The organism is Streptomyces sp. HUAS CB01 (assembly GCF_030406905.1).
Taxonomy (GTDB): Bacteria; Actinomycetota; Actinomycetes; order Streptomycetales; family Streptomycetaceae; genus Streptomyces; species Streptomyces chengbuensis.
Map to the genome: position 1 here is coordinate 3,085,001 of NZ_CP129137.1, position 230,686 is coordinate 3,315,686.

The window sequence follows — 230,686 nt, forward strand, 5'->3', positions numbered from 1 at the left end:
TTGGTAGGCCATCACCCCACCAACAAGCTGATAGGCCGCGGGCTCATCCTGCACCGCCGGAGCTTTCCACCACCGAGGATGCCCTCAGTGGTCGTATCCGGTATTAGACCCCGTTTCCAGGGCTTGTCCCAGAGTGCAGGGCAGATTGCCCACGTGTTACTCACCCGTTCGCCACTAATCCCCTCCCGAAGGAGGTTCATCGTTCGACTTGCATGTGTTAAGCACGCCGCCAGCGTTCGTCCTGAGCCAGGATCAAACTCTCCGTGAATGCTTCCCCGTGATCGGGGCGAACACATCACGAGAGCGGAACCAGGAAGAGGAATAGTCTTCCCGGTTCACAGCGTCCTCGCTGTGTTTTCTTCAAAGGAACCTCGACCATCCGAACGGATGGACGGGGTATCAACATATCTGGCGTTGACTTTTGGCACGCTGTTGAGTTCTCAAGGAACGGACGCTTCCTTCGTACTCACCCGCAGAACATTCTCTCGGGCTTTCCTCCGGGCGCTTCCCTTCGGTGTTTCCAACCCTACCAGATCCGTTTTCCGTTCCGTTCCCGGTTCGGAATTCATTTCCGGTGGCCGTTGGAGGGCCTTTTGTCTTTCGACGTTCTCGACGTTATCAGAATCTTTTGCGACCGAGCTAATCGGCTTCGCGATCCGGATAAGGATTCGAGAGCGGCTCCACGGAAATGTGATTTCCGGTGAGAGCGAGAGAGATTCTAGATGGTGACACTCGAAGCTGTCCACTCCGAGGCAACCGTTTGAATCTACCTCCCCACGCGTCCCGTGTCAACGGTTCTCGTGGGCGAAGAGGAGACTAGCAGCTCGCACCCCGTGGTCGCACATCAGCCGGCCGTCGGTACCTCGGCGCTGCGGTCCGAGGCGTCGATGTCGCCTGTATCGCCTGCTCGGGCGGCCCGGCCGCCGAGGACGTACACGTACGTCAGGAACGCCAGCTCGGCGACGATTCCGATGGTGATCCGGGCCCAGGTCGGGAGGCCCGAGGGGGTCACGAAGCCCTCGATCACGCCCGAGACGAAGAGGACCAGGGCCAGGCCGATCGCCATGCCGATCGCGGCACGGCCCTGCTGGGCGAGCGCGGCCCGCCGCGTCATCGGTCCCGGGTCGATGACTGTCCAACCGAGGCGCAGACCTGTGCCGGCGGCGACGAAGACGGCGGTGAGTTCGAGGAGACCGTGCGGGAGGACGAGTCCCAGGAAGGTGTCGAGTCGTCCGGCGGACGACATCAGACCGATGCCGATGCCGAGGTTGGCCATGTTGAGGAAGAGGATCCAGAGCACCGGCACACAGAGGAAGGCGCCGAGGACGAGGCACAGCGCGGCAGCCCGGGCGTTGTTCGTCCAGACCTGGGCGGCGAACGACGCCGCGGGGTGGCTGGAGTAGTACGTCTCGTACTGCCCGCCGGGACGGGTGAGCTCGCGCAGCTGGTCCGGGGCGGCGATGGCCGCCTGGATCTCGGGGTGGGTGCCGATCCACCAGCCGATGACGGCGGCGAGGAGCGTGGAGAGGACCGCGGTGGGGACCCACCAGTGCCGGGAGCGGTAGACAGCCGCCGGAAAGCCCTCGGTCAGGAAGCGGACCGCATCCCTCCATGAGGCCCGGCGGGTTCCGGTGACGACCGCACGGGCACGGGCGACGAGTTGGGTCAGCCTGGCCGTGATCACGGGGTCCGGGGCACTGGACTGGATCAGTGAGAGATGGGTGGCGGTGCACTGGTAGAGCGCGACGAGCTCGTCCGCCTCGGCGCCGGTGAGCCGGCGTCCGCGGCCCAGGAGGTGGTCCAGGCGCTCCCACTCTGCCCGGTGGGTCATGACGAAGACGTCGAGGTCCATTATCGGCTGCTGCTCCAGGCACTGATCCGGCCCGATACGGGGGCGGGGCGTACAACGACTCGTACAACTGCTCGTACTACTGCGGTGCGCTTGCGGGTCAGCTTGGCAGACTTGCGTATCGAGGGGTCGCGAAGGTCGAGGAACGTCTCGAGGGCAGTGGAGAGGGTGGGCGCCGTGAGCGGGGTTGTGACCGGGGATGCCGTCGTACTGGGGCTTCGTCCGGCGAGGCTGCCGAGCCGCGCCCTGGCGCTTGTCATCGATCTGGCTCTCGTGTGGGCCGCCTACCTCCTGATATCCGTCGGGCTCGCGATCGCGACGGCGTCGCTGGACGAGGCGGCGGGGATGGCCGTGTCGATCGCGACGTTCGTCCTCGTCCTCGTCGGTGCGCCGATCGCCGTGGAGACGCTCAGTCACGGCCGTTCCCTGGGCAAGCTCGCCTGCGGATTGCGGGTGGTGCGGGACGACGGGGGCCCGATCCGGTTCCGGCACGCGCTGGTGCGCGGGGCGATGGGGGTGGTGGAGATCCTGATGACCTTCGGGGCCATCGCCTGCATCGCCTCGCTGGTGTCGGCGCGCGGGCGCCGAATCGGCGATGTGTTCGCCGGGACCCTGGTCGTCCGGGAGCGGGTGCCCGCCGCGCGGTCCGTGTACGCGCCTCCGCCGCCGCCCTGGTTGATCGGGCGGTTCACGGAGCTCGACCTCTCCGGTGTGCCGGACGACCTGTGGCTGGCGGTACGCCAGTACCTGACGCGGTTGAACCAGCTGGACCCGGAGGTGAGCCGGTCGCTGGCCGAGCGGCTGGCCGGTGATCTGGCCGCGTGCACGGGGACGCCCGTCCCGGCCGGGGTGCCGGCGGGTGCGTTCCTGGCGGCCGTGGTGAACGAGCGGCAGACACGGGACACGCGGCGGGCGTACGCGGCGGCCTCCAGGAACCCGGCGGTGTCGGCGAACCCTGTTGCAGCGCCCGTGAACCGTGGGGGTACGCCTGCCGCCACCGGTGCCGGGGCCCCGTCCGCGCCGTCGTCGGTTCCGGCGCCGGAACCCGCCCGGATCGGCGACGACAGCACCGGAGCAGGGGTGGGACCGGCGGCGACGGGGTTCGCGCCGCCCGCTTGAGGGCGGTTCGGGAACCGGCCAGGGCGGTCGTTCGTGCGGGGCGGCTGTCCGGTCGGGAAACGGATCAGGGGAACACGGAGGGCGGGGTCTCGAGGTCCTCGAGTTCGATGCCGGGGGCCGCGAGAACCACGTCGCCCGCGATGTGGATCGTGTGCCGCTCGCCGGTGTCCAGGGCGTCGACCTGGTACTCGTCCACGGTCAGAGGGCCGTTGTCAGTGGTGTGCGCTTCACTCTTCACCAGGGCCCAGGACTGGTCGACGGTCCGGGGGGCGAGGACAGGGTCCGTGAAGGCGACGAGGCGGACGCGGGTGGCGGGGGCACCGGGTGCGAGCCGGAGCAGCCGGGCGGTCGCGACGAGGAATGCGGGGGAGGTTCCGGTGAAGGCATGGGCGCGGACGTTGCCTTCGGTGGCGTGGGTGCCCGTGGGGTCGGTGCGCACCCAGGTGACGCCGTCGACAGCGGCCCCCCGGACCTGCCAGCCCGCGGCGTGCAGTTCGAGCCGGATGGGACGGCCGAGTTCGTCGAGTGCCAGGTCGACGGAGCCCGCGTGGTCGCCGGAAGGGGTGGTCAGCTGGGAGACGTAGCGCCAGCCGGACGGGCCGGGTGCACAGTGGAAGTGCTCTTCACCGAGGGGGGTGTGATCGTGCGGATCATGGAGCGAATAGCGGCCGCGGGGCATAGGGGGGCCTGACTTCTCCGGAGTACGGGGCAGGCCCCCGGCACGGGGGTGCGGGGGCCTGCCTGGTGCGCTGGTGCCACTGCCCGCCGGGGTCCCCGTCGGCGGGCCGGAACCGGCCTGCTCATCGGGGACCGACCGGCGGTTGATCAGTAGCGGTAGTGGTCGGGCTTGTACGGGCCGTCGACCTCGACGCCGATGTAGGCGGCCTGCTCGGGGCGGAGCGTCGTGAGCTTCACGCCGAGCGAGTCGAGGTGGAGCCGGGCGACCTTCTCGTCGAGGTGCTTGGGCAGCACGTAGACGTCGGTCGGGTACTCCTCCGGCTTGGTGAACAGCTCGATCTGGGCCAGGGTCTGGTCCGCGAACGAGTTGGACATCACGAAGGAGGGGTGGCCGGTCGCGTTGCCCAGGTTGAGCAGGCGGCCCTCGGACAGCACGATGATCACCTTGCCGTCCGGGAAGGTCCAGGTGTGGACCTGCGGCTTGACCTCGTCCTTGACGATGCCGGGGGTCTTGGCGAGTCCGGCCATGTCGATCTCGTTGTCGAAGTGGCCGATGTTCCCGACGATGGCCTGGTGCTTCATCCTGGCCATGTCCGAGGCCATGATGATGTCCTTGTTGCCGGTGGTCGTGATGAAGATGTCGGCCGTGTCGATGACCTCGTCCAGCGTCGTGACCTGGTAGCCGTCCATGGCGGCCTGCAGGGCGCAGATCGGGTCGATCTCGGTGATGATCACGCGTGCGCCCTGGCCGCGCAGGGACTCGGCGCAGCCCTTGCCGACGTCGCCGTAGCCGCAGACGACGGCGACCTTGCCGCCGATCAGGACGTCGGTGGCGCGGTTGATGCCGTCGACGAGCGAGTGGCGGCAACCGTACTTGTTGTCGAACTTCGACTTGGTGACGGCGTCGTTGACGTTGATCGCCGGGAAGAGGAGGGAGCCGTCACGCTGCATCTCGTACAGGCGGTGGACACCGGTCGTGGTCTCCTCGGTGACACCGCGGATCTCCGACGCCAGCCGCGTCCACTTCTGCGGGTTCTCGGCCAGGGTGCGGTTGAGCAGACGGAGGATGTGGCCGTACTCCTCGCTGTCCGCGGTGGACGGGTCCGGGGCCTCGCCGGCCTTCTCGAACTCGACGCCCTTGTGGACGAGGAGGGTGGCGTCACCACCGTCGTCGAGGATCATGTTCGGGCCGCCGGTGGGCGAGTCCGGCCAGGTCAGCGCCTGCTCCGTGCACCACCAGTACTCCTCCAGGGTCTCGCCCTTCCAGGCGAAGACCGGGACGCCCCGGGGATTGTCCACGGTGCCCTCGGGGCCGACGGCGATGGCCGCGGCGGCGTGGTCCTGGGTGGAGAAGATGTTGCAGGACGCCCAGCGCACCTCGGCGCCGAGTGCCACCAGGGTCTCGATCAGGACGGCGGTCTGCACCGTCATGTGCAGCGAACCGGTGATCCGGGCACCGGCCAGCGGCTGCCTCTCCGCGTACTCCTTGCGGATGGCCATCAGACCGGGCATCTCGTGCTCGGCGAGGGTGATCTCCTTGCGGCCGAAATCGGCCAGGGAGAGGTCGGCGACCTTGAAGTCCTGACCAGCGGCGACAGTCGTCATTGCGAGCTGCTCCTCAGAGGGGGTCGAGGGTGTTCGGGCGGGATGGCTCTGCGGTCGCCACGGCGAAAACGGACACGCGCACGAGCACACACGGGTGCCGCACGTGCGTGTCCGGACGCCGGGGACGTCCGCAGCGCAGTCCGTCGGAGGCCCTCTCTCCCTCGGTCGGTCCACTCTCGGACCGCCCGACCGCCATCAGCAGCGACGTCTGGCTCTGGTCACGAATCTACACCGATCGCCGTCGCGACCCACAGCCCGCCCATGCCCCGTTTCCGGCCGGATATGGAGGGGCCCGGCCGAGCGGACGACCGTGTTCCATGACTTTTGGCCCGGCGGCCATGTGGTGCACCATGCTCGTCGCGGATCGGGAGGACCGCGCGATCCGCACCCCGCGCGTGAGGAGATCTCGTGACCAGTCCACGGAACGAGCAGCGGAGGACGAGGCTGCTCGCCGTGACTGCCTGCCCCACAGGCATCGCCCACACCTATATGGCGGCGGAGAAGCTCGCGTATATGGCGGCGGAGAAGCTCGCGCAGGCCGCGGACGCACTCGGCGTCGAGATGACGGTGGAGACGCAGGGATCCATCGGGGCCGAAAACGTACTCTGCGACAACGATGTCAGGCATGCGGACGGGACCATCGTCGCCGCCGACAAGGACGTGGACCTCAGCCGCTTCACCGGGAAGCGTGTCCTCACGGTCGGGGTGGCCGAGGGCATCGGTCATCCCGAGCGGCTGATCGAACAGGTGGCCGGCGCGCCGGTCCACACCGGCGGGGCGGGCGGCTCGGCCCCGGGGGCCGCCGGCACGGCGGGAGCGGACCCCGGAGCGCCGGCGGCGGAGGCACCGGAGGAGGCGGCACGGGGCGGAGCGTGGCGTACAAGTCGCCGATGTTCGGCTCCGGGCACGCGACCCGTCGGCTCCGGGCATGCGAGAGGGCCCCGTACCGCCTGCGCGGTACGGGGCCCTCTCGTCGGACGGCGGAGAGGCCGTCAGTGAGCCGTGTCGGGTCCGGGGCCGCCGGGGGACTTGGCGGGGTCCGCCCCCGCCGCGGCGGCCTGCTCGTTGTAGATGTCGGGCTCCAGGTAGATGACGCGCGCGATCGGGACGGCGCTGCGGATGCGGTCCTCGGCGGCGTTGATCGCCGTGGCGACCTGCTCCGCCGTGTTGTCGTGGCGTACCGCGATCTTGGCCGCCACCAGCAGTTCCTCGGGGCCGATGTGCAGCGTGCGCATGTGGATGATGCCGGTCACCGTGTCGCCGTCGACGGTCGCCGCCTTGATCTTCTCGACGTCCTCCAGGCCGGCCGCCTCACCGAGCAGCAGGGACTTCGTCTCGGCCGCGAGCACCAGCGCGATCAGGATGAGGAGGATGCCGATGCAGAGGGTGCCGATGCCGTCCCACACGCCGTTGCCGGTGATCAGGGCGAGGCCGACGCCGAAGAGGGCGAGGATCAGACCGACGAGCGCGCCGAGGTCCTCGAGGAGGACGACCGGGAGCTCGGGGGCCTTGGCGTGGCGGACGAACTCCTTCCAGGAACGCTTGCCCCGCAGGACGTTGGACTCCTTGATGGCCGTACGGAACGAGAACGTCTCCGCGATGATGGCGAACACGAGCACACCGATCGGCCAGTACCAGTCCTCGACGGCGTGCGGGTGCACGATCTTCTCGTAGCCCTCGTAGATCGCGAACATGCCGCCGACCGAGAAGAGCACGATCGAGACGAGGAAGGCGTAGATGTAGCGCTCGCGGCCGTAGCCGAAGGGATGCTCCGGGGTGGCCGCGCGCTTGGCCTTCTTGCCGCCGAGGAGCAGGAGGCCCTGGTTCCCGGAGTCGGCGACCGAGTGGACGCTCTCCGCCAGCATCGACGAGGAGCCGCTGAAGAGGAACGCCACGAACTTGGCTACTGCGATCGCGAGGTTCGCGGCGAGGGCCGCGACGATCGCCTTGGTTCCGCCTGACGCGCTCATGGGTGCGTGGTGTCCCTTCGTTCCTGGCTTCCGTGGGCTCCCGGTCCCGCGGTCCCGGGGGGCCCGCGGTTCCGGCGGGACATTGTTGCAGCAGCTCCGGCGGAGGCCGAGTCAGACCGCCACGGTGGCCCTGAAGACGGTGCCCGTACCGGACAGTTCGGCCTTTTCGCCTGCGGGCACGAACACCGACTGCCCCGGGGCGAGGGTGAGTTCCCCGGCGTTCGGCCGGCCGGCCGTCGCCAGCAGGATCTGCGGGGTGGGCAGGGTGAGGTCCACGGGGGCCGCGCCTTCCGGCCGTACGAAGCGGGAGAGCCGGAACTCGTCGATCGGGGTGTCGTACAGCTCCTCCCCGGACGGCGACGCCTCGGGCCGCAGGACGCCGGGGTCGCCCGCCTCGAAGCGTACGACGCGCAGGAGTTCGGGGACGTCGACGTGCTTCGGGGTGAGCCCGCACCGCAGCACGTTGTCGGAGTTCGCCATGATCTCCACGGCGAGTCCGCCGAGGTATGCGTGCGGGACCCCGGCGCCGAGGAACAGCGCCTCCCCGGGCTGCAGTCGTACGTGGTTGAGGAGCATGGCGGCGATGACGCCCGGGTCGCCGGGGAAGTGGTGCGCGGTGGCGGCGAAGGGGGCGTACGCCCCGCCGAGGCGTTCCGCGGCCGCCGTGGCCTCCGCGACGGTGTGGGCCATCTCCTCCGGGTCCGCGGAGAGGACCGCGGTCAGGACCTCGCGCAGCGCGGCTTCCTCGGGGTGGGCGTGGAGGAGGTCGACGTACGGCTTGAGCGAGTCGACGTCGAGACCGGAGAGGAAGTCGGCCGCCTCGACGGGCGGGCGGAAGCCGCACAGGCCGTCGAACGGGGTGAGCGCGCACACCAGCTCGGGCTTGTGGTTGCCGTCCTTGTAGTTGCGGTGGGGCGCGTCGAGCGGGATGCCGGCCTTCTCCTCCGCGGCGAACCCCTCCTGCGCCTGTGCCCGGTCGGGGTGGACCTGCAGGGACAGCGGCGCGCCGGCGGCGAGCAGCTTGAGCAGGAACGGCAGCCGGGGGCCGAACGCCTCGAGGGCGGGGCGGCCGAGTTCGCGCGCCGGGTCGGCCCCGATGACGTCGTGCAGGGAGCCGCGGCCGGTCTGCGAGGGGGCGCCGGGGTGGGCGCCCATCCACATCTCCGCCTGTGGCTCGCCGGTCGGGGCGACGCCGAGGAGTTCCGGGATGAGCGTGGTGGACCCCCAGGCGTAGGGGCGCACGGTGTTGGAGAGGCGGTCCATGAGGGGTGATCCTCGACTCGGTACGTGGCGGATGCGTGGCTGGTGCGTGTCTGCAGTGTGACCGGTGCGGTGTCGGTCCGGGCGGCGGGTCCGACACGGCCCGGGGCGGGCGGCGGGTGCGGGGTCCGACACGGCTCGGGTCCGAGGGGCCGGATACCACCAGGTCCGGTCCGGGCACCGGGTTCGGTGGGGTTCCGGGTTCGGTCCGGAATCCGGGTTCGGTCCGGGCCGCCGCGTTCCATTGTCCGGCCGTGGTCCGTTGTCCGGCCGTGGTCCGTGGGCAGGGCGGGGCGCTGCTGGGGAGCCGGAACGCCCGGGCCCGGACGCTGATCCGGGGAGGGAACGCTGGTCCCCGGGCCGCAGCCGGCATGCCGTCAGGCGTGGCCGCCGTTGCTCGCGAGAGCCAGATACCCGGCGGCGAAGTCCGTCACGGCGAGGAGCTCCGCGAGGGTCTCCAGGGCGCTGCCGTCCTCCGGCTCCAGTTCGCTGATGGCGGTGTCGTGGCTCAGCGCGAGTTCGCGTGCGGCCGGTGCCGCGGTGAACCCGTTGTCCAGGCTGTCCCGCAGCAGCAGGACCCGCGCCCTGACGGCCTGCGGCTCCTCGACGCGGTCGCGGAAGAAGTCGCCCGGATCCGCCCCTGCCGCGAAGGCGCCCGCGAGGAGCATGCCGTGGGCGGGCAGCGCCTCGGGCAGTTCCGCGGCGATCGCGGGCCGGCCGGCGAGCTCGGCCAGCACGGCGGCGAACCGGCGGCCGACGGGCCCCGCCGCGCCTTCGGTCCAGATCAGCGGGAGCGTGTCCGCGAACTCGGCCGCGAGGGTCTTGGCGGGATTGCTGTACGTGGCGATCGCCGGGCCGCAGCGTTCGGCGATGCGGTCGAGCCGGTCGGCCACGCTCTGCATCACCTCCGGGGCGGCGGCGATCAGACCGACCCGGTCGAGGAGTGCGAGGAGCGGGGTGAACAGGGCCCAGAAGGCGCCGGGGCTCGCCGCGCTGCGGGTCTCCTCGTACTGCTCGTACGGCGCCGTCGCCATGGGGACGACGAGGCCGTGGACGCCGTCGACGGCCTCGGAGAGCGGCGAGCGCTGCGGCGCGACGGCGACGACGGTGCAGCCGCGCCGGTACGCCTGTTCGGCGAGCAGGGCGAGTCCGGGTTCGCTGCCGTCGGTCGTGGCGACGAGGAGCAGGTCGACGGAACCGGCCCAGCCGGGGAGCGCCCAGCGCAGGGCGCCGGCCGCCGGGGCGACACCGGTGGGGTGGAGGCGGGTGACCGGCGCGGTGGGTCCGGCCAGCTCGGCGAGGAGGTCGGCGACGCCCGTGGCGGCGGTACCGGAACCCGCGATCAGGACGGCCCGCGGGCGGCCCTCCGGAGTCAGCTCGGCGATGCCCGCCTCCGCTGCGTGCCGGGCGGCGGTACGTACGCGCGCCCCTGCCTCCGCGGCGCCGCGGAGCAGACCGCGGCGGTCGGCGCGGGCGAGGGCTTCCGGGGCGTCGAGGAGTGACTCGTCGAGCATGGGGTGGGCCTCCGATTCGCCGAACAGCCGGACAGGTGGGGGGCTTGAGGCCTAGGCGGGGCGGCGGGCCTCGTCCACGAGCAGTACGGGGATGCCGTCCCGTACCGGGTACGCCAGGCCGCAGTCCTTGCCGGTGCAGATCAGCTCGGGGGATTCGGCAGCCGTCGCGTCGTCGAGCGGCGCGTGGCAGGCCGGACAGGCGAGGATCTCCAGAAGGCCGGCTTCGAGCGGCATGGGACGGTCCTTTCGACATGGGGATTGGGCCACGTCAGCCTACCGCCGGGGGGCGGCCTGCGCGGCTCGGCGTGCGGTCCGGGCGGGTGGGGCGCACGGGCGACGGGGTACGGCTCCGCGGCGGCGCGGTCCTGCGGTTCGCACAGAGGCGCTGCAGGGGGTCGCGGCCGTCCGCATGCGGGCGCGGGTGCGGTGCCGGCGCGGGCCGGGACTCGGCTTCCGCGGGTGCAGCGGGTGTGGTCCCGGACCGCCACCCGTCACCGGAGCGCGACCCCACCGCCCCGAACACCGCCCCAGTCGTACCGGACCGCGACCCCACCGCCCCGAGTACCGCCCCCAGTCGTGCCGGACGACCGCCGTCTCAACCATCCGTCGGCCGTAACGGACCGTCCGGCTCAGCCGTTGCGTCAGCCGTACCGGACCGCCGGCTCAGCTCTTGCGGACCAGGCCGAGGACCTCGTCCCGCAGGGCCGACATCGTCGCCTCGTCACGCGCCTCGACATTGAGACGGAGGAGCGGCTCGGTGTTCGAGGGACGGAGGTTGAACCACCAGTCGGCGGTGGAGACGGTCAGGCCGTCGAGGGTGTCGAAGGTGACGCCCTCGCGCGCCGAGAAGGCCTCGCGGACGGCGGCGGTGCGGCCCGCCTGGTCCTCGACCGTGGAGTTGATCTCGCCGGACGCGGCGTAGCGGTCGTAACGGCCGACCAGGTCGGACAGCGGGCCGTCGTGGGTCCCGAGGGCCGCCAGGACGTGCAGGGCGGCGAGCATGCCCGTGTCGGCGTTCCAGAAGTCGCGGAAGTAGTAGTGCGCGGAGTGCTCCCCGCCGAAGATGGCGCCGCTGCGGGCCATCTCCTCCTTGATGAACGAGTGCCCGACGCGCGTGCGGACGGGCGTGCCGCCGTGTTCGCGCACGACCTCGGGCACCGACCACGAGGTGATCAGGTTGTGGATGACGACACCGCCGCCGTTCCTGGCCAGCTCGCGGGCCGCGACGAGGGCCGTGATCGCCGAGGGGGAGACCCCTTCGCCGCGCTCGTCGACGACGAAGCAGCGGTCGGCGTCGCCGTCGAAGGCGAGACCGATGTCCGCGCCCTCCGCGCGTACCCGCGCCTGGAGGTCCACGAGGTTCCTGGGGTCGAGGGGGTTGGCCTCGTGGTTGGGGAACGTCCCGTCCAGCTCGAAGTACATCGGGACGAGCTCGACCGGCAGGGAGGCGAAGACCTTCGGGACCGTGTGGCCGCCCATGCCGTTGCCCGCGTCCACGACCACCTTCAGCGGGCGGATCGTCGCGAGGTCCACGAGGGAGAGCAGGTGGGACGCGTAGTCGTCGAGGGTGTCGCGCTCGCTGACCGACCCCGGGGCGGCCACGGGGGCCGGCGCGCCGGACGCGAGCCAGGACTCGACCAGCTCGCGGATCTCGGTGAGGCCCGTGTCCTGGCCCACCGGCGACGCGCCCGCGCGGCACATCTTGATGCCGTTGTACTGGGCGGGGTTGTGGGACGCCGTGAACATCGCGCCCGGCAGCATGAGCTGCCCGGACGCCGAGTACAGCTGGTCCGTCGAGCAGAGGCCGATCATGGTGACGTCCGCGCCGCGCGCGGCCGCGCCCCGGGCGAAGGCACCCGAGAGGCCGGGCGACGAGGGCCGCATGTCATGGCCGACGACGACGGCTTCCGCGCCGGTGACCTGGACGAAGGCGGATCCGAGCAGTTCGGCCAGCGACTCGTCCCACTGGTCCGGCACCACCCCGCGCACGTCGTACGCCTTCACGATCTGTGACAGATCAGCAGCAGAGGATGCAGCCACGGCCCAACCTTCCCGAATTCCCTGTGGTCGCAACAAACTACCCGCCGGGGCGGGGGCGGCCGGGGTCAGGCCCGAAAAACGGGACGGGTCAGTGCGGATCCGTGCAGTTCACGTGCGGTTCGCCGCGGACAGCGCGGGTCGGTGCGGAGCACCACGGCCGACGGGCCGGGGCGGGAAAGGACCCGAGGAATGCGCCGCGTCGGTGTCCGGGGTGAAGAGCCGCTTCAGGAGTCGGGCGAGCGCAGCACCCGGAGGTGTCCCCGCCGCGCGACCTCCATCGGGTCGGACCTGCGGGCTCCCGAACCGCCGCCCGCCTGGGCCGCGCGCTCCTGCGGACGGGCCGCTTCCCTGACGGCGTTCGCCAGTGCCTCGAGATCGTCGCCGCTGGGCCTGGCCGGGCCGGAGGCGTCGGAGAGCCGGACGACCTCCCAGCCGCGGGGCGCGGTGAGCCGTTCGCTGTGCTCGGCGCACAGGTCGTAGCAGTGGGGCTCGGCGTAGGTGGCGAGGGGGCCGAGGACCGCGGTCGAGTCGGCATAGACGTACGTCAGTGTCGCGACGGCAGGACGGCCGCACGCGGTGCGCGAACAGCGACGTACAGGGCTCACGACGTTGGACGGTACCGCACTCTTGAGCGGGCCGCGACGACTCTCCACCACGTCACTCCACCGTGTCGCGTTGTGAGGTCACGCACAGCCGCGTTCCGGCCAACTGTACTGACCTGCACGGGAGGAACGGCACCCGATCCGGGACCCCCTACGATCCGGTCACTACTGCATATGAATTGCGTCATTCACGACGAGTGCGGCGATCGGCGAGAGGCGTCGAATCGAGCCCAACCTTGGCCTGAATGTTCAATAAGCGACAAGCCCACGCGGTTCGCCGGGGATGGACCGGGGAGGCGGCGCCCGGGGCGCCCGGGGAACGTCACGCGGTGGACGTCGAAACGTTCACGCCTCCGGGTGGTGGGCCGTCACCCACGAGGGCGATGCCCCGGGGTTCGGGAGGGGCACGGCCCCGATGCGGCCGGGTCCGGGAGAGCTACCCTGCGTCAGTGATGGACAGTCCCGTACCGCCCCGCCCCACCGAGCCCAGGCCGCGCCGTCGCGACCGTCACGGCCGGGGGATGCGAGGGCCCGTCGCCCCGCCGCAGGTGCCGCTCTCCGCCAGCCGGGCCGAGTCGTTCCGCGATCTCGTGCAGGACTCGGTGGAGCGGCTGGAGCGGCGCTGGCCCCAGCTGGCCGAGGTGGAGTTCCTGGTCCTCGACGTGCCGGGATCGCTGGACGAGAGCGTGCCGCTGGGCAGCTCGGCGCCGGCGGGGAAGGGCAGTCCGGCGAGGATCGTGGTCTACCGGCGGCCGGTCGAGATCCGTACGAAGAACCGCGACGAGCGGGCGCTGCTGGTGCACGAGGTGGTGGTGGAACAGGTCGCGGACCTGCTCGGCCTCTCGCCGGAGTCGGTCGACCCCCGTTACGGCCAGGACTAGGCCCGGCGCGGCACGACGGGGCCCGGCGCGGCAGGGTCGGACCCGGGCCGCCCCGGTACGAGCGGCGGCACCGGGCCGGGCGGTCGGTCCGCGTCAGTCGCCGAGGACGGAGAGGTCCTGCTGCGCCGCCGGCACCGCGACGAGGCCCCGGTCGTCCGGCAGGGTCTGGACGGTGAACATCTGGATGCCGTCCTCCGGGAGCAGCAGCGTGCGGGCCGCGTGGACCGGCCCCCCGGACTGCGGCTCCACGGTCAGCGCGTAGGAGCCCTTCAGCCCGGCCGGGACGGGCGGACTGACCGCCAGCGTCGTGCCGCCCTTGACCGTGTACGTCTTGACGGCCTGGGCGCCGCCCTCGGTGCCCGCCGACGCCGTCACCTTGACCTGGGCGGTCTCTCCGGGCGCGGTGAGGGAGAGCAGCGAGCCCTTGGCCCGGTTGTCGGCGGCGGTGGCCCGCTCCGTGACGGGCGCGGTGGCCGGGATGTAGGCGATCTCCTGCTTGTCGCCCTTGCCCCGGGTGACCTGGAGGGCCGCGACGACCGGCGACGCCGGGGCGCCCTCGGCCGGGGACAGGAGGAGGGAGCCCGCCTCGCCCTTGGTGACGTCCTTCATGTCGAGCGAGGCCGTCATGCCGGACTTCACCCGCAGGCTCTCCGCGCCGGCGGGGTTGATCGTGCCGGTCGCGCTCGCGAGTCGCACCTTCAGTTCCGCGTCGTCGTCACCGGGGGCGAAGGCGACCAGCCGCACGGCGGTCGCGTCCGCGGGGATGCCCGGGAGCACCAGCGTGCCGGCCGGGTCGGCGGACGCGGGCAGCCAGTCGCTGCCGGTCTCGTCCCCCGCGCCCCGCACCGCGGCGCCGACCCGGCCGGTGCGGGTCGTGACGTGCACGGTCACGTCCTCGGCGGGATCGGCGGTCAGGGTGGAGAGCAGTACGGGGACGCTCGCCCCCGCGGGGACCTGGATGCCGTCGCTCAGCTGGGACTTGAGCGCGCCGTCCTTGCCGTAGAGCTCGATGTCGACGAGCGCGCCGGTGTCGTCGGGGTTGGTGAGGTGGACGTAGTCCTGCCGGTCCTTGGCGATGCTCGCGCCCGGGAACCAGAGGTCCGTGTCGGGTGCGGTGCAGTTGACGCCGAGCACGCCGCGGCCGCTTCCGGCGCTGACCGTGGTGGTCTGCTGGGTGGTCCAACCGGGGGCGAGACTGCCGGTGGCGGTCCCGACGAGCGCGGGGGCGGCGCTGCCGCTCGCCTTGGCGCCGACGGGCTTTCCGGGCTGCTCGAGGCTGACGACGGGCTTGTCGGACGGAGGGTTCTTCGCGCTCCCGTCCTTCTCCTCCTCGTCCTTCCCGTCCTTCTTCTCCTCGCCCGCCTTGCCCGCGTCGTCGGCCGGGCCCCTCAACGTAGCGACGGCGGGGCGGAGTTCGGCCGTCGAGCCGCCGGAGGAGGAGGCGGAGCCGCCGCCGGCGCCGGACTGCGGGGTGTAGGACGTGTACACCGTCTCGGCGAGGTCCGACGTCGCCGGGGCCGGGCAGAGCAGGCTGGAGCGCTCGACGGGCAGGCGGGCCGGTGCCGTCGCCTCCGTGGCCGTCCCGCCGTCCGGCGCGGTGAGCGCGGCGAATCCGGTCACGGCGGCGAGGGACGTCACGGCCGCGAGGAGCGAGAGGGTCGTGCGGTTCACTGGTTGCTGCTCCCGTCGGGACGCTGCTCGTTCTCGTAGCCGTAGGGGTCGTACGGGCCCGGTTCGGACCCGGGGCCCGTGCGGTAGGGGTCGTACTGCTGCGGGTCGTACTCCTGGCGGCCGAACTGCGGGTCGTACTGCTGCTGGTCGTACTGCTGCGGCTGCTGCGGGTCGTACTGCTGCTGGTCGTACTGCTGCTGCGGCTGCTGCGGGTCGTACTGCCCGCCCTGCCGGCCGTCGTACTGCCCGGTCTCCGGGTAGGCGTACTGCTGTCCGGCGTCCTGGTACGGGTACGGGTCGGCGTACTGGCCGTTCCCGTACGAGCCGTACCCGGTGCCGGTCTGGCCGCCCTCGTCCGCCGAGCCGTACCCGGTGCCGGCCGGGGCGCCCTCGTCCGCGTAGGCCCGCTCGTCCCACTCGGCGCCGTACTGCGGCTGCTGGGGCACCGCCGCGTACGGGTCCGCGGCGCCGGTCTCGGGCCGCGGCTCCGCCGCGGGGTCCGTCCCGGATTCGGCGGCGGCCGCCTCTGCCTGCGCCGCACGGAGCCTGCGGGCCCGGCGGCCCTCGCCCTCCACGGGCTGGGCCGGGATCACGGCCTCCTCGTCGGGCAGGTCGTCGTCGATCTCGCGGCGCCGGCCGGGCAGGGCCAGCACGACCAGGACGAGGGCGAGCACGCCCTGCGCCCAGATCCAGGCGGTGTGGGTCGCCGGGGCCTCGTGGGTGAGGTCCAGCCGCCCGCCCTCGGCGGGCAGCTCGAAGCCCTGGGCCCAGCCGTCCACGGTGGTGCGCTGCAGCGGACGGCCGTCGAGCGTGGCCTGCCAGCCCTCGTCGGCGCGGTCCGCGAGGCGCAGCACCCGGCCCTCGGGGCCCTTGGGGATGTCCGTGTGGGCCTCGACCGGTCCGGAGGCCACCGGCAGCGGCTCCGCCTTGCCGCTGACGATGACCGCCCGGGCGATCTGGCTGTCCACGCGCCACAGCGCGCTGCCGTCGAGCTGGCTGAGCCGGGAGAGGCCGGGGGTGGCGTCGAGGACGCGGCTCGTCTGGCGCGGTGCGCCGTCGCGGACCAGGACGTACCGGATGGCGAAGCCGCTGAGCTGGCTGGTCTGGTCGGCGCCGGAGCCGGCGACGAGGTTGGCGACGACCTTGTCCAGGCGCGGGTCGCTGCCCGCGGCCTCGCTGAGCTCGGCGTCGCCCAGACGCCCGCCGGAGCCGCGGACCAGCGTGTACGACACCTTCGCCGGCGACGAGCCGCCGAGGACGAGCGTGCGGGGCTGGTCGCGGGTGCCGCTCTCCTCGGCGACGAAGGCCGGGACCTGCACGGGGTCGCGGCGCTCCAGCGGGCCCGCCGCGCCGCTGATCATCCAGTTGACGGCGGCGAGGAGCGGGGCGGCCGCGGCCGCGAGGGCGATCAGGGCGGCAACCGGCTGACGCCAGCCGAAGCTCTGGGCGGCGACGCGTTCCCTGGCGCCCTCAGCGCCGAGGACGGCGGCGGCGATCAGGGCGATGCCGTAGACGAGGGTGGCGGGTCCGGCCCAGCCCGAGCCGTTGGCCACGGCCGCGAAGACCAGCGCGGCGACCGCGACGACCCAGGCGGTGCGGATCGCGAACTGCCGTTCACCACGCAGCAGGGCGGCGAGTGCGGCGAGCACGACGCCGATGAGGAGCAGCCCGCCGACGGTCTTGGGACCGCCGGGGCTGATGCCGAGCAGGTCGAGCGGGGTCGCCGCGCCGGTGCCGAACTCCAGTCCCGCCTCGCGCAGGAAACGGGACGGCTCGCTCAGCAGCGACAGCGACCAGGGGGCCAGGACCAGCAGCGGGGTGCCGGCCACGGCGAGGAAGCGCAGTCCGTACGCGGTGATGTCGGCGCGGCGCAGGACGAGTGCGACGAGGCCGAGGGCGACGGCGAGCGGCCAGACGACGGGGGTGAAGGCCATCGCGAACGTCAGCAGCAGCGCGTAGGCCCAGGTCGCCCGCCAGCTGCCGCGCGCACCGTCGGTGCGGGCCAGTCCGTGGGCCGCGACCGCGGCACGGGCGATCAGCGGGAGCACGACGGCGAGGACGGCGGTGCCGAGCCGTCCGGTGGCGAGGGCGCCGGTGGCCGCGGGCAGGAACGCGTACGCCACGCTCGCCCAGGCCCGCAGCAGCCTGGACTCGATCAGCGGACGGGACGCGAAGTACGCGGTGACGCCCGCGAGGGGCACCGAGCAGACGAGCAGCAGGGTCAGCGCGAAGCCGGTGGAGCCGAGGAAGAGTCCGGAGAGGACGCTCAGGATCGCCAGGTACGGCGGCGCCGTCTGCGTCCCGCCGGTGCCGAGGGGATGCCAGGCGTCGGCGTAGCGGCTCCACAGCTCGGAGAGGTCGCCCGGCGCGGGCAGCAGGGCGCCGCCCGCGAGCGCGCCGCCGCCGAGGAGGCCGCGGCAGGCCACGAGGGAGACGAGCAGCAGGACCGCGAAGAGGACGGGCCCCGGTTTGCGGGCGATCTTCTTGAGCCGGGCGAACTGCTCGACCTCCAGGAAGTCGGCCTCGTCGCCGCCGGGACCGGACTCGACGACTCCGTGCCGTGAGCCCCCGGAGTCGGAATCGCCGCCGGTCCCGAGACCGCCCGCGACCTGTTCGAAGGTGGCGCGGACGGTGGCGCCGGGCGGCGGGAAGAGCGGGCGCAGTTCGCTCGCGTCGACGAGTGCTTTGCCCCGCCTGCGGCGGGCGGCGAGGATCCGCTCCGGGCGCAGCAGTGTGCCCAGCAGGCCCATGACCTCGTCGACCGCCTGGCCGGGCACCTTGCCGACGAGATAGGCGAGGGTGCGCAGCAGCGTGCCGAGGACGAGGCGGAGCAGGACGAAGGGGAGCGCCCTGCCGCGTGCGTTGACGAGCAGGGTGTAGACGGCGCCGGCCTTGTCGACCCGGTGGGGGCTGGCGACGGAGCGGCCGGCGCAGTCGACGGTGCGGCGTTCGCGGGCGGCGGCCTCCGCGTGCCGCAGGACGGCGCCGGGGGCGACGAACACGCTGTGGCCGGCGGCGTGGGCGCGCCAGCAGAAGTCGACGTCGTCACGCATGAGCGGCAGCCGGCGGTCGAAGCCGCCGAGCTCCTCCCAGACGTCGCGGCGCACGAGCATGCCGGCGGAGGAGACGGACAGCACGGAGCGGACCTGGTCGTGCTGTCCCTGGTCCTGTTCCCGGCGGTCGAGCCCGGTCCAGCGGCGGCCGCTGTTGGCGATGGAGACGCCGGCCTCGAGGAGCTGCTTGCGGTCGTACCAGCCGCGCAGCTTGGGGCCGATGACCGCGGCGTAGGCGTCGGAGTCGGCGACGCGGAGCAGTTCGGCGAGCGCGTCGGGGGCGGGCGCGCAGTCGTCGTGCAGCAGCCAGAGCCACTGGACGGGTTCGCCGTGCGGCAGCTCCGGCATGTCGTACGCGTCGTCGCGCCAGGTCCTGGTGACCGGGTCCCAGCCGCTGGGCCGCTTCAGGTACGGCAGCTCGTCCGGGGTGAGCACCGGGGCGGTGCGGGCGGCCTCGTCGACGGCCGCACCGAAGCCGGTGCGGCGGGCGAGGTGCAGCACCCGGTCGGCGCCGAGCGCCTCGGTGACCAGCCGCGCCGACTCGTCGGCGCTGCCGGTGTCGGCGGCGACGACGTTCTGTACGGGGCGCTCCTGACCGAGCAGCCCGGCGAGCGCGTCGGGCAGCCACCGGGCACCGTCGTGGGAGACGAGTACGGCGGTGACGACGTGCCGCGGGAACTCGGGCGGGGTGGCGGGAACAAACTCCGCAGGGGTGGCGGACATTGAGGTACGGGCCCTCCGGCCGGTTCGCCCCGCGAGGGGGCGCTGGAGCGTCTGGGACGGGGCCCCACACTAACGGTCCGGCGCGGCGCCGTGGCGCGGGCTTCCCACGCGGGGCCCGGCGGCCCGGGCGGGCCGCTTCCTGGCTGTCCGGCGGACGCCGGGCCGGTGACGGCGGGGGGAGGACGACGGGGGGAGGACGACGGGGGGAGGACGACGGGGGGAGGACGACGGGCGGGGCGCCGGTGCGCGGCCGGTGGACGGACGAGAAGGTCCGCCGCCCCGGAGGCGGAGCCGGGACGGCGGACCTTCTCGTGCGGTGGCGGATGCGGCCTCGTGCGGATGCGGATGCGCAGAGACACGGCGGCGCAGAGGCACGGACGTGCGGTCGTACGGGATTCTTCGGGTCGGGGCGGAGGGCCGTGCCCACCGGATGGAGGGTCGCGGTGGCGGCGGTCACGGTCGCGGTCGCGGGCTCCCCGACAGGGGCGGCTGCCGGTCCGGCTTGTGCGCCCTGCCGTCCTGCGTGGCGCGTCGTGCGTCGCGCCGGTCGCGAACGACGGCCGGCGGGTGACGCGCCCCGGGCGGGCCGGGGGCCCTGCTCCTAGACGGCGGCCTTCTTCAGCCGGCGGCGCTCACGCTCGGACAAGCCGCCCCAGATGCCGAACCGCTCGTCGTTGGCGAGGGCGTACTCGAGGCATTCGGAACGGACTTCGCAGGCGAGACAGACCTTCTTGGCCTCGCGGGTGGATCCGCCCTTCTCGGGGAAGAAGGACTCGGGGTCGGTCTGGGCGCACAACGCGCGCTCCTGCCAGCCGAGTTCCTCGTCCGCGTCCTCGACCAGCAGTTGCTGGAACAGCTCGGTCATGTGCGCCCCTCGTCTGTCTTTGCGTCCCCGTGATCCGGCCCTGAGCCGTACCGATTTCGGCCGAACGACACGAGTGAAATTACAAGTGTGTGGATCCGGGCCAGTCAAGCCGAGATCTGCTATTGAGCCCCGTATTCACTCTGCGGAACCAAGCGTATGCGGAAAGTGTTCAAATCACCAAAAACCATGACACTTGCCACTGGCCTGACCGCACCCTCTTCCTCCCGCAGTGCCGCACCGGCGTTCACCGGCCCTCACCGGGAAGGACGTTTCGCGCTTCGATCTTGTTGCGATCCGGCCACACAAGCGATCCGGATCACAGTCCGATCACAAGAGCGCAACGGCGTTTGAGAGCACAGTTGCAGCGCCATGTCTCCGGCCTCACCGACGCACAAACCTTTCTCCGACCGGAGTAACCGGATGAGGTGAAACATTGCCGCCAAATCGGTCATTGAGTTGACATCCGGGGCCGGGGTCGTCACCTTGGAAGGCATGCCAGCGACCACAGCGCCCTCCGCGACCCACGCGATCCGTGGGTTCCGCAGCGCTGTCCAGGCGCGCTGTTGCTGTTCCAGCTGTTGATGCCGTAGCGCTCCAGCTCTCCCCGGTCCGCCGTTTCCCGGTGGGCTTCGCGACACCCCAGCACTGACCTTCCGTTTCTGCCGAGGAATCACCGCACCCCTATGAACAGCGACAGCGACCTCCAGATCGCCGGCGACATCCTCGAGGTACCGCACCTCCTCCAGCCCGCCAAGGACCACCCGTCGACGGTGGCCGAGTTCGCCGGACTCGCCCGCTCCGTCGCCGAGGACCGCGCCCAGTGGGCCCCGCTCGTCCGGTACGACGCCACGACGCGGTGGTACCACCGGCTGCGCACCGGCCCCGGTTACGAGGTCTGGCTGCTCTCCTGGGTGCCCGGACAGGGCAGCGGACTGCACGACCACGGCCCGTCCTCCGGTGTACTGACCGTTCTGGAAGGCGAGTTGACCGAACGGACCGCCCGGACCGACCGCGCACTGACCGCCGGCGCGCAGCGCGTCTTCGCACCCGGATATGTGCACGAGGTGGTCAACGACTCGCTCGAGCCGGCCGTCAGCCTGCACGTGTACTTCCCGGGCCTGACCGAGATGCCGATGCACACGGCCCACTGCTCGCCGGCCGCCCGGCAGGACGCCTCCGTCGTCTGACCCACGCCCGTCGCCGCCCGAACTGCACTCGGCGCAGCCCGACCGGCAACCGCCGCCGCCCCACCTGCGCCGTCGTCGCCCGACCGGCCGCCGACGGCGGCACCCGCCCCGTCCTCGCCCGGCACCCCGGCGCTCCGGGCCCGTCCCGGTGACCGCGCCTCATCCGGGGAGCCGGCGCCTGACACACTCTGAGCATGCGCATTGTGGTTCTGGCCGGTGGCATCGGCGGTGCTCGTTTTCTGCGTGGCCTCAAGGCGGCCGCCCCCGAAGCCGACATCACGGTCATCGGCAACACCGGTGACGACATCCATCTGTTCGGGCTGAAGGTCTGCCCGGACCTCGACACGGTGATGTACACGCTCGGCGGCGGCATCAACGAGGAGCAGGGCTGGGGACGTTCCGAGGAGACCTTCCAGGTCAAGAGCGAACTCGCGGCGTACGGAGTGGGGCCCGACTGGTTCGGGCTCGGTGACCGCGACTTCGCCACCCACATCGTCCGTACCCAGATGCTCGGCGCCGGCTATCCGCTGAGCGCCGTGACCGAGGCGCTGTGCGCCCGCTGGCAGCCCGGGGTGCGGCTGCTGCCGATGTCGGACGACCGCGTCGAGACCCATGTCGCCGTCGACGTGGACGGCGAACGCCGGGCCGTCCACTTCCAGGAGTACTGGGTCAGGCTGCGGGCGTCCGTCGACGCGCAGGCCGTCGTACCCGTCGGCGCCGAACAGGCCAAGCCCGCACCGGGGGTGCTGGAGGCGATCGCCGAGGCCGACGTCATCCTCTTCCCGCCGTCGAACCCGGTCGTGAGCGTGGGCACGATCCTCGCGGTACCGGGCATCCGCGAGGCGATCGCCGACGCGGGCGTGCCGGTCGTCGGCCTCTCCCCCATCGTCGGGGACGCCCCCGTGCGGGGCATGGCCGACAAGGTGCTGGCGGCGGTCGGGGTCGAGTCGACCGCCGCCGCCGTGGCACGGCACTACGGGTCGGGGCTGCTCGACGGCTGGCTCGTGGACACGGTGGACGCGGCCTCGGTGGACGGGGTCGAGGAGGCGGGGATCCGCTGCCGGGCGGTGCCCCTGATGATGACCGACCTCGACGCCACGGCCGCGATGGCGCGCGAGGCGCTGGCGCTCGCCGAGGAGGTCCGCGGATGACCGCACCGTCCTACCGGGTGTGGGCCCTGCCGGGACTGCCCGAGGTACGACCCGGTGACGACCTCGCGAAGCTGATCGCGGCCGGTGAGCCGGGACTGGCGGACGGCGACGTCCTGCTCGTCACCTCGAAGATCGTCAGCAAGGCGGAGGGCCGTATCGTCGCGGCCGGTGACCGCGAGGCCGCCATCGACGCGGAGACGGTGCGGGTGGTGGCCCGGCGCGGCGGCCTGCGCATCGTCGAGAACCGGCAGGGCCTGGTGATGGCCGCGGCCGGGGTGGACGCCTCCAACACCCCCGCCGGGACGGTGCTGTTGCTCCCCGAGGACCCGGACGCCTCGGCCTCGCGCATCCGCGAAGGGCTGCGGGACACGCTCGGCGTCGAGGTGGGCGTGGTGATCACGGACACCTTCGGCCGGCCGTGGCGGACCGGGCTCACCGACGTCGCCATCGGCGCGGCGGGCGTACGGGTCCTGGACGATCTGCGCGGCGGCGCCGACGCGCACGGCAACCGGCTCGACGCGACGGTGGTCGCCACCGCCGACGAGCTCGCCGCGGCCGGCGACCTGGTCAAGGGCAAGGCGGCCGGGCTGCCGGTGGCGGTGGTCCGAGGACTCGGCCATGTCCTCGCCGACGGGGCCGACGGCGCCCGCGCCCTGGTGCGTCCCGCGGCGGACGACATGTTCCGGCTCGGCACCTCGGAGGCGGTACGGGAGGCGGTGGCACAGCGCCGCACGGTGCGCGCCTTCACCGACGAGCCCGTCGACCCGGGCGCGGTCCGCCGCGCGGTGGCGGCCGCCGTGACCGCGCCGGCCCCGCACCACACGACGCCCTGGCGCTTCGTGCTTCTCGAGTCGGAGTCCGCGCGGCTGCGCCTGCTCGACGCGATGCGCGACGCGTGGGTCGCGGACCTGCGCCGCGACGGCAGGTCCGAGGAGTCGATCGCGAAGCGCGTCCGGCGCGGCGACGTCCTGCGCAACGCGCCGTATCTGGCGGTGCCGTGCATGGTCATGGACGGCTCGCACCACTACGGCGACGAGCGCCGCGACGCCGCGGAGCGCGAGATGTTCGTCGTCGCGACGGGGGCGGGCGTCCAGAACTTCCTGGTGGCACTGGCCGGTGAGCGTCTGGGGTCGGCGTGGGTGTCGTCCACGATGTTCTGCCGGGACGTGGTGCGCGAGGTACTGGACCTGCCGTCCGGCTGGGACCCGATGGGCGCGGTCGCGATCGGGCACGCGGCGGAGGCGCCGGGGGAACGCCCGGGGCGGGACGCGGGGGACTTCGTCGAGGTGCGGTGACGCCGGACCGTTGGGCCGGGGAGGCATGGGGCTCGGGGTGCGCCGGGCTCGTGAGGGTGCGTGGCTCGGGGTGCGCTGCGCCGGGAGGCGCTGCGCTCGGGAGGGCGCCGGGCCCCGCCTCGGGTGGCCGAGGGAGGCGCGCCGCGCCTCGGGGCGGGCGGCCGCCGGGGTGCGGCGCGACGGGAGCCGCTCCCGGGCCGGCGGCCGGGCCCGGAGTGCGCCGGGCCCGGGAGAGTCCGGCCCGGGGGCCGTCGGATCACTGATCGGGCCCATCGGGCCTGATGCCCATCGGCCGGGGCGCTCCGCTCACAGCCTGCCGATGTCCCAGCGCGGCATCTTCGGCCGGCGGCGGGGCGGGGACTGGCCGCCGAGGAGGATCAGACGGGCGGCGCGGTGGCGCTGGCCGGCGTAGGGGGCGAGGAGTTCGAGCATCGCGGCGTCGTCCGCGTCGCGGTTCCCCGCGAGGGCGTAGCCGACGATGCGCGGCAGATGGAGGTCGCCGACGGTGATCGCGTCCGGGGCGCCGTTGCTGCGCTGGACCGTTTCGGCGGAGGTCCACGGGCCGATGCCGGGTATCAGCTCCAGGCGCGCCATGGCCGCCTCGGGCTCCATCGCCGCGGCCTCCTCCATCCTGCGCGCGACGCGGACCGCGCGCAGGATCGTGGACGCGCGCTTGTTGTCGACGCCCGCGCGGTGCCACTCCCAGGAGGGGATCGTCGCCCAGGTGCGGGCGTCCGGCATGACGTGCATCCGGTCGGGGCACGGGCCGGGGGCGGGCTCGCCGTACATGCGTACGAGGAGGCGCCAGGCGCGGTACGCCTCGTCCGTGGTGACCTTCTGCTCCAGGATCGACGGGATCAGGTTCTCCAGGACCAGTCCCGTGCGGGTGAGGCGCAGTCCGGCGCGGCGGCGGTGGCTGGCCGCGACGAGCCGGTGGCGCGGTTCGAACACGCCAGGATCGTCCAAGTCGCCCAGCATCGCGGGCAGTTGTTCTAGGAGCCACTCGGCTCCGGGGCCCCACGCCTCGGCGTGCACCGCCGTGCCCTTCGCGGTCACCCGCAGCGTGCCCGGACCGGCGGGCGTACGGGTGGCGCGCCAGACGGAGCCGTCGGGGGTGGTGCGGAACGTCGGGTCGCCCGGCCCGCGCCGCAGCGGTCCCAGCACCAGCCCGAGGTCCAGGGGGCCCGGCGGGACGTACGTCCGCTCCCGGCCCCCGGCCGTCGCCGCGCCGGGCCTGGGCGCGGGCACGCCGATCCCGCCGCCGCGCACCGTGGTGCGGTTGACGGCGGGCCGGGGGGTGAAGCGTCCTGCCACGGAGGGGTGTCCTGGGTGCGGGGGTGTGCCGAGGTCTGCCCCGAGCCTAGGCGGTCGGGGTGGGGCTCCGCAGCGGGACCCCGCGACGTCCCCCGCACGAGCGGGTCCCGGCGCGCGGCCGACGGGCACCGGCGGACAGCGGGCCGGTGAACCGCCGGCCCGGCGGTCCGGCACAAGGCCGTACGGTCCGGCACGGGACCGACCGCCGCGCCGGCGGGCGGTTACTGGTCCGAGGAGAAGCGGATCGCGCCCGCCGGGATCGTCGCGTCGCACCAGACCCGGACGCCGTCGCGCAGCTCGTTGTCGGATCCGATGACCGCCCCGTCGCCGACGACCGCGCCCGTCAGGACCGTACGGGCGCCCACGCGTGCGCCCGCGCCGACGAGCGAGTCGGTGATCACCGCGCCGGCCTCGACCACCGCGCCGTCGAGGACGGTGCTGCCGCTGATCCTGGCCCCCTCGGCGACGGTGGCGCCGTCACCGACGACGGTTCCCCCGGTCAGCTTGGCGTCGGCGGCGACCGTCGCGGTCGGCAGGACGAGCCGGTCCCCGCAGCGGCCCGGCACCGCCGGGGACGGGGCCCGGCCGAGGACGAGGTCGGCGGAGCCGCGGACGAACGCCTGCGGGGTGCCGAGGTCCAGCCAGTACGTGGAGTCGACCATGCCCTGGAGATGCGCCCCGGAGCTGAGCAGCTCGGGGAAGGTCTCGCGCTCGACGGACACCGGCCGGCCCGCGGGGATGCCGTCGATGACGGAGCGGCGGAAGACGTAGGCGCCCGCGTTGATCTGGTCGGTGACGATCTCCTCCGGCGTCTGCGGCTTCTCCAGGAACGCCGTGACCCTGCCGGTGTCGTCCGTCGGCACCAGGCCGAAGGCGCGCGGGTCCTCGACCCGGGTCAGATGCAGCGAGACATCGGCGCCCGAGGACCGGTGGGTGTCGACGAGGGCCCGGATGTCCAGTCCCGTGAGGATGTCCCCGTTGAAGACGAGCACCGGCTCGTCCGGGCCCGACCGCAGCCGGGATGCGACGTTCCGGATCGCCCCGCCCGTGCCGAGCGGTTCCACCTCGGTGACGTACTCGAGATGCAGCCCGAGCGACGAACCGTCCCCGAAGTACGGCTCGAAGACCTCCGCCAGGTACGACGTCGCCAGCACGATGTGCTCGACCCCCGCGGCCCGCGCCCGCGCCAGCTGGTGCGTGAGGAACGGCACCCCCGCCGCGGGGACCATGGGCTTCGGCGTGTTCACGGTGAGCGGGCGGAGTCGTGTGCCTTTGCCGCCGACCAGGAGGATCGCTTCTTGGGCCTGGGTCAATGCCTTCTCTGCTTCCTTCTGGGGCCGGGCAATTCGCGCGTATGACCGGCCAGTGTATGCAGCCTGTGCGTACGTACGTATGCGGCACCGCCGGACCAATCGGTCCGGCGGACGCCCTGTGCGACGAGGATGGGTCCTCAGCGGCCCTGCAGTTTGGCCGCGACCGCGCGGGCCGTGCCGAGTTGGCCGTAGAGGCGGGTGCCCGGGCAGTCCGTGGAGAACCCGTCCCGGTGACCGGAGATGACGTTGAGCTTGGCCTTCGTACCCTTCGCGTATCTGTTGCCGCCGCCTGACGTGAGATATGTCGTCGCCTTCGGGTTGGCCCCGAAAAGCCCGAGCTTCCACGCGGTGAGTTTGGCGATGGCGTCCACCGCGGCCCTGGGCGGAGTGGTCGAACTGTACGTTCCGAGCACGGCGATGCCCATGCTGTTCGTGTTGAAACCGCGCGTATGTGCGCCGAGGACCGGTTTGGCCACGCCTCCTGCCCTTCCTTCGTAGATGTTTCCGCACTTGTCGACGGCGAAGTTGTAGCCGATGTCCCGCCAGCCGCTGCTCTCCACGTGGTAGCGGTAGATACTGCGGAGGACGGAGGCCGACTGCTGGCAGGTGAACCGGTTGCCCGTGGCGGTGTGGTGGACGAAGGCGGCCTGGACGGTCTTCGTGTAGACGAACTGCTTCTCCCGCAGGGCCTCGTTGGCACCCCAGCCCTTGCGCGTGACGATGCCCGGCCGGGGTCCGATGTACGGCTTGGCGACGCCGTACGCCGTGGCCTCCGCCGCCGTCTCCGCCTTCGTCAGCGGGAGGATCGCGTCGGCGCCGAGCGGCGCGAGGTCCGCGTTGACCGCGGACGCCGCGGCCGACTCGGGCGTGAGCGACGCGGCGAGGGCCGGATCTCCCACGGCTCCGGGCAGCTCCTCGTACACGCCTTCGCCGGGCACGGGGATCTCGGGCCGCTCCGGGGGGTTCAGCGGCACGGGGTTCTCCGCACTGCCGGGTGGTGGGTTCTCCGCGCTGCCGGGCTGCGGGTTCTCCGAGCGGGGGACGCCGGCCTGCGGGTTCTCCGGCTCGTCGCCCGGGTCGACGAGTTCCAGCCGCAGGCCCTCGGGGAGGGGAGGCGTGGCGGAGCCGGTCGCGCCGGGAGCGGACTCGGGCCGCACCCGGACCGCCACGGCGTCCGAGTCCCCGACCCACAGGGGGGCGGTCGCACCGCGCACCGTGCCCTCGGCCCGCTCCTCGGAGCCGGGGTCCGGTGCGTGTTCGAAGTCGTGGGTCTCCACGTCCTGCCACTCCGACCACTCGCCCGAGCCGGTGGCGCGGGTGCGGACCTGGACCGAGCCGTGGAGCTCGCTGTCCGGGTCCTCCCAGACGACACCGACGAGGGAGAACGGGCGGGTCTCGCGCTGCGGCAGACCTTGGGCGGCCGCCCCGCCGACCGAGCGCTCGTAGCCGGGCAACGGGACCAGGGGCAACGACTGCGTCGAGCCCGGGAGATCCGGCACGCGTGGCGCGGCCGAGGCCACGGGGGTGAGCGCGGGGAGAACGAGGGCGGCGGTACAGGCGACACCGATGGAGGATGCAAGGTAGGCACGCATGGCACGATCCTTGGGCGGCGGCCGGGGATCCGCCCGCCGGGAAACCGGCGGCACCGTCGGCCCGTCCGGGGGACGCCGTCACCGGGACGGCGGCACCGCCGCGGTGGCCGCGGCGTACCCTTGCGCGGGTGAACGCCAGCGACCGCACCCCAGCCGACCTGCTGCGATCCGCGCTCGCCGCGGACCCCGCACGCCCGTTGGTCACCTTCTACGACGATGCCACCGGTGAGCGCGTGGAATTGTCCGTCGCCACCTTCGCCAATTGGGTGGCCAAGACATCGAACCTCCTCCAGGACGATCTGTCCGCCGGGCCGGGCGACCGGCTCGCTCTGCTGCTGCCGGCGCACTGGCAGACCGCGGTGTGGCTGCTCGCCTGCTCCTCGGTGGGGGTCGTCGCGGACGTCGGCGGCGACCCGTCGGCCGCGGACCTGGTCGTGAGCGGGCCGGACACGCTCGACGCGGCCCGTGCCTGCTCCGGTGAGCGGATCGCGCTGGCGCTGCGCCCGCTCGGCGGCCGGTTCCCGCAGCCGCCCGAGGGTTTCACCGACTACGCGGTGGAGGTGCCCGGCCAGGGCGACCGGTTCGCCCCGTACGCACCCGTGGACGCGGACGCTGCCGCACTGGCGGTCGGAGGCACGGAGTTCACCGGGGCCGAGCTCGTGGAGCGCGCTCGTGCGGACGCCGCGGAGCTGGGCCTGGCGCCCGGGTCCCGGCTGCTGTCCGGGCGGGAGTACGCGACCTGGGAGGGGCTGTCCGCCGGACTGTACGCACCGCTCGCGTCCGGCGGCTCGGTCGTGCTCTGCCGGAACCTGGACCGGCTGCCGGCGCCGGACCTCGAGAAGCGCGTGGAGAGCGAGCGGGTGACGGGCACGGCGGTCTGATCCGCGGACGCGAGGGTCCGGTCCGCGGCCACGAAGACCCGGGCCCTGCACACCGGGGCCGGCCGAGCACACGGCGGCGCTCTGGTCCTTCGCCCGGGGCGGCGCCCCGTCCTCTCGTGCAGGGAGGCGGGCTCGGCGCACCGCGGTCGCGGAGCCGGCGCGCTCGCGGCCGGGCGCGGCTGGGTCGGAAGCGCGGCGCGGCCGCACTCACGTGCGGGCCACGGAGGACGCCCGAGGCCGAGAGGGATCGCCCTCGGTGTGTCCGCCGCGCCCCGGCTCACGCCTCAACGGGCTCGCACCGCGTCGGCTCCCGATTCCCCCGCCCATGCACGCCCAACGCTCTGACCTGCGACGTCGGCCGGCGAGCGGCCCGGAGTTCACCCGTTCGGCCCAGTGCGCCCCGGGCCCGCAGGCCGCGGCGGCGGGTCCGTTGGATCATCGGCGGTGGGTACTGCGACAGACCACCGCGAGGACGGACACCACGTGACCGACAGCGCCGGCACGCCCGCCGAACCGGACGACACCGCGGAGCACGCCGCCGGTGACGGCTCCGGCGCGGGCGGCGGAGGGCGCGGGAACGGCAACGGGAACGGGAAGAGGCGACGGCGCCGGAGTCTGCGGTGGGTCGCGCTCGGCGTCTCGCTCCTCGTCCTGCTGGTCTCGGGCGTCGGCTGGTGGCTCTACCGCAAGCTCGAGGCCAACATCACGACGGACCTGACCGCCGTGGAGGAACTGGAGCGCTACGACAAGGAACGGCCCCTGCCCGCGCCGCACGGCGCGCAGAACATCCTGCTCATCGGCTCGGACAGCCGCGCCGGCGCCGACAACGCCAAGTACGGCCGCGACAAGGGCGTCCAGCGCTCCGACACCACGATCCTGCTGCACATCGCGGGCGACCGCCGCAGTGTGACCGCCGTGTCCGTGCCGCGCGACCTGCTGGTCGGCATCCCGAGCTGCCGTACCGCCCAGGGCACCCGCAGCCGGGCCCAGTACGCGCAGTTCAACTCGGCCTTCGCCCTCGGCGGAGCGGCGTGCACGATCCGTACCGTGGAACGGCTCACCGGTGTCCGGGTCGACCACCACATGGTCGTCGACTTCCACGGCTTCAAGAGCATGGTCGACGCCGTGGGCGGGGTGACGGTCTGCCTGCCGGCGTCCATCGACGACGCGGACGCGCATCTGCGGCTGAAGGCCGGCAAGCAGACCCTGAACGGCGAGCAGGCCCTCGGTTACGTCCGCGCCCGCAAGTCCCTCGGCAACGGCAGCGACACGGAACGCATGGACCGGCAGCAGCAGTTCCTCGGCGCGCTCTTCAACAAGGTGCAGAGCAACGGGGTCCTGCTCAACCCGGCCCGCCTCTACCCGGTGCTCGACGCGGCGACCCGGTCGCTCACCACCGATCCGGGCCTGGACTCCCTGAAGGACCTCTTCGACCTCGCCCGCTCCCTGCGCGGGGTGCCGACGGAGCGGGTGCAGTTCCTGACCGTGCCGCGCCGGTCCTACCCGTACGACCCCAACCGCGACGTCCTCGCGCAGCCGGCGGCGAGCAGGCTCTTCGAGCGGCTGCGCAAGGACGCCCCGGTGCGTGTGGTGCCCAAGGAGACCACGGCGAGCACCTCCGGGGACACGGAACGTGACAGCGGGACGGGGTCGCAGAACCCTTCGGCGACGCCCACGTTCTCCGGCACCAACGCGACATCCGCCCTGTGCAAGTAAAGCCCTGCCCAAAGAGTCACAGGCAGTCCATGAAGATTGAGTGGATTGCCCGGTTGTAAGGGGCGTGGAATTTGTCACGGACGTCGCCCGGCGCTGAACTGGGCGGATAGTGTGACGCGATCCGGTACATCCGGCCTGCCAGGCCGAGGTCGCACACAACCGGACCGACGAATCGAGCGTCTCCCGGGGGGAGGGACGCCGCGCGTGGCACCGACGGAGGACTCAAGCAACCGTGGATGCGCAGAGCCGTGGGCAGGCGGACGAGATCGACCCCGCCGACCAGTGGGTACTCAACCCGCAGACGGGTAATTACGAGCTGCGACTGGATCGTTCCGCTCCGAAGCCGGCCTCCTCCCGCTCCGCCGGCGCCGCCTCGTCGAGAACTGCCGGCCGCCGCGGCCCTTCCGGTGCCACTCCCGCGACCGCCGAGGTTCCGGGGCAGCGCTCACGGCGCTCCGCGCGCGGCGGCAATCCGCCCGGCGGCGACGGCGGACGCGGTGCGCAGCAGACCGCCGCGGGACGCCGGAAGCGCAAGACGCAGAAGAGCCGGAAGAAGAAGGCGATGCTGTGGACGGGCGGCGTGATGGCCTTCGTCCTCATCGCCGGCTCGGGCTTCGCGTACTACCTGTACGACCGGCTCAACGGGAACCTCAACACGGTGGACGTCGGTGACGCCGGTTCAAAGGGCATCACCAAGGACGGCCCCGTCAACATCCTTCTCCTCGGCACCGACAAGCGCACTGGCTCGGGCAACGAGGGGTACGGCGACAAGGGCAGCAGCGGCCACGCCGACACGACGTTCCTCTTCCACGTCTCCGAGGACCGCACCAACGCGACCGCGCTGAGCATTCCGCGCGACCTCATCACCGACATCCCGGACTGCCCCACGAAGCAGCCCGACGGCTCGACCAAGATAATCAAGGGTTCCCAGAACGTCCGTTTCAACGAGAGCTTCGGCGTCGGGGGCCGCGACCCGGGCTGCACGATGCGCACGATCAAGCAGATGACGGGCGTTCCGGTCGACCACTTCATGATGGCCGACTTCAACGCGGTGAAGACGCTCTCGACCGCCGTCGGCGGCGTGGAGATCTGCCTGGCCAAGCCCATCAAGGACAAGGATTCCAAGCTGGATCTGCCGGCCGGTACGCAGAAGGTCGCGGGCGAGGACGCGCTCGCCTTCGTCCGCAACCGGCACGGCCTCGGCAACGAGAGCGACCTCGACCGCATCAAGCAGCAGCAGCAGTTCGTGGCGTCGATGATCCGGCAGATGAAGGAAGACACGCTCGGCAACCCGAAGAAGATGTTCGCGGTCGCGGAGGCCGCGACCGAGGCGCTCACCGTCGACAGCGCGATCGGTGACATCCCCAAGCTGACGGCGATGGCCCAGGAACTCGGCAAGATCGACGTCAAGCACATCAGCTTCGCGACGGTGCCGGTGGTCGACAACACGGACGGTGCGACCGTCCTCCTCGACCAGGTCAAGGCGCCGCAGGTGTTCAGCATGCTCCAGAACGACATCTCCTTCACCGAGGTCAAGAAGAAGGAGTCCGCGGCCAAGAACAAGCAGGCCGCTCTGCTCAAGGGCCCGCGGGCCGACGCCTCCGCGGTCCGGGTCGACGTCTACAACGGCAGCGACACCCCGGGAGCGGCGCAGAAGACGCTCAACTGGCTGCAGGTGGAGAAGGGCGTGCTCAAGTCCACCAACAAGAGCAACGCCCCGGAGAAGACGGCCAGGACGACACTGGAGTACGCGCCGAACCAGGCCGATCAGGCCCGTAAGCTCGCGGATCTCATGGGGCTGCCCGCCACGGCGCTCAAGCCCGGTACGGAGGACGCCGAGGGCACGGAGGCGATGGTCCTCACGCTCGGTGCCGATTTCAAGGGCGCGGGGGTGCCCATCACCGCACCGGCGAAGGCGCCGGTGGACAAGGTCGAAGCAGACAAGCAGGTGTGCGCCAAGTGACCCCGGAGCACCGGGTCGCACGGCGCGCCTGAAGACAGGGGGGCCAGGGGTGGGACGGAGCAGCGTGCAAGGGGAGGACACGCGGGAGCGTGTCGGGCACGCGGGAGAGCAGGGCCGGGCCGGCAGCCGCAGCGTGGAGGAGCGGGGCGGTGCCGCCGGCACGGACGACGGCGGGGAGGGGTCCTCACCCTCCGCCGCCCCGGCCGGCGGGAGCGGCCGACGTACCCGGCCGCGCGGCAATCCGGGCGGCCCGGGAAGACGCGGCAGACGCCGGACGCTCCGGTGGGTCGCCTCCGTGCTCTCGCTGCTGATACTCGGGACGGCGGGGGCCGGTTACCTCTACTACGAGCACCTCAACGCCAACATCAAGACGGACGACCTGAACCTCGGCAAGAACGGGATGGCCGACCACAAGGCGAACGCCGCCGGCCAGACACCGCTGAACATCCTGCTGATCGGATCGGACGCACGCGACTCGGCGGCGAACAAGGCACTCGGCGGCGCCAGGGACAGCTTCGACGGGCCCCCGCTGGCGGATGTGCAGATGCTCGTCCATCTGTCCGCCGACCGCAGCAACATGTCGGTGATCAGCATGCCCCGCGACACCGTCCTGAAGATCCCGGAGTGCACGGACCGCAACGGCAAGGTGTTCAGGGCGACCGGCTGGACGCTCACCAACGAGTCCCTCCAGCGCGGCGGGCCCGGCTGCACGGTGGCCACCTGGTACAAGCTGACCGGCATCACCATCGACCACTTCATGCAGGTCGACTTCGCCGGCGTCGTGTCCATGGCCGACGCGATCGGCGGCGTACCCGTCTGCGTCCGGCAGAACGTCCACTCCCGCAACAGCACCGGGCAGGGCTCCGGGCTCAAGCTGAAGGCGGGGACGACCTCGGTCAAGGGCGAGCAGGCGCTGCAGTGGCTGCGCACGCGCTACGGCTTCAAGGACGGCACCGACCTGGCCCGTACGGAAGCCCAGCACATGTACATGAACTCGATGGTGCGTGAGCTGCGCAAGAGCACCAAGCTCACCGACCCCGCCAAGCTGCGGAACCTGGCCGAGGCGGCCACGTCCGCGCTCACGGTCGACGCGGGTCTGGACACGGTGGCGAAGCTGTACGACCTCGCCGAGGAGTTCAAGCAGGTCCCGACCGAGCGCATCACGATGACGACGATGCCCAACTTCTACACCCAGCGGCCCCGGTTCGCGGGCAAGGTCGAACCCCTGCAGCCGGACGCCGAGCAGGTGTTCCGCATGGTGCGTGAGGACATCCCGCTCGACGGCAAGGCGTCCAAGCGCAAGGCGCCGGCCGCGCCCGCGGACCCCGCCGCGGCGCCGGGCGACATCGGTGTGAGCGTGCAGAACGGCACCTACACGGACGAGCTGGGGGCGGCGAGGGGCCGCGCGACGGAGGTCGCGGGTGTCCTCTCCGGCAAGGGCTTCACCCGGGCGACGGCGGACAGGCAGACCAACCCGCAGGACCGGACCGCGGTGTTCTACCCGAGCGCGGAACTCGCGGGCGACGCGCAGGCGGTCGCCAAGGCCGTCGGACTGCCCGTGTCGTCGGTGAGGAAGTCCACGGACGTCTCACGCGTGACGCTGGTGGTGGGCGCGGACTGGCGCGAGGGCGCCGCCTACCCGAAGTCCGCGGCCAAGGACGACGGCAAGGCCCCGTCGTCGGCGAATCCGCTCAGCGCCGGCAACACCAAGGCCTGCATGCCCGTGCAGCCCGGGTTCACCTGGTAGCCCGCGGCTGGGCCCTGTGCTCCGTTCACCCGGGGGCCCGCGGCTGCACCCGGTGGTCCGCCGGCGGCGGCCGTCCCGTACGGCTCCGCACGGCGGCTGATTCCTCGGGAACGGGCCCGGCCGATGCGCTGCGCATCGGCCGGGCCCCGTGCTTCGCCGTCGTCCCGCGGCGTCAGGCCTGCGTCGGCGCCTTCACCGCCGGCCGGCGGCTCTCGATGACCTTCCTCGCCAGCGAGCGCGGGCTCGTCAGGAAGCCGAAGCCCCACGACATGTGCATGGTCGCCAGCGCCAACGGGATCCGGACGCGGGCCTTCCACGGAAGGCCGCTGCCCGCCGGGAGCGAGCCCGCCGTGATCGCCGCGAGGTAGCCGCCGGGGATCACGAAGCCGAGCGGGGTCAGCGTCGCGCCCACCACCAGGCCGGCGGCGATCGCGCAGACGGCGGTCGGCGGGGCGAGGTAGCGGAGGTTGATCGAGCCGGAGTGGTAGCGGGCGACGACATGGCGCCAGCGGCCGTAGTCCTTGTACTGCTTGGCGAGCGCCTTCACCGACGGGCGCGGCCGGTACTGGACCCTGAGCTCGGGCGAGAACCAGATGAGGCCGCCCGCCTCGCGGATGCGGAAGTTCAGCTCCCAGTCCTGGGCGCGGATGAACTCCTCGTTGTAGCCGCCCTGCTGCTCCAGTGCCTCGCGGCGGAAGACGCCCAGGTACACGGTCTCGGCGGGGCCCGCCTCACCGCCGGTGTGGAAGGCGGCGTTGCCGACGCCGATCTTCGAGGTCATCGCCGCGGCGACGGCGTGCTCCCAGTCGTTCTCGCCCTCGGCGTGCATGACTCCGCCGACGTTCTGCGCACCGGTCTCCTCCAGGAGCCGGACGGCGGTCGCGATGTAGTTCGGCGACAGCATGCCGTGTCCGTCGACGCGGACGACGATCGGGTGGCGGGACGCCTTGATCGCGGCGTTGAGCGCCGCGGGCGTACGGCCGGTGGGGTTGGGGACCGTGTGCACCCGGCCCCAGGGATTCGACGCCGTCTCGCGCACCAGCTCGGCGGCGATCTCGTCGGTGCGGTCCGTCGACGGGCCGAGCGCGATCACCACCTCCATCTCGCCTGCGTAGTCCTGCTGCAGGATGTGGCGGACGGCGTCGCGCAGATGACGTTCCTCGTTGAGGACCGGCATGATCACGGAGACGGCGGGCGGGGCGGCTGGCATGAGTTCCTCGGGGTCCTGGGGTCGTCCCCCGGGAGACAACGGCCTCGGGGAGACAGCGGCGTCGCCCGCCACGTTACCGCGAACGGGGGACACCGATGCGCGCCTCCCCTCGGCCTCCCCCTGCCGCAGATCGTATGGGCCTACGGTGCTCAGGATCACCGGTCTGCTGCCCCGCGGAGGTGCCCCTCGTGCCCACACCGCCCCGCTCGCCCCGTCCGCGACCGGCGGCGGCCCGTTCGAGGCCGGTTCCCGGGCCGACGGCGGGCCGCCCGAGACCGGCGGCACAGCGGCAGGCGGCGGGGAGGAACCGCCGGGGGCCGGCCCCGCGCCCCCGTGGGCGGGGGCAGGAGGAGCGGCCCCGCTGGGGGATGCGGGTGGTGACGACCCTCTCGGTGCTCGTGCTCGGCGTGGGTGGCATCGGTCACGCCCTGGTGACCGGGCTGGACAGCGGCATCGGCCGGGTCGACCCGTTCAAGGACATGAAGAACCGGCCGGAGGACGGGAACGGGATGAACATCCTGCTCGTCGGCACCGACGGCCGGGACACGATCACCAAGGAGGAGCGGCACCGGTACCGGCTCGGCGGCGCCCCCTGCCGCTGCACCGACACGGTCATGCTGGTGCACATCTCCGAGGACCGGGAGCGGGCGAGCATCGTCAGCCTCCCCCGTGACTCGTACGCGGAGATCCCCGCCCACACGGACCTCACCACCGGCAGGAAGCACGGACGGCACGCGGTGAAGCTGAACGCCGCGTACGCGGAGGGCGGGCCCGCGCTGACCGTACGGACCGTCGAGGACCTGACGAAGGTGAAGGTGGACCACTACCTCGAGGTCGACTTCCGCAGCTTCATGAAGACCGTCGACGCGGTCGGCGGGGTGGAGGTCTGCACGGTCCGGCCGATGAAGGACACCCACTCCGGCCTCGACCTCAAGGCGGGCACGCACCGGCTGGACGGCGCGCGGGCACTGCAGTACGTGCGGGCGCGCCATGTCGACGGGGCGGCCGACCTGGGGCGGATGCAGCGGCAGCAGCGGTTCGTCGCGGCGCTCGTGCAGCAGGCCACCGGCAGCGGGGTGCTGCTGAACCCGGTGAAGTTCCGCCAGGTCGGCACGGCGGCGCTGAACTCCGTACGGGCCGACCGGGGCTTCGGCACCGACCAGTTGCTCACGCTCGGCAAGGCGATGCGGAGCTTCACACCGGCGTCCACGGAGTTCGTCTCCGTGCCCGTCAAGGACCCGAGCTTCCCGGTGAAGGGCGTCGGCTCGACGGTGAAATGGGACCCGGTGAAGGCGGAGCGGCTCTTCCGCGCCCTGCGCGAGGACAGGCCGCTCGCGCCGGAGCGCCCGCGGGAGGAGGCGTCCGCCCGTGCCACCAAGGTCGTCGACGTCCCGCCGAAGCAGATCCGGGTGCAGGTCTACAACGGGACGCAGCTGGACGGGCTCGGCTCCCGGGTGGACAGCGCCCTGAAGGCGACCGGGTTCGACACCACGCGGGCCCCGCTGAACGGCAGCGACCGCAGCGTGAAGCGGACCTTCATCACCTACGACCCGCGATGGGACCGCTCGGCGAGGTCCCTGGCGGTGGCGCTGCCCGGCGCCGAGCTGCGCCCCGTGAAGGGCCAGGGCCCGACGCTGAAGGTGACGGCGGGCTCCGGCTTCACCTCGGTGACCCCGGTCCGGGCGGACACCCCGCGCGCCAGGGGCGTCTTCGGAGCGATCACCGGCGACGAGGTCCTCTGCCGCTGACGCCCCGGGGGCGGGGCGCCGGGCCGTCGACGGGCGGTTCCCGGGCACCGGGCGCGCGGCCGCCCGAACGCCTGAGCACCGGGGCCGCCGGGAGGGGACGGGACGCCCGGACGCCGGAGCGCCCCGGCCACCCCGGGCGCGTCGTTCCTCCCCGGCGAGGGCGCCGAGGAGGCCCCACACGTGACTTGACGCCGGCGCCGCGGAGGAGTCCGGCCCCGTGCACCGAGCGCGGGCCCCGGGGAGCGCGTCAGTCCTCGTACCCCTCGGCCGCGCGCCGCTCGCGGAGTTCCTTGATCGCGCGGCGTCGGGCCAGCCGGTGGGTGCGGCGGATCTGCGCCTCCTGGTAGCGCCGCTTGTCGCGCTCCGTCTCGGGGACCACCTGCGGGACGGGACGCGGCTTGCCGTCCGCGTCCACGGCGGCGAAGACCAGGTACGCGGAGCCGACCTGGGTCGCGGGGGTGGACTCGTTCCAGCGCTCGGCGAGCACCCGGACGCCGACCTCCATCGAGGACCGGCCGGTCCAGTTGACCTGGGCCTTCACATGCACGAGGTCCCCGACCCTGACCGGCTCCAGGAAGACCATCTCGTCCATGGAGGCCGTGACCGCCGGTCCGCCGGAGTGCCGGCCGGCGACGGCCCCCGCCGCGTCGTCCACCAATTTCATGATCACTCCGCCGTGCACCGTCCCGAGAAGATTGGTGTCACTGTGCGTCATGATGTGGCTGAGGGTCGTACGCGAAGCCGATGTCGGCTTACCCGGAATATCGCTCTCCGGGCGCTGGGCCTGGTCTGTCATGCCCTCCACCCTATGCGGGCCCCCGAGCGCCGCCGCATTGCATCAGGTTCGCAACAGCCCCGGTGCGATTCGTCACCCGCCCTGTCGGGCTTTCGGCCACGGCCTGCACACTGTTCCGCATGAATGACTGGCCCGATGGATACGGACACGGCAGCCGGGGCGCGGAACCCGAGGGGCCGCGTGCGATGCGCCATGTGCAGCGACGCCCGATCCCGCAGCAGCCGCAGGGGTACGACGACAGGTACGACGCCCCTTACGACAGCGGGTACAACACGGGCCAGGTCTACGGTTCCCCGGCCGGCCGGGGCCCCGGCGGGAACGGCGGCCACGACGAGCCGCCCGCCTACGGCCGCCCGGCGCCCGACTGGCGCCGGCGTCTCAAGGTCGGCACGATCACCGTGCTCGTGCTGGCACTCGGGGTCTCCATAGGCACGTACTTCTGGGCCGACTCCAAGATGCGCCGCGAGGTCGACCTCTCCAAGGTCATAGAGCGGCCCGAGGAGGGCGACTGCACGACGTACCTGATCGTGGGCTCCGACAGCCGCGAGGGCATGTCGTCGGAGGACAAGAAGCGCCTGCACACCGGCTCCGCCGACGGCAAGCGCACCGACTCGATGATGATCCTCGCCGCCTGCGGCAGCGGGAACACCATGATCTCGCTCCCCCGCGACTCGGACGTGGAGATCCCGTCCTTCGTGGGCTCGGAGTCCGGCAAGACCTTCCCGGCCGAGGGCCGCCGGGTGAAGCTGAACGCGGCGTACGCGGAGGACGGCCCCGAACTGCTGGTCCGCACCGTCGAGCACAACACCGGCCTGCGGATCGACCACTACGCGGAGATCGGCTTCGCCGGTTTCGCGAACATCGTGGACTCCCTGGGCGGTGTCGAGATGGACATCCCCAAGGCCTTCAAGGACAAGAAGTCCGGCGCCGACTTCCAGGCGGGCAAGCAGACCCTGAACGGCGAGCAGGCCCTCGCCTTCGTCCGCACCCGGTACGCCTTCGCCGGCAGCGACCTGGACCGCACGAAGAACCAGCAGAAGTTCCTCGCCGCGCTCGCCAACCAGGCCGCGACCCCGGGCACGGTCCTCAATCCGTTCAAGCTCTACCCGACGCTGGGCTCGGGCCTGGACACCCTGATCGTCGACAAGGACATGTCCCTGTTCGACCTCGGTGAGATGTTCTTCGCCATGAAGGGCATCAGCGGCGGCGACGGCAAGTCGATGAACATACCGATCTCCGGCAGCCGCGGCGGGAACCTGGTCTGGGACAAGGAGAAGGTCCGCCAGCTGGTGAACCAGATCAAGAACGACGAGAAGGTCACCGTCACCGCCGACTGACACGGCGGACACGGCTGGGCACCGCCGCGGACCGCGGTCGCTCACGGACCGGCACGAGGGGCCGTCGCCATGAACGGGCGACGGCCCCTCGCCGGTCCGGGGACCGATCCTCGCGGGCGGGGGCAGGGCTTCGGCACAGTCGGGTGGCGTCCGATTCGTGCTCGAGCGAGGCCGACTCCGACAAGATCAGGACGGTTCGCGCGAACGCAATGCCACGGGCGGGGCGGCGTCCCGCCGCGGTGCGAAACGCCTCCCACCCCCGTCCCGAACCCTTGCTCCACCTATCGAAATTCGATAGATTTCCATCGCAACTCGATGGAAGGGTGGGTCATGGGAAAGCTGGCAGTGCGTGCGCTTCGTGCCGTGCTCGTGGTGGTGCTCGCCGCCACCGTGTTCGTACAGGCAGGGACGGTGTGGGTGTTGGTCAGCGGGAGCGACCCGGAGGACGGGTCGCTCCCGCTGACCCCGCTGCGTGTGATCACGGTCCTGGGCATGGTGTCGGCCCAGGTCGCCCTGGTCTGCGTTTGGCGGCTGGTGACGATGGTGCGACGCGGAACCGTGTTCTCCCATGCCGCCTTCCGGTACGTGGACGGCGTGATCGGCGCGATCGTGGCGGCTGCCCTGTTGTGGTTCGCGGTCACGGTCCTCAATGCGCCGGGCCAGCGGGACGACCCGGGCGTCACCGTCATCATGGGCGGGGTCGGCGTGGCCATCCTGGGGGTCGCGCTCATCGTGCTCGTGCTGCGGATGCTGCTCGTCCAGGCCGTCGCGCGCGACGCCGAAGCGGCGCAGATGCAGGCCGAGTTGGACGAGGTGATCTGATGCCAATCGTCGTCGACATCGACGTGATGCTGGCCAGGCGGAAGATGACCGTGGGCGAGCTCGCGGACCGTGTAGGGATCACGCCCGCCAATCTGGCGGTACTCAAGAACGGCCGCGCCAAGGCGGTGCGCTTCGCGACGCTCGCCGCGCTCTGCGAGGTGTTCACATGCCAGCCGGGCGACCTGCTGCGCTGGGAGGCCGAGGATGCCGCGGGCGGATGACGCGCCCCAGGGCCGGCCGTGGATCGCCGATCACCCGCAGCACCGCCCTGACCCCGTTGGGCAGATTCCGGTTGACCTGCACGGACCAGGCGCTGATCGGCCCCTGTACCGAGGGGGCCGATCAGCGCGGCCGATCAGCGCGGCCGGGCAGCCATCGCGACCATGCTGGCGCCCGGTGCAGATGACCCCACGGAGGCGTCAGCGCGGTCGCCTGATCCGCCTACGACGACAGCCCCCGGCATCACGGCCGGGGGCTGTGCTGTTTGTGCTGGTCAGCGCCCGTTTCCGGAGCGCTCGCTCGCCAGGACCTCCCCCAGCGTGACGCCCAGCAGCGGCCTTGGTCGGGCCACAAGGGGCAGGAAGCCGAGAACGGCTCCGAGGAACCTCAGAACGCCGCCTGACCTGCAAAAAACCTGCTACGGCAGGTTGCGGGCCATGACGATCCGCTGGACCTGGTTGGTGCCCTCGTAGATCTGGGTGATCTTGGCGTCGCGCATCATGCGCTCGACCGGGTAGTCGCGGGTGTAGCCGTAGCCGCCGAGGAGCTGGACGGCGTCTGTGGTGACCTCCATGGCCACGTCCGAGGCGAAGCACTTGGCGGCGGCGCCCTGGAAGGTGAGGTCGCTGTCGTTGCGCTCGGACTTGGCCGCGGCCGCGTACGTCAGCTGACGGGCGGCCTCGATCTTCATCGCCATGTCGGCCAGCATGAACTGGACGCCCTGGAAGTCGGCGATCGGCTTGCCGAACTGCTTGCGCTCCTGGACGTAGCCCTTGGCGTAGTCGAGGGCGCCCTGCGCGATGCCGAGGGCCTGCGCCGCGATCGTGATGCGGGTGTGGTCCAGGGTCTTCATGGCCGTGGCGAAGCCCGTGCCCTCCGCGCCGATCATCCGGTCGGCGGGGATGCGCACGTTGTCGAGGTAGACCTCGCGGGTCGGGGAGCCCTTGATGCCGAGCTTCTTCTCCGGGGCGCCGAACGACACGCCCGCGTCGGACTTCTCGACGACGAAGGCCGAGATGCCCTTGGAGCGCTTCTCGGGGTCGGTGACGGCCATGACCGTGTAGTACTCGGACACACCGGCGTTGGTGATCCAGCGCTTCACGCCGTTGAGGACGTAGAAGTCGCCGTCGCGCACGGCGCGGGTCTTCATTCCGGCGGCGTCGGAGCCCGCGTCCGGCTCGGAGAGGCAGTACGAGAACATCCCGTCGCCCTTGGCGAGCGGGCCCAGGTACTTCTTCTTCAGCTCCTCGGAGCCGGAGAGGATCACCGGCAGCGAGCCCAGCTTGTTGACGGCGGGGATCAGCGAGGACGAGGCGCAGACGCGGGCGACCTCCTCGATGACGAGCACGGTCGCGAGCGCGTCGGCGCCGGCGCCGCCGTACTCCTCCGGCACGTGCACGGCGTGCAGGTCGGAGGCGACCAGCGCGTCCAGGGCCTCCTGCGGGAAGCGGGCCTCTTCGTCGACCGCGGCCGCGAACGGCGCGATCTTCGCCTCGGCCAGCGAGCGGACCGTCTCCCTGAGCATGTCGTGCTCTTCGGACGGACGGTACAGATCGAAGTCAGGCGTTCCCGCCAAGGTCTCTCACTCCCCTGAGCCACTGCTAACTACCGTTAAGTAACCCAAATTTTAGTGGGCGCGCCCCGACCAGGCATACGTGAGCTTGCTGACAGCGGAAAAATGCCCTTGCGCGCTCCCGGTTATGCTCGGGCCCGCACTCCCTCCGTCCCCCCAGGAGCAATCCCATGGTCCTCAAGATCACCGTGATCGGCACCGGGTACCTCGGCGCCACCCACGCAGCGGCCATGGCGGAGCTGGGTTTCGAGGTCCTGGGCCTCGACGTGGTGCCGGAGAAGGTCGGGATGCTGGCCGCGGGCCGGGTCCCGATGTACGAGCCCGGCCTGGAGGAACTGCTCACGCGCCATGTGGCCGGGATCGAGGGCTCCAGCGGGCGGCTGCGCTTCACCACCTCGTGGGACGAGCTGGAGGAATTCGGCGGCGACGTCCACTTCGTCTGTGTGAACACCCCGCAGAAGCACGGCGAGTACGCCTGCGACATGTCCTACGTGGACGCCGCCTTCGCCTCGCTGGCGCCGCGCGTGAAGGGCGGTGCGCTGGTCGTGGGCAAGTCCACCGTCCCGGTGGGCTCGGCGGACCGGCTCGCCCGTCTGCTCGCCGATCATGCCCCCGAAGGAGTGGACCTTGCGTGGAACCCGGAGTTCCTGCGCGAGGGCTTCGCCGTGCGGGACACCCTCCACCCGGACCGCATCGTGGTGGGTGTGGACTGCGAGCGGGCCGAGAAGGTGCTGCGCGAGGTGTACGCCACGCCGATCGCCGAGGGCTCGCCGTTCGTGGTGACCGACTTCCCGACGGCGGAGCTGGTGAAGACCTCCGCGAACTCGTTCCTCGCGACGAAGATCTCGTTCATCAACGCCATGGCGGAGGTGTGCGAGGCGGCCGGCGGCGACGTGGTGAAGCTGGCCGAGGCGATCGGCCACGACGAGCGGATCGGCAACAAGTTCCTGCGCGCCGGGATCGGCTTCGGCGGCGGCTGTCTGCCGAAGGACATCCGGGCGTTCATGGCGCGCGCCGGCGAACTCGGCGCGGACCAGGCGCTGACGTTCCTGCGCGAGGTCGACTCGATCAACATGCGCCGGCGCGGGCACATGGTGGAGCTCGCCCGGGAGGCCGTGGGCGGCGGATCGTTCCTGGGCACGCGGGTCGCGGTCCTGGGCGCGACGTTCAAGCCGGACTCCGACGACGTCCGCGACTCGCCGGCGCTGAACGTCGCCGGCCAGATCCACCTCCAGGGCGGCCAGGTCACGGTCTACGACCCCAAGGGCATGGCCAACGCCCGCCTGGTGTTCCCGACGCTCGGCTACGCGGACAGCGCGCTGGAGGCCGTCCGCGGCGCGGACGTCGTGCTGCATCTGACGGAGTGGCGCGAGTTCCGTGAGCTCGACCCGGCCGTGCTGGGCGAGGTGGCGTCCCGGCGGATCCTTCTCGACGGGCGGAACGCGCTGGACGGGACGAAGTGGCGCGAGGCCGGCTGGACGTACCGCGCGATGGGCCGGCCCCGCGCCTGAGCGCTTCGGCGTCAGCAGGCGCAGAGACAGAACGGGTGCCCGGCGGGATCCGCGTAGACACGGAAGCCCCGTGAGCGGTCGTCGGCGTCCAGCGGCTTGGCGCCGAGCGCCAGCACCCGCGCCTCGGCGGCGTCCAGGTCCTCGACGGTCAGGTCGAGGTGGAACTGCTGCGAGGATCCGGGCGACGGCCACTCGGGAGCGGTGTGCCCCGGGGCGGCCTGGAAGGCGAGGGGCGTGCCCTCGTACCCGGTGAGGGAGATCCAGTCGTCGCCGTCCGGCTCCGCCCGCGCGCCCAGGATCTCGGCATAGAAGGCGGCGAGTGCGCGCGGGTCGGCGCAGTCCAGGACGACGGTACCCAGTGTGGCGATGGCCATGGTGCTTCCTCTCGTACGGACGGATGGTTACCGGTATCCGCTCTGAACCGGTAACCAGTGACCACATGGTCCCGCAGTGCGGGTAACGTCGCAACCATGAACGACAGGGCTCCGGCTCCCGGAGGGCTCGCGCTGATCGAGTCCCTGGTCAACACGTTGAGCGTCGACACGGCCGCCGACAGGCTGGACACCGAGGCCGGGCGCGCGGCCTTCGGTCTCACCGAGGCGGAGGTGCCGGCCGCGAGGGAGCTGCGCGAGGCGCTGCGGGCCGCGTGCCTGGCACACGCCGGCCACTCCTCACCGGGCCGCCGCGCCGCCGACCTGGACCGGATCCTGACCGGAGCGCCGCTGCGCGTCTCCGTGGACGACACGGGCGCCGTGACCCTCCGCCCGACCACCGACCCGGCCTCGCTGCTCTCCCGCGTCGCGGCGGCGATCGCGGAGGCGACGGCCGAAGGGACCTGGCTGCGTCTGAAGGCGTGCGAGGCGGAGGACTGCCTCTGGGCGTACTACGACCGCAGCCCGGCGGGCCGCAGCCGCTGGTGCTCCATGGCGGTCTGCGGCAGCCGCGCGAAGATGCGCGCGTATCGCGCGCGGCGAGGCGGTTAGCGGACCGGCCCGTGCGGGGACCGGGCCGTGCGGCACGCCCCGCGCCATGACGGGCGGGATGTCGGCGTGGGAGCTTCGGGTGGGCGCGACGTGGGGTGGCCCGGCGGACGAGCGACGGGCCGCAGCGTTGCCGCACCCGTCGGCGCCCGGACCGCGCGCGGCGCCGTGGGACATCATCGCGGTCGCGATCATCCGCTTGCCCGGCCCCCGCGCGGGGCACGGCGCCCCGTGACCGGCGGCCGGGCCCGGTGCCCGAGGGCAAGGCGCGAGCACGCTGTGCGGGCGCGTCCCGCTCGGCGGAGTGCCGCAGGTCGCCGACGCCGAACCGGCGGCGGGCTCGACAGCACCGCCATTGAGGCGTCACGGAGGCGGCGCCGCTCCGCTGGCGCGAAGGGCTTCGTCGCCGGACCTGGATCCGGATCGCAGCAGACGAGACGCAGCGCTGCCGCTCCCTTGAGTGCCCGGACCGGCGCGAGACAGCCTGCCCACACGAAGAGCCCGACGGGGGCCAGAGCACAGCACCCCCTGACCGGCGGCAAGGGCTCGGCGCCTCGTGACCAATGGCAGGGGCTCGGTGATCCGTCACCGACGGCAGGGCTCACCGTCCCAACCGACCGCAGGGCTCACCGTCCCAACCGACGGCAGGGCTCGGCGCCCCAACCGACCGCAGGGCTCACCGCCCCGACGACTACGCCCTGGGCGAGCTCGCCGTCGAGTGGAGCGTCGCGTTCGAGGGGGCGCGGCGCGACTGGAGGTCGAGGGCCACGGATTCCGCGTCGCGGAGGGCGCGGACCGCGTTCTGCCAGGTGAGCTGGGCCAGGTCCGGGTGGGACCAGCCGCGGCGAAGGAGCTCCGCGATCAGGTTGGGGTAGCCGGCGACGTCCTCCAGGCCGGCCGGGGTGAACGCGGTGCCGTCGTAGTCGCCGCCGATGCCGATGTGGTCGATCCCGGCCACCTCGCGCATGTGGTCCAGGTGGTCCGCGACCGTGGCCGCGGTCGCCATCGGGCGCGGGTTCGCGGCCTCGTACGCCCGCTGGACCTTCATGCCCGCCTCGGTCGTGTCGAGGGGGTGGAGGCCGTGCTCCCGCATGTTCTCGTCCGCCGCGCGCGTCCAGGCGACCGCCTCCGGCAGGACGAACTTCGGGACGAACGTGGCCATCGCCACGCCGCCGTTCGCGGGGAGCCGCTCCAGCACGTCGTCGGGGATGTTCCGCGGATGGTCGCAGACCGCCCGGGCGGAGGAGTGCGAGAAGATCACCGGGGCGACGGACGTGTCCAGCGCGTCCCGCATCGTCGTCGGCGCGACGTGCGACAGGTCGACGAGCATGCCCGTGCGGTTCATCTCCCGCACGACCTCGTGGCCGAACGGCGACAGTCCGCCGAAGCGCGGCTCGTCGGTCGCCGAGTCCGCCCAGTCGTTGTTGTCGTTGTGCGTCAGCGTCATGTAGCGGACGCCCAGCGTGTGCAGCGCCCGCAGCGTGGCGAGCGAGTTGTTGATGGAGTGGCCGCCCTCCGCCCCCATGAGGGAGGCGATACGGCCCTCCTTGCGCGCCGACTCCATGTCGTCGGCGGTCAGGGCGCGCACCAGGTCCGCCGGGTAGCGGTCCAGCAGCCGGTCCACCACGTCGATCTGCTCGAGCGTGGCGCTGACCGCCTCGTCACCGGCCATGTCGCTGCGCACGTACACCGACCAGAACTGCGCTCCGACGCCGCCGGCCCTCAGCCGCGGAATGTCGGTGTGCAGGCTGCCCGTCTGGTCGGTCGCGATGTCGCGGCGGTCCAGGTCGTAGCGGACCTGTTCGCGCAGGGCCCACGGAAGATCGTTGTGGCCGTCCACGACGGGAAAGGATGTGAGCAGGGAACGGGCCTCGGCGAGAAAATCCACGGTCGCAGCCTACTTGCCGAACCCGAAGCCCGCGGCCCCCTCCACCTTGCTGCGCAGCCGCTTGCCCTTCTCCGTCGCCTGGTCGTTCAGCTCCTGCTGGAAGTCCCGCATCCTGGCCAGCAGGTCGGCGTCCTGCGTCGCGAGGATCCGGGCCGCGAGCAGACCCGCGTTCCGCGCCCCGGCCACCGACACCGTCGCGACGGGCACACCGGCGGGCATCTGCACGATCGAGAGCAGCGAGTCCATGCCGTCGAGGTACTTCAGCGGCACCGGCACGCCGATCACCGGCAGCGGGGTGACGGAGGCGAGCATGCCGGGCAGATGGGCGGCGCCGCCCGCGCCCGCGATGATCGCCTTCAGCCCGCGGTCGGCCGCCTGCTCGCCGTACGCGATCATCTCGCGCGGCATGCGGTGCGCGGAGACGACGTCCACCTCGTACGGGATCTCGAACTCGTCCAGGGCCTGGGCGGCGTTCTCCATGACGGGCCAGTCGGAGTCCGAGCCCATCACGATGCCGACGAGGGGGGCCGAACCGGGAGCGCTGGTCATTCGGTGATCGTTCCTCTGAGGTAGTCGGCCGCGTGACGGGCGCGCGCGAGCACGTCGTCCAGGTCGTCGCCGTAGGTGTTGACGTGGCCGACCTTGCGGCCGGGCTTCACGTCCTTGCCGTACATGTGGATCTTCAGCTGCGGGTCCCGGGCCATGCAGTGCAGATAGCCCTGGTACATGTCCGGGTAGTCGCCGCCGAGGACGTTCGCCATGACCGTCCACTTCGCCCGGGGGCGGGGGTCGCCGAGGGGGAGGTCGAGGACGGCCCGCACATGGTTGGCGAACTGGGACGTGATGGCGCCGTCCTGGGTCCAGTGCCCGGAGTTGTGCGGGCGCATGGCCAGCTCGTTGACGAGGATGCGGCCGTCCGTGGTCTCGAAGAGCTCGACCGCCAGATGGCCGACGACGCCGAGCTCCCGCGCGATGCGCAGGGCGAGCTGCTGGGCCTGCCCGGTCAGCTCCTCGCCGAGGTCAGGCGCGGGGGCGATGACGGTGTCGCAGACGCCGTCGACCTGCCGCGACTCCACGACGGGGTACGCGACGGCCTGGCCGTGCGGGGAGCGGACGACGTTGGCGGCGAGCTCGCGTCGGTAGTCGACCTTCTCCTCGGCGAGGACGGGCACGCCGGCGCGGAACGGCGGCTCGGCGTCCTCCTCGCTCCGGACGAACCACACGCCCTTGCCGTCGTAGCCGCCGCGCACGGTCTTGAGGATCACGGGGAAGCCCCCGACCTCCGCCGCGAAGGCCGCCGCGTCCGCCGGGTCGGCGACGATGCGGTGACGCGGGCTGGGCGCGCCGATCCGGTCGAGCCGTGCGCGCATCACGCCCTTGTCCTGGGCGTGCACGAGCGCGTCGGGGCCCGGGCGCACGGGGATGCCCTCCGCCTCCAGGGCCCGCAGGTGCTCGGTGGGCACGTGCTCGTGGTCGAAGGTGATCACGTCGCAGCCGCGGGCGAAATCGCGGAGCGTGTCCAGGTCTCGGTAGTCGCCGACGACGACCTCGCCGGCCACCTGGGCCGCCGAGTCCTGGGGGGTGTCACTGAGGAGCTTGAACCTGATGCCGAGGGGGATGCCTGCCTCGTGTGTCATACGGGCGAGCTGTCCACCGCCGACCATGCCGACTACGGGGAACGTCACCCTCCCAGGGTATCCGGAGCTCCGTACGGTCCTGCCCACCCCATGGCTTCGTATGATCCAACAAGACCGTGCACCCCTTCGTGGACGTCCATCGGGCACGCGGGGGAGGTGCTGGTTAGAGTGGTCTGGTTGACGTAGTCGACCGGACGGGACCAGCGAACACCATGAGCGAACGGGCCGCACTGCGTGTGCGACTGAACCGGCTCGCGCGCGAGGTCGCCAAGTTCGGCGCGGTCGGCGGCCTGGGCCTGCTGGTCAACATGGCGGTCTTCAACCTGCTGCGGCACACCACCGAGATCCCGGTCGTGCGCGCCAGCCTCCTCGCCACCGTCATCGCGATCCTGTTCAACTACGTGGGCTTCCGCTACTTCACGTACCGGGACCGGGACAAGAGCGGCCGCACCAAGGAACTCACCCTGTTCCTGCTGTTCAGCGCGGTCGGACTGGTGATCGAGAACGGTGTGCTGTACGTCGCGACCTACGGGTTCGGCTGGGACAGCCCGCTGCAGAGCAACTTCTTCAAGTTCTTCGGGATCGCCGTCGCGACGCTGTTCCGCTTCTGGTCGTACCGCACCTGGGTGTTCCGCGCCCTGCCGGCCCGCGAGGCCGTGCAGACCGCGGAGTCGTTCCTGGAGCAGCGTACGGAGCAGCCCGACCGCGTCGGCAGCTGACCCGCAGCTCGCCTCGTCCCGCTCCTCACGCGCCTCGCCCGCTTCGTCCCGGCTCGCCTCGTCCCGCTCCCCCGCCCCGCCCCGGAGCGGCTTCAGCGCACCGTGCGCTCGGGCTCCTCCTTGCGCGGCCGCGTCTCCCGGCTCAGGAACAGGGCGAACACCGCGGGCTGCTGCTGCAGCAGCTCCAGCCGCCCGCCGTCCGCCTCGGCGAGGTCCCGGGCCACGGCGAGCCCGATGCCCGTGGAGTTGCGCCCGCTGATGGTGCGCTCGAAGATCCGCGCCCCCAGGTCCGCCGGGACGCCGGGTCCCTCGTCGGTCACCTCGATGACGGCCTGGTTGCCGGTGACCCGCGTCCGCAGGGCCACCGTGCCGCCCCCGTGCATCAGCGAGTTCTCGATCAGGGCCGCCAGGACCTGGGCGACGGCGCCCGGGGTGCCGACGGCCCGCATCCCCTGCTTGCCGGAGCAGACGACGGCGCGCCCGGCGCTGCGGTACGCCGGGCGCCACTCCTCGATCTGCTGCTTGACGACCTCGTCGAGGTCGAAGGCGACGGCGGACCCGGTCCGCGGGTCACGGGCGTTGGTGAGCAGCCGCTCCACCACGTCGGTGAGCCGCTCCACCTGCGTGAGCGCGACGTTCGCCTCCTCCTTGACGGTCTCCGGGTCGTCGGTGGCGGAGATCTCCTCCAGCCGCATGGAGAGGGCGGTCAGGGGTGTACGGAGCTGGTGGGAGGCGTCCGCGGCGAGCCGGCGCTCGGCGGTGAGCATCCGGGCGATCCGCTCGGCGCTGGCGTCCAGCACATCGGCGACCCGGTCGAGTTCGGGGACCCCGTAGCGCTTGTGGCGGGGCCGGGGGTCGCCGGAACCCAGCCGTTCCGCGGTCTCGGCGAGATCGGTCAGCGGCGAGGCGAGGCGGTTGGCCTGGCGCACGGCGAGCAGCACGGCGGCGACGACGGCGAGCAGCGCCACCGCCCCGATGATCATCAGGGAGCGGCCGACCTCGCGGGTGACGGTGGCGCGGGACTCCTCGACGACGACCCGCTCGCCCTGCTCGCCGGTGGCGGTGCCGCGGATCACGCTGCCCGACGGCCGCTGCCCGACCTCGACCGGCGGGCTGCCGGGGATCTCGATCCTGGCGAACCGGTCGGCGCCGATCTGGTCGGCCAGCACCCCGTCGTCGACCCGTTCGTGCTCGAGCACCTTGGCCTCGATGACACTGACCAGACGCAGCGCCTCGGAGTCGACGCTCTCCTGGGCGCTGTTGCTGATGGTCCGCGTCTCGACGATGACGAGCGACACACCGAAGACGGCGATCACGACGAGCACCACGGCCAGGGTGGAGTTGATGAGTCGGCGGCGCACGGTGCCCTCCGGGCGGGTCTTGCGGTCGTACGGGCGCCGGGGCACCCGCGGTCCTTGCCGGTCCGGGCCTGGGACCGGGTGGTCCCGGCCCTCGGGAGGCCGGGCCCGGAGCCGGGCCCCGGAAACGCCCGGTCCCGGAGCCGTGGTCCAGGAACACCCGGTCCCGGAGCCGGAGTCCCGGGGCGCTCGGTCCCGGGCGGTCGGTTCTCCTCGAAGCGGCTCGGTCCTTCCCGAAACTCGAAGTCGCTCAGTTCTTCTCGAAGCGGAAGCCGACGCCCCGGACCGTCGCGATGTACCTCGGGTTCGCCGCGTCGTCCCCCAGCTTCTTGCGCAGCCAGGAGATGTGCATGTCGAGGGTCTTCGTGGAGGACCACCACGTGGTGTCCCAGACCTCGCGCATCAACTGGTCGCGGGTGACCACCCGCCCGGCGTCCCGCACCAGCACACGCAGGAGGTCGAACTCCTTCGCCGTGAGCTGGAGCTCCTCGTCGCCCATCCAGGCCCGGTGGGACTCGACGTCGATCCGCACACCGTGCGTCGCGGGGGCCGCGGCGGGCTCGGTGGCACCGCGTCGGAGCAACGCCCGGACCCGGGCCAGCAGTTCGGCGAGACGGAAGGGCTTGGTCACGTAGTCGTCGGCGCCGGCGTCCAGGCCGACCACCGTGTCCACCTCGTCGGCGCGGGCGGTCAGCACCAGGATCGGCACGCTGTGGCCGTCGGCACGCAGCCGCCTCGCCACCTCGAGCCCGTCCATACCGGGCAGCCCGAGATCCAGCACGACCAGGTCGACGCCGCCCTGGAGCCCGGCGTCGAGCGCGGTGGGGCCGTCCTCGCGGACCTCGACCTCGTACCCCTCCCGGCGCAGGGCGCGCGCCAGCGGCTCGGAGATGGATGCGTCGTCCTCGGCGAGCAGTACACGGGTCATGGGGTGATGGTAGTCCGCGGCGCTCACGCTGAGGGGGGTCCTGGGCAGGCCCCCGAGGTCGACGGTGCGATCCTGGTGGGCGCCTTCGAATGTGGGCAGACGGTTCCGCGACCGCCTGTGATCCTTCTCTCAAGTGGTCTAAACATGTCGCTGTCGTGGTTTATGGTGTCAAGGCGCCTACAGCACTACTCGGGGACCTTTGGCTGCTTCTGCCGCCAAAGGTCTCTTTTCTGCGCGGAGTCGGCGTGAGCCCCTCCGCGAACGTGAATGACCTGGGCCGGGCCCCGCACGCGACGACGCGCGCGGGGTGTGGATCCCGGTGAGGACTGTCCCTCGTCCCCCGTCGGGGACGGGCCCCTCGGGCGTGGGGGCGGGACCGCTTCCCTGCCGGTGCCGGCCGCCCCCCACCGGGCGCGGAAACCGCTCACGACGCGGCGCGTCCCGAGCAGCAAGGATCGACATGGCGTCCAGCCTGACGAAGGACTCGTCCAGCACCCCTGGCGAGAAGACCTTCCTCGGCCACCCCCGCGGTATGGCCACGCTCTTCATGACGGAGATGTGGGAGCGCTTTTCCTGGTACGGAATGCGCGGCATCCTCGTCCTCTATCTGGTCGCGGGCGTCCTCGACGGACCGCTCCAGGGCAGGGAGGCGCTGGCCGCCTCGATCTACGGCGTCTACAACGCCGTCGTCTACATGGCCGCCATGCCCGGCGGCTGGATCGCCGACCGCCTGTGGGGCGCGCGCAAGGCCGTCCTCGTCGGCGGCATCGTCATCGCCCTCGGCCACTACACCCTGGCGATCCCCTCGGACACCGCCTTCTTCGCCGGCCTGGTGCTCATCGCCGCCGGTACGGGTCTGCTGAAGCCGAACATCTCGGCCATGGTCGGCGGGCTCTACGAGGGCCAGTCCAGCGCCCGCCGCGACGCCGGCTTCACGCTCTTCTACATGGCGATCAACATCGGCGGCATGGCCGCCCCGCTGGTCGTCGGCTACCTCGGCGAGAACGTCAACTGGCACCTCGGCTTCGCCGTCGCCGGTATCGGCATGACGCTGGCGGTCGTCCAGTACGTGCTCGGCAGCCGCCACCTCGGCGACGTCGGCAAGGAGCCCGGCACCCCGGCGACGCCGGAGGAGAAGCGGACCGCGCTGCGCAAGGTCCTGCTGTGGGGCGGCCTGGCCGTCGCCGCGCTCGCCGTCGACGTGCTGCTCGGCACCTACGACATCGAGCACATCGTCAACGTCCTGGCGGTCCTCGGCATCGTGGTGCCGGTCGTCTACTTCGTCACGATGTACCGGAACCCCGCGCTGACCGCGACCGACAAGCCCAAGATCCAGGCGTTCGCCTGGTTCTTCGCCACGGCCGTGCTGTTCTGGATGATCTACGACCAGTCGGGCTCGCTGCTGACGCTGTTCGCGGACAACAAGACCGACCGCATGATCGGCGGCTGGGAGTTCCCGGCGTCCTGGTACCAGTCGGTGAACCCGGCCATGGTCATCGTCCTGGCCCCGCTCTTCGCCGCCGTCTGGGTCCGGCTCGCCAAGCGCAACCGCGAGCCCAGCACCCCGATGAAGTTCGCCCTGGCGATGCTGCTCATCGGCGGCTCGTTCGCCATCATGGGCCTGGCGGGCGCGGCTGCCGCGAACAGCGAGACCGGCAAGGTCACCGTGTTCTGGCTGCTGAGCGTCTACCTCGTCCAGACCCTCGGCGAGATGTGCCTGTCCCCGGTGGGCCTGTCGCTGTCCACGAAGCTGGCGCCGAAGCAGTTCGTCGGCCAGATCATGGGTCTGTGGTTCCTGGCCACCGCGACGGGCAACGCCCTGAACGGCTGGACCACCAAGCTCAACGAGCCGCTCGGCGACGCCGCGTACTACTCGATGTGGGCGGTCATCGCGATCGTCGCCGGGCTGACGTTCATGATGGCGGGCAGGAAGATCCGCGCCCTCATGGGCGACGTCCACTGACGTCACGCGGATCCCGCCGGCGACTCACCGGCGCCACCGCGCACGGGCCGGCCCGGCACGCACACCGCGTGCCGGGCCGGCCCGTCCCCGTACCGTCGTCCCGGTGCCCGGGGCGCCGTCCCCGTACTCCGGACGGTCCGTGTGCTCCGGAGGCCGTCGCCGGGGCGGGCCCGACGGGGAGTCCCGCCCGGCCCGCCCCGGGACCGTGCCCGCTCACCGGGCGCCGCGCAGCCTCCCCCACGGCGTGAACGTGAAGACCGCGCCGCCGATCAGGATCACCGTGCCGGCCACGAGGGCGAGGGCGCGCAGGGCGCCGTCGTCCCCGGCGCCGGTGTCGGCGAGGCCGCCGCCCGAGGCGTCACCGCCACCCGCCGAGCCGGAGGCGGAGCCGCCGCCGGAACCACCGCTCGCGCCGCCCGGCTGTGCGGAGGTGTCGAGCTCGAGCGACACCGCTACGTCGGCGGGCGGGGTGCAGGTCGTCGTGGTGCCCAGCGCCTCGACCGTGAGGACGCCCGGGCTGAGCGTCGACGTGCCGCTGGCGCCGGGCTTGTAGGTGCCGGTCAGATCGGGGATCTCGATCGGGTCGCCGGCCTTGATGGGCTCCTTGTTGGTGGGGCCCTCGACATGCACGAAGCCCTTGTCGGCCCCGCCCAGTGCGACCTCCATGGACGGTTTGACGGAGTCGGCCGGGATGTCCGCGGGGCTGTCCATGACCGACTTGGAGAACTTCACGGTGAGGTCGAAGTCCCCGCCGTTCTTCTTGGCGTTGATCCTGACCGGGGAGACGGCCTCCTTGTCGCCGATGGGTGTCTTGCAGGAGTAGGCGACCTGCACCTCCTCGCCCTCGAAGTCGGTCTGGCCGCCGCCACCGCCCGTCGTGCCCCCGGAAGCGCTGCCGCCCGTGGACCCTCCGGAGTCGCTGCCGCCGGTCGAGGAACCACCGCTCGACGAACCGCCGGTCGAGGACCCACCGGTGTCCCCACCCGTCGACGAACCACCGGTCGAGGACCCACCGGTCGACGAACCACCGGTGTCGCCGCCCGTCGTGCCGCCCGAACCGCCCCCGCCCTCTGCGACCTTGACGTTCGCCCCCGGCTGGACCGCCTCCTTCGGGGAGCACTTGGTGTCGGTCGAGATCGGCTTGGAGACGTTGATGTTGTAGGCGCCCGGAGTCAGCGTGATCTCTCCTGGTGCGGTGAGCCTCAGCTTGGCCTTCATGTCGGGCAGCACCATGGGGCTGTTCTTGGGGATCGGCGGATTCTGCCGGGGCCCCTCCATCGCCAGGTCGGCGGTCTGCGCCCCGGCCACCTTCAGGGTGCCCGTCGGCTTGACGGTGTCCTTCTGCAGATCCAGGACGTCGGGGTTCTTCGACGCGGCCTCGACCGTCTTCCAGACCACCTCGATCTCGTCCCCGACCTTGGCCTCCGCCGGCGCCGTGATCTGCACCTCGGTGGTGCCCTGGACGGGCGGCAGACCGGAGATGGCCGGGGGGATGCACTCCGTCGCGTACGAGACGTCGGCGGCCCGGGCGGGGGAGGCGGCCAGCAGGATCCCCGCGCCGCCGAGCATCAGCGCGACCCCTGCCGCGCTCATCCTCCGTTGCGTGCTCACGTGTGTCCCTTCGTCGTGGGTCGGTTCTCTGACGGTGCGGAGTCCGGGGTGAACCACGGCAGGGCCGTGGTGGTGGGACGGCCGTCCTCGGTGGAGGGGCCCGGCCGGTCCCTGGGCGGGGCGACGCGGTGCGCGGTGCGGTGCCGGCCGGGTTGCCGCGGCCGTACGCGGTCCACGACGGCCATCCCGATCCGGTACAGCGCCGCCGGGACGACGACGGCCAGCAGGACCCAGAAGAGCGTCACGCCCCAGGGCCTGCCGACGCCCCAGGGCTGCTCGACGAGCACCTTCGAGCCGTACTTCACGGAGACCTGGTAGTCGCCGTGGGCGCCCGCCGCCAGCTGGACGGGCAGCCTGATCTGCGCCTTCCGGCCCGGCTGCACGGTGCCCCGCCACTGCCGCTCCTCCCACTGGGGCGCGAAGACGCCGTGGGCGGTACCGACCTGGAACACAGGGTTCTCGACCGGGGCGGTGCCGAGATTGCCGACGGTGAAGACGAGTTCACGCCCCGGCGGAGCGCCGAACCAGACGAGGAGGCCGCTCGACCCGCGCAGCTCGGCGGTCGCGAGCACGGCGAGCCGGCCGCCTTCCGACCGCGTCGGCAGCGGCGCCGTGGGATGGCCGGCGACCGTGAACGGCGTGTCCACGACGGCCCGTTCGCCGGTGACCGTGGCGACGTGCACCACGCAGGGACACGGTTCGGGAGGCTCGGCGACCGGCATCTTCCTGCTGAAGGCACCCCTGGCGTCGGTGGTGACGGCCCGCCCCTCGGCGTTGGCACAGGAGTTGGTGCCGCCGATCACCCCTCGGCCCGGCGCTGACTGCCCGCAGATCAGCAGCATCAGCAACGCCTCGGGCCGCCAGCCGGAACCGCTGACGGTGAGGTCACCGCCCTTGCCGGCCTGCTCGGCGGAGAGCCGCACGGCGGGCTTCGTGTCCGCGGCGGCGTACGGCGCGGGGACGGCGGCGAAGACCGCGACGAGGAGCACGGTCAGCAGCCGGGCGACGCCCGTCCGGCCCACGGCGCGGCACGGCACGCCGGACGGGCGCCGGCGCGGCCCTGCTCCGAGGGTGCCGCGTGTCCCCGCGGGGGTCCGGGAGACGCCGGGGCGCCGACCGTGGCTCCGGGAGCGGGGTCGCGACCTCCCTGCGGCCGGGCCCCGGGCCCGGAGCCACGGCCCTCTGCCACGCGGATTCCGGCGACGGGCGCGGGCGCCCGTCGTCCCGGCAGCCGTCGTCCCGGCACCCGGAACGGCGACGCTCCCGGCGCCCGGCCCGGCGGCCCCGTTGCCCGGCCCGGCGGCCCGGGCAACGGGCACCAGGCGTCCCGGCCCCAGGTCCCGGAGCGCGGTGCCCGCGCCGCGCCACCGTCCGCCACGGATCGGGCGCGCCCGCCGGAGGAGCTGCCGGAGCCATCTGCGCGGGGCCTCCGGGCGCCCTCGGACGTGGGCGCGGAGGGCCGGGGTGCGTGCTGCGCCGTTCACGGTCGGGCTCCCGCCTGTGCCAGGGTCCGTTCGGGTCCGTCGGGTCCGTCGGGTCGGCCGGGGGGCCGTCTGCGGCCGCGCCACAGTGCGAGGCCTCCCGCCGCGGCGCCGAGCGCCAGCACCGTGCCCGTCGCCGCGGCCCACGGCACGTACCGGGCGGAGACCGTCGCCTCGGCGGGCGCCGCGCCAGGGGCCGTGACCCGGAGGGTGACGTCGACGGAGTCGAGGGCGGGCGGATCGGGCCAGGGTTCGGTCAGTTCGACGCTCCGGCCGGGGCCCAGCTCGACCGGCAGGGCGCGGGCGGGGCGCCGCAGCAGTTCGCCGGTGAGCCCGTCGGCGCGTACGGCGAGGCGGGGCGCGAGCACGGTGTTGCCCCGGTTGACGAGGGTGTAGCGGAGGACGCGGCCCTCGACGCGGACGTCCTCCACCGTGAGGGCGGCCAGCTCGGGCCCGGTGACGCGCACATGGACGCGTACCACCGCCTCACGGCCCCCGGCGGACACCACGACGCGGGCCGGCCGGTCGCCGGGGGACGCGGAGGCCGGGACCGTGACGGCGAAGGGCACATCCGCCCGGGTGCGGGCGGGGACGGTCACCTGGTCCTCGGCGAACGCCAGCCAGGCCGGACCCGCGGCCCGCAGCCCCACCGTCAGCGGTTCCGCCCCCGGGTTGGTCACGGAGACCCTGTCCTCCATGACCGTGCCCGGTGGGCCCTCCAGGTAGGCGTACGGCCTGCCGCCCGTCGCGGGCTCGACCGTCCAGTCCTGCCCGGCCGCCGCGGGCGCGGCCGCCCAGAGCACGGACAGCAGGGCGCCGGCCGCGGCGGCGAGTCGGGCGCGGGCCGGCACGGTCAGCCCGCGGACCGCGGTCCGCGGCGGGTCAGCCACAGCACCCCGGCCGCCCCGGTCAGGAGCACCGTGCCGCCGAGCGTGCCGAGCGCGAGCGCGGAGTCGAGGGGGCCGGTCTTCGGCAGCTCGCCTGCTTCGGAGCCGGACCCGGAGCCGGACCCGCCGGACTGCGAACCGCCGCCGCCTGCGCCCTGCACGTCCAGTTCGAGCGACGGCTTCGGGTTGTTCCTGGGCGTGCACGTGGTCGTCGTACCGAGTGCCTTGATGGTGAGCACCCCGGCGGTGAAGGTGACCTTGCCGCTCTTGCCGGGGGTGTACGTACCGGTCAAGTCGTTGATCCTGATAGGGGTGTTGGCCGGGATCGCCTCGGCGTTCGGCGGCCCCGAGACCGGCACCCTGCCCTTCTCCGCCCCGCCGAGCTCGATGACCGCGCTCGGGTTCATGGCTCCCTTGCCGAGCTCCACCGGGCTGGACGAGACGCCCTTCCGGAACGACATCGTGAGCTTGTAGCCGCTGCCGCTCCTGACGGCCTCGATGTCGATCGGCGACACCGCGCCCTTGGGCCCGATGGGCGTCTGGCACCGGTAGTCGACGTCCACGACGGCGGCATGGGCGGTGGGCGCGGCCGTCAGCACCACCGAGCCCGCCACCGCCGCTGCCAGCGCGAGAGCTGTCCGCTTCTGGTACGACACCTCGAGTTCCCCTCATGCCGGAAGTCGCCGCACGTAACTGACGACACATCAGATCGGGCGCTCAAGGTACGCCGGGGCCCTTGTGGAGGGAAGACAAAGAGCACGGCGGATCGCCGTGCTCCACAACAGCTTCAAATCCCGGGGCCGGGCCCCGGCTAGGACGGGGCCGCGAGCTCCGCCCACACCGTCTTGCCCGTCATCCCCGGCGTCCTGACGACACCCCAGTCCAGGCACAGCCGCTGGACGATGAACATGCCGTGGCCACCGGGGCGGCCGGCGCGGTGCGGGGTGCGCGGCGCGGGCTGGCCGGCGCCGAGGTCGGTGACCTCCAGCCGGAGCACCTTGGCGTCGCTGGAGACGCGCAGCCGGTCGGGGCCTTCCGCGTGCAGGCAGGCGTTGGTGACCAGCTCCGAGACGACGAGGAGGACGTCCTCGGCGGCGGCGCGGCGGTCGGCGTTGGCGGCGGGCAGCCAGCCCCAGTCGTACAGGGCCTGCCGGGTGAAGTCGCGGGCGAGCGGGACGATGCCGCTGGCGTTCCCGAGTGCCAGGGTGCGCACCCGGCCGTCGGGCACGGCGGAGCCGGGTCCGCCGCCGACCTCGGCGGGGGCGCCGTCCGGCTCGGGGCCGAGGTCGCCCGGCGGATGCTGCCGGGTGGTGCTCATCAGCGCTTCACCTCACCGATTCACCAGTTCGCGTGTGGGTCGATACGGAGCGTGCGGGGCTCCGCACACTTTTGCGAGGGTTCCCGGAGGGATCCTTGCGGGGGTCTTCTGCCCGGCCGGATCAGGACGACACCCCCCTGTCCGGTCATGCGGCGGGAGTCACTCCGCGAGGGCCGCCTCGACCGAGTCGTGGACGGTGAAGACCGCCTCCGCACCGGTGATCTCGAAGACCCGGGCCACGACGGGAAGCATCCCGGCCAGATGGACCCCGCCCCCGGCGGCCTCGGCCCGGAGGCGGGCGCCGAGCAGCACGTTCAGCCCCGTGGAGTCACAGAACTCGAGGCGTGAACAGTCGACCACCAGGCGTGCACGGCCTTGATCGAGCGCGTCCTCGAGTGGCGCACGCAACAGTTCGGCGGTGTGGTGATCGAGCTCACCCGCCGGAGTCACCACTTCGCTCGGACCTTCGGTCCTGACATCCACCCGAAGGCGGCCTCGATTCGCACTGCCGACCGTCCCGCGGTCCATGCCCGTCCTCTTCGCCGATGACGTTGACGTCCGCAGAACATTACGCCTTCCGTACGCCGATCGGTAGCCGAACTCCCACGCAAATCGGACATACATGACTTTCAATACTTGCAACGTCCGGCAAGGAGCGGGTAGGGCTAGAGGGACACCACCGACACGGCCGGCTTTGGAGGCGCCGCACACCGCAGCACCACGTATGGGCATCGGCAGCCATATGCCGAGAACGATGGAGGAGACCATGTCACCCCGGCTCGACGAAACGCGTACCCCGAACGCGGCGTCGACACGCACGCACGATCGCCTCGAGTCCCCCGAGCACGCCGGACGCCACGCGCCCGGCGCGTACGACGAGCACTCCCCGCACGGTCAGTACGGGCACACCGAGCAGTCCGAGGACGTCGACCTTCCGGCACTCCCGCCGTTCGACGAGGTCGGCGCCGTGGACGCGCGCGCGCTGTCGAAGACGCTCTTCGCCCGCCTCGAAGCCCTCGAGGAGGGCACGCACGAGTACTCCTACGTGCGCAACACCCTCGTCGAACTCAACCTCGCGCTGGTCAAGTTCGCCGCCTCCCGGTTCCGCACCCGCAGCGAGCCGATGGAGGACATCATCCAGGTGGGCACGATCGGCCTGATCAAGGCGATCGACCGCTTCGAGCTCAGCCGGGGCGTGGAGTTCCCCACGTTCGCGATGCCGACCATCATCGGCGAGATCAAGCGTTTCTTCCGCGACACCTCCTGGTCCGTGCGCGTCCCGCGGCGGCTGCAGGAGCTGCGGCTGGACCTCGCGAAGGCGGGCGACGAGCTCGCCCAGCAGCTCGACCGCGCGCCGACGATCGGCGAACTCGCCGAGCGCCTCGGCATCTCCCGGGACGAGGTCGTCGAGGGCATGGCCGCGAGCAACGCGTACACCGCGAGCTCCCTGGACGCCCAGCCCGACGAGGACGACTCCGAGGGCGCGCTGGCCGACCGCATCGGCTACGAGGACCACGGCCTCGAGGGCATCGAGTACATCGAGTCCCTGAAGCCCCTCATCGCCTCGCTGCCGCCGCGCGACCGCAAGATCCTGTCCCTCCGCTTCGTGGCGGGCATGACCCAGTCCGAGATCGGCGACGAGCTCGGCATCTCGCAGATGCACGTGTCGCGTCTGCTGGCCCGCACCCTGAACAGGCTCAGAAAGGGCCTCACGGTCGAGGAGTGAGTCCCCGCCCGCAGCGCCCGTCTGAAGGGTCCATTCCGTCAAGGGATGGGCCCTTCCGCCTTATTGACGGTGGGGTCCGGTATGGGCCACATTGAGCCGGGGGTCCAGGGGGGCGGTGGGGGCATGGGGGAGGCGCTGGAAGCGCGGATGCGCGAACGCCTCGGCAGGGAGTGCCTGTACGTGCCGTCGTGCCGGCTCGGGCTGTACGTGGCGCTGCGCCACTGGTGCCGGCCCGGCGGTCGGGTGCTGATGTCGCCCGTCAACGACGACGTCATCTTCTTCGTGGTGCTGGCGGCGGGGCTGCGTCCCGTGCAGGCGCCCCTCGACGCGAGGGACGGCTCGATCGACGGGTCCGCCGTCCCCGAGGCGACCTGGCGGAGCCTGGACGCGGTCGTCACGACCAATCTGTACGGCAACCCCGATCCGGCACCCGGGCTGCGCACCCGTTGCGACGCGCTCGGCATCCCGCTGCTGGAGGACGCGGCGCACGCGATCGGGTCGCGGATCGGCGGGCGGCCGGTCGGTGCGTACGGGGAGGCCTCCGTCTTCAGCCTCTCCAAGCACACCGCCGCCAAGACCGGGGGCTTCCTCGCGATCGCCGACCCGGAGCTGCGGGGCACCCTCAGGGACGCCCGCGACGCCCTCCTCGCCCCCTCGCGGCTCTCCGCCGAACTCGCCTACGCCTTACGGCCGTACGCGGAGGCGGGGGTGCGCGGGCTGCGCCTCGTCCGGGCGGCGCGGGCCGTGATGCGGCTCCTCGGCATGGAGGAGCGCGAGGAGATACGGATGCCGCTGCGGCCCGACGAGCTGAGACAGGCGGTCGCCGAGGCGCCGGCGCTCCCGCCGTTCCACTCCTGGGTGCGGGTCGACATGCACGACTACCGGATCAGCCCGGGGCGCGCCCGGCTCCGGCGCACCGCGCGGCTGCTCGACCGCCTCGACGACCGTCTCGCGGCCCATCTCGAAGGCACCCGGCGGCTGCTGGCGAGCCCCTGGGGGGCGCCCGGCCCCGGCCCGGTCCAGCCGCTCTTCCGCGTCCCGCTCCTGGTCGCCGACCGGGACGCGGCCGTCGCCGCGCTGGCCCGTCACCGCGTGACCACCGGCTACCTCTACGACCCGCCGCTCGACGACTACGCATCCGAGCTCTTCAGCGATCCGTCGCCCGCCCCGGAACCGGCCCGCTGGTTCGCCCGCCACGCCCTGCCGGCCGACCCGCTCCAGGCGGACCGGATCATCGCCGTCCTCGACGCGGCGGGTGTGCGCCCGGCAACGGCCCCGCCGGGAACGGCTGCCGGCGGCCCCGAGGGCGGGGCCGGTGCCTGAGACGACCCGGGTGCGGGCTCCCGGCACCGCGACCGGCGGGACGGCGCCCGCCGGCGGGACGGCCGGCGGGTCCGCCGGCGGCGACTCCATGTTCCGCAACGCCTATGCCCTGATGCTCTCCACCGGAGTCTCCGCCGCGCTCGGGCTGGGCTTCTGGCTGGTGGCCGCCCGGTACTACACCGAGGAGGCCGTGGGCCAGGGTTCGGCCGCCATCGCCGCGATGCGGCTGCTCGCCTCGATCACCGCGACCACGATGATCGGCGCGGTCGTGCGGTACGTCCCGCGGGCCGGGCGGGCGACGGGTCCGCTGGTGTGGCGGGCGTACGCGGTCAGCTCGGCCGTCGTGTGCGTCGCCTGTGCGGCGTTCCTGGTCACCCTCGACCTGTGGGGCCCTTCGTACGCCCCGCTGCACGGCCCCGTCGCCGGAGCGGTCTTCACCGCCGCCTGTGTCGCCTGGGCACTGCTCACGCTGCAGGACGGGGTGCTGACGGGGCTCCGCAAGGCGGTCTGGGTGCCGGTCGGCAACGCGGTGTTCTCCATCGGAAAACTGCTGCTGCTCGTCGTGTTCGCGGGCGCCGTCCCCGTCCTCGGCGTCTTCGTGTCGTGGGCGGCGGCGATCGCGCTGTCCGTACTGCCGCTCGGCTGGCTGGTGTTCCGCCGGCTGATACCCCGCCAGGCCGCCGCCGACCGCGACCGCGATCCACCGCGGCTGCGGGACATCGGACGCTTCCTCGCCGGGGACTCGGTCGGCGCCCTCTTCTCCCTGGCGATGATCAACCTGCTGCCGGTGATGGTCGCCGTCCGCTTCGACGCCGCCCACAACGGCTTCTTCTACATCGCGTACACCGTCGGCGGCACGATGGAGTTCATGGCCATCAACATGGCCTCCTCGCTCACCGCGCACGCCTCGCACAGCCCCGGCAGCCTCGCCGAGGGGGTGCGCGGCGCGCTGCGCCGGATGGCGGTGCTGCTCGTACCGGTCGTCGCCGTGCTCGTCGTCTTCGCGCCGCTGATCCTCGCGCCGTTCGGCGCCGACTACGCCGAGCACGGCACGACCGTGCTCCGGCTGCTCGCCGCCGCCGCGCTGCCCCGGGTCGTCGTGGAGCTGTACATCGGCGTCCTGCGCGTCCAGGGCCGTACGGGCGTGCTCGCCGCGCTCCAGGGCACGATGTGCGCGATGGTGCTGGGCAGCGCGGCGGTGCTGACGGGCCCGGCCGGGATCTCCGGCGCGGGCCTGGCGATGCTGCTGTCCATGTCGCTGATGGCGCTGGTCTCCGTGCCGGGCGTCCGAGCGGCGCTCGCCGGACGCCGGCCCCGTCCGCCGCGCAGGGCGCGGCCGTTCGCGCGGCGCCGTAGCCCGGCGGCCGACCCCTACGGCACGACCTGGGCGCGCCGGGCGGCCGAGCGGCGGGCCTCCGCCGCCGCCGGGCAGGACCCGGACTGGACCCGGGAGACCGTGTATCTGCGGGGTGTCCACGAGGCGGCGACCCCGGCGTTCGGGATATCCGTGTACGGGCCTCCGGAGCGGCCGGCGGCCACCGGGCGCGAGGAGGCCGGGACGGCCGTCCGGCTGTGGCTGCTGCTCGGTCTGGCCGCCGGTCTGTTCTGGGTTCCGCTGGCCCGCGCCCGGGACGTCCCGCCCGGACCGCTGACGGGGCGGGAGTTGCTGCACGCGCTGCCGCCGCTGACGGTGACGGCGGGCGTGCTGCTGGTCGTCGTGTACTGCGGGGCCGTGGCGCTGGGGCGGCTGCGCCCGGTGCTGCTCACGGCCGCCCTGCTCACCACGGCCGCCGCGCTGCACACCGCGCCCGCGCTGCTGGGCGTACGGCCCGCTCCCGCCGCCGGGCCCGGGCACGAGGCGCTGGCGGATCTGCTGACCGGGCTCGCCGGGTCCGCCCGGACCGCGGACGTGCTCACGGTCCTGCCGCCGGTCCTGCAGTCGGTGTGCCTGGGGCTGGCCGCGACCGCCCTGTGGGCCCTCCGCGTGCCCGGGCGGACCACGGCGGGGACGGTGTGGGTCCTGGCGGTGGCGGGCTGGGCGGCCCAGGGCGCCTTCGCCGCCGCGGCGCTGCCGGTGTCCGCCGCTTTCCTGGCGGCGGCGGTGGTAGGGCTCGGCTTCCGCCGGACGGGCCGAGGCGCCGCCCGGCGGAAGTCCCTCAGCGGTTCGGGACCGGCTGTCTGAACCAGTCGTCCCGGCCGGCGAGCCGGTAGCCCTCCAGGCCCGGTCCGTCGTCGACCGTCAGATCGCAGCCCTCGCCCGGCACCGCGCGGTTCCAGTGGACCATCGCCTTCACCCTGGGCATCGTCCTGGCGACCTGCGGGATGGCGGCGTACCACGCGCGCTGCCGGTCGGGATCGGCCGGATCGGGGACGGTCGCGAACTCGGCGAGCATCAGCGGCTTCTCGTCCGAGATGTTCGCGACCAGCCAGTCGTGGCTCGGCCGCTGGCTGCGTTCGAAGTCCTTCCAGTCCGTGGTCTTGTGGCAGGTGTAGTAGTTGTACTGGTCCATGGCGAGCCAGTCGACGTACTCGTCCCCGGGGTAGAGCCGCTTCATCAGGTCGGCGCTGCCGAGGTAGCCGGAGACCGTCCACACCCACACCACGTTGCGTGCGCCGAGCTTCTCGAAGCGGTCCCGCAGGTGCCGGTAGGCGGCGACGTACTCCTCGGGGGTCCCGGCGCCCTCCTTGATCCGGGCGTCGACCTCCTGGTCGAAGGAGAGGAAGACCCGCTTCCCGTAGGCCTTGACGCGGCGGATCTGCGGGTCGACGATCTCGGTGTCGTAGCGGCCCGACGCGATGTTCCTCCAGCCGAGCTGGGTCTCGGTCCAGTTGGCGTGGTGCGGTTCCTTCCACACCGTGGACTCCCAGGCGAGCATGAGGAGCCGGTCGCGGCCCAGTTCCTGTTCGTCGGGGGTGAGCAGCTGCCCGTCGAGCTCGTTCCCCGACATGTCGTGGTACGTGTACACGAGGTCGAGCCTGCGGCCGATCTTCTTCTCGAACGCGTGCACCGGCGCGGTGAGCGAGCCGTTCCCGTCGTACGGGATGTACGCGCCCCACCAGGCGCCGCAGCGCGGGGCGAGCACGTCGTCGGGGGCGCAGGGCCCGCTGAGGGGTTCACCGGACACGGCGTTGCCCGGTAAGTCGTCGTCCGCGGTGCCGTCGTCGGCGGTGGCCCAGATCCCGATCCCGGCGAGGCAGACGGCGACGGTGGCGAGGACGACCGCCGCGCCCGCGCGCCGGCGGGTTCCCGCATGACGTCCGCTCATCCGCCACCGCCATCTGCACCGGGTTCGGCACGTCCGGCCGTGCCGTCGGCGGCGGAACGCGAGAGCGCCGGGGGTCCGGGCACACGCGCACGTCCGGCCGCGCCGCGCGTGGCCGCGGGGAGCGGGAGTCCCGGCAGTGCGGCGACGACCGTCGCGAATCCCGCGAGGGGCAGCAGGAAGGCCGTCACCGTGAATCCGCCGACCAGGAACAGCGAGGTGGCGGTGAGCACGCCCAGCGACAGGCTGATCGGCGCGGCCAGGGCGAACGCCTCCAGCCGGGCGCCGGGCCGCAGGCCCTCCGGCTGCGGCTGCAGCAGCGCGAGGCCCGGACCGAAGCAGACGAACAGGAGCACCGGTATCCATCGCGCCGGCGAGCCCCCGGGCAGCAGGGTCGCCGCGAGCGCCACCCAGCCGGACAGCGCCACGGCGGCTCTGAGCGGGATCTCTTTCGGCATCGGTCTCACCTCACTGGTGATCGGTATTCGAGTACGACGCCGTAGGGGTGGTCCTCGACGACGGTGAAGAGCGGGGACGCGGCCAGCTCGCCGCGCAGCGTGGCGAAACCGCCCGGCGGCAGCAGCCCCTCGCCCGCGGTGTAGACGTCCTGGGTGCGGGTGAGGATGACGTACGCCCGGGTCCCGGGTGGGATGCCGTCGGCCAGATACCGGGCCGGGTCGGCGAGCATCCGCTCGTTCTCGGGGAGTTCCTGCTCGGCGAAGAACCAGTGCTCCAGCCGGTCGTAGCGGTGCAGCGCCCGCGGGAAGGACCCGGTGGCGGCGAGGACGAGACTGCCCTCGGGGGCGCGGTCGATGGCCCGGGTGACCAGTGCCGTCTCGGCGGGCGGGGTGTAGTTCATCCTTTCCTTGCCGTAGTACGACGGCAGGAACCCGGCGGCGAGCGCGACCAGCGACACGGGCAGCGCGACGGAGGCCACGCGCCGGCGCACGGTTCTGGCGCGCGCCGAGGCGCCCCGGGTGGCGCCGGCGGCGGGGACGAGGGCCGCGGCGGCGAAGAACGCGGCACCGGGCAGGCCGAACAGATAGACGCGGAAGAGCATTTCGCCGCCGTAGTCGTTGACGACGAACAGCGGGAGCGGCGCCGCCGACACCAGCAGCAGCGGCAGGGCGCTCCGGGTCAGCCTGCGGCGCGCGAACACGGCGACGGCGGCGAGCACGGCGACCGCGAGCACCATCAGGACGTTGGCCCGCCCGGCGAGCTCCGGCCCGGGGCCCGTGAGCTGGCCGGCGTATCCCGCACGGGAGTTGCGGGTCAGTTCGCCGAGGGACTCGCGCAGCGTGCCGAGCGTCTCGGTGAACAGCGGCCGTCCCATGGTCAGGTCCCAGGCCAGCATCAGGGCCCCGGCGACCGCGAGGAGCCCGAGGTTGCGGTAGCGGCGGGTGAACAGCAGGGCGAACAGCGAGACGCACAGCATCACCGGGGTCAGCTGGTGCGAGGCGTTGATCGCCACGATCAGCGGGGCGAGGATCAGCACGCAGACCGCGCGCTGGCGCCGGCCGGTCGGCGGTGGCACGGCGGCCGCGGCGGGGTCGAGGAACGTGCGGTCCCGCAGCCTCCCGGCCGACCCGGGCAGCACGAAGTGGCGCAGCACCACGGCCAGTACGGTCAGGTGCAGGAGGTACGCGAAGCCCTGCGGGGCCAGATAGTCCTGGCCGACCCAGTTGGCGAGCTGGAAGACCCAGACGCCGGTCCACACCAGCCGCCAGTCCTCGGTGAAGGTCCGGTACAGCAGGACGAGCACGGGCAGGAGCAGCAGCCCCAGCACCACCGGGGCCCAGTTGAGGTACGCGGTGGCGCTCTCGACCCCGAAGGCGCGCACCAGGGCGGCGTTGAGGCCGAAGAAGCCCGGCCACTGGTCGTAGGCCGACATGTTCCCGGACAGCGCGGCGTAGGGCCGCAGTTCGCCGTTGGCGAGGAGGGTGTCGATGACGGCGTCGTGCTTGGAGGCCCACGGGTAGCGCACCGAGTCGTACAGCACCGCGGGCGGGGCCTTGAGGGCGACCAGCATGCCCACGCAGTACGCGGCCGGCCACCAGGGCGCGGTGCCGGCGCGCCGCAGCGCGAGCAGGAAACCCCCGGTGAGCACCAGGAGCGCGACGAAGAACACGACCGGCAGCCGGTCGAGGAGCCCGTAGTCCCCCATCGTCCGGAAGCCGATGCGCGGCAGCGCGTACCCCCACAGGCCGAGGCCGAGGAGCAGCGGGAGCCAGGCGAGGTCGGGCAGGGCCGGCCGGCCCCGCGGCAGGGCGCCGGCTCCGGCGGGTGGTCGGTGGTCCTCGGTCCGTTCCGCGGCCGGCAGCGCGCTGCTCCCGGTGACCGGTGTGGGCACGCGTTGCTGCTGCACCGTGCGACTCCCCCCACGGAGGTGGGCGCGGCCGTCACGCCGCTGTCCCCTTCAGCGAAGTATAGGAACCTGATTCGGTTTTGGGTGGCTCTCGACCATCTTCACCCGTCAGCCCGCGAATTCCGGGCCCTTCACGGCCGCCCGGGCCCTTCGGTAGAGCCGCCAGCCCACGGTGGGCAGCGAGTCCGGGTACGGGGCGACCCGTGCGCCCGTGCCGCCCATCCACGCCTCGACGTCGGCGACGGTGTGGCCGCGGCGCACGATGAGCCGGGCGATCCGGTACGCCTCGTCGGTCTCCGAACTGAGCGCGTGGCGCACGGCGACGGCCGACTCGTAACCGGCGGCGCGGACGGCCCGGCGCACGGCACGGCTGTTGTACCCGTGCGGATAGGCGAGATGGCGCACCGCGTGGCCGAGGGTGTCCTCCAGGACGGCCTTGGAGTGGCGCAGTTCGTACCGCAGCCGCCGGGCGCCGAGCGTGTCGAGCTGTGCGTGGGTGACGGTGTGGCCGCCGACCTCCATGCCGTGCTGCTCCAGCAGCGGCGCCTGGGCGAGCGTCATCATCGGCGCGGGCGGCAGCAGGCTGCGGAGACCCGGGGTGATGGCGCCGGTGGTGAGATACGCGGTGGCGGGCAGGCCGCGGGCGGCGAGTGCCTCGGCGGTGGGCCCGGGCAGATCGGCGAAACCGTCGTCGAAGGTGAGGACGACGGGCCGGGGCGGCAGGGGTGCGCCGCGTCCGGCGAGATGGTCGGAGAGATCGCCGATCGTGATCGGCGTACGGCCGCTGGCGACCACGGCGTCGAGCTGGGCGGCGAACTGCGCGGGGCTGACGGTGAACTCCGCGATCCAGGCCGGGGGGTCGTCCGTGACGGCGTGGTAGAGCAGCACGGGGATGCGCGGTTCTCTTGGTGGTCGGGGGGCTCGCGCCGTGCGGGGTTCGGGTGGTTCAGATGTCTCGTGCGGTGCGCGGGGTTCCCTCATCTCTCCTCCCAGGGGAGCGGCAGTCCTCGGACCCGGATGCGGGCCCTGACGTATCCGAGGGGTCCGGCGAGCATCCCGCGCCGCTCCAGCCGGGAGAGGCTGCGCGGCCAGGGGTGGCTTGCGGTCCCGTGCTCCCCGGGTACGCCCCCGCCGCCGTCGCGGTGGGCGGTCGTCGCGCGGGCGTGGGCGAGGCCGCGGGGCAGCCGGGCGAGCAGCGCCGGAAGCAGGCCGGGCCGGCGGGCGACGAGCGCGGTGAGGTAGGCGGTGAGGCCGGCGCCGTAGCCGTACGCCTGGTTCCGCAGGTCGCGCTCGGTCTCCCGGTGGTGGTGCCAGACCAGCGCGTCGGGCGTGTACCGCAGCCGGTGGCCGTCGGCGAGGATCCGTACGAAGGCGTAGAGGTCGTCACCGCCGCGGGCCGCCGTGCCGGTGCCGGTCGCCGGGTCGAAACCGCCGGCGGCCCTGAGCGCCCGGGCGCGGAACGCCATGTTGGCGCCCGAGCCGAAACGGCCCGCGGCGAACGGGAACAGCGGCTCGTCGGCGGGCGGCCGCGCCGGGTCGTACGTGCGGGGAGCGAAGCCCTTGGCGAAGCCGCCGTGGCTCTCCAGCAGGATCTGGGCGGGCGTGGTGAGCCGCGCGGGGAGGATCAGTCCCGTGACGCAGCCGATGCGGGCGTCCTCGGCGAACGGCGCCGTGAGCGCGGTCAGCCAGTGCGGGTCCGCCACGACGTCGTCGTCGGTGAAGGCGAGCACGGGCCCGTCGGCGGCGGCGACACCGCGGTTGTGGGCGACGGCCAGGCCCGGCACGGGCTCGAGCACGTACCGCACCCTCTCGCCGTACTTGCGCTCGATCAGCTCCCGGGTGGCGCCGGTCAGGGGCGCGTTGTCCACGACGACGATCCCGAAGTCCGGATGGTCCTGGGCGAGCAGCGAGTCCAGGGCGCGGGCGAGCCGGCCGGGGCGCTCGCGGGTGGCGACGACGACGGTGGTCCGGGGCGGACCGGCCCGGCGCGGATCCCCTGCGGGAGCGACGGAGGCCGCAGGGCCCGTGGAGGTCCCGAAAGCGTCGGGGGTTCCGAAGGCCTCGGAGGTCCCGGGGTCCGGCGCGGCGCGGCGGCGGGTGGCTCCGGACGACGGACGGTCCGCGGGGCGCGGCGCCAGGCGGTCCCGGGCCGCGGCGGCCAGGACCTCCGCCGGGTCGGCTCCTTGCGGCACGGTGGCGGTGAGCGTGCCGACGGGCCGGCCCCGGTGCCGTACGAGCACGAACGCCTCCCCCGGTCCGACCGGGGCCCCGCCCGGTCCGGGGCGCAGGGCGAGCACACCCGGGCCGGGTGCGCCCCCGGCCCCGTGGGATCCGGCCTGCGGCGGCGGTTCGAGCGTGTCGAGGTCGAGCTCGGCGACCTGCATCGCGCGCGGTCGCGGCGCGGCGGGTGGGATGTGCGGCACGGAGGTCTCCCCGGGTGGTGTCGTCGGAGCCTTGGCGGTGCGGTGCGGTGCCGTACGGCGCCGTGCGACCGGTGCCGTACGGGCGGTCGGCCCGGTGCGGCCGCGTGTCCGGTGCGCCGCGTGTCCGGTGCGCCGTGCGACCGGTGCGCCGCGTGTCCGGTGCGTCCGGTCAGTCCCCCCGCAGCCGGCCGATGCCGCTGAGCGTCCGCTGCGCGTACGCGGCGAGCCGGGGCCGGCTGCGGACGAAGCGGTGGGCGCGCCGCCCCGGCTCGCGGCTCAGCCGGTGGAGCGCCGCCCCCGGGCCGGGCCGGACGGACGAGCCCTCGTGGACACGGAGTTCACCGGTCTTGAGGGCGTCCTTGTACTCGGCGGCGCCACGGCCGAGATCGAGCACCCCGATACCCGCGGCCGCGGCGGCCTCGGCCATCCGCAGATGCAGGACCAGGCCCGGCGAGAACTTGGCGTACGCGGTGTCGTACGCCGGGAACCAGCAGGACAGGACCGTGCGCGAGCGGAGTCCGAAATGTGCGGCGACGGGGCGCTCCGCCGCGTACAGCACGGACAGGACGCCGGAGCAGCCCGGCGCCCGCGTGTCGTGGAGCCGCCGCACGAGCGTGCTGATCCACTCCTGGGCGAAGCGGTCCCGGCGGCCCGTCCTGCGGTACTGGGCGGACTTCCAGGCCATGAGCGTGCGCAGCGCCGAGGGGTCGCGCTCGTCGAAGACGAACCGCACCTCGCCCGCCTGGCGGCCGAGTCTGCGCTCCTTGGCCGTGGTGGTCCTGAAGAACTTGGGCGACTGCTCGCGCAGCCGCTCCTCGTACGCGGCGTACCCCTCGCCGACGTCGATCACCGGGGAAGCGAACTCCTCGGCGCTGCCGGGCTCGAAGAGGCCCTGCCCCGCCTCCAGGTTGTCGAACTCCCACACGGAGAGCCCACAGGCCCTCAGCAGGCCGCGCGCGGACAGGTCCAGCCCGGGCCGCAGCACGGCCCCCTGGCAGTCGGAGACGCCGAGCCCGATGGCCCGGCCGTGTCCGAACAGTCCCTTCTCGTAAGGGAAGAAACCGGCCGGTACTCCGTCGTCCTCGACGACCGCGACCCTGGCCCGCGGCCGCACCACGGCCACGGCCTGGGTGAACTCCGGCTCCATGAAGGGACTGGCGGGGGCGCCGGACTTGGCACGCAGCTCACGCCAGGACTCGGCCTCCCCCTCGTCCAGCTCCCCGGGCCTGACCACACGAATGTGCACACCGCTCAACTCGACCCCCCGGTCTCCCCCTTGAGCTACCCGGGACAGGACGGTACCGGCCGAAATCGACCCGGGACAGGGTGCGAAGGTCAAGCTGTGACCAACCCGGGAAGAGGTGTTAAGTCCTGTGAAAGGTGGTGCCAATGGGGCGAAGCGGGGACTCCGCTCGGGGTGCTGCCGCCCCGGGACCGGTTCACCGCCGCACGCGGTCGCCGACCGTTCTCGGCCCGCCCGCGACGACGGTCCTCCGTCGCCGACGGGGCCGCGGCGGCGACCGGACGGGTTCGTCCTCCTCGGGGCGGTCTCAGACCGCCCGCGCCCCCCGCCGCCACACCTCGCGCACCAGCGGAACACCCGGCCGGTAGGCGAGATGCACATGGCTCGGGGCGTCCAGGACGGCGAGGTCGGCACGGGCGCCGGGCGAGAGGCGGCCGATGTCCGTGCGGCGCAGCGCGGCGGCGCCGCCCGCCGTGGCGGACCAGACGGCCTCGTCCGGCGTCATGCCCATGTCGCGTACCGCCAGGGCGATGCAGAACGGCACGGAGGACGTGAACGACGAGCCCGGGTTGCAGTCCGTGGACAGCGCGACCGTCACGCCCGCGTCGATCAGGCGGCGGGCGTCGGGCCACTCGGCGCGGGTGGAGAACTCGGCCCCCGGGAGCAGCGTCGCGACGGTGCTCCCGCTCGCGAGGGCGTCCACGTCCTGGTCCGTGAGGTGGGTGCAGTGGTCGGCGGACGCCGCGTCCAGTTCGACGGCGAGCTGCACGCCGGGGCCGTACGTGAGCTGGTTGGCGTGCACGCGCGGAACGAGGCCCTTCGCCATGCCCGCGGTGAGGACCGCACGGGCCTGGTCCCCGTCGAACGCGCCCTTCTCGCAGAACACGTCGACCCAGCGGGCGTGCGGGGCGCACGCGTCGAGCATCTCGCCGGTGACGAGCGCGACGTACGCGGCCGGGTCCTCGGCGAAGTCCGGGGACACGATGTGGGCGCCGAGGTACGTCACCTCCTCGGTGTGCCGCGCGGCGATGCGCAGGGCGCGCGCCTCGTCCGCCACGGTGAGGCCGTACCCGGACTTGGTCTCGAACGTGGTGGTGCCCTGCCGCAGCGCCTCGTCGAGGTAGTGCGTGAGGTTCGCCTCGAGCTCCGCGTCCGAGGCGGCGCGGGTCGCGGCGACGGTGGTCCTGATGCCGCCCGCCGAGTAGGCGCGGCCGGACATACGGGCGTTGAACTCGGCGGTGCGGTCGCCGGCGAACACGAGATGCGAGTGCGAGTCCACGAAACCCGGGATCACGGCGCGGCCGCCCGCGTCATGGCGCTCGTCGGCGTCCGGGGCGTCGGCGGCACGGCCGGCCCAGGCGACGGTGCCGCCGTCGAGGACGAGGGCCGCGTCCTCGATCAGACCGAGGGGGCCGCCGTCGCCGAACGCGGGGTCGTTGGTGACGAGGGTGCCGATGCGGGTGATGAGAGTGCTGCTCATGGTTCCTCTCCGTGGCCTTTCGTCCCCCTACGGAGAGGGGCACACCGTGACGGGCCCCATGCTTCCACAGCCACCCGTCACCGCGGCCCCGGCCGGCGCCCGGAGGCCCGGGTAGGGTCACTGGCCATGCACGGACCCCGATGGGCCTCGCGCGGACGCAGCCTGCTGCGCCGGTCCGGCCGGCTGCTCGCCGCGCTGGTGAGCCTCTGCGCGCTGGTCGGCGCGGTGCGGCTCGTCGCCCCCGCCACCGCGGGGCCGGACGATGAACCACCCGGCGTGGCACGCCAGTTGGCGTTCATACGCTCGGCCCTGGACGAGGGTGCCGGCGACGAGGCGCAGGGCCTCTTCCCCGAGGGGTACTTCTTCCTCCACGCGCTGTACGGCCTGGCCGAGGTCGAGCTCGGGATGCGCGAACCGGCCGGTGAGCGGGCGGACGCACTGCGGGAGGCGCGCTGGGCGCTGGGGCGGCTGGACTCGCCGGCCGGGCGGGCGCCCTTCAGCGCGGAGCTCGTCCCGTCGTACGGCGTCTTCCACCGCGGCTGGACCAACTGGCTGCGCGGCGGGGTGCTGGCCCTGCAGCCGGCGGCGGAGCGCGACCCGGCGGAGGTGCGCCGCCTCGCCGCGGACTCCGCCGCACTCGCGGCCGCGTTCGACGCGTCGGAGTCCCCGTACCTGGAGGCCTACCCGGGTCAGGCGTGGCCGGTGGACTCCACCGTGGCGATGGCCTCGCTGCGGCTCCACGACACCCTGCTGCCGCCCCGGTACGCGGGGACGGCCGACCGCTGGCTCCGCGGGGTGCGCGAGCGGCTCGATCCGCGGACCGGGCTGCTGCCGCACCGGGCCGACCCGGCCACCGGCGCCCCGGCCGAGGTGGCGAGGGGAACCTCGCAGAGCGTGATCCACCGCTTCCTGGTGGACATCGACCCCGACTTCGCGCGCGAGCAGTACCTGCGCTTCCGCGACCGGTACGTCGCCACGCCACTCGGTCTCGGTCCCGCCGTCCGGGAGTACCCCGCCGGCACCGACGGCCCCGCCGACGTCGACTCCGGCCCGCTGCCGCTGGGGGTGAGCCTGTCTGCGTCGGTGGTCACCGCGGGCGCGGCCCAGGTCCACGGCGACACCGCGCTCGCCGAGGGCCTGACGAACCACGGCGAACTGCTGGGCGTACCCGTCGACACCCCGTGGACCAAGCGGTACGCGTTCGGCCTTCTCCCGATCGGTGACGCCTTCGTGGCGTGGTCGAAGACCGCACGCCCCTGGGTGACGGACTCACCCGCCCCGCCGCCGCCGGCCCTGTCGTGGTGGTGGCGGCTGCCACTGCTCACGCTGCTGGCCGTGGTCGCGGTCCTCCCCTGGGTCCCGGCGGCGGCGCGCCGCTTCCGGGGGCGGCGCGAAGCGCAGGCGGGCGACGCGGTGGGGTTCCCGGCACCGGAGCCCCGAGCGGGCTGAGCACGCCTCCGCGGCCCGGGTCGCCGGACCGGGCTGCCTGGCTGCGGGGCCGGGCGCGTGTCAGACGATCTTCGAGCCGTACACGTGGTCGACCGGCATCGTCATGAGCACCCTGCGGTCGGACACCATCACCGACCGGTACTCGTCCCAGTCCGGGTGCTCACCGGCGGCGCGGCGGTAGTACGCCACCAGCGCCTCCACCTCGGGACCGTGGGGGTCCGTGCCCGGCCCGGTGAGGGTCACCGTGCCCTCGGCCGTCGCCCAGGCCCAGCCGTCGGGGCTGGTCACCTCGAGCGCGGCGCGCGGGTCCCGGCGGAGGTTCGCCGTCTTGGCCCGCCCCTCGGTCATCGAGACGTAGAGGACGTCGGCGTCCCGGTCGTAGTAGGGCATGACCGGCGAGAGCTGGGGGCGCCCGTCCGACTTGATGGTGGCCAGCACGCCGAGACGGCTCTCCGCGAGCAGTGTGCGCGGGTCGAACGGGGTGGCGTTCATGTCCGGTGCAACCCCGGCCCGGTCCGGGCCATTCCCGGACGGGTCCGGCCGCCCGGCACGGCTTCCGCCCGACGCGCTCACCGGTCCTGACCGGAGCGGTGGCCGGCCCCTGGAGACTCCCGCCGGTTCTCACCAAGTCCCGGGGCCGGCACCCGGACCCGTCCGGTTCTCACCAAGTCCCGGGGCCGGCACCGGGACCGTACGGCCCGAGCGACCGCCCGAAGCCCGGAAAGCCGCGGATTCCCGGATCCTCGGACATCACGGTTCGGGGCATGGAGCCAAGAGAGGTGCGCGTTCCTCTCCGCCGGAAGCGGAGGACGTCACGATCGCCGACTGGACCATCTCCACCGGGAACCCGCCCCGTTACGAGTGACCCCGGCCCGTCCCGGGCCCTGCCTCGGCCCTCACACCCCTGCGCCGTCCCGGACGCCCCGGTGCGCCCGGTGTGCGGGGCCACGGCCCCCGGCCCGCGGCACGGTGCCGTGCCCCACACCCGTCCGATCAGCCGCGCAGCGCCCCGATCGCCTGCGACAGCGCCGACGGCACGTCCGGCACCAGGGTGTGGACCCCGTCGCGTACGACGTGACGGCCTGCCACGACCGTGTGGCGGACGTCCGCCGAGGTGGCCGCGAAGACCGCGGTCTCCGCGCCCAGCCGCGGCAGCGGGCCGGCCGTGCGCACCGAGTCCAGCGCGACGGTGGTGAAGTCGGCGAGCGCGCCCGGCTCCAGCACTCCTGCGTCGCTCCAGCCGAGCGCCGCGTGCCCGTCCGCTGTGGCGGCGCGCAGCAGGGAAGCGGCCGTCCAGTGGCCTCGGGTGCGGCTGCGCAGCCGTTCGTCCATCTCCATCGCGCGGGCCTCCTCCAGGAGGTCGATCACCGCGTGGCTGTCGCTGCCGAGCGAGAGCGGTGAGCCCGCTTCCTGGAGGGCCTTCGCGGGGCCGATGCCGTCGGCGAGGTCCCGCTCGGTGGTCGGGCACATGCAGGTGCCGGTCCCGCTGTCGCCGAGGAGCCGGATGTCCTCGTCCGTCAGATGGGTGTTGTGGACGCCCGTGGTGTGCCGGCCGAGCACGCCGTGGTCGGCGAGCAGCCGTGCCGGTGTGCAGCCGTGGGCCGCGAGACAGGCGTCGTTCTCGGCGGTCTGCTCGGAGAGATGGACGTGCAGGGGGGCGCCGCGCTCCGCCGCCCAGGCCGCCACCACCGGCAGTTGGGCCGCCGGGACCGCGCGCACGGAGTGGACCGCCGCGCCGATCCGGGTCAGCTCCCCGCCCTTGAGCAGGGACACCCGCTCGGCCCACGCCTCGGCCGTGCCGTCGGAGAAGCGGAGCTGGTGCTGGTTCGGGGGCTCCCCCCGGTGCTCGTCCGCGATGGCCGAGGACAGGTACGCCGTGTCGAGCAGCGTGATGCGGATGCCCGCGTCCGCCGCCGCGGCGATCATCGCCTCGCCCATGGCGTTGGGGTCGGCGTAGGGCTTGCCGCCGGGCGCGTGGTGCACGTAGTGGAACTCGCCCACGACCGTGATCCCCGCCAGCGCCATCTCCGCGTACACGGCGCGGGCCAGCGCGTGGTAGTTCTCCGGGGTGAGCCGGGAGGCGACCTGGTACATGAACTCGCGCCACGTCCAGAAGGTCCCGGAGCCGACCTGCACCAGGCCGCGCAGCGCCCGGTGGAAGGCGTGCGAGTGGGCGTTGGCGAGTCCGGGGACCGTGAGGCCGCGCAGTACCTCGGCGCCCGGTTGCGGGGTCTCCGCCCCGGTGCGGACGGCCGTGATCCGGCCGTCCGCGACGTCGAGCGCCACGCCCGGCTCGACGTGCGTGCCGAGCCAGGCATGCTCCAGCCAGTACGTCGTCACCTGCACGCGAGGCCCTCCAGTACGTCGGCGAGTGCGAGGACCCCGGCGACGCAGTCGTCCTCGGCCGCGTACTCGGCCGGGGAGTGGGAGACGCCCGTCGGGTTCCGTACGAACAGCATGGCGGTCGGCACCGCCGCGGAGAGGATTCCCGCGTCGTGTCCCGCGCCGGTCCCGAGCAGCGGGGCCCGTCCGCCCAGCAGTGCGCCGATCTCGTCGCGCAGCGCGTGCCCGAACTCGACGACGGGGGTGAACGACTCCCGTACGACGGCGAGGTCGACGCCGTCGCGCCGGGCGCGGTCCTTCGCCGCCTGCTCGATCGCGGTGACGACCGTGTCGAGCGTGGCCTGGTCCGCGGCGCGCGAGTCGAGCCAGCCGCGGACGAGGGACGGGATGGCGTTGACGCCGTTCGGCTCGACGGAGACCTTGCCGAACGTGGCCACCGCTCCGGCCAGTTCGGCCTCGCGGCGGGCCGCGAGGACGGTCTCCGCGTACGTCAGCATCGGATCGCGGCGGTCGGCGAGGCGAGTGGTGCCGGCGTGGTTGGCCTCGCCGCGGAAGTCGAAGCGCCAGCGGCCGTGCGGCCAGATGGCGCTGGCGATGCCGACGGGGTCGCCGGAGATGTCCAGGGCGCGGCCCTGCTCTACGTGGAGTTCCACGAACGCGCCGACGCGGGCGAGCCGTTCGGGATCGGCGCCGATGGTCTCCGGGTCGTGGCCGGCGGCCTCCATGGCCTCGGGCAGGCTGACGCCGTCGGCGTCGCGCAGCGCGTACGCCTTCTCCTTCGTCAGCTGCCCGGCCGTGAGGCGGGAGCCGACGCAGGCCAGTCCGAAGCGCGCCCCCTCCTCGTCGCCGAAGTTGGTGATCGCGAACGGCCGGGTGAACACGGCTCCCCTGCGGCGGAGTTCGTCGAGCGCCGCGAAGGAGGACACGACGCCGAGGGGGCCGTCGAAGGCCCCGCCGTCGGGTACGGAGTCGAGGTGGGAACCGGTGACGACGGCGTCCCCGGCGGTGGGGTCGCCCAGCCAGGCCCACTGGTTGCCGTTGCGGTCGGTCTCGTGGGCGAGGCCGCGGGCCTCGGCCTGCTCCTGGAACCAGGTGCGGCAGTCGGCGTCGGCGCCGGTCCAGGCGTACCGGCGGTATCCGCCGCTGTCCGCGTCGCGGCCGATGCGCTTCAGGTCGGCCCACATCTCCTGGAACGAGCGTGGCCGCGCCGCAGCGCCGCCCGCGGAGGGGCCGCCCGTCACCCGGTCGTGCACGGTCACCGGGAGTCACCCTCCCGCATCGGGACGCGGACGCCCTTCGCCTCGGAGACGGACTCGGCGAGGTCGTAACCGGCGTCGACGTGCCGGATGACGCCCATCCCGGGGTCGTTCGTCAGCACCCGGCGGATCTTCTCGCCGCCGAGCCTGGTGCCGTCCGCGACCGTGACCTGGCCGGCGTGGATGGAGCGGCCCATGCCGACGCCGCCGCCGTGGTGGATGGACACCCAGGAGGCGCCGGAGGCCACGTTGACCATGGCGTTCAGCAGCGGCCAGTCCGCGATGGCGTCCGAGCCGTCGAGCATCGCCTCGGTCTCGCGGTACGGGGAGGCCACGGAGCCGCAGTCGAGGTGGTCGCGGCCGATGGCCAGCGGGGCCTGGAGCTCGCCGCTCGCGACCATGTCGTTGAAGCGCTCGCCCGCGCGGTCCCGCTCGCCGTAGCCGAGCCAGCAGATACGGGCCGGGAGCCCCTGGAAGTGGACGCGCTCCCCGGCCATCCTGATCCAGCGGGCCAGCGACTCGTTCTCCGGGAAGAGGTCGAGGATCGCCTTGTCGGTCCTGGCGATGTCGGCGGGGTCGCCGGACAGCGCGGCCCAGCGGAACGGGCCCTTGCCCTCGCAGAAGAGGGGCCGGATGTAGGCGGGGACGAAGCCGGGGAACGCGAACGCCCGGTCGTAACCGGCCAGCTGAGCCTCGCCGCGGATCGAGTTGCCGTAGTCGAAGACCTCGGCGCCCGCGTCCATGAAGCCCACCATGGCCTCGACGTGCCGGGCCATGGACTCGCGGGCACGGGTGGTGAACCCGGCCGGGTCCTTCGCCGCGTACGAGGCCATGTCGTCGAGGTCGACGCCGACGGGGAGGTACGACAGCGGGTCGTGGGCCGACGTCTGGTCGGTCACGATGTCGATCGGGGCGCCCTCGGCGAGCATCTGCGGCAGCAGCTCCGCCGCGTTGCCGAGAAGACCGATGGAGAGCGGGCGGCGCGCGTCCCGGGCCTCGGTGGCCAGCCGGAGGGCGTGGGCCAGGTCGTCGGCCTTCACGTCGAGGTAGCGGTGCTCGATACGGCGCTCGATGGCACGGGGGTCGACGTCGATGCAGATGGCGACGCCGTCGTTCATGGTGACGGCGAGCGGCTGGGCGCCGCCCATGCCGCCGAGTCCGGCGGTCAGCGTGATCGTCCCGGCGAGCGTGCCGCCGAACTTCTTGGCCGCCACGGCCGCGAAGGTCTCGTACGTGCCCTGGAGGATGCCCTGGGTGCCGATGTAGATCCAGGAGCCGGCGGTCATCTGGCCGTACATGGTGAGGCCGAGGGCCTCCAGGCGCCGGAACTCCTCCCAGTTCGCCCAGTCGCCGACGAGGTTGGAGTTGGCGATCAGCACACGGGGCGCCCACTCGTGGGTCTGCATCACGCCGACCGGGCGGCCGGACTGGACGAGCATCGTCTCGTCCTGCTTCAGCGTCCTGAGCGTGCGGACCATGGCGTCGAAGGAGCGCCAGTCGCGGGCGGCCTTGCCGGTGCCGCCGTAGACGACGAGCTTGTCGGGGTGCTCGGCGACCTCCGGGTCGAGGTTGTTCTGGAGCATGCGCAGTGCGGCTTCCTGCTGCCACCCAAGGGCGCTCAGTTCCGTACCACGCGGTGCCCGTACGGGGCGGGGTCCAGACATGCCGATGCCTCCTCGCGGCGTTGATTCTTCTATTCACATCCTGGCCTCATGAATAAATCCAGTCAACAGGGCGGGCGGCGGGAAGAGGGGGCGGTGCGGGCAGCGCCGTGGGGCGGCTGTGCGGGGGCGGGCCGCGGGGGCGGGGGGCGGTACCCCCGGTACGGGTGGGCCCTCCCCCCGGGACGGATGATTGACTGGCGACCATGGCTTATCTGGCTTCAGACCGTCGTGACCAGGCCGTACGAGCAGCCGTGGAGCAGGGCCTGCTCACGGAGACCGATCCCGTCGTGGGGCTTCTCGACATCGCCGGGGTCCGGGCCTCCGCCGCCGCGCTGCGGACCGCCTTCGAGGAGGTCACCGACGCCCCCGTCCTGCACGCGTTCGCCGTGAAGGCCGCCCCGCTCGTGCCGGTGCTGCGTCTGCTGGACTCCGAGGGCATCGGCGCGGAGGTCGCGAGCCCGGGCGAGCTGGCGCTGGCGCTCGCCGCCGGTGTGCGGCCGGAGCGCATCGTGCTGGACTCGCCCGCGAAGACCCGCGCCGAGCTGACCGAGGCGCTCGGCCTCGGGATCGCCGTCAACGCCGACAACCTCCAGGAGCTCGACCGCATCGACGGCCTGGTCGGCTCCGGGGCCGGGCTCGGGTCCGGTGGCTCACAGCTCGGGCTGCGCGTCAACGCCCAGATCGGCGCCGGGGCGATCGGCGCGCTGTCCACGGCCACCGCGACGTCGAAGTTCGGCGTCGCCCTGCGCGACGAGGGCGCCCGCGAGCGCGTCGTGCGCGCGTACCTCGACCGCCCGTGGCTGACGCGCCTGCACACCCACTCCGGCTCGCAGGGACTGGGGCTGGAGCTCATGACCCAGGGCGTCCGGGCCGTGTACGAGCTGGCCGAGGAGATCAACGCGGCCGCCGGCCGGCAGCAGATCGACACCGTCGACATCGGCGGGGGCCTGCCGGTCAACTTCACCTCCGACGAGGAGAGCCCGACCTTCGCCGAGTACGCCCGGGCGCTGCGGGACGCGGTCCCCGGACTGTTCGACGGCCGCTACGGGCTGGTCACCGAGTTCGGCCGGTCGCTGCTCGCCAAGCACGGCACGGTCCTCACCCGCGTCGAGTACACGAAGACGACCGGCGCACGACCCATCGCCGTCACCCATGCGGGGGTCCAGGTGGCCACCCGCACCGTCTACGACCCGGCCTCCTGGCCGCTGCGGATCGCCGCGTACGACGCGAAGGGCGCGCCGAAGCCGGGGGACGCCGTGGTCCAGGACGTCGCGGGACCGGCCTGCTTCGCCGGCGACCTGCTGGCGGAGGCGCGGGAGCTGCCCCTGCTGGAGCCGGGCGACGTGGTGGCCGCGCTGGACACCGGGGCGTACTACTTCAGCAGCCACTACGCCTACAACAGCCTTGCCCGGCCGGGCGTCCACGGCTTCCACGCGGACGCCGGAGGGGTCCGGTTCGCGACCGTGCGGGCGCCGCAGAGGATCGAGGAGATCGTGGCCGAGTCGGGCGGGGACCGGCCGGACGCGCTGCTGTAGCGGGCGACTGCCGTACCCCGGTGGTTCCATGGAGCCATGACCAGCAGAAGTGTCGTCGTCGAGCGGCGGATCGCCGCGCCCGTGGGCCGCGTCTGGGACGCGCTGACCGATGTCGAGGGCTCCCAGCACGTGCTGAGCGGTGTGGAGCGCGTCGAGAAGCTCACCGAGGGCGCCTTCGGTGTCGGCACCCGCTGGCGCGAGACGCGGCGGATGTTCGGCAAGGAGGCCACCGAGGAGATGCGGGTGACCGCCAGCGAGCCGACCGAGCGCTTCGTCGTGGAGGCCGACAGTCACGGCACGCACTACGTGTCGGAGTTCGCGCTCCGCGCCGACGGCCCGGAGACGACGACGGTCCGGATGACCTTCTCCGGCACCACGCCCGGAGGCGTCACCGGACTGCTCGCCAAGGTGCTCGGCCCGCTGGGGCAGCGGGCCGTGGCCAAGGCCGTGGCGAAGGACCTCGCCGACGTGGCGGCCGCGGTGGAGGCGCGCGGCGCCTGACGCCGGGCGGGGCGGGCACCCGCCCGGCCGCGGAACCCGCGCGAGAGGGCGCGGCCGGACGAAGGACCGCGAGCACGGCGGTAACCCTCCCGGCGGCCGTCCCGGCACCACACCCGCACCCCGGACGGACCAACCCCCCGGCGTGCCGCAGGCATCAAGGACCCATGGTCGGGCAGAGACTTTCCCAGCCGTCAACGGGAGCGGGAGAGGATTCATGGCCACATCCACGTCCACGGGACCGCAGGAGCACGAGGGGGCGCTGAAACGCGCCATCGGCCCGAAACTGATGATCCTCTTCGTCATCGGCGACATCCTCGGCACCGGCATCTACGCCACGACCGGGAAGGTCGCGGGAAAGGTCGGCGGGGCGCTGTGGCTGCCGTTCCTGATCGGCTTCGTCGTGGCCCTGCTGACGGCGGCCTCGTACGTCGAACTCGTCGGCAAGTACCCGAAGGCGGCCGGGGCCGCGCTCTACACCCAGAAGGCGTTCCGGCTCCCCTTCCTGACCTTCATCGTCGCCTTCATGGTCATGTGCTCGGGACTGTCGTCGGCGAGCGCGGCGGCCCGCGCGTTCAGCGGTGACTACTTCCAGGAGTTCACCGACGCGATCCCGCCGACCGTGATCGCGATCGCCTTCATCCTCGGCCTCGCCGCCATCGCGCTGCGCGGTGTCGCGGAGTCGGTGAAGACGAACATGGTGCTGACGCTGGTCGAACTGTCGGGGCTCGCGGTGGTCCTCGGCATCGGGGCGTGGGCGGTGATGACCGGCGGCGGGGAGCCGTCCCGGCTGGGCGAGTTCCAGTCGAGCGGCACCGGCTACGCCCTGCTGACGAGCGTGCTCGGCGCCACCGCGCTCGGCTTCTTCGCCTTCGTCGGCTTCGAGGACTCCGTCAACATGGCCGAGGAGACGAAGGATCCGGTCCGGACGTTCCCCCGCGCCATCTTCATCGGTGTCGGGGTGACGGGCACGATCTACGTCCTCGTGGCACTGGTGTCGTCGCTGCTCGTCGACTACCGGGTGCTGGCGGAGTCCGACGGCCCGCTGCTGGAGGTCGTGAAGGCCGGCGGGGTCGACTTCCCGCCGAAGCTGTTCGCGGCCATCGCGCTCTTCGCGGTCACCAACTCGGCCCTGATCAACATCATGATGGCCTCGCGCCTCTGCTACGGCCTGGCCAACGAGAAGGTGCTGCCGCGCGGCATGGCCCGGGTGCTCCCCCGCCGCCGCACCCCCATCACCGGAATCGTCTTCGTCACCGTCATCGCCATCGGCCTCGTCACGACCGGCGAGATCGAAGGGCTCGGCGACACCACCGCGTTCCTGCTGCTGTGCGTCTTCACGGTGGTCAACGTGGCGGTGCTGGTGCTGCGCAAGGACCGTGTCGAGCACGCCCACTTCCGCACCCCGACGGTCCTTCCGGTGCTGGGTGCGATCACCTCGGTCATCCTGGCCAGCCCGCTCTCCGAGCGCGGCTCGGACGTGTACATCCGGGCCGGCGTCCTGGTCGCCATCGGCATCGTGCTCTGGGGCGTCAACAAGCTGTGGATGAGGTTCCGGCACGAGGAGTCGGCCACCTGGGGCTCCGCGGGCTGAGCCACGCCGCACGGGGCTGAGCGGGCCGGCCCGGGGAACGGCGAGGTCCGGATTCGGCCGGGTCGCGGGCAGCCACGCGGGCCGATGCGGTTGCGGCCGGGCGGAGGGCGGACCCTAGCGGACCGATTGCATGTTCCGATGGAAAATGCCAGAACTTCCACCTGCCGACACTGCGGTGCGTAACCTTACGGCTACGGACATACGTCCGAGCCGTACGCACACGTGCTGGAGGGGGATTTCCGCGTGCCCGGGATCGACGAGTGTCTTCTCCACGCCATGCGGCTGCCGGGAGTGCGCGGCGCCGCCCTCGTCGACTGGACCAGCGGACTCGCCCTCGGCACCGTCGGGGACGCGGCCGGCAACGACCACGAGACGGCGGCGGCCGAGACCGCGGAACTGGCGCGCATGGCGGCGGAGCACCCCACCTTCACCCCGGTGGGCACCGCCGACGGCCCGGGCGCGGACCACGGCAAGAACCCTCCGGTGGAGGACCTCGTCGTCACCACCCGTACGTGTTACCACGTTCTGCGGTTCGTCGAGACGAGCTTCGACAGCAGCGTCCTGCTCCACCTCTGGCTCGACCGCGCGGACGGCAACCTCGCCCTCGCCCGGCTCAGAATGCGTGACCTGACCGAGCGGCTGGTGCTGGAGTGACCGTCTCACCGATGCTGCTGCGGCTCGCCTCCGAGCGGGCCACCGGCGCCCTCTTACGGGACCGGGGAACGCTCTACCTCGTCGAGGGCCAGGTCGTGCACGCCGAGAGCCCCGCGGCGCCCGGCATCGACGTCCTCCTCGCCGCCACCGGACGGCTGCGCGCCGACGGCTGGACGGAGGCCCTCCGCGAGGCCGGCGCGCACGGCGCGGTCGGCCGGTACCTCGTCGACAGCGGCCAGGTGTCCGGCGGCGAGCTGGAGATATGCCATCTCGGGGCGCTCTTCGACGCGGCGTTCTTCGCCCTCGCCCCCAGCAGCGGACCCACCCGCTTCCGCTACGGCGTGGCCCACTGGATCGGCCCCGTACGGCCCGTGGCCGCCGAGGCCGTCGAGCGCGAGACGCTGCGGCGCCGGGCCCTGCTGGACCGTCTCTGGGCCCATCCGGAGACGGACACCGCCCCCGTGGTGCCCTCCCCCCGGCGCCCCGTGCGGGCCGCCCCGCGCCAGCGCGCCGTGCTCGACCTGGCCGACGGGGTGCGCACGCCCGCCGACATCGCCCGGGCCCTGGGCCGTCCCGCGTTCCACACCCTCGTCGACGTCCGCAGGCTGGCCGCGGCCGGGCTCGTCGAGACCCCGCGCACGGGCGTCACCACGCCCGCCCCGCCACCCGATGTCGCGCGCGTGATGGAGATGTCCGCCGATCCGGACATCGCCCTGCTCCGCCGGCTCCGTGACGCCCTGGAGGCAACGCTGTGATGCGCGCGATGAGGCAGCGCGCCGAGAGGAGACAGCTGATGACCGCGAGCACCGGAGTCCTCGACGAACTGCACCGGTTGAGGACCCGGTTACCGCAGCTCACCGGCGCCCTCGCGGCCAGCGTGGACGGTCTCGTGCTGGCCCGGGACACCCCGGACGCGGAGGCGGAGACGGTCGCCGCGCTGACCGCCGCGGCACTCGGCGTGGCCGTGCGGCTCACCGAGGCCACCGGCCAGGGCCGCTTCCGCGAACTGCTCGTCCGCGGCGAGAGCGGCTATGTGGCGACGTACGCGGCGGGCGCGGCCGCCGTGCTCACCGTGACCGCCGAACCCCGGGTCAACGTCGGCCGGTTGCACCTCGAAGCCCGCAGGGCGGGGGCCCGTATCGGCGAACTCGTGGACGGAGCACTGGAACGCCCCTGAACCCGCCGGCGGCGACGGCCGGGGACTCCCGGGCCGGACCTCCGCGAACCGGAGGCCGTCGGCCTTCGGGCATCCCGGCAGACGCACACACAACACACCACTCGGACCGAACAGTTCCACAACAAGGAGAGACACCACCATGGCGAACACCGAGACGGCCCTCAAGGAAGCGATGACCGTGATCGAGGGCGCGGTCGGCGTGGCACTCGTCGACTACACCAGCGGCATGGCTCTGGGCACCCTCGGCGGCGGCAAGCACCTCGACCTGAACGTCGCTGCCGCGGGCAACACCGACGTGGTGCGGGCGAAGCTGCGCGCGATGGAGATGCTGGGCCTCCAGGACGAGATCGAGGACATCCTCATCACCCTGGGCGGGCAGTACCACCTGATCCGGCTGCTCAAGGCGCGCGGCGGCAACGGCCTGTTCCTGTACCTGGCCCTGGACAACCAGCGCTCCAACCTGGCGATGGCCCGCCACCAGCTGCGCAAGATCGAGGCCGAGCTGGAGGTCTGACGCCCCACCGGCGCCCCGCCGACCGTTCAGCGGCGCCGAGCCCCGCCCGGGGCGGCGTCGCCGGCGGCGGGGCCGGTGGTGCGGTAACCCTTCACGCGCGTCCCGGCGGGCCTGCCGTGCCCTGCCCAGTCGGTGCGGACCCACAGCAGCTTCTCGCTCGCGCTCTCCCGCCGCCCCAGGGCACGGGCCTTGAGCCAGAGCCCTGCACCGGCGCCCGCCAGCAGCAGCCCGCCCGCCGCCGGTACGGCGAAGGCGCTTCCCACGGCCGCGGCGAACGCCGCGAGCAGCCACCAGCGATGGGCGCGGCGCCAGTTGCGGACGGTCACCGCCCGGTCCTGCAGGATGTCGCCGCGGGCGGCGCGGGTGGCGCCGCGCTCCAACTCCCGGTAGCGGCCCCCGCGGACGGCCGCCACGACGGCCGCCGCGACCAGGAACACCGCGGCGCCGCCGTACAGCCCGATCCTGCGCCCGGTGAGTCCCTCCGGCACCAGCCCGACGGCCGCGGCGAGCACGCCGAGCCACACCATCGGGGCCACCCCGGCCCGCACGATCACCGCCACGCGCGCCAGCGCGTGCCCTCCGCCGCGACCCACGACACCGCTCCCTTCACCCGTCATGCCGTTCAGGGCGGGGAGGTTAGCCGGGCTTTCTGAGGAACGCCTGAGAGGGGCCGGGCCGGGACGACGGGGGGCGCCCACCCGTCGGGCGGCGGCACGTCGGCCGGTCAGGCAGCCGGTCAGGCGCTCAGCCGAGCGGCCCGGCACGCACCCGGCCGGCCGGTCATTCGGTGAAGAGTCCGCGCTCCGCGGCGCGGACGTCGAACTCCTCCAGCCGCGCCTGCGCGTCCGGCAGGTCGTCGCACATCGCCTCCAGCAGCACCCGGCCCAGCAGCATCGGCGCGCACGCCGTGTCGAAGGCGAGGCCGGTGCCGACGGCGGCCGGGATCAGCACATCGCTGTGGGCGGCGACGGGCGCGAACGCCGAGTCCGCGACCGTGACGACGGTCAGCCCGGCCCCCCGCGCATACGCGAGCGCCTCCACGACCTCTTTGGGGTGGCGGGGCAGGGCGAAGCAGAGCAGCGCCGTCGCACCCGCCCGCCGTGCGGCGTCGATCCGGTCGGCCAGCAGGGAGCCGCCCTCGTCGAGCAGCCGGACGTCCGGGTGGACCTTGGCCGCGAAGTACGCGAAGCCTCGGGCCTGCGAGGAGGCCGCGCGCAGCCCGAGGACGGGGAGCGGCCGGGAGGCGGCGAGCAGCCGGGCGGCGCGTTCCACGGGGCCCGGGTCGGCGAGCAGTTCGGCGAGATGGCGCAGATTCTCGATCTCGGCGTGCACGGCCTGCTGGTACTCGGTGAACTCCTGCCTCTTCTCCGCCGGTTCGGCGGGTGCCACCTCGCGCAGATGCCTGCGCAGCGCCGGGTAGCCGTCGAAGCCGAGGGCGACGGCGAACCGGGTGACGGAGGGCTGGCTGACCCCGGCGAGCTCGGCCAGCTCGACGCTGGACAGGAACGGCACGTCGGGCGCCCTGCGCACCATGCAGTGGGCGATACGGCGTTGGGTGGGGGTGAGCCGGTGGCCCTCGAAGAGCTGCTGCAGCCGTGCGGCAGGGCTGGTGTCGTTCATGCCGTCCCGTCCCCCAGTTCGTCTCGCCCGGCGCGCCGGAGGTGCCGGCCCGCTCCCGGACGCCCGGGACAGTACCGCGCGAGCCCGGCGCGGGGAGGCGGAACGGACACGAAGATCACCGAGAACTTCGGCACACCGGCTATTCAGTCACCTTTAACTCTGCATGACCATATACAGAGCGGGCAAGCGGCGCCCCGCGACCCCGCCGGGACCCGGGCCGCCCCGAACCCGCCGGTGGACCCGAGCCCGAAGAGGGGGGCAAGCCCCACCGACACGCCCTCGGCGGCTCCTTACGCTGTGCCCATGGAAGCCCGCGACCCCGAGCTCACGAAGGAGCTCGACGCCACCCTCCGCGCCCGCCACGAGCTGGGCACGGAGTACGAGCCGGCGCTCATCGAGTCCTTCCTGGAGAAGGTCGAGCAGCGTCTGGACGCCACCGTCGACCGCAGGGTCCGGCGCCATCTCGCCGAACGGCGGATGAGCGAGGCGCGCGGCGGCGCCCGGCCGGAGCGCTTCGGGGAGAACTTCGGCGAGCGCCACGGCCTCGCGATCATCACGCTCGTCCTCGCCGTCCCGCTCTCGGCGATCAGCGTCGTGAACGCCGGCATCGAGGGCCTGTTCGTCACCTGGGGCGGCATCGTGGGCGTCAACGCCGTGCACGCCTTCCGCGGCCGGAGCCTCGGCAGGCAGGAGAAGGCGACGGCGGGCGCGGGATCCGACTGGGAGGAGTGACCGGTCACCTGCCACGGAGGCCCGGCGCGGGATCCGACCGGAAGGACCGACCGTCCGCCGGCCCGGGCGGCGCGGAGCGGTGACCGTCCGCGGGCCCGGGCGGCCGGCCGGGCGGGCCGCCCACGGAGCTTCGCGGAAGTGGTACGAGCGCGACACGTCGGCGCAGCACTCGCTTAACACGCGTCCGGCACATTGAGGGGTGTCGGCGTCAAGGACCTCCGGAGCGGCTCCCGGACCTCCATGGACGCCCGGACGTGAGCCCGGCCCTGACCCGGACCGCGTCCCTCGCGGGGACCGCCGTCGTCCCGCCCCCCGGTCACGGGGGTGCGGCGGTCCCCGCGCACACGTTCCGCGCGGGGACCCGCCGTCCCGGCTACTTCCCGGACATCGCCAGGAACGACAGCAGGTCCTGGCGGCTCACCACGCCGGTGGGCTTGCCCTCGACCAGCACGATCGCCGCGTCGGCGGAACCGAGCACGGACATCAGGTCGCCGACCGGCTCACCCGAGCCGACCTGGGGAAGCGGGTCGCTCATGTGCTTCTCCAGCGGGTCGTTCAGCGAGGCGCGCTGCGTGAAGAGCGCGTCCAGCAGCTCCCGCTCCACCACGGAGCCGATGACCTCGGCGGCCATGACGTCCGGGTGGCCGGCGCCCGGCTTCACGATCGGCATCTGGGAGACGCCGTACTCGCGCAGCACCTCGATGGCCTGACCGACGGTCTCCTCCGGGTGCATGTGCACGAGGGACGGCAGCGCCCCCTCCTTGTGCTTCAGCACGTCGGCGACCCGCGGCTGGTCGCCGGCCTGCTCCAGGAAGCCGTAGTCGTTCATCCACTCGTCGTTGAAGATCTTCGACAGATAGCCGCGTCCGCTGTCCGGCAGGAGCACGACCACGACGTCGTCCGGGCCGAGCCCCTCGGCCACACGCAGCGCGGCGACGACGGCCATGCCGCAGGAGCCGCCGACCAGGAGGCCCTCCTCCTTGGCGAGGCGGCGCGTCATCTGGAACGAGTCCTTGTCGGACACGGCGATGATCTCGTCGGTGACGTTCGGGTCGTAGGCGGTGGGCCAGAAGTCCTCACCGACGCCCTCGACCAGGTACGGCCGGCCGGAGCCGCCGGAGTAGACGGAGCCCTCCGGGTCCGCGCCGACGACGCGCACCGTGCCGCCGCTGATCTCCTTCAGGTAGTTGCCGGTGCCGGAGATGGTGCCTCCGGTGCCGATCCCGGCCACGAAATGGGTGATTTTCCCCTCAGTCTGTTCCCACAGCTCGGGACCGGTCGTCTCGTAGTGCGAACGCGGGTTGTTCGGGTTCGAGTACTGGTCCGGCTTCCAGGCGCCCGGCGTCTCGCGCACCAGCCGGTCCGAGACGTTGTAGTACGAGTCCGGGTGCTCCGGGTCGACCGCCGTGGGGCAGACGACGACCTCGGCCCCGTAGGCGCGCAGCACATTGATCTTGTCCGTGGACACCTTGTCCGGGCAGACGAAGATGCACTTGTAGCCCTTCTGCTGGGCCACGATGGCAAGCCCGACGCCGGTGTTGCCGCTCGTCGGCTCGACGATCGTGCCGCCCGGCTGGAGCTCACCGCTCTGCTCGGCGGCCTCGATCATGCGCAGGGCGATGCGGTCCTTCACCGACCCGCCGGGGTTGAAGTACTCGACCTTGGCGAGGACGGTCGCCTGAATGCCCGCGGTCACGCTGTTCAGCTTCAACAGCGGGGTATTGCCAACCAGACTGATCATCGAGTCGTGGAATTGCACCGTAAGTCTCCGGGATCTCCGTAGTGGTTCCGTCAGCGTATGCGCATTCGGCGCGAGATTGGGCGACGGCCGTTACGGGGCAGTTAGCTCATGGACGACTGCACGGCTACGAGGAGGTGGCTGGGACTGTGTCGAGGGCGAGGGTGGCGCGGCGCATCGCGGCGGGCGCGGCATACGGCGGCGGCGGGATCGGTCTGCTCGGAGCTGCGGCGGTGACTCTTCTGCTGGCCGAGGTGCAGCTGGCAAAAAGATCGGTGGGGGGCGGCACGGCACCCTTTCCCCCGGGGGCGGACGGCATCTACGGCACGGCCTTCGGGCTCTCCGGGCCGCTGCGGCTGGTCCTGCTGGGGGACTCGACGGCCGCCGGGCAGGGCGTGCGCCGGGCGGGACAGACGCCGGGGGCGCTGCTCGCCTCGGGCCTCGCGGCCGTGGCCGAGCGCCCGGTGGAGCTGATGAACGTGGCCCAGCCCGGTGCGCGCTCCGACGACCTGGAACGGCAGGTGGGTCTGGCCCTGCGGGACCCGTCCCGGGTGCCGGACGTCTGCGTGATCATGATCGGGGCGAACGACGTGACGCACCGGATGCCCCCGACGCAGTCGGTGCGGTACCTGTCGGCCGCGGTGCGGCGGCTGCGGACGGCGGGCGCGGAGGTGGTGGTGGGCACCTGCCCGGATCTCGGCACCATCGAGCCGGTGTACCAGCCGCTGCGCTGGCTCGCCCGCCGGGTCTCCCGGCAGCTCGCGGCGGCGCAGACGATCGGCGCGGTGGAGCAGGGCGGTCGTACCGTCTCGCTGGGCGACCTGCTGGGCCCGGAGTTCGCGGCGAACCCCCGCGAGCTGTTCGGCCCGGACAACTACCACCCCTCGGCGGAGGGGTACGCCACGGCGGCGATGGCGGTCCTGCCGACGCTGTGCGCGGCGCTCGGCCTGTGGCCGGAGACGGACAGGCTGGACGCAGACCGCCGCGAGGGCATGCTGCCGGTCGCCAAGGCCGCGGCGGAGGCGGCGAGCGAGGCCGGCACCGAGGTCACGGGCGCCCGCGCCCCATGGGCCCTGCTCAAGCACCGCAGGCGCCGCCGCCTGCCGGTCCCGACGGAGCCCACACCCTCGGGAGCCCCGGCCGCGGAGGTGCGGGGACGAGCAGCGGAGTGAGGGCGCGGCCCCCGCGCCCGACCCGGCCCGGATCCGCGCCTGCGGGTCCGGGTCCCCTCCCCGCGGCGACTCCTGCCGTAAGCGAGCGCTTAGAAAAGAGGCCCGCATCACACGGTCCGTACGGTGACCCGCGCGATACGTAGGGGTAACTTCCCCATCAGACGCCCCCACGCACCCTTCTGTCTGGAGCCGTGATGCCCGAAGCCGTAATCGTCTCTGCCGCCCGCTCCCCCATCGGACGGGCCTTCAAGGGCTCGCTGAAGGACCTGCGGCCGGACGACCTGACCGCGACGATCATCCAGGCCGCGCTCGCCAAGGTCCCCGAGCTGGACCCGAAGGACATCGACGACCTGATGCTCGGCTGCGGCCTGCCCGGCGGCGAGCAGGGCAACAACCTCGGCCGCATCGTCGCCGTACAGATGGGCATGGACCACCTGCCCGGCTGCACCATCACCCGCTACTGCTCGTCGTCGCTGCAGACCTCCCGCATGGCGCTGCACGCCATCAAGGCCGGCGAGGGCGACGTCTTCATCTCGGCCGGCGTCGAGATGGTCTCCCGGTTCGCGAAGGGCAACTCCGACAGCCTCCCCGACACGCACAACCCCTTCTTCGCCGAGGCCGAGGCCCGCACCGCCGCCGTGGCCGCGCAGGAGGGCACGAGCTGGCACGACCCCCGCGAGGACGGGCTGGTCCCGGACGCGTACATCGCGATGGGCCAGACCGCGGAGAACCTGGCGCGCCTCAAGGGCGTCACCCGCCAGGACATGGACGAGTTCGGCGTGCGGTCCCAGAACCTCGCCGAGGAAGCCATCAAGAACGGCTTCTGGGAGCGTGAGATCACCCCGGTGACGACCCCCGACGGCACGGTCGTGGGCAAGGACGACGGCCCGCGCGCCGGCGTGACCCTGGAGGGCGTCCAGGGCCTGAAGCCGGTCTTCCGCCCCGACGGCCTGGTGACCGCGGGCAACTGCTGCCCGCTGAACGACGGCGCCGCGGCGCTGGTCATCATGTCCGACACCAAGGCCCGCGAGCTGGGTCTGACCCCGCTCGCCCGCATCGTGTCGACCGGTGTCTCCGGTCTCTCCCCCGAGATCATGGGCCTCGGCCCGGTCGAGGCGAGCAAGCAGGCGCTCGGACGCGCCGGGCTGACCATCGACGACATCGACCTGGTCGAGATCAACGAGGCCTTCGCGGCCCAGGTCATCCCGTCCTACCGGGAACTGGGCATCCCGCTCGAGAAGCTGAACGTCAACGGCGGCGCGATCGCGGTCGGCCACCCCTTCGGCATGACCGGCGCGCGCATCACCGGCACGCTGATCAACTCGCTCCAGTTCCACGACAAGCAGTTCGGTCTGGAGACGATGTGCGTCGGCGGCGGCCAGGGCATGGCGATGGTCATCGAGCGTCTCAGCTGAGGACACCGGCGCCCGGGCTCCGCCCGGTGCGGGGCGTCGCGCCCGTGCGCGACGTCCCGCCCTGCGCGGGGTCCGTGCGAGGTCAGGGCCCCCGCGCGCACGCGGACCCGCCGTCCCGCGGAACGTGCCGGGAGGGGAACGCGAAACCCCTCCCCATCCCTCGGCAACCGCTTGCTCAACCTTGCCGTCTCCCAGCCGTGACCTAATCTCCCCCAGGATGTGACCTATCTCCCGCCGACTGGCGTTTGCCCAGGTCACGGGCGTCACGCAGGTAAACACCCGGCCCAAAGTCCTGTCCCTTTCGTGACGTATTGCACTGACACCAGGTGTGGGCTCACGACAAGCTGATGTAGTAAGTCGGGGAATCCTCAGAACCGGGAGTACGTCAGTGAGCGCCATGTCCCTCGCCCTGCTGCTGACCACGGCCGCTGCCACGGCCGTGGGCGCCGCTGCCCTGCACACCGTTCTCGGGCTGCGCAAGCAGGTCACCGCCCTGCGTTCGGAGCTGGCCGCCGTGAGCCGTCACGGCAGCGGCCCCTTGGGCACCGTGCCGCAGGCCCGCACCGCACCCGCCGCCGAGATACGCGCCGCCGTCGCCGAGGCCCTGGCCGAGGAGCGCGAGCGCGAACTGGCCGAGGCGCGCGCGTTCTGGGCCGCGCAGGAGGCCCGCGAGGCCGCCGACGCACCGCTCTACGCCGGTGAGTCGCCGCTGTCGATGCTGGGCGGGCTGGCGGACCTCGGCGAGGACGGTCCGCTCTACGTGCCGCGGCAGGCCGACTTCGCCGGGCTGGAGGCCATGGACCTGGAGGCGGCGGAGGCGCTCGACGAGCTCGCGGAGCCGGCGGACCTGACCGAGCCGCCGGCCGAGTTCGCGGAGGACTCCCCCGAGCTGGCCGCGGCCCGCCGGCGGCACCCTTCGCACCCCGACTTCGTCCCGGTGCAGACACCGGTCGTGACCGACCACGAGCGCACCGTGGCGCGGCTGGAGGAGCTCGCGGAGACCGCGACCGCCCTCACCGACGTACGGCCGGGCCCGCTGGGGACCCTCGACGTGTACGTGTTCGCCGACGGCACGACCCTCTGCATGACCCCGGGGCACCGCGAGACCGCGGAACAGCTCGCGGAGGCGCTGCGCGCAGGCCGGACGCCGGTCCTGCTCGGCGGCTCGGGCGTCTCCGGTGCGTACGCCCTGACGTTCTGCTGCGGCGGCGGGGAGAACGTCTACATCCTCGCCGACCGCGTCATCGCCTCGCTCTGAGCCCCGCCCGGCCAGGGGCCCGCGCCCCGGCCCCAGGGCCCCATCGGGGCGCCGTCAGAGCCCCGCCCGCCGCGCCGCCGCCTCGACCAGTTCCACGGCCTCGTCCAGTTCCTCCGGCGAGGCCGTTCCCGTGCGTACGGCTTCGGCCAAATCCGTCCCGGCGACCACCAATTGGTCCGCGACCGCGAAGACGCCCGCGTCGGGCATGATCCACGGCTGCCGCCCGGGCGTCTCGATGCGCTGGGCGCGCACCGCCAACTCCCTGGCCAGTGCCAGGCCTTCCGCCGCGGCCCCGCGCCGGAGCCGGCTCTGCGGGGCCGCCCGCAGCCGGTCGGCGAACCGCTCCACGGCCGCCGTCAGAGGTGTCGTATCAAGCACGACGCGACCCTATGCGCCGGTACGGGACTGTTGCCAATACGCGAACACTCAGGCACGGTGACGTGAAGGACCACACGCGCAATGCGTCCGGAGGCGCCGATGTCCCAAGTCTTCTCCGAAGAGACCCATCGCAACCTGCTCTCCCGCATCCCTCACTGCACCGGTCGTGAAGTCGCCGACTGGCTTCGCACCGTCGACGAAGGACCGTCCCTGTTCCGTTTCGAGGAGAAGGTCAGCTGGCTCCGGAGCGAACACAATCTCGCGTACGGCCATGCGAAAGCGATCATCCATGAGTACGACCTGAGGAGGGCGGCCCGCAAGCTGCTCTAGGTCGGGTTGCCAGGCCGCGGCACGGCCTGGCGGAACCGGCTCGAGGACGAGCGAAGGGCCCGCCCGGCGGATGCCGGGCGGGCCCTTCGTCGGTTCACCGGACGGCCGTGCGGCCGCCCGGGCGTCAGTCGTCGCCCTGCAGGATCGACAGCAGACGCAGCATCTCCAGGTAGATCCACACCAGGGTCATGGTGAGGCCGAAGGCGGCCAGCCAGGACTCCTCGCGGGGAGCGCCGTAGTTGATGCCGTCCTCGACCTGCTTGAAGTCCAGGGCGAGGAAGCAGGCACCGAGGATGATGCCGATGACACCGAACAGGATGCCGAGGCCACCGCTGCGGAAGCCGAGCCCGTCGCCGCCGCCGAAGACGGCGAACAGCAGGTTGACGGCCATCAGCAGCAGGAAGCCCATCGCGGCCGCCATCACGAAGCCGTAGAAACGGCGGGTGACGCGGATCCAGCGCATCTTGTACGCGAACAGCACACCGGCGAAGACCGCCATCGTGCCGAGCACGGCCTGGGCGACCACGCCGTCCGCGATGTAGGTGGAGACCGCGCTGGAGATCACACCGAGGAAGACACCCTCGAACGCCGCGTAGGCGAGGATCAGCGCGGGCGACGGCTTGCGCTTGAAGGACTGGACGAGCCCGAGCACCAGCGCCACCAGCGCGGCGCCGATGGCGATGCCGTACGACTTGCCGATGTTGGCCGGGTCGACGGGCAGGAGCACCCACGACAGGATCGCCGTGAGCACGACGGTGCCGAGCGTCATGGCGGTGCGCGCCACGACGTCGTCCATCGTCATCACGTTGGTGCGGGCGGGCGCCTGCGGCGGGGCACCCAGCTGGGCGTCCGCGGGCGCGTAGGGGTTGGTGGCGTACGGGTTCCCCGCGCCCTGGGCGTACGGGTTGCCGCCGACTGCGGGGCCCCCGGCCTGCGGCGCGGTGTTGAAGCCCGCGTAGCCGTTGTCGCGGCTGAACCCCCGTCGCGAGAAGACCGGGTTGCTGCTCCTCATCTCACTCCTCCATGGCCGCCCTGCGCGGCCTTGACACAAGAGTAATGCGGGGGCAAAGACCTCGGACTAGTGCTGAAGGAGGATCTTTCCTCGATCGTGACTGACCGGTCGCTCCGGACCCCGCCGTGCTCTCTCTCCTTCCCCTACAGCCAGTGAATGGACTCACTCATTCCCGGGTCGGCGAGGTTCACGCCGGAAGCGCTGCCGGGGAGTACCGGCGGAGGGAGCGGGCAGGAGTCCTGGCGGGTCGGGGAGGCGCCGGCGGGAACGGGCCGGCTTCGGTCCGGCCGCACCGACGGCCACGCGGGCGCGAGCAAGCATTCAAGAATTCAATGATTGCCGCTCGCGCCGCAGACGCATGAACGTGCCCGGAGCCGGACTCGAACCGGCACGGCCCGAAGGCCAGCGAGGTTTAAGCTCGCCGTGTCTGCATTCCACCATCCGGGCTGGTTGCGCGGTCCTGCTTACGCGGCTCTGCGTTCGCACACGAGCCTATCCGTACGGCTCACCCCAACAGCGGAACACCGACCCGATGTTGTCTTATTTTATTGACGCCTGAGGGTGCGTCAGCCCCCGTGAGCGGCTGTTTGCACCTGCCGAGACGCGCTCCTCACGGACCCGGTGCCACCCGTGGGAATGACGGAAAGTCGCCGCCCGGGCACACCCCGGACAACCCGCAGGCGGAGGCCGGGAAACGCGCGCCGGACCCGGAGGCGGCCCCGGGGGCGCCGTCATACCAAAGGAGGACGGGGGTGCCGCCCCGTCAGACCCGAGAGGGCCACGGGAACGGGCACCGGGACGGACGATCCGGCGGGGTCGCGGGCAGCACGATGGTGCGGTCCCCACGAACGCCGTGACAGGAGAGCCGACTCGTGACCACCACACCCACCGCCGCCCGCGCCACCGCGGTGGCCGCCCGCGCCATGGATCTGTCCAAGGTCTACGGGGAGGGCGAGACCCAGGTGGTCGCCCTCGACCGGGTCACCGTGGACTTCCGTCAGGGGGAGTTCACCGCGATCATGGGCCCGTCCGGCTCCGGCAAGTCGACGCTGATGCACTGCGTCGCCGGCCTCGACAGCTTCAGCGGCGGTTCGGTGCGGATCGGCGAGACCGAGCTCGGCTCGCTCAAGGACAAGCAGCTGACCCAGCTGCGCCGCGACAAGATCGGCTTCATCTTCCAGGCCTTCAACCTGCTGCCGACGCTGACGGCCCTGGAGAACATCACGCTCCCCATGGACATCGCCGGCCGCAAGCCCGACCAGCAGTGGCTGCAGCTCGTCATCGACATGGTGGGACTCTCCGGGCGCCTCGGCCACCGGCCCACCCAGCTGTCCGGAGGCCAGCAGCAGCGCGTCGCCGTCGCCCGCGCGCTCGCCTCCCGCCCCGAGATCATCTTCGGCGACGAGCCGACCGGGAACCTCGACTCCCGGTCCGGCGCCGAGGTCCTGGGCTTCCTGCGCAACTCGGTACGGGAACTGGGCCAGACCGTCGTGATGGTGACGCACGACCCGGTGGCGGCCTCGTACGCGGACCGCGTCATCTTCCTCGCCGACGGCCGGATCGTGGACGAGATGATCGCCCCGAGCGCCGACGGCGTCCTGGACCGCATGAAGGAGTTCGACGCCAAGGGCCGGACCAGCTGACCCACGGCTCCACCGCAGACTTCCGGCCCTCACCTCAGGACTGACTCACACCATGTTCCGTACCGCCTTGCGCAATGTGCTCGCGCACAAGGCCAGGCTGCTGATGACCGTGCTCGCCGTGATGCTCGGCGTGGCGTTCGTCTCCGGCACCCTGGTCTTCGCCGACACCCTCTCCAACGCCTTCCGCAACCAGTCGGCCAAGAGCTACGACGACGTCGCCGTGGCCGTCACCTCGTACGCCGACGAGAACGACGCCGAGCAGGAGCCCGGCCTCTCCGAGAAGACCCTCGGCAAGGTGGCCGCGCTGGACGGCGTCGCCGCCGCCCACGGCCGGGTCGACGGCTTCGCCGGGGTCGCCGATCCCGACGGCAGGCTGATCGGCGTCGGCTGGTCGAACAAGGGCTCCAACTTCGCCCCCGGCAAGGACGGCAAGGACCCCGCCTACACCTTCACCGACGGCAGCGGTCCCGCGAAGGCCGACCAGATCGCCCTGGACGCCGACAGCGCCGCCACGGGCAAGTACGCGGTCGGCGACCGGGTCCGCGTCGCCACCAACGGTCCGGTGAAGGAGTACACCCTCAGCGGTGTCTTCACCACCAGGGACGGTGCCGTGAACGCCGGCGGCAGCCTGGTCCTCTTCGACACCGACGTGGCCCAGAAGCTCTATCTGAAGCCCGGCTACTACCGGGACATCACCGTCACCGCGGCACCCGGCGCGGACGACGCGAGGATCCTCGACGCGGTGAAGCCGCTGCTGCCGGAGAACGCCGAGGCGCAGACCGGAACGGCGCTCGCCGACAAGCAGGCCGCGGACATCGAGGAGGGGCTCGGCGCCCTCAAGCAGATCCTGCTCGGCTTCGCCGGCATCGCGCTCTTCGTCGGCGTCTTCCTGATCTCCAACACCTTCACGATGCTGGTCGCCCAGCGCACCAGGGAGCTGGCCCTGATGCGGGCCGTCGGCGCCTCCCGCCGGCAGATCACCCGCTCGGTGCTGATCGAGGCCGCGATCGTCGGCGCCGTGGCCTCGGCCGTCGGCTTCGTCCTCGGCATCGGGCTGACGATGGGTCTGCGCTCGGGAATGGCCGCCTTCGGCATGAAGGTGCCGGACGGGCCGCTCGTGATCTCCGCGACGCCGGTGATCGCCGCGTTCGCCGTCGGTGTCCTCGTCACCATGTTCGCCGCGTGGCTGCCGGGACGCCGGGCCGCGAAGATCCCGCCGGTCGCGGCCATGGGCAGCGTCCACGCGGCGGCCAGCGTCAAGTCGCTGGTGCTGCGCAACTCCATCGGAAGCGTCCTGACGGGTCTCGGCGGCGGCGGCATCGTCTGGGGCGCCTCCGCCGCCGGCGACACCGGGCGGATGCTGATCGCGGCAGGCGCCTTCCTCGCGCTGATCGGCGTGATCGTGCTGATCCCGCAGCTCTCGCGGCCCGTCATCGCCCTCGTACGGCCGCTGCTCGTCGGCGTCTTCTCCGTGGCCGGCAAGCTCGCCGGGCGGAACGCGGTCCGCAACCCGCGGCGCACCGGTGCCACGGCCTCCGCACTCGCGATCGGACTGACCCTGGTCACCGGCCTCTCCGTCCTCGGCGTCACCGTCGGCAGGGCCGTCGACAAGATGACGACGGACAACATCAAGGCCGACTACATGGTCACGATGGCCAACGGCGGGGACCTCGACCAGTCCGCGCTGGCCGCGCTGGAGAAGGCCCCGGGCGTCTCGGCGGTCTCCCCCCAGCAGGCCGTGTACTTCGAGGTGAAGGGCGACTTCGCGTCCGCGTCGGCGGTCACGCCCGGTGCCATCGAGAAGGTCCTGAACGTCGAGGTCGTGAACGGCAGCCTGGACACCCTCGCGAAGGGGGGCATCGCGGTCGCGGAGAAGACGGCCACGAAGAAGGGCTGGAAGGTCGGCGACACCCTTCCCGTCACCTTCAACGACAAGAAGAAGGGCAGCCTGGAGGTCGGCGCGGTCTTCAAGGACAGCGAGTTCCTCTCGCCGGTCCTGGTGAGCACCGAGGTCGCCAACCCGCACGAGGTGAAGCCGTACATCCCTGAGATCTTCGTGAAGACGGACGGCGGCCAGAGCGAGGCGAACGAGAAGGCCCTGATCGACGCGCTGGGCGACAACCCCGCCATCGCGGTGATGGACCGGCAGGACATCCGCGACCAGTTCGGCGGCATGATCAACACCATGCTGAACATCATGTACGGCCTGCTCGCGATGGCTCTGATCATCGCGGTGCTCGGGGTGGTCAACACCCTGGCGATGTCCGTCTTCGAGCGGCAGCAGGAGATCGGCATGCTGCGCGCGATCGGTCTGGACCGGCGCCGGGTCAAGCGGATGGTCCGCCTGGAGGCCGTCGTCATCTCCCTGTTCGGCGCGGTCGTCGGCATCGGCCTCGGCTCGTTCCTCGGCTGGGCGATCGGCGAGACCTTCCGGGACAAGATCCCGGGTTACGCCCTGGTCCTGCCCTGGGACCGCATCGGCCTCTTCCTGGTGCTCGCGGGACTGGTGGGCGTGCTCGCCGCGATGTGGCCGGCCCGCAGCGCCGCGCGGCTGAACATGCTGACCGCGATCAAGACCGAGTAGCGCACCGAGGACGGTACGGACACGCGCCCGGGCCGGGCCCCGTGACGGGGCCCGGCCCGGGCGCGTACGGGGCCGGGGCAACGCCCCGGCCCCCGGTCTCAGCTGCCCCCCGCCTCCGTCCATCTGCGTGCCCTCAGCGGCATGCCCGAGTCCCCGCCGTCCCGGCTCTTCACCGCCAGGATCTGGTTGACCCCGATCCTGTTGCGCTCGAAGGCGACGGCCGACGCGGCCATGTAGAGCCGCCAGATCCGCATACGGCCCGGCGAGGAGTGACGCACCGCCCGCTTCCGGTCGGACTCGAGGTTCGCCACCCAGGCGCGCAGGGTGAGGGCGTAGTGCTCGCGGAGGGACTCGACGTCGCGGGCCTCGAAACCGGCCTCCTCCAGGATGGACAGGGTCCGCCCGAGCGGTGCCAGCTCTCCGTCGGGGAAGACGTACGCGTCGATGAAGTCGTCCACGCGGTAGGCGTCTTCGTCCTGCTCGGGGCGGCGCGCGATCTGGTGGTTGAGGAGTCTGCCGCCGGGCTTCAGCAGGCCGTGGAGCACGTCGGCGTACTCCCGGTACCGGACGGAGCCGACGTGCTCGGCCATGCCGATGGACGAAATCGCGTCGAACGGACCGTCCTTGACGTCCCGGTAGTCCTGGACCCGGATCTCGATGCGGTCGGTCAGTCCCTCCTCGGCGATCCGCTTGCGGGCGTACGCGGCCTGCTCCCGCGACAGCGTGACCCCGGTGACCCGGGCGCCGTACTCCCGGGCCGCGTGGATCGCCATCGAGCCCCAGCCGCAGCCGACGTCCAGCAGCCGGTCGCCTTCCCGCAGGGCGAGCTTGCGGCAGACGAGGTCGAGCTTGTCGCGCTGTGCGTCCTCGAGCGAACCCCCGTCCTGCCAGTAGGCGCACGAGTAGACCATCGAGGGGCCGAGCACCTGCTCGTAGAACGCGTTGCCGACGTCGTAGTGGTGGCTGATCGCCTGCCGGTCGCGCGACCTCGTGTGCAGCGGGCCCCGGCGGCCCGCGATCTCCTCCGCGGGCGGCGGCACCGGCAGCCAGGAGCGGGGCCCGGCGAGGGCGACCAGCTCCCGGACGGCCGAGCGGACCCGTGGATCGCCCAGTGAGCGCAGCCCGGGGCCGGGCTCGGAACGCTCCCAGATCAGCCCCGCGAGTGCCCCCAGGGCCTCGTACAGATCGCCCTCGACGTCGATCTCCCCGGCCACCCAGCCGCGGGCCAGGCCGAGTTCGCCGGGCTTCCACAGCAGCCTGCGCAGGGCGCGTGGGTGCCGGACGACGAGGACCGGGCCCTCGGCGGGACCGGACTCGCTTCCGTCCCAGGCCCTGAGGCGGACCGGGGGCGGTGCCCCCAGCAGTTCCTCGGCGAGAGCGGTGAGCCGCGAAGCGGCATCGGCCATGGCGCACACCTCCGTGATCGCTGTTTGACGGAAATGCCCAACACCACGTAAACACCCTCGACGTGCGGACGCAGTCCCCCTGGTGGGCAAATGGACGGCAAAACAGACAACTTCCCCGTACGGAGCGTGCCCAAAGTACGCCGAAGGGGCCGTCCGCACCACGGATGGCGGACGGCCCCTTCGGGGGGGTACTACAGCGGGGGAATCAGGACGCCTTGGCCTTCTCCGGGGCGGGCTGGGCCACCGCCGGGGCCGGCTTGGCGGCCTCGTAGAACTCCTCGCGCGGCGACTCGATCGCGCCCAGCGAGACGACCTCGCGCTTGAGGAACATCGCGAGGGTCCAGTCGGCGAAGACGCGGATCTTGCGGTTCCAGGTCGGCATCGCCATGCCGTGGTAGCCACGGTGCATGTACCAGGCCAGCCGGCCCTTGAGCTTGATCTTGATCTTGCCCATGACGATCATCGCGACGCCCTTGTGCAGGCCGAGACCGGCGACCGCACCCTTGTTGGCGTGGCTGTACTCCTTCTGCGGGAAGCCCCGCATACCGGAGATCACGTTGTCGCCGAGGACCTTCGCCTGACGCAGCGCGTGCTGGGCGTTCGGCGGGCACCAGGCGTTCTCGACACCGGCCTTGCGGGCGGCGATGTCCGGCACCTGGGCGTTGTCGCCCGCGGCCCAGATGTAGTCCGTGCCCTGGACCTGGAGCGTCGGCTGGGTGTCCACGTGGCCGCGCGGGCCGAGCGGCAGGCCGTAGCGGGCCAGGGCCGGGTTCGGCTTCACGCCGGCGGTCCAGACGATGGTGTTGGAGTCGACCTCGAGGCCGTTCTTCAGCACCACGTGGCCGTCCACGCAGGAGTCCATGGACGTGTTGAGGTAGATCTCGATGCCGCGGGCCTCGAGGTGCTCCTTGCCGTACTTGCCGAGCTTGGGGCCGACCTCGGGAAGGATCTTGTCCGCGGCGTCGACGAGGACGAAGCGCATGTCCTCGCGCTTGATGCTCTTGTAGTACTTGACCGCGTCGCGGGCCAGGTCCTCGACCTCGCCTATGGTCTCGGCGCCCGCGAAGCCGCCTCCGACGAAGACGAAGGTCAGCGCCTTGCGGCGGACCTCCTCGTCGGTGGTGGAGTCGGCCTTGTCCAGCTGCTCGAGGACGTGGTTGCGCAGGCCGATGGCCTCCTCGATGCCCTTCATGCCGATGCCCTGCTCGGCGAGGCCGGGGATCGGGAAGGTGCGGGAGACCGCGCCGAGCGCGATGACCAGGTAGTCGAAGGGGAGCTCGTAGGCCTCGCCGACGAGCGGCGCGACCGTGGCGACCTTGCGGTCCTGATCGATGGTGGTGACCCGGCCGGTGAGTACCTCGGCCTTGGGCAGCACACGTCGCAGCGGGACGACGACGTGCCGCGGCGAGATGCTGCCGGCGGCGGCTTCGGGGAGGAAGGGCTGGTACGTCATGTACGACCGCGGGTCGACGACCGTGACGGTCGCCTCCCCGTACCGCATCTTCTTCAGAATGCGACGAGCTGCGTACAGGCCTACGTACCCACCGCCTACTACGAGGATCCTGGGACGCTCCGTGGTGCTCATGCCATCGAGTATCCACCCCCCTCGGAGGGGGTGCTCGTGAGCCCCTTCACAAGCATGGGGGGACCCTCTGCTACACTCCGCCGCCCACGTGACCGAGGTCATGGCACGTCACGGGAACCCGGGTGTAACGGGAGACGTTGTGAAGGCCCGCTGAGCTGGCCCCACGCTCCCCCCGCAAGGTGAACCGGGGCCCTTTTTCATGTGTACGCAATACGACGGTCACCTGCCGGAGGGCGGGCCGACGGGCCGAGTTGGACACAAAAACAGGCCCGGCGAGCCCTCTGGGGGCACTTTCGACGGCCGGTCGGGCCCATTTCCTTGTGAAGAACTTCACGAACTTTCTCGCGGAGGGCGCGCCGACGGCCGGAAAACGCCCCCGAAAGCCCCGACGCGCCCCCTGCGGCCCTGCGCTCGGGCGAGAGGAGGCGATGGCGTCGAGGGTCGCGCACGAAGGTCACACGGTGGGCGCGCAACTCCACGCGATGCCGTCGAGGATGTCGTGCTCCGAGACGACGACCTCCGGCACCCCGGCCCGGTCCATGATCGCGAGCAGCACCAGGGCCCCCGCCATGATCACGTCCACCCGTCCCGGGTGCATGACCGGGATCGCGGCGCGCTCGTCGTGGGTGGACCGGATCAGCCGCTCGGTGATCTCCGCGACCCGGTCCCGGGAGACGCGGGAGTGGTGGATCGCCTCGGAGTCGTACGCGTCGAGGCCCAGGGCGATCCCGGCGACGGTGGTCACCGAGCCGGCCAGGCCGACCAGGATGCCCGCCTCGCGCACGGGCACGACCTCCTCCGCCAGGTCCAGCGCCGCCTCGATGTCCGCGCGGACGGCAGCGATCTCCTCCGGCTCCGGCGGGTCGCTGCGCACATGACGCTCGGTCAGCCGGACACAGCCGATGTCGACGGAGCGGGCCGCCTCGACGTGCCCGCGGCCGATGACGAACTCGGTCGAGCCGCCGCCGATGTCCACGACGAGCCGCTCCTCGTGGCCCGGCAGTTCCCTGGTGGCGCCGGTGAAGGAGAACTCGGCCTCCTGGTCGCCGGTGATCACCTCGGGCTCGACCCCGAGGATGCCGACGACGCCGTCCACGAACTCGTCGCGGTTCTCCGCGTCCCGGGAGGCGGAGGTCGCCACGAAGCGGATCCTCTCCGCCCCGTGCTCCTTGATGATCCCCGCGTACTCCCGGCAGGCCGCGAAGGTGCGCTCCAGGGCCTCGGGGGCGAGCCGGCCGGTGCGGTCGACGCCCTGCCCGAGCCGGACGACGGTCATCCGTCGGTCCAGTTCGGTCAGTTCACCGGTGGAGGCGTCCACGTCGGCGATGAGCAGACGGATCGAGTTCGTGCCGCAGTCGACGGCGGCGACGCGGGTCACGCGCCGTCCTCCGCACCCGTGTTCGCGCCCCCGCCCGCGCCGGGGGCCGCGCAGCCCCCCGCTCCGGCGGTCACGCACGGGCCCTTCGCCCACCACTCCGGGAGCATCGCGATGGCCTCGTCGCCCAGGGGGTTCACCCCGGGGCCGGCCGCGAGCGAGTGGGCGACCAGGACGTGCAGGCACTTCACCCGGTCCGGCATGCCGCCGGCGCTCGGGAAGTTCTTCAGTTCCTCGATCTCGTCCCGGCGCCGGATGTAGTCCTCGTGCGCCGCGCGGTACGCCGCCGCCAGCTCGGGATCGCCCTGCAGGCGCTCGGTCATCTCCTTCATGACGCCGTTCGCCTCCAGCGTGCCGATGGCCGAGGCCGCACGCGGACAGGTCAGGTAGTACAGCGTCGGGAAGGGCGTGCCGTCCTCCAGCCGCGGTGCCGTCTCGACCACGTCGGGCCGGCCGCAGGGGCAGCGGTGGGCGATGGCCCGCAGACCGCGCGGCGGGCGGCCGAGCTGCTCCTCGAACGCGGCGATGTCCTCCGCGGTGGGCGGGGTGGGCGCGGTGGTAGGCGGTGGCGTGTCCATGGGATGTGTATGTCTCTTCGTCGGTTCCGTGTCTTGGCTAGCGTCGCGCGTCGGCGCGGTCCACGCCGTCCCAGACGTTCGAGTACCAGGGACGGCCGACACCGGCGTCCTCGGCACGGGGCTTCCGGGCCGCCCGCGGGTCGACCACGATGTACCCGGTCTCGCCGGGCAGGACCATGTGCAGGTGCTCACGGGCCAGCCGCATGACGTACGCGTCGTCCTGGAGGCGGGCCTTCTCGTCGCGCAGCCGCTCCACCCGTTCCCGGGCCGCGGCGGCGAGCCGCTGCTGCTCGGCGATCTCGTTCTGCTGCGACACGTACGCCCGCATCGGATAGGCGAGCGCGACGATCATCGAGCATACGACGAGGGCGAGGAAGGCGGCCCGGCCGGTGAGCCGGGAGCGGCGGGCCTGGCGGCGGGTCTGCGAACGGTAGACGCGGGCGGCGGTCTGCTCACCGAGCAGCCGCAGCCTGGTCGCGGTGGAGAACCGGTCCCGGGCCATCAGTGCGCCTCCCCTTCACGTGCGTACGTCCCCGCACACGGTACGGGACCGTGTGCGGGGACGTACGCAACCCGCGACCCCGCCGGAGCCGGTGCCCGGCGGAGTCGTCCGGACTCAGCCCTTGAAGCGCGGGAACGCGCTGCGGCCGGCGTACACCGCGGCGTCGTCGAGGATCTCCTCGATGCGCAGGAGCTGGTTGTACTTGGCGACGCGCTCGGAACGGGCCGGGGCACCGGTCTTGATCTGGCCGCAGTTGGTGGCGACGGCCAAGTCGGCGATGGTGACGTCCTCGGTCTCGCCGGACCGGTGGGACATCATGCACTTGAAGCCGTTGCGCTGGGCCAGCTCGACGGCGTCGAGGGTCTCGGTCAGCGAACCGATCTGGTTGACCTTGACCAGGAGGGCGTTGGCGGCGGCCTCGTCGATGCCGCGGGCGAGACGCTCGGGGTTGGTCACGAACAGGTCGTCGCCGACCAGCTGGACCTTGGCGCCGAGCTTGTCGGTGATCGTCTTCCAGCCGTCCCAATCGTCCTCGAACAGCGGGTCCTCGATGGAGACCAGCGGGTAGGCGGAGACGAGCTCCTCGTAGTACTCGGTCATCTCGGCGGCCGAGCGGGCCTTGCCCTCGAACTCGTAGGCGCCGTCCTTGTAGAACTCGGAGGCGGCGACGTCGAGCGCGAGCGCGATGTCCTTGCCGGGCGTGTAGCCGGCCTTCTTGATCGCCTCGAGGATGAGGTCGAGGGCCTCGCGGTTGGAGCCCAGGTTCGGCGCGAAGCCGCCCTCGTCGCCGAGGCCGGTGGAGAGCCCCTTCTCCTTCAGCACCTTCTTCAGGGTGTGGTACACCTCGGTGCCCCAGCGCAGGGCCTCGGAGAAGGACTCGGCGCCGATGGGCGCGATCATGAACTCCTGGATGTCCACGTTGGAGTCGGCGTGCGAGCCGCCGTTCAGGATGTTCATCATCGGAACGGGCAGCAGGTGCGCGTTCGGACCGCCGAGGTAGCGGAACAGCGGCAGGTCGGACGCCTCGGAGGCGGCGTGCGCGACGGCGAGGGAGACGCCGAGGATCGCGTTGGCGCCGAGGGAGGACTTGTCCGGGGTGGCGTCGAGGTCGAACATCGCCTGGTCGATCAGGCGCTGCTCGGTCGCGTCGTAGCCGACGAGCTCGGGGCCGATCTGCTCGATGACGGCGAGGACGGCCTTCTCCACACCCTTGCCCAGGTAGCGGTTCGGGTCACCGTCGCGGAGCTCGAGGGCCTCGAAGGCGCCGGTGGACGCACCGGACGGAACGGCAGCACGGCCGGTGCTGCCGTCGTCGAGGCCGACCTCGACCTCGACCGTGGGGTTGCCTCGGGAGTCCAGGATTTCCCGGGCTACGACGACGTCGATGGACGGCACGAGCATCTCCTTCTGGGATGTGACGCGTGAGGTGACACAAGCGGAGCCGTGTCGGTGCAGGGTCCCTTTGGCCTTGCGGCAAGAGCCTAACCGCCTGGGGGGCGTCGTCCGGCAGATGCCCGCCCCGTGGGACGAAAAAGCGGACCGGACGGACAAAACCCCCGAGCCGGGGACCTCTCCGTACCCGCGGGACCGCGGGGAGCAGGGGGATGCCGCACCGGGCCGGGGGCCGGGGAGGGGGGTGCGCCGCCCGGTGGTCCGCCGGGACCACCGGGCGACGGCCACCCCCGGGGACCGCGGGGTCCCCGGGGCCGAGCGTCAGCTCAGGTGGAGCTTCTGGCCGGGGTGGATGACGTTCGCGTCGTCGACGACGTCCTTGTTGAGCTCGAACAGCTTCTTCCAGCCGCCCTTGACCTTCTCGGCCTCGGCGATCCTGCTGAGGGTGTCGCCGGCCTTGACCGTGTACTCGCCGTCGCCCTTCTTGACCGGGGCGGCCGCGCGCTCGGAGCGGCTGGTCGGGGCTTCGGCCCGCTTCGGGGCCGCCGGCTTGGCCTTCGGCTCGGCGGCCTTCGGGGCGGCCGGGGCGGCGCCGTCGTACGCGGCGTTCGACAGGCCCGTGCCGCAGTTCGGCCAGGCACCCTTGCCCTGGCCCGCCAGGACCTTCTCGGCGACCTGGATCTGCTGCGACTTGCTGGCCCGGTCGGCGGTGGCGGCGAACGCGGTGCCCCCGTAGGCGGCCCAGGTCGAGGCCGAGAACTGCAGCCCGCCGTAGTAGCCGTTGCCGGTGTTGATCGACCAGTTGCCGCCGGACTCGCACTGGGCGACGGCGTCCCACTCGGAGGCGGTGGCGGCGGACGCGGTGCCCGAGGCCATCAGCGGGGCGGCGATGGCGACGCCGGTGACACCGGCGAGCGTGGCGACACGGGTGGACCGCTGGAAGACCGTCGGGCGACGGTGCTTGCCCTTGCCGGAAAGCAGCATCGAAGTTCTCCTCACCGACGCCTGCGAGGTGAGCTGTCGGGTTCGGGCCGATGTGGTGCCCGGCCGTGCGCGAACGCACGGCTCCACCCCTAGCCGGGCAGCCCTCATCGGGTCTGTCCGGCACTTACCTTGGGTCCCCCGCTCCTGCCTTCGGCGCTTGCGCGACGACTGTTCCCGACGGCCGCCGGCAGGATTCGGCGTGCGGTCGACGGGGCCCGCGTTGCGAGCGGTTCAGACCGTAGACACACGTCTCCCCGATGTTCAAAGACGAACATCGGGGAGAAATCGCCCAAATCTGATGGGGCAACATGTCCGTTTTCGCAGGTGAGAGCCGTGATGGCCGGAGTTGACCGCCGAGCGGCGCCGGTTGACCGGAAGAGACGCTTGTCTCACTCACGCAGAACCGGACATAAGCACCCGAACTACTCCTTCAACTGCCCCTTCCCCAGGGCCAGATCGAGGCTCTGGCCAGGCAGGATGAGGTCCTCGTCGGAGCCGACGACCTCCCGGTTCGCCTCGTAGAGGGCGGGCCAGCCGCCGGGCACCTGGTTCGCTTCGGCGATCGACGAGAGGTTGTCGCCGGTGCGGACGACGTACTCATCTCCCGTGGTGGCGCCGTCTCGTGCCGATCCGTCACCCCGTGAGGCATGACGACCTGATTCACGCTCATCGCCCGAATTGCCCGGCTCATCCCCTTCGGTGGCGGGGTTGCCCCGGTGCTTGCCGGAGCCCGACTCCGCGGCGGCGGCGCCGGACGCCCCGGCGTTCCCGCCGGAGCCTCCGGCGGAGCCGGCCGCCTCCGAGGGCTCGGACGACTCCGACGGCGATCCGGACGGCTCGGACGGGGACCCGCCACCGGCCGGCTCGGCCCCGGCGGGCGAGGAGCTCCCGGCGTCCGGCTCGGGCGAGACGTCGGCCCCGTCGCCGAACGACGGGTCCTTCACGAGGTCGCCCAGCGGATCGACGGACGGGGTACCGGCGGGCTCGGAGTCACCGGCGGCCAGACCCGTGATGGCGGCGCAGCTCTGCCAGGCGGCGGCACCCTGGGCGGCGAGCACCATCTCGGCGACGGAGATCTGCTGGGAGCGGTCGGCGAGGTCGGGGCGCGGCGCGTAGGCGGTGCCGCCGTACGCCTCCCAGGTCTCCTGGGACATCTGCAGACCGCCGTAGTAACCGTTGCCGAGGTTGGCGCTCCAGTCGCCGCCGCTCTCGCAGTCGGCGACGCGGTTCCAGGTGGCGGTGTCGGCGGCGGAGGCGGACCCCGCGCCGAGCAGCGGGATGGCGATGGCCGATCCGGTCACCCCTGCCGCGACGATGAGAGCGGGGGCCTGACGAGGTCGGCGGTGTCGGCCGTTCCCGGACAGCATGCGGTGTGCCTTCCGTGTGACTACAGAAAACTCCTCAGGTTGTCGTGGCGGTTGAAACCTCGATGACCCGGAGTCGGGGTGAACGTAGCCGCACTCCAACCTCAGTCACAAGTCGATGCAGCGGAGATCACGTAAAAGTCACAGTCTTGACTGACCGTCAGATTCAACGAGGGGTGAATTCAACGGGCAGAGTGCGCAATCCGCGCATGATGAGCCCCCCACGCCACCGCAATTCCGACGGATCGACCGCAAGCCGCAAGTCGGGCAGCCGGCTGAGGACGGTCGCGAGGGCCGTCTGCCCCTCCAGCCGCGCGAGCGGCGCCCCCAGGCAGTAGTGGATGCCGTGTCCGTACCCGAGGTGCTGGTTGTCGCGCCGGGCGAGATCGAGGGTGTCGGGCTCCGCGAACCGCTCCGGGTCGCGGTCCGCGGCGGCGAGCACGACGAGGACGGGGTCCCCGGCGGCGATGTCCCGGCCGCCGAGCGTCAGCGGCTCGGTCGCGTACCGCCAGGTGGCGAGTTCGACCGGTCCGTCGTAGCGGAGCAGTTCCTCGACACCGGTGGCGAGCAGGCCGGTCTCACCGGCGGCCAGCGATTCCTGGAGCCGCCGCCGCTGCCCCGGATTGCGCAGCAGCGCGTACATGCCGTTCCCGATGAGGTTCACCGTGGTCTCGAACCCGGCGAAGAGAAGGATGAAGGCCATCGCCGCGGCCTCGTTCTCGGTGAGGTGCTCCCCGTGGTCGGACGCCTTGATGAGTCCCGAGATGAGGTCGTCGCCGGGGGCTTCGCGCTTGCGGTGGATCAGGTCGGCGAGATAGCCGCGCATCTTCTTCACGGACCGGGCGACACCGCCGCGCGGGCCCCCGCCGTGACGGATCATCATCCCCGCCCAGTCCCGGAAGTCGTCCTGGTCCTCGCGCGGGACGCCGAGCATGTCGCAGATGGCGTGGATGGGGAGGGGGAAGGCGAACTCGTGGATGAGGTCCGCACTTCCCCGCTGTGCGAAGCCGTCGATGAGTCCGTCCGTCAGCTCCTGGACCCGCGGTGCGAATTCGGCCACCCGGCGGGGGGTGAACGCCTTCGACACGAGCCTCCGCAGCCGGGTGTGGTCGGGCGGGTCGATGTTCAGCAGATGCGTCATCAGCTCCGCCTTGCGCTCCCCCGGGATCCCCGTCTTCCCCTTCGCGTGCGCGGGCTCGTCGTGGTGCGCCGGGTTCTTGCTCAGCCGCTGGTCCGCGAGGGCCTGCCGGGCGTCCGCGTACCGGGTCACCAGCCATGCCTCCACCCCGCTGGGCAGCCGGGTCCGGTGCACGGGCGCGTGCTCGCGGAGCCAGGCGTAGGCCGGGTACGGGTCGGTGGCGAACTCCCAGGTGAAGAGCTCGGGGGCGTCGGGGACGCGGGACGGCTGGTCGTGCATGGGTCGACGTTAACCCGCGCGGGGCCGGTCACCGGTTCGGCGGACCTCTCCGGATACCCCCTGGGTAGGCTGACCGTACACGCCGGACTCCGTGCCGCATGGGAGCACTGATGAGTGCCGCAGCCGAAGACCGGCGGGAAGACCAGGACGGCCGGGAGGAGCGGTACGTGTTCCCGGTGCCGCCCCCGGTGGGTGGACGGCGGACGACCTCGACCGGATCAAGGCCGCCGTGGACCGGCGGCGCGGACGGCAGGGCTGAAGCGAAGCCGTTCCCGGCCGGGCGCTCCCGTCAGTCCCGGGCCGTGGCCTCCGCCGCGCGGATCGCGTCGCGGTAGGCGCGGGCGGCGGCGCGGAGGGCGGCTTCCGGGTCGTGCCCCTCGGCTTCGGCGCGCACGGCCATGGCGAGCAGTTCGTACCCGACGGCGCGGTCGCCGTCCTCCTCCGTCGGCAGCTCCACGTCCAGCCCGGCCGTCCGCACCCGGCCCGCCAGTTTCGCGGCGAGCGCGAGGCCCGGCTGGCCGAGCGGGACGCCGTCGGTCACCGAATCCCGCTGCTTCTCGATCGCCTTGGTGCGCAGCCAGTGCTCCTTCACGTCCTCGGGGGTCTCGGCGCGGGCGTCCCCGAAGACGTGCGGGTGGCGGTGGACGAGCTTGTCGACGATGGTCCCGGCGACGTCGTCGATCGAGAACGGCTCGTCGCCCTCCTCCCCGCTCGCCTCCTGCGCGATGCGCGCGTGGAAGACGACCTGGAGGAGTACGTCGCCGAGTTCCTCGCGCAGTTCGTCGCGGTCGCCGTCCTCGATGGCCTCGACGAGCTCGTACGCCTCCTCGATGCCGTACTTGGCGAGGCCCTTGTGGGTCTGCTGCGAGGACCACGGGCACTCGCGGCGGATCCGGTCCATGACCTGGACGAGGTCGAGGAGCCGCGCGCCCGGGAGGTCGTACGAGCCGGGCAGCAGCTCCAGGTCGGGCATCCGCACCCGGCCGGAGCCGGCCATGCGGGCCAGGCCGTCGGTGAGGGCCCGGTCGCCCTCGCCGGTCGTGAGGACCACGACGGTCCTGCCTCCCGCACAACGGTCCACGAGCTCCTGGGCGGTGGGCGCCGCGATCTCCACGGCGACACCGGCCTCCCTCAGGTACGGCAGCTGCGGGTGCTCCGCGTCCGCGCACAGCACGCGGTCGGCGGTGTGCAGGGTCTGCCACGCGGGCCAGGACAGCAGTCCCGGCGCGACACGATGGCTGGCGGTGAGCAGGACGACACGGCCGGGCTCGACGGGCGCTTCAGCGTTCACCCCTCGACCTTACGTCGGGGCGGTGGGGCGCCGGGGCCGGGCCCGACGGTCCGGCGGGGCCGTCCCCGCCGGGGCCTCACGGTCCGGCGCGGCCACTCCCGCCGGCCCGCGTCACCGCGACCGACGCGACGGACGCGACCACGCGACGAGGACGTCCATGACCGTGGGGCCGCGCACTCCGGGGCCGCGCGCCCGCGCCCGTCGCCGGCGCCCGGCCCCTGTCGCCGGGGGCGGGTTGCGCGAGCGGCTCCGTCCGCCCGCAGGGCGGGAGGGACTTCCGCAACACGCCCTACGCCCCGGCCTGGACCGCCTCCGGCTGCTTGGTGACCTGGGTGATCCACGGGGCCTTGTAGTCTCCGAGCTGGATCTTCGTGTCGTCCCACCGGCCGTAGCGCGGGTTCACGTCGATGTCGAGTTCCTTGGACGCGGCCGTCAGCGCGGCGCCGACCTTCTGCTGGCCCTCCGGAGTGCCGAGGTCGGCACCGAGCGCACGGGCCAGCCCGGTCAGCAGGACCTCCTCGCGCACGGCCTGCTCGATCTGGTCGGGAGCGACCCCGCGCTGCTGGAGGAGCATCGCGGCGAGCTGCTCCTCACCGCCGGACTGCTGGGCCGCGGCGACCCTGGCGTCCTGGACCTCCTTGCGGGAGACGGTGACGCCGTGCTTCTCGGCGGCGTGCTCCAGGATCCGGTCGAAGATCATCCCGTGCAGCTTGGCCCGGTTCAGCTGCCCCGTGTTCTTGATCAGCTGTGCGGCCTCGGGCGACGCCTCCTGGGCCGCCCGTACGTCCTTCACCTCCGCCTGGAGCGCGGACACCTCGATCCGGTCGCCGCCCACGACGGCCGCGGCGCCGGGGTGTGCCTCGTTCCCGCAGGCGGCGAGCAGGGGCGCCGCCGCGACGAGCGCGGCGGAGAGGGCGAGCGCGGTGCGACGGCGGCGGTGCAAAGGGGCCTCCTGGCGTGCGGTGGTGATCGTGACGCGGAGCGTTTGTGACGCGGTGCACAAAGACCTTGCGGTGATCGATGGTAGGCAGTCGGCGTGGCGCAGGCCACTACTTCGCCGCCACTGATTCGGTCAACGATTCGGGAGGCGGTCGGGGTGCGGTACGGCGCACGGTTCCGTACGGGCAGGTCTGATCCGCGCGGACCGGGGCATCCGTAGGGCGAGGGAGGGCCGGGCTATGGGTGCGCTCAGGGCTGTGTCGTGGTGGGTCAAGGTGTCGGTCGGTGTCCTGCTGGTGCTCGCGCTGCTGGTGGTGGGCACACAACTGCGCGGCCTGCCGGGGCTCGGCGGCCTGTTCGGCGAGGAGACGCGCGACCGCTCCGGGCCGGCCGTGCTGGAGTCGATCCAGGACATGAGCCGCTACCAGGCGGCCACGGGGAACTTCCAGGTCGTGGTCGACCTGGAGAAGGACACCAGGTACCTGCCGGACGCGCTGCGCGGCACCAGGGTGCTGTACGTCGGGGCGGGCACCGTGGACGCGTACGTCGACATGGGGGCGCTCGGCGAGAAGGACGTCACCGTGAACGAGGCGCGCACGGCGGCGACGATCCGGCTCCCGCACGCCGTCCTCGACCGGCCCGCGCTGGACCCCGACCGGTCCTACGCCGTATCGAAGCAGCGCGGGCTGCTCGACCGGCTCGGCGACCTCTTCTCCGACAACCCCAACAGCGAACAGGCGGTCCAGCAGCTCGCGGTGCGGCACATCGCCACCGCCGCCGAGAAGAGCCGTCTGACGGCGCAGGCGGAGCGGAACACGACGCGGATGCTGGAAGGGCTGCTTCGCTCGCTCGGGTTCGACAAGGTCACGGTGGTCTACGGGGCGTGAGGCCCGGCCCCGTCGTACACGGGCGTCGTACACGGGCGTCGTTCACGGGCGTCGTTCACGGGGTGCGGCGTGGCCGCCTGCGCTCGACGGACGGGCGGCAGCCCGCACCGCTACCCTCTGTACGGGCGCGTCAACGGAAGGACACCAAGACTTCACCCGAATGGCCCCCGTCGGTGGCCCCTTGAGCGGAAATCCCGGCGTAACCTCCCGGCCATGCCCTCCCTCCTGAGCAACCGGCTGGCGAAGCGGATGCTGCGTCCGGCCTTCTCCCTCGTGGAACAGCGGCTGGAGCGTGCCACCACGGCCCTCCAGGCCGACCTCGACGCCCTCCACCACGAAGTGGCCGACCTGCGCCGGCAGAGCTACGGGCTCGGGCTGCTGCTCGACCACGCCGGACGGGACGCCCACCGGATGCCCACCGCGACCCAACTGGACTCGCTGGTGCGGGAGGTGACCACGGTGACGGGCGCGTCCGGCGAGCACGCGCGCCGCGATCTGACGGTGGCGTACCGCACCGTGGTGGCCCTGGAGGCCCTGGGCGTCGGCCGGCTCGCGGGCTCGACCTCGGACATCTGCGGGAAGCTGGCGTCCGTGCCGCTGCTGGCCCCGCCGAACGACGAGGTGCTGGAGATCGGCACCCAGCACGGGCTGTTCGCGGCCGCCCTGCTGCGCATGCTGCACCGCGCGGGTGTCGAGCCTCGGCTGACGGTCGTCGACCCGCTGGCCGGCGCCCTCGTGCCGACGGGCACCGCACCCGTCCCGGTCCGGGAGGACGTCGTGCGGGCCAACCTGGCCCTGTGCGGCAGCCGTTCGGGCACACAGGCCCGAGTGCTCCGGGGCGCGTCCGCCGACGCCGGTGTGCGCGCCGAGGTCTCCGACCGGCGCTACGGCGTGGTCGTCCTGGCCGGCGACCCGTCCGTGGAGGGCGTGCTCGCGGACCTCGACCTCACGGAGCAACTGGCCGCCGACGGCGCGGTCGTCGTCCTCGACGGACACGGCGACGACACCCGCCCCGGCATCGCCGAGGCCCTCGCCAAGCGCCTCGCCGACGGCTCCCGGCTGAGGCTCCTCGGCATCGTCGCGGGGACGGCGTACCTCCGGGCCGTGTGACCCCCACCGGGCCGCGGCCGCCCCGGCACCCACCGGCAGCGCCCCGGCGCCCTCAGCCGGTGCGGAACTGGCGCTGCCGGTCCAGCGACCGGCGCAGCTCGACGGCGAGCGGGTGACCGGGGCCGTAGACGCGTTCCGTGTCGAACAGCAGGTTCTGCAACTGCTGATGGCCTGCGGTGTGGTCGCCCATCGCCAGCAGCAGATGCCCCATCCGGTGCCGGATGTCGAAGGCCCGTGCCGGGTCCCCCCCGGCCCGGTGAAGGCTCTCGTAGTACGGCAGCACCGACCGGTACTCGGCGAGCGCCGCGGCCGTCTCCCCCAGCTGTTCCAGGCACTGCGCGGCGTCGTAGCGGAACTGGAGCGTCTGGGGGTCGCCCGGCCCCGCCTCAGCGGCCCGGTCGTCCGCGAGACGGCGCAGCTCGGGCAGGGCCCGGCGGTACTGGCCGTCGTCCATCAGCGTCGTCGCGTACTGCTTGCGCAGGATCCGGACGACCGGGGACTGCTCCCCGTGCTCCGCCGCGGCCGCCGGGAGGATGCCGCCGAGGATGTCGACGGCACGGGTGATGCTGCCCTCGCCGAGGAGGCGCTTGACCTCGTCGACGGCGGCGGCGACATCGGGGCGGTCGGCCGCCGGGGCAGCCGCGGCCACCACGCGCGGATCGGGCGGTGGCGGGGCCGTCGCCCGGTCCGGCCAGGGCGCGTGCGGGCGCAGGAAGGGGCGGGTCGGATCGAGCGGACCGGTGGGCGCGCCGTGCCGCGTGGGCAGCAGCGGTGTCAGCGCCTCGTACACCTCCTGGGCGCCCGAGGGCCGGTGCTGCGGGTCCTTGGCGAGCAGCCGCAGCACCAGCGCCTCGAGCTGCTCGGGGATCTCGGGCCGGAGCTGCCGTACCGGCAGCGGGGGCTCGTAGAGATGGCGGTGGAGCACGCCGAGCGCGGTGGAGCCCGCGAACGGCACGTTGCCGCTGAGCAGTTCGTGGAGCAGCACGCCGAGGGCGTACAGGTCCGTGTACGGCCCGACGGCGCCGCCCATGGCCTGCTCGGGCGCCATGTACGCGGGGCTGCCGATCGGCGATCCGGTGTGGGTGAGGCGGGTGGTGTCCGTGTCGATGACGGAGGCCACGCCGAGGTCGAGCACGGTGACCGTGCCGTCCGGCTTCACCATCACGTTCCGCGGCTTGAGGTCCCGGTGGACGATCGGGACGGCGTGCACGGCACCGAGCACGGAGCAGAGCTGGGCGGCGACGGAGACGGCCCACTCCCAGGGGTAGGGGTCGTGCTCGGCCAGGTGGTCCGCGAGGTCCGCGCCCTCGACGTACTGCATGACGAGGTACAGGTCGTCGTGGTCGCTGCCGGCGTCGTGCACGGTGACCAGGCCCGGGTGGGTCACCTGGGCGGTGACGCGGCACTCGCGGACGAAGCGGCGCCGCATCTCGTCGGCGGCCGTGGCGGGCGCCATGTGGTCGGGCCGGAGCAGCTTCACCGCCACGCGGCGGTCGAGCCGCTGGTCGTAACCCGTCCAGACCTGGCCCATGCCGCCCTGGCCTATGACGGTGGAGAGTTCGTAACGTCCGGCGATGACGCGTCCGTTCACCGGTCACCGCCGTCGGGGCGGGGCTCCTTGCGGAGGAGGTCGCTGAGTTCGTCGAGCTCGGCGCGGACCTGGTCGATGCGCCGGTTCGGCTCATGGCCCGGGGTCGGTCCGGGGACCCCGCCCGAGGCCGACGGCTGCGGCCCGGACCTGGAGGGCGACTGCCGCGGCACGGGAGGGGGCTGCACCGGCGCGGTGTACGGATTCGGCGTCGACGCCCCGGTGCCCTGGGGGGCGGTCTGCGGATAGCCGTACCCCGACGCGGCCGGGTGCGGCGGCAGTCCGTAGCCGGCGACCGGCCCCGGGCCGGCGGAGAGCCGCTCGTAGTGCCGGGTCTCCGCCATCACGTAGTACGTGATGGTCCCGACCATCACGAGCGTGACCCAGCCGAGGAAGGTGAAGGCCACGGCGTCGGTCATCTCCCCGTCCTCCGGGGTGGAGACCCCGGCGAAGATCAGCAGTCCCACGTTGGCCGCGACGGTGGCGCAGAAGAGGATCCAGTCGACCGGCTTGCGGGTGACGATCGCCAGCCGCAGCATCGGCACCCAGGCGAGCAGGCTGCAGCTCAGCACGGCCAGCGCGATGAAGACGACGCGCAGGGTGACGAGCGTGCCGTCGGAGGGGCGCCCGGCTGGACGAGGCGGGTAGCCGTGGCCGTGGCCCTGCATGGCTGCTCCTGGGACTGGTGTGTTCACTGGCGTGAGTTCACGGACTGCTCATGGGACGAGGTCCGAGCGTATACATCGACACCGGCATCCGGCCGTGGGTTGTACCGAACCGTTGTTGAACCGATCACGCCACGGCGGGCCCGGCCACACGGTGTCAGGACGGCCGGCCGACGGCGTCGGTACCAGCCGGCCGCCGGACCCCCGGCCGCGGGGCTCGGGACCGCCCGGGCCCGGCGTCGCCGCCCCGCGGGGTCAGGCCTCGACCGTGCCGTCGGTCAGCCCGTCGTACAGCCCCTGCACCAGCCGTTCGCCCAGCCGCCCCGCGAGGCGCAGCGCGGTCTCGAACTCGGCGAGTGCCCGGAAGCGGTCCCCGTAGCGGCGCTGTTCGGCGAGCGGCAGCCGGGGCAGCTGGAGACGGCGCACGTCGAGGCGGGTGGCGGTGGAGGCGTAGCTGCTCGCCTGGCGGTTGTTCGCGGTGCCCCGCAGGAAGCCCGCGAGGAACCACGGGTCCAGTGCCGCGGGGTCGGGGCGCAGCAGCTGGAGGTTGCGGCCGAGCGCGGCCCCGGCCGTGGTCTCGTCGACGACCCGGGCCGACGGGCCGACGCCGAGGACGGGTACGACGACGTCCCCGGCCCGGAGCAGGACCGGCTCGACGGGCTCCTCGCCGGGTGCCGGACCCTCGGGGAGCACCCCCGAGGGCGCGGTGCCGTCGAGGACGTCCTGTTCGGTGAGGACGGGCACCGCTCCGGTGCCGGTACCGCCGGACCGCAGCTCCAGGGCTCCCGCCCGGACCAGCTCGCCGACGGTGGTGCCGGGGCGGACCGCCGGCCCTTCCGCCACCGGCACGGCGGCCTCGGGCGTGAGGTCGCCGGTGAGCCTCAGCGTCTCGGTCAGCCGCTCGCGCACACGGGTGAGCTCCGCCGCGCCTCCCCCGGCCGCGGGCGGCGGCAGATGGCGGGCCGGGGCCAGGTCCACGTCGTCGTCGAGGAGTTCGATGACGGGCACGGAGCGGCTCCGGCCGGGCTGCTCCTCCACGCCGCCGTCGCGGTCGAAGGGCTGCCAGGCGTCGAGGACCGTGCGCTGCACGCCCTGCCAGTCGAGTTTGTCGCGCCCGCCGCCCGGCTCCGCGAGCTCGGCGGTGTCGACCAGGAGCAGTTCCTGCCCGGGGCGTTCGCCGGCGACCGGGCGGCGCAGCACCCAGAGGTGGAGCGGGATGCCGTACGGCGGCGCCGCCCCCGCGGGCAGGGAGACGACGGCGCGCAGGGCCCCGCGCCGCAGCAGGTCCGCGCGGATCCGGCGGCCCGACTTGCGGGACGCGACGGCCGGCGGCATCAGCAGCACCGCCGTGGCACCCGGGCGCAGCCGGGCGAGCGCGTGCTGCACCCAGGCCAGTTCGGACTCGGTGCGGGCCGGGAAGCCGTACTCCCAGCGGGGGTCGTAGGCGAGTTCGTCGTGGCCCCAGTTGCGCTCGTTGAACGGCGGGTGGCAGAGCACGGCGTCCGCGGTGAGTCCGGGGAAGGCGTCGGCGCGGAGGGTGTCGCCGGCGGCCGCCCGGATGTCGGCATCGCCGTGCAGGGCGAGGCGCAGCGCGGTGAGCGAGGCCAGTTCGGGGTCGGCGTCCTGGGCGTACAGGGCGGCGGGCTGCCGTACGGCGCGCAGGAGCTCGCCCGTGCCGGAGGCGGGGTCGAGGACGGTCCGGCCCGGGTTGTCCGCACCGGCGAGGGCGGCCATCAGTTCGGCCGGACCGGTCGGAGTGAGCGTGTACTGGCGGGGGTTGGCGTCCAGGTGACGGCCGAGGAGGAACTCGAACGCCTGGCGGGCGCCGATCTCGGCGGCGAGCTCGGCGGCGCCCCGCAGGAGGGGCACCGACGGTTCCAGTTCAGCCGAGGTGGGCGTCGGCACGGCGGCACGCTGGTCACCGAAGCGGGTCTCGAGCACGGGGTCCAGGGCCGCGGGGAGCACGGCGAGCAGCCGCTTGTCCGACACGGCGGCCAACTCCAGCCAGGCCGTGGGCCGGTCACGCACGAGCAGCAGTACGCGGCCGGCGTGCCCCAACGCGTTGACCGCGCCCGCCGGATGGCCGGAGAGCTGCTGCCAGACCCTTTCCCGCAGCGGCACTTCCGCGAGCTTGCCCTGGGCTCGCAGCCACTCCTCGACCTCCGGGAGCGCGAAGGACGGGCTGGTCTCGGTGCCGCCGACGGGCTTGGGGAAATCGGCGTGCCGGCGCCGCCAGTTGCTGACCGCGGCACGCCCGACACCCGCCAGCCGGGCGATCCCGGCAGCGGTCACCTCTGCTGCGTTCTCCGGCACGGGCTGCTCCTGTTCTCCGTCGGCGACCCGATCGGCCCTGATGTGACACCGAGCATAGCGATGCCCGCAAGACGCATCGCTTCACAGTGTGTGTGAACCTGAATCGCGTGAACCGTGTTGACTCGGTTCACAAGCTCTGCTCTTATTGACCCGTCGCACCGCTGGGCCGTCGAACGGCCCCGACCACGCGGCGCCCGTTGACCGCTGCAACCGGCGCCGATGACACGTCCCTTGGAGGACACCCATGTCCCAGCACACGCAGCAGCCCCCGTTCCCGCAGGCGCCCGTGCCGGCCGGTCCGGCCCGCAACGGCCTCGGTACCGCCGCGCTGATCCTGGGGATCATCGGCACCCTGTCCGGTCTGATTCCGTTCTTCTTCTGGCTGGCCGGCATCCTCGGCCTGATCGGGCTGATCCTCGGCCTCTCGGCGAAGGGCCGGCTGAAGCGCGGCGAGGCCACCAACAAGGGCGTCACCGTCGCGGGCGTCGTACTCGGCCTGGTGGCCCTTGCCCTGTCGGTGGTCGGCGCGGTCATCACGTTCAAGGCCGTGGACGAGGCCGTCGACGAGATCAACAAGGTCACGTCCGGGTCGCCCGCCGCCAAGAAGCCCGCCGGGAGCGACAAGCCGCTGGAGAAGGCGAAGGACGGCGAGGACGCGACCGGCAAGGCCCTCGCCGCCGGCGACTCCGCCGTCTACGACGACGACCTGACCATCACCGTGTCCGAGGCGAAGGCCTGGACGCCGGGCGAGTTCGCCATCGGCCACACCAGGGGCAACAAGGCCTACAAGGTCAGCGTCGTCATCGAGAACAGCGGCAAGGAGAAGTTCGAGGCCGCGCTCGTGACCGCCGAGGCCCGCGCCGGCAAGGAGGGCGTGAAGGCCGAGGCGATCTACGACGGCAAGGTCGGCGAGCCCTTCACCGGCACGATCCTGCCCGGCAAGAAGGTCACCGCCGTCTGGGCCTTCGACGCCCCCGCCGACGCCGAGAACCTGACCGTCGAGGTCAGCCCCGGCTTCGAGTACAACGCCAGCGTCTGGGACCTGAAGCTCTGAGCCTCCGGCCCCTCCCCCTCACCCCCCGCCCCAGCACGACCCGTCCCGCCCACACCCGCCCCACGGAGAAGCCGCCATGCCCGCCGTTCCGCCCAACCGCACCAAGCACCTCGCCCTGGCCTCGCTGTGCGCCGCCTCCGCCCTCGCGCTGACGGCGTGCGGGCCGCTCGACCAGGCGGCCGAGGAGAGCAAGCCGAGTTCCGAGTCCGGCCCCTACCCGGGCCTCTCGGGTCCCGAGATCCTCAACAAGGCCATCACCACGACGAAGCAGGCGACCGCGCTCAGACTCAAGGTCAGCATGAAGACCGCGGACGGCCCGGTCCGGGGAGACCTCGCGGTGGACACCAAGGGTGACTGCGCGGGAACCCTCCACATGGGCACGGAGGGCACGACGGAACTCATCAAGACCGGCGACACGGTCTACCTGCGCTTCGACGAGAAGATGCTGCGCTCGCAGACCGAGGGCAGCTCCGAGGCGGAGACCCGCGCCGCCCTGGACATGCTGCTCGGCAAGTGGGTGCAGGAGAAGGCCGACGCCGAGGACGCCAAGGACCTCGCGCAGTTCTGCGACCTCGACAGCTACCTCGAGGGGTTCAAGGCCGACGACACCGAGGCGAAGCGGGCCGGCGGGTCGGCGGTCAACGGCACGCCGACGGTCGTCCTCACGGAGTCGTACCGGGGCGAGAAGGCCACCGCCCACGTGGCCGCGAAGGGCACGCCGTACCTGCTCCGGTTCCAGGTGACCGGAGGCGCCGAGCCGATCGACATGGCCTTCTCGGAGTTCGACAAGCCGGTGCCCGTGAAGAGGCCGGCCAAGAAGGACATCGTGGACCTCGGCTGAGCGGGGCCCGCGAGGAGCGGGGGACAGCCGGGAAGGCCGCACGGAGGGGGGCGGCCTTCCCGGCCTTTCCGTGTCCGGAGTGACTGCCGCCGCGTCCGGCAGGGAGGCCACCCGCGCCCGGAGGGACGCCGCCGGACGCCCGGGAGGCCGGCGGCCCGTACGCCCTGACGCGCCTGTGCGGAGCGGAGACCGCGCAGGCGCACGTCAGCCGTCGAGGCGGCGGTCGTCCCGGTGGGCTCCGTAGTACGCGGCCTGGCGCGCCATGATCGTCCGCATCGAGGTGCCGCGCGGGACGCCGTGGACCGTCCCGGGGAAGTCGAGTTCCCGCTGCTTCTCCCAGAGCTCGTCGTGGCGGTCCGGCGAGAAGAGTTCCGCGGGGTCGCCGGCGGCGATCCAGCCGATGGGGACGACCGTCCCCGGCTCCAGCCGCGAGTTGACGTGCAGCACGCTGTTGATCCGCAGCTCCGATCCCGCCCCGGCGACGGCGCCGGGGAACATCGCCGCGCCGGTCGCCACGAACACCTCGTCCTCGGCGGTCGCCCCGTTGACGTGGGCGTGCGGCCCGACGAGGACGGCGTCCCCGATGACGGCAGGATGCCCCGCCCGGCCGCGGACGAGCGCGTTCTCCATGACCACCACGTCGGCGCCGGTCCGCACCTCGCCGTCCTCGGCGGTGAGCACGGCCCCGTGCAGGACCCGGGCCCTCTCGCCCAGGACGACGGCCCCGCACAGGACGGCGGAGGGGGCCACGTACGCCGACGCGGGGACGACGGGACGCCGCCCGCGGTGTTCGTACAGCAAACGACCTCACCCTCCGATGTCTCTCAGCCCCCGCACTGACGCAGCATCATCCGCTTGTCCGCCGCCGTGACCGGCAGCTCGTACTTGAGCGCCACCTGGGCGAAGCGGACCGCGTACGCGCACCGTATCCGCCGCTCCGGGGGAAGCCAGGAGGCCGGGCCCGAGTCGCGCTTGGCCGAGTTGGCGCGACCCTCGACGGGCAGGAGGTTGAGCGCGTCGTTGGCGAACTGCCGGCGCCTGCTCTCCGACCAGCGGGAGGAGCCCATCTGCCAGCTGTACGAGAGCGGCACCACATGGTCGATCTGCACCTCGGCGGCATCGCGCTTGCGCCACTCGACGGTCTTGCCGGTGTACGGGTCGTGCAGGGTCATGGAGACGACGACGCAGTCGGAACCGTCCCGGAAACGGAGCTCCCGGCCGTCGCGTTTCAGCAGATCGTTCCGCGTGTCGCACCCGTTCCGCGCCAGGGGTACCCCGTCGGCGGTGTCCGTCCAGGCCCGGCCGAACTCGTCGCGGTCGTAACCCGTCCTGGGGCCGCGGCCCTTGACCGTCAGTCCCTCCACGACCCTGCGGGCCTCCGCACGGTCCGCCTCGGCGGTCAGGGGCGCGAGACCGGGCTTCGTGCCGTCCGGGTTGGCGAGCGGACCCGTCGCACCGCCCGCCGACGGGCCGGCGGCGGAGTCCGCCCCACCGGACGCTCCGGAACCGGGTACGCAGCCCGCGAGGACGGCGGCGGACAGGACGACGGCGAACAGCGCCGGGCGGGACTTGCGCAGGGAATCGGGCACGCAGGGATCCTAGGGAACGACGGCCCCGGGCGGGGGCCGGATCCCGGCGAACGGCGGGCCGCCGGGGACTCGGCCGGGGCAGCCCCGGGGCGAGGCCCCCAACGGCCCGCGCCGCCGCCGGGGCGAGGGCCGCAGCCCCGGCCGGCGACGGGCCGCACGGGAGGGGGCACTGATGAACGACCGCCGGCGGCGAGGCCCGGGGCGCCGGCCGGTGGCAGCCCGTGCAGCCGCCGGGGCGCCGGCCGGTGGCAGCCCGTGCAGCGTCGCCGGAGCAGGGCCGGAGTGCGGGACACGGCGTCCTCGTGGGGCCCCGAGCTCAGACCTTGCCGATGCCCAGCGTCGTCTCGCGCGGCAGCAGTCCGGAGCTGAGGACCGCCACCCAGAGGGGGCCGAGGAGTTCGGCGAGCCTGGTGGTGTCGGACTCCCCCAGTGCCCGCCAGGGAGCGGCGGCCAGTTCGTCGGTACGGCGCTCCACCCGGGCACGCAGCGAGCGGCCCGCCTCCGTCGCGGTGCCGTCGGCCCCCAGCAGCCCGCGTGCCGCGAGCCGTTCCCGGGCCGCGGCCCATGCGCCGTCGCTCCAGCCGCGGCTGGAGAACACCCCGACCGGCGCAGCGCCGATCGCGGCGAACGACACGAGGGACTCGACCGGGTCGAGCCCGGCGTCGACGAGCGCGGACACATGCCCGTCGCCCCGGTGTTCGCGCAGGACCGTCGCGGCGTGCCACAGTGCGCGGTGCGGCTCCTCGGGCCAGGGCAGGGCCGCGTTGGCCGCGGCGAGCGGGCGGCCCCCGGTGTCGGCCGCCTCGGCGGCGCGCCGGGCCAGGGCGGCGGCCTGGGCGAGCGCGGGCCCGGTCACCGTCTCGCTCCCGAGGACGGTGCGGTACGCCTCGCCGACCGCGCGGACACGGGCCTCCAGCAGTTTGTCCGGGGCGGCCACGTCCCAGGCGACCGGTACGTGCTCGGCGACCATGCGCGGGCTGAAGCTGTGGAACGCGGCGGTCACCTCCGCGGCGTCGGGCGTGCCGAGCGGTGCGGCGCGCCAGGCGAAGTAGCCGGGCCACCGCTCGGAGGTGCCGTAGCCGAGTGCGCGGGCCTCCGCGACGACCTCGGGCGCGTAGTACAGGACCGCGTGCAACGGCTCCAGCAGATGCCACATCTGCCGTGTCCGTGCGTTCTCGTCAGCCATGGCGTTCCCTCTCCCCCGTCGTGCTCCCGAGCCATCTTGACGCTGACCAGATTCCTCCGGCCGGCCAGAACTTGTCAATGGCAAGATAGGACCGGGAGGAAGGGCCGGACGCGAACCGGGAGGGACGCACGTCCGCCGCGCCCGGGAGATCCGGGCGGCGGAGTAGCTCGGGGCCTCGGGGGCGTCAGCCGACGCAGCCGCGCACGGAGTCCGTCGGCCTGCAGTTGTTCGGGGTGTTGAACATGACCTGGGAGCCGAGGAGCCGGACGGTCCCCGACCGGCGGAAGATGCCGCCGCCGTCGATGGCACGGGTGCCGTTGATGACGGTCCGGTCCAGCGTCGACGTGCCCACCGCGTGGTAGAGGCCGCCGCCGAGCGCCGTGCCGTCCTGCGCGGTCACGGTGTTGTTCAGAATCCTCGCGCCGGTGCTCGCCAGCGTGCCGCCGTCCGGGTTGTCCACTCCGCCGCCCTGCGCCACGCCCTCGGCGGCGTCGACGACGTTGCCGACGACGGAGCTGCGCAGCAGTTTCAGCTGGCTCCCGGGCCCGAGCCGGATGCCGCCGCCGCGTGCCGTGCCGCCCTGCGCCGTCACCGTGTTGCCGCTGATGTGGGTGTTGTCGACGGTCATGGAGGCGGAGTTGGTGATGCCGCCGCCCTGGGCCGTCCCGTCCGGGGCGTCGGCGACGTTGCCGCGTACGAAGCTGCCGGTGACGGTCATCCCGCCGGACGCCGCCGGTGCGCTGTTGGTGACCGCGGCACGGGCGAACCCACCCGGAGCGGACGAACGGTTGTTCCTGACCACGGAGTTCTTGACGGTGCTCTGCGCCATGCCGGCGAGACCCGAGCCGAACGCGAAGCTCCGGGTGCCCTCCCTCGCCCACGCCACGTTGTTGATCACCTGGGCGCCCTCGACCGTGAGCGGCCCGTCGTTCGCGATGCCGCCGCCCGCCGCCGCACCGCCCCGGTCCGATCCCGAGTAGGCGACGGTGTTGCCGCTGACGACCGAGCTGCGGACCGTGGCGTTGCCGGGGTTGTCGATACCGGCCCCCTGCGCGTACAGCTTCGACTCGGCCCGGTTGCCGGTCACCCTGCTGCGGGTCAGGAACATCTGCCCGAGGTTGGCGATCCCCCCGCCGCAGGCCATGCCGGGGACGTCCGGGTAGGCCGGGCAGTCGGTCGCGCTTCCACCGCTGATCGTGGTGTCGTACATCGTCAGCCGCCCCGTCCTGGCGACGAGCAGGATGCGGAACCTCGGCGCGGTCGCGGCGCGGGTGATCGTCGCCCCCTGGCCGTCGACGGTCAGCGTGCCGGTGACCACCGGCAGTCCGTTGACGGGGTGGAAGGGGTTGGCCCCGGCCGTGAGCCGGTAGGTGCAGCCCGGCGCGAGCCGCAGGGTCTCCGGGGCGGCCGTTCCGTTGGCCGCGCGGATGGCGGTGAGGAGATGGGGGACGGAGCACGGTACGTCGACGATGCCGGGGACCGCGGGCTTCGGCGGCACGGCGGGCCTGCTGGGAACGGCCGGCTTGGCGGGAGTGGCGGGTTTGGCGGGAGTGGCGGGTTTGGCGGGAGGGACCGGAGTGGGGGGCCTGGCGGGTCCCGGCGGTTTCGGGCCCACGGCGGCGCCTCCCGACGCGGCGGGGGACGGGGCGGCCGCCTGCGGCGCCTGCCGGGGAGGGGCCGGGGGAACCGGCGGGGCCGCACCCGGGCCGGAAGGCGCCGGAGCCGGCGGCACGACCCCGGCGGCGGGGGGCACGGGGACGGCGGGAGCGGCCGGGGCGGCGGGGGCCACGGGCGCGGACGCCGGGGGTCTCTGCTGCTGCGGCGGAGGGGGCGACGGTGCGGCGCCGACGGCAGTGACGGGGACCGTGACCAGAGCGCCCGCCACGAGACCGACGACGGCCGGAACGTGCTGACGAGACATCAAAGGCTCCTCACTGCTGGGCGGTACGGCCGGCCACGCGGGACACAGCCCTCGCGAGCCAAGCCGAACACGTCCCGTCGCCGCCGTCGCCCGGGCCTGATCCGTCCGGGCGAGCCGTGCCCCGAACGGGCCACACCGTCTGCGCCACGGGGCGGGTCCGGCGACCCGGGGCCGTACGCCGCCGCGCCCCGATGTCCTCTCGCGAGACCGTTTCTGACGGCCCGTCGAACAGGCGGGCCCCGAGAGAGGGCCTCCGGCGGCTCGCATCCCGGCCGCGCTCTCGCGAGACCGGTTCTGACGGCCCGTCGAACAGGCGGGCCCCGAGAGAGGGCCTCCGGCGGCTCGCATCCCGGCCGCGCCCGCGCGTCGCCCCGCCGTGACGCCGCACCCGTACGGCCCGTGCGGCTTCCGCGCCCGCGTCCCCACGCCTCGCCCCGACGCCTCCCACGGCTCAGCCCGGCCCGCCGTACCCCGAGCATCCCCGCACCCGACAGCCGCCGGGGCCACGGCACCGCAACCCGGGGCACGCCCGCCCGGCCGGTGCCGCGCCCCGCGCCGCCAGAGGCCCGGCCCGCCGCACCCAGAGAACCCCGTACCCCGAGCCCCGCCCTACCCCGAGCCCCGCCCTACCCCGAGAACCCCGCACCCCGCACCCCGCCGCACCCGAGCGCCCCGGCCACCGTGCAGGCGGCGCCGGTGCCGGGCCCGCCCCGGCTACGAGCCGAGGATCGACGTCAGGAACTCACCCGTCCACGCCAGCAGTTCCCGCCCGACCACCGGCTTGCCGCCGATCTTGCCGGTCGTCGGCCGCGGCACCAGGATCTGCTGGACCGCCGGCTTGATCACCGTGCGCGGGTAGAGCCGCTTCAGCCGAAGCTCCTGCGACTCGCGCAGCTCCACCGGCGCGAAGCGGATGTTCGGGCCCTGGAGCACGATCTCGCCGACGCCGCAGGCCCGGGCGAGCATCCGCAGCCCGGCGACCAGCAGCAGGTTCTCCACCGGCTCCGGCAGCTTGCCGTAGCGGTCGACGAGCTCCTCCCGCACCGCCGTGACGTCCTCCTCCGAGTTCGCGGCGGCGATGGCCCGGTACGCCTGGAGGCGCAGCCGCTCGCCCGGCGCGTAGTCGTGCGGGACGTGCGCGTCGACCGGCAGCTCGATCTTGACCTCCAGCGGGGGCTCCTCCTCCGCCCCGCCCTCCAGGGAGGCCCGGTAGTCGGCGACCGCCTCGCCCACCATGCGGACGTAGAGGTCGAAGCCGACGCCCGCGATGTGGCCCGACTGCTCGCCGCCGAGGAGGTTGCCCGCGCCGCGGATCTCCAGGTCCTTCATCGCGACGTACATGCCCGCGCCCATCTCGGTGTGCTGGGCGATCGTCGCCAGACGCTCGTGCGCGGTCTCGGTGAGCGGCTTCTCCGGCGGGTAGAGGAAGTACGCGTAGCCGCGTTCCCGGCCGCGGCCGACCCGGCCGCGCAGCTGGTGCAGCTGCGAGAGGCCGAAGTTGTCGCCGCGCTCCACGATGAGCGTGTTGGCGTTGGAGATGTCGATGCCGGACTCGACGATCGTCGTCGAGACGAGCACGTCGAACTTCTTCTCCCAGAAGTCGACGACGACCTGCTCCAGCGCGCTCTCGCCCATCTGGCCGTGGGCGGTGGCGATCCGCGCCTCGGGGACGATCTCCCGCAGCCGCGCCGCCGCCCGGTCGATCGACTCGACCCGGTTGTGGATGTAGAACACCTGGCCCTCGCGGAGCAGCTCGCGCCGGATCGCGGCCCCGATCTGCTTCTCCTCGTACGGGCCGACGAACGTCAGGACCGGGTGGCGCTCCTCGGGCGGGGTGGTGATCGTCGACATCTCGCGGATGCCGGTGACCGCCATCTCCAGGGTCCGGGGGATGGGGGTCGCGGACATCGTCAGGACGTCGACGTTCGCGCGGAGCTTCTTCAGCTGCTCCTTGTGCTCGACGCCGAACCGCTGCTCCTCGTCGACGATGACCAGGCCCAGGTCCTTGAACTTGGTCTCGGACGAGAACAGCCGGTGCGTGCCGATGACGATGTCGACCGAGCCGTCCCGCAGGCCCTCCAGGGTCGCCTTCGCCTCCGTGTCCGACTGGAAGCGGGACAGGGCGCGGGTGACGACGGGGAACTGGGAGTAGCGCTCCGAGAACGTCCCGAAGTGCTGCTGCACCAGCAGCGTCGTCGGGACGAGCACCGCCACCTGCTTGCCGTCCTGGACGGCCTTGAAGGCGGCGCGCACCGCGATCTCCGTCTTGCCGTAGCCGACGTCGCCGCAGATCAGCCGGTCCATCGGCACCGACTTCTCCATGTCCTCCTTGACCTCGGCGATGGTGGTCAGCTGGTCGGGGGTCTCCGCGTACGGGAACGCGTCCTCCAGCTCCCGCTGCCAGGGCGTGTCCGGGCCGAAGGTGTGCCCGGGCGCCGCCATCCGGGCGCTGTAGAGCTTGATCAGGTCGGCGGCGATCTCCTTGACCGCCTTCTTCGCGCGCGCCTTCGTCTTCGTCCAGTCGGCGCCGCCGAGCCGGTGCAGCGTGGGCGCCTCGCCGCCGACGTACTTGGTGACCTGCTCCAGCTGGTCGGTCGGGATGTAGAGGCGGTCGCCGGGCTGCCCGCGCTTGGCGGGGGCGTACTCGACGAGCAGGTACTCGCGCGTGGCGCCCTGGACGGTGCGCTGCACCATCTCCAGATAGCGGCCGACGCCGTGCTGCTCGTGGACGATGTAGTCGCCCGCCTCCAGGGTGAGCGGGTCGATCTGCTTGCGGCGGCGGGTCGGCATCCGCGCGCCGTCCTTGCCCGCGGCCTTCTGCCCGGACAGATCGGTCTCCGTCAGCACCGCGAGCCTCAGACCCGGGTCGACGAATCCGTGGTCGACGGAGCCGCAGGCCACATGGACGACGGAGGGGGCGATCTCACCGAGGTCCGCCTCCAGCCTGGCGGGGATGCCCTCGCCGCCCAGCACCTCGACGGTGCGGGACGCCGTTCCGTGGCCCTCGGTGACGAAGACCGTGCGCCAGCCGTCGGCGAGCCAGCCCTTGGTGTCGGCGAGAGCGCGGGCGGTGTCGCCCCGGTAGGTCTCCGGGGCGTGCATCCCGAGCGTCAGGGTGTCGTCCGCCAGCTCCTCGTCCACGGCGAACGGCGACACGGACCACCACATCATGCCGAGCTCGCGCGCCCGGTCCCGTACGTCCGCGATCCCCCACAGGGAGGCCGCGCCGAGGTCGATCGGCGCCTCGCCCCCGCCCGCCGACGCGGCCCACGACGCCTGCAGGAACTCCTGCGACGTGGCCACCAGGTCGGCGGCCCGGGTGCGGACCCGCTCGGGGTCGCACACCACGGTCATCGAACCCTCGGGCATGACGTCGAGCAGCAGTTCCATGTCGTCCACGAGGACGGGGGCGAGGGACTCCATGCCCTCGACGGCGATGCCCTCGGCGATCTTCCCCAGCAGCTCGCCGAGCTCCGGGTGGGCCTCGGCGAGGGCCGCGGCCCGCCGCCGCACCTCGTCGGTGAGCAGCAGCTCACGGCACGGCGGCGCCCAGAGCCCGTGCTCGGCGACCTCCAGCGAGCGCTGGTCGGCGACCTTGAAGTAGCGGATCTCCTCGACGTCGTCGCCCCAGAACTCGATCCGGAGCGGGTGCTCCTCGGTCGGGGGGAACACATCGAGGATGCCGCCGCGCACGGCGAACTCGCCGCGCTTCTCGACCAGCTCCACCCGCGCGTACGCGGCGGCGGCGAGCCCCGCGACGATGTCCTCGAGGTCGGCGGTCTGACCGGTGCGCAGGGACACCGGTTCCAGGTCCCCGAGGCCCTTGACCTGGGGCTGCAGCACGGACCGTACGGGAGCGACGACGACGCTGACCGGACCCGCGGCCGGGTCGTCGGCGCGGGGGTGCGCGAGCCGGCGCAGCACCGCCAGCCGCCGGCCGACGGTGTCGGAGCGGGGGGAGAGCCGCTCGTGCGGCAGGGTCTCCCAGGAGGGGTAGTCCACCACCGTGTCCGGATCGAGCAGCGACCGCAGCGCCGCCGCCAGGTCCTCGGCCTCGCGGCCGGTCGCGGTCACGGCCAGCACGGGCCGGGATGCCTCGCGGGCCAGGCCGGCCACGACGAAGGGCCGGGCGGCAGGCGGTCCGACCAGGTCGACGTGGTGCCGGTGACCGTCGCCCGCGGCTTTCACCGCTTCGACGAGGGCGGGGTCCTTGACGACGGCGTCGAGCAGACCGTGCAGGCTCATGAAGGGGTATCCGTCCGGGGTCCGAAAGAGGGTGGGCAACGCGAACAGCCCGACACGTCTGGGGTTCCCTGTGTCGAGGACCAGGGCCGGGCCGGGGATCTCCAGGGTACGCCCGCCGGAAATCTCGCGGGGCGGGTAAACCCGGGCCGACCCCCGGTGCGTATACCGCGTGAGATCTCACCACCGACCAGCACCGACGGAGCCGCAATTGACCGACGACGAGTTCGAGGAGTTCTACGCACGCTCCGTGAAACAGCTGGTCGGCCAGGTGTATCTGATGACCGGCGATCTCCACGAGGCCCAGGACGTCGTCCAGGAGGCGTTCGTACGCGCCTGGGGGCGGCGGTCCGCCCTGCGGGCGGAGGCCGCTCCGGACGCCTGGATACGCACGGTCGCCCGGCGCCTGGCGATCAGCCGGTGGCGTCGCGGGGTACGGGCCGCGGCGGCCTGGCGGCGGCACCACCAGCAGGGCCGGGCACCGGCCGTGCCGGAGCCGGACCCCGACACGGTCGCCCTGGTCGCGGCGCTGCGGCGGCTGCCCGAGCGGCAGCGGCGGGTGGCCGTCCTGCACTACGTGTGCGATCTGTCCGTGGACCAGGTGGCGGCGGAGACCGGCATGGCCTCCGGGACCGTGAAGTCCCACCTGTTCCGCGCGAGGGCCGCACTCGCACCCCATCTCGACGACGCGGCCGGCAGGGTCGGCGCGACCATGGCGGAGGAGCACGGTGTCTGACTTCGACGAGCAGGAAGCCCCACTGGCGGAGGCGCTCAAGCGGGCCGCCGCGGCGGGCGGGGCGCTGGCCGCGCCCGCGCCGCCCGGCCGGGTGTCGGCGCTGGGCGCCCGCCGCAGGGCACGCCGGACGGCCGTCGCCGCGGCCTGTGCGGTGTGCGTGCTCGCGGGCGGCGCGGGCGTGGCGGCGGTGCAGCTGACCCCGCAGGGCTCCACGGCGCCGGCCGCGCCGCCGAGGCCCGTGGACTCGGGCAACGGCAGCTCCGCGACGCCGGCCCCGCCCTCCCCCGGCGCGTCCCCGGCGACGCCGTCGCCGTCGGTCCCGCCGCCGACGCCGACCGCGTCCGGCTCGGAGTCCCCGTCCGTCCCCCCGACCGCTCCGGCCGGCAGCCCCACACCGAGCACACCCCCCACGGCCACGGACGGCCCGACGCCCGGCCCGGGCGGGTCCGCGACCCCGAGCGGCCCGCAGGAGGCCACGGCTTCCGGCGAGCCGTCGCCCGGAGCGGGCTGAAGGGCACGCGCTCGCTCATCGCGTCGGGCATGCGTTTGCCCATCGCTTCGGGCACGCTCCGGCCGGGGCGGCTGACGCGGGCGGGGGCGGGCGCGGGGCGTCGGCTCGGTCGCGCGGGTGCGGACCGGCGGGCGCTCGTGGAGACGGCCGCTCGTGGCGTCCGGCGCGTACCGCCCGGGCGGTAGCCGCCGGACGGCGGTCGGTGGACGACCGACGACCGACGCAACGGCTCCGGCCCGGTGAGCGTGGAGGACGCTCACCGGGCCGGAGCCCTCATCCTACGGACCGCCGCGACTACTCGGTGGCGATGGCGTTGAGGACGTTCATGCGGCCGGCGCGGAACGCCGGCACCAGCGCGGCGACCAGTCCCACGAACGCCGACCCCACGAAGACGTACAGGATCGTCGGCCACGGGACGTCGAGGACACCGAGACCCTCCAGGGCGAGCAGCTTCTGCGCCGCGGTGCCCCAGCCCATGCCCAGACCGAGCCCGAGCAGGGCGCCGAAGAGCGCGATGACGACCGACTCCAGGCGGATCATCCGGCGCAGCTGGCGGCGGGAGAGGCCGATGGCCCTCATCAGACCGATCTCCCGGGTCCGTTCGACCACCGAAAGGGCCAGCGTGTTCACGACCCCGAGGACGGCGACGATGATGGCGAGCGCGAGCAGGCCGTAGACGATGTTCAGCATCTGGCCGACCTGGTCCTTCAGGTCCTGCTTGAAGTCCGTCTGGTCCAGCACCCGGTACTGCGGGTAGGCGGCGAGGGCGTCCTTGAGGTCCTGGTACGCCTCCTTCTCCTTGCCCTGCTCGGCCTCGGCGAACATCATCATGTTCTTCGGCATCCGCTCGGGCGTGAAGTACCGCTCGGCGGTGGCGATGGACAGGTACATCGCGCCCTTGTCGACGTTGGTGTCGTCGGAGGTGACGGCCGCGACCCTCAGCTTCGCGGTCTCCCCGCCCCGGAACGCCACGGTCATCGTGTCGCCGACCTTCACCCCGTGCTTCCCGGCGTACGTCTCGCCGACGGACATGGCGTCCCTGCCGTAGGCCGCCTTCAGGTCTCCGGCGACCGTCTCCCGGCGCAGGTCCTGCGCGTACGTCGGGTCCGCCGCGACCAGCCACTCGTCGTCCGTGGACGTCCCGTCGGGGGCGGTGATCGTCGCCCTGACACCCTTGTACTCGGTGACGTGGGCGATACCGGGCGCCTTCTCCAGGGCCCGCTGCGCCTGCGGCATGATCGGCCCGTTGGTGGACTGGACGATGAAGTCGGCGCCGACGGACTTGTCGAGTTCCTCCGTCGCCGAGGCCACCATGGACGAGCCGACCACGGACAGGCAGGCGACGAGGGCGAGGCCGATCATCAGCGCGGCGCCGGTGGCGCCGGTGCGGCGCGGGTTGCGCAGCGCGTTGCGCTCGGCCATCTTCCCCACCGGTCCGAAGACCCGCAGGACGACCGCGCCGAGGACCCGCACCACGCCGCCCGCCAGCAGCGGGCCGACGACGATGAAGCCGATGAGGCTGAGGACGACACCGAGGCCGAGCCACATCGAACCCTCCGCTGCCTCACCGGCCCGCGTCGCCGCCCACAGGGCCGCGCCGCCGGTGCCCGTGAGGACCAGGCCGACGACGCCCCGCACGCGTCCGGCCCGGCCGTCCGCGGGGGTGCCGGCGTCGCGCAGCGCGGCCATCGGGGGGACCTTGCCGGCCCGGCGGGCCGGGATGCAGGCGGCGAGAACCGTGACGACGACCCCGAGCGCGAGGCCGATGGCGGGCGTCGTCCACTTCACGGTCAGATCCGAGGTGGAGAGGTTCATCCCCATCGAGGACATGAGCTCCATCAGGCCGACGGCGAGTCCCACACCGGCGCCGACACCGGCGACGGACCCGACGAGGCCGAGGAGCAGCGCCTCGACGAGGACCGAGCGGTTGACCTGGCGGCGGCTCGACCCGATGGCGCGCATCAGACCGATCTCGCGGGTGCGCTGGGCGACCAGCATGGAGAAGGTGTTGACGATGAGGAAGATGCCGACCAGGACGGCGATCCCGGCGAAGCCGAGCATCGCGTACTTCATGACGTCGAGGAAGCCGCTGACGTCCTCGCGACCCGCGTCCGCCGCCTCGGCCTGCGTCTGGAACCGGTACGGTCCGCCGGCCGCCGCGGCGACGTTCCTCTTCAGCTGCTCGTGGCTCATGCCGGGCTCGGCGGTGACCGCGATGTGGGTGAACCGGCCGGTTCCCCCGAGGAGTTCCCGCTGGGCGGTGGCGGTGTCGAAGTAGACGACGGCCGCGCCGGGGTTGGTGACCTTGAAGGAGGCGATTCCGGAGATCGTGGCCGTGAAGTCACCGGTGACGGCGATGGTGCGCAGCTTGTCGCCGAGTCCGAGTCCGTGCTTCTCGGCGGTGTCGGCGTCGACCATCACGTCGGTGGGGCCGCGCGGGGCGTGGCCGGAGGTGATCTCCATCGAACGCAGGTCGCCCCGCGTCCAGTTGCCGGCGATCGTGGGTGCGCCGTTGCTGGAGCCCATGTTCTTGTTGTCGGCGTCGACGACGGTGACGCTCATCGAGACGACGGCGCCCTCGGCGGACTTGACGCCCTCGGCCTTCCCCACTGTCGGCAGCAGCGAGGCGGGCAGGGTCTCGGGGCGGCCGCTCTGCGGGGTCTCGTCGTCGGTCTCGGCGCTCTCGGGGCTGACGGTGACGTCGGCGGCGGTCACGGCGAAGAGCTTGTCGAAGGTGGTGTTCATCGTGTCGGTGAACACGAGCGTGCCGGAGACGAAGGCCACGGACAGCAGGACGGCGACGGCGGACAGCGCCATGCGTCCCTTGTGCGCGGCGAGGTTGCGCAGCGAGGTCTTGAGCACGGTCACGACGTCCGTCCCCGGGCGTCGAAGTCCTTCATGCGGTCGAGGACCTGATCGGCCGTGGGGTTGAACATCTCGTCGACGATCCGGCCGTCGGCCAGGTAGAGCACGCGGTCGGCGTGGGAGGCGGCGACGGGGTCGTGGGTGACCATGACGATGGTCTGGCCGAGTTCGTCGACGGACCGGCGCAGGAAGCCCAGGACCTCGGCACCGGCGCGGGAGTCCAGGTTCCCGGTCGGCTCGTCGCCGAAGATGATGTCCGGCCGGGCGGCGAGGGCGCGGGCCACGGCGACGCGCTGCTGCTGGCCGCCCGAGAGCTGGTTGGGGCGGTGCTTGAGCCGGTCGGCGAGCCCGACCGTCTCCACGACCCGGTTCAGCCAGGCCGCGTCCGGTTTGCGGCCCGCGATGTCCATGGGAAGCGTGATGTTCTCCAGGGCGTTGAGCGTGGGCAGCAGGTTGAACGCCTGGAAGATGAAGCCGATCCGGTCGCGGCGCAGCCGGGTGAGCTTCTTGTCCTTGAGCCGGGTGATCTCGGTCTCGTCGAGGTGGATCTCGCCCGAGGTGACGTCGTCGAGTCCGGCGAGGCAGTGCATCAGCGTGGACTTGCCCGAGCCCGACGGGCCCATGATCGCGGTGAACTGCCCCCGCATGACGTCCACGTCGACGTGGTCGAGCGCGACGACCCGCGTCTCGCCGGATCCGTACGCCTTCACGACCTGTCGCGCTCGAGCCGCGACGGCCGTACGCCCTCCAGTACCCCCGTGCCTGGGAATGGTCACAGCCGTTGTCACGGTAAGTCTCCTATGTCGGTCAGTGGCGGGAGCTGAGCGCGCCGCGTGCGGTTCGAGTGTGCGGGGAGGAACGGTCCCGGCGCGCTGGTGCGCAGCGCAGTTCCAGGCGGGGGTTTTCCCCACCCCCCCACGGCGGCCCGGGAGCCGTGCGCCGAGGTGAGTCCACGGTAAGGAAGGCCTCGTGGCCTGCTCGTCCTCCAGGGGGACGAGCGGTCCCTGGCCGGTAGTGAGGAGGTCCCCCTAGGGGTCCGCGGCTCCGCACGGGCAACCGTCCCTGAAAGCGCACCTCTCCCCCGGGGGCAGCGTGAGGTGAGAGGGTGTGTCGCGCAGAGATACGTGCATAGGGAAGGGATCTCGATGGACGGGGGCGGGGACGCGGGCGCGGACGGGAACGGGAACGCGGGCACCGGCGGGGACGCGGGGGCGGACCGGGGCGCGAAGACCGGGCCCGGCAGCGGTGCCGGCACGCACCGCGCGGGCGACGAAGACGGCCGCGCGAGCGCACCAGCGGGCACGGACAGGCCCCTTGCACGGAGTACGGGCAACGGAGGCACCGACCGTACGAACACGGCGCCCGCCGGGGCGGCACGCCGCCGCGGGCCGGTGGTCGCCGCAATGATGCTCGGTATGGCCCTCGCGGCCCTGGACGGCACGGTCGTGGCGACCGCCGTCCCCCAGATCGTCGGCGACCTGGGCGGTTTCTCCGTCTTCTCCTGGCTGTTCTCGGGCTATCTGCTCGCCGTCACGGTCACGCTCCCCGTCTACGGCAAGCTCTCCGACACCTTCGGCCGAAAGCCCGTGCTGATCGTGGGCATCGTGCTGTTCCTGGCCGGTTCGCTGCTGTGCGCGGCCGCGTGGAACATGGCGTCGCTCATCGCGTTCCGCGTCGTCCAGGGACTCGGCGGAGGAGCACTGCAGGGCACGATCCAGACGATCGCCGCCGATCTGTACCCGCTGAAGGAGCGGCCCCGCATCGTGTCGAAGCTGTCCACGGTGTGGGCGGCCTCGGCGGTCGCGGGCCCCGCCGTCGGCGGCCTGCTCGCCGCCTGGGCCGACTGGCGGTGGATCTTCCTGATCAACCTCCCCGTCGGCGGGGTCGCGCTCTGGCTGATCGCCCGTCATCTCGTGGAGCCGGTACGGGACCGGCTGCCACGGCCACGGCCGCGGATCGACTGGCCGGGCGCCCTCACGATCTTCCTCACCGGGACGCTGCTCCTCACCGCGCTCGTGCAGGGCGGTGTGGCCTGGCCCTGGCTCTCCGCCCCGTCGCTCGGCCTCCTCGGCGCGAGCGCGGTCTGCGCCGCGGTGACCGTACTCGTCGAACGGCGGGCGGCGGAGCCGATCATCCCCGGCTGGGTGTGGCGGCGGCGCACGATCGCCGTCGTGAACCTGGCCCTGGGCGCGCTCGGGCTGCTGATGGTCGCCCCGACGGTGTTCCTGCCCACGTACGCCCAGTCGGTCCTCGGGCTCGGGCCGGTCGCGGCCGGGTTCGTGCTGTCCGTGATGACCCTGAGCTGGCCGGTCAGCGCCGCGTTCTCGAACCGCCTCTACAACCGCATCGGGTTCCGCAACACGGCCCTCACCGGCATCGGTGCCGCGCTGGCGGTCCTGCTGGCGTTCCCGCTGCTGCCGTACCCCGGCGAACCGTGGCAACCGGCGCTGATCATGCTGCTGCTGGGGGCGGCCCTCGGCTTCTTCCAGCTGCCGCTGCTCGTCGGTGTGCAGTCGACCGTGCCGTGGGCCGAGCGCGGTACGACGACGGCGTCCCTGCTGTTCTGCCGTCAGGTCGGGCAGAGCGTCGGCGCCGCGCTCTTCGGGGCACTCGCCAACGCGGTGCTGGCCGCCCGCCTCGGCGGAGCGGGCGATCTGGACTCCGTCGCCCACGCACCGGCGGACGGCACCCCGGACGACGGTCTCCGCCGCGCCGTGGCGGCGGCGGTCGACCTCGTCTTCGTCGGCGCCGCGGCAGCGGCGGCACTCGCGCTGCTGGCCCTGCTGTTCGCACCGCGCAGGTTCCCGGTCCTCAAGGAGCCGCAGCCCGACGTCTGACCTGGGGCGGGGTCGTGTGCGGGGCGTGACACGACCGTTGCCAAACCTACATACCTCCCGGTCGGTAATCCTCTTACGCCAGCCCTGTACCGGCAAGTAACGTACGCGCTCCACGCCCCTGACACCCTCGCCCCCGCGCGCCCGCGCACGGGGGAGCCCGGCCTCCCTCGGGCCGCCGCAAGGAGCAGCACGATGTCGTACGACCCCTACTTCCCCGATCCTCCCGGCCCGTCGCGGCAGCCCTGGCACGCGCCGCAGCCACCGCCCGACCGGGGACACGCCGACCGGTACGCCGACCCGTTCAACGACCCGTTCGGCGACCCGTTCGGCGACCCGTTCGGCGAAGCCCCTGCCGCGCCGTACCCGGACCCGTACGCCGAGCCGTCCCGCCACGTCCCGGACGACGGGCTGCCCCGGCTGCGCTCCGGCTACCGCAGGCTCCGCCGCGTCGCGACCCTCACCGCACTCGGCTACTTCGTCCTCTTCCTCCTCCTGTCCGGCTACGCGCCCGGCCTCATGACCGACGGCATCAGCGGCGGCCTCACCACCGGGGTGCTGCTCGGACTCCTCACGCTGCCCGTGACCCTGGTCGCCATCGCGGTCTACGAGCGCATCGCCCGCGACCGGGTCGACCCCCTCGCCTCGGCCATCCGGACCGCCCACGAGGACCGGCACGACACGACATCCGCGGACCGGCAGGGCAGCCGGCACCGCCCCGGCGGCTCCGCCTGGGACCGGCCCACGGGAGGCATGCGCACATGAGCGGCTTCAACTCCGACGCCCAGACCATGTCCTTCGTCGCGTTCATCGCCGTCATCACCATCACGCTGCTGCTGTGCGTGATGACCGGCCCCGACCGCGACGACCTGGGCGAGTTCTACACCGGCTACCGCTCGCTGTCCCCCATGCAGAGCGGCCTGGCCATCGCGGGCGACTACATCTCCGCCTCGACCGTGCTCGCCACGATCGGCGTCATCGCCCTCGTCGGCTACGACGGCCTCACCCTCGCCCTGAGCACCGTGCTCTCCCTGGTGCTGATGATGTTCCTGCTCGCCGAACCCCTGCGGAACGCCGGCCGGTTCACGATGGGCGACATCCTCACCCGCCGCACCCCCGGCCCCGCCGTGCGCATCGCCGCCTGCGCGGTCACCCTCGCCGCACTGCTGCCCCTGGTGGTCTTCCAGCTCGCGGGCGCCGGCGACCTCCTCGCCTTCGTCCTCGGCTTCGACGCCGACGGCTTCAAGACCGGCGCCATCGTGTTCCTCGGCGTGCTGATGATCTCGTACGCGGCGATCGGCGGAATGAAGGGCACCGCCTTCATCCAGATCGTCAAGACCGTCGTCCTGCTCGGCTCCGCCACCGTCATCGCCGTACTCGTACTGGACCGCTTCGACTTCAGCCTCCCCGGGCTGCTCGACGCGGCCAAGAAGGGCAGCGGGGCGGGCGACCTCTACCTCACCTCCGGGCTGCAGTTCGGCGGCGACGAGATCGACATGATCAGCGCCCAGCTCACGGTCGTGCTCGGCGCGGCGGTGCTGCCGCACATCACGATGCGCATGTTCACCGCGCGCAGCGCCACCGCCGTGCGGCGCTCGATGTCCTGGGCCGTGTCCACCGTGGTCGTGACGTGTCTGCTCCTCGTCGTCATCGGCTTCGGCGCGGCCGCGGTCGTCGGCCACAAGAACCTCGTCCTCGCCGACCCGCAGGGCAAGACCGCGTTCCTGCTCGTCAGCCAGGCCGTGCTCGGCGCGGACGCGAACATGCTCGAATCCCTCGTGTTCACCTCCGTGGCGACGGCGATCTTCCTGACCCTGCTGGCCTCGGTCGCCGGGATCACCCTCGCCTGCGCCAACACCCTGGCGCACGACCTCATCGCCCACGGACTGCGCCGGACCACCGTCTCGCACACCGCCGAGATGGCCATCGCCCGCGGCGCCGCGGCCGGCGTCGGACTCCTCGCCATCGCGCTCGCGGCCATCGTCCAGGACTGGAACCTGCAGGCACTGGTGACGCTGTCCTTCTGCATCGGCGCGTCCGCGGTCGCGCCCGCGCTCGTCTTCAGCATGTTCTGGCGCCGCTACACCCGCGAGGGCCTGCTGTGGACCCTGATCGTGGGCGCCGGGACCGCGCTCCTGCTGATGACCGGCAGCAACCTGGTCTCCGGTTCGCCGCAGTCCGTGTTCCCCGACCACGACTTCAACTGGTTCCCGTACACCACCACGGGTCTGGTGTCGGTCCCCGCGGGCTTCCTGGCCGGCTGGTACGGCAGCATCCGCTCCCCGCGCGAGGCGTCCGCCCAGCGCGAGCGGTACGCCGAGATCGAGCCGGCGATCCTCGCCGGGGCGACGACGGGCCGCGACGACGACTGAACGCCCGGACCTCCCCCGCTCCACCGGACCCGGACCGTCCGCCGCTCCCGAGGGGAGGGGCGGACGGTCCGGGCGATCCCGAGGGGAGGGGCGGACGGTCCGGGCGATCCCGAGGGGAGGGGCGGACGGTCCGGGCGATCCCGAGGGGAGGGGCGGACGGTCCGGCGGTCAGTCCCGCGACGGCGGCCGTTCGGTGAGGCTCGCCAGCCCCTCGCGGATGTGGTCCAGATGCGCGTGGATCTCCTCGGCGCGCTGTACGTGCTCACGCAGCACCCGGTCCGTCTCCCGGGAGACACGCGCCGCGCGCACACCCGCCTCCTCCATCAGCCGGGCCGCCAGCGCCTGCGCCTCCTCCTGGCCGCGCCGCGCGGACTCCTCGGCCTCCGCGAACGTGCACAGCGCCTCCGACAGCCGGGCCTGCGCCCGCGCCGTGAGTCCCCCGTACCGCTCCGCCGACTCCGCCTCCCGCGCCGACAGTTCCCGCTCCGCCTCGTAACGGCGGGACACCCGCATCCGGTCGAGCTCCTTGAGCATTCCGGCCGCGCGGCACCTGGTCGCCTCCAGAACGGCCATCGCCTCACCGCGTTCCGCCGCGGCCTCCACCCGGGCCGCGTCGCGAAGTTCCTCCGCCGTGGCCCGTGCCGACAGGATCGTCCGCCGCGCCCGCGAGTCCGCCTCCTCGCACGTCTGCCCCGCCTGCACCGCCGCCAGTTCCCGCACGCGGCGCGCCTCGGCCTCCGCCGCCTCGCACGCGGTCCGCGCCTCCTCCCGCGCGGTGGACAGCACAGCGGCCGCCTCCTTCTCCGCGAGGTCGAGGACCTCCTGGGCGCGCGGACCGAGTGGTTCGTACGTCGGCGGCCCCAGCGCCTCGGCGAACTGCCGCAGCGACACGGCCTCCGCCGCCAGTTCCTCCACCACCCGGGTCAAGCGCGCCGCCCGCTGCCACGCCTCGTCACGCTCCCGCGCCAGCGCTTCGACGTACCGGTCGACCTGGTCCAGCCGGTAGCCGCGGCCGCGCACGGTGACGAACCCGCCATGAGCCGATCCCGCATTCATCCCTGGACTCCTCTCGGAGCGGTCGACGCGGGAACATCGTGCTGGATCGTGGCGAAGCACCCATAACGCGACACTCCGCCGGGCGGAAGCGGGCGCCCGACCCGTGAGACAGATCGGGCGCCCGGACAGCGCGCGCTCCGGCGCACGGACCCCGCGCCCGCGCCGTCGGCACGGCCCGTCGGAGCCGTCGCCGACCGGCGGCGGGCCCCGGCCGTCGGCAGGCGGCACGGGCATCGGGGGTCATCGGCGGGACCGCACGGCCACGACCGCCGCCGGGGACTTCACCGGGCCGGAGCCCCGCCACGGCCGTCGCCGGCGTGTACGTATCGGTGGACGTCGGCGCACGGGGTAGTGCCGCTGCGGTCGCCGGCGGACGTCAGCGCACACCGGGTGCGTGACACAGCCGTCCCCGGCGAACCCCGGCACACCGGACACAGACCACGACCGCCGCCGGCGAACTCCTCAGCGGATCAGATCAGTCCGTCCCACATCTGCTCCAGCAGCACCGACCACCAGCTCTCCGGCGACGACAGCGCCGCCGGGTCCAGCGCGGCGAGCTGCGCCTGGAAGTCCACCGTCCAGCGGCCCGCCTGCTCCGGGTTGAGCCCGAAGCGCAGCCGCCACATCCGGCCGAGCAGTGCCAAGGAGCGGGTGAACTCCGGCAGACCGCTGTTCACGAACTGAGGCGCCATCGGCTGCCCGCCCGGACCGCTCTCCACGGGCACCGCCACGATGTGCGCGGTGCCGTACTGGACACAGATCGCCCGGCCGAAGTCGCTGCCCACGACCAGGTACGAACCCGCGTCCGACGCCGGCTGCACCTGCCGCTGTGCGGCCAGCTCCGCGAGCGTCGGCACCACCGGCTGTGCCGGCTGCGCCCAGAAGAACGGACCGAAGTCGGCGGGGAGGCCCGCCCACACCAGCGTCCGCGCGACGATCTCCGGCACGCCCTGACGGGACACGGCCCGCTGGTCGAACCGGCAGATGCCCTGCGGACCGAACGACCCCACCAGCTCCTGCGCGACGCCCTCCGGGGGAAGGGGAGGCGCCGGCTGCACCTGCGGCAGCGGTGCGCGCACCGGAGCGGGACGGGCGGGGCCGTCCGCGACCTGGTGCAACTCGCCCTGGTGGGTCAGCAGCTGCTGCATGCCGCCCTGCCTGCTGGCGTGGTCCTTGCCGTAGGGGGCGATGCTCGTGATCCGGGCCTGCGGCCACGTCTCCCGGATCATCCGGGCGCAGTAGCCCCCGGGCAGCTCGCAGGACTCCAGCTCCGTGTGGAGCTCGAGCACCTGGTCGCTGGGGACGTTCATCGCGCGCAGCTCGTGGAAGATCTGCCACTCCGGGTGCGGCGTGCCCGGCGCCGAACGGCGGATGAGCTGCTGCTCGGAGCCGTCGGGCGCACGGTAGCGGAGCACGGCCTGGTAGCCCGGGCCGACGGTCGGCACACCGGCCGGAGGCTGCTGCTGCGGATAGCCGTACGCGGGCTGCGGGCCGGGCTGGGGCGCGTGCGGGACCGGCCCCGGGGGACCGGGCGGCTGCGGTGCCCCCGGACCCACCGGGCTCGGGTTGGCCAGCATCGTCGCCGCGTGGTGCACCCCACCCGGCGGCGTACCCGGCACCCCCGGCGGACCAGGAGGCTGCGGCACCCCGGGACCGGCCGGACCCGCGTTCGGGCCCACGCCCGGACCCTGGCTCGCCCCCGGAGGACCGGGCGGCTGCGGCGCCCCCGGACCGACCGGACCCGGGTTGGCCAGCATCGTCGCCGCGTGGTGCACCCCACCCGGCGGCGTGCCCGGCACCCCCGGCGGACCAGGAGGCTGCGGCACCCCTGGACCGGCCGGACCCGCGTTCGGGCCCACGCCCGGACCCTGGCTCGCCCCCGGAGGACCGGGCGGCTGCGGCGCCCCCGGACCCACCGGGCTCGGGTTGGCCAGCATCGTCGCCGCGTGGTGCACCCCACCCGGCGGCGTGCCCGGCACCCCCGGCGGACCAGGAGGCTGCGGAGCGTTCGGCGGCTGCGGTCCGTCGGGACCGAACTGGGAGACCAACTGCGTCGGTACGTACCCGCCCGCCGGCGCACCCGGCGCACCCGGCGCGGCGGGCCCCGGCGGAGGCGGCGTCGCACCCGGCCGCCCACCCGGAACGCCGGGCGCACCCGGCGGCGGAGGAGTCGTCGGGCCCGTGCCGCGCGCACCCCGCGGCGGCACCGTGGCCTTGCTGGTCGCGGCGTCCGCGATGTCCCCCGCCGACCGCGGCGCGGAAGCGCCCGCGGACGGCGTGGCCGCCGCACCGGCACCCTGGCCCTGCCGGTCCAGCGGGTCCACGGCGGGCGACACCGCGGTGCGCGGCAACTGGCTCCCGCCGGACATGAGCGCCGTCGGCGCGTCCGCGCCCACCGAGGGCGGCGGGGTGTCCTCGTCGTCCGCACCCGCCAGCGGCGGCGCGAACACCGTCGCCGGCAGCGGTACGGAACCGTCCTCCGAGCCGGCGTTCGTGTCCGTCCCCGCCCACGGCGTCGCGCCCAGGGGCGCGGCAGGCACTCCGTCCGAGGCGGTCGGCTCGTGCCCGTCGCCACCGCCGCCGGGCCGGCCGTCACCGCCGTCACCACCGTCACCACCGTCACCGAAGGCGGAGGCGGCCGGTGCGGCCGCACCCGCGGGAGGCGTCTGCGGCGACGCCCCTGCGGAAGCCGCCGCCGTGCCCGGCCACGCGCTGCCACCCACATGCGAACCGCCGCTGGTAGCGCCCGGCGGCACCGCGGGCGACCCCGCCGCGGCCGCTCCCGGCACACCCGCGGCAGGCGTCTGCGGCGACGCCCCCGCGGAAGCCGCCGCCGTGCCCGGCCACGCACTGCCACCCACATGCGAACCGCGGCCGTTCGTGACGCCGCCGCCCGTCCCGCCCTGGGTACCGCCGGCGTCCCGCGCCGGCTCCGCCGGGCCCGGACCCTGTGCGGCGCCCGCAGAGGCGCCCCCGGGGGACGCATCCGCCGCGGGCGCACCCGCGTCACCGCGCGCACCCCTCTGATCCGGAATGCCCAGCCTGTCCGCCGCGTCCTGCAACCACTCCGGCGGACTCAGCAGGAACGACGTCTGGTTCAGGTCGATCCGCTCCGGCGGCGCCGCGGCCGGAGCCTCAGCCGCCCCCGTGGCGCCGTACTCCTCCTCGTAGCGGCGGATCACCTCACCCACCGGCAGCGCCGGCCACAGCGTGGCCTCCCCGCTGTCCCGGGCGATCACCATCCGCTGCCGCCCGCCGTCCGACGTCGGCCCGTCCGGACGGTCCTCCGCCCACACCACGAACCCCAGCTCGAACTCCCGCACCCGCACCTCACGGTGCTGGTACGCGGGCACATCGCCGTTGACCCACTCCTCGGCGCGCTCCTGCGCCTGCGCGAACGTCACCATCGAGAAGCTCACTCCCCCACCGGGACGGCACGCGCGAAGCCGCCGTCCACCATCAGGTTCGCCACGGTCTCCAACTCCGGCGGATTCCCCGCCAGCCGGGCCAGGAACACGTCGAAGTCCTCACCGCACGGCAGCAGCAGGCGCTCCACCCGCTCCGTCACCGTCCAGCCGTCCCGGTCCCGGGCATCGTCGTACGCACAGAACCACACCGAACCCACGTCCGCGCCGCGGACCTTGACCGCGAGCAGCCCGCCCTGGACGAAAGCGACGCCCAGATAGTCCTTCGTCAGATGGTCCCGGAGGCACTTGTTCACGTACACCAGGTCGTTGACCGCCGCCTCCTCACGCACCGTGAAGAACGGCTGGTCCACCAGCAGCCCCAACTCCGCGTCGAGCGCCGCGCCCACCGGCGCACACCCCCCGGCCGCCTTCAGGAAGGAGCGGTACGCACCCGGCAGGCGGTACCCCAAGTCCTCCTCCACACCCAGCAGTTGCTGCTCCGACACCGACGCCGAGCCCTTCGGCAGACCGAAGTGCGCCGGCCGCGTCTCCTGCAGCGGACGCGTCCCGCGCTTGCCGTGGTCCACCACGGTCGTCGCCACACCGCCGTGATGCCTCAGCAGCGCCTTCACCTCGACCGGCACCAGCTCCAGCCGACGGCTGCCCGCCACGTGGTGCCACGTCCAGCCGTGCGGCGTCGCCACCGGCGGAATCGTGTCCCACAGCTCATGACCGGTCGCCGCCAGCGCCGCGTTCGCCGACACGTAGTCCGTCAGCCGCAGTTCGTCGACGCCGAAACCCTCCGGAGGCTCGGCGATCTCCGCCGCCGCCCGTGCATAGGGCGAGAAATCCGGAAAACCGTGCTCGTCCACCCGGACACCCATAGGATGCCGAGCAGCCCTCACCGGATCCGGGAAGTGAACGACCTGCCCGGCGTAGGCCGCGTTCGGCGGCGCTGCGTTCCCCCGGCCCTGGGGGCCGGGAGGTGCCCCCAGGCCGATCCGACCTGTCGTCATGGCGGTATGCCCCCTGCTGCGTCTGGCTGGTTCACCACAGCCTATGCGGTGGGGCAACACCGGCCACGGCCGCTCCGTTCCCGTAACGAACCGTCACCCCCGCGTGACCCTCAGCCCAGGGCAGAACGACACAGCTACACGTTTCAGTCACCCCGCTTCCGCACCACCCGCCCCATTTGGCAGGCTGTCCCAGCAACTCGGGGGATTGCAGGGAGGGACAACAGCACCATGCACACGGCACCGCAACCGTCGCCGACAGCCACGACAGGCGACCCCAGGCTCAGCTGGAGCAGCGCGGAGGCCGCAGCACGCCCGCCCGTACTCCGCTTCCGCCGCGACGGGATCCTGCCCACCGTCGCCGCCGCACTCTCCGTCCGCGGCACCACGCTCACCTGCACCGCGGCCAAGGGGGACCAGGCACCCACCCTCCACCCGCTCGTCCAGGACTTCCTCGACACACTCGTCAGCGGCCAGCGGGAACGCTTCACCGGCCGATGCCCCGAAGCCATCCTGCTCTCCCGCCACATCGGCGCCACCGACGCGGCACGCTCCAAACGCGCCCAGCGCAAACCACTCACATCCGGCGAAGCCCGGCGCTCCCTCAAGCACGCCAAACTCACCACCCGGCGCATCCGCGAGGACGGCGACCCGCTCCACGGCAGCTACGCCGCCCCCTGCCGCTCCTGCACGGCGATGCTCGCCCACTTCGGCGTACGCACCGTCGAGCCCACCCAGACCCAGAACGGCTGAACGCACCCACATGCCCGACCACCCCCTCAGCACCACCCGTTTCCCCGTCGCCGTCGACGCAGCCCTGCGCGACGCGGGATGGCAACCGGGACGCTGGGACATCAAGCTCGCCGAACGCTGGGCCGACGCCCTCCGCGCCCACGTCTCCCCCGGCGGCCACCGGCACGCCGTCTTCCCCGCCGCCGTCGAGGCCTGGGCCGAGTTCGGCGCCCTCCGCATCACCCCGCCCGGACCCGGCCGCCAGATCGCACCCGCGGCCCTCCACCTCGACCCCCTGGCCGGACTCCACCTCGCCCGCACCCTCAGCGACCTCGGACGCGCGCTCGACACCGAGATCGCCCCCCTCGGAGAGGAAGGCGACGCCCAGGCCGTCCTCGCCATCGACGCCGAAGGCCGCGTCTACAGCCTCGACCACACCGGCGACTGGTACCTCGGCGCCGACCTCGACCAGGCCCTCACCACCCTCGTCAACGGCAACCAGCCCGCGCGCCTCACCACGTCCTGAACGCGGGGCACGCACACGGCACCACCGCGACGGAGAGCGGCGGAACGCCAAGACCCGGCGGCACCCACGGGCCGGCGGCACCAGACCCGGCGACACACGGATCCGCCGGGGACGAACACCCCCGCCGGACCGTCACCACATGGCGAACACCGCGCCGCAGGGCCACCGCCACGCGCGGCGGAACACCGAACCGCCGGACCCGTCACACCCGGCCACGACCCCGTCACGGAGCACCGGACCGCCGGAGACCCGAACATGGGGCCCGACCGGGCCCGGCCCCGCGCCCCAGGACCGCCACCGCCCGGACCACCCCGCGGCCGCCCCGCTCACACCGCCGGCGACTCCACCGGTGACTCCACCGGCGCGCCCATCGGCAGCACCGCCGACACCCGGAAACCGCCCCCGTCCGTCGGCCCCGACACGAACACCCCACCCAGCGCCGACACACGCTCCCGCATACCCACCAGACCGTTCCCCCCACTCGGCAGACCCGCGTCCGCCGCACCCCGCTCCGACGGACCGTTCTCCACCTGCATCGCGATCTCCGCGTCACGATGGGCGACCCGCACCCACGCCTTCGCCCCCGCCGCGTGCTTGTGCACGTTCGTCAACGCCTCCTGCACCACCCGGAACGCCGTCTGCTCCACCTCCGGCCGGTACACCCGCGACTCCCCCTGCACCGAGAGCTCCACCGCCATCCCCGCCAACCGCGACTGCTCCACCAGCGACCCGAGATCCGCCAGCGACGGCCCCTCCCCCGTCACCGCGGCCTCCGCCGCCTCGGCGGCAGCCGCGGCCGCCGCCCCCACCGCCGCCAACGGCACCGGCTCCGCCGCCACCCGCGCCGCGACCTCCTCGCCCGACCGCAGCACGCCCAGCATCTCCCGCAGCTCAGTCAACGCCTGCCGGCCCATGTCCCCCACCAACGCGGCGTTCCTCACCGCCTTCTGCGGGTCCTTCAACGCCACCGCCTGCAGCGCCGCCGCGTGCACCACCATCAGACTCACCCGGTGCGCCACCACGTCGTGCATCTCCCGCGCGATCCGGGTCCGCTCCTCCGTACGCGCCCACTGCGCCTGCTGCTCCGCACGGTCCGCCAGCAGCGACAGCTCCTGCTCCAGACTGACCGCACGCTCCCGCAGGCTCTCCATCAACCGCCGCCGCGCCCCCACGTACAGGCCCAGCAGCAACGGCGGAGCGGTCAGCCCGATCGACATCACGACCGACACCACCGGCACGTACCAGGGCCCCGGATCGAAATCGGCCGTCGTGACGTCCTGCCGCGTCCTCACGAACGTGACGATCAGCGTCCCCAGCAACGACATCCCCGCCAGCGCCGCGATCACCCGCCGCGGCGCCTCCGACGCGGCGAGGGTGTACAGCCCGACGATGCCCATCAGGAAGCCCATCTCGGCCGGCGTGATCGCGATCGACACCAGCACCACGGCGACCGGCCAGCGCCGGCGCAGCACCAGCACCGACCCGGCGAGCAGCCCGAAGACCACCCCCACCGGTACGGGCAGCGCGGCCGTCTCCGAGAACCGCACCCCCTCCAGCGCACACTCCACCGCGGACACGAGGCCCAGCCCCACGTCCAGCACCGCGCTCCGCCGCCGCCCCCACCACAGCAAGCTCCGCGGCGACGCGTCGCCCGCGGAGTCCTGGTGTGCCCCCGTTGTGGTCATGCCTCCCAGACTACGAAAGGGGTCGAGCGATTTTCCGACGACTTCCACAGCACGGAACGTGATCGAACAAGGTCACAACCTCCGACGATCGCCCGAACCGGCGAATCGAGCACATCTTCGACCCGGACGTCCGCATTCCGGACCAGCCTGGGCACATGACCTCCACGACCGGCGGACACGCCGACTTCGAGGACCTCCGCCGCCAGGCGGTCGCGCTGCGCCGCGAGGGCCTCAGCCTCCGCCAGATCCGCGACCGACTCCACATCGGCAACAACGACATCCTCAACCGACTCGTGAAGGGCGAGCCGCCACCCGACTGGACCAGGCGCCCGAGGGCGAAGGACGACCTGCGGGCGAGGGCCAGGGAGCTCCGACTGCAGGGCATGACCTACGACCGGATCCAGGTCGAGCTGGGGTGCTCGAAGAGTTCGATCTCACTGTGGGTGCGGGACCTGCCGAAGCCACCCCGGCCCGACCCGGCCGAGCAAGCCCGCCTGGCCGGGCGAAAGCGCTGGGAGCACGAACTCGCCGTGCGGGATGCGGAGCGCCGGCGCACGAAGGCGGCGGCCAGGGACGCGGTCGGCACGCTCACCGACCGGGAGCTCCACCTGATCGGGGTCGGGCTCTACTGGGCCGAAGGAACGAAGGACAAACCTCACGCGCGCCGGGAAAGGGTGATCTTCGTCAACAGCGATCCCGGCATGATCACGCTGTTCCTCGCCTGGCTCGACCTGGTCGGGGTCGAGAGGTCCCGCCTGAGGTTTCACGTGATGATCCACGAGTCCGCCGAGGTGCACGCCGCGGAGCGGTACTGGGCCGGCCTCGTCGGGGTGGACGTCGCAACGCTCGGAAAGACCACGCTCAAGCGGCACAACCCGAAGACCGTCCGCAGGAACGTGGGCACGGACTACCGGGGTTGCCTCGTGATCCAGGTCCGGCAGAGCGCCGAGCTGTACCGTCGCATCGAAGGCTGGTGGTACGGCATAGTAGGGGCTGCGTCCGCGGCCGATCCATCAAATCGGACATAGCGGCAATCCCGGGTCGTCTAAGGGCAAGACGTCAGATTTTGGTTCTGATCATGGGGGTTCGAGTCCTCCCCCGGGAGCAATGCGCTCAGTTCGGGTCCTGACCTCACGGTCAGGACCCGCACTTATTTCACGCCTGTATGCCCCCGGTATCCTTCGGGTGTCCACCACCCGAAAGCCGAAGGGCATTCCCGTGAGCGCCAACCGCCCGGCCGCCGTCGTCGTCCTTGCAGCGGGTGAGGGCACCCGCATGAAGTCGAAGACCCCCAAGGTCCTGCACGAGATCGCCGGACGCTCGCTCGTCGGGCACGTCGTGTCCGCCGCCCGCGAGCTCGGGCCCGAGCAGCTCGTCGTGGTCGTGGGTCATGCGAGCGAGCAGGTCAAGGAGCATCTCGCCGCGCACTACGAGGGGACGCGGACCGCGTTCCAGGCGGAGCAGAACGGCACGGGTCATGCCGTGCGGATGGCCCTGGAGGAGCTTGGGCAGGCGCCGGACGGCACGGTCGTGGTCGTGTGCGGTGACACTCCCCTTCTTTCCGGTGAGACGCTGTCGGCGCTCGCCGGGACGCACGCCGCCGACGGCAACGCGGTGACGGTGCTGACGGCGGAGGTCCCGGATTCGACGGGGTACGGGCGGATCGTCCGGGACGCCGCCACGGGCGCGGTGACCGCGATCGTGGAGCACAAGGACGCGTCCGAGGCCGAGCGGGCGATCAAGGAGATCAACTCGGGTGTCTTCGCGTTCGACGGCCGGTTGCTGGCGGACGCGCTCGGCAAGGTGCGTACGGACAACAGCCAGGGCGAGGAGTACCTGACGGACGTGCTCGGGATCCTGCGCGAGGCGGGGCACCGGGTGGGTGCGTCGGTGGCCGGGGACCACCGGGAGATCCTGGGGATCAACAACCGCGTGCAGCTGGCGGAGGCGCGCCGGCTGCTGAACCAGCGGTTGCTGGAGCGGGCGATGACGGCCGGTGTGACGGTGGTGGATCCGGCGTCGGTGCTGGTGGACGTGACGGTGACGTTCGAGCGGGACGCGGTGGTCCATCCGGGTACGCAGCTGCTGGGTGCGACGCATGTGGCGGAGGACGCCGAGGTGGGTCCGAACACGCGGCTGCGGGACACGGTGGTGGGCCGGGGCGCGCGGGTGGACAACACGGTGGCCGAGGGTGCGGTGATCGGTGAGTCGGCGTCGGTGGGCCCGTACGCGTATCTGCGTCCCGGGACGAGGCTTGGCGCGAAGGCCAAGGCGGGTACGTATGTGGAGATGAAGAACGCCTCGATCGGTGAGGGCACGAAGGTGCCGCATCTGTCGTACGTGGGTGACGCGACGATCGGCGAGTACACGAACATCGGTGCGGCTTCGGTGTTCGTGAACTACGACGGTGAGGCGAAGCACCACACGACGATCGGTTCTCACTGCAAGACGGGGTCGGACAACATGTTTGTTGCTCCTGTCACAGTCGGGGACGGTGCGTACACCGCGGCGGGCTCGGTGATCACGAAGGACGTGCCTCCGGGTTCGCTGGCCGTGGCCCGCGGTCAGCAGCGGAATATCGAGGGTTGGGTGGCGCGGAAGCGTCCGGGTAGCGCGGCGGCGCAGGCGGCTCAGGCCGCGGGTGAGGCCGTGGAGCGCGAAGGCTGACCAAAAACGAGTGCGTCAATCTCGGCGTACCGTGATACGTGCACATCATTCGGCTGGCTCGCCGCACTAGGGACGGGCGGATCAGCAGCAGAAACACGTCTGAGGAGACAGTGCTGTGACCGGGATCAAGACGACCGGCGAGAAGAAGCTGATGCTCTTCTCCGGCCGCGCCCACCCCGAGCTGGCCGAGGAGGTCGCCCATCAGTTGGGTGTCGGCATCGTGCCGACGAAGGCCTTCGATTTCGCCAATGGTGAGATCTACGTCCGTTTCCAGGAGTCGGCGCGCGGTGCGGACTGCTTCCTGATGCAGAGCCACACGGCTCCCATCAACAAGTGGATCATGGAGCAGTTGATCATGATCGATGCTCTGAAGCGGGCTTCGGCCCGGAGCATCACCGTGATCCTGCCGTTCTACGGGTATGCGCGTCAGGACAAGAAGCACCGCGGGCGTGAGCCGATCTCGGCGCGTCTGGTGGCGGATCTGATGAAGACGGCCGGTGCGGACCGGCTCCTCACGGTGGATCTGCACACGGACCAGATCCAGGGCTTCTTCGACGGTCCGGTGGACCATCTGTTCGCGCTGCCGCTGCTGGCCGACTACGTCGGTGCGAAGGTCGATCGTTCGAAGCTGACGGTGGTGTCCCCGGACGCCGGCCGGGTGCGCGTGGCGGACCGCTGGTGCGACCGTCTGGACGCGCCGCTGGCGATCGTGCACAAGCGCCGTGACAAGGACGTGGCGAACCAGGTGACGGTCCACGAGGTCGTGGGCAATGTCGAGGGCCGGGTGTGTGTGCTGGTCGACGACATGATCGACACCGGTGGCACGATCTGCGCGGCGGCGGACGCGCTGTTCGCGCACGGTGCGGAGGACGTGATCGTGACGGCCACGCACGGTGTGCTGTCGGGTCCCGCCGCGGACCGGTTGAAGAACTCGAAGGTGAGCGAGTTCGTGTTCACGAACACGCTGCCCGACCCGAACAATCTGGAGCTGGACAAGATCACGGTCCTGTCGATCGCTCCGACGATCGCGCGTGCGGTGCGTGAGGTCTTCGAGGACGGCTCGGTGACGAGCCTGTTCGAGGAGCAGTAGGACTGCGCGCGCGATAGATCGATTTAGGCTGCGGCCTCCCTCCGGGTAGACTGATCGGGTTGCTCGGCGAGGGAGGCCGTACCCGTTTCGGTGCGGCGGTCCGTTATCGACGCGCTCTTCGTAGCAGGCCAGTCGTGGCCGGGTGACTGTTCATGTTCGTCACCACATACGAGGAGTGCACATGTCCGAGGTGAAGATTTCCGCGGAGCTCCGCAGCGAGTTCGGCAAGGGCGCCGCCCGGCGTATCCGTCGCGACAACAAGGTTCCCGGCGTTCTGTACGGTCACGGCTCGGACCCGATCCACGTGACGCTGCCGGGCCACGAGCTGCTGATGGCGCTGCGTACCCCGAACGTCCTGCTGGCGCTGGACATCGAGGGCAAGAAGGAGCTGGCGATCCCGAAGGCGGCGCAGCGCGACCCGCTGAAGGGCTTCCTGGAGCACGTGGACCTGCTGCTGGTGAAGCGCGGCGAGAAGGTCACGGTCGAGGTTCCGGTGCAGGCCGAGGGTGAGCTGGCCCCCGGTGGCAACCTGCTGGAGCACGTGCTGAACGCGCTGCCGGTCGAGGCCGAGGCCACCCACATCCCCGAGTCCTTCACGGTCTCCGTCGAGGGCCTGGAGGCCGGTGCCTCCGTCCACGCCAAGGACATCGAGCTGCCGAAGGGCGTCACGCTGGCCGTGGACGAGGACGCGGTCGTGCTGCAGGTCCTGGCGGCGCAGGCCGAGGAGCCGGCTGCCGAGGCCGAGGAGGCCGAGGAGGGCGAGGCTGCGGCCGCCGAGGGCGCCGAGGCCTGAGCCGTACGCTCTGCTTGACGGGGTGGCGGGCCGCGCGGCCCGCCACCCCGTTCTCTGTTTTCGGACTCGTTTGCGGATTCGAGGAGACGTTCATGACGACGGACGACGCCGGGGCGCCCTGGCTGGTGGTGGGGCTGGGCAATCCGGGGCCGGGGTATGCGGGGAACCGCCACAACGTGGGGTTCATGGTCGCGGATCTGCTCGCGGAGCGGATGGGCGGGAACTTCAAGCGGGCGGCCAAGGCGCAGGCGCAGGTGGTGGAGGGCCGGATCGGTCCGGCGGGTCCGGGCAGCCGGCGGGTGATCCTGGCGAAGCCGATGTCGTACATGAATCTTTCGGGTGGTCCTGTGGTGGCGCTGCGGGACTTCTACAAGGTTCCGACGGCGCACGTGGTGGCGGTGCACGACGAGTTGGACATCGATTTCGGGGCGCTGCGGCTGAAGCTGGGCGGTGGTGACAACGGGCACAACGGTCTGAAGTCGATGACGAAGGCGATGGGTTCGGACTATCACCGGGTGCGGTTCGGTATCGGGCGTCCGCCGGGGCGGATGCAGGTCGCCGATTTCGTGCTGAAGGACTTCTCCGGTGCGGAGCGCAAGGAGCTGGACTACTTCGTGGACCGGGGTGCGGATGCGGTGGAGTGTCTGGTGGCGGAGGGGCTGGAGCGGGCGCAGAGTGCGTACAACTCCTGACAAGCACCCCATAGCATCGGCCGGAGGTTGACCGAGCGCGGTCGGGTGCCGAAGGATCGCGCCCCATGAAGCGGAACTCCTCCGGCCGGATGCTCGACCACGGCCGCCGTGCGTCCATGGCCGCGGTGGTGCTGCTGCTGATCGTCGCCGGCTTCTGGTCGTCCTGGGGCACGGCCCAGCACGTGCTGCTCTCCAAGGGCCGCGAGCACGGGACGCTCACCGTCGCCGACTGCGGTGAGAAGACGTGTACGGGCCCGTACGACCCCGAGGGCCCGGCCGGTGAGCGTTCCGGCATGGTCATCGCGCGTTCGGTGGCGGTGGCCGAGGGCGCGGAGCTCGACGTGGTGGTGAAGCCGGGCACGGACGAGGTCGTGCGGGCCGGCCGGCCCGGGGCGCTGCACGCGTGGCTGCCCCTCGGCGGTGCGCTGCTGCTCGCCGCCTGTGTGGTCGGCGGCGGGCTGCGGATGCCGCGGACGGCGTGGGGGACGGCCGCCGCTGGTGGGGCGTTGCTGGTGGGCGCGTTCTTCGCGCTCTGAGGTGCGGTTCCTTCGTACCGGCACGTGGGCAGGGGCCCGGGAAGGATTCCCGGGCCCCTGCCGATGTGGTGGTGCGGGGCGTCAGCCCGTGTTGCGCAGTCCGGCCGCGACGCCGTTGACCGTCAGCAGCAGCGCCCGCGACAGCAGCGGGTCAGCGGGTTCGCCGCGTTCGGCGGCGGTGCGCTGCCGGGCGAGCAGCGAGACCTGGAGGTAGGAGATCGGGTCGAGGTAGGCGTCCCGGATCGCGAAGGTCTGCTGGAGTCCCGGGTTGGAGTCGAGCAGCTGCTCACCGCCGGTGACGCGCAGCACCTCGCGTACGGTCAGCGCGTGTTCGGTCTCGATGTCGCCGAACACGTGCTTGAGCTCGTCCGGGACGAGGGTGTCCACGTAGTGGCGTGCGATGCGGAGGTCCGTCTTGGCGAGGGTCATCTCGACGTTGGAGACGAAGTTCCGGAAGAAGTGCCACTTCTCGTACATCTCGTCGAGGACGGAGTCCTGGCCCGCCTCGCGCAGGGCGCGCAGCCCGGAGCCGACGCCGAACCAGCCGGGCACGATCTGCCGGGACTGGGTCCAGCCGAACACCCAGGGGATGGCCCGCAGCCCGTCGAGGCCGGCGCCGCTGTCGGGGCGGCGGGAGGGCCGGGAGCCCAGGTGCAGCTCGGCGAGCTGGTCGACGGGGGTGGAGGCGAAGAAGTACGCCGGGAGGTCGGGGTCCTCGACGAGCTTGCGGTAGGCGGCGTGGGCGGCGTCGGAGACGATGTCCATCGCGGCGTCCCAGCGGGACAGCGCCTCGTCGCTCTGCCGGGGCGCGGTGTGCAGGGCGGACGCCTGGAGGGTCGCGGCGACCGTGAGCTCCAGGTTCTCCCTGGCCAGGGAGGGGATGAGGTACTTGTCGGAGATGACCTCGCCCTGCTCGGTCACCTTGATCTCGCCCTCCAGCGTGCCCCAGGGCTGGGCCAGGATGGCCTCGTGGGTGGGGCCGCCGCCGCGGCCGACGGTGCCGCCGCGGCCGTGGAAGAGCCGCAGCCGGACCCCGTAGCGGTGGGCGACGTCCCGCAGCCTCCGCTGGGCGCGGTGGATCTCCCACTGCGAGGTGGTGATGCCGCCGAACTTGGAGGAGTCGGAGTAGCCGAGCATGACCTCCTGCACGTCGCCGCGCAGGGCGACGAGCCGCCGGTAGGACGGGTCGGCGAGCATCTCGTCGAGGATGACGTCGGCGGCCCGGAGCTCGTCGGTGGTCTCCAGCAGCGGCACGATGCCGATCCTGGCCCAGCCGGCGTGCAGGTCGACCAGCCCGGCCTCGCGGGCCAGCACGGCCGCCGCGAAGACGTCGTCCGCGCCCTGGCACATCGAGATGATGTACGACTCGATGACCTCGGGGCCGAAGCGTTCGAAGGCTTCCTTGACCGTGTGGAAGACGCCCAGGGTCTTGGCGCCGGCGGCGTCGAGCGGGGCCGGGGTCGGTGCGAGGGGCCGCCGGGAGCGGAGTTCCTTGGCGAGGAGCTTCTGCCGGTACTCGCGCGGCATGTCGGCGTAGCGCCAGGTCTCCTCGCCGAGCCGGTCGAAGAGCTGGCCGAGGGCGTGGTGGTGGGCGTCGGCGTGCTCGCGCACGTCCATGGTGGCGAGCTGGAGCCCGAAGGCGGCGAGGGTGCGGATGGTGCGGTCGAGGCGGCCGTCGGCGAACAGCCCGCCGCGGTGCTCGCGCAGCGACGTCTGGATGAGGGTGAGGTCCTGGAGCAGCTCGGCGGTGCCGAGGTAGTCGCGGCCCTTCTCGTGGGCCGTGCCCTTGGCGAGCCGCTCCCGGGTATTGACGAGCTTCTGGCGGATGCAGGTGGCCTTGAGCCGGTAGGGCTCCTCGGCGTTGAGCCGCTTGTAGCGGGGGCTGATCTCCGGCAGGCGCTCGAGGTCGGACTGGAGGGACTCCAGCAGTTCCTCGGTCGCGCCTGCGTAGCGGATCGAGTTCGACAGCAGCGCGCGCAGCGAGTCGACGGCTTCGAGCGCGTCGGTGATGCCGTGCTCGTGCTGGAGGATCAGGACCTCGCGGGTGACCTCGGGGGTGACGTTGGGGTTGCCGTCCCGGTCGCCGCCGATCCAGGTGCCGAAGGTCAGGGGCCGGGTGCCGGGCGGCAGCTCGACTCCGGCGCGCTCCAGCTCGGCGGCGAGGTCCTCCAGGACGTCCCCGACGGCGCCCGCGTGCAGCTCGTCGAGGTAGTAGATGGCGTTGCGGGCCTCGTCGGCGGGCTCGGGGCGCACGACCCGGAGCTCGTCGGTCTGCCAGATCAGGTCGATGCTCTCGGCGAGCCGCAGGTCGTGCCGGCGGCGATCGGCGGGGTTGACCGGGGTCTCCAGCAGCTCGGCGATCCGCCGGAGCTTGTTCAGCACGGACCGGCGGGCCGCCTCGGTGGGGTGCGCGGTGAAGACCGGCCGCACGTTCAGGTTGCGCACGGTCTCGCGCAGGTGCTCGGGGTCCGCCTCCTTGAGCATGTCGGCGGTCCGGGACAGCAGCCCGCCCTCGGCGGCACGGCGCTCGCGCATCTCGCGGCCGCGGTGCACCTGCTCGCCCACGTTGGCAAGATGGAAGTACGTGGAGAACGCGCGCACCAGCTTCGCGGCGGTTTCCAGGTCGGTGGCCCCGAGCAGTTCCGCGGCGGCGTCGCCGTCGGACCGGGTCAGGGCGCGTACGCGCTCGACGAGGTCGAGGAGTTCGGGGCCTTCCTGCCGTACGAGGGTCTCGCCCAGCAGATCGCCCAGTCGGCGGATGTCGGAACGCAGCTCCGCGCTGGCGGATGTGGTCTGGTCGGCACTGCTCACAGGTGCGGCTCCTTGCAGTGTTTGAGCACGTCTGGAGGTTTTCCGGAGGCTTCGCGGACCACGCTGTCCGACGACTCCAAGGATAGGTGTCCGTTAACCCGGCGTTGTCCACCGCCCTCTTGCCGCGAGGCTTCGCGCTGCCATACTTACGACCCCGTAGGTTACGGTTCCGTAGCCGGACGGTTCAGCCGCACCCTCACCCCCCAGGGGACACCCCATGACCACAAGTCCCGATGTGATCGACGACGCCCGGAAGTCGTCCGCGCCCGATCTTCCCCCCGCCACGCTGGGCGGCGACAGCAAGCGTTCGATCGAGCAGATCGCCCTGCTGATGTTCATCACGGTGCCCTTCCTCGCGCTTCTGGCGGCGATCCCGCTGGCGTGGGGCTGGGGCGTGAGCTGGCTCGATCTCGGCCTGCTGGTGGTGATGTACTACATCGGCTGCCACGGCATCACGATCGGCTTCCACCGCTACTTCACCCACGGCTCCTTCAAGGCCAAGCGGCCGCTGCGGATCGCGCTGGCGGTCATGGGGTCGCTGGCCGTGGAGGGTCCGCTGGTGCGCTGGGTGGCCGACCACCGCAAGCACCACAAGTTCTCCGACGCCGAGGGCGACCCGCATTCGCCGTGGCGTTTCGGCGAGACGCTCCCGGCACTGATGAAGGGCCTGTGGTGGGCCCACATCGGCTGGATGTTCGACGAGGAGCAGACGCCGCAGCACAAGTACGCACCGGATCTGATCAAGGACCCGGCGCTCCGGGCGATCTCCCGCCAGTTCGTGGTCTGGACGATCGTGTCCCTGGCGATCCCCCCGCTGGTCGGCGGTCTGGTGACGATGTCGTGGTGGGGCGCGTTCACCGCGTTCTTCTGGGGCTCACTGGTCCGGGTCGCGCTGCTGCACCACGTGACGTGGTCGATCAACTCGATCTGCCACGCGGTCGGCAAGCGTCCGTTCAAGTCGCGCGACCGTTCGGGCAACGTGTGGTGGCTCGCGGTCCTGTCGTGCGGTGAGTCCTGGCACAACCTGCACCACGCCGATCCGACGAGCGCCCGGCACGGGGTGGAGCGCGGGCAGATCGACTCCAGCGCCCGGCTGATCCGCTGGTTCGAGAAGGCGGGCTGGGCGTACGACGTGCGCTGGCCGAGCGCGGACCGGATTGCCGCCCGGCGCCGGGAGGAAGCCGCGGAGACGGCATGATTGAGGGCGTGGCGATCGACGGCAGCAGCACCAGCAGCAGTGAGAAGCCCCCTCGGCGCGGGCGCAGGGTCCGGATGACCGGGGCGGAGCGCCGCCAGCAGCTGCTCGACATCGGTCGCACGCTTTTCGCGGCGAAGGGCTTCGAGGGCACGTCGGTGGAGGAGATCGCGGCGAAGGCCGGGGTCTCCAAGCCGGTGGTGTACGAGCACTTCGGCGGCAAGGAGGGGCTGTACGCGGTGGTCGTCGACCGGGAGATGCGCCAGCTGCTGGACATGGTGACCGGGGCGCTGACCGCGGGGCATCCGAGGGAGCTGCTGGAGCAGGCGGCGTTCGCGCTGCTGGACTACATCGAGACGTACACGGACGGTTTCCGCATCCTGGTCCGCGATTCGCCCGTCGCCCAGTCCACGGGCACGTTCGCGTCACTGATCAGCGACATCGCCACTCAGGTCGAGGACATCCTGGGGCTGGAGTTCAAGGCCCGCGGTTTCGACCCGAAGCTGGCGCCGCTGTACGCGCAGGCGCTGGTGGGGATGGTGGCGCTGACGGGACAGTGGTGGCTGGACGTCCGCAAGCCGAAGAAGGCGGAGGTCGCGGCGCACCTGGTGAACCTGGCCTGGCACGGGCTGGACGGGCTGGAGCCGAAGCCGCGGCTGATAGGGCACCGCAAGAGCTGAGCGTTGCGCCCGCAAGAGCTGAGCGTTGCGCCGCGAGGGCCGAGCGTTGCGCCGCGCGCGTCACGGGCGGGCGCGGATCACGGCCGGGCGTACCACCGGCGCACGGATCACGGCCGGGCGCGGGGAGTGCGCGGAACGACGCACGCGTGGCGCGCCCGTGCGGACACGTGCCGTACGGCTGCCGCGCCAGGACGAGCGGCGGCCGCCCTCCGGCCGGCGTCCGGTCCCCCGCCCGTCGCGGGAGGGGACGCCGACCGGGCGGCCGGGCCGGTCACCCCACCGCTTGCAGGAACCCCAGCCGGTTGCCCACCGGGTCCTCCGAGAGGAAGCGGCGGTGGCCGGGGAGCTCGTCGTCGCAGACGACTTCGGCGCCATGGGCCTGCAGGCGCTGGGCGAGCGCCTCGATACCGGTCACCCGCAGGCCCGGATGGGCCTTGCGCGCGGGCCGGAATCGGGGGCCGACCCCGAGGTGCAGCCGGACGTCACCGGTCCGGAACCAGCAGCCGTCGCGGACGGCGAGCGACGGCGGCTTGGCGATCTCGGTCATCCCCAGAGCACCGCGGTAGTACGCCCGCAGCGCGTCCTCGGAGCCCGCTGGCACGGCGAGCTGGACGTGATCGAGAGCGGTCAGCATGTGGATTCGTCCTTTCCCACCGTCCCTACAGCGGTTTGCGAGCCACGGCGAAGATGCGCCGGAACGGGAAGACCGTTCCGTGCGGCCCGGGCGGATAGGCCTTGCGGAGCAGGTCGCGGTACTGCGAGAGGAACTCGTCGGTGGCCTCCTCGTCCCCGTCGAGCGTGGTGAGGACCGGGCGCAGCGCGGTGCCCTTCACCCAGTCCAGGACGGGGTCCTCGCCGGTGAGCAGCTGGAGGTAGGTCGTCTCCCACGCGTCCGCGGCGCAGCCGAGGTCGGCGAGGCGGAGCAGGTAGTCGGCCGGGTCCAGTACGTGGACGAAGCGGCGGCCCTGGTCGGCGAGGCGGTCCCGCCACTGCGGTGTGTCGCAGAGCTCGCCGAGCAGTGCGTGGCTGGGTGAGGTGAAGTTGCCGGGCACCTGGAAGGCGAGGGTGCCGCCGGGCGTGAGGCCGTCGATCCATGTCGCGAAGGACTCGGGGTGGTTGGGCACCCACTGGAGCGCGGCGTTGGAGACGATGAGGTCGTAGGGCTCGTCGGGGGTCCAGTGGGCGGCGTCGGCGGGGCGGAAGTCGATCCAGCCGCCGCCGGCGGTGGTGCCCGCGTACTCCTTCTCCGCGCGGGCGAGCATCTCGGGTGAGAGGTCGAATCCGGTGATCCGTGCGTCCGGCCAGCGGTCGGCGAGGAGCGCGGTGACGTTGCCGGGGCCGCAGCCGAGGTCGGCGATGCGGGGTGGGCGGTGTCCGTGGGGCAGTTCGGGTATGCGGCCGAGCAGATCGAGGAACGGGCGGGTGCGATGGCCTGAGTGACGGAGGTACTGCTGTGGATCCCAGGTTGGAACGGAATGCATGTTCGATCCCCCTTGCTGGAACGTTCGCCGGAACCGGAACAGGGCTCCGGCCCGACCATGCCCAATAGTCCATCCAAATATATCTTGACGTCAAGAGACTTCATGTCGACAGACCCTCTACACTGATCGTCATGGAGGACGAGGTCGACCGACTGGTCGCTGCCTGGCGCCGCGAGCGCCCCGACCTCGACGTGGAGCCGCTCGAGGTGCTCAGCCGCGTCTCCAGGCTCGCGCGCCATCTCGACCGCGCACGCAGAATCGCTTTCGCCGAGCACAATCTGGAGCCGTGGGAGTTCGACGTCCTGACGTCGCTGCGGCGCGCGGGCGCGCCCTACCAGCTCTCCCCCGGCCAGCTGCTCACCCAGACCCTCGTCACCTCGGGCACGATGACCAACCGCATCGACCGGCTCGCCAAGAAGGGCTTGGTCGAGCGGCTGCCCGACCCCAGCGACCGGCGCGGCGTGCTCGTGCGGCTCACCACCGAGGGACGGGACCGCGCCGACCAGGCGCTCGCCGGACTGCTCGCCCAGGAGCGCGCCATCCTGGCCGAGCTGTCCCGTGCGCAGCGCGGTGAACTCGCCGGGCTGCTACGCCAGTTGACCGCCCCGTTCGACAACGTCCCCGGCTGAGGACGCGAGTTCCGCCGGGCCGACACCGGCTCGTCGGGCCAGTGCCACCGCCGCGAGGGTCGAGTGGACGCCGAGCTTGCCCAGCACGTTCTGCATATGCGTGCGCACGGTGTGCGGGGAGAGGAAGAGGCGCTCCGCGACCGCCTTGCGGCCGAGACCGGCCACCATGCAACGCAGCACCTCCCGCTCGCGCGGGGTGAGCGACTCCACGAGCCGCTCGCTCTCGGTGCGGTGCTTGCGGGCCGCGGTGAGCTCCCGCAGCACGCCGGTGAGCAGCGCGGGAGGCAGATGCGTCTCGTCGCGCAGCACGCCCCGGATCACCGTGAGCAGGCGCTGCAGCGAGCAGTCCTTGGCGACCCAGCCCGAGGCGCCGGCCTGCAGCGCGAGCGCGGCCCGGCGCGGGTCGTCCTTCTCGGCGAGCACGACCGTACGGACCGCGGGCCGGGCCGTACGGACCGCGGCGACCAGGGAGATCCCGTCGACGAAGCCGTCGCCGTTGTCGGGGACGGCTCGCGCGACCACGGGGCCGCCCGGTGCCGTCGTGATCCCCAGATCGGCGTCGACCAGCATCACGTCGAATCTGCGTCCCTCGGCCGCCGCGCGCTCGAGGCAGCGCAGCGCGGCCGGGCCACTGCCCGCCGCGGCGACCTCGACGTCCGGCTCGGCGGCGAGTGCCGCGGCGAGGGACTCGGCGAAGATTCGGTGGTCGTCCACGACGAGGACCCGGATACGAACCACAGACACCCCCAGGCTGCGTTTTCCGGCGGAGGTCATGCATCGACGGGTACGGCGCCCGGCAGGTGTGGGTGGGCCGTCGCGGCCGCCGCCGCGATGAACCGATACCCCGCCCCGGGCGTCGTACCCGACTGTCTCGCCCCCTGATCAGCACCGGCCCCCACCGGTGCATGCATCAGAGTACGGCCGGCGGCCGTGAGGGGAAGGGCATTTGCAGAACTGGTTGGACACCGTGTTTAGGGTGAGTCGCATGTTTCGTTTTGAGACAGAAGTCGACAAAGAACGCCTCAGCCTGCTCGGCGAGAGGCTCGAGGCCGCCAACGCCCGGCGCTCCTCGGCGATGCGCGCCCTGGCGGCGAACGCGCACAAGGACGAAGTCCCCCTGCAGGTCTGGGTGGTGGAGGAGGGGACCGGCGAACTGGCCGCGGGCCTGACGGGCCGCACCTGGGCGCGCTGGCTCCATGTCGACCTCCTCTGGGTCGACAGCCGGCACCGCGGCGCGGGCCTGGGCTCCCAGCTCCTCGCCGCGGCCGAGCGCGAGGCCCGCGTCGGCCGCGGGTGTTCCTGGTCCCGTCTGGAGACGTGGGACTTCCAGGCGCCGGGCTTCTACCGGAAGCACGGCTACGAGATCGTCGGCCGGGTGCCCGACTACCCGCCGGGCGTCACCGAGTACCTCCTGGCCAAGCATCTCGGCTGAGCGCGCACCCCGCGCCCACACACCACCGCCCCGCACCCGGCGCCCGCGCACCGCCTCGAACAGGGCTCGACGCATGCCGTGAAAGTACCGCGCACCCGCGCACCCGCCCCGAACGCCCGCGCACCGACCTCGCTCCCGGCGCGCCATCGCGCGTACGCGCCGTCGCCGAACGCGCCGCGGGGCTCAGCCAGCCGCCGTCGTACCGTGCGACGGCCGGGCGGCCAGCGCCTCCGCGTACCTCTCCGAGCACATCACCGCCCCGGGCGTGGTGACCCCGGTCGTCGCGGAGGGCGCGTCCGCACGCCGGTGAAGACGACGAACCGGCGCACGCCGCTGCCGACGGCGGGCAGACGCAGGCCTCGGCCGGCCGGGCCGCAGGGACCCGGCGGCGTCCGAGATCGCGGGGCAGCGGGCAGTGCGGACGCGCCGGTGATCAGTCCGCGTCGAGGTCCGGGCCCGGGAGCGGCGGGTGGCTCGCCGCGTGGTCGAGGAGGCCGGTGCGGGCCGCGAGGGCCGCGGCCTCCAGACGCGAGCCGACGCCGAGTTTCATCAGCACCCGCTGGACGTGCGTCCGGGCCGTGCTCGGTGCTATGCCCATGCCCGCCGCGATGAGCCGGGTGTCCTCGCCCTCCGCCACACGGACGAGCACCTCCACCTCGCGCGGGGTCAGCATGCGCAGCAGCCGCTGCCCCTCGTCGTCGGGCTGCGCCGCCGGGTTGAGGAGGTCGGTGAACGCGCCCTGCAGCAGCTGCGGCGCCACGGCCGCCTCCCCCGCCCGCGCCTTGACCATGGCCCGTTCGACGCCCTCGATCCGCTCGTCGTGCCGCACGTACCCCGACGCGCCGGCTGCGAAGGCCGCCGCTATCCCGCGCGGCGACGGCACGGGTCCGAGCACCACCACGGCCACCTGCGGCCGCTCCCGCTTGATCCGGACGATGGGATCGAACGCTCCCGGCTCCGCCGGTGCCGCCGTCCCGAGCAGGCACACCTCGGGCGCCCTGCTCACCACCAGGTCGGCCGCGCCGGCCGTCGGCGCCGCCGCCGCGAGCACCCGGTGCCCGCGGAGTTTCAGCGCGGACGCCAGCGCCTCGGCCAGCAATCGGTGGTCGTCGACCACCATGAGCCGCACACCCATCGAGCAACCCCCCATACCCCTGGAGTCGGCCCCCCGCCCCCAGCACTACTGACCCGGCAAGCTACACGCTTGTTCGACGTCGCGCTGCCCTACGCATCAGAAATCCCTCGGATCGGCGAAATGCGTGTCGTTCGGGGCAAGTTGACGAACGGCGGAGGTCCCCCGCCCACAGGGGCGGGGGACCTCCGTCACTCGTGCACCGGTGGTTCAGTTCGTGCTCAGGGAGAGCACCAGGTACTCCTGTCGCGAAGCAGTTCCGCTCCGCTTGCTGAGCATGGTCTCGGACATGAACAGCCGTCCGCCGGTGTAGAGGATCTCCGAGTAGTCCCCGCCGAAGCCGGACTCCGCCTCGCGCACGGCCTCGTCGGACGGGATCTCCAGCAGCACCGTCTGCTTGAACGTGCCGCCGTCGATGCTGACGATCTGGCCGCCCTTGTCGTACGGGGGGCGCTTGTACGCGATGACGTTGCCGCCGTCCATGCGCAGCGGCGTGATCGTGTACCGGTCGCCGGCGTCCGCCTTGTCGGCGGTCGGCTTGCCCGTGGTCAGGTCGAAGGACACGATCTCGTTGGTGTCGCCGTACTCCCCGGTGCCCTCGTGCTCCTCGGTGGGCAGGTAGAGGCGGTTGTTGCCGACCGTGACGTGCCGGCAGGTCTCGACCTCGGTGGATCCGCAGCGCGCGGCGAACCGGTCCGCGTCGGCGGAGATCTTGACCTTCAGCTTGCCGGTCTTCTCGTCGACGACGAAGAAGTCCGAGATGCCGCTGCCGTCCCCGGCCGTGTCACCGACGTCGGCGGCGACCACGAGGGGCTTGGTGGACACGATGCTCGCGTACTCCACGCCCGTGGGCATCTTGAACGAGGAGACCGGCGCACCGGTCTGCGCGTTCAGGGACTGGATGACGACGTACTGGCTTCCGTAGGCGCCGCACTTGCGGGCCGCCACGAGGGCGGGGCCGCCGCCGTAGCCCATGTCGTAGCAGTTCTCGGCGTTGACCTGGGGCTTCCAGCGGACCGCGCCGGTGGCGAGGTCGAAGGCGGCGCCGCCGTCGGTGCCGCCGGCGGCGACGGTGCCGCCGCTGAGTGTCACCTCGTTGAAGCGGGCCTTCTCGTCACCGGATCCCGTGGCCGACTTGCTCCACAGCAGCTTGCCGCTGTTGAGGTCGATCGCGCCGATCTCCGTGCACTTCTCGTAGTTCCGCGGCGGCTTGCGCTTGGCGGGCTCGAAGGCGATGGCGGTCTTGTGGTCGGCGGTGGCGTGGCGCGAGGCCGCGCACACCTGGCCGGGGAGCGGAAGGGTCCACTTCACCGTGCCCGTGGCGATGTCGTAGCCCACGACGGAGTTGATGCCGGTCTTGACGTACAGCGAGTCGGTGACCCACGAACCGCTCACGTCGGTGACGTCGGTGACCTTCGGCTGCGGCAGCTGGAAGGCCACCTTGGCCGCCGGGTTGGACGGCGCCTTCTCCTTGCCGCTGCCCCCGGGGGCCTTGTCCTTGCCGCCGTCCGCGCCCTGGCTGGAGCCCTTGGCGTCGCCGCCCTTGTCGTCGTCGCCCTTGGCGGCGGCGAACCAGACGCCCGCGCCGATGATCAGCACCACGGCGACGACCGCGGCGATGATGATCTGGGCCTGGGTGCTCAGCTTCTTGCCGCCGCCCGGACCGCCGGGCTGCTGACCGTACTGCGGCGGCACGGGCTGCCCCGGGTAGCCGTAGCCGTAGGGCTGCTGGCCCATCGGCTGCGTCGGCTGGCCCGGTGCCTGCGGGTAGCCGTAACCTGCGGGCTGGCCGGGCGGGGTCTGGGGGTAGCCGTAACCGGGCTGCTGGCCGGGCGGGGTCTGCGGATAGCCGTAACCGGGCTGCTGGCCGGGCGGGGTCTGCGGATAGCCGTAACCGGGCTGCTGCGGCGGCGGGGTGGGCGCACCGAAGCCGCCCGGAGCGGGCGTCCCCCCGGCGACGCCGGGAGGATCCTGCGGCGCGCCGAAGCCGCCCTGCGAGGGCTGGCCCGGCGGCTGGTTCGGCTGCTGCGGCGGCTGGTTCAGGGGCTGACCCGGCTGCTGCTGCGGCGGCTGCTCGCCAGGCTGGTTCGGGGGCTGGGGTGGTTGCGTCATGCCTGCGTACCTCTGAGGGGATGTGAGAAGGAAACGAGTCGTTCCGGTGGTCCGGTTCGGGGCGTCCGGCCGGACGCGGTCACTTCCCGAAGGCCATCATCGTCTTGGTCTCCTTCTCCTCCTTGTCGTTGCTCGCGCTGACCCGGCCGCTCGCGATGAGGAAACGGCCGTCGTGGTAGGCGAGCTTGGGGCTCCAGAAGGTGCGCTCGATCGAGGACGTCGAGGCGGGGTTCTGCAGCAGCACGGTGGGCTTGCCCCCGGTCGGCGCGAGCGTCGCGACCGCGCCGCCCGAGTCGTACTTCGGCTCCAGGTACAGCAGGACGTTCGAGCCCTCCATACGGAGCGGGATCATCATCTGCTCGGCGGGGGCGTCCGCACGCCACTTGCGCTTGCCGGTGTTGAGGTCGAACGCCACGACGGCGTTCGTGCGCGCCGTGCCGCCCTCCTTGGGCTCCGTCGCCATGTAGAAGGTGTTGGCGTCGGCGGCCACGCCGACGCAGCCCTCGAGGATCTCACCGAAGACGACGAAGCCGCCGCCGCAGCGCGGCTGGTAGCGGTCCGTGCCGCCGTCGATCTGCGAGCGCAGCGTCCCGTTGGCGGTGAGCGCGACGACGCTCCACTTCTTCTGATCGGGCTGCGACATCGAGACGACCAGGGGGCTGACCGAATAGACCTTGTCGACCTGCCAGTTGACCGGCAGCTTGTACGTCCACCTGGCCTTGCCGGTGGTCGGGTCCAGCTCCTGGAGCTGCTCCTGGGTCTTGTCGTAGTCGCCGGTGCGGCAGGTCTCCGCGGCGATCAGCTTCGGGCCGCCGGCGAACGCCTGCGGCTGGCAGTTCCCCGGCAGCTTGCCGAAGAGCGGTGCGCCGTCGCTGATCCGGAACGCCTCGCCGTTGCCCGTGCGGGCGGCGGTCACGGTGTTGCCGCTGATCGCCAGGGTGAGGCTGGACAGCAGGTCGAAGGCACCCTTCTTGGTGATCGTCTTCTTCCAGCCGGCCTTGCCGGTCTTGAGGTCGACGAGCTGCAGCTGGGTGCAGTTGGCCTTGTCGCTCGTCCCGTCCTTGTAGGCGATGACGAGCTTGCCGTCGTCGGTGCCGCGGACCGGGGCAGCGCACAGCTCGGCGGGCAGCGGCAGGCTCCACTTCTTGCTGCCGTCGTCGGCAGAGTAGCCCGCGACCTCCTTGTACATGCCCCTGACGACGATGTCGCCGGCGAACCACGGGCCGTACACCTCGGCGCCGTTGCGCGGCAGGTCGACGTCGTTCTTCGCCAGCCAGAGCACCTTGGACTCGCCGTCCTTGCGGCCGGCGTTGAGGTCGTCCACCTCCTCGCGCCCGGTGCCGCTCCCGTCGCCCTGGTCCACCGACTCGGAGCCGGTCGGCTGCGGGCCGCTGGTCTGCTTGGCGTCGGGCCTGGGGTCGTCCTCGCTGCCGCTGAGCGCGAACCAGGTGCCGCCGCCGATGACGAGGAGCGCCGCCACGGCCGCGCCGATGATCGCGGCGGGCTTGCCCTTGAAGAAGTTGCCGCTGCCGCCGCCCGGCGGGGGCGGGACGGGCGCGCCCGGGTACTGCGGCTGGGTGGGATGGGCACCGTACGGGCCGGGCTGCTGTCCGTAGGGGCCCGGTTGGCCGTACGGACCGGGCTGGCCGTAGGGACCGGGCTGCTGGCCGTACGGACCGGGCTGGCCGTACGGACCGGGCTGACCGTAGGGGCCGGGCTGACCGGGAGCCTGCTGCGGGTAGCCGTACCCGGGGTGCGGAGCCGTCTGCGGGTAGCCGTACCCGGGCTGCGCGTCCTGCGGCGGGCCGGCGGGCTGCGCCGGAGGGGTCTGCGGCGGCACCGGCGGTGCCTGCGGTGGCGTGGGCGGTGTCTGCGGCGGCTGCGCGGGCTGCTGGGGAGTGCCCTGCTGAGGGTCCTGCGGAGACCCGGAGCCTCCCTGCGGCGGTTGCTGGCTGGGCGGCTGAGTCATCAGCTCTTCCCCCTTCGTGCGGCCCGCTGCCCGACCGGCCTCCCCCGCGTTTTCCTCGGGCATGCGCCTTTGGAATGGAGCGAATCGGACATGGATTCCGCAACGTCACTTCAGTCGAGCGGGGCTTCTTTCTATCACCCGGGGCATGTCAAGAGGCGGGCCGGTCCGCCCCTGTACCCAAGGGAGAACCGGCCCGTGATGCCGTTGTTACGCGACCGGCGCGCGCCGCCGCTACGCGTCCTCGGCGAGTTCGAGCCAGCGCATTTCCAACTCCTCGCGCTCACCCGAGAGTTCGCGGAGCCGCGCGTCGAGTTCCGCCACTTTCTCGAAATCGGTGGCGTTTTCGGCGATTTGCGAGTGCAGCGTGGATTCCTTTTCGGAGATCTTGTCCAGCTGTCGCTCGATTTTCTGCAGTTCCTTCTTCGCGGCCCGCTGGTCCGCCGCGGACTTCTCCGCTCCGGCGGCCTTCGCGGGCGCGGGCGGCACGGGCGCCGCGGCCTGCACGACCTTCGCGCGGCGCTCCAGGTACTCGTCGATGCCGCGCGGGAGCATCCGCAGCGTCGCGTCGCCGAGGAGCGCGAGCACGCGGTCGGTCGTGCGCTCGACGAAGAAGCGGTCGTGGGAGATCACGACCATCGAGCCCGGCCAGCCGTCGAGGAGGTCCTCCAGCTGCGTGAGCGTCTCGATGTCGAGGTCGTTGGTGGGCTCGTCGAGGAAGAGGACGTTCGGCTCGTCCATCAGCAGCCGCAGCAGCTGGAGCCGGCGCCGCTCACCGCCGGACAGGTCGCCGACCGGGGTCCACTGCTTCTCCTTCGCGAAGCCGAACTGCTCGCACAGCTGCCCCGCGGTCATCTCCCGGCCCTTGCCGAGGTCGACACGGTCGCGGATCTGCTGGACGGCCTCCAGCACCCGGAGTTCGGGGTCGAGTTCGGTGACGTCCTGCGAGAGGTAGGCGAGCCGCACGGTCTTGCCGGTGACGATCCGCCCGGCGGCGGGCTGCCGTTCGCCGTCGCTGACCGCGGCGTCGGCCATGGCGCGCAGCAGGGAGGTCTTGCCGGCGCCGTTCACGCCGACCAGGCCGATCCGGTCGCCGGGGCCGAGCTGCCACGTCAGATGCTTGAGGAGGACCTTCGGCCCGGCCTGGACGGTGACGTCCTCGAGGTCGAAGACGGTCTTGCCGAGCCGGGTGGTGGCGAACTTCATCAGCTCGGAGGTGTCGCGCGGCGGCGGCACGTCCTTGATCAGCTCGTTGGCGGCCTCGACGCGGAAGCGCGGCTTCGACGTACGGGCCGGTGCGCCGCGGCGCAGCCAGGCGAGCTCCTTGCGGACGAGGTTCTGCCGCTTGGTCTCCTCGGTCGCGGCGATGCGCTCGCGCTCGGCGCGTGCGAAGACGTAGTCGGAGTAGCCGCCCTCGTACTCGTACACCGTCCCGCGCTGGACGTCCCACATGCGGGTGCAGACCTGGTCGAGGAACCAGCGGTCGTGGGTGACGCAGACGAGGGCCGAACGGCGCGCCCGGAGGTGCTGGGCGAGCCAGGCGATGCCCTCGACGTCCAGGTGGTTCGTGGGCTCGTCGAGGACGATCAGGTCCTGCTCGGCGATCAGCAGCTTGGCGAGCGCGATCCGGCGCCGCTCACCGCCGGACAGCGGGGCGATGACGGTGTCCAGGCCCTGCGGGAAGCCGGGCAGGTCGAGCCCCCCGAAGAGACCGGTGAGCACATCGCGGATCTTGGCGTTGCCGGCCCACTCGTGGTCGGCGAGATCACCGATGACCTCGTGGCGGATCGTGGCGGCGGGGTCGAGCGAGTCGTGCTGGGTGAGCACCCCGATGTGCAGCCCGCCGCTGTGGGTGACCCGGCCGGTGTCGGGCTCCTCCAGCCCGGCGAGCATGCGGATCAGCGTGGTCTTGCCGTCTCCGTTGCGCCCGACGACTCCGATGCGGTCCCCCTCGGAGACGCCGAGCGACACTCCGTCGAGCAGGGCACGGGTGCCGTACACCTTGCTGACTGCCTCGACATTGACCAGATTGACGGCCATTTCTCTCCTGACAGGGGGATCGATCGACCTACCAGGGTAGTCGGGGCGCACCGTCCGCAGTCCGCGCGTACGGTGCGCGACCGTACACCCACGGAGAGTGGACAGTACGCGACCGGGTCGCGACGCTGGGTGGGTCGCCCCAGTTGACCGTGTGAGCTCTGGACGGCCGTGGGTGGCCGTCGGCCTGGAGCCTGGGGCCTGAGGGCGGGGAAACGCACCTGGAGGTGGCGGATTTGGCCGGGGTGGACGACGAGCCGGTGTCGTCGGACAGTCTGAGGACGTTCGGGGCGTTCGTGCAGGGGCTGCGGGAGCACGCGGGGCTGTCGCGGGAGGCGTTCGCACCGATGGTGCGCTTCTCCCGGCACACGGTGGCCTCGATCGAGCTGGGCCGCCGGATGCCGGACACGCAGTTCGTCGAACTGGCGGAGGCGGCGCTGGGGAACACGGGCGCGCTGCGGCGGGCGTTCGGGCATCTGACGCGGCAGCCGGGGCTGGCGTCGTGGTTCAGGGAGTGGGCGCGGCGGGAGAGGACGGCGGTGAGCCTGTGTACGTACGAGTGCAGGATGGTGCCGGGGCTGCTGCAGTCGGAGGGGTACTTACGTGCCCTGTACGAGAACGAGGTGCCACCCCTGTCGGACGAGCAGGTGGAGAGCCAGATCGCCGCGCGGCTGGAACGTCAACGGCTCTTGCCTGAACGGCCCAACGTGCCCTTCAGCTTCATCGTCACGGAGGCGGTCTTCCGGCAGCGGCTCGGTGGTGCGGAAGTGACACGGCAGATGCTCGACCACGTGCTGACGAGCACCGCGCGGCGGAACGTGACGCTCCAAATCATGCCGACGGCCTCTGAGTTCCACGCCTGTCTCGCGGGGATGTTGCAGCTGCTCGAAGGACCGGACGGGAAGCGGTACGCCTACTCCGAGGGGCAGCGGAACGGCAGGCTGATCGGCGACCCGAAAGAGGTGGTCGCGCTCCAACAGGCGTATGACACACTGCGCTCGCAGGCCCTCACCCCCAGCGAGTCGCGGGGTCTGCTGGAGCGAATCCGAGGAGCCCTATGAGCACCGCCGAACTCGCCTGGTTCAAGTCGAGCTACAGCAGCGCCCAGGGCGACAGCTGCGTCGAAGTCGCCCTGTCCTGGCACAAGTCCAGCTACAGCAGCGCCCAGGGCGACAACTGCGTCGAGGTCGCCGCCTGCCCCGGCACCGTCCACGTCCGTGACTCCAAGGTCCCCGACGGCCCCCGGCTCGACGTCCCCGCCGAGGTCTGGTCAGCCTTCGTCTCGGCCTACGGCAACGTCTCGGCGTACGGCAACGCCTGACCGTTCCACCAGCCACCAGCCCGCCAGCGCCATCGCGACCCCGGCCGGGGCGCTGACCGGGACCGCGATCAGGGTCGCCGTGCGGCCGTCCAGCAGACCGGCGAAGCCGACCATGGACAGGCCGAGCACGCCGAACAGGCACAGGGTGATGCCGAGCGCGGCGAGCGGGCCCGAGCCGGGGCGGACCGGAGCGGGTGAGGGCTGTTCGAAGCCGCGGAACGCGGCGACCAGGACGGCCGTCAGGAGCGCCGCGGCGGCGATCCTCAGCGGGGTCTGCGCCCACCAGGCGGCCGAGGCCGGTTCCGGCAGGGTGACTCCGGTGGCGAGGAGCGCGCCGTAGACCCCGAGCATCGCGGTCAGATGCCACAGGAACGCGGTCATGGCGACGCCGTTCGCCGCGACGACGGTGCGCCAGACCCGGGGACGCGCCACCAGCCGGGCGCCGGGCCCGCGCAGCAGCTCCACCGCGCCGACCAGCCACAGCCCGTGGCAGAGCAGCGCCAGTGTGGGCGGGGCCATGTTGGAGACCTTCTCCCCCGGCATGCCGACCATGGACAGCGGGTACGGCCCGGCCGCCACGAGCAGCGCGGCCCCGGCCAGCCCCGTCGCCGCCAGCGCCGACGGCAGCCGGAGGCGCCCGTCGGCCCGCAGGAAGCCGAGCTGGTGCACGGCCAGCCAGACGAAGGCGAAGTTCAGGAACTCCACGAACGGGACCCCCAGCACGAACCGGAGCACGTCCACGAGGACCGCGCCGGCGACGAGCGCCCCGAACGCGCCCCAGCCGTACCGCTCGTGCAGCCTGAGCAGCGGCTGGGTGAAGGCGACCATCGCCAGATAGATCCCGATGAACCACAGCGGCTGGGTGACGAGTCGCAGGGAGACACCGGTCAGTCCGCCGCCACCGCCGAGCAGTTGCACGAGCAGCGCCGCCGCGCCCCAGACGAGGGCGAAGACCATCGTGGGCCGCAGCAGCCGGCGCAGCCGCGCCCGCACGAACGCCGCGTAGAGCGAGACGCCGTCGTCCGCGGGGTGCCTGCGGCGCAGGGAGCGGTAGGAGAGCGCGTGCGAGAAGCCGCCGACGAAGAAGAACACCGGCATGATCTGCAGTGCCCAGGTGAGGAGTTGCAGCTCCGGCACGACGGCGAGCAGGTTGCCGACGCCGTCGGCGGTGACGGCGGCCATCAGCCAGTGCCCGAGCACGACGGTCCCGAGGGAGACGACCCTCAGCAGGTCGACGTAACGGTCCCGGGTGTCCGGTGTCGCCTCGGCGAGCGTTCGTACGCGTGATCCCATGCGCCCACGGTCCCGTCCGGGGGTGCGTGGCGGTCAGCGCGTTCGTACTCAACTCCCGCCTGAGTACGTGCGAGGCGCCCCCGAACCCGCCGCGCTCGGCTCGGCTCGGCTCGGCTCGGCTCGGCTCGGCTCGGCTCGGCTCGGCTCGGCTCGGCTCGGCTCGGCTACAGGATCGTGGCGCCCCGCGCCGGGGCCTCGGCGACGCGGGCCGTGCGGCAGGTGCCCGAGGCGATCAGGGCCTGGGAGATCTGCGCCGCCGAGTCCGCGTCCTTGGCGAGGAACGCGGTCGTCGGTCCGGAGCCCGAGACGAGCGCGGCCAGCGCACCCGCGTCGGTGCCGGTGCGCAGCGTGTCCGCCAGCGACGGGCGCAGCGAGAGGGCCGCGGGCTGGAGGTCGTTGACGAGCGCGTCGGCCAGCGCGCCCGCGTCGCCGGTGCGCAGGGCGTCCAGCAGCAGCGGGGACGCCACCGGGACGGGGACGTCGGCGCCCTCGTTGAGCCGGTCGAACTCCCGGTAGACCGCCGGGGTGGACAGCCCTCCGTCGGCGACGGCGAAGACCCAGTGGAACGCCCCGCCGACGGGCAGCTCCGTGAGGCGCTCGCCCCGGCCCGTGCCGAGGGCGGCGCCCCCGACCAGGCTGAACGGCACGTCACTGCCGAGCTCCGCGCAGACGCCGAGCAGTTCCTCCCGCGACGCCCCGGTGGACCACAGCGCGTCGCAGGCGAGGAGCGCGCCCGCGCCGTCGGCGCTTCCGCCCGCCATGCCGCCCGCGACGGGGATGTCCTTGTCGATGTGGATGTGCACGGCGGGGTCGATGCCGTACCGCGCGGCGAGCAGTTCGGCCGCCCGCGCGGCGAGGTTCGTCCGGTCCAGCGGCACCTGGTCGGCACCGGGGCCCGTGCAGGTGACGGTCAGCGACTCGGCGGGGGTGACGGTGACCTCGTCGTACAGCCCGACGGCCAGGAACACATTGGCCAGGTCGTGGTACCCGTCCTCCCGGACCCCGCCGACGGCCAGCTGGACATTGACCTTGGCAGGCACCCGTACGGTGACGCTCACGTGGTTTCCCCGGCTCCCTTGTGCTCCGCGATACGCGCGAATTCTTCCACCGTCAGCGACTCGCCCCGCGCCTGCGGCGAGATCCCGGCCGCGACCAGTGCCGCCTCCGCGGCCGCCGGGGAGCCCGCCCAGCCGGCGAGCGCGGCCCGCAGCGTCTTGCGGCGCTGTGCGAAGGCCGCGTCGACGACCGCGAAGACCTCGGTCCTGCTCGCCGTCGTCTTCGGCGGCTCGGTGCGCCGGACCAGGGAGACGAGCCCGGAGTCGACGTTCGGCGCGGGCCAGAAGACGTTCCGTCCGATCGCCCCGGCCCGCTTGACCTGGGCGTACCAGTTCGCCTTGACCGACGGCACGCCGTAGACCTTGTTGCCGGGCCGGGCCGCGAGCCGGTCGGCGACCTCGGACTGCACCATGACCAGCGTCCGCTCGATGGTCGGGAAGCGCTCCAGCATGTGCAGCAGGACCGGCACGGCCACGTTGTACGGGAGGTTCGCGACGAGCGCGGTGGGCGCCGGGCCCGGCAGTTCCCGCACCTGCATCGCGTCGGAGTGGACCAGCGCGAAGCGGTCCTTCCGCTCCGGCATGCGTGCCGCGATCGTGGTGGGAAGGGCGGCGGCGAGCACCTCGTCGATCTCGACGGCGGTCACCCGGTCCGCGGCCTCCAGCAGCGCGAGGGTGAGCGAGCCGAGCCCGGGACCGACCTCCACGACCACGTCGTCGGGCCGCACCTCGGCGGTGCGGACGATACGGCGGACGGTGTTGGCGTCGATGACGAAGTTCTGGCCGCGCTGCTTGGTGGGGCGTACGCCAAGCGCCGCGGCCAGTTCTCGGATGTCGGCGGGGCCGAGGAGGGCATCGGGATCGGTGGTGCTCACCGGTACAGCCTACGGCCGCAGTGCGGCCACGGACTCGCCCCCCGTTGCACGTAGAGCTTCTTCGCCCGGTACGTCTGTTCCTCGGGTGAGGCGTCCTGGGGTCTGCCGCGACCGCCGAGCGACTGCCAGGTGCGGGTGTCGAACTGGTAGAGCCCGCCGTAGGTGCCCGACGGGTCCACCGCGTCCGGCCGGCCGCCGGACTCGCACTGCGCGAGCGCCTCCCAGTTGAGCCCTTCGGCGCCCCGGACCGAGTCCGGCGGCCGCTTGGTGCCGGTTTTCACCTGCTGGGCGACCGGCTCCCGGACGACCGCCTCGGAGACCTTCCGGGGCTTCTGCCGGACGCCGTTCACCGTCCGGACCGAGTAGGTGACCCGTCGCGCGCCCGCGCGGCCCGCCCGCGCGACGACCTCGGTCCCCCTGTGCAGCCCGGGGTCGTCGGTCCGGACGGTGTCGTACGGAATGGGCTCGTCCCGGACCTCCTCGGTGTCGCTGATGCGCATGACGGTGATCGTCTGGCCGTCGCGCGGGAAGCTGTCCGGAGGCACGGAGGTGGTGTCCAGGTCGCCGAGGGTGATGCCGGCCGCCTCGACGGCCTCCCGGGCGGTCGCCGCGTTCGTGCGGATGGTGCGGGCCCGGCCGTCCGCCAGGAGCGTGACGGTCCGCTCGGTCAGCACGTCGACGTCGAGGCCAGTGCGCGAGATGGACCGGGAGCGCGAGACGGACATGGACGCGCCGTTCGCCCGCACCCCGACCTGGCGCAGCGCCTCCTCGACCGTGCGGGCGGTCGTCCACACCTGGCGGCTGCGGCCGTCGATGGTGAGGGTGACGGGGCGGCCGAAGCGGACGACGACCTCGTCGCCGTGGGCGAGGTCCGTGCCGGGTGCCGGGGCGACGAGATCGTGCTCGCCGACCGTCAGCCCCTCCTCGGCGAGAAGCTCGTCCACGTCGTCGGCGAACGTGTGCAGGGTGCGGGGCACCCCGTCGACGCTGAGGCGGACGGCCTTGTCCGCGGCGACGAAGGCGGTGGTGCCGCCCGCGAGGAAGGCGACGACGAGGGCCTGCGGGATGAGGCGGCGCAGCCCGTCGGGGCCGCCGAGCGGGAACGCTCCGCTCTTCCGGCGCCGGGCGGCGCGGCGGGCCTCGGCCCGGCCGGCGGCGCGGCCGCCGGTGGGGGTGGGGGCGGCTGCCGCCCCGGTGGCGGTGGGCGCGGGCGCGGGGGCGGCGCGGCGGGCCTCGGCCCGGGTGGCGAATGCGGGGTCCTCCGCCCCGGGGCCGACCGGTGTGCGAGCCGGCCGGGCTCGGGCGGAGGCGGCGGCCCAGCGGGGTTCGGCGCCGGAGGTGCCCGAGGTGCCCGAGGTGCCGTTTGCGGGTCCGGCGCGGCGGGCCTCGGCCCGGCCGGCGGCGGGGTTGGCGGCCGGTGCCGCGGTCCCGCGGGCGGGGACGCCCTCGGACCCCGGGGGTCGCCCCGGTGCGCCGGGGGCCGGAGGCCGCCCGGCCGGGCCGTTGCCGTCGGGGCCCCGGTGGGCGCCGCCGGGCGGGCCCTCGGGTGCACCGGGCCGGAACGCCGTGACCGTCGGCGCGTACGGCGACACTGCGGCGGCCCGGCCGTGCGGCGGCACCCTGACGGGCGCAGGCGGCACGGGCGGCGGCGGGGGCTCCATGAGCCTGGCGGCGCGGCGACCGCCGCGCGCGGCACGGTGACTGCCCTGCGAAGTGCTCACGAGGCCGGGACCCTAGCCGCTCCTCGTCACTCTCCAAAGCAGGCCGACTACGCGGTGTCGCGACGCCATGCCAGACAGGTCCCGGAATGTGACGGTTCGTTATCTTTCAGTAATCGAATGCACGAGCCGTGTTCGAAGCAATCGCCTCCGACATGGCGTCCTCGTCGATCCCCCGCACCGCGGCCATCGCGCGGACCGTGACCGGAATGAGATACGGCGCGTTGGGCCGACCGCGGTAGGGCGCGGGCGTCAGGAACGGCGCGTCGGTCTCGACCAGGACGAGTTCCAGCGGGGCGACGGCGAGCGCGTCCCGCAGCGGCTGGGCGTTCTTGAACGTGACGTTGCCGGCGAAGGACATGAAGTACCCCGCGTTGGCGCAGATCCGCGCCATCTCCGCGTCGCCCGAGTAGCAGTGGAAGACCGTGCGCTCCGGGGCGCCCTCCTCGGCCAGGATCCGCAGGACGTCGGCGTGGGCGTCACGGTCGTGGATGACGAGGGCCTTGCCGTGCCGCTTGGCGATCTCGATGTGGGCGCGGAAGGACCGCTCCTGGGCGGCGACGCCCTCCGGCCCCGTACGGAAGTGGTCGAGCCCGGTCTCGCCGACGGCCCGCACCTGCGCGAGCCCCGCCAGTCGGTCGATCTCGGCCAGTGCCTCGTCGAGCGCGGCGTCCCCGCCGGCCGGTCGCGCCTCCTCCCGTCTCCGCGAGACCCCCTCGACGGGGTCGCCGTGGACAATCCGCGGTGCCTCATTCGGGTGAAGCGCGACCGCCGCGTGGACGCTCTCGTACCGGGCCGCCGTTTCGGCCGCCCAGCGCGAGCCGTCGATGTCGCAGCCCACCTGGACGACGGTCGTCACACCGACCTTCGCCGCCTTCTCCAGCGCCTCCTCGACGGTGCCGCTCTGCATGTCCAGATGGGTGTGCGAATCGGCGACCGGCACGGCCAGCGGTGCGGGCGGCGGCGGAAGGGTGTCGTTGGGCTTGGCGCTCATGACCACGATCGTACGAGGACCATGGCCATGGCCTCACTCACGGCGGCGCAGGCCCTGCGGGCGGACTCACCGCGGCACGGAGGACCGGCGGACGGGCCGGCCTGCCGCCGGACTCTCGGGCGCACGGACTCACCGCCTCACCGCCCCACGGGCTCACCGCCCACGGCCTCACCGGCTCCGGCGCGCCGTCACTTGCGGCGGTGGAAGCCGCGGAACATCCCGCCCAGGCCCCGGCGGGGCGCGCCCTCCGGTACGGCCCCCTCGGGCGCGACCCCCTCGGGCGCGACGCCCTCGGACGCTGCTGCCTCCGCCGCGCGTCCCCCGTGGCGACGCCTGGGTGTCCTCGGCCCGGGCTCCGACGCCGGGACCGGCCCGGCGGTGGCGAAGTTCGGGGGCGCGAAATGCTGGCGCCGCAGTGACTCGGCCAGGCCGGACACCTGACCCGCGCGCATGATGCGGACCTTCTGCCCGCCGCAGTTGAGGCAGGTCAGCCTGTTCAGCGGGGAGGGAACGAGCTGGCCCTGCACGCGGTACGTGAAGAAGGGACGGCCCGTGCCGTCGATGTGGTGCTCGATGTCGTACGTCTGCTCCCAGCCGTAGCCGCACCGCATACAGGCGAAGGCGTAGGACTCCTGCACCGTCTCGGATGCGCCGACCGGGAGGGGTCCTGCGCCGCTCGGGGTGCCCGCTGTGTCGCTCATGCCAGCTCCTCCTGATCCACTGCCCCCTGTTCGGCGGGGGTGCGTCCTCTACCAGTGGACTCCCGTCGCCGCGGGACGGCATCAGGCCTTCCGGCTACTTGACGAGGATTTGGCCGGCGCGTTCCGGAAGGCGTGATCGCGCGGTCCGAGCTTTGCTTTTCACGATAGACCTTTACCGTTCGACGGTCCTGTTCCTGCCGCGTTCTTTGCCGCGACGACCGCGTCGAACACCTCCCGCTTGGGTAGGCCGGCCTCGGCGGCGACCGCCGCGATGGCCTCCTTCCGCCGCTCCCCCGCCTCCTCGCGCACCCGCACCCTCCGCACCAGTTCGTCCGCGCCCAGCTCCGAGGGGCCGGGGGCCGGGGCGCCCTCCACGACGACGGTGATCTCCCCGCGCACCCCCTCGGCCGCCCAGGCCGCCAGCTCGCCGAGGCCGCCGCGCCTGACCTCCTCGTACGTCTTCGTCAGCTCCCGGCAGACCGCCGCCCGGCGGTCCGCGCCGAACGCCTCGGCCATCGCGGCGAGCGTGTCGTCGAGGCGGTGCGGGGCCTCGAAGTAGACGAGGGTGCGGCGCTCGTCCGCGACCTCACGCAGCCGGCCGAGACGCTCGCCCGCCTTGCGGGGCAGGAAGCCCTCGAAGCAGAACCGGTCCACCGGCAGCCCCGACAGGGCGAGCGCGGTCAGCACGGCGGACGGACCGGGCACCGCGGTGACCCTGATGTCCTTCTCGACGGCCGCGGCGACCAGCCGGTAGCCGGGGTCGGACACGGACGGCATCCCGGCGTCGGTGACGAGCAGCACCCGGGCGCCACCCTCCAGCGCCTCCACGAGCTCCGGCGTACGGGCGGACTCGTTGCCCTCGAAGTAGGACACGACCCGGCCGCGGGTGTGCACACCCAGCGCCTGGGTGAGGCGGCGCAGCCGCCGCGTGTCCTCCGCGGCGACCACGTCGGCGTTCTCCAGCTCGGCCGCGAGGCGCGGCGGCGCGTCCGCCACATCGCCGATGGGGGTCCCTGCCAGTACGAGTGTTCCAGTCACCGATCCAGTCACAGGAGCAATCCTCGCAGGGCGGGCCACGCCCCTCGCACAGACGCGTTCCCTACGATGGCGCGGTGACCAGTACCGCCCCACGGGCCGAGCAGGGTCAGGACGTCGCGGAACAGCCACCGTCCTGGCAGCAGCGCCTGCGCAGATTCGGCCATGTGCCCAGGCCCGGCATCGGGTTGCGCGAGCGGCTCGTGCCGCCGTACACCCGGCCCAGCGACCGGTTGTGGTCCCTGCTCGGCGTGCCGCCGGGGGCGGCCCGCCGGGTGGAGCGCTTCTCGGCGTGGGGCGGCCCGCTGCTGGTGACGCTGGTCGCCGGGCTGCTGCGGTTCTGGCAGCTGGGCAGCCCCAAGGCGGTGATATTCGACGAGACGTACTACGCGAAGGACGCGTGGGCGCTGATCAACCAGGGCTACGAGGGTGCCTGGCCGAAGGACGTCGACAAGGCGATCCTGGCGAACCCGGACGCGGTCGCGATCCCGTCCGACCCCGGCTATGTGGTGCACCCGCCCGTGGGCAAGTGGATCATCGGGCTCGGCGAGCGGATGTTCGACTTCACCCCGTTCGGCTGGCGCTTCATGGTGTTCGTGCTCGGCACCCTCTCGGTGCTGATGCTGTGCCGGATCGGCAGGAGGCTGTTCCGTTCCACGTTCCTCGGCTGCCTCGCGGGCGCGCTGATGGCCGTGGACGGGCTGCACTTCGTGATGAGCCGCACGGCGCTGCTCGACCAGGTGCTGATGTTCTTCGTGCTGGCGGCGTTCGGCTGTCTGCTCATCGACCGGGACCGGACGAGACGCCGCTTCGCGGACGCGCTCCCGGTCGACGCGGAGGGCGTGCTGCGCCCGGACCCGCGGGTCGCCGAGACCCTTCGGCCGGGCCCGCGGCCCTGGCGGATCGCGGCCGCGGTGATGCTGGGGCTGGCGATCGGCACGAAGTGGAACGGCCTGTACTTCCTGGCCGCGTTCGGTCTGATGACGCTGCTGTGGGACGTGGGCGCGCGGAAGACGGCCGGGGCGGTCCGCCCGTACGTGGCGGTGCTCAAGCGGGATCTCCCGTGGGCCCTCGCCGGCCTGCCGGTGGCGATCGCCACGTACGTCGCCTCCTGGTCCGGCTGGATCTTCACCGACAAGGGCTACTTCCGGGACTGGGCCGCGACGGAGGGCGAGGGCGGTCCCTGGGGCCTGGTGCTCCCCGACTGGTGGCGCAGCTTCTGGCACTACGAGACCGAGGTCTACAACTTCCACGTCAATCTGACGTCCGGTCACACCTACGAGTCCAACCCGTGGAGCTGGATCGTCCTGGGCCGCCCGGTCTCGTACTTCTACGAGGACCCCGCGGCGGGTACCGCGGGCTGCCCGGTCACCGCCACCGAGAAGTGCGCCCGCGAGGTCCTGGCGATCGGCACTCCCGTGCTGTGGTGGATCGCGTGCTTCGCCGTCGTCTACGCCCTGTGGCGCTGGGCCTTCCGCCGCGACTGGCGCGCGGGCGCGATCGCCTGCGGGATCGCGGCCGGCTGGCTGCCGTGGTTCCTGTACCAGGAGCGCACGATCTTCCTGTTCTACGCGGTGGTCTTCGTCCCGTTCCTGTGCCTGGCCGTCGCGATGCTCCTCGGCGCGATCGTCGGCCCGGCCCACCCTCCCCACGGCCCGGCCACCCCGGCGGAGCCGGGCCTCGCCCCGGGCGAACGCCGCAGGACGGTGGGCGCGGTGGCGGCGGGCGTGCTGGTGCTGCTCGTCATCTGGAACTTCATCTACTTCTGGCCGCTGTTCACGGGCGAACCGATCCCGATGGACGACTGGCGGGCGCGGATGTGGCTGGACACCTGGGTCTAGCGCGTCCCCGTGGGCGCCGACAGGGGCGGCCGGGGCGCGCGATCCGGGGCGGCGGACGGGGCACGCCGTCGGATGACGTGCCGCCGCGGCCCGCGGGCGCACCACACCGGAGGTGGGCCGAAAAGATCAACCCCGCCGTTCGTTTGCGACGGCCGGGATCGGCAAGGTTCGGGTTGTGGGGGGTCCGGACTTGGAGGGCCAAATGATCATCCTCGGACTCATCCTTCTGATCATCGGGCTGGTCGCCGGCATCGGCATCCTGTGGACCATCGGGATCATTCTGGTCGCGATCGGAGCACTGTTGTGGGTCCTGGGAGCGCTGGGCCATGCGATCGGCGGTCGACGCCACTACTACTGACCGCCCTGCGGACGGACCCCGCTGACACGCCGTGAGACCGCCGCGGTCGACACGGCCGTGAGGCCCGCCCGGACCGTCGTGGAGCAGCCGAGCCGTCCTGAGGTCAACGCCCCGCCGTGAGGGCGGCGACGGCCTCCGCGGTCCAGTGGCCCGCGGCCCCCGGGCAGTCCGCGAGGTAGGCGGCGACACGGGACACCGGCCAGGCGCCGGCGTCCCGCAGTCCGGCCACGAGGTGGCGCAGATAGGGCGCGGACGGCCGGGTCCACTCCACGTCGTGGAGGGTCCAGGGGGCCGTGAAGGTCAGGACGGGCACTCCGTCCAGGACTCCCGGGCAGACGAGCGTCTCGTAGCGCCCGCTGCCGAGTTCGGCCCTGCCGCGGCCCAGCGCCTCGGCGAGGTCCAGGTCGGATCCCGGTTCGCGGTACATCTCCTGGGCCACGATGTCCGAGAGCTGCCCGGCCGTCACGAGATACGCGCGGGCCAGGACCGTGCCGGAGGCGCCGGGGTCGTAGAAGGCCCGGCCACCGCGCCAGACCGGCGAGTGGGTGGCGAAGTACAGCGCGCCCGGCAGTTCCACCGGCACGGACGCCGCAGGCGGGCGGGGGTCGCGACTGCCCGGGTAGGTCCGGGCGGCGCCGTGCGGACGGCCGCCGGTGAGGTAGTGCGACAGCCGCTCCAGATGGGTGTTGGAGCCGTAGGCCGTGTACCAGACCGTGTCCGGCGCCCGATCCGCGGGCGCTGTCGTCGTGTCGATGGTGCGGGTGCGTTCCATGGCCCTTGCCCTACCCGGTTCGGCGGCGGGTCCGGCCCCGCCGGCCGACGGCACAGTCCGGTAACGCCCGTCTCCTCGCTCGCTCCTGTCCCGTAGAGTGCCCGCCGGGATGTTCTTGAACGCGTTCAAGGCCAAGGGGAGCCCTGGGGAGGGACTGCGGCATGCGCAGTGGAGCCAAGATCGCCGTCGTGGGCGGCGTGTTCGTACTGTTCGCGGGCGGTGTGGGGTACGGCGCCCACAACGTGCTCGGCGGTGAGGACGGCGGCACGGAGTCGAAGTCCGGTGCCGTCACGAAGAAGTCGGGACCGCCGAGCGCCGAGGAGATCCGCACGACCGCCGAGGACTTCCTCGCCGCCTGGGCGTCGGGGAAGGCGCCCGTCGCCGCGCAGCTCACCAACAACGCCGCCGAGGCGGAGCCCACGCTCGCCGCGTTCCGCGACGGCGCCCGCGTCAGCGGGGTGACGATGAAGCAGGGGGCGCCGGTCGGGGCGAAGGTGCCGTTCACGGTCAGCGCCACGGTCTCGTACGAGGGCGCGAGCAAGCCCTGGACGTACTCCTCCGAACTCACCGTCGTCCGCGGTCTGACCACCGGCCGCCCGCTCGTCGACTGGGCCCCGTCCGTCGTCCATCCGCAGCTCCACGAGCAGGAACAGCTGAAGACGGGCCCCGCGGCCGCGCCGCCGATCAAGGCCGTGGACCGCAGGGGCAGGGAACTGACGAAGGAGAAGTACCCCTCGCTCGGTCCGGTGCTCGACCAACTGCGCCGTAAGTACGGCGACAAGGCGGGCGGCAAGGCGGGGGTGGAGCTGGTCATCAGCCCGCCGAACGGCGCGGACACCACACTGCTGACGCTGTCCGCGGGCGAGCCGGGCGAGTTGAGGACGACGCTCGACGCGGACGTCCAGGCAGCGGCGGAGAAGGCCGTGAAGCGGCACAGCGAGGCGTCGGTCGTCGCGATCAAGCCGAGCACGGGAGAGATCCGCGCGGTCGCCGACAACCGCAAGGACGGCTTCAACGCGGCCCTCGGCGGACAGCAGGCGCCCGGTTCGACGATGAAGATCGTGACGGCCGCGCTGCTGCTGGACAAGGGGCTGGTCGCCGCGGACCGGAAGGCGGAGTGCCCGAAGAACGCGATGTACCAGGGGCGGACCTTCCACAACCTGGACCACTTCGACATCCCGGACGGCACGTTCACCCAGAGCTTCGCGCGCTCCTGCAACACCGCCTTCATCAAGCTGATCGACGACGTCCACGACGACGCGGCGCTGCCGAAGCTGGCGCGGGACGCCTTCGGCATCGGGCTCGACTGGAACACCGGCGTGCAGACCTTCGACGGTTCGGTGCCGGAGGGCAGCGGCGGCGAGGCGGCCGCGCAGTACATCGGGCAGGGCACGGTCCAGATGAACGCGCTGACCGTCGCCTCCATCACGGCCACGGCCAAGAACGGCGGCTTCGAGCAGCCCGTCATCGTGCCGCGCTCGCTGGACGGCCGTGAACTGGCCACCGCGGACCGGCGGCTGCCCGGACCGGTGTGGCGGCAGCTGCGGGACATGATGCGGGCGACCGCCCAATGGGGCTCCGGCGCACGGGCGATGGCCGGTGTGCCCGGCGACAAGGGTGCGAAGACGGGCTCCGCGGAGGTGGACGGGCAGGCCACGTCGAACAGCTGGTTCGCCGGCTTCGCCGGGGACCTGGCGGCGGCGGCCGTGGTGCAGTCGGGCGGACACGGCGGCGACGCGGCGGGACCGCTCGTGGCGTCCGTGCTCAAGACGGGCTGAGGACCGGATCCCGATCCCCCACACGCGGACCAGCGCCGCGCCGGCCCCACCCGGCGCGCCCCACCCCGCGCCCTCCACTGCGCGAAACGCTGTCGCGTGGTCTGTACACCTACCGCTAGCGTGACCGCCCATGAGCACTTCCGAGTCCCCTGCCCACCCCCGGTTCGCCGAGGCCCTGCGCGCGCTGGGCCTGGAGGTCGACGTACGCCGGTTCCCGGACGCCACGCGGACGGCCGCCCAGGCCGCGGCGGCGATCGGCTGCGACGTCGCCGAGATCGTCAAGTCGCTGGTGTTCGTGGCCCGGGGGATCCCGGGAGCGGACGGCCGCGAGGACGGCGAGCCGGTACTCGTGCTGATGGACGGCTCCTCGCGCGTCGACGTGGAGCTGGTGCGGCGGGAGCTCGGGGCCGCCGAGGTCCGGCGCGCCGACGCCGACCTGGTGCGGGAGACGACCGGGTACGCGATCGGCGGAGTGCCGCCCTTCGGGCACCGTACGAGGACCCGGGTGCTGGCCGACCGGGGGCTGCTCGGACACGCCGTGGTCTGGGCGGCCGCCGGGACACCGCACACGGTCTTCCCGCTCGACCCCCGGTCCGTGGTCGCACACGCGGACGCCGTCGTGGTGGACGTCCGCGAGCGCACCGCATGAGTGTCACCGTGGCCGCCGCGGTCCTCCTGGCGGCGATCACGCACGCCGGCTGGAACGCGCTGGCGCACGCGGTCAGGGACCAGCTCGTCGCGTTCACGCTGATCGGGGGCTGCGCTGCGGTGATCGGCGCGGTGACGGCGTGCTTCGTGCCGCTGCCGCCCGGCCCGGCCTGGCCCTACCTCGTCGCCTCCGCGCTGCTGCACGTCGGCTACCAGCTGCTGCTGATGCGGTCGTTCAGCCTCGGCGACTTCGGTCAGATGTACCCGATCGCCAGGGGCACGGCGCCGCTGGTCGTGACCGTCCTCGCCGCGGTGCTCCTCGACGAGACCCTGAGTCCCTGGCAGCTCGCGGGCGTGGCCATCGCCTCGGCGGGGCTCGTCGGCGTCGCCCTGTGGGGCTTTCGCGGCGGGGCCACCGGGAGCGGCGGACCCGGCGGGGACGCGCGCCCCCACTGGCCCGCCCTGCTCGCCGCGCTGGCCACGGGCCTGTCGATCGCCGCGTACACGGTCGTCGACGGGGTCGGCGTCCGCGCCTCGGGGTCCCCCGTCGCGTACATCGCCTGGCTGATGGTCCTGCAGGGCGTGCTGATCCCCGCCTACGCCTGCCACCGGCTGCGCCGCTCGCTGCTCCCCCGCCTGCGCCCGCACGCGGTCCGCGGGTTCGTCGGCGCGGTCCTCTCGCTGCTCGCCTACGGCCTCGTCCTCTGGGCGCAGACACGGGCTCCGCTGGCCCCCGTGGCGGCACTCCGCGAGTCCTCGATCATCGTCGGAGCGGCCATCGGCACCCTGTTCTTCAAGGAACGGTTCGGCGGCCCGCGCATCGCCGCCACGGCGCTGATGGTCGTGGGCATCGGCCTGATGCTGCGGGCAGGGTGACGATGGCGGTCACGCTGCTGCTCGCGCGGGTCTCGCAGCGGTACCTCGACGCCTACGCGGCCGCCGTGGACCCCGGCGACCCGGAAGGGGCCTACCTGGCCTGGGACCCGCCGGACGGCTGGACCGACCTCGACTGGTCGTCCGGCGCTCTCGTGGAGGCGGCCCGGTACGCGGGCCTCGGCCCGGAGCCGGTCGCGGCGCTCGGTTCGGCGGTCGGCGGCGACCCGGCCGTCGACGTCTCCTTCGTCCTGCCCGGCCATCCGTGGTCGGCCTTCGGACGGCCGGCGGCGGTCGGCCCCGTCGAGGTGGCCCGGACCGCCCGCACGCTGGGGCCGATCGACTGGTCCGGGGTGATGGCGGCGCTGCCGACTCCGACGGTGAGGCGATCGCGGCGCTCGGCGGGGTGTGCGGCCTGACCCGCGACCCCCGCGGTTATCCGAGCCGGCACTTCGCGGCCCTGCGCGAGCTGTACGAGTCGGCCGCGCGCCACGGGCAGCTCGTCGTGCTGTGGCGGGACTGACGGGCCCGGGGACCGGGCCCGTCAGTCCCACGATCAGCCGTCCCCGTCAGTCAGCCGTCCCCGAACTCCGAAAGCACCTGCTGGAAGCCCGTGTTCACGGCCAGCAGCCCGCCGTCCACCCGCAGGGTCGTGCCCGTGATCCAGGCGGCGTCGGAGGAGGCGAGGAAGGCGACGGCCGCGGCGATGTCCTCCGGGGTGCCCACCCGGCCCAGGGGGTAGACGGGGGCGAGGGCGTCGAGCTGGTCCTCGCGGCCGGCCCAGCCGGGGGTGCGCACCGTGCCCGGGTTGACCTGGTTGACGCGGACCCCGCGGGGGGCGGCGTCGCCGGCGAGGGTGCGGGTGAGGGAGGCGAGGCCGGCCTTGGCCGCGCTGTACGCGTGGTTGCCGAAGTCCTGTTCCCCGTTGACGGAACCGATGTTGACGATGGCGCCGCGCCCGCCTGCCTTCGCCAGGTGCGGGAGGGCGGCGCGGGCGCAGCGGAAGGCGCCGGTGAGGACGGTCTCCAGGTCCCGGTGCCAGGTGTCCTCGGGCTGGTCCTCGAACGCCGAGGCGTCGGGGGCGCAGGTGTAGGCGTTGTTGACGAGGACGTCGAGGCCGCCGAACTCCTCGACCGCGTGGGCCACGGCCGCCTCGACGGCGGTGCGGTCGCCCACGTCGCAGGCGAAGGACGCGGCGCGGGGAATCGTCCGCGCGGTCGCGGCCGCCCGTTCCCCGTCGATGTCGGTGAGCAGGACCCGGGCGCCTTCGGAGGCGAGCCTGCGGGCGGTCGCCTCCCCGATGCCCCGTCCCGCCCCGGTGATCAGTACGCCGTACCCCTCGAAACGCTGCATGCGCCGATCATGTCGCCGAGCGGACCGCCCTGACCAGAGCCTGTGCCCGGGGGTCGGCGGTGACGCCCTTGCGCATGCCGTTGGTGACGTAGCCGAGGGCGATGCCCGCTTCCGGGTCGGCGAAGCCGAGCGAACCGCCGCGGCCCGGGTGGCCGAAGGAACCGGGGCCGAGCAGCGGGGAGGCCGGCCCGTGGAGCATGTAGCCGAGGCCGAAGCGGGTGCCGACGACGAGGACGCGGTCGGGGCCCGTGGACTCCTCGGTGCGGGCGAGCGTCAGCGTGGCGGGGGCGAAGAGCCGGTGGCCGTCCACCGCACCGATCGTCGCCGCGTAGAAGCGGGCCAGGGCGCGGGCGGTGGAGACGCCGTTGGAGGCGGGGAGCTCGGCGGCGCGGTACGCGGGGTCGTTCTCGTCGGGCATCGGGTCGATCGCGCCGAAGGCCCGGCGGGTGAGGGAGTCCGGGTCGCGGTACGCCTCGGCCACGGAACGCTTGGGGCGCAGTTTCAGACCCCCGCCGGACGCCGTGGGAGGTTCCTCGATCCGGCCGATCCTGCCGAGGCGGTGGGCCTCGTCGCCGGGAACGCCGATCCAGAAGTCGAGGCCGAGCGGGCGGGCTATCTCCTCGGCGGTCCAGCGGCCGATGGTGCGTCCGGTGACCCGGCGCACGAGTTCCGCCAGCAGCCAGCTGTAGGTCTGCGCGTGGTAGCCGTGATCGGTGCCGGGTTCCCAGGCGGGTGCCTGCGCGGCGACGGCGCGGGCACCGGACGTGCCGTCGGCGGCCTCCGCGAGGGTCAGCGGCCGGTCGAGCGCGGGCACGCCGGCCCGGTGGGACAGCAGGTGCCGGACGAGCGCGCGTTCCTTGCCCGCGGCCTTGAACTCCGGCCAGTAGGTGCCGACGGGCGCGTCGAGGTCGAGCTGTCCGCGCTGGTGCAGCAGCAGCGGTACGGCGGCGGCGACGCCCTTCGTGGCCGAGCGGACGACCTGTGCGGTGTCGACGGCCCACGGCTCGGTGCCGTCCACGTCCCGGGTGCCGCCCCAGAGGTCGACGACCTTCACTCCGTCCCGGTAGACGGCGACGGCGGCGCCGCGCTCGCCGCGTGTCTCGAAGTTGCGTACGAACGCGTCCCGGACGGGCTCGAAGCCTTCCGCAACCGTGCCCCGGACGTCCACGTCCATCTCTCCCTGCTGTTCCGGCCTGCCTCTCGTCCCCCCATGGTGCAACGTGCCGGGAGGTGACCGGATTCCGGGTCGGCCCCGGTCCGGCGGTGCCGGGCCCGGTGCGGCGGGCGCCGGATGCCCGCCGCAGCCTCACGCGCCCGTCGTCACGGCCCTCGGATCGAAGCCGAACGGCAGTTCCAGGCGGTGCGCGCGCATCAGGCCGGGGTCGGCGAGGAGGTCCTGGGTACGCCCGTCGGCGGCGATCACGCCCTCGCTGAGGATCACCGAACGCGGGCAGAGCTCCAGGGCGTACGGCAGATCGTGCGTGACCATCAGGACCGTGACGTCCAACGAGCGCAGGATGTCCGCCAGTTCACGACGGGACGCCGGGTCCAGATTGGACGAGGGCTCGTCGAGGACGAGGATCTCCGGCTCCATGGCGAGGACGGTCGCGACCGCCACCCGGCGCCGCTGCCCGAAGGAGAGGTGGTGCGGCGGTCGGTCCAGGTACGCGGTCATCCCGACCCGGTCGAGGGCCGTGCGGACCCGCTTCTCCAGTTCCTCGCCGCGCAGCCCGGCCGCCGCCGGGCCGAAGGCGACGTCCTCCCGCACCGTCGGCATGAACAACTGGTCGTCCGGGTCCTGGAACACGATGCCGACCCGGCGCCGGATCTCCGCCATGTGCTGTCTGCCGACGGGCAGGCCGGCGACGGCGACCGTGCCGGCGCCCGCGGTGAGGATGCCGTTGAGGTGGAGGACGAGCGTGGTCTTGCCCGCGCCGTTGGGCCCGAGCAGGGCCACGCGTTCACCGCGCCCGACGGTCAGGTCGACGCCGAAGAGGGCCTGGTGGCCGTCGGGGTAGGCGTACGCCAGCCCGCGGACGTCGAGGGACGGCGGGACGGCGGCTGCCGGGGGGAGCGAGGTCATAGGGTCCAGCCAAGCAGACAGACGGCGAGGGCCGAGAACGGGAGCGCGGCGGCGTACGCCCACTGCGCACGGGACGCGGTCACCTCGTCGATGACGGGCATGGTGCCGGTGTAGCCGCGGCTGACCATCGCCAGGTGCACCCGCTCACCGCGCTCGTAGGAGCGGATGAACAGCGCGCCCGCGGACTTGGCGAGCACGCCCCAGTGGCGCACCCCGCGGGCCTCGAACCCGCGCGAGCGCCGGGCGACGGACATCCGCCGCATCTCGTCGGTGATGACGTCGCCGTAGCGGATCATGAAGGACGCGATCTGCACCATCAGCGGCGGCAGCCTGAGCCGCTGCAGCCCGAGGAGCAGGGAGCGCAGCTCGGTGGTCGAGGCGAGCAGGACGGAGGTGGCGACGCCCAGCGTTCCCTTGGCGAGGATGTTCCAGGCGCCCCACAACCCCGGCACGGAGAGGGAGATGCCGAGCCATTCGGTGCGCTCGCCCGGCACCAGGAACGGCATGAACAGCGCGAAGGCGACGAACGGGATCTCGATCACCAGCCGGCGCAGCACGAACCCCGCCGGGACCAGGGCCGCGGCGGCGACCGCGCCGAGCAGCAGCGCGTACAGACCGAAGGCCCAGACCGCCTCGCGCGGGGTGGAGACCACGACCAGCACGAAGCAGAGAGCGGCGGCGATCTTGCAGTGCGGCGGCAGCCGGTGGACCGGCGACTCGCCGTGCCGGTACAGCTTGTGGGCGTGACCCGTGCTCATTGCGGTTCCGCCTCTCAGCCCCGTACGGACGCCTGCTCGGCCTCGGCCGTGTCGCCGCGGCGGCGGCGGACCACGACGAACACGCCGGTGCCCACCAGCAGCGTCGCGCCGACGCCGACCATCCCGGCCAGGCCGCCGGAGACGCGTACGTTCTCGACGCCGCTGACGCCGTAGTCGGCGAGCGGGGAGTCGGCGGCCGCGTGGTCCTCGACCTTCTTGTCGATGCCCTTGTCGGCGGCGACCCGCTCCAGTCCGTCGGGGTTGGCGGAGGCGTAGAAGGAGACGAACCCGGCGAGGATCAGGGAGATCACGAGGCCCGCGAACAGCACCGGACGCGGTGAGGCGGCGGACGCCGGGGCGGCCTCGGGCCGGGCGTCGACGAGTTCGCCGTCCACGCGCAGCTTGAGCGGCGCCGACAGCCCGCGGGCGCCGTGGACGAGGTCGGGCCGCACGGCGAGGACGGCCCCGACGGTCGCCGCCGTGATGGCCGCCTCGCCGACGCCGATGAGGATGTGGATGCCGGTCATCGCGCCGAGGACCGTGCCGATCGGGACGTCGGTCGTGCCGCCGAGCGCGTACAGGAGCGTGAACGCCACGGCGGACGCCGGCACGGAGACCAGGGCGGCGATGAACGTGGCGACCGTCACCGACCTGCGCTTCTTCGGAAGCAGCCGGACCAGCGCGCGGAACAGGGTGTAGGCGACGACGACCGTGACGACACCCATGAGCAGGATGTTGACGCCCAGTGCCGTCAGACCGCCGTCGGCGAAGAGGACGCCCTGGAGCAGCAGGACCACGGAGAGGCACAGCACCCCGGTGTACGGCCCGACGAGGATCGCCGCCAGCGCCCCGCCCAGCAGGTGGCCGCTGGTACCGGCCGCCACCGGGAAGTTGAGCATCTGGACGGCGAAGACGAAGGCGGCGACGAGCCCGGCGAGGGGCGCGGTCCGCTCTCCCCCGTGGCCTCCGGCAGGGGTGGTACCCCCGAGCTCGCGCCGGGCGCCGCGCAGGCTCACGACGACGGCGCCGGCGGCGACGACCCCGGCCGCAGCGGAGACGGGGACATTGATGAATCCGTCGGGGACATGCATGGCGGGCTCCGCTTCCGGGACAGGCCGCAGCGGCCTGGCTGGTCAACCGTCCGATGATGCGCCCTCTTGCAAACGATTTGCAAGAGCGTCTCATCGACAGATGCAAGCGACCCGCCGGGTCTTTCGAGTGAAAATATGCGACATTGGATAACAAAGAGAACCAAACGGTGAGGAGCGTCCGATGTCGCACAGTGTCGAGAGCCCCTCTGTCGAAGAGCATGCGAAGGCCCGGATCATCAACGACGCCCCTCACTACCGATCCGTGCCCGTGGCCCTCCGCTACGAGCCCGGCACCGACCCCGACGCGGTGCGATGCGTCTTCCCGAGCGGTATCGAGTGGGCGTTCCGCCGCGAACTGCTGGAGACGGGCCTGCGCGCGCCCGCCCGCCGCGGTCCGGTCGCCGTCTGGCCGTGCGGCCGCGCCCAGGTGATCGTCGAGTTCCATTCGCCGGACGGTGTGGCGGTGATCCAGTTCGACACCCGCCCCCTCGTGCGTTTCCTGCGCCGCACCTACGCGGAAGCGGCGGCGACCGCCACCAGGGTGTGACGGACACGGCCGCCGTGCCTTCCGGCCGGCGGGCGCCCACCGTCTCCACGACCGGTGGGGGCCCGTGCGTTCTCCGCGGCGTCCCGGACCCGTCCGGGGGCGCATCGCGCCGAGGACGGGCCGGACCGGACGGGCCGGCGATGGCCGGGCGGCAATGCGCGGACCGCCCGAAGGCGTGCCTCGTGCCGGACCGGGCGACGGTCAGGCGCCGACCAGCTCCCGCTCCTTGCCGCCGGCGTGCGCGTCCCCGCCGCCGCCCAGCTTCTCCCCCTCGACGTCCACGCTCGGCAGCAGCCGGTCCAGCCGGCGGGGCAGCCACCAGGCCTTGCCGCCCAGCAGCGCGAGCACGGCCGGCACGATCGCCATCCGGACGACGAAGGCGTCGAAGAAGACCGCGATCGCGAGTCCAAAACCGATCATCTTCACCATCTGCTCGCTCGAGCCGATGAAGCCCGCGAACACCGCGATCATGATCACCGCGGCGGCGGTGACCACCCGGGCCCCGTGCCGGAACCCGGTGACGATCGCCTGGCCGGGCCGCTCGCCGTGCACGTACGCCTCGCGCATCCGCGTCACCAGGAACACCTCGTAGTCCATCGCGAGACCGAAGACCACGCCCACCATGAAGATCGGCATCATCGACATGATCGGGCCCGTCTGCTCGACGCCGAAGAGCGAGCCGAGCCAGCCCCACTGGAAGACCGCGACCACCGCGCCGAGGGCGGCGACCACCGAGAGGAGGAAGCCGAGCGCAGCCTTCAGAGGCACGAGGACGGACCGGAAGACCACCATCAGCAGCAGGAACGCCAGACCGACGACGAGCGCCAGATAGGGCACCAGCGCGTCGTTCATCCGCTGCGAGAAGTCGATGTTCATCGCGGTGGCGCCGGTGACGTGCACGTTCTCACCGCTGGTGTCGCGGATCGAGTGGACGAGGTCCTCGGTCTCCGTGGAGCTGGGCCGGTCCTCGGGAATCACCGTGATCATCGCCGTGTCGCCGGCCTTGTTGTACGTGGCCGGGGTGACGGCCGCGACGCCGTCGAGCCCCGCGATCTCCTTCGCCGTCCCGTCCGCGGCGGCCTTGTCACCGTCGACGACGACGAGCAGCGGCCCGTTGAAGCCGGGGCCGAAGCCGTCGGAGAGCAGGTCGTACGCCTTGCGCTGGGTGGTGCTGGTGGGCTGGGAGCCGTCGTCCGGCAGGCCCATCTCCAGCGACGTGGCGGGCACGGCCACGGCGCCGAGGCCCACGACACCGGCGAGCAGCACGGCGACCGGGCGGCGCAGCACGAACCGGGCCCAGCGGGTGCCCATGTTGGGCTTGTCGTCCGCCTGCGCGGTCTGCTTGCGCGCCTTGCGGCCCAGCACCCTCTTGCCGGCGAAGCCGAGCAGGGCCGGGATCAGGGTGAGCGCGATGAGGACCGCGACGGCGACCGTTCCCGCGGCCGCGAAGCCCATCTTGCTCAGCATGGGGATGTTGACGACCGCGAGGCCGACGAGGGCGATGACGACGGTCAGTCCGGCGAAGACGACGGCGGAGCCGGCCGTGCCGGTGGCCCGTCCCGCGGCCTCCTCGTGGTCACGTCCCTCGGCCAGCTCGGCGCGGTAGCGGGAGACGATGAACAGCGCGTAGTCGATGCCGACGGCGAGGCCGATCATCGTGGCGAGGGTGGCCGTCGTGGAGCCCAGGTCGAGGGTGTTGGCGAGCGCCGTGATCGTGGAGACGCCGATGCCGACGCCGATGATCGCGGTGAGCAGCGGCAGACCGGCGGCGACCAGCGAGCCGAAGGTGATCACGAGGACCACCGCGGCGACGGCGACACCGATGACCTCGGACGCACCGGTCTCCGGGGCGGCCTGCAGCGCGTCACCGCCGATCTCGACGGTCAGCCCGGCGTCCTCGGCCTTCTCGCCGGCCTCGGTCAGGGCCTCCCGGTCCTTCTCGGCCAGCTCCATGCCGCTGACCTTGTAGGAGACCTGGGTGTAGGCGATGGTGCCGTCCCGGCTGACCGCCTTGGCCTGGTACGGGTCGACCACGGAGGCGACCTGGTCCGAGCCGGAGCCGAGTTCGGCGACGACCTTCCGGACCTCGGCCCGGTGCGCGGGATCCGTCATCTTCTCGCCCTCGGGCGCCTTGAAGACGACGCGTGCGGTCGCGCCGTCGGCACTGGTGCCCGGGAAGCGCTCGGCGAGCAGGTCGAAGGCCTTCTGGGCCTCCGTCCCCGGTATGGAGAAGGAACTGGACGCGGCGGTCGGCGCGGAGGAGGCCGCGACGCCGGCGAGGGCGAGCAGCGCCACCCACAGCAGCGCGACGAGGCGTCGGCGCCGGAAGGCGAACCGTCCGAGCGTGTAGAGGAACGTGGCCACGAGAAGGGTCTCCCGGTCAGGTCGTTGGGACGGATGGGCAGGGTTGACCAGCCCGACGACGTGAGCGGTGCGCGTCAGGTGGGACTGTGCGGAAAGCGGGGTGGGGAAGGTGGCGCGGGGAGGGGTGGCGCGGGGAGAGTGCGGGACGGACGTCAGTTGCCGTCGGCGGGGATGCCCAGTGCGGGGAGCACCACGGCGTCCAGGTACTCGTGCAGGAAGCCCTGGCTCATCGGTTCGTCCTTGATCAGCGGATGGGCCACGAACGCGCCCACCAGCATGTGCGACAGGTACTTCAGGGCGGGGTTGTCCGCGGAGATCTCACCGCGGTCGACCGCCCGCTGCAGGAACAGGTCGAGCCCGGTGATCTCGGGCTCGATGAACAGCTCGCGCAGTGCCTGGAGCAGATCGTCGTTCTCGTGGACCGCCCGGGCGAGGCCGCGCATCAGCGCGGTGTCCCGCTCCATCTGGCAGTCGTCGGACTGCGACACCATCTCGTGGAAGTCGCCGCGCAGGCTGCCGGTGTCGATCCGGGAGATGTCCACCGGCTTGCTGTTCCGCAGCGACATGGCGACCAGCTCCGGCTTGCTCCCCCACTGGCGGTAGAGGGTGGCCTTGCTGGAGCGGGTGCGGGCGGCGACGGCGTCCATGGTGAGGGCGTCGTAGCCGACCTCGCGGAGCAGGTCGAGCACGGCTTCGTACAGCTCGGCCTCGCGCTCGGGCGTGAGTCTGCTGCGTGCCATGACCGGCCTTCCGAACGAAACGGTTTCGTACACCACGACTGTACCCCCGGCGCCCAGCGAAACGAAACCGTTTCGTACGTGTCCTGGGCCACAGCGGTGCCCGCCCGGAAAAGCCCGCCCCACGAGTTGCCGGGCCCTGCTCGCACGGAAAGCATTTAGGAGTGAGTGACGACGTCGCGTATCTCCGCTTTCCGCATCTGCACGACGACTTGCTGTGCTTCGCGGCCGAGGACGATCTCTGGATCGCGCCCCTCGTCCCCGCGGGCCGGAGCCCCGCCCGGGCCTGGCGGGTGACCGTCGACCGGACCCGGATCGGACACCCCCGGTTCTCCCCGGACGGCAGCCTGATCGCCTACACGACCTGGCGCAGCCTGGACCCGGAGATCCATCTGGCACCGGTCGACGGCGGCCCGGCACGCCGCCTCAGCTACTGGGGCTCGACCGACACCCGGGTCTGCGGCTGGGACCCGGACGGCAACATCCTCGCGGTCTCCTCGCACGGCCAGCCGTTCTCCTATTTCTCCTGGGCCTACAAGGTGCCCACGGACGGCGACCCCGGAAAACGCCTGCCCTGGGGGCCCGTCTCCGACATCGCCGTCGCCGACACCGGCGGACAGCACCGCACCCTGCTGCTCACGGGGAAGCCACCGCACGAGCCCGCCGGGTGGAAGCGCTACCGGGGCGGCGCGATGGGGCGGCTCTACCTGCACGGCGAACGGCTGCTGGCCGACATCGACGGCCATCTCGACGCGCCGATGTTCGTGGACGGCCGCATCGCGTTCCTCTCGGACCACGAGGGCGTCGGCAACCTGTACTCCTGTCTGCCCGACGGCACGGACCTTCGCCGGCACACCGACCACGACGCCTTCTACGCCCGGCACGCCTCGAGCGACGGCCGCCGGGTCGTCTACCAGTGCGCCGGCGACCTGTGGATCGTCGAGGACCTGGCGCCGGACTCCCAGCCGCGGAAGCTGGCCGTCCGGCTCGGCGGTCCGCGTGCCGGACGGCGCCGGTACCAGGTCCCCGCCTCCCACCACGTCAACGGGCTCTCGGTCGACACCACGGGCCGGGCCAGCGCCGTCGCCGTACGCGGCAGCCTCTACTGGCTGACCCACCGCGACGGCCCGGCACGCACGATCGCCGACACCCCGGGCGTACGGGTACGGCTGCCGGTGATGCTCGGCAGCGGCGGCGGGCAGGTCGCCTACGTCACGGACGCGGACGGGGAGGACGCCGTCGAGATCGCGGACCTGCCCCGGGCCAGCGGCGACCGGCCACCGCGGCGACTGGCCTCCGGACGGCTGGGGCGGGTGCTGGAGATGGTCTCGGACCCGGCCGGGCAACGGCTCGCGATCGCCTCGCACGACGGGCGACTGCTGCTCCTCACGGTGACGGAGGAAGAACCCGGGACGGAAGGCACGGCGGAGGCCGGGGACGAGGCGGACGGCGGGGCGGAGGGGACGGGGGACGCCGGGGACGCGTCCGGATCCGGGGCGTCCACCGCCGAACCCGGCGGAACCGATGCAGCCGGACCGGGGGCGCCCGGCACCGAACCCACCGGCACCGAACCCACCGGCGCCGGAGCCTCCGGGCCCGCGACCGGCGGCACGGACCCCGGCTCGGCGGGCGGGTCCGGGGGCGCCGACGAGGGCCTCGTCACCGAACTGATCCGCTCCGACAACGGGCCCGTCCGCGATCTCGCCTTCTCCCCCCTCGGGGACTGGGTCACCTGGTCGCACCCCTTCATCGGCCGTTCCCTGCGGAAGATCAAGATGGCCCGCATCGACGGCCCCGGCCCCCGCACCGTCGTCGACGTCACCAACGGCCGCTTCGAGGACGAGTCCCCCGTCTTCACCCGCGACGGCCGCTATCTGGCCTTCCTGTCCTGGCGCGGCTTCGACCCCGTGTACGACGTGCACACCGGCGATCTGTCCTTCCCGCTGGGCTGCCGCCCCTACCTCGTACCGCTGTCGTCCGCGACGCCTTCGCCGTTCGCGCTGCTGCCCGACGGGCGGCCGGCGGCCGGCGGGCTCGACCCCACCGAGGTCGACATGGGCGAGGGCGCGGCGATGGTGGAGGCGGAGGGACTGGAGAGCCGGGTCACGCCGTTCCCCGTGGCCGCCTCCAAGTACTCGTCCCTGCACCCGGTCGCGGGCGGCGGTCTGGTCTGGCTGCGGTGGCCGATCTCGGGCGCGCTCGGTGAGACGTTCGCCAATCCCGCCGACCCCTCGCACCGGCCGACCCTCGAGTACTTCGACATCCCCAAGGCCCGCAAGACCGAACTCGTCGCGCACCTCGACTGGTTCGCGGTCAGCGGCGACGGCTCCCGGCTGGTCGTCTTCGACGACCAGGAACTGCGCGCCGTACCCGCGACCGAGCCCGGCGACAGCGACTCCACGGTGTACCTCGACATGCGCCGCATCCTGCACGAGGTGGACCCGCCCGCGGAGTGGCGCGGCGCGTACGAGGAGGCGGGCCGGCTCATCCGCGACTACTACTGGGACCCGGGCATGTGCGGGATCGACTGGCCCGGGGTGCTGGACCAGTACCGCCCGCTGCTCGAACGAATCGCGTCCCCGGACGAGTTCGCCGATCTGCTCCGCGAGGTGCTCGGTGAACTGGGCACCTCGCACGCCTACGTCACCCCCGCGCGCCGCAACGAGGGGCCGCCCCACTACCAGCGGGCGATGGGCCTGCTCGGCGCGAACCTGGCGTGCCGGGAGGAGGGCTGGGCGGTCGTGCGGATCCTGCCCGGCGACTCCTCGGACTCCAAGGCGCGTTCCCCGCTCGCCGGTACCGGCATCCGCGAGGGCGCGGTGCTGACCCATGTCGACGGGCGTCCGGTGGACCGGGTGACCGGCCCGTACCCGCTGCTGGCCGCGGCGGGCGGGACGACCGTGGAGCTGACCTTCCGGCCGGCCGAGGGCGAGGGCCTGCCGCGGCGGGTCGCGATCGTGCCGCTGATCGACGAACGCCCCCTGCGCTACCAGGACTGGGTCGCCAAACGGCGCGCGGTCGTACGGGAGATGAGCGGCGGCGAGTGCGGCTACCTCCACATCCCGGACCTCGGCGGTTCCGGCTGGGCGCAGTTCAACCGCGATCTGCGCATGGAGGTGTCGCGGCCGTCGCTGATCGTGGACGTACGCGGCAACGCGGGCGGCCACATCAGCGAGTTGGTCATCGAGCAGCTGAGCCGCAAGATCCTGGGCTGGGACCTGACGCGGAACGCGCAGCCGGTCTCGTACACCTCGAACGCCCCGCGCGGACCGATCGTGGCGCTCGCGGACGAGGCGACGTCCTCCGACGGTGACATGATCACGGCGGCGATCAAGCTGCTGGGCCTCGGGCCCGTGGTGGGCCAGCGCACCTGGGGTGGTGTGGTGGGGATGACCGGCCGGCACCGGCTCGCGGACGGGACGGTGATCACGGTCCCGATGAACGCCGCCTGGTTCGAGGCGTACGGCTGGTCCGTCGAGAACCACGGCGTGGAGCCGGACATCTTCGCCGAACGCCCGCCGCTCCACTGGGCCGAGGGCAAGCGCACCGATCTCGACACCGCGGTGCAGGTCGCTCTCGACCGGCTCGCGAAGGATCCGGCCAAGACGCCCCCGGGGTACGAGAACGTCCCCGACCGGCGCCGCCCGCCGCTGCCCCCGCGGCGCTGAACGCCCCCTCCGGGTCCGGTCCGCGGGTCTGCCCGAGGGCGGGTCACCGGCGGCAGGAAAGGGGCGCACCCCGTGCACTGGGTGCGCCCCTTCCGCGTGCCTCGGACGTCAGGCGTCGTGGCGACGGTGCATCGGCTCGTCGCTCATCTCACGCTCCGGGCGGCGGCGCTCCTGCCCGCGCTCCTGGCCGCGCTCCTGACCGCGCTCCTGGCCGCGCTCGGAGCCGCGCTCGGAGCCGCGCTCCTGCGGGGGGCGCTGCTGCGGCCGCTGCTGCGGCGAGCGCTGCGAAGCCTCCTGCTTCATGCCGGGCTTCTGCTTCGCCTGCTCCTTGAGCTGCTCCGCCTTGTCCTTGAACTGCTCCTGGATACCCATCTGGTTCACTCCTGGAAGGGTGAGGGGACGGGGGCCGTTGAGCCGGCCCCCGGGGCCTCGACCAGACTGGCATGCAGGGACATTCCGCGCATTTCGATCAGTTACGCTCCGTACGTTCCCGCTCGTCAGCGGCCCCGCCGGCGCCCACGAGCCCGGTGCGGACCCCGGTGAGCCGCGGCTCGAAACGCCTCATCTCCCGCTGCCCGACGAGTCCGATGAGGCCCGGCAGGTATCCGCGCACCGACTGCATCCCGCGCAGCCACCACTGCGCGTACACGTGGGCGGACCGCCGTTCGACGCCGGCGACGATCCGGTCCACGGCCGGGCCGAGCGGGTACGTGCGGTTCGACGGCCAGGGGAGCCGCTGCCGCAGTTCCCGCATGACGTCGTCCTCGTCGGCCCCGCGCACCATGTCCGTGTCGGTCCAGGACAGATAGCCGACGCCCACCTTCACGCCCTTGTGGCCCACTTCGGCCCGCAGGCTGTGCGCGAAGGCCTCGGCCCCCGACTTGGAGGCGCAGTACGCGGTCATCATGGGCGCCGGGGTGATCGCGGCGAGCGAGGCGATCTGGAGGAAGTACCCGCGGGACTCGACCAGGACCGGAAGGAAGGCCCGGCAGGTGACCGCGCTCCCGATGAGGTTGACCTCGATGACGCGCCGCCACGCCTCCGGGTCGGAGTCCGCGAACGGCCCCCCCGACGCCACACCGGCGTTGGCGACGACGATGTCGACCTTGCCGAAACGCTCCTTGACCTCACGGGCGACCCGGGTCATCGCCTCGTGGTCGGTGACGTCGGCGTGCCAGTGCTCGCTCTCGGTGTGCAACCGCCCCGCGACCGCCTTCAGTTCGTCCGGCTCCAGGCCGACGAGCGCGATCCTCGCACCCCGCGCGGAGAGTTTGCGGGCCAGCAGCTCGCCGACACCGCGTGCGGCGCCGGTGACGACGGCGACCTGCCCCTCGAGGCTGACCCTGGTCATACGTTCTCCTCCTGCTTCGTACGGGTGTCCGGCGGTGCGGGGGCGTCCCGCTTCAGATGGGCGTCCGCGAGCTTCCTGATCTCCGCGGTGACCGCCTCCGGGGCCTCCACCGGGGTCATGTGCCCCATGCCGGCGAGTTCGACGAGACCCACGCACTCGGGCAGCGACGCCGCGAGCGCCCGGGCGTGGACGATCGGGGTGAGCCGGTCCACGGTGCCCGCGACGACGGCCGTGGGCAGCCTCATCTCCCGTACGCCGGCGTCGAGATCGAGCTCGGCGAGGACGTGCGCCCAGGCCACCCGTGTCGGGCGCGGACAGGCGTGCACGATACGGGCGCACTCGGTGACGCGCTCCGGGGCCGTGCCCGGTCCCATCGTCGCGTAGCGCAGGATCCTCTTCGAGACCGGGGTGACCGGGCCGAGCGGGGCGCGTGAGCCGAGGACGGCCCCCGTGAGCCGGGTCCGGAACCGGCCGGCCCGCACCGGCACCACAAGGGACTCGGCGACCAGCCGCGAACTGCCCGTGCTGCACAGCAGCGCGGCCGCTGCGTGCTCGACGAACCCCGGCCGGGAGGCGGCCGCCATGAGCGTCATCCCGCCCATGGAGTGCCCCGCCAGAACCGCCCGCTCGCCCGGCTCCAGTGCGGTGGCGAGCACCGCCTCCAGATCGTCGGCGAGGGCCTCGGTGCCGTACCCGGCGGCGACCGCGGGTGTGCGGCCGTGTCCGCGCTGGTCGTAGGCGACGACCCGGTGGTCGGCGGCCAGCTCCCTGATCTGCGCCGCCCAGAAGTGGGTCGAGCAGGTCCAGCCGTGGGCGAGTACGACCGCGGGCGCGCCGTCGGGTCCGTGCACCTCCACGTGGAGGCGGGAGCCGTCGGCCGAGACGGCGGTCAGTTCGCGGGCGGCGACGGGCGGGGCCGGTGCCGTCGCGGACCGCTTCATGAGCCTGCTCATGCGCTCTCCTCCCCCACGGCGGCGGCGACGGCCCCGGCGCTCCCGGACGGCCGGTCAGCGACCGGGGTGCGGGGCGCGCGGATCACCTCGTACTCCGCGAGGTCGACCGTGCGCGTCTGCCGCCGGAACTCCCCGGTCGTGCCGGGCCAGATGGTGGTGTTGCGGCCGCTCGCGTCGAGGTACCAGCTGGTGCAGCCACCGGTGTTCCAGACGGTCCGCTTCATCCGCTCCTGGACGCGCCGGTTCCAGGTGTGGACGGCGGACGGCCGCGCGCCGAGCGCGACCCGGCCGCCGAGGACGCCCAGCTGGCGCAGGTAGTCGGCCATGTAGTTCAGCTGGGACTCGATCATCAGGATCATCGAGCTGTTCCCGAGGCCGGTGTTGGGGCCGATGACCGTCATCCAGTTGGGGAAGCCGGCGACCGTCGCCCCGCGCAGCGACTCCATGCCGTCCTTCCACGCCTCGGCGAGGGTGATGCCGTCCGCGCCCACCACCCGGTCGGCGATCGGCATGTCGGTGACGTGGAAGCCGGTGCCGAGGACGATCGCGTCGACCTCGGCCTCCTCGCCCCCGGCGGCGACGACCGTGGAGCCGCGCACCTCGGTCAGCCCGGAGGCGACGACGTCGACGTTGGGCTGCGCGAGCGCCGGGTAGTAGTCGCTGGACAGCAGGATCCGCTTGCAGCCGATGCGGTACGACGGCGTCAGCTTCGCCCGCAGCGCCGGGTCCTTGATGGACTTGGCCATGTTGGCCTTGGCCAGCGACTCGATCAGGCCGAGCTGGTTCGGGCGCTTGGTGAACGCGCTGACCTGCAACTCCCGGATGCCCCACAGCAGTCCGCGGCGCGCCGTGCCGGTGAGCGGCAACTGCCGGTGCAGCCAGCGCTCCCCGGCGCTGATCGCCCGGTCCATCCGCGGCATCACCCAGGGCGGGGTGCGCTGGAACAGGGTCAGCTTCGCCACCAGGGGCTGGATCGACGGCACGATCTGGATCGCGGACGCGCCGGTCCCGACCATCGCGACCCTCTTGCCGCGCAGGTCGTAGTCGTGGTCCCAGCGCGCCGAGTGGAAGACCTTCCCGGGGAATCCGTCGAGTCCGGGGATCTCCGGCATCCTGGGGTCGGACAGCGGACCGGTCGCGGAGACGACGACCTCGGCGGTGAACGCGCCCCGCGAGGTCTCGATCTCCCAGTGCAGTTCGTCGGTGTCCCAGCGCATCATCAGCACGTCGTGGCCGAAGCGGATGTGCGGGCGGATCCCGAAGACGTCGGTGACGTGCTCGAGGTAGGCCCGGATGTGCTCCTGTCCGGAGAAGGTCCGGGGCCAGTCGGGGTTGGGCGCGAACGAGAACGAGTAGAGATGGGACGGTACGTCGCAGGCGCAGCCGGGGTAGCTGTTGTCCCGCCAGGTCCCGCCGACCGAGTCGGCCCGCTCCAGGACGACGAAGTCGGTGATCCCCTCGCGGCGCAGCCGGACGGCGGCGCCGAGGCCGCCGAATCCGGATCCGATCACCGCCACTCGCACGTGCTCGAACTGCTGGCTCATGCCGCCGCCTCCCGCAGACAGACTCCCGCCGAACCGTGCCAGCAATCACTGGCACGATGGGAGAGTAGAGCCTCCGCATACCGAGCGGTAGGGGTGGAACCGAACAAGTTACCGGCGGTACAACATAGGCTTGCGCACGTGACGGACGAGCAGCGCACGGATCGCGAAATCCGCGAGTACCGCATGGAGGAGCTGGCCAGGGAGGCCGGCATCACGGTGCGCACCCTGCGCTTCTACCGCGAGCGGGGGCTCATACCCCCGCCCCGCAGGGAGGGCCGGATCGCCTGGTACGACGACCATCACCTGGCCCGGCTGCGCACCATCGCCGCCCTGCTGGAACGCGGCCACACCCTCAGCGGCATCGCCGATCTGGCGTCGGCCTTCGACAGCGGCCGCGACGTCGGCGAGGTACTGGGGCTCGGGGAGCCGACCGAGGAGACGCCGGTCCGGCTCACCCCGGAGGACCTGGCGGACTACTTCGAGGGCGAGGTCACCCCCGAGAACCTCGTGGCGGCGCTCGACCTCGGCTATCTGGCCACCGACGGCGACGAGATCGTCCACATCAGCCGCCGGCTGCTCGACGTCTCCTCCGCGCTCGTGAAGGAGGGCGTCCCGCTCGCCGCGGTCCTCGCCGCGGGCCGCGAGGTGCGCGGTCACGCGGAGGCGCTGGCGTCGCTCTTCGTCGGACTGCTGCGGGCCCACGCGGCCGAGGGGGACGTCGAGCGGCTGCGGCCGCTGGCGAAGAGCGTGGTGGAGGCGGAGCTCTCCATGGCGATGGACCGCCGGCTGCGCGAGTCGTGACCGGCTGAGCGGAGCCCGTCCGACGGGCCCGGCGGGGCCGTTCGGACCCGGTCCGCACACCGCGACGACCGCGCGGGCTGACGCGGGCGCGCCGGCCGTGACGACGGACGCACGCGCAGCCGCCGCGGTCGAGCGCGACGGCCGCGGGCCGGGCGCCGGAGTGCGGCAGGCGATACCGGGGCGCGACAGCCGGGGCGCGGGCCCGGCGCTACTGCTCGAAGACCGCCGTCACCGGCGCGTGGTCGCTCCACCGCTCCGCATGGGTCGCGGCCCGTTCCACGTACGCCTTCACGCACTTGCCCGCCAGGCGCGGGGTCGCCACCAGCAGATCGATGCGCCAGCCCGTGTCGTTGTCGAAGGCGCGGCCCCGGTAGGACCACCAGGAGTACGGGCCCTCCTGGTCGGGGTGCAGGGCGCGGACGACGTCCACGTAACCGGCCCCCGTCTCGCCGTCGCCGTACACACGGTCGAGCCACTCCCGCTCCTCGGGCAGAAAACCGGAGTTCTTCCTGTTGCCGCGCCAGTTCCTGAGGTCGGCCTCCTGGTGGGCGATGTTCCAGTCACCGCAGACCAGCACGTCGCGGCCGTCGGCAGCCGCGCGCCCCCGAAGGTCCCTCAGATACGGCAGGAACGCATCCATGAAGCGGTACTTCTCGTCCTGGCGCTCGGTCCCGACCTCGCCCGACGGAAGGTACAGACTGGCGACCGTGACGCCGGGCAGGTCCACCTCGACGTAGCGTCCGCCGCCGTCGAACTCCTCGCTGCCGAAACCGGTCCGCACCGCGTCGGGCTCGCGCCGGGTGAGGACGGAGACGCCGGCGCGGCCCTTGGCCGCGGCCGGGACGTGGACGGCATGCCAGCCCTCGGGGTTGCGCACCTCCTCGGGGAGCTGATGGGCCTCGGCCCGTACCTCCTGGAGGCACACCACGTCGGCGGAGGTCCCCGCCAGCCACTCGACGAAGCCCTTCTTCGCGGCGGCTCGCAGCCCGTTCACATTCACGCTGGTCACAGTGAGCACCCCGGCACCATAGCGGGAGAGCGGGGTACGCATACATGTACGATTGACCGTATGGACATCCGGCCCATGCCCTTCGACCACCCTGACGCCGTCAAACTCAACGACCAGGTGCAGTTGGAGTACGCCGCGCGCTACGGCGACGAGGGCGATGTCACACCGCTCGACCCCTCGATGTTCGCCCCGCCGCGCGGACTCTACCTGCTGGCCTACGACGGGCTGGGCCGCCCGGCGGCCACCGGCGGCTGGCGCACCCAGGACGAGAACGACGAGGGGTACGCGAACGGCGACGCCGAACTCAAGCGGATGTACGTCGTACCCGAGGCGCGCGGCCTCGGTCTGGCGCGGCACATCCTGGCGGCGCTGGAGGAGGACGCCCGCGCGGCCGGCCGGATCCGCATGGTCCTGGAGACCGGCACGGCCCAGCCGGAGGCGATCGCGCTGTACACCTCCAGCGGCTACGAGCCGTGCGCCAAGTTCGGCCACTACCGCGGCTACGAGAACAGCCGCTGCTTCGCCAAACCGCTCACCCGGCGGTGAGCCCGGCAGCCCGATGAGCCCGGCGACCCGGCAATGAGCCCGGCGGCCCCGGCAGTCCGGCGAGCCGGGAGGCCCGACCGGTCCCGGCAGCCCCCCGTGGCCCCCGCGACCCCGGCTTGAACAATAGTCATGACGCGCTCCTGACAAAGTTCGCGCAGTCATGGCACCCTGCCTCACGCACGTCGATCCGCACCGTTCTCATCCCCCACCTGCCCCGGCAGAAGGAGACATGCGTGAGACGCCATCGCACAGCCGCAGTGATCCTGTCAGCAGTCGGCGCTCTGCTCACCGGCGGTCTGACGGCCGCCACCGCGGCCCAGGCCGCCGCCCCGGCCCCCTCCCCCGCTCCCACCGCCGTGGCCCACCACGCCACGGCCGCCGAGCAGCACCAGGCCCGCACCTTCTGGACCGCGGAGCGGATGCGCGCCGCCGTCCCGCTCGACCTGCGACTCGGCGCGGACGCGCTGAAGACGCTCAAGAGCCCGAAGCCCGGAGGTGTGACGACGACCGTCGCCCCCACCGCCTTCCCCCAGGCGGGCGGCGCCTGGACCGGCGGCGGCGCGGTCGTGAAGACCTCCGGCCGGGTGTTCTTCACCTTCCAGGGCCGCACGGCGTCCTGTTCGGCGAACGCCGTCACCAGCCAGAACGCCAGCACCGTCATGACGGCCGGACACTGCGTCAAGTACCAGGGCAGCTGGCACACCAACTTCGTCTTCGTGCCGGCGTACGCCAACGGCCAGGCCCCGTACGGCCAGTGGACCGCCACCAAGACGCTGACCACCCCGCAGTGGGAGGCGAGCGAGGACATCAACTACGACATCGGCGCGGCCGTGCTCGCCCCGCTGAACGGCCAGAAGCTGACCGCGGTCACCGGCGCCCAGGGCATCCAGTTCAACGGCGGCTACAACAAGCAGATGTACGCCTTCGGCTTCCCGGCCGCCTCCCCGTACGACGGCACCAAGCTGATCTACTGCAGCGGGAACAGCTCCAAGGACTGGCTGTTCACACAGGACCACAGCCTGGGCTGCAACATGACCGGCGGCTCCAGCGGCGGCCCCTGGTTCACCGGGTTCAGCGAGACGGCCGGCACGGGCCTGCAGGTCTCGGTGAACAGCTTCGGCTACGTCTTCCTGCCGAACCGGATGTTCGGCCCGTACTTCGGCAATGAGGCGAAGGCCCTGTACGACAAGGCCCAGGCCTCCTGACGGCGGCAGCGGCCGGCGGTGGCTCCCGGCCCCCGCCGGCCGCTGCACACCCATGGACGCGGCGCGCCCCGCCCCGCAAGGATGATCGGATGGCGACGACGCAGCACTGGGCCGACTTCCAGTACGAGATCTATCTCAACGGCATGACGGGAACCGTGCCCCGGCTGCCCACCGACCTGACGCGGCTGGAGGAGCTGGCCGGGCACCGGCTCGGCCCGGGCCCCGTCGGCTACGTGGCCGGCAGCGCCGGCAGCGGGAGCACCGCCCGCGCCAACCGCGCCGCGCTCGACCGCTGGCGGATCGTGCCGCGCATGCTGCGCGACGTCCACGAGCGCGACCTGTCGGTGGAGGTGCTGGGCCGGCCGCTGCCTGCACCGCTCGCCCTCGCCCCCATCGGCGTGCTGTCGATCATGCACCCCGACGCGGAGTGCGCCGCGGCACGGGCGGCCGCCGCACGGGGCGTCCCGTACATCCTGTCGTCCGCCTCCAGTACCCCGATGGAACAGGTCGCCGAGGCGATGGGCGACGGCGAGCGGTGGTTCCAGCTGTACTGGGCCAAGGACCGCGACGTCACCGCGAGCTTCCTGGAGCGGGCGAGGACCGCCGGCTTCACGGCGCTGATCGTCACCCTCGACACCCCGCTGCTGGCCTGGCGCCCCCGCGACCTCGACCAGGCGTACCTGCCGTTCCTGCACGGCGCCGGCACCGCCAACTACTTCTCCGACCCCGCCTTCCGGGCCGGGCTGGCCAAGCCCGTGCACGAGGACCCGAACGCGGCCGTGATGCACTTCGTCGGCATGTTCGCCGACCCCGCGAAGACCTGGCCCGATCTCGCCTTCCTGCGCGAGCACTGGGACGGTCCGATCGTCCTGAAGGGCATCCTCCACCCCGACGACGCACGCCGCGCCGCCGACGCCGGCATGGACGGGGTGGTCGTCTCCAACCACGGCGGCCGGCAGGTCGCGGGGTCCGTGGCCGCGGCGGACGCCCTGCCCCGCGTCGTCGAGGCAGCCGGTGACCGGCTCACCGTCCTCTTCGACAGCGGCATCCGCACCGGCGACGACGTGTTCAAGGCCCTCGCCCTCGGCGCCCGGGCGGTGCTCCTGGGCCGCCCGTACGCCTACGGCCTCGGCCTCGACGGCCAGGCGGGCGTCGACCACGTCATCCGCTGCCTCCTCGCCGAACTCGACCTCACCCTGGCCCTCTCGGGCCACGCGCGCCCCGGCTCGCTCACGTCCGACGACCTGATCAGGGAGCCCGCATGAGCGACGGCCGGTCTGCGCCCAGGAACGTCCTGGCGGTCATCTCACCCCACGTGGGCGGCCGTTCGACCGGGGCCGCCCTCGCGGGCCTCGTCCCCGGCGCCCGCGTCACCGTCGTGGAGTCCGCGGACGAGGACCCGGCCGCCCTGCGCGAGGCGCACGCGATCATCACCGCTCTGGCCCCGGTGACCACCGCGCACATCGCCGCCGCGCCCGCCCTGGAACTCGTCCAGTGCGCGAGCCACGGACACGACTACGTCGACCTGGAGGCCGCCCGCGCCCGGTCCGTGACGGTCTGCAACATCGGCTCCAGCGGGGCGGAGGCGCAGAACGTCGCCGAGCAGACCTTCGCGCTCATGCTGGCGCTCGCCAAGCAGGTGGTCCCCGCCCACAACGCGCTCACCGAGGCCGACTGGGCCCTGCCCCGCCTCCAGCAGTCCCTCACCGAGCTGTCCGGCAAGACCCTCGGCATCGTCGGCCTCGGCCACATCGGGCAGGAAGTCGCCCGGCGCGCGCTGGCGTTCGACATGCGCGTCGTCTACACCGGCCGGAACCGGGCCACCGCGGACACCGAGGCCCGGCTGGGCGACGCCCGCTTCCTCCCCCTCGACGAGCTCCTCCGCGTCTCGGACTACGTCAGCCTCCACGCGCCGCTCACCCCGGAGACCCGTCACCTCCTCGACGCCGGGCGGCTGGCGCTCCTGCGGCCGACGGCCTTCCTCGTCAACACCGCCCGCGGGGCGCTCGTCGACCAGGACGCCCTCGCCGACGCGCTCACGGCGGGCACCCTGGCGGGCGCCGGCATCGACGTCTTCGAGCCCGAACCGCCGACGGCCGCCCTGCGCCTGCTCAGGGCACCGAACGTGGTCCTCTCGCCGCACGTCGCGGGCGTGACCCGGGAGACCCTGGTGCGGATCGCCCTCGCCGCGGTCCAGAACGTCGTCGACCACCTGGACGGCAAACCGCCGCGGGACGTGGTGCATTAGGGCGTGCCTCACGAGTCCCGCCTGGCCCTGCGGACTGCGCCGTGTGTCGGAGACGGCCCAGGCCCGGATGTGCCGGGCCGGTCCCTTGCCGGCGCACGGTTCAGGGCAGCGGCACGCCGCGGGCCGCCAGCCAGAGCGCGTACCACTCCTCGTGGTCGAGGTCCGGCTCCTGCCGCGCGGCTTGCCCGCAGGCGCGGATGCGCGCGGGGTCGGCGGTGCCGATCACCGGCGAGACCCGCGCGGGGTGGCGCTGCAGCCACCACAGCAGCACCGTCTCCGGCGTCACGCCCTTGCGTTCGGCGAGGGTGGCGACGAGCCGCGCGGTGGCCTGCTCCTCCGGGGTCTCCTGACGCCCGGTGAAACGGCCCTGCGCCAGCGCGCCCCAGGCCTGCAGCTCCATGCCGTTGTCGCGGCAGTACTCGACGGTGCCGAAGGGGAAGCCGTTGGCGGCCGCCTCGGGGGTGTTCACGACCACACCGGCCTCGAGCCAGTCCCGCTTCCGGAGGCTCATCTCCAACTGGTTCGCGACGAGCGGCACATCCAGCCGGGCCCGGAGCGGGGCGATCTGCGCCGCTCCCATGTTGGACACCCCGAACTGCCGCACCAGGCCCTGCCGGTGCAGCGAGGTCAGCGCCTCGGCGACGTCGTCGGGATCGGCCAGCGGGTCCGGCCTGTGCAGCAGCAGCACGTCGATCACGTCGGTGCGCAGCCGCTCCAGGCTCGCCTCGACCCGCCGTACGATCGTCCGCCCGCGCAGGTCGTAGATCCCGGGACGCTCCCCGTCCGGCAGCCGGATACCGCACTTGGTCTGCAGGACGATCCGCTCCCGCAGCCCCGGGGTCCGGGCCAGGACCTCGCCGAAGACGGCCTCCGCCTTGCCGTGCCGGTAGATGTCGGCGTGGTCGAACACGGTGATGCCGCTGTCCAGCGCGGCCTCGACCGCAGCCTCCGCGGCGGCGATGTCCCCGGGGCCGTACGGCGCGGTGTCCCACGCCCCACCGAGCCCCATGCACCCGTACAGCAGCCGACCGTCTGTCGCGTCCGTCTTCGTCGTCACCCCGTGACCCTACTGGGCGCGACTCCGCGCCCGCGGAGGGGCTTCGCGCTGCCGCGGTGGCGGGTGCGCCGCTGTACGGACCGGCGATCGTACTGGGAAGCACACTGGCCAGTAGTGGCACGGCGCCACCGTGGCTGCTGCTGCCCCTCTGCGACGTGCTCGTCCTCCTGGGCCTCGCCCTTGCGGTGAACTTCCAAGGCATCCCCCAGCGCCTGCACGGGCAGGAGTGGGACGCCTGCCGAGCCACTTCGCTCGTACGACTTCCAGCGAGGGGTAAGTGCGGCGCTCGCTCTCGGTGGCTGTCGGGGGATCGTGGCAACCAGTTGGCGGCTCGCCACAGGCTGAGGCCAACCGATCCTGCAGCCGGATCTGCACCTGTGGCGGCATCCTTGTCAGGTCGGTCATAGGGAGTCGGCAACGCTCGGCGGCGCTGTCGACTTTCCTGCCGCTGTCTCAGCGCTGTGCAGGGTTGGGTCCTCGTAGCGGTCGAACCAGTGGGCGTCGAAGAGACCGGCCGTCGAGTAGGGGTGCTCGGGGTCGGTGAGCATGCGGAAGACGAACTCCGAGGTCGTACCGTCGTACCGCTCCCAAGGGTGGTCGTTCCGGTGCACGACGGACCAGCAGTCGGGGTCGGGGTGGTCGGCGACCCAACAGAAGTCCTGCTCATGTTCCGTGCTCGCCCACCAGAGCAGCCCGCCCGGAGCGGGGAACGGCCGGTGCGGTTCCCATCGACCGTTGCCGTGTGTCCCCTCCCGTTCCGAGAGCAACTCCGCGATCTCGATGATGCCGTCGGGCATCTGGACGGAGAGGTAGTCGTCGAAGCCGCCGCATCCGAACCGTTCGGTCAGTTCCTTGTAGTCGCTCGGCAGCGCGGTACCCAGTCTGGCCTCGGCCGCTGCCCAGTCGATCTTCGACCGGTGGTGCGGGTCCCAGCCGGTGACCGCGACGAGCTTGTCCACCCAGGAGGCGTCCGCCGGAAGGTTGTCCAGAGCCGGCAGTCGCCGCTCGGCCACGAGCACCACCGGGCGCGTGGTGCCGTCGTCGTCGCGGACCATGCCGCAACCAGCCCATCTCCCGCCGTACTTCCAGGCACGCATCTCCACGATCCGCTCGCCGAAGGGGGTCAGGAGCGGCAGCCCGGACCGCGTGCTCACTGTCGGGTCGACAACCCCCTTCGCCGCGAGAGTGTGCGGCCTACCGTGCCGGCGTGTGAGCTCCTCGACCAACTGGCGCAGGGCCTTCGTGTCGCGAACATTCAGACACGCGTGCCCGCCCCCGTGCCCGTCCTGCGCACACTCCGGTGCGCGAAGGTGGTTCATCACGTCCGGGTAGAGAAGTGCACCGACAGCATCGAGCAGCTCGCATTCGTCCATGGCAGGGCAGTCAAGCAGCCACTGACGACATCGAGCACGTGGCACCCGGTTCCCAGCTGCCACTGGGGCGCACCCTGGTGACCACCTCGACATCGGCACGGCCTGTTCGCCGCTCGGCGCTCAGCTACGCCATGGCGGAGGAACCGAGGTCCACCACATCCCGTCCGAGGCGAGGCGCAAGGCTCTGCGGAAGCTCGGTCGGCAGTCGTCCGGGCCGCCCCTGAAACGACGAAGATCCCGCCCGATCTTGCGATCGGACGGGATCTCGTCACCATTCTCGAACCAACTCAAGAACAGTCATGTTGTGGACCTGAGGGGATTTGAACCCCTGACCCCCTCGATGCGAACGAGGTGCGCTACCAGTCTGCGCCACAGGCCCTTGCAACGAGTGAAACCTTAGCATCCCGATCGGGGTGCTTGGAAATCCGTTCCTCGCTGGTCGGGCGGGGCGGGGTTCCGAAGGTCCGGAGGCCCCGCCCGCCCGGTCTCACTCGTTGGCGGCGCGGGGCCGGTCCTCGTCCGCGTACTGGTCGAAGAGGGGGGTGCGGCCGTGCTCGCGGCTGCGGCGCGACGGGGCGGTGCGCTGGCGTGGGGGCGGTGGGGCGGCGGGCGTGGCCGGTTCGGCCGCGGAGGAGCGGGCCGAGCTCCACGTCTCCGGGTCCGTGACATCGATGCCGCTCGTGGCGCGCGGCGCGACCGGCGCGGTGACGTACGTGGGAAGCGGCACCGGGACCGGGTCCCAGCTGTCGCCGCGGCCGGGACCGGGGTCGCGCTGCTGGTCCACCCATTCCGCGTGGTCGGTCTGCTCGACCAGCGCACGGCGACCCGCCTCCTGCGGCGACACCGCGGGCGCCGGCTCGGGCTCGGGCCGCGCCTGGGCGGCCTCGTCCGGCTCCTCGGCGACGGCCTGGCGACGACGCGAGCGGGTCTCGCGCAGCCGCTGCGCCGCGGCCTCCGCACGGCGCCGGTCCATCACGTACACGAAGCGGCGCCGCTCCTGGGCGCGCAGGTACGCGATGTAGGCGCTGAGGAGGACCGCCGGGGCTGCCGGCGCCCACAGGAGTCCCAGCCCTCCGACGGCGGCGACGATCGCGCCGAGGGTGAAGGCGAGGAAAAGGAGCACGGTGGTGCGCCGACGGCGGGCCAGCACCTTGGAGCGCCGTGCGCGTTCCGAGGCGGCCGTGCCGGTCGGCTTGGGGGTGCGCTCCTTGCGCGCCCGGGCCGGGGCGGACGGCATGTCCAGCCGCGCCTCGGTTCTGGCAGGGGGCGCGGCGAACGCCCGGACGTCGACGGAACTCAACCGGTCCGTCTCGACTTCCGGGTCGGCGTCGGTGGCGGGGCCGTCCTCGGTGGTGCGCTCGCGCAGCTCCTTGGCGTACCGGCGCTCCATTCCCGCCCGTCCGGACAGCAGCCGGATGGCGGTGCTGAAGCGTTCCGTCGGACGGGCTTCGTTGAGCTCGTCCTGCCTGCGGAGCCACATCGGCACCAAGTAGGCGGCCCAGGCCCCGACGATGACTGCGTAGATGAGGCCGCTGCTGCTCACGCATCACACCGTAGAGGGATTCGCACGAGGGCATCGGCCAATTGGCCCGGTGTGTCGCACGATCTGGCTGATACCACTGACTTTTTTTGTGATTCTTCAGATCACCGGGCGATCGAGTGGCGATTAAATTCGAACAATTATTTTATTTCTCGTGTCGCGCGGGTCGCGCCTGGTACCAGCGGCGCAGCAGCCCTCCCGGAACCTCCTCCGCCGTGAGCGCGAACACCAGATGGTCCCGCCAGGCGCCGTCGATGTGGAGATAGCGAGGGCGGAGCCCCTCCTCGCGGAATCCGAGTTTCTCCACGACCCTGCGGCTCGGCACGTTCTCGGGACGAATACAGACTTCGATGCGGTGCAGCCCGACGCTGCCGAAACAGTGGTCGACGGCCAGCGCCACGGCCGTGGGCATCACCCCGCGGCCCGCGACCTCGCGGTCGACCCAGTACCCGACGTGGCCCGAGCACATCGAGCCCCAGGTGATACCGGCGACGGTGAGCTGCCCGACGAGCACACCCCGGTACTCGACCACGAACGGCAGCATCCGGCCGGCATGGGCCTCGGCGCGCAGATGGCGCACCATCTGGCGGTACGTGGGGCGCTGCGCGACCGGGCCGCCGGGCGGCGGTGGGGGGATGGTCGCCTCCCAGGGGCGCAGCCAGTCCCGGTTGCGCCGGTTCACCTCCCGCCACGCCCGCTGGTCGCGCAGCTTTATCGGGCGGAGGGTGACATCACCGTCCGTCAGGACCACGGGCCACGCGTGCGTGTTCAGCGGGGACTCCCCGGGGGATCCGAGGGGCCGGCGGGTTCGGCGGGCCGCGGGTGGTCGCCGCCGTGCAGCTGGTCCACGGCGTGCGGCAGGATCCGGGACAGTACGGCGAGACCGTCCCGCACACCGCCCGAGGACCCGGGGAGATTGACGATCAGGGTGCGGTCGGCGACCCCGGCGAGGCCGCGGGACAGCGCCGCGGTGGGCACCTTCGCGAGGCCGTGGGCGCGGATCGCCTCGGGGATGCCGGGGATCTCGTAGTCGAGGACGCGGGCGGTGGCGTCGGGGGTGCGGTCGGTGGGCGAGATCCCGGTGCCGCCGGTGGTGAGGATGACGTCGTACGCCGCGGCCACTCCCTCGCGCAGGGCCGCTTCGACCGGGTCCCCGTCGGGGACGACCCGGGGGCCGTCGACCCGGAAGCCCAGCTGGGCGAGTCCCTCGGCGAGGAGGGGGCCGCCCTTGTCCTCGTACACCCCGGCGGAGGCCCGGTTGGACGCGGTCACGACGAGCGCGCGGCGCGGTGGGCGCCCGGGCGCCTCGCTGCGCGGCCCCTCCCCGGACCGTCCGCCGTGGGCGTGGCTGTGGACCTCACCCGCCCGGGGGCTCATCGCCCGGTCTCCTCACGGACCCAGTCGCCGGACTTCCCGCCGGTCTTCTCCTCGACCCGGACGTCGGTGATCACCGCGGCCTTGTCGACCGCCTTGACCATGTCGACGACGGTCAGCGCGGCCACGGACACCGCGGTCAGCGCCTCCATCTCGACGCCCGTGCGGTCGGTCGTCCTGACGGTGGCGAGGATCTCGACGGCGTCGTCGGCCACGGACAGATCCAGCTTCACCCCGGAGACCGCCAGCGGGTGGCAGAGCGGGATCAGGTCCGGTGTGCGCTTCGCGCCCATGATGCCCGCGATCCGGGCGGTGGCGAGGGCGTCGCCCTTCGGCATGCCCTCGCCCCGCAGCAGCTCGACGACACGCGGTGAGACAAGGACCCGGCCGCTCGCGCGGGCGGTGCGCGCGGTGACGTCCTTCTCCGAGACGTCGACCATACGGGCCGCGCCCGCCTCGTCGATGTGTGTGAGTCCTTGCTGCGCACTCATGGCTGTGGCTCCCGGTCACTGTGTGGTGAGACACGCTACCGCCACGGCCGCGCGCTCATCCGAGCAGGACCACCTCCGTCTCCGTGCCCGGCTCGACGGAGGTCGTGTCCTCGGGGACCACGATGAGCGCGTTCGCCTGGGCGAGGGCCGCGATCAGATGCGACCCGCTGCCGCCGACAGGGGTGACGGTGCCCTTCTCCGCATCGTAGGCACCGCGGAGGAACTGCCGCTTCCCCTCGGGCGACGTCAGCGCCTTGTCGGTGCGGAGCTCCGCGCGGACCTCGGGCCGCCGCGCGTCCGTCAGACCCATCAGGGTGCGGATCGCGGGACGGACGAACAGCTCGAACGACACATAGGAGGAGACGGGATTGCCCGGCAGGGCGAGCAGCGGTGTGTGGTCGGGGCCGATGGAGCCGAAACCCTGGGGCTTGCCCGGCTGCATGGCGAGCGTGCGGAAGTCGACCCCGCTGCCGGGCTCGTCCTCGTCGCCCACGGAGGAGAGCGCCTCCTTGACCACGTCGTACGCGCCGACGCTGACGCCTCCCGTGGTGACGATGAGATCGGCGCGGATGAGCTGGTCCTCGATGGCGGCGCGCAGCTCGTCGGCGTCGTCGGTGACCGCGCCGACCCGGTAGGCGATGGCCCCGGCGTCGCGGGCCGCGGCGGTGAGCGCGAAGCTGTTCGAGTCGTAGATCTTGCCCTCGCCCAATTCCTCCCCGGGCTGGACCAGTTCACTGCCGGTGGACAGGACGACGACACGCGGTCGGGGGCGCACCCGTACGGTGCCGCGGCCGATCGCGGCGAGCAGCCCGATCTGCGGCGGGCCGAGGACCGTGCCCTCGGTCAGGGCGAGGTCGCCCGCCTGGACGTCGCTGCCGCGCCCGCGCACGTGTGCGCGGGACTCCACCGGCCGGTGGACCCGCACCTCGCCGGCCGCGCCCTCGGGGGCGACCCCGGCCGGACGCATGGCCGTGGCGGCTCCGCCGCCCGTGCCGCCGTCGGTCCACTCGACGGGGACGACGGCCTCGGCGCCGGGCGGCAGCGGGGCTCCGGTCATGATCCGGGCGGCCTGCCCGGGGCCGACGGTGCGCGCCTCGCCGCTGCCCGCGGCGACGTCGCCGATGACGGTGAGCACGGCGGGGAAGTCCTCACTCGCGCCCGCGACGTCGGCGACACGGACCGCGTACCCGTCCATCGAGCTGTTGTCGAACGGCGGCAGGGCCACGGGGACGGTGACGTCCTCGACCAGGACGCAGCCCTGTGCGTCGGGCAGCGGCAGATCGATCGGATCCAGCGGGTGGATCGCGCCGAGGACGTCCTCCAGATGGTCGTCCACCGACCACAGGGCCCGTCGGCCGCCCGGGGTGTCAGCGGCCGGGCCGTCCCCGGCCGGGGTGGCGGGGCCGGAGCCCGTGCCGGGTGCTGCCGTGCTGCTCACGTGCTACATCTCCTCGGTGACGTAACGGCGAAGCCAGGCTCGGAAGTCCGGGCCCAGGTCTTCACGTTCGCACGCGAGTCTGACAATGGCACGCAGATAGTCGCCTCGGTCGCCGGTGTCGTAGCGGCGGCCCTTGAAGACGACGCCGTGCACGGGCCCGCCGATCTTCTCGTCGGCGGCGAGCATCTGCAGGGCGTCGGTGAGCTGGATCTCGCCACCGCGGCCCGGCTCGGTCTTGCGGAGTATCTCGAAGACGGCGGGGTCCAGGACGTAGCGGCCGATGATCGCGTAGTTGCTGGGCGCCTCGGACGCGTCGGGCTTCTCGACCAGACCGGTGACGCGGACGACGTCGTCCTCGCCGGTGGACTCCACGGCGGCGCAGCCGTAGAGGTGGATCTGGGAGGGCTCGACCTCCATCAGGGCGATGACGCTGCCGCCCTCGCGCTCCTGGACGTCGACCATCCGGGACAGGAGCGGGTCGCGCGGGTCGATGAGGTCGTCGCCGAGCAGCACCGCGAAGGGCTGCTCACCGACGTGCGGCGCGGCGCACAGGACGGCGTGGCCGAGGCCCTTGGGGTCGCCCTGGCGCACGTAGTGCATGGTGGCGAGGTCGCTGGACTCCTGGACCTTGGCGAGGCGCTCCGCGTCGCCCTTGCGGGTCAGCGCCTCCTCCAGCTCGTAGTTGCGGTCGAAGTGGTCCTCGAGGGGGCGCTTGTTGCGCCCGGTGACCATGAGAACATCCGAGAGGCCGGCGCCGACGGCCTCCTCGACCACGTACTGGATCGCCGGCTTGTCGACGACAGGCAGCATCTCCTTGGGAGTGGCCTTCGTGGCCGGCAGGAACCGGGTACCGAGGCCTGCGGCGGGGATGACAGCCTTGCTGATCCGTTGGTGCAACTCACTCATGCGGGCACCATATCCGGTACCTATGGGCGGAAGATTAGCCTCCGGTTAACTTTCTCCCCATACAGGCATATTGACAGTGGATTGTGAGGTTGCCGTGGACTCCGAGATGTCCGGAAAGGGCATGGTTCGACGTGAACTGCTCGACGCACGACGCCTGCTGTCACCTGAAGACGTCCGTGAGGCCTCGCTGGTTCTCGCCCGCCATGCGCTGGAACTCCCGGAGCTGACCGGCGCCAGGACCGTGGCGGCCTATGTCTCCGTGGGGCGCGAACCAGGCACCCGCGCGCTGCTCGACGCGCTGCGCGCCCGGGGCGTGCGCGTGCTCCTGCCGGTGCTGCTGGACGACAACGATCTGGAGTGGGCGGTGTACGAGGGGCCGGACCGGCTGGTGCCGGCCCGCCGCGGGCTGAGGGAACCCGACGGGCCGCTGCTGGGCCACAAGGCCGTGCTGGAGGCGGACGCGGTCCTGCTGCCGGGACTGGCGGTGGACGAGCGGGGCATGCGGCTCGGCCGCGGTGGCGGCTCGTACGACCGGGTCCTCGCCCGGCTGGAGGCGGCCGCCGCCCGGCCCGCCCTCGTCGTCCTGCTGTACGCGAACGAGGTGGTCGCGCGGGTCCCGGAGGAACCGCACGACCACCCCGTCCATGCCGTTGTGACCCCGGAGGGCGTCCGGCGCTTCGCGGCCCGGTCTACGGCCTGAGCGCCAGCGTGTCCTCCGTCGCCGCTTCGACCGCCCTGTCGCTGTAGGCCCAGTCGAGCAGTTCGCCCTTGGCCCACTTGTCCGTCTGGTCGGTGTAGTGCGCGCTGTAGGCGTGGCCCGAGGCGCCGGTCAGGTTGATCCAGCGGGACTTGTCCCAGTCCCCCACGTTGACGACCATCCGCATCGACGGGACCCAGATCACCTCGTAGCCGCCGGCCGCGTTCCAGCCGGTCGCGTTGACCGCGGCCTCGCCGCCGCCCAGGTTCCACGGGCCGCGGTTGAGCATCCACCGCAGCACGTCGGGGCCCTCGGTGCCGAGCGTCTGGTTCTTCAGCGTCAGCTGGTGCAGCCTGCCCCAGCTCCAGCTGTTGACGTCCTTGCCGAGCTCGGCCGTCAGCTCCCAGCGGGCGTCCTTCATGGCCCGGGCGAGCAGCTCGTCACGAGTGGTCGTGGCGACGTCCTTGCGGGTCTTCGGCGACTGCCACCACTCGCTGTCCTCGTCGTCCATCAGCCCGCGGACCACCTCGTACCAGCGGTCGCCGCCGTCCGGCTGGGCCGAGTCGGCGTCGCGCTGGCCGCACTCGCGCACCAGCGAGTTCAGGTCGTCGACCGGTCCGGTGCTGTCGGCCGGGCGGACGTTGAGGCACTCGCCGCGGATCCGCAGCTCCTTGGGGAGCTTGTTCCCGAAGGCCAGCTTGAGCACATGGCGCCAGACGGCGTTGAAGTAGGCCGCGGCCCCGGAGTCCGGCTCCTGGGTGTAGTCCCAGCCCTCCAGCAGCTTCTGCGCCTCGCGCACATGCGGGTCGGAGACGTCGATCCTCAGCAGATGGGGCGTCAGCAGCTTGGCGATCTCGCTCTGGTTGTCCGTCTGCATGGTGCGCATGTCGTCGGTCGAGATCTTCCCGCCGTCCTTGATCTTCGACTCGATGATGTCGTTGATCCGCTGGCTGCGGGAGCCGTACCCGTAGTCCTTGGTGATCAGGTACGGGTACTTCTCGGCGTCCACGACGGCCTGGTTGGCGGTGACGATGTAGCCGCGCTTCGGGTCGTACTCGTACGGCAGCTCGTCGAAGGGGATGTACCCCTTCCAGCCGGAGGTCGGGTTCCAGCCCGGGGCCGGCATCGAGCCGTCGAAACCCTCGGCGCGGACCGGGATCCGGCCCGGCGCCTGGTAGCCGATGTGGCCCTCGGCGTCCGCGTAGATCAGGTTCTGCGAGGGGACGTCGAAGTCCTTCGCCGCGGCGCGGAAGCCCGCGAAGTCCTTCGCCCGGTTGAGCTTGAACACCGCGTCCATGGTGTTGCCCGGGTCCAGCGCGGTCCAGCGCAGCGCCACCCCGAAGCCGTTGCCGCGGTCGGGGGCGGGGGTCCTGACCGGCGCCCGCTCGCCCACGCGCTCCAGCTCGGCGCTGCGGTCCGAGATCAGCGGCCCGTGATCGGTCTCCCGCACGGTGATCTTCTTGCTGCCGCCGCCGGCGATCCTGATGGTCTCCTCACGGACCTTGAACGGCTTGATCCGGCTGCCGGACGTCCAGCCCGTCCGGGAGATCTTCTCCAGGTAGAGGTCGGTGACGTCGGCCCCGAGGTTGGTGAAGCCCCAGGCGATGTCCTCGTTGTGGCCGATGACCACGCCCGGCATGCCGGAGAAGGTGTAGCCGGCGACGTCGAAGGAGCACTTCTCCGAGACCGCGCGGCAGTGCAGGCCCATCTGCGCCCACAGCGACGGCAGCTGCGGCGCGAGGTGCGGGTCGTTCGCGAGCAGCGGCTTGTTGGTGGTCGTGTACTTGCCGGAGACGACCCAGGAGTTGGAACCGATGCCGTTGCCGTTCGGGCCGAGCAGCGCGGGGACCCGGTCGAGCACGTCGGAGAGGCCGGAGAGCTGCGTCTGCGCGCCCTGTCCGGCGTCCGAGCCACTGCCCGAACCGGCGCCCAGGCCACTGCCGAGGCCCGCCCCGCCCTGCGACGACGAGCCCGAGGATCCCGAGGAGTCGGAGGAGTCGGAGGAGTCCGACGAGGGCCGGCCCTTCGGGTCCCACTTCCCGGCGTCGTCGTCCAGGGCGCCGGCCGTGACGACCGGCTGGTGCAGGTCGTACGGGTACGCCGGGTACAGCTGCTTGATCTGCTGCTCGCTCAGCCGGCTGGTCATCAGCGAGCGGTCGATCTCGTCCTGCATGTTGCCGCGCAGGTCCCAGGCCATCGCCTTCAGCCAGGCCACCGAGTCGACCGGCGTCCACTTCTCCGGCTTGTAGTCGTTGGTGAGCCCCAGGGCGGCGTACTCGAGGGAGATGTCGGAGTTGTCGCGGCCCGCGAGGTAGGCGTTGACGCCGTCGGCGTACGACTGGAGGTACTTCTTGGTCTCGGGCGAGAGCTTCTCGTCGAACTCCTGCTGGGCCACCCGGTGCCAGCCGAGGGTCCGCAGGAAGGCGTCCGTCTCGACCTGCCCCGCGCCGAACATCTCGGACAGCCGGCCCGCGGTGACGTGGCGGCGCACGTCCATCTCCCAGAAGCGGTCCTGCGCGTGCACGAAGCCCTGCGCGCGGAACAGGTCCTCGTCGGTGCTCGCGTAGAGCTGCGGGATCCCGTTCGCGTCGCGCTTCACGTCGACCGGGGCGGACAGGCCCTTGAGCTTGATCGTCCCGGTGGTCTGCGGGAAGGAGGCACGCACGGTGCTGACGCCCCAGTACGCACCGCAGCCGACACCCGCGACCAGCGCCAGTACCAGGGCGAGCAAGACGAGACGGGCGCGGCGGCCCCTCCTCCTGGCTGGCTTCTCGGCGGAGGAGGCGGTTGTGTTGGAGGGCATCGCTGTCCTTCGAGGGCAGTGTGGTCCTGGGAGTGCTGGAGCAACCATAGGCGCAGCGATCGACGGGCCCGGACGCGGTATCAGTAACGCGACGCCAACCACCAGCAATTCGAACCCATTGACGATTACTGGACGAAGCCGTCATGGAAGCGTCAAGAACGCGTTAAAGATTAGGTAAGGTAACGAAGTGTCGCTTGCCGGAGGAACGATCCGGCCACAAGCGCGAGGGGAAGGATCGGCCGCTGACTGTCCACCAGCTCAATGCACTCCTGCTCATCTGCTCGCTCGTCCTGCTCATCGCCGTCGCGGCGGTGCGCGTCTCCTCCCGGAGCGGGCTCCCCAGCCTGCTGCTGTATCTGGGCATCGGGGTCGCGATAGGGCAGGACGGCATCTTCAACGTCAAGTTCGACAATGCCGGACTTACGCAGGTGATCGGCTACGCCGCACTCGTGGTGATCCTGGCCGAGGGCGGCCTGGGCACCAAGTGGAAGGAGATCAAACCGGCCCTGCCCGCGGCGGCGATGCTGTCGACCGTCGGCATCGCCGTGAGCGTGGGCGTCACGGCGGCCGGAGCCCACTATCTGGTGGGACTGGAATGGCGGCAGGCCCTCATCGTCGGCGCGGTCGTCTCCTCGACGGACGCCGCCGCGGTCTTCTCCGTGCTGCGGAGGGTTCCCCTCCCCTCCCGCATCACGGGTGTCCTGGAGGCCGAGTCCGGCTTCAACGACGCCCCCGTCGTCATCCTCGTCATCGCGCTCTCCACCACGGAGCCCGTCGAGGAGTGGTACGTCCTCATCGGAACGATCCTGCTGGAGCTGGCGATCGGCGCCGCCATCGGCCTCGCGGTCGGCTGGCTCGGCGCGTACGGGCTGCGCCACGTCGCCCTGCCCGCCTCCGGTCTGTACCCGATCGCCGTCATGGCCATCGCGGTGACGGCGTACGCCATCGGCGCCCTCGCCCACGGCAGCGGCTTCCTGGCCGTGTACCTCGCGGCGATGGTGCTCGGGAACTCCAAGCTCCCCCACTGGCCGGCCACCCGCGGATTCGCCGACGGGCTCGGCTGGATCGCCCAGATCGGCATGTTCGTACTGCTCGGACTGCTCGTCACCCCGCACGAGCTGCTGCACGACTTCTGGCCCGCGGTGGTCATCGGACTGGTGCTGACGATGGCGGCACGGCCGCTGTCGGTCGTCCTCAGCCTGCTGCCCTTCCGCATTCCGTGGCGGGAGAAGGCCCTGATGTCGTGGGCCGGTCTGCGCGGCGCCGTGCCCATCATCCTCGCGACCATCCCGCTGGTGTCCGGGATCGAGGGCAGCGAGCGGATCTTCAACATCGTCTTCGTGCTGGTCGTCGTCTACACCCTGGTCCAGGGCCCGACCCTGCCCTGGGTGGCGAAGGCGCTGAACCTCGGGAACGGCGCGGAGGCCGCGGACCTGGGCATCGAGTCGGCGCCGCTGGAGCGGCTGCGCGGCCATCTGCTGTCGGTCGCGATCCCGGAGAAGTCGCGGATGCACGGCGTGGAGGTCGGCGAACTGCGGCTGCCCGCCGGCGCCGCCGTCACGCTCGTCGTCCGCGAGAGCAAGAGCTTCGTCCCGAGCCCGACGACGGTGCTGCGGCGCGGTGACGAACTGCTGGTGGTGGCGACCGACCCGGTACGGGACGCGGCCGAGGCGCGCCTGCGGGCCGTGGGCCAGGGCGGAAAGCTGGCCGGCTGGTTGGGGACGGGCGGCTAGGCGGATGGGCCGCGTTCGGGATCCGGAAGGCCGGGGCTCGGCGGGGGTCCGGCCGCGGAGGGGGCGGTCCGGCCGGGAAGGCGCGGGCCGGGGACGGGATCCGGAGGGCCCGGCCCGGCGGGGTCGGCCGCCCGGCGCGGGCCGGCCGGGGAGGCGCGGGCCGGGTGGGCGAAGCATCTGCACCGCCGGCCAATCCCAGGTGACGTTCCCCATGCACAAGCGCATTCCGAGGCCGGGCCGCCGCCGACCCCTGTAGCATGAAGGCACACTGATCGACCAACTCTGCCTGACGCAGAGCTGGCGCGACCGTATGGCGGCCGAGTGACTCCCCGCAGTGGGGCCCGGTATCTACCGCAGTTCCGCGCAAGAGGACAGCTCTCGGCGATCCCCGGCACCCCGGGAGAGCGCTACCAGGCGGCAGAAAGGCAAGGGCCGTGGAGTCCACGGTCGCTTCTGACCCGTCCACGGGCACACCTCCGAGCACTCCCGCCGCACCGTCTTCGGGTACGGCCACGTCCACGGGTACGTCCCCGTCCTCGCACCCGCCGGCGCCTTCCGACACAGCGTCCGGCAGCCGGCGCCCCGGCTACGGGCAACTGCTCCGCACGCCCGGCGCCTGGACGTTCCTGCTCCCCGGGTTCGCCGCCCGGCAGCCGTTCGCGATGCTGACGATCGGCATCGTCCTCCTCGTGCAGCACACCACCGGTTCGTACGGAAGCGCCGGCGCCGTCGCCGCCGTCACCGGCGTCTCCATGGCCCTCTTCGCCCCGCAGAGCGGCAAGCTCGCCGACCGCTTCGGCCAGCGGGCCGTGCTGGTCCCGGGCGTGCTGGTGCACACCGCGGCCGTCGGCGCGCTGACCGCGCTCGCGCTCGCCGGCGCTCCCCTGTGGGCACTCTTCGCCGCCGCGGTGCCGACCGGAGCCTCCGTGCCGCAGGTCGGCCCGATGGTGCGGGCCCGCTGGGCGGCGAGGCTCGGCGGGTCCCGGCTGATGCCGACGGCGGCGGCGTTCGAGTCGGTCACCGACGAGTTCACCTTCGTCGTCGGGCCGGTGCTGGCCACCGCCCTGTGCACCGGCGTCCACCCGGCCGCCGGGCTGATCGCCGAGGCCGTGCTGACGCTGGTCGGCGGTCTGCTGTTCGCCGCCCAGCGCCGTACGCAGCCGCCCTTCGGCCGCGCCGGGACCGGCGAGCAGGCCACCCGCACATCAGCTCTGTCCGTGCCCGGCGTCCGGGTCCTCGCGGTCGCCTTCCTCGGCATCGGTTCGGTCTTCGGCGGCATGCAGGTCTCGCTCACCGCGTTCACCGAGGAGATCGGGCAGCCCGGTATGAACGGTCTGCTTTACGGACTCTTCGCCGCCGGCAACATGCTCGCGGGCATCGCCGTCGGAGCCGTCGCCTGGAAGTCCGGGCCGCGGCGCCGCATGGTGGCCGGGTACGCGGGTCTGGCGCTCGCCGCCTCGCTCCTCTGGACGGCGGAGTCCGCCGTACTGCTCGGCGGGCTGGGACTGGTCGTCGGCGTGTGTATCGCACCCGCGCTGATCAGCGGTTTCACGCTCGTCGAGACGCTGGTCCCGGCGTCGGCCCGGACGGAGGCCTTCACCTGGCTGACCGGATCCGTGGCGCTCGGCCAGGCGGCCGCGGTGACGGTCGCCGGCCGGCTCGCCGACGCCCACGGCTCGACCGCCGGATTCCTGGTGCCGCTGGTGGGCACCGTACTCGCCCTGGCCACCCTGCTGTCGCTGCGATCGCGCCTCGCACCGCGCCCGCACAGCCGTACGGTCGCACGTGGTGTCGGTCACCGAGTGCCCGTGACGGTGGACTGAGACGAGGGAATACGTCACTATGGAACGTCGTTAGCACTCATCGAGTGAGAGTGCCAGGAGGAAGACAAGTGCCGACGTACCAGTACCAGTGCACCGAGTGCGGCGAGGGCCTCGAGGCGGTGCAGAAGTTCACCGACGACGCCCTGACCGAGTGCCCCGCCTGCCAGGGACGCCTGAAGAAGGTGTTCTCGGCCGTCGGCATCGTCTTCAAGGGCTCCGGCTTCTACCGCAACGACAGCCGCGGCTCCTCGTCGAGCAGCACGCCGTCGTCCGCGTCGGCGAAGTCCTCGGCGTCCTCCTCTTCCTCGTCGTCGGACTCCAAGGCGTCCGCGAGCTCCACCAGCTCGTCGGGCTCGTCGACCTCGTCCGGTTCGTCCGGCAGCACGACGGCCGCCTGACTCCCGAACTCTCGCAGGGTCCCCACCGCCTACGGGTGGTGGGGACCTTTCGCATGCCCGCGTCGCCGACCCCACGGCGTTCACGGGGAGTGCGGGCGGTCGGTGGGCGGGTGCCTGACCCTGTTCGAGCGCGGCTACTGTGACGGCCATGGCCAACGCAGAGAGCGCACAGCGCGCGGAGATCGGCGTCATCGGCGGCTCGGGCTTCTACTCGTTCCTGGAGAACGTGACCGAGGCCGAGATCGCGACGCCGTACGGCAGCCCGAGTGATTCCCTGTTCTTCGGCGAGATCGCGGGCCGGAAGGTCGCCTTCCTCCCCCGGCACGGACGAAGCCACCGCCTCCCGCCGCACCGCATCAACTACCGCGCCAACCTGTGGGCCCTGCGGTCCGTGGGTGTGCGTCAGATCCTCGGGCCGTGCGCCGTCGGCGGCCTGCGGCCGGAGTACGGCCCCGGCACCCTGCTCGTCCCCGACCAGCTGGTGGACCGCACCAAGTCCCGGGCCGACACCTACTACGACGGGGAGCCGCTGACGAACGGCGAGGTGCCGAACGTCGTCCACGTCTCGCTCGCCGACCCCTACTGCCCGGCCGGACGGGCGGCGGCGCTGGCCGCGGCGCGCGGGCGGGACTGGGAGCCGGTCGACGGCGGAACCCTCGTCGTGGTCGAGGGGCCGCGCTTCGGCACCCGCGCCGAGTCCCGCTGGCACGCGGCGATGGGCTGGTCGGTGGTCGGCATGACCGGGCACCCCGAGGCCGCGCTCGCCCGTGAGCTGGAGCTCTGCTACACGTCCATGAACCTGGTCACGGACCTCGACGCGGGGGCGGAGAGCGGTGAGGGCGTCTCGCACGAGGAAGTTCTGAAGGTCTTCGCCGCGAACGTCGACCGGCTGAGGGACGTCCTGTTCGACGCGGTGGCCGGGCTGCCGGCGGCCGAGGACCGCGACTGCCTCTGCAAGAGCGCCCTGAACGGCTTGAAGACGGGCATAACGCTGCCGTAGCGCGTGGTCGTGTCGGCGGATGGTCACCCTGGGGAGTGAGGAGTTTTTCCACACTCCCCGAGCCGTCCACAGGCCGGAGCGGGCCGCCGGGTGAACGGGGATCGTGAGGGGCGTCGGGCGTACGCCGCCCGCCTCACGGTCCCTCAACACGAGAGGCGGTCCCACCATGACGCTGCTCTCCTCTTCCCCGTCCCACGGGCACGCCCCGTCCCCCGGGCATCCGCCGTCCGGCGGCCATGCGCCGTCCCACGGGCACGCCCCGTCCCACGGGCATCCGCCGTCCGGCGGCCATGCGCCGTCCCACGGGCGTGCGCCGTCCGGCGGCCATGCGCCGTCCCACGGGCGTGCGCCGTCCGGCGGCCATGCGCCGTCCCACGGGCATGTGCCGTCCCACGGGCGTGCGGCCTCTCCCGGACATGGGCCGTCTCACGGACACACGCCGTCTCACGGACATGGGCCGTCCGGGCTTTCGGGCTCATGGGGGCCTCCCCGGTCCGCGGACGCGGGTGGCTCCTCCGCGGGCTGGGGAGGTGCCCTGCCGCCGGCTCCGGCGCCGGAGCCCTGCGGAGTGCCCGCCTTCGCGCCCCTGAGGGTGCCGGGCGGGCTGCCATGGCAACGAACCCGGCTGAGAAGGGTGCTGCGGAGGAGGCGGCGGGCACTGGCCGCGGGTCTGGCCGTCACCGCCGCCGCGCTGGCGGCCTGGTTGCCGAGGGCGCAACCCGGTCCGGCCACCACGGCCCACGAACCGGCGGCACTGCCGCGGCACGCCCCGCCCTCGCACGGCGCTTCAGCGGGCGGAGGTGCGGCAGGCGAGGAGACGGGAGCCGCTGTCCCCGCGGGCGACGCCGCGCCGCGGCCGGGGGACATCGTGTCCGCTCCGGTGCGCATCGCGGACGCCGAGACCGTCCGGCTGCTGGAGCCGGGCGACCGCGTGGATGTGATCGCGGCCCCCGGGGCACCGGCGACGGGCACGGCTTTCGGCCGGGGCACGGGCGGTGGCGGGTCGCGCACGGGGCCCGACGCCCGGATCATCGTGACCGGCGCCCGAGTGGCAGAGGTGCCCGGGGCGGAGGGGTTCCAGGACGGCGGCGCGCTGATCGTCCTCGCTGTCCCGCGCCCCGTCGCCACGGCGCTGGCCGGCGCCGGCGCCACCTCACGTCTGGCGGTGACGCTGTGCTGAGCCGCGCCCGAGCGGCCGGCCCGTCCGGAGCGCCGTCGGCACGGCCCCGCCGTCAGAGGTGGTGCGGGGGCTTCTCGTCGAGGAAGCGTGCCAGGTCCGCGGCGCTGTCGCCGCTCGCCGGAGGCCGCTCTCCCCACCCGCGGTCCGTGTCGTCCGCGGACTGCTGGTCCAGCGGATCGTCGAAGATCAGCCCCGGCCTGGGGAGGGGCTGCTGCCGGGGCTCCTCCGCGTCGTGCGGGCCGGTGGTGGGGGCGGCACTCATGGAACCAGCGTACGCGGGGGCAGGCGGGCTCCTCCGCGGCCGGGTCCGGCCGGTGGTCGGAGTGCCGGACCGGTGGGCCGTCCGCCCGGACCGGAGGGCGGCATCGTGCGGGATGCGGATCAGGCGCCTTCTGCTGTGCTGGTTCCATGACCTCCTCGAGCTCATCCGCACCCCACGGGCACCTCGGTTTCGGAGCCCTGCGCCACATGCACGCCCGGCGTCGGGACGAGGCGCATCGCACGGCGACCCCGCTGGAGCTCTTCTTCGACCTCTGCTTCGTCGTCGCGGTGGGGCAGGCCGGGGTGCAGCTGGTGCACGCGATCGCGGCGAACCACGTCGCCGAGGGCGTCGTCGGCTATCTGTACGTCTTCTTCGGCATCTGGTGGGCCTGGATGAACTTCACCTGGTTCGCCTCCGCCTACGACTGCGACGACGTGCCGTACCGGATCGCGACACTGGTGCAGATCTGCGGGGTGCTGATCTACGCGGCGGGGGTGCCTGCGGCGTTCACCGGGAACGACTGGACGATCACCGTCATCGGCTACATCGTGATGCGGATCGCGCTGACCGCGCAGTGGCTGCGGGCCGCCGCGTCCGAGAACCGGGGTCCCGCTCGGAACACGGCTCTCTTCTACGCCGCCAGTCTCGTCCTGTGCCAACTCGGCTGGCTCTCCCTGCTCTTCGCGCCCGAGGACTGGAGACGGTGGCTGTTCCTGATCCTCGTCGCGGCAGAGCTGCTGGTGCCCGCCATGGCCGAGCGTCGCCACCAGACCGCCTGGCATCCCCACCACATCTCCGAGCGCTACGGCCTGTTCACGATCATCGTTCTCGGCGAGACCATGTTCGCGACCACAGTGGCGGTCCAGTCGGCCCTCGGCCACGCCAAGGACATCTCCGAGCTGGCTCCCATCGCGGCCGGCGGCATCCTGATCATCTTCTCCGCCTGGTGGATCTACTTCGCCGTGCCCGCCCACGAGCGGCTCAAGGGCAACCGCGAGGCGATTCCCTGGGGTTACGGCCACTACCTGATCTTCGCGTCAGCCGCGGCGATCGGCGCGGGACTGGAGGTCGCGGTCGAGCAGTCCGTCGGCAAGGCGCACATCCCGACACTGACCGCCTCGGCCGCCGTGACCGTGCCCACGGCGATCTACCTGCTGACGGTGTGGTTCCTGCATGCGCGGCACTTCAAGGAGACACTGGCACAGCAACTGGTCCTCCCGGTCGCGGTGCCCGCGGTCCTCCTCTGCACCTTCGCCGGCCACTGGGCCGTGCTCGCCACCGGACTGGTGGCGGCGCTCACGGTCGCGCTGGGAGTCGCCCTGGCGAGCCGCGCCCCCGGGGCGAGGCGGCCTTCCGGCACGCCCCCGCCGGCCGCACCGCCGTGACCGGGTCGTGCCCCCCGTCGGCGGCCGCGTGATACGCAGAAGTCATGGCACTCAACGACGCATTGACCGATGTGAGCGGCATCCGGGTCGGCCACGCCGGGCTCACCGGAGAGGGTGCGCTCAGCGGCACCACGGTCGTCCTCGCGCCCGAGGGCGGAGCGGTGGCCGCGGTGGATGTACGAGGCGGTGGGCCCGGCACCCGCGAGACCGATGCCCTCGACCCCCGCAATCTCGTCCAGCGCATCGAGGCGGTCGTACTGACCGGAGGCAGCGCCTACGGCCTGGACTCGGCGTCCGGCGTGATGGCGTGGCTGGAGGAACAGGGGCGCGGGGTGCCGGCGGGAAGGGAGCCGGGGCAGGTCGTGCCGGTCGTCCCCGCGGCGTGCGTCTTCGACCTCGGCCGCGGCGGTGACTGGCGGGCGAGGCCGAACGCGTCGACGGGGCGCGCTGCGGTGGAGGCGGCGGCGAGCACGGAGGCCGGTGCGCCGGTCGAGGAGGGCTCGGTGGGGGCGGGCACCGGCGCGGTGGTGGGCCGGATCAAGGGGGGCGTCGGTACCGCGAGCACGGTGCTGGGGGACGGGACGACGGTCGCCGCGCTGGTGGTGGCCAACGCGGCGGGCTCCGCGCTCGACCCTGACACCGGTGTGCTCTACGGGCGCCACTTCTTCGGCACGACACCGGTGGCACCGCCGCCCGAGGTCCATGCGGCGGCCCTGCACCGGCTGGCCGAGGCGTCCGAACGCAATGGGGCGCCCCCGCTGAACACGACCCTCGCCGTCGTCGCCACCGACGCCGAACTCTCCCGCGCCCAGGCGCACAAGCTCGCCGGCACCGCCCACGACGGCATCGCCCGCGCCGTCCGCCCCGTCCATCTCCTCAACGACGGGGACACCGTCTTCGCGCTCGCCACCGGCACCCGTCCGCTCGACGGACATCCGCTCGCCCTCAACGCGGTGCTCGCCGCCGGCGCGGACGTCGTCACCCGGGCGATCGTCCGGGCGGTGCTGGCCGCCGGGAGCGTGCGCGGTCCGGGTGGGGAGTTCCCCTCGTACACCGAGCTGTACGGGAATCGGGGCGGGGATCGTACGGGCGCGGGGCGGGACATCGGGCGCGCGGACTGACGCACGGCGCAAGGGAGTTGGAGGGGCGCGCGGACGAGGCGGAACTTTGGCGCGTGCGCCGTTCGTTTTCCCGAACCCGGGACGCGATGTCAGCCCCAGGGACTACGTTAAGCAGTCATCAAGTGACGTGTGGCGACGGCCTGGAGATCCGGGAGATCCACCTTGAACGATCCGTACGAGACAACCGAGACGCACCTCGAGCGACTCCTGGGTCGGGCTCTCAATTCCTTCGACCTTCCCGACAGCGTGGTGGAGCGGCTCGACTCGGCGCTGGCCCATGACAGTTCGCTGCACTCCTCCCACCACAGCGCGGCCCTGCACCGTTCGACCTACCGGCACGCGTATCTGCTGGCCGACGGCTCCTCGCTCACCCTGTGGGAGCTGGTGCACAACTCCGGCCGTGACGGCGCCCGGCGGCACGAGCTGTACGCGGACGAGGCGGAGGCCCGGCTCGCGGCGTCCCGACTCCGTCCGGCGCGCGGCGGGCGACCCGACGGCGCGGACGGCACGGGCAGTGCGGACGACGGGCGGACCGACGAACTCGCGGCGATATTCGGCGCGGCGTCCGAGGGCGCCGCGCCGAACAGCCCGCACACGGTGCCGGGCGACGAGCTCGAAGCCGATCTGGAGCTGTTGGGCCGGCTGCTGGCGACCCCGCCGATTCCGCCCGCGCGTACGTACGTCCCCGACGACTCGGCTGACCATGCCCGGCGACTGCTGCGCCGCGCCGAGAACCCGGACCGGCCGGGCGAGGCGACGGCCGGGCGGCTGCGGGCCGCGTTCGCGCACCACATCGGCCAGGCGTTCGGCAGGCAGTGCCCGGCCGATGTGCGGGACGCCGCCTTCACGCTGTACGAGCACGCATTCCTGCTCCTCGACGGCACCGAGTTGAGTCTGTGGGAGGTGGAGCACACGGCCACACCCGACGGCCGCCACATGTGCGAGGTGTACGAGGACGAGCGCGCCGCCCGCGAGGCCATGGAGCTTCGCGCCCGGGTGCGCTGACCGGCCGTTCCCGGCCCGGTGACGCGGCCTCGGCGGACGTGGCCGGACAGAGGTCGTGCGAGGCCGACCTGCACACGGCCCGACCGTGCACACGGTCCTACCGTGCACACGGTCCTACCGTGCACACGGTCCGGGGCCCCGAGCGGTTCAGACCGCTGCGACGACCTTGGGCTTGTCGGGCGAGGCCGTCGCCGGCACCGACGCTTCGGAGGGCTTTCGCAGGCCCTTCAGAAGGATGACCAGAGCCGCGCTGATGACCGTGCCCACCAGGATGGCGAGCAGGTAGAGGAACGCGTTGCCGATCAGCGGTACGACGAAGATGCCGCCGTGCGGTGCCCGCAGCGTGCACTCGAAGGCCATCGACAGGGCGCCGGTGACAGCGCCGCCCACCATCACCGACGGGATCACGCGCAGCGGATCGGCCGCGGCGAACGGGATCGCGCCCTCCGTGATGAACGAAGCACCCAGCACCCAGGCCGCCTTGCCGTTCTCCCGCTCGGCCTTGGTGAACAGCCTGCCGCGGACGGTCGTGGCCAGGGCCATCGCGAGCGGGGGGACCATTCCGGCCGCCATCACGGCCGCCATGACCTTCAACGAGCCCTCGGTCGGGCTGGCGAGGCCGCCGACCGCGAAGGTGTACGCGACCTTGTTGAGCGGGCCACCCAGGTCGAAGCACATCATCAGGCCGAGGACCGCGCCGAGGATGACGGCGTTCGCACCGCTGAGACCGTTCAGCCAGTCGGTGAGGGCCTGCTGGAGCGAGGCGAGCGGCTTCCCGATCACCAGGAACATCAGGAAGCCGACGATCGCCGAGGAGATCAGCGGGATCACGACGACGGGCATGATGCCGCGCAGCACGGCGGGCACCCTGACCTTCTGGATCGCGAGCACCACGGCACCGGCGAGGAGTCCGGCGACCAGGCCGCCGAGGAATCCCGCCTTGATGGTGATGGCGATCGCGCCGCCGACGAAGCCCGGGACGAGCCCGGGGCGGTCGGCCATGCCGTAGGCGATGTAACCGGCGAGGACGGGGATCAGGAAGCTGAACGCCAGCCCGCCGATCTGGAAGAGCAGCGCGGCCCAGCTGGACTGGTCGCCCCAGACGAACGCGTCGGCGACGGACTTGGCGCCGGCGATCTCGTAACCGCCGATGGCGAAGCCGACCGCGATCAGCAGACCGCCGGCGGCGACGAACGGGATCATGTAACTGACGCCGGACATGAGCCACTTGCGGAGCTTGGTTCCGTAGCCCTCACCGGGCTCGCCCGCTTCCTCGACGGGGGTCGGCCCGGCAGCGGTCGCCACCTCGCCGCGGGCGGCCTTGTCCTGCGCCTCGGCGATGAGCGCGGGGGCCCGGCTGATCCCGGCCTTGACGCCGACGTCCACGACGGGCTTGCCGTCGAAGCGCTCCTTGTCCCGTACGGGGACGTCGTGCGCGAAGATCACGGCGTCGGCCGCGGCGACGACGTCGGGGTCCAGCCGGGCGAACCCGGCGGAGCCCTGGGTCTCGACGGTGACCTCGACCCCCGCCTCCTGCCCGGCCCGCTCGATCGCCTCGGCCGCCATGTAGGTGTGCGCGATACCGGTGGGACAGGAGGTGACGGCGACGATCCGGAAGGGCGGGCCCGAGGGCCCTCCCCCACCCGGCCCGGCCCCGGCCTCCACGGCCCCGCTCTTCTCGGCCCTGGCCTGCGCTGCGCCGTCCTTCTCAGCCCTGGCCTCCACGGTCCCGCTCCTCCTCGCGTCGGTCTGCGCGGGCTCGGTCACCGCCGCACCGGCACTTCCGGTCGCGGTCGCGGCCGACGCGGTCGCGGCATCTTCGGTCTCGGCAGACACAGGCGCGACGGGCTCGTGCTCGACGGGCCCGGCGTGCTCGCGCTCCGGCGACACCGCCGCCCCCGCGCCGACGGGAGCCGCCGCGGCCTCGGTCGACGCAGGTTCGCCGCCCGGTGGCTGTCCCTGCCCCTCGGTCACCGTCTCCGCGGGCCCCGTCGCGGCCTCGGTCGGAGCCCCCGCAGACACGCCCGTGTCCGCCGTCGCGTCCGTGCCCGCGGCCGTCCCGACCGCCGACGGGTCGACGTCCCCGCGCACCAGTGCCGCAGCGGTCGCCGCCGAGGCGGTCCCGCGGAGGGCGGTGGTGAACCCGGTGTCCATCAGCCGCCGGGCGAGGCTCGAGAGGATCGTCAGATGCGCGTCGTCGGCTCCGGACGGGGCGGCTATGAGGAAGACGAGGTCCGCGGGTCCGTCCGGCGCACCGAAGTCGATGCCGCCGGGAGCCCGTCCGAACGCCAGGGTGGGCTCGGTGACGTGCGCGCTGCGGCAGTGCGGAATGCCGATGCCGCCGTCGAGCCCCGTGGGCATCTGGGCCTCGCGCGCGGCCACATCGGCCAGGAAGCCGTCGAGGTCGGTGACGCGCCCCAGCGCGACCATGCGCCGGGCGAGCGAGCGGGCCGCCTCTTCCTTCGTAGCGGCGGCCAGGTCGAGGTCGACCAGGTCCGCGTTGATCATGTCGCTCATCGCGGGCTCCCTTGCTGGGTGAGTGCGCGGTCCAGGGGGATGTCCGCGGTCACCAGGACCGCGGCGGGATCGAGATCGGAGGGCGTGGGCATCACGCTGCCCGGGAGCTGGACGGCGGCCGCGCCGTGGGCGACGGCCGCCGTCAGGGCGTCCTCGCCGTCGCCGCCCGCGGCCAGGAACCCGGCCAGGGACGCGTCGCCGGCCCCGACGTCGCTCCGTACGGCGGCGACGGAGGCGGCTCCGTAGAAGGTGCCGGCGGCGGAGACGAGCAACTGCCCGTCGGCCCCGAGGCTGGCCAGCACCGCGCCCGCGCCGAGCGTGCGCAGTTCCTCCGCGGCCTTCACGGCGTCGCCGACGGTCGCCAGCGGACGGCCGACGGCCTCGGCGAGCTCGGCGGCGTTCGGCTTGACGACGTCGGGTCGCGCGGAGAGCGCGGCCGTGAGGGACGGCCCGGAGGTGTCCAGCGCGACGCGGGCGCCCGATTCATGCGCACGGGCGACGAGTTCGGCGTACCAGGACGGCGTCAGGCCGCGCGGCAGACTGCCGCAGCAGGCGATCCAGTCGGCGGTGCGGGACTGCGCGGCGACGGCCGAGAGCAGCGCCTGCGACTCGTCCGGCGTGAGTTCGGGCCCGGGGGCGTTGATCTTCGTCAGGGTGCCGTCGGATTCGGCGAGCGCGATGTTGGAGCGGGTCACTCCGGTGATGGGGACGGCCGCGGTCTCGATGCCCTGTCCGGCGAGGAGTTCCGCGACGAGTGCTCCGGGGGCGCCACCGAGCGGCAGGACGGCGACGGTGCGGTGTCCTGCCGCCGCGACCGCCCGCGACACGTTCACGCCCTTGCCGCCGGGGTCCATGCGTTCGCCGGTGGCCCGCAGCACGTTGCCGCGCGCCAGTTCGGGGATCTCGTACGTCCGGTCCAGCGAGGGGTTCGGGGTGACGGTGAGAATCATGTACGTACTACTTCCGTGCCCGCGGCCTCGACGGCCGCGGCGTCCTCGGGGCTGAGCCCGCTGTCCGTGATGAGCAGATCGACGTCGGCGAGTCCGGCGAAGCGGGCGAAGTGCTCCTCGCCGTACTTCGCGGAGTCCGCGAGGAGCACGACGCGCCGCGCGGCGGCGACGACGGCCCGCTTGACCGCGGCCTCGGCCAGGTCGGGTGTGGTGAGCCCGCTGCCGGCGGAGAAGCCGTTCGTGCCGAGGAAGACCACATCGGCCCGGATCTCCCCGTACGCCCGCAGCGCCCACGCGTCGACTGCGGCCCGGGTGCGGTGCCGGACGCGGCCGCCGACGAGGTGGAGGTCGATGCCGGGGTGGTCGGCGAGCCGCGCGGCGGCGGGGAGGGCGTGGGTGACGACGGTGAGCGAGCACTCCAGCGGGAACGCGGCGGCCAGTCGCGCCACGGTGGAACCGGCGTCGAGGATGACGCTGCCGTCCTCGGGGAGTTCGGCGAGGGCGGCCCGGGCTATGCGGTCCTTCTCGTC

192 protein-coding genes, 3 tRNA genes, 1 rRNA gene, 1 pseudogene and 1 riboswitch (2 of these 198 cut by a window edge) are annotated in these 230,686 nt (G+C 72.7%); of the genes and pseudogenes, 82 read left to right on the plus strand and 115 right to left on the minus strand.

All coding sequences use genetic code 11. The annotated features are described in order from the left end of the window. Together QRN89_RS13605 and QRN89_RS13610 are read right to left on the minus strand one after the other, a co-directional pair. Positions 1–268: ribosomal RNA gene (locus tag QRN89_RS13605) — 16S ribosomal RNA — on the minus strand (it extends 1,250 nt beyond the left edge of the window). Positions 269–844: 576 nt separating this feature from the next. Beyond that, positions 845–1,852 carry a stage II sporulation protein M gene (locus QRN89_RS13610; RefSeq protein ID WP_290349632.1) on the minus strand — a complete coding sequence of 336 codons (1,008 nt, stop codon included), beginning with the start codon at positions 1,850–1,852 and terminating at the stop codon, positions 845–847. 174 nt (positions 1,853–2,026) lie between these two features. On the opposite strand from QRN89_RS13610, the gene QRN89_RS13615 reads away from it, so the two are divergent. Further along, a complete protein-coding gene (locus tag QRN89_RS13615) occupies positions 2,027–2,968 on the plus strand; it encodes an RDD family protein (protein ID WP_290349633.1) in 942 nt (313 codons plus the stop codon). A 64-nt stretch (positions 2,969–3,032) separates the two neighbouring features. On the opposite strand, the gene QRN89_RS13620 is transcribed toward QRN89_RS13615, so the two are convergent. Beyond that, on the minus strand, positions 3,033–3,647 hold the full coding sequence (locus QRN89_RS13620) for a hypothetical protein (protein WP_290349634.1): 615 nt from the start codon (positions 3,645–3,647) through the stop codon (positions 3,033–3,035). A 146-nt stretch (positions 3,648–3,793) separates the two neighbouring features. Further along, a complete protein-coding gene (ahcY, locus tag QRN89_RS13625) occupies positions 3,794–5,251 on the minus strand; it encodes an adenosylhomocysteinase (RefSeq protein ID WP_290349635.1) in 1,458 nt (485 codons plus the stop codon). A 489-nt stretch (positions 5,252–5,740) separates the two neighbouring features. Between ahcY and QRN89_RS13630 the strand changes: the two are divergent. Further along, positions 5,741–6,150: pseudogene (locus tag QRN89_RS13630) on the plus strand (PTS fructose transporter subunit IIB); the annotation flags it as partial. Between the two features lie 93 nt (positions 6,151–6,243). Here QRN89_RS13630 and QRN89_RS13635 read toward each other — a convergent pair. The 6 genes from QRN89_RS13635 to QRN89_RS13660 form a co-directional block, all read right to left on the minus strand. Next, entirely contained in the window at positions 6,244–7,221 is a 978-nt protein-coding gene (locus tag QRN89_RS13635; protein ID WP_290349636.1) for a cation diffusion facilitator family transporter, read from the minus strand. A gap of 111 nt (positions 7,222–7,332) precedes the next feature. Further along, positions 7,333–8,484, minus strand: coding sequence for a mannose-6-phosphate isomerase, class I (manA, locus tag QRN89_RS13640; RefSeq protein WP_290349637.1), 1,152 nt, complete (start codon positions 8,482–8,484; stop codon positions 7,333–7,335). 374 nt (positions 8,485–8,858) lie between these two features. Continuing rightward, positions 8,859–9,995 (minus strand): SIS domain-containing protein, encoded by a 1,137-nt coding sequence (locus tag QRN89_RS13645; RefSeq protein ID WP_290349638.1) that lies wholly within the window; start codon positions 9,993–9,995, stop codon positions 8,859–8,861. A gap of 51 nt (positions 9,996–10,046) precedes the next feature. Next, entirely contained in the window at positions 10,047–10,229 is a 183-nt protein-coding gene (locus tag QRN89_RS13650) for a Trm112 family protein (protein ID WP_290349639.1), read from the minus strand. Positions 10,230–10,658: 429 nt separating this feature from the next. Beyond that, positions 10,659–12,035 carry a phosphomannomutase/phosphoglucomutase gene (locus QRN89_RS13655; protein ID WP_290349640.1) on the minus strand — a complete coding sequence of 459 codons (1,377 nt, stop codon included), beginning with the start codon at positions 12,033–12,035 and terminating at the stop codon, positions 10,659–10,661. Between the two features lie 224 nt (positions 12,036–12,259). Beyond that, the gene (locus QRN89_RS13660) at positions 12,260–12,688 is read right to left on the minus strand and encodes a DUF3499 domain-containing protein (protein WP_290353696.1); all 429 of its coding nucleotides are present in this window, start codon (positions 12,686–12,688) and stop codon (positions 12,260–12,262) included. 401 nt (positions 12,689–13,089) lie between these two features. Between QRN89_RS13660 and QRN89_RS13665 the strand changes: the two genes are divergently transcribed. After that, positions 13,090–13,518, plus strand: a complete 429-nt coding sequence (locus QRN89_RS13665) for a metallopeptidase family protein (RefSeq protein WP_290349641.1) — start codon at positions 13,090–13,092, stop codon at positions 13,516–13,518. Positions 13,519–13,611: 93 nt separating this feature from the next. Here QRN89_RS13665 and QRN89_RS13670 read toward each other — a convergent pair whose 3' ends face one another. The 3 genes from QRN89_RS13670 to QRN89_RS13680 all read right to left on the minus strand — a co-directional run bounded on the left by QRN89_RS13670 (position 13,612) and on the right by QRN89_RS13680 (position 19,830). Next, the gene (locus QRN89_RS13670) at positions 13,612–15,189 is read right to left on the minus strand and encodes a DUF5719 family protein (protein WP_290349642.1); all 1,578 of its coding nucleotides are present in this window, start codon (positions 15,187–15,189) and stop codon (positions 13,612–13,614) included. After that, positions 15,186–18,965: a glycosyltransferase family 2 protein gene (locus tag QRN89_RS13675; protein ID WP_290349643.1), complete on the minus strand. Its 3,780-nt coding sequence runs from the start codon at positions 18,963–18,965 to the stop codon at positions 15,186–15,188. The genes QRN89_RS13670 and QRN89_RS13675 overlap by 4 nt, the downstream gene beginning before the upstream one ends. Positions 18,966–19,566: 601 nt before the next feature. After that, positions 19,567–19,830 (minus strand): WhiB family transcriptional regulator, encoded by a 264-nt coding sequence (locus QRN89_RS13680; protein WP_017945871.1) that lies wholly within the window; start codon positions 19,828–19,830, stop codon positions 19,567–19,569. A 683-nt stretch (positions 19,831–20,513) separates the two neighbouring features. Here QRN89_RS13680 and QRN89_RS13685 point away from each other — a divergent pair. The 3 genes from QRN89_RS13685 to QRN89_RS13695 all read left to right on the plus strand — a co-directional run bounded on the left by QRN89_RS13685 (position 20,514) and on the right by QRN89_RS13695 (position 23,463). Further along, positions 20,514–21,017 (plus strand): cysteine dioxygenase, encoded by a 504-nt coding sequence (locus tag QRN89_RS13685; RefSeq protein WP_290349644.1) that lies wholly within the window; start codon positions 20,514–20,516, stop codon positions 21,015–21,017. A gap of 194 nt (positions 21,018–21,211) precedes the next feature. Next, the gene (cofD, locus tag QRN89_RS13690; protein ID WP_290349645.1) at positions 21,212–22,168 is read left to right on the plus strand and encodes a 2-phospho-L-lactate transferase; all 957 of its coding nucleotides are present in this window, start codon (positions 21,212–21,214) and stop codon (positions 22,166–22,168) included. Further along, positions 22,165–23,463: a coenzyme F420-0:L-glutamate ligase gene (locus QRN89_RS13695; protein ID WP_290349646.1), complete on the plus strand. Its 1,299-nt coding sequence runs from the start codon at positions 22,165–22,167 to the stop codon at positions 23,461–23,463. Before cofD ends, QRN89_RS13695 begins: the two co-directional genes overlap by 4 nt. A 306-nt stretch (positions 23,464–23,769) precedes the next feature. Here the strand turns inward: QRN89_RS13695 and QRN89_RS13700 are convergent, their stop codons facing one another. The 3 genes from QRN89_RS13700 to QRN89_RS13710 all read right to left on the minus strand — a co-directional run bounded on the left by QRN89_RS13700 (position 23,770) and on the right by QRN89_RS13710 (position 27,682). After that, positions 23,770–24,777, minus strand: a complete 1,008-nt coding sequence (locus QRN89_RS13700; RefSeq protein WP_290349647.1) for a DNA-3-methyladenine glycosylase family protein — start codon at positions 24,775–24,777, stop codon at positions 23,770–23,772. A 221-nt stretch (positions 24,778–24,998) separates the two neighbouring features. Next, positions 24,999–26,090, minus strand: a complete 1,092-nt coding sequence (manB, locus tag QRN89_RS13705) for a mannose-1-phosphate guanylyltransferase (RefSeq protein WP_290349648.1) — start codon at positions 26,088–26,090, stop codon at positions 24,999–25,001. A 137-nt stretch (positions 26,091–26,227) separates the two neighbouring features. After that, positions 26,228–27,682, minus strand: coding sequence for a peptidoglycan recognition protein family protein (locus QRN89_RS13710; RefSeq protein WP_290349649.1), 1,455 nt, complete (start codon positions 27,680–27,682; stop codon positions 26,228–26,230). Positions 27,683–27,810: 128 nt separating this feature from the next. Between QRN89_RS13710 and QRN89_RS13715 the strand changes: the two genes are divergently transcribed. From QRN89_RS13715 to QRN89_RS13730, 4 genes are all read left to right on the plus strand, one after another. After that, positions 27,811–28,563 carry a TIGR03089 family protein gene (locus QRN89_RS13715; RefSeq protein ID WP_290349650.1) on the plus strand — a complete coding sequence of 251 codons (753 nt, stop codon included), beginning with the start codon at positions 27,811–27,813 and terminating at the stop codon, positions 28,561–28,563. Between the two features lie 444 nt (positions 28,564–29,007). Next, positions 29,008–30,279, plus strand: a complete 1,272-nt coding sequence (locus tag QRN89_RS13720) for an LCP family protein (protein WP_290349651.1) — start codon at positions 29,008–29,010, stop codon at positions 30,277–30,279. A 232-nt stretch (positions 30,280–30,511) separates the two neighbouring features. Further along, entirely contained in the window at positions 30,512–32,242 is a 1,731-nt protein-coding gene (locus tag QRN89_RS13725; RefSeq protein ID WP_290349652.1) for an LCP family protein, read from the plus strand. Between the two features lie 64 nt (positions 32,243–32,306). After that, complete coding sequence (locus QRN89_RS13730) at positions 32,307–33,989, plus strand: LCP family protein (protein ID WP_435833252.1); 1,683 nt, start codon at positions 32,307–32,309, stop codon at positions 33,987–33,989. 172 nt (positions 33,990–34,161) lie between these two features. Here the strand turns inward: QRN89_RS13730 and QRN89_RS13735 are convergent, their stop codons facing one another. After that, the gene (locus tag QRN89_RS13735; RefSeq protein WP_290349654.1) at positions 34,162–35,199 is read right to left on the minus strand and encodes a glycosyltransferase family 2 protein; all 1,038 of its coding nucleotides are present in this window, start codon (positions 35,197–35,199) and stop codon (positions 34,162–34,164) included. Between the two features lie 188 nt (positions 35,200–35,387). Here QRN89_RS13735 and QRN89_RS13740 point away from each other — a divergent pair, with 188 nt between their 5' ends. Then, a complete protein-coding gene (locus QRN89_RS13740; protein WP_435833253.1) occupies positions 35,388–36,947 on the plus strand; it encodes an LCP family protein in 1,560 nt (519 codons plus the stop codon). A gap of 247 nt (positions 36,948–37,194) precedes the next feature. On the opposite strand, the gene QRN89_RS13745 is transcribed toward QRN89_RS13740, so the two are convergent. Continuing rightward, positions 37,195–37,743, minus strand: a complete 549-nt coding sequence (locus tag QRN89_RS13745; protein ID WP_290349656.1) for an acyl-CoA thioesterase — start codon at positions 37,741–37,743, stop codon at positions 37,195–37,197. A gap of 119 nt (positions 37,744–37,862) precedes the next feature. Here QRN89_RS13745 and QRN89_RS13750 point away from each other — a divergent pair, with 119 nt between their 5' ends. The 3 genes from QRN89_RS13750 to QRN89_RS13760 all read left to right on the plus strand — a co-directional run bounded on the left by QRN89_RS13750 (position 37,863) and on the right by QRN89_RS13760 (position 40,123). Further along, positions 37,863–39,080 (plus strand): LCP family protein, encoded by a 1,218-nt coding sequence (locus QRN89_RS13750; protein WP_290349657.1) that lies wholly within the window; start codon positions 37,863–37,865, stop codon positions 39,078–39,080. Between the two features lie 330 nt (positions 39,081–39,410). Then, the gene (locus QRN89_RS13755; RefSeq protein ID WP_290349658.1) at positions 39,411–39,902 is read left to right on the plus strand and encodes a DUF2975 domain-containing protein; all 492 of its coding nucleotides are present in this window, start codon (positions 39,411–39,413) and stop codon (positions 39,900–39,902) included. Next, complete coding sequence (locus tag QRN89_RS13760; RefSeq protein WP_290349659.1) at positions 39,902–40,123, plus strand: helix-turn-helix domain-containing protein; 222 nt, start codon at positions 39,902–39,904, stop codon at positions 40,121–40,123. The genes QRN89_RS13755 and QRN89_RS13760 overlap by 1 nt, the downstream gene beginning before the upstream one ends. Before the next feature lie 416 nt (positions 40,124–40,539). Here QRN89_RS13760 and QRN89_RS13765 read toward each other — a convergent pair whose 3' ends face one another. Then, positions 40,540–41,697 carry an acyl-CoA dehydrogenase gene (locus QRN89_RS13765; RefSeq protein WP_290349661.1) on the minus strand — a complete coding sequence of 386 codons (1,158 nt, stop codon included), beginning with the start codon at positions 41,695–41,697 and terminating at the stop codon, positions 40,540–40,542. Between the two features lie 167 nt (positions 41,698–41,864). Here QRN89_RS13765 and QRN89_RS13770 point away from each other — a divergent pair, with 167 nt between their 5' ends. Then, complete coding sequence (locus tag QRN89_RS13770) at positions 41,865–43,205, plus strand: UDP-glucose dehydrogenase family protein (RefSeq protein WP_290349662.1); 1,341 nt, start codon at positions 41,865–41,867, stop codon at positions 43,203–43,205. A gap of 11 nt (positions 43,206–43,216) precedes the next feature. Here QRN89_RS13770 and QRN89_RS13775 read toward each other — a convergent pair whose 3' ends face one another. Further along, on the minus strand, positions 43,217–43,579 hold the full coding sequence (locus QRN89_RS13775; protein ID WP_290349664.1) for a VOC family protein: 363 nt from the start codon (positions 43,577–43,579) through the stop codon (positions 43,217–43,219). 96 nt (positions 43,580–43,675) lie between these two features. Here QRN89_RS13775 and QRN89_RS13780 point away from each other — a divergent pair, with 96 nt between their 5' ends. Beyond that, complete coding sequence (locus QRN89_RS13780) at positions 43,676–44,188, plus strand: CGNR zinc finger domain-containing protein (protein WP_290349665.1); 513 nt, start codon at positions 43,676–43,678, stop codon at positions 44,186–44,188. Positions 44,189–44,876: 688 nt separating this feature from the next. Here QRN89_RS13780 and QRN89_RS13785 read toward each other — a convergent pair. From QRN89_RS13785 to QRN89_RS13795, 3 genes are read right to left on the minus strand one after another with little or no spacing between them, the layout of a single operon-like run. Continuing rightward, positions 44,877–46,073, minus strand: coding sequence for a dipeptidase (locus tag QRN89_RS13785; protein WP_290349667.1), 1,197 nt, complete (start codon positions 46,071–46,073; stop codon positions 44,877–44,879). 9 nt (positions 46,074–46,082) lie between these two features. Continuing rightward, on the minus strand, positions 46,083–46,622 hold the full coding sequence (gene purE, locus QRN89_RS13790; protein ID WP_290349668.1) for a 5-(carboxyamino)imidazole ribonucleotide mutase: 540 nt from the start codon (positions 46,620–46,622) through the stop codon (positions 46,083–46,085). Further along, positions 46,619–47,758, minus strand: coding sequence for a 5-(carboxyamino)imidazole ribonucleotide synthase (locus tag QRN89_RS13795; protein WP_356948630.1), 1,140 nt, complete (start codon positions 47,756–47,758; stop codon positions 46,619–46,621). The genes purE and QRN89_RS13795 overlap by 4 nt, the downstream gene beginning before the upstream one ends. Positions 47,759–47,922: 164 nt before the next feature. Here QRN89_RS13795 and QRN89_RS13800 point away from each other — a divergent pair, with 164 nt between their 5' ends. Beyond that, positions 47,923–48,429 (plus strand): GtrA family protein, encoded by a 507-nt coding sequence (locus QRN89_RS13800; protein ID WP_290349670.1) that lies wholly within the window; start codon positions 47,923–47,925, stop codon positions 48,427–48,429. Between the two features lie 92 nt (positions 48,430–48,521). Here QRN89_RS13800 and QRN89_RS13805 read toward each other — a convergent pair whose 3' ends face one another. Both QRN89_RS13805 and QRN89_RS13810 read right to left on the minus strand, forming a co-directional pair. Next, positions 48,522–49,790 (minus strand): sensor histidine kinase, encoded by a 1,269-nt coding sequence (locus QRN89_RS13805; protein WP_290353698.1) that lies wholly within the window; start codon positions 49,788–49,790, stop codon positions 48,522–48,524. Positions 49,791–50,037: 247 nt separating this feature from the next. Next, positions 50,038–50,715, minus strand: a complete 678-nt coding sequence (locus QRN89_RS13810; RefSeq protein ID WP_290349671.1) for a response regulator transcription factor — start codon at positions 50,713–50,715, stop codon at positions 50,038–50,040. A gap of 460 nt (positions 50,716–51,175) precedes the next feature. Here QRN89_RS13810 and QRN89_RS13815 point away from each other — a divergent pair, with 460 nt between their 5' ends. Further along, positions 51,176–52,678, plus strand: a complete 1,503-nt coding sequence (locus QRN89_RS13815) for a peptide MFS transporter (RefSeq protein ID WP_290349672.1) — start codon at positions 51,176–51,178, stop codon at positions 52,676–52,678. A 213-nt stretch (positions 52,679–52,891) separates the two neighbouring features. Here QRN89_RS13815 and QRN89_RS13820 read toward each other — a convergent pair whose 3' ends face one another. The 6 genes from QRN89_RS13820 to QRN89_RS13845 all read right to left on the minus strand — a co-directional run bounded on the left by QRN89_RS13820 (position 52,892) and on the right by QRN89_RS13845 (position 58,503). Then, positions 52,892–54,271, minus strand: a complete 1,380-nt coding sequence (locus tag QRN89_RS13820) for a hypothetical protein (protein ID WP_290349673.1) — start codon at positions 54,269–54,271, stop codon at positions 52,892–52,894. Positions 54,272–54,285: 14 nt separating this feature from the next. Beyond that, the gene (locus QRN89_RS13825; RefSeq protein ID WP_392854636.1) at positions 54,286–55,311 is read right to left on the minus strand and encodes a hypothetical protein; all 1,026 of its coding nucleotides are present in this window, start codon (positions 55,309–55,311) and stop codon (positions 54,286–54,288) included. 458 nt (positions 55,312–55,769) lie between these two features. Then, complete coding sequence (locus tag QRN89_RS13830) at positions 55,770–56,660, minus strand: COG1470 family protein (RefSeq protein ID WP_290349674.1); 891 nt, start codon at positions 56,658–56,660, stop codon at positions 55,770–55,772. Beyond that, entirely contained in the window at positions 56,624–57,313 is a 690-nt protein-coding gene (locus tag QRN89_RS13835) for a peptidase (RefSeq protein WP_290349675.1), read from the minus strand. Before QRN89_RS13835 ends, QRN89_RS13830 begins: the two co-directional genes overlap by 37 nt. Positions 57,314–57,468: 155 nt before the next feature. Continuing rightward, a complete protein-coding gene (locus QRN89_RS13840) occupies positions 57,469–57,975 on the minus strand; it encodes an ATP-binding protein (protein WP_290349676.1) in 507 nt (168 codons plus the stop codon). Positions 57,976–58,134: 159 nt separating this feature from the next. Next, positions 58,135–58,503, minus strand: a complete 369-nt coding sequence (locus QRN89_RS13845) for an STAS domain-containing protein (RefSeq protein ID WP_290349677.1) — start codon at positions 58,501–58,503, stop codon at positions 58,135–58,137. A gap of 226 nt (positions 58,504–58,729) precedes the next feature. Between QRN89_RS13845 and QRN89_RS13850 the strand changes: the two genes are divergently transcribed. From QRN89_RS13850 to QRN89_RS13860, 3 genes are all read left to right on the plus strand, one after another. Further along, on the plus strand, positions 58,730–59,701 hold the full coding sequence (locus QRN89_RS13850) for an RNA polymerase sigma factor SigF (protein WP_290349678.1): 972 nt from the start codon (positions 58,730–58,732) through the stop codon (positions 59,699–59,701). A 123-nt stretch (positions 59,702–59,824) separates the two neighbouring features. Then, the gene (locus QRN89_RS13855) at positions 59,825–61,024 is read left to right on the plus strand and encodes a DegT/DnrJ/EryC1/StrS family aminotransferase (protein ID WP_290349679.1); all 1,200 of its coding nucleotides are present in this window, start codon (positions 59,825–59,827) and stop codon (positions 61,022–61,024) included. After that, on the plus strand, positions 61,017–63,206 hold the full coding sequence (locus QRN89_RS13860; RefSeq protein ID WP_290349680.1) for a lipopolysaccharide biosynthesis protein: 2,190 nt from the start codon (positions 61,017–61,019) through the stop codon (positions 63,204–63,206). Before QRN89_RS13855 ends, QRN89_RS13860 begins: the two co-directional genes overlap by 8 nt. Here QRN89_RS13860 and QRN89_RS13865 read toward each other — a convergent pair. The 7 genes from QRN89_RS13865 to hutI all read right to left on the minus strand — a co-directional run bounded on the left by QRN89_RS13865 (position 63,181) and on the right by hutI (position 71,798). Continuing rightward, the gene (locus QRN89_RS13865) at positions 63,181–64,290 is read right to left on the minus strand and encodes a glycosyl hydrolase (protein ID WP_290349681.1); all 1,110 of its coding nucleotides are present in this window, start codon (positions 64,288–64,290) and stop codon (positions 63,181–63,183) included. The two genes, QRN89_RS13860 and QRN89_RS13865, sit on opposite strands and share 26 nt — an antisense overlap. Further along, the gene (locus QRN89_RS13870) at positions 64,287–64,745 is read right to left on the minus strand and encodes a hypothetical protein (protein WP_290349682.1); all 459 of its coding nucleotides are present in this window, start codon (positions 64,743–64,745) and stop codon (positions 64,287–64,289) included. Before QRN89_RS13870 ends, QRN89_RS13865 begins: the two co-directional genes overlap by 4 nt. Before the next feature lie 5 nt (positions 64,746–64,750). Beyond that, a complete protein-coding gene (locus tag QRN89_RS13875; protein WP_290349683.1) occupies positions 64,751–66,652 on the minus strand; it encodes a hypothetical protein in 1,902 nt (633 codons plus the stop codon). Positions 66,653–66,760: 108 nt separating this feature from the next. After that, on the minus strand, positions 66,761–67,540 hold the full coding sequence (locus tag QRN89_RS13880) for a polysaccharide deacetylase family protein (protein WP_290349684.1): 780 nt from the start codon (positions 67,538–67,540) through the stop codon (positions 66,761–66,763). A gap of 89 nt (positions 67,541–67,629) precedes the next feature. Next, positions 67,630–69,036, minus strand: a complete 1,407-nt coding sequence (locus tag QRN89_RS13885) for a glycosyltransferase family 2 protein (protein WP_290353700.1) — start codon at positions 69,034–69,036, stop codon at positions 67,630–67,632. Positions 69,037–69,244: 208 nt separating this feature from the next. Continuing rightward, the gene (locus QRN89_RS13890; RefSeq protein WP_290349685.1) at positions 69,245–70,321 is read right to left on the minus strand and encodes a GNAT family N-acetyltransferase; all 1,077 of its coding nucleotides are present in this window, start codon (positions 70,319–70,321) and stop codon (positions 69,245–69,247) included. Between the two features lie 304 nt (positions 70,322–70,625). Next, positions 70,626–71,798 carry an imidazolonepropionase gene (hutI, locus tag QRN89_RS13895; protein ID WP_290349686.1) on the minus strand — a complete coding sequence of 391 codons (1,173 nt, stop codon included), beginning with the start codon at positions 71,796–71,798 and terminating at the stop codon, positions 70,626–70,628. A 126-nt stretch (positions 71,799–71,924) separates the two neighbouring features. Between hutI and QRN89_RS13900 the strand changes: the two genes are divergently transcribed. Further along, a complete protein-coding gene (locus QRN89_RS13900) occupies positions 71,925–73,247 on the plus strand; it encodes a hypothetical protein (protein WP_290349687.1) in 1,323 nt (440 codons plus the stop codon). A 60-nt stretch (positions 73,248–73,307) separates the two neighbouring features. On the opposite strand, the gene QRN89_RS13905 is transcribed toward QRN89_RS13900, so the two are convergent. From QRN89_RS13905 to hutU, 4 genes are all read right to left on the minus strand, one after another. Further along, positions 73,308–73,739, minus strand: a complete 432-nt coding sequence (locus QRN89_RS13905) for a PPOX class F420-dependent oxidoreductase (RefSeq protein ID WP_093655832.1) — start codon at positions 73,737–73,739, stop codon at positions 73,308–73,310. Between the two features lie 501 nt (positions 73,740–74,240). Then, positions 74,241–75,593, minus strand: a complete 1,353-nt coding sequence (locus tag QRN89_RS13910) for a formimidoylglutamate deiminase (protein WP_290349688.1) — start codon at positions 75,591–75,593, stop codon at positions 74,241–74,243. Beyond that, positions 75,584–76,774: an allantoate amidohydrolase gene (locus tag QRN89_RS13915; protein WP_290353701.1), complete on the minus strand. Its 1,191-nt coding sequence runs from the start codon at positions 76,772–76,774 to the stop codon at positions 75,584–75,586. The genes QRN89_RS13910 and QRN89_RS13915 overlap by 10 nt, the downstream gene beginning before the upstream one ends. A gap of 71 nt (positions 76,775–76,845) precedes the next feature. Further along, positions 76,846–78,510 (minus strand): urocanate hydratase, encoded by a 1,665-nt coding sequence (gene hutU / locus QRN89_RS13920; RefSeq protein WP_290349689.1) that lies wholly within the window; start codon positions 78,508–78,510, stop codon positions 76,846–76,848. Positions 78,511–78,713: 203 nt separating this feature from the next. Here hutU and QRN89_RS13925 point away from each other — a divergent pair, with 203 nt between their 5' ends. The 7 genes from QRN89_RS13925 (at position 78,714) to QRN89_RS13955 (ending at position 84,482) form a co-directional block, all read left to right on the plus strand. Then, complete coding sequence (locus QRN89_RS13925) at positions 78,714–80,045, plus strand: type III PLP-dependent enzyme domain-containing protein (RefSeq protein ID WP_290349690.1); 1,332 nt, start codon at positions 78,714–78,716, stop codon at positions 80,043–80,045. 36 nt (positions 80,046–80,081) lie between these two features. Next, positions 80,082–80,546: an SRPBCC family protein gene (locus tag QRN89_RS13930; protein ID WP_290349691.1), complete on the plus strand. Its 465-nt coding sequence runs from the start codon at positions 80,082–80,084 to the stop codon at positions 80,544–80,546. Between the two features lie 214 nt (positions 80,547–80,760). Continuing rightward, positions 80,761–82,137 (plus strand): APC family permease, encoded by a 1,377-nt coding sequence (locus QRN89_RS13935; protein WP_290349692.1) that lies wholly within the window; start codon positions 80,761–80,763, stop codon positions 82,135–82,137. Between the two features lie 243 nt (positions 82,138–82,380). Continuing rightward, complete coding sequence (locus tag QRN89_RS13940) at positions 82,381–82,791, plus strand: hypothetical protein (protein WP_290349693.1); 411 nt, start codon at positions 82,381–82,383, stop codon at positions 82,789–82,791. An 11-nt stretch (positions 82,792–82,802) separates the two neighbouring features. Then, the gene (locus tag QRN89_RS13945) at positions 82,803–83,546 is read left to right on the plus strand and encodes a transcriptional regulator (protein ID WP_290353702.1); all 744 of its coding nucleotides are present in this window, start codon (positions 82,803–82,805) and stop codon (positions 83,544–83,546) included. Between the two features lie 38 nt (positions 83,547–83,584). After that, entirely contained in the window at positions 83,585–83,968 is a 384-nt protein-coding gene (locus QRN89_RS13950; protein WP_290349694.1) for a roadblock/LC7 domain-containing protein, read from the plus strand. A 139-nt stretch (positions 83,969–84,107) separates the two neighbouring features. Next, a complete protein-coding gene (locus QRN89_RS13955; protein WP_290349695.1) occupies positions 84,108–84,482 on the plus strand; it encodes a hypothetical protein in 375 nt (124 codons plus the stop codon). A gap of 26 nt (positions 84,483–84,508) precedes the next feature. Here QRN89_RS13955 and QRN89_RS13960 read toward each other — a convergent pair whose 3' ends face one another. Beyond that, positions 84,509–85,099 (minus strand): hypothetical protein, encoded by a 591-nt coding sequence (locus tag QRN89_RS13960; RefSeq protein WP_290349696.1) that lies wholly within the window; start codon positions 85,097–85,099, stop codon positions 84,509–84,511. 163 nt (positions 85,100–85,262) lie between these two features. Next, a complete protein-coding gene (locus QRN89_RS13965; protein WP_290349697.1) occupies positions 85,263–86,102 on the minus strand; it encodes a MurR/RpiR family transcriptional regulator in 840 nt (279 codons plus the stop codon). A gap of 303 nt (positions 86,103–86,405) precedes the next feature. Here QRN89_RS13965 and QRN89_RS13970 point away from each other — a divergent pair, with 303 nt between their 5' ends. After that, positions 86,406–86,834, plus strand: a complete 429-nt coding sequence (locus tag QRN89_RS13970; RefSeq protein ID WP_290349698.1) for a nucleotidyltransferase family protein — start codon at positions 86,406–86,408, stop codon at positions 86,832–86,834. A gap of 373 nt (positions 86,835–87,207) precedes the next feature. On the opposite strand, the gene QRN89_RS13975 is transcribed toward QRN89_RS13970, so the two are convergent. Next, positions 87,208–88,593, minus strand: a complete 1,386-nt coding sequence (locus tag QRN89_RS13975; RefSeq protein ID WP_290349699.1) for a cystathionine beta-synthase — start codon at positions 88,591–88,593, stop codon at positions 87,208–87,210. A gap of 143 nt (positions 88,594–88,736) precedes the next feature. Between QRN89_RS13975 and QRN89_RS13980 the strand changes: the two genes are divergently transcribed. From QRN89_RS13980 to QRN89_RS13990, 3 genes are all read left to right on the plus strand, one after another. Further along, the gene (locus QRN89_RS13980; RefSeq protein WP_290353703.1) at positions 88,737–89,744 is read left to right on the plus strand and encodes an SGNH/GDSL hydrolase family protein; all 1,008 of its coding nucleotides are present in this window, start codon (positions 88,737–88,739) and stop codon (positions 89,742–89,744) included. A 194-nt stretch (positions 89,745–89,938) separates the two neighbouring features. Further along, a complete protein-coding gene (locus QRN89_RS13985) occupies positions 89,939–91,159 on the plus strand; it encodes an acetyl-CoA C-acetyltransferase (RefSeq protein ID WP_290349700.1) in 1,221 nt (406 codons plus the stop codon). A 388-nt stretch (positions 91,160–91,547) separates the two neighbouring features. Continuing rightward, positions 91,548–92,417: a hypothetical protein gene (locus QRN89_RS13990; protein WP_290349701.1), complete on the plus strand. Its 870-nt coding sequence runs from the start codon at positions 91,548–91,550 to the stop codon at positions 92,415–92,417. A 54-nt stretch (positions 92,418–92,471) separates the two neighbouring features. On the opposite strand, the gene QRN89_RS13995 is transcribed toward QRN89_RS13990, so the two are convergent. Further along, positions 92,472–92,795, minus strand: a complete 324-nt coding sequence (locus QRN89_RS13995) for a hypothetical protein (RefSeq protein ID WP_290349702.1) — start codon at positions 92,793–92,795, stop codon at positions 92,472–92,474. Positions 92,796–92,894: 99 nt separating this feature from the next. Between QRN89_RS13995 and QRN89_RS14000 the strand changes: the two genes are divergently transcribed. Further along, positions 92,895–93,125: a DUF4287 domain-containing protein gene (locus QRN89_RS14000; protein ID WP_290349703.1), complete on the plus strand. Its 231-nt coding sequence runs from the start codon at positions 92,895–92,897 to the stop codon at positions 93,123–93,125. 124 nt (positions 93,126–93,249) lie between these two features. On the opposite strand, the gene QRN89_RS14005 is transcribed toward QRN89_RS14000, so the two are convergent. Together QRN89_RS14005 and QRN89_RS14010 are read right to left on the minus strand one after the other, a co-directional pair. Continuing rightward, on the minus strand, positions 93,250–94,137 hold the full coding sequence (locus QRN89_RS14005; protein WP_093655859.1) for a Bax inhibitor-1/YccA family protein: 888 nt from the start codon (positions 94,135–94,137) through the stop codon (positions 93,250–93,252). A 365-nt stretch (positions 94,138–94,502) separates the two neighbouring features. Next, positions 94,503–94,584 (minus strand) — tRNA-Leu (locus QRN89_RS14010). Positions 94,585–95,009: 425 nt separating this feature from the next. On the opposite strand from QRN89_RS14010, the gene QRN89_RS14015 reads away from it, so the two are divergent. Together QRN89_RS14015 and QRN89_RS14020 are read left to right on the plus strand one after the other, a co-directional pair. Then, entirely contained in the window at positions 95,010–95,780 is a 771-nt protein-coding gene (locus QRN89_RS14015; RefSeq protein ID WP_290349704.1) for an ABC transporter ATP-binding protein, read from the plus strand. A gap of 52 nt (positions 95,781–95,832) precedes the next feature. After that, complete coding sequence (locus QRN89_RS14020) at positions 95,833–98,364, plus strand: ABC transporter permease (RefSeq protein ID WP_290349705.1); 2,532 nt, start codon at positions 95,833–95,835, stop codon at positions 98,362–98,364. Positions 98,365–98,462: 98 nt separating this feature from the next. Here the strand turns inward: QRN89_RS14020 and QRN89_RS14025 are convergent, their stop codons facing one another. From QRN89_RS14025 to QRN89_RS14075, 11 genes are all read right to left on the minus strand, one after another. Beyond that, positions 98,463–99,770, minus strand: a complete 1,308-nt coding sequence (locus tag QRN89_RS14025) for a class I SAM-dependent methyltransferase (protein ID WP_290349706.1) — start codon at positions 99,768–99,770, stop codon at positions 98,463–98,465. Between the two features lie 205 nt (positions 99,771–99,975). Next, positions 99,976–101,355, minus strand: a complete 1,380-nt coding sequence (locus QRN89_RS14030; protein ID WP_290349707.1) for an NAD(P)/FAD-dependent oxidoreductase — start codon at positions 101,353–101,355, stop codon at positions 99,976–99,978. A 454-nt stretch (positions 101,356–101,809) separates the two neighbouring features. Then, entirely contained in the window at positions 101,810–102,733 is a 924-nt protein-coding gene (locus QRN89_RS14035) for a Ppx/GppA phosphatase family protein (RefSeq protein ID WP_290349708.1), read from the minus strand. Then, positions 102,730–103,308, minus strand: a complete 579-nt coding sequence (locus tag QRN89_RS14040) for a DUF501 domain-containing protein (RefSeq protein WP_290349709.1) — start codon at positions 103,306–103,308, stop codon at positions 102,730–102,732. The genes QRN89_RS14035 and QRN89_RS14040 overlap by 4 nt, the downstream gene beginning before the upstream one ends. Before the next feature lie 37 nt (positions 103,309–103,345). Then, positions 103,346–103,810: an FtsB family cell division protein gene (locus QRN89_RS14045; RefSeq protein WP_290349710.1), complete on the minus strand. Its 465-nt coding sequence runs from the start codon at positions 103,808–103,810 to the stop codon at positions 103,346–103,348. Between the two features lie 114 nt (positions 103,811–103,924). Beyond that, on the minus strand, positions 103,925–105,205 hold the full coding sequence (gene eno / locus QRN89_RS14050; protein ID WP_290349711.1) for a phosphopyruvate hydratase: 1,281 nt from the start codon (positions 105,203–105,205) through the stop codon (positions 103,925–103,927). A 318-nt stretch (positions 105,206–105,523) separates the two neighbouring features. Further along, positions 105,524–106,186 carry a transglycosylase family protein gene (locus QRN89_RS14055; protein WP_290349712.1) on the minus strand — a complete coding sequence of 221 codons (663 nt, stop codon included), beginning with the start codon at positions 106,184–106,186 and terminating at the stop codon, positions 105,524–105,526. Positions 106,187–106,189: 3 nt separating this feature from the next. After that, a riboswitch (cyclic di-AMP (ydaO/yuaA leader) is annotated at positions 106,190–106,352 on the minus strand. Positions 106,353–106,608: 256 nt separating this feature from the next. Continuing rightward, positions 106,609–107,553: a transglycosylase family protein gene (locus QRN89_RS14060; protein WP_290349714.1), complete on the minus strand. Its 945-nt coding sequence runs from the start codon at positions 107,551–107,553 to the stop codon at positions 106,609–106,611. A gap of 163 nt (positions 107,554–107,716) precedes the next feature. Beyond that, complete coding sequence (locus QRN89_RS14065; RefSeq protein ID WP_290349715.1) at positions 107,717–108,967, minus strand: cytochrome P450 family protein; 1,251 nt, start codon at positions 108,965–108,967, stop codon at positions 107,717–107,719. Positions 108,968–109,256: 289 nt separating this feature from the next. Beyond that, positions 109,257–110,258, minus strand: a complete 1,002-nt coding sequence (locus QRN89_RS14070) for a nucleoside triphosphate pyrophosphohydrolase (protein WP_290349716.1) — start codon at positions 110,256–110,258, stop codon at positions 109,257–109,259. Between the two features lie 289 nt (positions 110,259–110,547). Continuing rightward, positions 110,548–111,201, minus strand: coding sequence for a SurA N-terminal domain-containing protein (locus QRN89_RS14075; protein ID WP_290349717.1), 654 nt, complete (start codon positions 111,199–111,201; stop codon positions 110,548–110,550). Positions 111,202–111,436: 235 nt separating this feature from the next. On the opposite strand from QRN89_RS14075, the gene QRN89_RS14080 reads away from it, so the two are divergent. Both QRN89_RS14080 and QRN89_RS14085 read left to right on the plus strand, forming a co-directional pair. Beyond that, positions 111,437–112,084 carry a DUF4230 domain-containing protein gene (locus QRN89_RS14080; RefSeq protein WP_290349718.1) on the plus strand — a complete coding sequence of 216 codons (648 nt, stop codon included), beginning with the start codon at positions 111,437–111,439 and terminating at the stop codon, positions 112,082–112,084. 213 nt (positions 112,085–112,297) lie between these two features. Continuing rightward, a complete protein-coding gene (locus tag QRN89_RS14085) occupies positions 112,298–113,194 on the plus strand; it encodes a class I SAM-dependent methyltransferase (RefSeq protein WP_290349719.1) in 897 nt (298 codons plus the stop codon). A 52-nt stretch (positions 113,195–113,246) separates the two neighbouring features. Here QRN89_RS14085 and QRN89_RS14090 read toward each other — a convergent pair whose 3' ends face one another. The 3 genes from QRN89_RS14090 to QRN89_RS14100 form a co-directional block, all read right to left on the minus strand. Beyond that, entirely contained in the window at positions 113,247–114,785 is a 1,539-nt protein-coding gene (locus QRN89_RS14090) for a serine/threonine-protein kinase (RefSeq protein WP_290349721.1), read from the minus strand. Then, the gene (locus QRN89_RS14095) at positions 114,782–115,450 is read right to left on the minus strand and encodes a hypothetical protein (RefSeq protein WP_290349722.1); all 669 of its coding nucleotides are present in this window, start codon (positions 115,448–115,450) and stop codon (positions 114,782–114,784) included. The genes QRN89_RS14090 and QRN89_RS14095 overlap by 4 nt, the downstream gene beginning before the upstream one ends. A 252-nt stretch (positions 115,451–115,702) precedes the next feature. After that, positions 115,703–117,760, minus strand: coding sequence for an N-6 DNA methylase (locus QRN89_RS14100; protein WP_290349723.1), 2,058 nt, complete (start codon positions 117,758–117,760; stop codon positions 115,703–115,705). A gap of 244 nt (positions 117,761–118,004) precedes the next feature. Here QRN89_RS14100 and QRN89_RS14105 point away from each other — a divergent pair, with 244 nt between their 5' ends. Together QRN89_RS14105 and QRN89_RS14110 are read left to right on the plus strand one after the other, a co-directional pair. Beyond that, positions 118,005–118,814, plus strand: a complete 810-nt coding sequence (locus tag QRN89_RS14105) for a DUF4352 domain-containing protein (RefSeq protein WP_290349724.1) — start codon at positions 118,005–118,007, stop codon at positions 118,812–118,814. Between the two features lie 76 nt (positions 118,815–118,890). Next, positions 118,891–119,655, plus strand: a complete 765-nt coding sequence (locus tag QRN89_RS14110; RefSeq protein WP_290349725.1) for a hypothetical protein — start codon at positions 118,891–118,893, stop codon at positions 119,653–119,655. 204 nt (positions 119,656–119,859) lie between these two features. Here the strand turns inward: QRN89_RS14110 and QRN89_RS14115 are convergent, their stop codons facing one another. From QRN89_RS14115 to mfd, 5 genes are all read right to left on the minus strand, one after another. Further along, a complete protein-coding gene (locus tag QRN89_RS14115; protein ID WP_290349726.1) occupies positions 119,860–120,456 on the minus strand; it encodes a gamma carbonic anhydrase family protein in 597 nt (198 codons plus the stop codon). A gap of 23 nt (positions 120,457–120,479) precedes the next feature. Beyond that, positions 120,480–121,244: an HNH endonuclease family protein gene (locus tag QRN89_RS14120; protein ID WP_290349727.1), complete on the minus strand. Its 765-nt coding sequence runs from the start codon at positions 121,242–121,244 to the stop codon at positions 120,480–120,482. 316 nt (positions 121,245–121,560) lie between these two features. Continuing rightward, entirely contained in the window at positions 121,561–122,430 is an 870-nt protein-coding gene (locus tag QRN89_RS14125; protein ID WP_290349728.1) for an SCO6745 family protein, read from the minus strand. Positions 122,431–122,614: 184 nt separating this feature from the next. Next, positions 122,615–123,928, minus strand: a complete 1,314-nt coding sequence (locus QRN89_RS14130; protein WP_290349729.1) for a hypothetical protein — start codon at positions 123,926–123,928, stop codon at positions 122,615–122,617. 1,137 nt (positions 123,929–125,065) lie between these two features. Continuing rightward, entirely contained in the window at positions 125,066–128,596 is a 3,531-nt protein-coding gene (mfd, locus tag QRN89_RS14135) for a transcription-repair coupling factor (RefSeq protein WP_290349730.1), read from the minus strand. A gap of 208 nt (positions 128,597–128,804) precedes the next feature. Between mfd and QRN89_RS14140 the strand changes: the two genes are divergently transcribed. Beyond that, positions 128,805–129,329: a SigE family RNA polymerase sigma factor gene (locus QRN89_RS14140; RefSeq protein ID WP_290349731.1), complete on the plus strand. Its 525-nt coding sequence runs from the start codon at positions 128,805–128,807 to the stop codon at positions 129,327–129,329. Then, entirely contained in the window at positions 129,322–129,840 is a 519-nt protein-coding gene (locus QRN89_RS14145; protein ID WP_290349732.1) for a hypothetical protein, read from the plus strand. Before QRN89_RS14140 ends, QRN89_RS14145 begins: the two co-directional genes overlap by 8 nt. A gap of 294 nt (positions 129,841–130,134) precedes the next feature. On the opposite strand, the gene QRN89_RS14150 is transcribed toward QRN89_RS14145, so the two are convergent. Beyond that, positions 130,135–132,708 (minus strand): ABC transporter permease, encoded by a 2,574-nt coding sequence (locus QRN89_RS14150; protein ID WP_290349733.1) that lies wholly within the window; start codon positions 132,706–132,708, stop codon positions 130,135–130,137. After that, positions 132,705–133,493 (minus strand): ABC transporter ATP-binding protein, encoded by a 789-nt coding sequence (locus QRN89_RS14155; RefSeq protein WP_290349734.1) that lies wholly within the window; start codon positions 133,491–133,493, stop codon positions 132,705–132,707. Before QRN89_RS14155 ends, QRN89_RS14150 begins: the two co-directional genes overlap by 4 nt. Positions 133,494–133,850: 357 nt before the next feature. On the opposite strand from QRN89_RS14155, the gene QRN89_RS14160 reads away from it, so the two are divergent. From QRN89_RS14160 to QRN89_RS14170, 3 genes are all read left to right on the plus strand, one after another. Then, complete coding sequence (locus QRN89_RS14160; protein WP_290349735.1) at positions 133,851–135,542, plus strand: MFS transporter; 1,692 nt, start codon at positions 133,851–133,853, stop codon at positions 135,540–135,542. Positions 135,543–135,734: 192 nt separating this feature from the next. Then, entirely contained in the window at positions 135,735–136,304 is a 570-nt protein-coding gene (locus tag QRN89_RS14165) for a DUF485 domain-containing protein (RefSeq protein WP_290349736.1), read from the plus strand. Next, positions 136,301–137,911 (plus strand): sodium/solute symporter, encoded by a 1,611-nt coding sequence (locus tag QRN89_RS14170; RefSeq protein ID WP_290349737.1) that lies wholly within the window; start codon positions 136,301–136,303, stop codon positions 137,909–137,911. The genes QRN89_RS14165 and QRN89_RS14170 overlap by 4 nt, the downstream gene beginning before the upstream one ends. 168 nt (positions 137,912–138,079) lie before the next feature. On the opposite strand, the gene QRN89_RS14175 is transcribed toward QRN89_RS14170, so the two are convergent. The 3 genes from QRN89_RS14175 to QRN89_RS14185 form a co-directional block, all read right to left on the minus strand. Then, positions 138,080–138,967, minus strand: a complete 888-nt coding sequence (locus tag QRN89_RS14175) for a hypothetical protein (RefSeq protein ID WP_290349738.1) — start codon at positions 138,965–138,967, stop codon at positions 138,080–138,082. A 470-nt stretch (positions 138,968–139,437) separates the two neighbouring features. Next, positions 139,438–142,374 (minus strand): SUKH-4 family immunity protein, encoded by a 2,937-nt coding sequence (locus tag QRN89_RS14180; RefSeq protein ID WP_290349739.1) that lies wholly within the window; start codon positions 142,372–142,374, stop codon positions 139,438–139,440. A gap of 8 nt (positions 142,375–142,382) precedes the next feature. Beyond that, positions 142,383–143,390, minus strand: a complete 1,008-nt coding sequence (locus QRN89_RS14185; RefSeq protein ID WP_290349740.1) for an SMI1/KNR4 family protein — start codon at positions 143,388–143,390, stop codon at positions 142,383–142,385. Between the two features lie 228 nt (positions 143,391–143,618). Between QRN89_RS14185 and QRN89_RS14190 the strand changes: the two genes are divergently transcribed. Together QRN89_RS14190 and QRN89_RS14195 are read left to right on the plus strand one after the other, a co-directional pair. Further along, a complete protein-coding gene (locus tag QRN89_RS14190) occupies positions 143,619–144,140 on the plus strand; it encodes a YwqJ-related putative deaminase (protein ID WP_290349741.1) in 522 nt (173 codons plus the stop codon). Positions 144,141–144,150: 10 nt separating this feature from the next. Next, positions 144,151–144,645 carry an SUKH-3 domain-containing protein gene (locus QRN89_RS14195; protein WP_290349742.1) on the plus strand — a complete coding sequence of 165 codons (495 nt, stop codon included), beginning with the start codon at positions 144,151–144,153 and terminating at the stop codon, positions 144,643–144,645. Between the two features lie 326 nt (positions 144,646–144,971). On the opposite strand, the gene QRN89_RS14200 is transcribed toward QRN89_RS14195, so the two are convergent. Beyond that, positions 144,972–146,330, minus strand: coding sequence for a sensor histidine kinase (locus QRN89_RS14200; protein WP_290349743.1), 1,359 nt, complete (start codon positions 146,328–146,330; stop codon positions 144,972–144,974). Between the two features lie 155 nt (positions 146,331–146,485). Between QRN89_RS14200 and QRN89_RS14205 the strand changes: the two genes are divergently transcribed. From QRN89_RS14205 to QRN89_RS14235, 7 genes are all read left to right on the plus strand, one after another. Then, the gene (locus tag QRN89_RS14205) at positions 146,486–147,358 is read left to right on the plus strand and encodes a hypothetical protein (RefSeq protein ID WP_290349744.1); all 873 of its coding nucleotides are present in this window, start codon (positions 146,486–146,488) and stop codon (positions 147,356–147,358) included. Between the two features lie 6 nt (positions 147,359–147,364). After that, positions 147,365–147,435, plus strand: a tRNA-Gln gene (locus QRN89_RS14210). A gap of 113 nt (positions 147,436–147,548) precedes the next feature. Beyond that, positions 147,549–148,997 (plus strand): bifunctional UDP-N-acetylglucosamine diphosphorylase/glucosamine-1-phosphate N-acetyltransferase GlmU, encoded by a 1,449-nt coding sequence (gene glmU, locus QRN89_RS14215; RefSeq protein ID WP_290353704.1) that lies wholly within the window; start codon positions 147,549–147,551, stop codon positions 148,995–148,997. A 115-nt stretch (positions 148,998–149,112) separates the two neighbouring features. Next, complete coding sequence (locus tag QRN89_RS14220; RefSeq protein ID WP_093655931.1) at positions 149,113–150,087, plus strand: ribose-phosphate diphosphokinase; 975 nt, start codon at positions 149,113–149,115, stop codon at positions 150,085–150,087. A 181-nt stretch (positions 150,088–150,268) separates the two neighbouring features. After that, on the plus strand, positions 150,269–150,880 hold the full coding sequence (locus tag QRN89_RS14225) for a 50S ribosomal protein L25/general stress protein Ctc (RefSeq protein WP_290349745.1): 612 nt from the start codon (positions 150,269–150,271) through the stop codon (positions 150,878–150,880). A gap of 92 nt (positions 150,881–150,972) precedes the next feature. Further along, positions 150,973–151,572 (plus strand): aminoacyl-tRNA hydrolase, encoded by a 600-nt coding sequence (gene pth, locus QRN89_RS14230; protein WP_290349746.1) that lies wholly within the window; start codon positions 150,973–150,975, stop codon positions 151,570–151,572. Between the two features lie 65 nt (positions 151,573–151,637). Beyond that, positions 151,638–152,108, plus strand: a complete 471-nt coding sequence (locus QRN89_RS14235) for a hypothetical protein (protein WP_290349747.1) — start codon at positions 151,638–151,640, stop codon at positions 152,106–152,108. Positions 152,109–152,189: 81 nt separating this feature from the next. Here QRN89_RS14235 and ppc read toward each other — a convergent pair whose 3' ends face one another. Beyond that, the gene (gene ppc / locus QRN89_RS14240; RefSeq protein WP_290349748.1) at positions 152,190–154,919 is read right to left on the minus strand and encodes a phosphoenolpyruvate carboxylase; all 2,730 of its coding nucleotides are present in this window, start codon (positions 154,917–154,919) and stop codon (positions 152,190–152,192) included. A 217-nt stretch (positions 154,920–155,136) separates the two neighbouring features. Between ppc and QRN89_RS14245 the strand changes: the two genes are divergently transcribed. After that, positions 155,137–156,117: an acyl-CoA desaturase gene (locus QRN89_RS14245; protein ID WP_290349749.1), complete on the plus strand. Its 981-nt coding sequence runs from the start codon at positions 155,137–155,139 to the stop codon at positions 156,115–156,117. Further along, on the plus strand, positions 156,114–156,794 hold the full coding sequence (locus QRN89_RS14250) for a TetR/AcrR family transcriptional regulator (RefSeq protein WP_290349751.1): 681 nt from the start codon (positions 156,114–156,116) through the stop codon (positions 156,792–156,794). Before QRN89_RS14245 ends, QRN89_RS14250 begins: the two co-directional genes overlap by 4 nt. A 271-nt stretch (positions 156,795–157,065) precedes the next feature. Here QRN89_RS14250 and QRN89_RS14255 read toward each other — a convergent pair whose 3' ends face one another. Together QRN89_RS14255 and QRN89_RS14260 are read right to left on the minus strand one after the other, a co-directional pair. Then, entirely contained in the window at positions 157,066–157,428 is a 363-nt protein-coding gene (locus QRN89_RS14255; protein WP_290349753.1) for a VOC family protein, read from the minus strand. A gap of 25 nt (positions 157,429–157,453) precedes the next feature. Next, a complete protein-coding gene (locus QRN89_RS14260) occupies positions 157,454–158,275 on the minus strand; it encodes a trans-aconitate 2-methyltransferase (RefSeq protein ID WP_290349754.1) in 822 nt (273 codons plus the stop codon). A gap of 131 nt (positions 158,276–158,406) precedes the next feature. Between QRN89_RS14260 and QRN89_RS14265 the strand changes: the two genes are divergently transcribed. After that, positions 158,407–158,904, plus strand: coding sequence for a MarR family winged helix-turn-helix transcriptional regulator (locus QRN89_RS14265; protein WP_290349755.1), 498 nt, complete (start codon positions 158,407–158,409; stop codon positions 158,902–158,904). On the opposite strand, the gene QRN89_RS14270 is transcribed toward QRN89_RS14265, so the two are convergent. Then, positions 158,863–159,642: a LuxR C-terminal-related transcriptional regulator gene (locus QRN89_RS14270; RefSeq protein ID WP_290353705.1), complete on the minus strand. Its 780-nt coding sequence runs from the start codon at positions 159,640–159,642 to the stop codon at positions 158,863–158,865. The genes QRN89_RS14265 and QRN89_RS14270 overlap by 42 nt on opposite strands. Before the next feature lie 247 nt (positions 159,643–159,889). Here QRN89_RS14270 and QRN89_RS14275 point away from each other — a divergent pair, with 247 nt between their 5' ends. Continuing rightward, entirely contained in the window at positions 159,890–160,336 is a 447-nt protein-coding gene (locus QRN89_RS14275) for a GNAT family N-acetyltransferase (protein WP_290349756.1), read from the plus strand. 433 nt (positions 160,337–160,769) lie between these two features. On the opposite strand, the gene QRN89_RS14280 is transcribed toward QRN89_RS14275, so the two are convergent. The 4 genes from QRN89_RS14280 to QRN89_RS14295 form a co-directional block, all read right to left on the minus strand. Further along, positions 160,770–161,471, minus strand: a complete 702-nt coding sequence (locus QRN89_RS14280; protein ID WP_290349757.1) for a helix-turn-helix transcriptional regulator — start codon at positions 161,469–161,471, stop codon at positions 160,770–160,772. A 207-nt stretch (positions 161,472–161,678) separates the two neighbouring features. Beyond that, positions 161,679–163,580 carry an outer membrane protein assembly factor BamB family protein gene (locus QRN89_RS14285; RefSeq protein WP_290349760.1) on the minus strand — a complete coding sequence of 634 codons (1,902 nt, stop codon included), beginning with the start codon at positions 163,578–163,580 and terminating at the stop codon, positions 161,679–161,681. Between the two features lie 79 nt (positions 163,581–163,659). Beyond that, entirely contained in the window at positions 163,660–165,549 is a 1,890-nt protein-coding gene (locus tag QRN89_RS14290) for an outer membrane protein assembly factor BamB family protein (protein WP_290349761.1), read from the minus strand. Between the two features lie 231 nt (positions 165,550–165,780). Beyond that, positions 165,781–167,586: an ABC-F family ATP-binding cassette domain-containing protein gene (locus QRN89_RS14295; protein ID WP_290349762.1), complete on the minus strand. Its 1,806-nt coding sequence runs from the start codon at positions 167,584–167,586 to the stop codon at positions 165,781–165,783. A 224-nt stretch (positions 167,587–167,810) separates the two neighbouring features. On the opposite strand from QRN89_RS14295, the gene QRN89_RS14300 reads away from it, so the two are divergent. Together QRN89_RS14300 and QRN89_RS14305 are read left to right on the plus strand one after the other, a co-directional pair. After that, a complete protein-coding gene (locus tag QRN89_RS14300; protein WP_290349763.1) occupies positions 167,811–168,644 on the plus strand; it encodes a helix-turn-helix domain-containing protein in 834 nt (277 codons plus the stop codon). Next, on the plus strand, positions 168,641–168,904 hold the full coding sequence (locus tag QRN89_RS14305; RefSeq protein WP_290349765.1) for a DUF397 domain-containing protein: 264 nt from the start codon (positions 168,641–168,643) through the stop codon (positions 168,902–168,904). The genes QRN89_RS14300 and QRN89_RS14305 overlap by 4 nt, the downstream gene beginning before the upstream one ends. On the opposite strand, the gene QRN89_RS14310 is transcribed toward QRN89_RS14305, so the two are convergent. The 7 genes from QRN89_RS14310 to rsmI all read right to left on the minus strand — a co-directional run bounded on the left by QRN89_RS14310 (position 168,854) and on the right by rsmI (position 176,578). After that, positions 168,854–170,197, minus strand: coding sequence for an acyltransferase family protein (locus QRN89_RS14310; RefSeq protein WP_290349766.1), 1,344 nt, complete (start codon positions 170,195–170,197; stop codon positions 168,854–168,856). The genes QRN89_RS14305 and QRN89_RS14310 overlap by 51 nt on opposite strands. A 164-nt stretch (positions 170,198–170,361) precedes the next feature. Further along, positions 170,362–171,255, minus strand: a complete 894-nt coding sequence (locus QRN89_RS14315) for a 4-(cytidine 5'-diphospho)-2-C-methyl-D-erythritol kinase (RefSeq protein ID WP_290349769.1) — start codon at positions 171,253–171,255, stop codon at positions 170,362–170,364. Beyond that, positions 171,252–172,127: a 16S rRNA (adenine(1518)-N(6)/adenine(1519)-N(6))-dimethyltransferase RsmA gene (gene rsmA / locus QRN89_RS14320; protein WP_290349771.1), complete on the minus strand. Its 876-nt coding sequence runs from the start codon at positions 172,125–172,127 to the stop codon at positions 171,252–171,254. The genes QRN89_RS14315 and rsmA overlap by 4 nt, the downstream gene beginning before the upstream one ends. Next, positions 172,124–173,788, minus strand: a complete 1,665-nt coding sequence (locus tag QRN89_RS14325; RefSeq protein WP_290353706.1) for a resuscitation-promoting factor — start codon at positions 173,786–173,788, stop codon at positions 172,124–172,126. Before QRN89_RS14325 ends, rsmA begins: the two co-directional genes overlap by 4 nt. A 166-nt stretch (positions 173,789–173,954) precedes the next feature. Continuing rightward, a complete protein-coding gene (locus QRN89_RS14330; RefSeq protein ID WP_290349772.1) occupies positions 173,955–174,839 on the minus strand; it encodes a TatD family hydrolase in 885 nt (294 codons plus the stop codon). Between the two features lie 188 nt (positions 174,840–175,027). Continuing rightward, positions 175,028–175,540 carry a hypothetical protein gene (locus QRN89_RS14335; protein WP_290349774.1) on the minus strand — a complete coding sequence of 171 codons (513 nt, stop codon included), beginning with the start codon at positions 175,538–175,540 and terminating at the stop codon, positions 175,028–175,030. Positions 175,541–175,699: 159 nt separating this feature from the next. Further along, on the minus strand, positions 175,700–176,578 hold the full coding sequence (gene rsmI, locus QRN89_RS14340; protein WP_290349776.1) for a 16S rRNA (cytidine(1402)-2'-O)-methyltransferase: 879 nt from the start codon (positions 176,576–176,578) through the stop codon (positions 175,700–175,702). A 74-nt stretch (positions 176,579–176,652) separates the two neighbouring features. Between rsmI and QRN89_RS14345 the strand changes: the two genes are divergently transcribed. Next, entirely contained in the window at positions 176,653–178,416 is a 1,764-nt protein-coding gene (locus QRN89_RS14345; protein ID WP_290349777.1) for a dolichyl-phosphate-mannose--protein mannosyltransferase, read from the plus strand. Positions 178,417–178,618: 202 nt separating this feature from the next. Continuing rightward, positions 178,619–178,774, plus strand: coding sequence for a DUF6131 family protein (locus QRN89_RS14350; RefSeq protein ID WP_290349778.1), 156 nt, complete (start codon positions 178,619–178,621; stop codon positions 178,772–178,774). A 103-nt stretch (positions 178,775–178,877) separates the two neighbouring features. On the opposite strand, the gene QRN89_RS14355 is transcribed toward QRN89_RS14350, so the two are convergent. Continuing rightward, positions 178,878–179,546 (minus strand): histone deacetylase, encoded by a 669-nt coding sequence (locus QRN89_RS14355; protein WP_290349779.1) that lies wholly within the window; start codon positions 179,544–179,546, stop codon positions 178,878–178,880. Between the two features lie 161 nt (positions 179,547–179,707). Between QRN89_RS14355 and QRN89_RS14360 the strand changes: the two genes are divergently transcribed. The 4 genes from QRN89_RS14360 (at position 179,708) to QRN89_RS14375 (ending at position 183,264) form a co-directional block, all read left to right on the plus strand. Further along, complete coding sequence (locus tag QRN89_RS14360; protein ID WP_290349780.1) at positions 179,708–181,324, plus strand: penicillin-binding transpeptidase domain-containing protein; 1,617 nt, start codon at positions 179,708–179,710, stop codon at positions 181,322–181,324. A gap of 130 nt (positions 181,325–181,454) precedes the next feature. Then, the gene (locus QRN89_RS14365; protein ID WP_290349781.1) at positions 181,455–181,973 is read left to right on the plus strand and encodes a YbaK/EbsC family protein; all 519 of its coding nucleotides are present in this window, start codon (positions 181,455–181,457) and stop codon (positions 181,971–181,973) included. Continuing rightward, positions 181,970–182,848 (plus strand): EamA family transporter, encoded by an 879-nt coding sequence (locus QRN89_RS14370; RefSeq protein WP_290349783.1) that lies wholly within the window; start codon positions 181,970–181,972, stop codon positions 182,846–182,848. Before QRN89_RS14365 ends, QRN89_RS14370 begins: the two co-directional genes overlap by 4 nt. Before the next feature lie 2 nt (positions 182,849–182,850). Continuing rightward, entirely contained in the window at positions 182,851–183,264 is a 414-nt protein-coding gene (locus QRN89_RS14375) for a hypothetical protein (protein WP_290349784.1), read from the plus strand. Positions 183,265–183,418: 154 nt separating this feature from the next. Here the strand turns inward: QRN89_RS14375 and QRN89_RS14380 are convergent, their stop codons facing one another. The 5 genes from QRN89_RS14380 to QRN89_RS14400 form a co-directional block, all read right to left on the minus strand. Next, positions 183,419–184,198, minus strand: coding sequence for an SDR family NAD(P)-dependent oxidoreductase (locus QRN89_RS14380; RefSeq protein ID WP_290349785.1), 780 nt, complete (start codon positions 184,196–184,198; stop codon positions 183,419–183,421). Positions 184,199–184,205: 7 nt separating this feature from the next. Then, entirely contained in the window at positions 184,206–185,372 is a 1,167-nt protein-coding gene (locus QRN89_RS14385; protein WP_290349786.1) for a serine hydrolase domain-containing protein, read from the minus strand. Positions 185,373–185,504: 132 nt separating this feature from the next. Continuing rightward, positions 185,505–186,281 (minus strand): energy-coupling factor ABC transporter ATP-binding protein, encoded by a 777-nt coding sequence (locus tag QRN89_RS14390; protein ID WP_290349787.1) that lies wholly within the window; start codon positions 186,279–186,281, stop codon positions 185,505–185,507. Continuing rightward, positions 186,278–187,039, minus strand: a complete 762-nt coding sequence (cbiQ, locus tag QRN89_RS14395; protein WP_290349788.1) for a cobalt ECF transporter T component CbiQ — start codon at positions 187,037–187,039, stop codon at positions 186,278–186,280. The genes QRN89_RS14390 and cbiQ overlap by 4 nt, the downstream gene beginning before the upstream one ends. A gap of 14 nt (positions 187,040–187,053) precedes the next feature. Beyond that, positions 187,054–188,130: an energy-coupling factor ABC transporter permease gene (locus QRN89_RS14400; protein WP_290349789.1), complete on the minus strand. Its 1,077-nt coding sequence runs from the start codon at positions 188,128–188,130 to the stop codon at positions 187,054–187,056. A gap of 181 nt (positions 188,131–188,311) precedes the next feature. On the opposite strand from QRN89_RS14400, the gene QRN89_RS14405 reads away from it, so the two are divergent. After that, the gene (locus tag QRN89_RS14405; RefSeq protein ID WP_290349790.1) at positions 188,312–188,677 is read left to right on the plus strand and encodes an SsgA family sporulation/cell division regulator; all 366 of its coding nucleotides are present in this window, start codon (positions 188,312–188,314) and stop codon (positions 188,675–188,677) included. 201 nt (positions 188,678–188,878) lie between these two features. Here the strand turns inward: QRN89_RS14405 and QRN89_RS14410 are convergent, their stop codons facing one another. Together QRN89_RS14410 and QRN89_RS14415 are read right to left on the minus strand one after the other, a co-directional pair. Next, a complete protein-coding gene (locus QRN89_RS14410; RefSeq protein ID WP_290349791.1) occupies positions 188,879–191,041 on the minus strand; it encodes an MMPL family transporter in 2,163 nt (720 codons plus the stop codon). 152 nt (positions 191,042–191,193) lie between these two features. Beyond that, complete coding sequence (locus QRN89_RS14415; protein ID WP_290349792.1) at positions 191,194–191,781, minus strand: TetR/AcrR family transcriptional regulator; 588 nt, start codon at positions 191,779–191,781, stop codon at positions 191,194–191,196. 161 nt (positions 191,782–191,942) lie between these two features. Between QRN89_RS14415 and QRN89_RS14420 the strand changes: the two genes are divergently transcribed. Continuing rightward, entirely contained in the window at positions 191,943–195,446 is a 3,504-nt protein-coding gene (locus QRN89_RS14420) for a S41 family peptidase (RefSeq protein ID WP_290349793.1), read from the plus strand. Between the two features lie 108 nt (positions 195,447–195,554). Here QRN89_RS14420 and QRN89_RS14425 read toward each other — a convergent pair whose 3' ends face one another. From QRN89_RS14425 to QRN89_RS14440, 4 genes are all read right to left on the minus strand, one after another. Continuing rightward, positions 195,555–195,818 (minus strand): hypothetical protein, encoded by a 264-nt coding sequence (locus QRN89_RS14425; protein WP_290349794.1) that lies wholly within the window; start codon positions 195,816–195,818, stop codon positions 195,555–195,557. Between the two features lie 97 nt (positions 195,819–195,915). Then, entirely contained in the window at positions 195,916–196,797 is an 882-nt protein-coding gene (locus QRN89_RS14430) for an SDR family oxidoreductase (protein ID WP_290349795.1), read from the minus strand. Further along, the gene (locus tag QRN89_RS14435) at positions 196,794–197,750 is read right to left on the minus strand and encodes an alpha/beta fold hydrolase (RefSeq protein WP_290349796.1); all 957 of its coding nucleotides are present in this window, start codon (positions 197,748–197,750) and stop codon (positions 196,794–196,796) included. The genes QRN89_RS14430 and QRN89_RS14435 overlap by 4 nt, the downstream gene beginning before the upstream one ends. Beyond that, entirely contained in the window at positions 197,747–199,294 is a 1,548-nt protein-coding gene (locus tag QRN89_RS14440) for a flavin-containing monooxygenase (RefSeq protein ID WP_290349797.1), read from the minus strand. Before QRN89_RS14440 ends, QRN89_RS14435 begins: the two co-directional genes overlap by 4 nt. Before the next feature lie 183 nt (positions 199,295–199,477). On the opposite strand from QRN89_RS14440, the gene QRN89_RS14445 reads away from it, so the two are divergent. After that, complete coding sequence (locus tag QRN89_RS14445; protein WP_290353707.1) at positions 199,478–200,095, plus strand: MerR family transcriptional regulator; 618 nt, start codon at positions 199,478–199,480, stop codon at positions 200,093–200,095. A gap of 208 nt (positions 200,096–200,303) precedes the next feature. On the opposite strand, the gene QRN89_RS14450 is transcribed toward QRN89_RS14445, so the two are convergent. Next, positions 200,304–201,113, minus strand: a complete 810-nt coding sequence (locus QRN89_RS14450; RefSeq protein ID WP_290349799.1) for an exodeoxyribonuclease III — start codon at positions 201,111–201,113, stop codon at positions 200,304–200,306. A 51-nt stretch (positions 201,114–201,164) separates the two neighbouring features. Between QRN89_RS14450 and QRN89_RS14455 the strand changes: the two genes are divergently transcribed. From QRN89_RS14455 to QRN89_RS14470, 4 genes are all read left to right on the plus strand, one after another. Beyond that, a complete protein-coding gene (locus QRN89_RS14455) occupies positions 201,165–201,650 on the plus strand; it encodes a GNAT family N-acetyltransferase (protein WP_290349800.1) in 486 nt (161 codons plus the stop codon). A 233-nt stretch (positions 201,651–201,883) separates the two neighbouring features. Then, on the plus strand, positions 201,884–202,855 hold the full coding sequence (locus tag QRN89_RS14460) for a trypsin-like serine peptidase (protein WP_290349801.1): 972 nt from the start codon (positions 201,884–201,886) through the stop codon (positions 202,853–202,855). A gap of 89 nt (positions 202,856–202,944) precedes the next feature. Continuing rightward, the gene (locus tag QRN89_RS14465; RefSeq protein ID WP_290349802.1) at positions 202,945–204,120 is read left to right on the plus strand and encodes a lactate 2-monooxygenase; all 1,176 of its coding nucleotides are present in this window, start codon (positions 202,945–202,947) and stop codon (positions 204,118–204,120) included. Beyond that, positions 204,117–205,103 carry a 2-hydroxyacid dehydrogenase gene (locus tag QRN89_RS14470; RefSeq protein ID WP_290349803.1) on the plus strand — a complete coding sequence of 329 codons (987 nt, stop codon included), beginning with the start codon at positions 204,117–204,119 and terminating at the stop codon, positions 205,101–205,103. Before QRN89_RS14465 ends, QRN89_RS14470 begins: the two co-directional genes overlap by 4 nt. A 100-nt stretch (positions 205,104–205,203) precedes the next feature. On the opposite strand, the gene QRN89_RS14475 is transcribed toward QRN89_RS14470, so the two are convergent. The 9 genes from QRN89_RS14475 to galU form a co-directional block, all read right to left on the minus strand. Continuing rightward, a complete protein-coding gene (locus QRN89_RS14475; RefSeq protein WP_390701585.1) occupies positions 205,204–206,112 on the minus strand; it encodes an aldo/keto reductase in 909 nt (302 codons plus the stop codon). Between the two features lie 449 nt (positions 206,113–206,561). Then, positions 206,562–207,314, minus strand: a complete 753-nt coding sequence (locus QRN89_RS14480; protein WP_290349805.1) for an SMI1/KNR4 family protein — start codon at positions 207,312–207,314, stop codon at positions 206,562–206,564. A 524-nt stretch (positions 207,315–207,838) separates the two neighbouring features. Further along, positions 207,839–207,912: transfer RNA gene (locus QRN89_RS14485), tRNA-Ala, on the minus strand. A gap of 108 nt (positions 207,913–208,020) precedes the next feature. Then, positions 208,021–209,076, minus strand: a complete 1,056-nt coding sequence (gene sepX, locus QRN89_RS14490; protein WP_290349806.1) for a divisome protein SepX/GlpR — start codon at positions 209,074–209,076, stop codon at positions 208,021–208,023. Between the two features lie 142 nt (positions 209,077–209,218). Then, positions 209,219–209,824 carry a GNAT family N-acetyltransferase gene (locus QRN89_RS14495; protein ID WP_290349807.1) on the minus strand — a complete coding sequence of 202 codons (606 nt, stop codon included), beginning with the start codon at positions 209,822–209,824 and terminating at the stop codon, positions 209,219–209,221. A 17-nt stretch (positions 209,825–209,841) separates the two neighbouring features. After that, the gene (locus QRN89_RS14500) at positions 209,842–210,450 is read right to left on the minus strand and encodes a MogA/MoaB family molybdenum cofactor biosynthesis protein (protein WP_290349808.1); all 609 of its coding nucleotides are present in this window, start codon (positions 210,448–210,450) and stop codon (positions 209,842–209,844) included. After that, on the minus strand, positions 210,447–210,938 hold the full coding sequence (gene moaC / locus QRN89_RS14505; RefSeq protein ID WP_290349809.1) for a cyclic pyranopterin monophosphate synthase MoaC: 492 nt from the start codon (positions 210,936–210,938) through the stop codon (positions 210,447–210,449). The genes QRN89_RS14500 and moaC overlap by 4 nt, the downstream gene beginning before the upstream one ends. Positions 210,939–210,993: 55 nt before the next feature. Then, positions 210,994–212,283, minus strand: coding sequence for a molybdotransferase-like divisome protein Glp (gene glp / locus QRN89_RS14510; protein WP_290353708.1), 1,290 nt, complete (start codon positions 212,281–212,283; stop codon positions 210,994–210,996). A gap of 96 nt (positions 212,284–212,379) precedes the next feature. Then, on the minus strand, positions 212,380–213,282 hold the full coding sequence (galU, locus tag QRN89_RS14515) for a UTP--glucose-1-phosphate uridylyltransferase GalU (RefSeq protein WP_290349810.1): 903 nt from the start codon (positions 213,280–213,282) through the stop codon (positions 212,380–212,382). A 121-nt stretch (positions 213,283–213,403) separates the two neighbouring features. On the opposite strand from galU, the gene QRN89_RS14520 reads away from it, so the two are divergent. Then, positions 213,404–213,982, plus strand: coding sequence for a 5-formyltetrahydrofolate cyclo-ligase (locus tag QRN89_RS14520; RefSeq protein ID WP_290349811.1), 579 nt, complete (start codon positions 213,404–213,406; stop codon positions 213,980–213,982). On the opposite strand, the gene QRN89_RS14525 is transcribed toward QRN89_RS14520, so the two are convergent. After that, on the minus strand, positions 213,972–216,782 hold the full coding sequence (locus QRN89_RS14525) for a penicillin acylase family protein (RefSeq protein WP_290349812.1): 2,811 nt from the start codon (positions 216,780–216,782) through the stop codon (positions 213,972–213,974). The two genes, QRN89_RS14520 and QRN89_RS14525, sit on opposite strands and share 11 nt — an antisense overlap. 194 nt (positions 216,783–216,976) lie before the next feature. Here QRN89_RS14525 and QRN89_RS14530 point away from each other — a divergent pair, with 194 nt between their 5' ends. The 5 genes from QRN89_RS14530 to QRN89_RS14550 all read left to right on the plus strand — a co-directional run bounded on the left by QRN89_RS14530 (position 216,977) and on the right by QRN89_RS14550 (position 222,916). Further along, positions 216,977–218,515, plus strand: coding sequence for a potassium/proton antiporter (locus QRN89_RS14530; RefSeq protein ID WP_290349813.1), 1,539 nt, complete (start codon positions 216,977–216,979; stop codon positions 218,513–218,515). 662 nt (positions 218,516–219,177) lie between these two features. After that, complete coding sequence (locus QRN89_RS14535; RefSeq protein ID WP_356948632.1) at positions 219,178–220,338, plus strand: MFS transporter; 1,161 nt, start codon at positions 219,178–219,180, stop codon at positions 220,336–220,338. 68 nt (positions 220,339–220,406) lie between these two features. Then, positions 220,407–220,736: an FmdB family zinc ribbon protein gene (locus QRN89_RS14540; protein ID WP_290349814.1), complete on the plus strand. Its 330-nt coding sequence runs from the start codon at positions 220,407–220,409 to the stop codon at positions 220,734–220,736. Positions 220,737–220,884: 148 nt separating this feature from the next. Next, positions 220,885–221,736 carry an S-methyl-5'-thioadenosine phosphorylase gene (locus QRN89_RS14545; protein ID WP_290349815.1) on the plus strand — a complete coding sequence of 284 codons (852 nt, stop codon included), beginning with the start codon at positions 220,885–220,887 and terminating at the stop codon, positions 221,734–221,736. 634 nt (positions 221,737–222,370) lie between these two features. Continuing rightward, on the plus strand, positions 222,371–222,916 hold the full coding sequence (locus QRN89_RS14550; RefSeq protein WP_356948633.1) for a hypothetical protein: 546 nt from the start codon (positions 222,371–222,373) through the stop codon (positions 222,914–222,916). A 52-nt stretch (positions 222,917–222,968) separates the two neighbouring features. Here QRN89_RS14550 and QRN89_RS14555 read toward each other — a convergent pair whose 3' ends face one another. Further along, positions 222,969–223,178, minus strand: coding sequence for a hypothetical protein (locus tag QRN89_RS14555; RefSeq protein WP_290349816.1), 210 nt, complete (start codon positions 223,176–223,178; stop codon positions 222,969–222,971). Positions 223,179–223,324: 146 nt separating this feature from the next. Here QRN89_RS14555 and QRN89_RS14560 point away from each other — a divergent pair, with 146 nt between their 5' ends. From QRN89_RS14560 to QRN89_RS14570, 3 genes are all read left to right on the plus strand, one after another. Further along, positions 223,325–224,563, plus strand: coding sequence for a low temperature requirement protein A (locus tag QRN89_RS14560; RefSeq protein ID WP_290349817.1), 1,239 nt, complete (start codon positions 223,325–223,327; stop codon positions 224,561–224,563). Positions 224,564–224,607: 44 nt separating this feature from the next. Then, a complete protein-coding gene (locus QRN89_RS14565) occupies positions 224,608–225,684 on the plus strand; it encodes a P1 family peptidase (protein ID WP_290349818.1) in 1,077 nt (358 codons plus the stop codon). A gap of 162 nt (positions 225,685–225,846) precedes the next feature. Beyond that, positions 225,847–226,689: a DUF6227 family protein gene (locus QRN89_RS14570; RefSeq protein WP_290349819.1), complete on the plus strand. Its 843-nt coding sequence runs from the start codon at positions 225,847–225,849 to the stop codon at positions 226,687–226,689. Between the two features lie 147 nt (positions 226,690–226,836). Here the strand turns inward: QRN89_RS14570 and QRN89_RS14575 are convergent, their stop codons facing one another. The 3 genes in view from QRN89_RS14575 to QRN89_RS14585 are tightly spaced (each overlapping or abutting the next) and all read right to left on the minus strand, a layout consistent with a single transcriptional unit that may run on beyond the window. Next, the gene (locus QRN89_RS14575; RefSeq protein ID WP_290349820.1) at positions 226,837–229,206 is read right to left on the minus strand and encodes a PTS fructose transporter subunit IIABC; all 2,370 of its coding nucleotides are present in this window, start codon (positions 229,204–229,206) and stop codon (positions 226,837–226,839) included. Further along, entirely contained in the window at positions 229,203–230,156 is a 954-nt protein-coding gene (gene pfkB / locus QRN89_RS14580; protein WP_290349821.1) for a 1-phosphofructokinase, read from the minus strand. Before pfkB ends, QRN89_RS14575 begins: the two co-directional genes overlap by 4 nt. After that, positions 230,153–230,686, minus strand: partial view of a DeoR/GlpR family DNA-binding transcription regulator gene (locus QRN89_RS14585; RefSeq protein ID WP_290349822.1) — the 3' portion only. It continues 228 nt past the right edge of the window; only the last 534 of its 762 coding nucleotides appear in the window; the start codon falls outside the window, past its right edge; the stop codon is at positions 230,153–230,155. The genes pfkB and QRN89_RS14585 overlap by 4 nt, the downstream gene beginning before the upstream one ends.

What these genes read in the sequence shown, in the direction of transcription:
- QRN89_RS14255 (WP_290349753.1), bottom strand. Translation starts at nt 157,428, where the DNA reads ATGCTGACCGCTCTCGATCACGTCCAGCTCGCCGTGCCAGCGGGCTCC.
- QRN89_RS14470 (WP_290349803.1), top strand. Translation starts at nt 204,117, where the DNA reads ATGAGCGACGGCCGGTCTGCGCCCAGGAACGTCCTGGCGGTCATCTCA.
- QRN89_RS13925 (WP_290349690.1), top strand. Translation starts at nt 78,714, where the DNA reads ATGGCTTATCTGGCTTCAGACCGTCGTGACCAGGCCGTACGAGCAGCC.
- QRN89_RS14575 (WP_290349820.1), bottom strand. Translation starts at nt 229,206, where the DNA reads ATGAGCGACATGATCAACGCGGACCTGGTCGACCTCGACCTGGCCGCC.
- QRN89_RS14080 (WP_290349718.1), top strand. Translation starts at nt 111,437, where the DNA reads ATGGGTGCGCTCAGGGCTGTGTCGTGGTGGGTCAAGGTGTCGGTCGGT.
- QRN89_RS14185 (WP_290349740.1), bottom strand. Translation starts at nt 143,390, where the DNA reads ATGACGACAGGTCGGATCGGCCTGGGGGCACCTCCCGGCCCCCAGGGC.
- QRN89_RS14025 (WP_290349706.1), bottom strand. Translation starts at nt 99,770, where the DNA reads ATGGCCGATGCCGCTTCGCGGCTCACCGCTCTCGCCGAGGAACTGCTG.
- QRN89_RS13915 (WP_290353701.1), bottom strand. Translation starts at nt 76,774, where the DNA reads ATGTGGGCCGACCTGAAGCGCATCGGCCGCGACGCGGACAGCGGCGGA.
- QRN89_RS13710 (WP_290349649.1), bottom strand. Translation starts at nt 27,682, where the DNA reads ATGCGTGCCTACCTTGCATCCTCCATCGGTGTCGCCTGTACCGCCGCC.
- QRN89_RS14060 (WP_290349714.1), bottom strand. Translation starts at nt 107,553, where the DNA reads ATGCTGTCCGGGAACGGCCGACACCGCCGACCTCGTCAGGCCCCCGCT.
- QRN89_RS13645 (WP_290349638.1), bottom strand. Translation starts at nt 9,995, where the DNA reads ATGCTCGACGAGTCACTCCTCGACGCCCCGGAAGCCCTCGCCCGCGCC.
- QRN89_RS14005 (WP_093655859.1), bottom strand. Translation starts at nt 94,137, where the DNA reads ATGAGGAGCAGCAACCCGGTCTTCTCGCGACGGGGGTTCAGCCGCGAC.
- QRN89_RS14280 (WP_290349757.1), bottom strand. Translation starts at nt 161,471, where the DNA reads ATGGGTGTGCGGCTCATGGTGGTCGACGACCACCGATTGCTGGCCGAG.
- QRN89_RS14360 (WP_290349780.1), top strand. Translation starts at nt 179,708, where the DNA reads ATGCGCAGTGGAGCCAAGATCGCCGTCGTGGGCGGCGTGTTCGTACTG.
- QRN89_RS14405 (WP_290349790.1), top strand. Translation starts at nt 188,312, where the DNA reads ATGTCGCACAGTGTCGAGAGCCCCTCTGTCGAAGAGCATGCGAAGGCC.
- QRN89_RS13675 (WP_290349643.1), bottom strand. Translation starts at nt 18,965, where the DNA reads ATGTCCGCCACCCCTGCGGAGTTTGTTCCCGCCACCCCGCCCGAGTTC.
- QRN89_RS13680 (WP_017945871.1), bottom strand. Translation starts at nt 19,830, where the DNA reads ATGACCGAGCTGTTCCAGCAACTGCTGGTCGAGGACGCGGACGAGGAA.
- QRN89_RS14475 (WP_390701585.1), bottom strand. Translation starts at nt 206,112, where the DNA reads ATGGGGCTCGGTGGGGCGTGGGACACCGCGCCGTACGGCCCCGGGGAC.
- QRN89_RS14385 (WP_290349786.1), bottom strand. Translation starts at nt 185,372, where the DNA reads ATGGACGTGGACGTCCGGGGCACGGTTGCGGAAGGCTTCGAGCCCGTC.
- QRN89_RS14330 (WP_290349772.1), bottom strand. Translation starts at nt 174,839, where the DNA reads ATGAGCGCCAAGCCCAACGACACCCTTCCGCCGCCGCCCGCACCGCTG.
- QRN89_RS14180 (WP_290349739.1), bottom strand. Translation starts at nt 142,374, where the DNA reads ATGGTGACGTTCGCGCAGGCGCAGGAGCGCGCCGAGGAGTGGGTCAAC.
- QRN89_RS13760 (WP_290349659.1), top strand. Translation starts at nt 39,902, where the DNA reads ATGCCAATCGTCGTCGACATCGACGTGATGCTGGCCAGGCGGAAGATG.
- QRN89_RS13815 (WP_290349672.1), top strand. Translation starts at nt 51,176, where the DNA reads ATGGCGTCCAGCCTGACGAAGGACTCGTCCAGCACCCCTGGCGAGAAG.
- QRN89_RS13950 (WP_290349694.1), top strand. Translation starts at nt 83,585, where the DNA reads ATGACCGCGAGCACCGGAGTCCTCGACGAACTGCACCGGTTGAGGACC.
- QRN89_RS14355 (WP_290349779.1), bottom strand. Translation starts at nt 179,546, where the DNA reads ATGGAACGCACCCGCACCATCGACACGACGACAGCGCCCGCGGATCGG.
- QRN89_RS14445 (WP_290353707.1), top strand. Translation starts at nt 199,478, where the DNA reads ATGGAGGAGCTGGCCAGGGAGGCCGGCATCACGGTGCGCACCCTGCGC.
- QRN89_RS13935 (WP_290349692.1), top strand. Translation starts at nt 80,761, where the DNA reads ATGGCCACATCCACGTCCACGGGACCGCAGGAGCACGAGGGGGCGCTG.
- QRN89_RS14020 (WP_290349705.1), top strand. Translation starts at nt 95,833, where the DNA reads ATGTTCCGTACCGCCTTGCGCAATGTGCTCGCGCACAAGGCCAGGCTG.
- QRN89_RS14375 (WP_290349784.1), top strand. Translation starts at nt 182,851, where the DNA reads ATGGCGGTCACGCTGCTGCTCGCGCGGGTCTCGCAGCGGTACCTCGAC.
- QRN89_RS14265 (WP_290349755.1), top strand. Translation starts at nt 158,407, where the DNA reads ATGGAGGACGAGGTCGACCGACTGGTCGCTGCCTGGCGCCGCGAGCGC.
- QRN89_RS13810 (WP_290349671.1), bottom strand. Translation starts at nt 50,715, where the DNA reads ATGACCCGTGTACTGCTCGCCGAGGACGACGCATCCATCTCCGAGCCG.
- galU (WP_290349810.1), bottom strand. Translation starts at nt 213,282, where the DNA reads ATGAGTGAGTTGCACCAACGGATCAGCAAGGCTGTCATCCCCGCCGCA.
- QRN89_RS14400 (WP_290349789.1), bottom strand. Translation starts at nt 188,130, where the DNA reads ATGCATGTCCCCGACGGATTCATCAATGTCCCCGTCTCCGCTGCGGCC.
- QRN89_RS14565 (WP_290349818.1), top strand. Translation starts at nt 224,608, where the DNA reads ATGGCACTCAACGACGCATTGACCGATGTGAGCGGCATCCGGGTCGGC.
- QRN89_RS13620 (WP_290349634.1), bottom strand. Translation starts at nt 3,647, where the DNA reads ATGCCCCGCGGCCGCTATTCGCTCCATGATCCGCACGATCACACCCCC.
- QRN89_RS14055 (WP_290349712.1), bottom strand. Translation starts at nt 106,186, where the DNA reads ATGCTGCTTTCCGGCAAGGGCAAGCACCGTCGCCCGACGGTCTTCCAG.
- cofD (WP_290349645.1), top strand. Translation starts at nt 21,212, where the DNA reads ATGCGCATTGTGGTTCTGGCCGGTGGCATCGGCGGTGCTCGTTTTCTG.
- QRN89_RS14335 (WP_290349774.1), bottom strand. Translation starts at nt 175,540, where the DNA reads ATGAGCGACACAGCGGGCACCCCGAGCGGCGCAGGACCCCTCCCGGTC.
- QRN89_RS13985 (WP_290349700.1), top strand. Translation starts at nt 89,939, where the DNA reads ATGCCCGAAGCCGTAATCGTCTCTGCCGCCCGCTCCCCCATCGGACGG.
- QRN89_RS14415 (WP_290349792.1), bottom strand. Translation starts at nt 191,781, where the DNA reads ATGGCACGCAGCAGACTCACGCCCGAGCGCGAGGCCGAGCTGTACGAA.
- QRN89_RS14160 (WP_290349735.1), top strand. Translation starts at nt 133,851, where the DNA reads ATGGACGGGGGCGGGGACGCGGGCGCGGACGGGAACGGGAACGCGGGC.
- hutU (WP_290349689.1), bottom strand. Translation starts at nt 78,510, where the DNA reads ATGTCTGGACCCCGCCCCGTACGGGCACCGCGTGGTACGGAACTGAGC.
- QRN89_RS13965 (WP_290349697.1), bottom strand. Translation starts at nt 86,102, where the DNA reads ATGAACGACACCAGCCCTGCCGCACGGCTGCAGCAGCTCTTCGAGGGC.
- QRN89_RS13845 (WP_290349677.1), bottom strand. Translation starts at nt 58,503, where the DNA reads ATGGACCGCGGGACGGTCGGCAGTGCGAATCGAGGCCGCCTTCGGGTG.
- QRN89_RS13960 (WP_290349696.1), bottom strand. Translation starts at nt 85,099, where the DNA reads ATGACGGGTGAAGGGAGCGGTGTCGTGGGTCGCGGCGGAGGGCACGCG.
- QRN89_RS13610 (WP_290349632.1), bottom strand. Translation starts at nt 1,852, where the DNA reads ATGGACCTCGACGTCTTCGTCATGACCCACCGGGCAGAGTGGGAGCGC.
- QRN89_RS14310 (WP_290349766.1), bottom strand. Translation starts at nt 170,197, where the DNA reads ATGGGATCACGCGTACGAACGCTCGCCGAGGCGACACCGGACACCCGG.
- QRN89_RS14030 (WP_290349707.1), bottom strand. Translation starts at nt 101,355, where the DNA reads ATGAGCACCACGGAGCGTCCCAGGATCCTCGTAGTAGGCGGTGGGTAC.
- QRN89_RS14370 (WP_290349783.1), top strand. Translation starts at nt 181,970, where the DNA reads ATGAGTGTCACCGTGGCCGCCGCGGTCCTCCTGGCGGCGATCACGCAC.
- QRN89_RS14250 (WP_290349751.1), top strand. Translation starts at nt 156,114, where the DNA reads ATGATTGAGGGCGTGGCGATCGACGGCAGCAGCACCAGCAGCAGTGAG.
- QRN89_RS13755 (WP_290349658.1), top strand. Translation starts at nt 39,411, where the DNA reads ATGGGAAAGCTGGCAGTGCGTGCGCTTCGTGCCGTGCTCGTGGTGGTG.
- QRN89_RS14175 (WP_290349738.1), bottom strand. Translation starts at nt 138,967, where the DNA reads ATGAATGCGGGATCGGCTCATGGCGGGTTCGTCACCGTGCGCGGCCGC.
- QRN89_RS13840 (WP_290349676.1), bottom strand. Translation starts at nt 57,975, where the DNA reads ATGAGCACCACCCGGCAGCATCCGCCGGGCGACCTCGGCCCCGAGCCG.
- QRN89_RS14125 (WP_290349728.1), bottom strand. Translation starts at nt 122,430, where the DNA reads ATGGCTGACGAGAACGCACGGACACGGCAGATGTGGCATCTGCTGGAG.
- QRN89_RS13955 (WP_290349695.1), top strand. Translation starts at nt 84,108, where the DNA reads ATGGCGAACACCGAGACGGCCCTCAAGGAAGCGATGACCGTGATCGAG.
- moaC (WP_290349809.1), bottom strand. Translation starts at nt 210,938, where the DNA reads ATGAGTGCGCAGCAAGGACTCACACACATCGACGAGGCGGGCGCGGCC.
- QRN89_RS13635 (WP_290349636.1), bottom strand. Translation starts at nt 7,221, where the DNA reads ATGAGCGCGTCAGGCGGAACCAAGGCGATCGTCGCGGCCCTCGCCGCG.
- QRN89_RS14105 (WP_290349724.1), top strand. Translation starts at nt 118,005, where the DNA reads ATGTCCCAGCACACGCAGCAGCCCCCGTTCCCGCAGGCGCCCGTGCCG.
- QRN89_RS13870 (WP_290349682.1), bottom strand. Translation starts at nt 64,745, where the DNA reads ATGCCGAAAGAGATCCCGCTCAGAGCCGCCGTGGCGCTGTCCGGCTGG.
- QRN89_RS14200 (WP_290349743.1), bottom strand. Translation starts at nt 146,330, where the DNA reads ATGACCACAACGGGGGCACACCAGGACTCCGCGGGCGACGCGTCGCCG.
- QRN89_RS13865 (WP_290349681.1), bottom strand. Translation starts at nt 64,290, where the DNA reads ATGAGCGGACGTCATGCGGGAACCCGCCGGCGCGCGGGCGCGGCGGTC.
- QRN89_RS14455 (WP_290349800.1), top strand. Translation starts at nt 201,165, where the DNA reads ATGGACATCCGGCCCATGCCCTTCGACCACCCTGACGCCGTCAAACTC.
- QRN89_RS13800 (WP_290349670.1), top strand. Translation starts at nt 47,923, where the DNA reads ATGAGCGAACGGGCCGCACTGCGTGTGCGACTGAACCGGCTCGCGCGC.
- hutI (WP_290349686.1), bottom strand. Translation starts at nt 71,798, where the DNA reads ATGAGCAGCACTCTCATCACCCGCATCGGCACCCTCGTCACCAACGAC.
- QRN89_RS14435 (WP_290349796.1), bottom strand. Translation starts at nt 197,750, where the DNA reads ATGAGCAGGCTCATGAAGCGGTCCGCGACGGCACCGGCCCCGCCCGTC.
- QRN89_RS14260 (WP_290349754.1), bottom strand. Translation starts at nt 158,275, where the DNA reads ATGCATTCCGTTCCAACCTGGGATCCACAGCAGTACCTCCGTCACTCA.
- QRN89_RS14275 (WP_290349756.1), top strand. Translation starts at nt 159,890, where the DNA reads ATGTTTCGTTTTGAGACAGAAGTCGACAAAGAACGCCTCAGCCTGCTC.
- QRN89_RS13665 (WP_290349641.1), top strand. Translation starts at nt 13,090, where the DNA reads ATGGACAGTCCCGTACCGCCCCGCCCCACCGAGCCCAGGCCGCGCCGT.
- QRN89_RS14285 (WP_290349760.1), bottom strand. Translation starts at nt 163,580, where the DNA reads ATGACGCAACCACCCCAGCCCCCGAACCAGCCTGGCGAGCAGCCGCCG.
- QRN89_RS14190 (WP_290349741.1), top strand. Translation starts at nt 143,619, where the DNA reads ATGCACACGGCACCGCAACCGTCGCCGACAGCCACGACAGGCGACCCC.
- mfd (WP_290349730.1), bottom strand. Translation starts at nt 128,596, where the DNA reads ATGAGCCTGCACGGTCTGCTCGACGCCGTCGTCAAGGACCCCGCCCTC.
- QRN89_RS14325 (WP_290353706.1), bottom strand. Translation starts at nt 173,788, where the DNA reads ATGGAGCCCCCGCCGCCGCCCGTGCCGCCTGCGCCCGTCAGGGTGCCG.
- QRN89_RS14110 (WP_290349725.1), top strand. Translation starts at nt 118,891, where the DNA reads ATGCCCGCCGTTCCGCCCAACCGCACCAAGCACCTCGCCCTGGCCTCG.
- QRN89_RS13775 (WP_290349664.1), bottom strand. Translation starts at nt 43,579, where the DNA reads ATGGCCATCGCCACACTGGGTACCGTCGTCCTGGACTGCGCCGACCCG.
- QRN89_RS14430 (WP_290349795.1), bottom strand. Translation starts at nt 196,797, where the DNA reads ATGACCAGGGTCAGCCTCGAGGGGCAGGTCGCCGTCGTCACCGGCGCC.
- QRN89_RS14295 (WP_290349762.1), bottom strand. Translation starts at nt 167,586, where the DNA reads ATGGCCGTCAATCTGGTCAATGTCGAGGCAGTCAGCAAGGTGTACGGC.
- QRN89_RS14390 (WP_290349787.1), bottom strand. Translation starts at nt 186,281, where the DNA reads ATGACCTCGCTCCCCCCGGCAGCCGCCGTCCCGCCGTCCCTCGACGTC.
- QRN89_RS14245 (WP_290349749.1), top strand. Translation starts at nt 155,137, where the DNA reads ATGACCACAAGTCCCGATGTGATCGACGACGCCCGGAAGTCGTCCGCG.
- QRN89_RS14555 (WP_290349816.1), bottom strand. Translation starts at nt 223,178, where the DNA reads ATGAGTGCCGCCCCCACCACCGGCCCGCACGACGCGGAGGAGCCCCGG.
- QRN89_RS13770 (WP_290349662.1), top strand. Translation starts at nt 41,865, where the DNA reads ATGGTCCTCAAGATCACCGTGATCGGCACCGGGTACCTCGGCGCCACC.
- QRN89_RS14305 (WP_290349765.1), top strand. Translation starts at nt 168,641, where the DNA reads ATGAGCACCGCCGAACTCGCCTGGTTCAAGTCGAGCTACAGCAGCGCC.
- QRN89_RS14560 (WP_290349817.1), top strand. Translation starts at nt 223,325, where the DNA reads ATGACCTCCTCGAGCTCATCCGCACCCCACGGGCACCTCGGTTTCGGA.
- QRN89_RS14380 (WP_290349785.1), bottom strand. Translation starts at nt 184,198, where the DNA reads ATGCAGCGTTTCGAGGGGTACGGCGTACTGATCACCGGGGCGGGACGG.
- QRN89_RS14195 (WP_290349742.1), top strand. Translation starts at nt 144,151, where the DNA reads ATGCCCGACCACCCCCTCAGCACCACCCGTTTCCCCGTCGCCGTCGAC.
- QRN89_RS14535 (WP_356948632.1), top strand. Translation starts at nt 219,178, where the DNA reads ATGCTGACGATCGGCATCGTCCTCCTCGTGCAGCACACCACCGGTTCG.
- QRN89_RS14500 (WP_290349808.1), bottom strand. Translation starts at nt 210,450, where the DNA reads ATGAGCCCCCGGGCGGGTGAGGTCCACAGCCACGCCCACGGCGGACGG.
- QRN89_RS14235 (WP_290349747.1), top strand. Translation starts at nt 151,638, where the DNA reads ATGAAGCGGAACTCCTCCGGCCGGATGCTCGACCACGGCCGCCGTGCG.
- QRN89_RS14085 (WP_290349719.1), top strand. Translation starts at nt 112,298, where the DNA reads ATGCCCTCCCTCCTGAGCAACCGGCTGGCGAAGCGGATGCTGCGTCCG.
- QRN89_RS13820 (WP_290349673.1), bottom strand. Translation starts at nt 54,271, where the DNA reads ATGAGCGCGGCAGGGGTCGCGCTGATGCTCGGCGGCGCGGGGATCCTG.
- QRN89_RS14040 (WP_290349709.1), bottom strand. Translation starts at nt 103,308, where the DNA reads ATGGACACGCCACCGCCTACCACCGCGCCCACCCCGCCCACCGCGGAG.
- QRN89_RS14525 (WP_290349812.1), bottom strand. Translation starts at nt 216,782, where the DNA reads ATGCCCTCCAACACAACCGCCTCCTCCGCCGAGAAGCCAGCCAGGAGG.
- QRN89_RS13745 (WP_290349656.1), bottom strand. Translation starts at nt 37,743, where the DNA reads ATGACAGACCAGGCCCAGCGCCCGGAGAGCGATATTCCGGGTAAGCCG.
- pfkB (WP_290349821.1), bottom strand. Translation starts at nt 230,156, where the DNA reads ATGATTCTCACCGTCACCCCGAACCCCTCGCTGGACCGGACGTACGAG.
- QRN89_RS13780 (WP_290349665.1), top strand. Translation starts at nt 43,676, where the DNA reads ATGAACGACAGGGCTCCGGCTCCCGGAGGGCTCGCGCTGATCGAGTCC.
- QRN89_RS14095 (WP_290349722.1), bottom strand. Translation starts at nt 115,450, where the DNA reads ATGCAGGGCCACGGCCACGGCTACCCGCCTCGTCCAGCCGGGCGCCCC.
- QRN89_RS14425 (WP_290349794.1), bottom strand. Translation starts at nt 195,818, where the DNA reads ATGGGTATCCAGGAGCAGTTCAAGGACAAGGCGGAGCAGCTCAAGGAG.
- QRN89_RS14225 (WP_290349745.1), top strand. Translation starts at nt 150,269, where the DNA reads ATGTCCGAGGTGAAGATTTCCGCGGAGCTCCGCAGCGAGTTCGGCAAG.
- QRN89_RS13945 (WP_290353702.1), top strand. Translation starts at nt 82,803, where the DNA reads ATGCTGCTGCGGCTCGCCTCCGAGCGGGCCACCGGCGCCCTCTTACGG.
- QRN89_RS13930 (WP_290349691.1), top strand. Translation starts at nt 80,082, where the DNA reads ATGACCAGCAGAAGTGTCGTCGTCGAGCGGCGGATCGCCGCGCCCGTG.
- purE (WP_290349668.1), bottom strand. Translation starts at nt 46,622, where the DNA reads ATGACCAGCGCTCCCGGTTCGGCCCCCCTCGTCGGCATCGTGATGGGC.
- QRN89_RS13850 (WP_290349678.1), top strand. Translation starts at nt 58,730, where the DNA reads ATGGAGGAGACCATGTCACCCCGGCTCGACGAAACGCGTACCCCGAAC.
- QRN89_RS13735 (WP_290349654.1), bottom strand. Translation starts at nt 35,199, where the DNA reads ATGCCAGCCGCCCCGCCCGCCGTCTCCGTGATCATGCCGGTCCTCAAC.
- QRN89_RS13685 (WP_290349644.1), top strand. Translation starts at nt 20,514, where the DNA reads ATGAACAGCGACAGCGACCTCCAGATCGCCGGCGACATCCTCGAGGTA.
- QRN89_RS14440 (WP_290349797.1), bottom strand. Translation starts at nt 199,294, where the DNA reads ATGAGCCAGCAGTTCGAGCACGTGCGAGTGGCGGTGATCGGATCCGGA.
- QRN89_RS14365 (WP_290349781.1), top strand. Translation starts at nt 181,455, where the DNA reads ATGAGCACTTCCGAGTCCCCTGCCCACCCCCGGTTCGCCGAGGCCCTG.
- cbiQ (WP_290349788.1), bottom strand. Translation starts at nt 187,039, where the DNA reads ATGAGCACGGGTCACGCCCACAAGCTGTACCGGCACGGCGAGTCGCCG.
- QRN89_RS13855 (WP_290349679.1), top strand. Translation starts at nt 59,825, where the DNA reads ATGGGGGAGGCGCTGGAAGCGCGGATGCGCGAACGCCTCGGCAGGGAG.
- QRN89_RS13970 (WP_290349698.1), top strand. Translation starts at nt 86,406, where the DNA reads ATGGAAGCCCGCGACCCCGAGCTCACGAAGGAGCTCGACGCCACCCTC.
- QRN89_RS14290 (WP_290349761.1), bottom strand. Translation starts at nt 165,549, where the DNA reads ATGACTCAGCCGCCCAGCCAGCAACCGCCGCAGGGAGGCTCCGGGTCT.
- QRN89_RS14350 (WP_290349778.1), top strand. Translation starts at nt 178,619, where the DNA reads ATGATCATCCTCGGACTCATCCTTCTGATCATCGGGCTGGTCGCCGGC.
- QRN89_RS14520 (WP_290349811.1), top strand. Translation starts at nt 213,404, where the DNA reads ATGGTTCGACGTGAACTGCTCGACGCACGACGCCTGCTGTCACCTGAA.
- QRN89_RS13905 (WP_093655832.1), bottom strand. Translation starts at nt 73,739, where the DNA reads ATGAACGCCACCCCGTTCGACCCGCGCACACTGCTCGCGGAGAGCCGT.
- QRN89_RS13650 (WP_290349639.1), bottom strand. Translation starts at nt 10,229, where the DNA reads ATGCCGCTCGAAGCCGGCCTTCTGGAGATCCTCGCCTGTCCGGCCTGC.
- QRN89_RS13885 (WP_290353700.1), bottom strand. Translation starts at nt 69,036, where the DNA reads ATGCAGGTCGCCGAGCTCGACCTCGACACGCTCGAACCGCCGCCGCAG.
- QRN89_RS14170 (WP_290349737.1), top strand. Translation starts at nt 136,301, where the DNA reads ATGAGCGGCTTCAACTCCGACGCCCAGACCATGTCCTTCGTCGCGTTC.
- QRN89_RS13750 (WP_290349657.1), top strand. Translation starts at nt 37,863, where the DNA reads ATGAATGACTGGCCCGATGGATACGGACACGGCAGCCGGGGCGCGGAA.
- QRN89_RS14065 (WP_290349715.1), bottom strand. Translation starts at nt 108,967, where the DNA reads ATGCACGACCAGCCGTCCCGCGTCCCCGACGCCCCCGAGCTCTTCACC.
- QRN89_RS14045 (WP_290349710.1), bottom strand. Translation starts at nt 103,810, where the DNA reads ATGGCCCGGGACCGGTTCTCCACCGCGACCAGGCTGCGGCTGCTCGGT.
- QRN89_RS14000 (WP_290349703.1), top strand. Translation starts at nt 92,895, where the DNA reads ATGTCCCAAGTCTTCTCCGAAGAGACCCATCGCAACCTGCTCTCCCGC.
- QRN89_RS13900 (WP_290349687.1), top strand. Translation starts at nt 71,925, where the DNA reads ATGCACGGACCCCGATGGGCCTCGCGCGGACGCAGCCTGCTGCGCCGG.
- QRN89_RS14205 (WP_290349744.1), top strand. Translation starts at nt 146,486, where the DNA reads ATGACCTCCACGACCGGCGGACACGCCGACTTCGAGGACCTCCGCCGC.
- manA (WP_290349637.1), bottom strand. Translation starts at nt 8,484, where the DNA reads ATGGACCGCCTCTCCAACACCGTGCGCCCCTACGCCTGGGGGTCCACC.
- pth (WP_290349746.1), top strand. Translation starts at nt 150,973, where the DNA reads ATGACGACGGACGACGCCGGGGCGCCCTGGCTGGTGGTGGGGCTGGGC.
- QRN89_RS14165 (WP_290349736.1), top strand. Translation starts at nt 135,735, where the DNA reads ATGTCGTACGACCCCTACTTCCCCGATCCTCCCGGCCCGTCGCGGCAG.
- QRN89_RS14465 (WP_290349802.1), top strand. Translation starts at nt 202,945, where the DNA reads ATGGCGACGACGCAGCACTGGGCCGACTTCCAGTACGAGATCTATCTC.
- QRN89_RS13695 (WP_290349646.1), top strand. Translation starts at nt 22,165, where the DNA reads ATGACCGCACCGTCCTACCGGGTGTGGGCCCTGCCGGGACTGCCCGAG.
- QRN89_RS14545 (WP_290349815.1), top strand. Translation starts at nt 220,885, where the DNA reads ATGGCCAACGCAGAGAGCGCACAGCGCGCGGAGATCGGCGTCATCGGC.
- ahcY (WP_290349635.1), bottom strand. Translation starts at nt 5,251, where the DNA reads ATGACGACTGTCGCCGCTGGTCAGGACTTCAAGGTCGCCGACCTCTCC.